The sequence below is a fragment of the Streptomyces phaeofaciens genome, assembly GCF_014648915.1.
Lineage (GTDB): Bacteria > Actinomycetota > Actinomycetes > Streptomycetales > Streptomycetaceae > Streptomyces > Streptomyces phaeofaciens.
Map to the genome: position 1 here is coordinate 1 of NZ_BMSA01000008.1, position 230,686 is coordinate 230,686.

Below are 230,686 nucleotides of genomic sequence, written 5' to 3' on the forward strand. Positions count from 1 at the left end.
GCACAGGACTCCGGCGAGGGCCGCTGGACGGTCGAGGCCGCCATCGACAACGCCGTTCCGCTGCCCGCCATCACCGCCTCCCTCTTCGCGCGGTTCACGTCCCGCCAGGACGACTCCCCGCAGATGAAGATGATCGCGGCCCTGCGCAACCAGTTCGGCGGCCACGCCGTCGAGTCCGCGAAGGAGTAGTCCGGCCGTGGGGGATCTTCTCCTGGTCCGCCACGGCGAGACGGAGTGGAGCGTGTCGGGACAGCACACCAGCTGGACCGACCTGCCCCTCACGGGGCACGGCGAGGAACAGGCCAAGTCCCTCGCCCCGCTCCTGTCCGGCCGGACCTTCTCGCTCGCCCTGACCAGCCCGCTGCACCGCGCCGTCCGCACGGCCGAACTCGCGGGCGTCGCCGGCGCCGTACCCGATACCGACCTGCACGAATGGGACTACGGCGGCTACGAGGGCGTCACCACCGTCGAGATACACCGCACCCGTCCCGCCTGGGACCTGTGGACCGACGGCGTGGCGCCCGGACCCTACGGTCATCCCGGTGAGTCGCCCGAGGAGATCGGGCGGCGCGCCGACCGGGTGCTCGCCCGGGTGGACGCGGCCCTCCCCGAGGGGGACGTGATCCTCGTCGCCCACGCCCATTTCCTGCGGGTGTTGACGGCCCGTCGGCTCGGACTCCCGCCCGCCGAGGGCCGGTTGTTCCAGCTGGCCACCGGCACGCTGAGCCGGCTGTCCACCGAGCACGACCGGCCCGTCGTCGCCGAGTGGAACGTACGCGCGTAGGGGGCGGTTGACACCGCTCGTGGGGCCCGCCAGAGTCGCGGCTGATGGAGATCAACGATCTGACACCGGCCGAACAGCGCGTCTGGCGGGCCTTTGCCACGGGCACGGAGGTCGACCTCCGCGGCGACGGTGAACAGTCGGTACGGGCCGCCGTGGTGCGGGCGCTGCTCCTCAACGGCCCCCGGGAGGCTGGGGAGATAGCCGCCGTCAAACTGCGCGGGGCCCGGATCACCGGCGAGCTGGACCTGCGGTACGCCACGGTCGACAGCGTCGTCCACCTCACCCACTGCCGGTTCGAGGAGCTGCCCGACCTCACCGGCGCCCATCTGCGCTACCTCAGCCTGCGCGACTCCGGGATGCCCGGTCTGTCGATGACCCGGACCCACATCGACGGCAGCCTGCGGCTCACCCGCTGCCGGTTCGACGGACCCGTGCGGCTCGACGGGTCGCAGATCAGCGGGGCGCTGTTCCTGGAGGGCGTGGAGATCACCGCGGAACCCGGGCCGCGCCCGGTGCTCCAGCTCAACCAGATCTCCGTCGACGACGACCTCTGCGCCCGCGGCCTGCGCGCCCGCGGCGCGATCCGGCTCGACGGTGCCACGATCGCCGGTTCGCTCGACCTGGAGGACGCCGACCTGGCCCACCCCGGCGGATTCGTGGTGGAGGCGGAGGCCGTCGAGATCGGCGCCAATCTGCTCGCCCGCCGGCTGCGCGCCGAGGGCCGCATCGATCTGCGCGGCGCCCGGATACCCGGCCGGGTGGATCTGCTGGACGCCCGGCTGTCCAACCCGGGCGGCACCGCGCTGCGGGCCAGCAGCTGTGTGATCGGCGAGTTCTGGCTGCGCAGGGGTCCCCGGGTCGAGGGGATGCTGAATCTGCGGCGGGCCGAGATCAACCAGCTGGACGTGGAGCCGGAGATGCTGCCCGCCCAGGTGCGGATGCTCGACCTCACCTACACCTTCCTCACCCCGCACGAGCCCCCCGAGCGCCGGCTGCCGATGCTGGAGCGCGACGGCGAGGGCTACGACCCGCACGCCTACGAACAGCTGACGGCCGCGTACCGGCGGATCGGCGACGACCAGGCCGCCCGGCTGGTCCAGCTCGCCAAGCAGCGCCGCCGCCGCTCCACGCTCCCCTGGTACGGGCAGGTGTGGGGGCATCTCCAGGACGCGGCCGTCGGCTACGGCTTCCGCCCGCTGCGCGCCGCCGGCTGGCTGCTGTCGCTGCTCGCCGTCGGCTCGCTCGTCTTCGCCGGGCACCATCCGCCGCCGCTCAAGGCGGCCGAGTCCCCCGAGTTCGATCCGGTCTTCTTCACGCTCGACCTGCTGCTGCCGGTGATCTCCTTCGGGCAGGAGAGCGCGTTCGCCCCGACCGGCGGCTACCGGACGCTGGCGTACGTCCTCGTCGTCACCGGCTGGATCCTGGCCACGACCGTCGTCGCGGGCGTGACCAGGACGGTCAGCCGGCAGTAGGTCAGCGCACGGCGTGCTGGGCCGCGAGGCGCACCGGCGCGTTGACGGCGCCGTAGCCCTGGTGGCCGGCGTCGCGCTGGACCAGTTCGAAGAAGACGCGGCCGACGGTGTGCGTGTAGCAGTGCCGGAAGGCGCCGTGCTCGTCCCGGTCGTAGAGGATGCCGAGCGCGCGGTAGGTCTCCAGCTCGCCGTCCTCGAACGGGAAGCGGGCCGCGAGGTCGTCGTAGTAGTTCGCGGGGATCGGCAGCAGCCGGCCGCCGGCCTCGGTGAAGCGGCGGGCCGCGGCGACCACGTCGTCGGTGGCCAGCGCGATGTGCCGGGCGTGGGCGGTGCCGTCGCCGGGGGCCGCGCCGACGGTGAGCGGGAGGCGGACACCGCCGTCGGCGTTGGTGACCGCCCGGCTGCGCAGCAGGCCGTAGGGGTCGGCGACGTCGACGCTCTCCCGCGCGGCCAGGCCGAGGACGGCCCGGTGGAAGAGGACGGCCTCGTCGAAGTGGTGCCAGGGCTGGGTGAGCGCCACATGGTCGACGCGCAGGTCCCGGGGGCCGGCGGCGGGGTGGGGCAGGTCCTCGAAGTCGGCGCGCCAGTCGGGGGTCGCGGGCCGGCCGGTCGCGCAGAGGAAGAGTTCCGTGCCGTCGGGGGCGGCGACCGCGTCGAGCGGGGCGTCCTCGGCGCCGCGGCGGCGGGGCAGCACGGGGGCGAGCAGGGCCTCGGCGCGGCGGGCGGCGGCGGCCGGGTCGGGCGACTCCAGGCCGATCGCGGCGAGGGTGGTGCCGTCGACGGAGGTCCGCCCGCCCGAGCGGTGCCGGGCGTCGGCCGGGGCGGCCGGGCCGGTGTTGACCAGGATCCGGGCGTCGCCCTGCTCCCACAGTTCGACGGGCTTGCCCCGGTGCCGGGCGGTCCGGGTGAAGCCCAGCCGGCCGAGGAGCGCGGTGACGGGTTCGGCGTCACGGGTGACCAGCTCGGTGAAGGCGATCCCGGTCGGCGCGAGGGGCGCGGGCAGGTCCGCGACGCCCACCTCCTCCTGGAGGACGAGCAGCGAGCGGCGGGCGTCGACGGCGGTCGGACCGGCCTCGGCCTGCCGGAAGACGTCGTTGAAGACCTCCAGGGAGAGGGGTCCCGCGTATCCGGTGCGCAGGACCCGCCGGACCAGACCGGCGACGTCGAAGCCGCCCTGCCCGGGGAAGCAGCGGTGGTGGCGGCTCCACTGGAGGACGTCCATGCCGAGCGGCGGGGCGTCGGCCAGCTGGAGGAAGAAGATCTTCTCGCCGGGGATGTCCTCGATGCCGTCGAGGTCCTCGGGGCCGGTGCTCCGGGACAGGATGTGGAAGCTGTCCAGGCAGGTGCCGAGCGCCGGGTGGCCGGCGCTCTCGACGATGCGCCAGGCGTGGTCGTACGTGCTGACGTGCCGTCCCCAGGCGAGCGCCTCGTAGGCGACGCGGACGCCGAAGTCCTGGGCCAGGTCGGCCAGGCGGCTCAGCTGCTCGGCGGCGAGCGCGTCGTCGGCCTCGGCGAGCGGGGAGACGCTGGAGCAGACCAGGACGGTGTCCGCGCCGAGCCGGTCCATCAGCGCGAACTTGTGCCGGGCGCGGCGCAGGTTGCGGGCGAACTGCTCCTCGGGCACCGCCTCGATGTCCCGCATCGGCTGGTAGAGGTCGACGGTGAGGCCGAGGTCGGCGCAGCGGGCCCGGATCTCCTCGGGGGCGAGGGGGCTGGCGAGCAGGTCGTTCTCGAAGATCTCGACGCCGTCGAACCCGGCGCGGGCGGCGGCGGTGAGCTTCTCGGTGAGGGATCCGCTCAGGGAGACGGTGGCGATGGACGTACGCATCGGGGGTACCTCTCTACTTCGGTGCGGGCACGGCCCCGGCCAGCTCGGCGAAGTGCGCGAGCATGGCGGCGCTGTCCGGTTCCCGGCCGGTGAACAGGCGGAACGCGTCCACGGCCTGGAAGACGGCCATGCCACCGCCGTCGAGCGTGGCGCAGCCCAGGGCGCGGGCGGTGCGCACCAGCTCGGTCTCCAGGGGCCGGTAGACGACCTCGGCGACCCAGAGTCCGGGGCGGAGCAGCTCGGCGGGGAAGGGCAGACCGGGGTGGGCGGCCATGCCGGTGGGGGTGGCGTGCACGACGCCGTCGGCGTGTCCGAGCAGCTCCGCCAGCCGGTCGGGGCCGGCGGCCGCGGCCCGGCCGTCGCCGAAGTGCCGGTTCAGGGAGGCGGCGAGGGCGGCCGCCCGTTCGGGCAGCGCGTCGACGACGGTGACCCGGCCGGCGCCGAGGGTGAGGGTGGCGTGCGCGACGGCCGCGCCCGCGCCGCCCGCGCCGAGCTGCACCACCCGTTCCAGCGGGGCGTCCGGCAGGCCGCGTGCGAAGGACGCGGCGAAGCCGGTGACGTCCGTGTTGTGGCCGACGGCGCGGCCGTCCTCCAGGACCACGGTGTTGACCGCGCCGAGCGCCTCGGCCTGGGGCGAGAGCCCGTCGAGATGCTCGATGACCAGCTGCTTGCAGGGGTGCGTGATGTTCAGCCCGTCGAAGCCGAGGTCGCGCGCGGCACGCACCAGGTCGCCGACCGCCTCGGGGCCGGTCCCGAGGACGTCGATGTCGATCAGCCGGTACAGGTAGCGCAGCCCCTGCCGGTCGGCCTCGCGCTCGTGCAGCGCCGGGCTGAGCGAGGGGCCGATGCCGGCACCGATCAGTCCGACGAGATACGAGTCCTTGGTCACGGCGGACCTCCTGAGCGCTGACTAATGTACGAACTAGTGAGTTAGTCATAACACTTCGCCGGGTGGCGGGGGAAGCCCTCTCACGGCACCGCCCGGGAGCGGGCTCCTAGAATCTCTGCACTGCACCCACGCCGCCCTAAGGAACACGATGACCAGCGTCGACGAACCGGCACGACCGAACGGGCGCACCCGTGACGCCGCCCGCACCCAGGCCGAGATCCTCGACGTGGCGACCGAGGAGTTCGCCCGGGCCGGCTACGCCGGGGCCCGGGTCGACGACATCGCCGCCCGCACCAGCACCACGAAGCGGATGATCTACTACTACTTCGGCGGCAAGGAGCAGCTGTTCACCGCCGTCCTGGAGCGGGCGTACGGCGTGATCCGCGAGGCCGAGCAGCGGCTGGACGTGGAGCACCTGGACCCGGTGGCGGCCATCCGGCGCCTCGCCGAGGTCACCTTCGACCACCATGAGCAGCACCCGGACTTCATCCGCCTGGTGAGCATCGAGAACATCCACGAGGCCGAGCACATCGCCGCCTCCGAGGAGCTCGGCAGGATCGGTTCGCCGGCGCTCGACGTCATCCGCCGCATCCTCGCCGCCGGGCGGGAGTCCGGCCTGTTCACGGCGGACGTGGACGCCGTCGACCTGCACGCGATGATCAGCTCGTTCTGCTTCTTCCGGGTGGCCAACCGGCACACCTTCGGCGCCCTGTTCGGCCGCGACCTGGTGGATCCGGCCCAGCGCGAGCACTACCGGACCATGCTCGGCGACATGGTGATCGCCTATCTGACGGCGGAGCGGACCGCGGGCTGAGGGCCGGGGGGCGGCACCTCTTGACACCCGGGAAACCTAGGCGCAACATCCCTTCCCACCGGGACTAACTATCCAGTGGGTTAATTAGCCGCGATCCGGCGCCTTGCTTCCCGCTCCCCTCCCCCCGCACCCCTCGCACCCTCGCACCCCTCGCACCCCTCCCTTCCTCCGCTCACTCCGCCCGCGTCGGAGTTCCCTCGAAGGAGCACGCCGTGTCCGTCCCCGCCGCACCTCCCGGCCAGCCGAAGAAAGCCGCCACCGCGGCGTGGATCGGCAGCGCTCTGGAGTACTACGACTTCTTCATCTACGGCAGCGCCGCCGCGCTGATCTTCCCGAAGGTCTTCTTCGACGAGTCGGACCCCGCCACCGCGACCCTGCTCTCGCTGGCCACCTTCGGTGTCGCCTACGCGGCCCGCCCCGTCGGCGCGCTCTTCCTCGGCCACTTCGGCGACCGGCTGGGCCGCAAGAAGATCATGGTCTTCACGCTGATCCTGATGGGCCTGTCGACCTTCCTCATCGGCTGTCTGCCCACCCGCGACCAGGTCGGCACCCTCGCCCCGGTCCTGCTGGTCGCCTGCCGGGTCCTCCAGGGCATCTCCGCGGCCGGCGAGCAGGCCAGCGCCAACTCCATGACGCTCGAACACGCGCCACCCCACCGGCGGGGCTTCTTCACCAGCTTCACCCTGAGCGGCACCCAGGGCGGGCAGCTCCTGGCCACCCTGGTCTTCCTCCCGGTCGCCGCGCTGCCCGAGGACCAGCTGCTGTCCTGGGGCTGGCGGGTGCCGTTCTGGATGAGCGTCGCGGTCGCCGTCGTCGGCTTCGTGATCCGCCGCAAGCTGGACGAGACCCCGGCGTTCGCCGCCCAGCAGGCCACCGGCGAGGTCGCCAAACTGCCGCTGGTCGTGCTGCTGCGCGAGCACTGGGCCGACGTCCTGCGGGTCGTCGGCGGCGCGCTGGTCGCCTCGGTCAGCACCATCTTCACGGTGTGGGCGCTGGCGTACGCGACCAGCGACGCGGTCGGCATGAGCCGTTCCTCGATGCTGTGGGTGGGCGCGCTGGCCAACCTGGTCGCGCTGGCCGCCATCCCGGCCTGGGCCACACTCTCCGACCGCATCGGCCGCCGTCCGGTGTTCCTGATCGGCGCGGCCGGCAGCGCGGTGCTGATGTTCCTGTACCTGTGGGCGATCTCCACGGGCTCCTACCCGCTGATCCTCGTCCTGGGCATCGTCACCTTCGGCGTGGTCTACAGCGCCGCGAACGGCGTGTGGCCCTCCTTCTACGGCGAGATGTTCACGACCCGCGTCCGGCTGTCCGGGATGGCGATCGGCACCCAGATCGGCTTCGCCGTGGCCGGTTTCGCGGTCACCTTCGCCGCCGAGATCGCCGGCCCGAACGGCGACGACTGGTCCTCGGTGGCACTGTTCACGGCGGCGCTGTGCGTCCCGCCGGTGATCGCCGCCCTGTCCGCCCGCGAGACCGCGAAGGTCCCGACCGAGCGGCTGGGCGAGCGGACCGCCCAGGACCCGTCCCCCCGCGAGACGGTCACCGCCTGATCCCGCCCCCCGGCCGGGTCACCGTCTGCCCCCCTTCCCCGGCCCGGGTCACCGCCCGCCCCCGTCCCCCGAAAGCCCGAGCCCCCGGACGCCTGCACGGCTCCGGGGGCTCGGGCGCGTCCGGGGGCGTCGTCACCCCGGCCTCGTCACCCTTCGTCGCCGCCCCGCGGAATCCCGTACGCCCGTTCCACCCGCAGTCGCAGGACCAGGCGGCGGTCGCGGACCATGGCGGCGCGGTAGTCCTCCCAGTCGGGGTGTTCGCCCTGGACGTCGCGGTAGAGGCGGACGAGTTCCTCGACGGTGGCGTCGTAGGGGTCCTCGGCGACCGGCGTGAGGTCGGCGGTGGCCTCGACGACCGTGTAGGCGCGGTGGCCGGGGGTGGTGACGTGGTACGACGCGCGTGGGTCGCGGCGCAGGTTACGGGTCTTGGCGCGGTCGTCCGTGACGGAGATCCGGATGACGCCCTCGTCCGGATAGTAGTGGTGGCTGACGTTCGACAGCTGGGGCCGGCCGTCGCGCTTGAGGGTGACCAGCACTCCGCCGCGGCCCTCGGAGAGCAGCGCGAGCAGTGCGTTGCGCGTCGTGTCCTGAGTCATATCCGCACAACCGGGAGCCGCCCTGCCCACATTCCCCGGACACGGAAGCAGGCACGGGAGCAGGCACGGGAGTGGACGCAGGAGTAGACGCTGTCTACCAACGACTGGTAGACAGTGTCTATGAGCGTTCCCGAGAAGCCCGACCCCGATCTGCGGACCCGGCTCGTCGACGTCGGCGTCGACCTGGTGGCCCTGGAGGGCGTCGGCGCACTGACGCTGCGGGAGATCGCCCGCAGGGCCGGCGTCTCGCACGGCGCCCCGCGCCGCCACTTCCCCACGCATCTGGAGCTGCTGTCGGCCATCGCCCGGCGCGGGTTCACCGAACTGGCCGTGCGGGTGACGACCACCCTCGGCGACGGCACCGCGAGCCCGCGCACCCAGCTCTCCGAACTGGGCCGCGCCTACCTGGAGTTCGCACTGGACAACCCCGGCATGTACGAACTGATGTTCCGTCATGACCTGCTGGAGAGCGGCCATCTGCGGCTGCGGGACACCAGCCTGCCGCTGTTCGGCGTCCTGGTGGACCTGGTCGGCCGCGTGCGCCCGGACGACCGCGCCGACAGCCGCGCCGTCGCGGCCGCGCTGTGGGCGAACCTGCACGGCATCGCCCAGCTGTGGGGCTGGGGCAGCCTCCAACTCGCCACGGGCACCGCCGACTTCACCCCCCTGCTGCGGACGGCCCTGGACGCGCACCTCGGACCGGAGGACGGCCGGTGAACCGTCCCCTGACGTTGGCGAGCAGTGTGGCGGGCGCCGTGATCGTCGCCCTGGACGGCACCGTTCTCACCGTCGCCCAGCCCACCCTGCGCCACGATCTGCACGCCTCGGTCGGACAGGTCCAGTGGACCACCACCGGCTATCTCGTCGCCGTGGCCGCCCTGCTGATCTTCGCGGGCCGGCTCGGCGATCGGCACGGCCACCACCGTCTGTTCGCCGTCGGCATGCTGGGCTTCGGAGCGGCGTCGGCGGGCATCGCGCTCGCGCAGGACGTGCGCTGGGTGATCGGACTGCGAGTGGTGCAGGGCGTGTTCGGGGCGCTGCTGCAACCGGCCACGCTCGGGATGCTGCGGGCCGCGTTCCCGCCGGAGGCGCTGCGCGGGCCGATCGCCGTGCGGACGGTGGCCATCGGGGTCGCGGCGGCCGCCGGTCCGGTGGTGGGCGGGGCGCTCGCCACGGAGTTCGGCTGGCGGTCGGTGTTCCTGCTCACCGTCGTCCCCACCCTGCTCTTCGGTCTGCTCGCCCTCACGGTCCGGGAGGACGCGCGACCGGCCGCCGACGGCCCGCTGGACGTACCCGGCGCCCTGCTGCTCGGGGCGGCCCTGGCCTGCCTGGTGCACACCCTCGTCACCCTCCCGTCCCTGACCTGGTCGGCGCCCGTGGCCCTGCTCGCCGGCGCGGCCTTCGTCCGGCACGAGCGCCGCGCCGCCACGCCGCTGCTCCCGGCGGACGTGGTCGGCTCCCCTGCCGTCGGCGCCGCCCTCGCGCTGCTCGTCACCGTGTCGGCCGCGCTCAACGGCGGGGTGTTCGCGTGCGTCTACGTCCTCCAGGACGGCCTCGGCCTGACCCCGCTGCACAGCGCGCTGCTCTCGCTGCCGCTGGCGGCCCTGCTGATCGCCGCCGCACCGGTGTCCGCCGTGCTGCTGCGCCGGTCCGGCGCCCGTGCCACGGTCGCGGGCGGGACGGCGGTGCTCGCCGCCGGCCTGCTCGTCCTGTCCCGCGCCCCGGGCCCGGCCGCCTACTGTGCCGGGTTCGCGCTGGTCGGCGCCGGGTTCGGCACCGTGATGGTCGCGGCCACCCATGTCGTCGTACGACAGGCCCCGGTGGCGTCGGCGGGGGTCGCGGGCGGGTTGCAGCAGACGGCGATGAACATCGGCCCGGTACTGGGCGTGGCCTCGGCGACGGTGCTCATGGACACCGGCGCGGCCCGCTCGCCGCTGGTGGTGCTGGCGGTCGCGGCGGTCGCGGTCCTGCCGATCTGCCGGGCCCTGCCGGGCCGTTCCCCCCGCGTCCCGGCCGGTCCCCCGACCGGACCCGCCGCTGGTGGAAGCGACACACCCCACATCGGTCACGGCCGCGAAACGGGTCCGTACGCCCGCTTCCTGGGCAACGATGGGCACTGAGGTCGTCCGCCGGCCGTGACCGGCCGGACCGTACCTCGCACGAGCGCACCGGAGGAGAACGATGGCACTGCTGCGGCAAGAGGTCGACCCGAGCGAGGTCGGGCTGGACGCGAAGGCGCTGGACCGACTCGACCAGCATGTCGCCCACTTCGTGGACGAGGGACGGCTGCCCGGGTTCCTCCTCGCCGTCTCCCGGGGCGGCCGGGTCGCGCACCTCACCACGCACGGCCGGCGGGACGTCGCCCGGAACCTCCCGGTCGAGGCGGACACCCTGTACCGGATCTACTCGATGACCAAGCCGGTCACCTCGGTCGCCGCCCTGATACTGATGGAGGAGGGCCGGCTGGGGCTCGACGACCCGGTCGCCGACCACCTCCCGGCCTTCGCCGACCGGCGGGTGTACACCGGTGGCTCCGGCGCCGGTACGACGACCCGCCCGGCCGAACGGCCCCTGCTGGTGCGCCATCTGATGACCCACACCGCGGGCCTGACCTTCGCCTTCTACCACTGTCACCCCGTCGACGCCCTCTACCGCGAGGCCGGACTGGAGTCGGCGGTGCTGCCCGGCTCGGACCTCGCCGAGACCGTCGACGCGTACGCGCGGCTGCCGCTCCAGTTCGAACCGGGTACGCAGTGGAACTACTCGGTGGCCACCAATGTGCTGGGCCGGATCATCGAGGTCGTCTCCGGACAGCCCCTCGACACGTTCGTCACCGAGCGGATCCTGCGCCCGCTGGGCATGCCGGACGCCGGCTTCCAGGTCAGCGGGGCCCAGGCCCCCCGGCTGGCCGAGCTGTACGGCGACGCCGAGGGCGGTGGCATCGAGCCGATCGCCGGGCTGCCGCTGACCGGCCGCCCCCGCTTCCTGTCGGGCAGCGGCGGCATGGTGGCGACCGCCTACGACATCCACCGCTTCAGCGAACTGCTGCGCCGCCGCGGCGAACTCGACGGCGTGCGCCTGCTCGCCCCCGAGACGGTCGACCTGATGACCCGCAACCAGCTGCCGGGCAACGCCGACCTGCGGGCCTTCGGCAGCCGCCCCGCCCACGACGAACCCGGCAACGACGGCGTCGGCTTCGGCCTGGGCGTCTCCGTCGTCATCGACCCGGAGCGCACCCAGGCCCCCTCCGGGCTGGGCACCTACGGCTGGAGCGGGGTCGCCACCACCACGTTCTGGATCGACCCGAGCCGTGATCTGAGCGTGCAGTTCCTGACCCAGCTGAGGCCGCGGAAGTCGCTGAAGCTCTACCCCGACCTCAAGCGGCTGGTCCACGAAGCGGTGACGGACTGACCGGTCAGCCGTCCTCGCGCAGAGTGAACGCCACTCCCTCCGCGGCGAGTTCGTCCAGCCATCGCGCGGAGCGTTCCGCGGTCTCCGCCGCCCGGTTCAGGCCCGGCGGCAGAGTGCCGTCCAGGATGTGCCGGACACCGAGCGCGAGGGTGCGCGACACGCACCGCGCCATCGCGCTCTCCTCCTCGTCGCCCACCAGGTCCAGGAGGAGGCTCCCGGACCACGCCGGGCCGCCGTGCGCCTCGACGTCCAGGGACACCGCGAGCACGACCCGGTCCCGGTCGGCGTCCGTGGTGGGGTAGGCGTCGGCCAGCTCCCGGGCCAGCGCCGCGATCCGGTCGTCGTCGCCCGCCGTCAGCTCCTCGAACACCGGAGCCCAGGCCCGCAGCCAGCCGTCGAGCCGGAGGGTGCCGCGTACGAAGGTCTCCGGCTTCCAGGCCGCGGGCAGCCCGTACTGCTCGATGAACGGCACACTGTCGCGGTTGGGGTAGACCTCGAAGGTCTCCCCGTCGACGAGGTGCCGGCGGGTGGCCTCCCAGGGCCGTCCGGCGACCGTCTCCACGCCGTCCTCGACGTACCGGGCGGGCGAGCGCAGGGCGTTCAGCACCCCGAGCGGCGCCCAGCTGAAGCGGTAGCGGAAGTCGTTGGGGACCGCGGGAACGCCCCCGCAGTACGAGGTGAGGCGGTACGAGGCCGGCGCGGCGGGGCCGATCGCCGCCCGGGCGCGGGCCACGAGGGCGTGCGCGAAGAGGTGGTCGATCCCGGGGTCGAGTCCGGCCTCGGTGAGGACGGTGATCCCGGCCCGCCGGGCCGCCGGCACCTGCTCCAGGACCGCGTCCGAGACATAGCTGGAACAGGCGAAGTGGGCCCGCCGGTCCACGCACGCGGCGAGCAGCGGGCCGTGCTCGGGCGCGGGCAGCATCGACACGACGACGTCCCCGGGCGCCAGTTCGGCCGTCAGCGCCCGAAGCGTGTACGCGCGTGGCTCGGCGCGCCCGGTCAGGCCCAGCGCGGTGAGGGCCCCGGCCGCCCGCTCGGCCGTGCGGTGCCACAGCCGTACCCGGCCGGCGCGCTCGCAGAGGGCGGCCAGGCCGCTGCCGGTGGAGAGTCCGGCGCCGACCCAGTGGACGGTGCCGCTCGCGGGAACGGGGTCAGACACGGCCGGACTCCTCCTCGTCGACGCCGAGTTCACGGCAGGCCAGCCGGAAGCGCTCCTGGCAGCGCCCCCACGGGGCGCCGGCGAAGTCCAGCAGCTGGGGCAGCAGGTCCCGCGAGAAGTCCGCGCTGGACTCGCGCGGCAGCAGGGACGGCAGGTTGTCGATGGCGATCAGGTCGAGCGGGGGCTCCTTGGCCAGCCGGCGCACCGGGTCCGTCCACTCGGTCGTCCGGTCGTACACCGGCAGCACGTTGAGGGGCGAGCCGACGTCGCAGGTGACGTCGGACAGGGTGCGCAGCCGGCGCGCCGGGTCGTCGAGGTCCTCCTCGCGGACGAACGGGGGCACCGGGGTGGTGGCGAGGACGCAGTTGACCAGCACGTCGTGGTCCAGCAGGGCCCTGCGGTCCAGGTCACGGGTCTCGGCGAGATCCCAGCAGGTCGGCTCGACGCCGGCCGTTTCGAGCGCGGCACGGGCGCCCCGGCCGCTGCGGCCCAGGGCGCCGACGACGAGGGCGGTGAACTCCTTCTCGCCGGGGGCCGGGCGCAGGACCGCCTCCAGCGCGTCCTTGTCCGTGGGGCGCAGCGGCGCGGTCAGCCGGTCCCGGTGCCGCAGCACCGCGAGGGCCGCGCCGAGGTAGCCCGCCCAGAAGCCGAAGGCGGCGAGGCGCCGGCCCCGGTCGTCGACGAGGTACTCCAGGTCGAGCAGGGCCCCTCCCCCGGCGGCGAAGCGGCGCAGCAGGTCCGCCGCGCCCGGCTGTCCCTTGTAGGCGTGCCCGAAGAAGATGTGGCGGTGCGTCAGCTCGCCCGGCTCGTCGGGGAGTTCCTTCAGGCCGAGGACCACGGTGTCGCGGGGCGCCGACTCCCAGGAGCCCGCGGGGACGATCCGGGCGCCCACGGCCTCGTACTCGGCGGCCGGGAAGATCCGCTGGGGGGACTCCTCGACCGTCAGCCGCACACCGCCGCGGACGAGGCGGCGGGCGTCGTCGGGGACGACCGGGGTGCGGCGTTCGGTGGAACGGACCTCGTGGCGCAGCCACAGATGCAGGTCGGTCATACGCGGTTTGCCTCCGGACGCGGGGCGTCGGCCGCGAACCGGCCGGCGCTCAGGGGGGTGACGTCCACGAAGGGTACGCGGCCGAGGTACAGGTCACGGACGACCTCGCCGACGGCGGGTCCCTGGAGGAAGCCGTGTCCGGAGAAGCCGGTCGCGTACAGGAAGCGGGAGACCGAAGTGGCCTCGCCGATCAGGGCGTTGTGGTCCGGGGTGACCTCGTACAGGCCCGCCCAGCCGCCCGTGCGGCGCAGGTCGAGCAGGGACGGGGCGCGCTCCTGCATGGCGGCGGCGAGGCGCGGGATCCAGCGGTCGTGGGTGTCGGTGGCGAAGCCCGGGCGCTCGTCGGGGTCGGACATGCCGACGAGGAGACCGGGGCCCTCGCCGTGGAAGTAGAGGGTGCTCGTGAAGTCGATGGTCATCGGCAGGTCCGGGGGGAGGCCGGGGACGGGTTCGGTGACCGCGATCTGCCGGCGCAGCGGCTGCACCGGCAGGTCCACCCCGGCCATGGCGCCGACGGCCCGGGACCAGGCGCCGGCCGCGCAGATCACCGTGTCGGTGGTGATGCGGCCCAGGGTGGTGGTCACCGCGGTGATGGTGTCGCCGCGCGTCTCGATGCCGGTGACGGCCGTGTGCCGCAGGATCCGGGCGCCGTGCCGGCGGGCGGCGGCCGCGTATCCGTGGACGACGGCCTCGGGGGTGCAGTGGCCGTCGTCGGGCGAGAACGCGGCGGCCAGCAGACCGTCGGTCCTGATCAGCGGGGAGAGCCTGCGGGCCTCGGTGGGGTCGATCATCCGGCTGGGCACGCCGAGCGCGTTCTGCAGCCGGACGCCCGCCTCGAAGGAGGCGACCTCCTGCGGCGTCGACAGGAGGAAGAGATAGCCGACGCGGCGCAGTCCGATGTCGGTCCCGATCTCCTGCCCGAACCGTGCGAACGCCTCCAGGCTGCGCGCCCCCAGCTGGATGTTCAGCTCGTCGGAGAACTGGGCGCGCACGCCGCCCGCGGCCTTCGAGGTCGACCCGGCGGCGAGTTCGTCCCGCTCCACCAGCAGGACGTCGGGGACGCCGGCGGCGGCCAGATGGCAGGCGATGCTCGTGCCCATCACTCCGCCGCCGATGACGACGACCGAGGCATGCGTGTTCACGCGGGCGGCTCCTTTCGGCGGCGGCCCCGGCCCGTGGACCGAGGCCGGGGCTGGCGTGTGCCGTGGCCGTCGTGATCCCTACCCGCCCGGGACCCGGATCCCCCCGAGCCGGGGACCCCCCTCCCGTCCGTCGCGGCGGCGGCCCGGAGCGCGCTCAGGACCAGTGCGCGACCGCGTCCAGGTGCGGCAGCCGGTGGTCCATGCGCTCCCGCTTGGTGCGCAGGTAGGTGATGTTGTTCTCGCAGGGCTCGATCAGCAGCGGCACCTCCTCGGCGACCTGGATGCCGTTGTCCACCAGTGCCTCGCGCTTGCGCGGGTTGTTCGACATCAGCCGGACCGAGCGCACACCCAGGTCGCGCAGGATGTCGGCGGCCACCTTGTAGTCGCGGGCGTCCACCGGGAAGCCCAGCGCGACGTTGGCCTCGACGGTGTCCAGGCCCTCGGCCTGGAGGGCCATCGCCCGCAGCTTGCCGAGCAGCCCGATGCCGCGCCCCTCGTGCCCGCGCAGATACACGACTATCCCGCTGCCCTCGGCGACGACGGCCCGCAGCGCGGACTCCAGCTGGTCGCCGCACTCGCAGTGCTGGGATCCGAAGGCGTCACCGGTGAGGCACTCGGAGTGCAGCCGGGTCAGGACGCCTTCGCTGCCGATCTCGCCGTAGACCAGGGCCACTTGTTCGTCACCGCGGTCGTGGTCGAGGAATCCCACCGCCTGGAATTTCCCGTAGACGGTGGGCAGTGGCGCATTCACGACGCGTTCCACGCCGGTGCGCTGCGGGGTCTTCGTGCCGAGTACGCCAATGTTCTCTGTCATGATCTGATTCCTATGCGGAGACGAAAGGCCTGGAAAAGATGAGCGGTTCGGAGATTCGGTCGGCGACGTACGGTCTGCTGCCGGCGGACACCACGCAGGACGTCCGGGAGCGCGGGGCCGGTGTCGCCACACAGGTGGCGGTCCTGCCCGTCGGAAGCTTCGAACAGCACGGCCCGTACCTGCCGTTGGCCACCGACACGCTGGTCGCCTGCGCCATCGCGCGGGAGATCGCCGCGGCATACCCGGTGCACCTCCTTCCGCCGGTGACCATCGCCTGCTCGCACGAGCACGCGGCCTGGCCGGGGACCGTCAGCATCTCCTCCGTGACCCTTCACGCGGTGGTACAGGACATCGCGGCGTCGCTGCGCCGCTCGGGCGTCGAGGCCCTGGTGCTGGTCAACGGACACGGCGGGAACTACGTCCTGGGCAACGCGGTCCAGGAGTCCTCCGCCCGCGGTGAACGGATGGCGCTCTTCCCGGCCCCGGAGGACTGGGAGGCGGCGTTGGAACGGTCCGGGGTGGAGACCTCGCTCCTGACCGACATGCACGCCGGGGAGATCGAGACCTCGATCCTGCTGCACGCCCATCCCGAACTCGTCCGGCCCGGTCATGAGTCCGCCGATTTCGTCGCGGACGACCGTCGCCATCTGCTCACACTGGGAATGTCCGCCTATACCGATTCGGGCGTCATCGGCCGTCCTTCCCTGGGGTCCGCGGAAAAGGGGAAGGAACTCCTGGCGAGCCTGGCGGATTCCTTCGGTACGTATTTCTCGTTGCTGACCTCGGACGCCGCGGCGGGTGCTTCCGACTCCGCGTAGGCGGCGGCGTCGGGGCCGGTCACGCCGGCCCCGGCCGCACCGGCGCGCAGGCCGGTGTACCAGCGGACGACCAGGACGACCGCGCCCGGCAGCGCCGCCACGAAGCTCAGCACGCCGTACACCACGGAGACCCCGAAGCCGGTGCCCGCGCCGAGCCCGGCGGCACCGAACGCCCAGGCGGTGACACCCTCCCGGGGGCCCCAGCCGCCGACGTTGAGCGGCAGGCCCATCGCGAGCAGGGCGAGGACCGCGATCGGCAGCAGGGCGAGCACGGAGGCGGTGGAGCCGGCGACCCGGGCGGCCACCACGAACATCCCGAGGTGTCCGGCCAGCACGACCAGGGACGACAGGGCGACACCCGGCCCGTTGCGGCGGGAGAGCAGCCCCTCGCGCGCCTCGGCGAGCAGCGCCCGCGTCCGGCCGCCCCCGGCGGGTGCCGAGGAGCGGTTCATCCGCAGGGCGAGGACGACGGCGAGCGCGCCCGCCCCGGCCAGCAGGACGAGCGGGGCGAGGTGCCGTACGTCGTCCATGACCGGGGACGGCAGCGTGAGCAGGACCGTCACTCCGGCGACGGCCAGCGCGAGCTGCCCCGCCGTGCGCTCCAGGACCACGGCCCGCACGCCGCGGCCCACGTCACCGGCGCTCTGGCCGTGCCGCACCGCGCGGTGCACATCGCCGAGGATGCCGCCGGGCAGGGCCGCGTTCAGGAACAGCGAGCGGTAGTAGTCGGCGACCGCGGCACCCAGCGGCAGCCGGATCCGCAGTCCGCGGGCGACGAGCGCCCAGCGCCAGGCGCTGAACACGGTGGTGACGACGCCGATCCCGAGCGCCACCAGCAGCGTCGGCGCGTCGATCCGGCGCAGTCCGTCCAGGAAGACGCCGGTGCCCATGCGCCACAGCAGGACGGCGAGGATGACCACCCCGGCGACGGTCCCGAAGTGGGTGCGCAGGGCGCGGGAGGCGAGCAGCCGGCGGAACGCGGACGGCTCGCGGTGCTCCTCGGTCACGATGACACCGATCCGGGCCGCGGACACGGCGGAACCGGTGCGGGGCACGGCGGGCGCGCGCGGCGGCCGCCGTACGGCCGGGGCCGTGTCGCCCCGGACCACCGGCGTGCCCGGCTCCACCCGGGCGCCCACCGTCTCCGCGCTCATCACGCGCCGCCCGTCGGCCGGGCCAGTGCCAGCAGGTCGCTGTGGTGGACGGTGACCCGCAGCTCGCCCGCGGCACAGGCCGCGAGCCGGGCCTGAAGGTACGTCTCGGCGCGTTCGGCCAGTTCGGGGCGCTGCTCCACGGCCGCGCCGACCCAGCCGCGCAGCCACTGGGCGGTCAGGCCGACGTTCTCCGGGCCGAGCCGCCAGGGGCTGGGATGCACCTTCACCGTGGCGCCGTGCGCGCCGAACGCCTCCACGGCCACACCCACCGCGTCCGGGCCGAGCATGCCGCCGCGCCGCTGGTGGTCGTTGAAGGCGGCGGTCAGCTCCTCGTCCAGCGGGTCCGGCGCGGCGAACTCGACGCGTCCGGCGACCGACAGCGTCAGCAGCGCCGGGCAGCCGGCGCCCGCGCAGGCCGCGGCGAGCGTCTCGATCTCCTCGCGGGTGAGGACGTCGAGCAGGGCCGAGGCGGTCACCAGCGAGGCGCCGACCAGGGCGTCCGGGGTGAGCCGGGCGACGTCGCCGCGCCGGGTCTCGACGGTGACCCGGCTGCCGTCGGCGGCCGCCCGCGGGGAGGCGACGGCCGCGAAGTGCAGCAGGTAGGGGTCGCGGTCGTGCAGGATCCAGTGCTGCGGGCCGTCCAGGCGCGGGGCGAGCCAGCGGCCCATCGAGCCGGTGCCGCAGCCCAGGTCGTGCACGGCCGCGCCGCCGCTGCGGCCGGGCAGGTTGGCCAGCCGGATGCGGAGCGGGTCCAGCAGGTCCAGGGAGCGGGCGGCCGCGTCGGCGGGTTCGCGCAGTTCGAGCCACTCGGGCGCGTAGCGGGGCTGCTCCTCGCCGCCGTTGTCGCGCAGCCGCACGGTGGGCCGCTCGCCCGGGCGGGCCACCGGACCGGCGCCGGCGATCACGCCGTCCGGGTCGTGCGGGCCGGGCTGGGCCGGGATGCCACCGATCTGCCGGGCCATGTCCGCGGGGGTCGCCGTGGTCTTCCTCATGCCGCCCTCCGGGGCTCGCTGGGGAGCCGGCCGAGGACACCGGCCAGGCTCTGGGCGGTCGACGCCCAGCCGTTCAGGGCCGCCCGGCGGCCGCGCGCGGCCGCCTTGAGCCGCCGTCGGACGTCCGGCTCGCCGAACCAGCCGCGCAGTTCGGCGGCGAGCGCGGCCGGGTCCTCCGGCGGGACCAGGATGCCCGGGACGCCGCCGTCGGGGGCGCGGCCGACGGCCTCGGGCAGCCCGCCGACGTCCGTCGCGAGGACCGGGATGCCCCGGGCGAGCGCCTCGGTGACGGCCATGCCGTACGTCTCGGCGTAGGAGGTGAGCACCATCAGGTCGGCGGCGTTGTAGCTGGCGTCCAGGGCGGCGCCGGACTTCGGGCCGGCCAGCTCCAGCCGGTCCTGGAGGCCGTATGTGCGGATGAGGCCGCGCAGGTGGGCCACGTACTCCGGGTCCTGGCCGAGGCCGCCCACGCAGACGCAGCTCCACGGCAGATCGGTCACCGTGGCCAGCGCCTCGATCAGCCGGTGCTGGCCCTTGCGCGGGGTCACGGCGGCCACGCACAGCAGCCGGGAGACACCGTCGGTGCCGGAGGCGAGCGGGGCGATGTCGGCGCCGGGGGCGGCGACGTGCACCTTCTCCGGGGCGAGTCCGTGGTGGGAGACGAGGCGGCGCACCGCCCACTCGCTGGTGGCGATCACGGCCGGGACCGCCCGCAGCACCTCGCGCTCCTTGGCGTCCAGCTCGGCCGCCAGGTCGCGGGCGAGGCCGGTCTCGTCGCCGAGCGGGAGGTGCACGAGGACGGCGAGCCGCAGCCGCTCCGCCTCGGGCACGATGATCTCCGGGACGCCGCAGGCGACGATCCCGTCCAGCAGGACCGCCGTGCCGTCGGGCAGTTCTCGCAGCGTGCGCGCGAGTTCCGCGCGGGCGTCGGCCTCGGGGCGGGGCCAGTCACCGGCCACCAGGTGCTTGTGGACCTGCCAGCCGAAGCCGGGCAGATCCAGGCAGAGCCGCCGGTCGTAGGCGTTGCCGCCGCTGGGGTTGGCATGGTCGTCGACGCCGCCGGGCATCACGAAGTGCACGGAACGCAGGGACATGGGGATGATGTCGCCCATCTTGGAAACGGCCGTCTGAGCGGGGACGTAGGCCAGCGGCGCCTTCTCCAGGGTCACGTCGGTCACAGCGCACGCTCGTAACTCGCCCAGGCGATGTGCGACTCGTGCAGGGTGACGGAGAGGGCGGAGATGCCCCGGGCGCCTTCACCGAGCGCGCCCTTGTCGATCCGCTCGGCGAGCCGGTCGGCGATGACCTTCGCCAGGAACTCGGTCGAGGTGTTGATCCCGGCGAATTCGGGCTCGTTGTCGAGGTTGCGGTAATTCAGCTCGCTCACGACGGCACCGAGCTCCTGGGTGGCCAGACCGATGTCGACGACGATGTTGTCGTCGTCCAGCTGCTCACGGCGGAACGTGGCGTCCACCAGGAACGTCGCTCCGTGCAGGCGCTGCGCGGGTCCGAAGACCTCACCGCGGAAGCTGTGGGCGATCATGATGTGATCGCGGACGGTGACACTGAACAACGGACGACCCTCCAGGTGCGGCACGTCTGGTCCTCCGGCACGGGACCGCCGGGGGGATGCCGTGTAGTACGGCTCTCCGCCGCCCCGTGTTCAGCCGGATCTCACTCTTTTCTCAGGTCAGGCGCTCGCGCTGTACCTGACACGGTGACACAGCGCGGGAATCTCGCCCGAGGCGAGCCTCGGCATCACCTCCGGCAGCTCCTCGAAGGCGCTTTCCCCGGTGACGAGGGCGTCGAGCGCCGGGTCGGCCAGCAGCTCCAGGGCCAGGGCAAGCCGGTCGGCGTAGGAGCGGTTCGCGCGGGCCGGGGAGACGGTGCCGACCTGGCTGCTGCGGATGACCAGCCGGCGGGAGTGGAAGGCCTCGCCGAGCGGCAGGCTCACCTGCCGGTCGCCGTACCAGCTCAGTTCGAGGACGGTGCCCTCGGCGGTCAGCAGTTCCAGGGAGCGGGTGAGGCCCTGTTCGGTCGCGCTGGCGTGGACGACGAGGTCGCAGTCGCCGAGCGCGTCCGCCGGGGAGGCGAAACCGACACCGAGTGCCTCGGCGACCTCGGCGCGCGCCGGATCGGCGTCCACCAACTGGACCCGTACGCCCGGGAAGCGGGCCAGCAGCGCGGCCACCGAGCAGCCGACCATGCCGCCGCCGACCACCGCGATCCGGTCGCCGACCAGCGGCCGCGCGTCCCAGAGCGCGTTGACGGCCGTCTCCACGGTCCCGGCGAGAACGGCCCGCGCGGCGGGCACCGAGTCCGGTACGGGGGTCACGGCGGTGGCGGGCACGACGTACCGCGTCTGGTGCGGGTACAGACAGAAGACCGTCCGTCCGACGAGGTCCGCGGGGCCCTCCTCCACCAGCCCGACGTTGAGGTAGCCGTACTTCACGGGCGCCGGGAAGTCGCCTTCCTGGAACGGCGCCCGCATCACCGCGTGCTGGTTCTCGGGCACCCCGCCGCGGAAGACGAGCGTCTCCGTGCCGCGGCTCACTCCGGAGTACAGCGAACGGACCACGACCTCGTCCTCGGCCGGGTCCGGCAGGACGACGTCCCGTACCTCGCCCCGCCCCGGCGAGCCGAGCCAGAACGCGCGTGCCGCACGCTTCATCGACATCCTCCTGAACGCTCCGCTGACGGTGCACGTACCGAGGTGTGCACAGGTCGCGCACAGTACGCGGCCTTGATCGACTCTGTCACCTGGCCGGAGGATGTGCGGTGGCCCTGAACAACACTTACGACGCAAGGCTGGTCCAGCAGGAGACCGCTGTGGGAGCGGGCGTACAGATCCTGGTGCTGGCCCTGCTCGGTTCGGCGATCGGCATGGGGCCGGCGGGCTGGGTCACCGGCCTCGTCTTCGCCGTCGCCCTGTGGGCGGTGCTCTCCCGGGCTCTGCACCGCTCGCAGTTGCGCTCCTTCGGCCCGGCCAACCGGGTCACGCTGGGCCGCGCCACCCTGGTCGGCGGGGTGACCGCACTGGTCGCCGACTCCTTCGAGAGCACACCGCCGGTGACGCTGCTGGTCGGCCTGACCGCCGTGGCCCTGTTGCTGGACGGCGTCGACGGCAAGGTCGCCCGGCGCACGGGCACGTCGACGGCGCTCGGCGCCCGCTTCGACATGGAGGTCGACGCGTTCCTGATCCTGGTGCTCAGCGTGTACGTCTCGATGGAACTGGGCCCGTGGGTCCTGCTGATCGGCGGTATGCGCTACGTCTTCGTCGCGGCGGCCAAGGTCGCCCCGTGGCTGAACAACCCGCTCCCGCCGAGCATGGCCCGCAAGACCGTCGCCGCACTCCAGGGCATCTGCCTGCTGGTGGCGGGCGCCGGCCTGCTGCCCTACGCGGGCAACTTCGCCGTCGCGCTGCTGGCCCTGGGCTCCCTGCTCTGGTCGTTCGGCCGTGACGTGCTGTGGCTGTGGCGGACCTCGCGGGTCACGGCGGCACTCCCGCAGGAGCGCGTGCTGGAACTCGTCTGACCCACGCCGCTTCACGGAAAGGGCCCGCACCGTCAACGGACGGTACGGGCCCTTCCGCGTGCGCCGCCACGACCGCGGCGACCGCGTCCGTACGACGGCGAAGGCGGCGGCCGCGAGGCCGAGGACGTCCGGTGACGAGGACGCCGGTGACGAGGCCGGCGATCCCGAGGCCGCGCGCGGTGGAGTCGCCGGAGTCGGCCGCGGCCTGTGCCGAGGTGGGGCGTGACGGCGTTCGCGCCGGTGAGCTTCAGGACGGGTGCCGGGTCCTCCGGCGGAGCAGGTCCGGAGCGTCCTGAGGGCCGGCCGGCGCCGCCGCTCCCCCGTCATGCCCGAGCCGGGTCCCGGGGCAGCAGGGCGATCGCGGCGGCCGGTACGGCGGCCAGCAGCAGCCAGGGCACGGGCGCGGGCAGGCCGGTGTCGAGGAGGGTGCCGGTGGCCGCGCTGCCGAGCAGGACGACAAGGCCGGAGACCGAGGACAGGGCGCCGGTGTAGAGGCCGAGCCGGCCGTCCGCGGCGAGGTCCGGCAGCCAGGCGCGGGCGGCGGGCGCGACGAGCATCTGGCCGAGGGTGAGCAGCACGACGAAGCCGGCCGCGGGGAGCAGCGCGGCCGTGCCGGTGCGGCCGGCGGGCAGGGCGGCGGCCACGACGGCGAATCCGGTGGCGATCAGCGCCAGTCCGGCCGCCATGGAACGGCGCAGGCTGAGACGCGCACCGACCTGCCCGGTGACGGGAAGCTGGGCGGTCACCACCAGCAGCGAGGACAGTGCGAACAGCCAGGCCAGCGGGGCCTGTGAGCCGGTGGCGCGCTCCACTTCGGCGGGCAGGGCGAGATAGAGCTGGTTGTAGGCGAGGAGATACGCGCCGTACGCGCAGCACAGGGCGAGGAAGCGGCGGTTGCGCAGCAGCGGGCCGAGGCCGCCGCGGACCCGGACCCGCTCGCGCCCGGGTATGCGCTGCGGAAGCAGCCGGGCGTGCCCGGCGAGGACCAGGACGAAGACCCCGGCTCCGGCCAGACAGACCGCCCGGAAGTCGGCCGACAGCAGCAGCGCGCCGAGCAGCGGTCCGACGAACGCCCCGGCCTGTCCGGCGACCGTGAACAGTGCCAGCACCCGGGTCCGCGACCCGTCGCCGGACTCCTCCCGTACGACGGCCTGACGGGCCACCTCGGACTCGACCGCGGGTGAGAACAGGGCGGCGGCGAAACCGATGAGCAGCACCGCGCCGATCACCGCCCAGGCCTGATCGGCGTACCCGAGCCAGCCGAATCCGGCGATGCGCAGCGCGCATCCGGCGAGGACGACGGGCCGGATGCCGTACCGGTCGGCCAGTGCCCCGCCGACCACGAACAGCCCCTGCTGGCTGAAGGTGCGCAGCCCCAGCACGAACCCCACGAGCCAGCCCGCCATGCCGATCGTGTCGCCCAGGTGCTCGGCGAGGAAGGGCAGCACGGCGAAGAAGCCGATGTTGAAGGCGAGTTGAGTGAGGATCAGCAGCCTTAGCAGCGGCGGGAGTCGGGACTCGGTGGCGCCGCGGGCGGTGAGCGTGGTCATCGGGCGCCCACCGGTGCCGCCTCCGGTGCGGCGGCCGGCCGCGGTGCCGGTCTGCGCCCGGGACGTCTCAGGCCGTCGGCCGCGGTGACCGCGAGGGCGCCGAGCAGGGCGAGGACGCCGGCGGGGGCGAGGACGGCCCAGGGGGCACGCTCGGCGTAGGGCTGGTTCTCGGCGAGCAGCAGGCCCCATTCGGGGGACGGCGGCCGGGCGCCCAGGCCGAGGAAGCCGAGGGAGGCGAGGGCCAGGGCGATGCCGGGCAGGCGGAGGAGGGCGTGGCGGGCGACGGGCGGCCCGACGGCGGGCAGCAGTTCGCTGGTCAGCAGGTACCAGGGGCCGGCGCCGAGCGCCCGGGTGGCGGTGAGGTGGACGGTGGCCCGCTCCTGCCGCAGCAGTGCCGAGGTGTGCGCGGCGAGCGGTGCCCAGGCGACGACGGACACGGCGAGGACGGGTGTGCCGGCCCCGCTGCCCCAGAGCGCGGCGACGAGGAGGGCGGCGAGGACGGGCGGTACCGCGTTGACGGTGTCGACGAGCGGCCCCGACAGCCGGGGCGCCAGCCCGAGCAGGACCCCGGCGGTGAGGGCGATCGCGGTGATGGCGAGGGCGAGGAGGAGGGTGTCGAGGGCGCCGTGGGCAACTCTCGCGAGCATGTCGCGGCCGAGCGCGTCCGTGCCGAACGGGTGGGCGGCCGACGGGCCCTTCAGCCGGGCCGCGGTGTCGAGGGCGAGCGGGTCCCGGGGCAGTCCGGCGGCGACGACGGCGAGCAGCAGGGCGCCGTGGACGAGCGGGAGGACCGTGCGGCCGCGCGGGGCCGGGCGGTGCAGGCTCGCCAGGGCGCCGTCGCGCAGGGCGGGCCCGATGAGGAGGCGGGCGGTGAGACGGGCGGCGCCGGTCGCGGCGGCGGCGAGCAGGACGAGGGCGAGGGTGCCGGCCTGGAGCACGGGCAGGTCCTGGGCGAGCGCGGCCTGGAGGGTGCCGCGGCCGAGGCCGGGGATGTCGAAGATCTGCTCCACGGCGACGGACCCGCCGGTCAGGCCGACGACGAACAGCCCGAGGTTGGGCAGGAGTCCGGGCACGCTGCGGCGCAGTGCCTGGCGGGCGATCGTCCGGCCGGGCAGCCCGCGCGCGGCGGCGGCCAGCGCCCAGGGTTCGGTGAAGGCGGCGGGCAGTTGGTCGTCGAGGAGCCGGCCGAGCACCGCGCCGGCGGGCAGGCCGAGGGCGAGCGCGGGCAGCACGGTCCACTGCGGCCCGTACCAGCCGAGGGCGGGCAGCCAGCCGAGCTGTACCCCGACGACGGTGGCGAGGACGGACGCGGTGAGGAACTCGGGCAGCGCGGCGAGCACGGCGGATCCGCTGCCGCCGGACGGCCGTCCGTCCAGACGCCGGTGCGCCCCGAGGTACAGGGTGCGGGCGCAGACGGCGACGGCCGTACCGAGGGCGACGACGAGGGCCACGGCCATCAGCAGCAAGGAGACGCCCATCGCCTGGAGCACGGCGGGCGTGACCTCGGCGCCGGAGATCCACGACCGGCCGGCGTCCCCGCGGGGCAGTCCGCCGAGCCACTGCCCGAGCAGGTGCAACGGGCCGTCGTCCAGGCCGAGTCCGTCCCGGACGGCGGCGAGCGCCTCGGGGGTGGGGTCGCGGTCGGCGGACCGCGCCTTGAGGACGGTCAGCGCCGGGTCGGTGTGCGAGAGCCAGGGCAGCAGCCCGATCCCGCAGACCAGCAGCGCGGCCAGTCCGGCGCGCCACAGCAGCGCGCCCGCCTTCCTGCCCATGGTCAGCGCCGGGTTCCGGTGCCGACGAGGGTGCGCTCGTACGGGTCGAGGAGCACTCCGCCGACCTTCGCGCCGACGCCGGTGACGACTCGCTGGTGGACCAGCGGGACGACGGCGTCGGTGCCGAGGATCACCGCTTCGGCGGCCAGGGCGGCTCGCCGGCGCTCGTCGGTGTCGGAGACCGCCTGTGCCTCGGCCACGGCCCGGTCGACGTCCTTGTCGCAGAGCAGGGCGAGGTTGTACCCGCCGTCGCAGGTGAAGTCGCTGCCCAGGAGCGAGACGGGGTCGCCGGTGTCGAGGAGGCTGTTGCGGGCGCCGACGAAGGCGTCGAACTTTCCGGCCAGCGCGTCGCTCTCCAGGCGCGCGTACTCGCGCACCTCCAGCTTCACGGTGAACCCGGCGTTCTCCAGCTGCTGCTTCAGCACCTGGGCGACCTCCGGGAGTTCGGGCCGGTTGTCGTAGGTGGCGAGGGTGATCGAGGCACCGTCGGGCCTGCCGGCCTTCGCCCGTCCGACGGGGGCCACCCGCTTGCTCCCGGCCCAGGTGACGGCGGGGCCGTAGATGCCGGCTCCGGCGTCGGCGTGGCCCTCGTAGACGCCCTCGGCGAGGGCGGAGGTGTCGATGGCGGCGCGGGCGGCGGCACGCAGGGACGCGTCCTCGAAGACACCCGACTTCGTGTTGAGGAGCAGGCTCGTGGTGCGGGTGGTGGCGGTCTCCCGGCGGGTGTCCGCGTCGAGGGTGGCTGCCTGGGCGACGGGGATCGCCTCGGCGAGGTCGACCTGGCCGGTGCGCAGGGCGTTGGCGCGGGCGGTGCCGTCGGCGATGAAGCGCGCGTCGATGCCGGCGGACCGGGCGAGGCCGCCCCAGTGGTCGTCGAAGCGGTCGAGGTCGGCGGAGGTGGTGCCGGTGACCTTGGTCAGTTCGAAGGGGCCGGTGGCGGTGCCGACCGGGTCGACGGCGTCCTTCTTCGCGTACGCCTTCGACGAGAGGATCGCCAGGCTCGGGCTGGACAGGCGCAGCGGCAGAACCGGGTCGGGTTCGGCGGTGGTGACCCGTACGCCCGAGCCGCCCTCCGCCTCGGCCGTCAGGGTGACGCCGGTGAGGGCGGCGGGGGCGGGTTCGGCCTCGGTGGCCCGGGTGAGGGCGGTGACGACGGCGGCCGGCGTGACGTCCGTGCCGTCCTGGAAGGCCGCCTCTCGCAGGGTGAACAGCCAGGTGCGGTCGTCCTCCCGCCGCCAGGACGCGGCGAGTGCGGGCGCGGCCGCGCCGTTGCCGTCGAGGGCCGTCAGCCCCTCGGTGACGCCGAGCCGACTGAGGATCGTGGCGTCGGCGCCGTACGGGGAGAGTCGCTCGGCGGGCGGGAAGGCGAGGGCGACCCGCAGTCGGGAGCCGGCCTTGCCGTCCGCGCGCTCACCGCTGTCGCCGCCGGAGGCGAAGCAGCCGGCGAGCAGCGGGGTGAGCAGGAGGGCGGCGAGAAGCCGTGGGCGGCGGGGAGTGCGCATGGGGGACCGGCCTAGGGAATGGGGGACGGAGTGGAGTCGGGGGTCGGGGAAGGAGAGGGGGTGACGGCGTGGAAGGGGATTGCGAAGTGGACGATGCCCTGGCCGCCGCCGGGGTCCGCGCGTTCGTCGTGCACGACCTCGCCGAGCGAGCGCCAGAGGCCCTCGGCTCCTTCCACGGCCGGGTCGGTGTGCAGGTAGACGGAGCGGTAGCCGCCGTCCGCCGCCGCGAACGCGAGCAGGTCGGCGACCATCCGGCGGGCCAGCCCGCGCCTGCGGTGCTCGGGCCGGACGTAGACCCGCCGCAGCTGGGCGCTCACCCCGGAGGGGAAACGCTCGGCGATCCGGCGGGGGTTGGGCGGGTGTGCGGGACCGCGGGAGTCCAGTGCGGCCGTGGCGACCACCTCACCGCGGGCCCCGTCGAGCGCGACCAGCAGCGTGTGCCGGACCGGCGTGAGGTAGGCGGCGGCCAAGTCGATGATGTCGCGGTGCCAGTGCGGCACGTACCCGGTACCGAAGTCGCGGTAGACGGTGTCGAGCATGACGGCGCGGGCGCCGTCGAGGTCCTCTGGCCCCGCGGACCTTACGCGATATTCATGCACTTGCACATCATATGCATTAACACTCAACCACTTGATCGTCGCCCGCCACCACCCCACCCCTTCACCCCCGTTCGACTTGACAGCGATCATGACCTCGCCCTAAACCTTGCCACATGACATTCATTTTCAACAAGGTCGGCTGCCAGGCCGCCCGCAGGGCGGGCCGATAGATGCGCATCGCGTTCGTCGGCAAGGGCGGCAGCGGCAAGACCACCCTGTCGGCGCTGTTCTGCCGCAGACTGACCGCCGACGGCGCTCCCGTGCTGGCCGTGGACGGCGACATCAACCAGCACCTGGCCGAGGCCCTCGACCCCGCCACCGGACCCTTCACCGCCCCGCCGCTCGCCGCGCACCTGGGCGAGATCAAGGATCTGCTGCGCGGCACCAACCCGCGGATCGCCTCCCGCGAGGCGATGACCAAGACCACCCCGCCGGGCCGGGGCTCACGCCTCCTGCGCCCGCTCGGCGACGACGAGCTGCACACCCGCCACGTCCAGCCGGTGGGCGGCGTACCGCTGATGGTCACCGGCGCGTTCGACGAGAGCGACCTGGGGGTGGCCTGCTACCACTCCAAGCTCGGCGCCGTCGAGCTCTACCTCGGACACCTGGTGGACGGCCCCGCCGAGTACGTCGTCGTCGACATGACCGCCGGCGCCGACGCCTTCGCCTCCGGGCTGTTCACCCGCTTCGACATGACGTTCCTGGTGGCCGAACCCACCCGCAAGGGCGTCTCCGTCTACCGCCAGTACCGCGACCACGCCCGCGAGTTCGGCATCCCGCTCGCCGTGGTCGGCAACAAGGTGACCGGCGAGGACGATCTGCTGTTCCTCAAGGAGGAGGTGGGCGACGACCTCCTCACCCATCTCGTCCACTCCCCCTGGGTCCGCTCGGCCGAACAGGGCCACCCCCAGGGCACGTTGGAAGCGGCCAACCACCATGCCCTCACCGTGCTGCGCGAGACCGTCGACGCCCGGGTCAGGGACTGGCCCGCACTGCACCGCCACGCCGTCGAGTTCCATCTCCGCAACGCCCGCGCCTGGGCGAACACGGCGACCGGCCAGGACCTGGCCACCCAGGTGGACCCGGACTTCGTACCGGGACCGGCGTCACTGACGTGATCTCACCTCCCCTTCCCTCTCCACAAGAACAGGACATCCATGTCTCTCGACGTCTCCCCGAAGCTCCTCGCCGAGGCCGAAACCGGTGACATCCGCGAGGCGGACTTCGTGGACACGGTCCGCACGTCCCTCCCGTACGCCTACGACCTGATCGAAACCCTCGCCACCCGACTGCACGCCGGAATCACCGAGTTCGCCGACAACCAGACGCCTCCGCCCTCCGAGCAGGAGCGCGGGCAGTTGCTGCGGGCGCTGGCGAGCGACGCCATCCGGGGCAGTCTGGAACGCCACTTCGGCATCGCCCTGGCCTTCCAGAACTGCCACCGGGTCGCCGCCTTCCGCCCGGCGTCACGGGACGGGGAGACCTACGCCCGCTTCACCTCGCTGCGGGCACAGGTGCTGAACCAGTCGGCGGAGCTGCGGGACTGCTGACAGCCTGTTCGGGCACCGCTCGGCAAGGAGCAGTCACCTGAGTGGCACTCAGCGCCTCCCACCGGGTGCCACGCAGGTGCGTGGAGTGAAGATCCACACCCCCTTGGTGTAAGTGGCTCCAAGGACACGCCCGCTTTCTCTCAGCCAGGGATGGCGGCTCTGCAACTCGGCGTAGTTGTCGTTGGTCACGACAAGAGCGTCCGATTCGTCCGCGATGGCCATTACCAAGGCGTCACCCTTGCCCTCCGTGCCTGCCGGAGGTTGGAGAATCTCTCCCTTGCTCAGCGCGGCGACCACCGCCGCCTTCTCCTCCTCGGCAACCTTGTGCCGGAAGGTCGCGTCCACGACCACGTGGATGTCCGCCCCCGGATACTTCTTGGCGAGCGCCGCGCGAGCCCCCTCGAGTTGGGCGAAGCTCGGCCGGTCGCCTTCCTCGTACACGCCGGGCCGGCTCGGTGAATGGCCGATCCAGGCGAGGTTCGAGCCGTCGACCACCAGGGTGTGAACATCACCGGCCGGCTCCGGGCCGCCGTCCCGGGAGCGCGCCGCTGCGGGACGCGTCCCCCTTTCACCGGCGTTGCCGGGCAGGAGCGGGGAAGAGGCGGGGTTCGCCGCCAGCAGGTCGTCGAGCTCCTTGCGCACTTCAGGAGTTGCCCCACCGGAGCCGAAGCTCTTCACCTCCTCGTCCACGACGACCTCGCCCGTGTGCTCCAGGGTGGCCTTCACATGCAGCAGACCGTCGGAGTCGTACGTGTACTCCAGGTCGAAGCGGGACTCCTCCCGTACCCGGGGTGTGGTGTAGTTCAGGGTCAACTCGGTGAGCTGGACATTGTCGGAGTCGGAGAGCTCCTTGTCGGGGTCTCCCTCCCAGATCTCCACCGTGAGCTTGCGCTCGTGGTCGCGCTTGGGCGTGTAGCTCTTGCGTTCGCTCCACGGCAGCGGCGAGTTCCGCGGGATGATCTCGCTGAACTTCCGGCGCCCTTCCGCCGTCTTGACGACGGTACCCAGCGCGTGGCTGTTGGCCACCTGGATGACGCCCGGCGTCTCCTTCGCCAGCACGGCGGCCGCGATGGAGGCGCCACGGGCCACAGCTGTCATCGGATCGCACAGCTGGGTCGGCACGGGCTCCATCTGCAAGGCCTCGGCGACCGCCGCCCGTACGCTCGGGATCTGGCTGGTACCACCGATCATCAGGACGTCGTCCACGTCGAGTGGCGCCATGTGGAGATCTCGCAGGCACTCCTCGACGGGCGCCAGGGCACGGTCGACGAGATCGGTGATCGCCTCCTCCAGTTCCGCCTGGAAGATCTCCACCTCCTTGTCGTCCGGCGTCCTGATCCGCACGGATGGCTGAGAGGACAGAAGGATCTTGCTCCGCTCGATGTCGAGCCGGAACTGACGCTCCTGGGCGGGAGCCCACTCCCGCCGTACCGGTGCCCGGTCCAGGACGAGCCTCCTCAGCCGGCGGTCGATCTCGAGCCCGCCGAGTTCCGTCACACCGCGCGAGGCGCGCTCCTCGAAGAAGCCGTCCTCGTAGTCGAGAACCGTGACATCGATGGTTCCGCCGCCCCAGTCGAACACCAGGATCTGCGCGTCCTCGCGCATATCATGCACGTACGAGATGGCTGCGGCGGTGGGTTCGTTGAGGAGCGCCTGCACGTCGATGCCGGCGAACCGGGCGGCCGCCCGTGTGCGGTAGCGGGCCGCGCCGGTGGCGTTCGCGGGCACGGTGATGACGGCCCGGTCGATCTCGGTGAGGTTGTGCCGCGCGCCGTCCCGCATGGCGGTGAACACGCCTGCGGCCACGGTCGTCGCGGCGAACCGCCGGCCCTGGATGTTCACGTACTCGTCGCTCTTGAGAAGCCGCTTGCATGCCTCGGCGGCCTCCTCCGACCGCAGCTTCGCCTCCCATCCGAAGAGAGGGCCGCTGCGCAGCGAGCTCATGCCGACGACCGACGGGAAGAGGAACTCGAAGCCGGGCCGGCGCCAGTCGGCGTCGAGGTGGTGGGCGTCGAGCGGCAGCACCTCGACATCGTCGCCCTGCCACTGCGCCACGACGGAGTTGGTGGTGCCGAAATCGATTCCGGTCGCCGTCACGGCTAGTCCTCCCTCGTGGCAGCGGTCGGCGACCCGTTCCCGGCATCGGGCTGCGCGCCTGGGCGGAACACGCGGCGCAACTGCCCCGACAGAATCAACTTCCCGGTCGCCTGGTCGACGTAGGCGGGCCGCACGACCTCGAATCCCTCGCCTTCGCCCTCCACGACGACGAAGTGCTCGCGTTCGTCGGGAGACTCGACGACTCGGACGCCGAGCCCTAGTAGCGCTTTGCGTACTGACACCTGCCACTTGAGTGTGCTCATCCGACTACCCGACCCTCGTGCCTCGAGGTCACACTCCACAAGCCGTGCCAAGTGTTCCTCTCGCGTTCGGAACGCTTCGAGTACGCCTTGCCTGAGGGCAGCCACGATTTCGCTCTGTTGGGGCCTGTCCTGCGCAGTAATGCCTTCGAGAAGACCCTGTGCAGCCGCCGTGAAGCGCTTCAGTAGGTCCGCAGGGTTGAGTAGTTCGTCCGGCCGGTAGGTGAGCAGTTCGGGATCGATCGACCTGCCCCTCTCACCCCGTTGGCGGCCCTTTTGCGAGTCGAACTGATTAATCCACTTCTTGGGCTTACTCACTGGTGATCCTGTGCTGGTGGTCGGGGCGCCGGGGCGCGTTGAGAATGGTCGGGAGGAGATCGGCCAAAGCGCGGCGCCGTACGGCGTCCACGTCGGCGGGGTTGCGGGGCACCGTGCGCCGCGGCAGTGGCTCGACCGGCGGCACGAGCGTGACGGGCGGGTCGTCGGGAAGGCGGAACACCTCGGCGTCCAGGGGCAGAACGAAGAGGTCCGACCAGTCCTCGTGCTGCTCGGCCTGGTGAATGCGGCGCATGGCACGGTTCAGTCGGGCGGCCTCCTCGCGGTCGTCCACGAACTCTCGGCGGAGATCGCGGTACCGCTGTTTCCAGACCGGTGACTGATGGGGCAGTCCGAGTTCGAGATACGGGTTGGACGGATGAGGCCGGTCGTTCCGTGCCCGCGTTCGGCGTCTCTCGAGCAGGTCTCGATTGTGCTCCGCCCGAGGGTGGTTCTCTTCGATGCGGTCGATGGCTACGAGCGCCCCGTCCAGGTTCTCGTCGAGGAGCGCCAGGTAGGCGGACATGTTCCAGGCCTCGGCGTTGTGCCGCGGCTCCCCCTGCTCGTGCTCCACGAGGAGCTCCACCTGCGCTCGCGCCCTCTTGAGATCGCTCGCGCAGAGGGAGTCGTAGGCATGCCGCAATGCCGCCAGCGCGTGGAAGGCGCTGCGCCGGGGGCTGACGGCGGCCTTCGGCTCCCACAGGACCGACATCAGCCGCCACAGCCCGCGATCGGCCAGGATGTTCTCCGGCCAGTTCCCGGTGAGTGCTCCGTCCCGGACGTGACGTAGTCTCAACACGAGGGAGCGGGGCAGGGCGTACTCCAGCCCTTTGACGGCGCTTGTGTCCCCTTCGGCGGCCCGCTGGAGCAGGTCGTAGAGGTCTTCTTCCGTGTCGTCTCCGTACTCGCCCTCGAGGTATGTCCTCTCCGCGTTCACGCTGTCGAGGTCTTCGCCGTCGAGGAAGCGCCGGCGCCGCAGGTACTCCTCCCACCCGATGGCCTCTGCCGTTGCCTGATCCACCTGCTCCGGGGCGAGCCGGGCCCGCAGATAGTCCTGATCACGTGCGTCGGACCGTACGTCCCAGGGTTCGTCCTCGCTCGTGATCACGCCCGCGTCGATGAGGTCGTCCACGACTCCGACCGGCGCCCAGGGCAGCAACTGGTCGCGCACGGCGGACGACAGCCGGGCGAGGGTGTCGTGGCGAAGGGCGTACTGCACGGCGAAGGCGCCCGACACATCCTCCGAGAGGGTGGGGCGGAGCTCCCGTGGCACCTCGGTCGGTTCGGGGTTCATGAGGTGTTCGAGCCGAATCTGGCCTTCCGGGGTCAGCCACGGCAGACCGGCCTCGTGGACGACCGTCATGGCGGTCACGACGTCATCGGGCTCGCGGTGTTCGAGCACGGCCCGTACCGCGGACGGCAACTGCGCGATCGGGTCACCACCAAGGCACTGGTCCAGCACCTGCCGCGCCCAGTCGGGCGCGGATCCGGCGAACCGGGCGTCCAGCAGGGCGGTCAGGAGCCGTTCCACGCTCCGCATCGCGTCGGCACCGAAGACGCCGGCCTTGCGCCATCTGCGCAACGCGAATCCGTCCGGGCCCGCCGCCTGCGGTTCATCGGCCTCCGGCCCCGGTCGGCGGGCCCGGCGCCGCTCGCGCCATGCCTCGACCATCTCCGCTCGGGACATGGATGCGTCCAGCCCGATGCCCGGACCGGGCCTTTCCTCATTCACCATGGGTGCTCATCTCACTCACCCGGACCCCGTTCCGCCGCACTCCGGCGCGTTGCCCGGTCCGTACCCGCCGCGTCGTGCCCGGTGTCAGAGCGAGCCGCCCTCGTCCGGGCTCTCGGGCAGGATGTGCGACGCGGCGGGCCCCGCCCACTGCGAGCCGTCCCGCCAGGCCAGTCCGACGCTGAACGCCCGGTCGGCGGCCTCTGCAGCCCAGGACTGCCCCGGCTGCTCGGGGAGTACGACCACCAGGTACTCGGCGGGCCCCTGGGGATGGAGGCAGGAAGCCTCCAGCAGGTGCAGGGCAGCCTCACGGATCCGCTCGTACTCCGGGGCGCCCTCGCCCAGCACGTCGAAGAGCGTGATGCCGTCGGGGCCGTGCGTCCAGGCGTCGACGTATGCGCTGTCGCCCACCTCGTCGAATCCGTCGTAGAGGTCGGCAAGCAGTCGGTGTCGCAGGCTTTCGTGGGCACGGTGCGAACGAGCCCTCCGCTCGCGTGCGGCGACCGTGCCGGCCAGGCCCGGTTCGCCCGTCGCAGCCGTGACGGCGCTCTTGGAATCGCCGTCATCACTGGTCGTCGGCATGTCGTCCCTTTCATGTGGGGGCTCACCTTCGCGTACCGGCTCGCCCTCAGGTTCGGGTTCGTCGGTCTGTGATGTGGTGAAGCCCCGGTAGATCTCGGTGCCGGGTCTGCGGACCGTCGTCAGCACCCGGCCGTCGGACCGCAGCCACCACTGGCCGTGCTCCCCCTCGACGACCAGGCGTTCCCCCACCCACTCGATGCGGCCCGTCACCAGGTCGGACTCGAGGTCCTCCCGCAGCCGCCGGACGAACTCCTGGTCGGGCAGCTGCGAGCACTGGGCGAGACGCTCGAACGTGACGCCGGCCCCCACGGTGACGTACAGGTCCGGGACGCTCAGTGCGCGCACCGCGGTGTTGTCGGCCAGGCCGGGACCGGCCTCGGGCTCCGGCGCGGTGAGTGCGGACCTCCGTGCGCCACGCGCTTGATGTCCGACCCGAGAGGGCACTCCCGCGGCTACCTGCGCGTAGCTGCGCTCGGGATGAGCCGTGAGGTACGCGGTCACAGCGCGTGCGTCGGCGTCCAGCACGAGGCGGTAGCCCTCCAGGTCCAGGAGCCACCCGCCGCCGGTGCGGAGGTGGCGGCCCTCGGACAGGAAGGGGGCCAGCATCGCGTGGAGTTCGACCGCGGCTTCACCGAGGTTGCCCCGATGCCGGACCACGAAGGCACCGCAGGCGGCCGACGTGATGCGGATGTCGGAAATGCGCTCGGGCGACAGTTCCAGCCGGGCCTCGGTCACCCCTTCCCTGGGGAATCCGAAGTAGCCGCTCCCGCCCAAGGAGGCGGGCTCCGCGGTGCGGAACCCGGCACAGCCCGGATTCCGGCACCAGCCGTCCGGCTGCCGTGTCTCGTTCCCGCACCGGGTCCCGTCCGCCCGATAGCGGGTGCACAGCCCGGATCCACCGTGTGGGCTCTTCCGCCGGCCCACTTGAGCCATGAACTGCCTGGGGGTGGGCACCGGGTTCCCCGGCCCGCCGATCCACCCAGGCAGCGGTTGCTGATGAACCACCGTCAGGGACTGGGTGCATCGGGTGAGCGCCACGTACAGGTAACGCGGTCCGGCCACGCCGTCCACGGCGATCGCGGCGGGTTCGACCACGACGACATGGTCGAATTCCAGGCCCTTGGCCTCCCCGGCGGTGAGCACCGACACGGATCCCGGATCGGGGACGGCTCCGGCCACGGCTTCCTTCCAACGCGCCGCCTGCGGGATGATCACTGCGGTCGTACGGCCGACCGCGGCGCCGTCCGGCCCCGAGGCGAGAGCGACGGCGTGCTCGGCGGCCCGCTGTGCCGGGTCGCCACCCTCAAGGACGACCACGGCAGTACCCGTCCGCCGCACGGAGTCGGGCAGGCCGACTCCGGGAGCGCAGTGTGTGCCGAGGGGCCGCACGTAGTCCATGACCTCACCGGGCACCCGGAAGCCGGTCAGCAGCTCGGCCACCCGCCAGCTGCCCCGGCCGGTGAGGGTCGTGCCGAGTTCCTCCCAGTCCTGATAGGAAAAGGGACCGGTCGCCTGGGCAAGGTCCCCCAGGATGGTCATGGAGCCGCTGGGGCAGCGGCGGGCGAGAGCCCTCGCCTGCATGGGCGTGAGGTCCTGTGCCTCGTCAACCACGACATGCCCGTAGGTCCGCTCGGGCCGCCCGGACAACAGGAACTCCAGCTCGTCCAGGCAGACCTTGTCGTCGAGACTCTCCTCGGCCCCGGACCGGGCAGGTGCGGTTCCCTCTCGATGAGCGACGAGGACCGTCTGCTCTTCTGGGCTGAGGACGCCGTCCGCCGCGGCGGCCAGCGCGCCGGCGCCGCCAAACAGACGACGCAGCACGTCGCGCGCCGACAGCTCGGGGGCGATGCGCCGCATCAGGCGCGTGACGGGACGCAGTTGACGGATGGCGGAGAAGTAGTCGCTGTCGGCGGGGCCCGGCAGCAGGCCCACGTACGTCTCGGTGAGGTGCTGTACGAGCTGTCGGACGCAGCCCTCCCGACGTACCTGGTAGGGACTGTCACCGGAGAGGGCGGCGGCCGCGATGTCGGCGAGTTCCGCGACGGGCACCTCGACTTCCCGACGCCGGAGCTCGAAGGTGAACACCGGCCCACCGACGAGGGCTTCGAGCCGCTCGGCCGTGACGGTGGTGAAGTTGTCGACGGCTCGTCGCAGGACACGGCTCATCCGCGCGTCGCCCTTGAGGACGGCGACGTGGTGGGGATCACGGCTGGCGGTGCCGTCCGACCACAACGCGGGCAGGTCGAGCATGGTCACGCCGTTGCTGCCCAGTTCCACGAGGGCACTCGCCGCGTACTCCAGGAAGTCGCGGCTGGGCCCGAGCACCAGGACGTCGTCGGCGGCCATGTGCCGGTTGTCCAGGAGCCAGCTCACCCGATGCAGACCCACGGCCGTCTTGCCGGTGCCGGGCCCGCCCTGGACGATCAGCACCCCGCCGGGCCGCTCGGTCACCAGCCGGAGCTGGTCACGCTGGATCGTCTCGACGATGTCGTGCATGGCACCGTCACGCCCACGGTCGAGCTCGTCGAGCAGCGGGTCGCTCCACTCGGGTTCGGTGGACGGACCCGGGACGTCTTCGGCCCGGGCGAACTCGTGGAGCGTGTCGGACTTGCTCAGGGTTTCGGACTCGTTCGAGCGATCGGGCTCTTGGACGCTGTGAGGCCGTTGTCCGCTCCCGCCGCCGACGCCACTGTCATTACCGTGCAGGTCGAAGTAACGTCTGACAACGCGCTCGTCGCAGACGATCTGGCGCAGCAGGCGCACTTCCCCCGGCTCCTGCTCACTGCTCAGTCGCCATGCGACCGCGGCCGGGGCGCTCCAGGAGACGACAGCAGGATTGCGTTCCGCGTCGAACACCGCGCGTCGGCCGATGTAGAACGTCTCGGTGCCGGCGCCTTCGTCCACGTCGGCCCTCATGAACACAAGGGAGTTCCTGCCGAGGTCGAGGCTCTTCAGCTCCCGCTGCCAGGCACGGTTGGCGTCGATGGCGTCCTTGCCGCTGGCGGAGGCCGCCATCTCCTTGAGCTCGGCGGCCTCGCGTCGGGTGTGTTCCAGACATCGGTAGGCATGGTCGACGGCTCGCTGTTCCATGGCAACAACATCCGCCCGACGTGCGCGCTTCGCCATGCTGTCCGTTCTGCCCTTCTCCTGCGGTTGTACTGCGCCGTTTCCGGAAAAGACCACGGGCGTCCGCGCATTCTTCGACTTCACGGACGCCCCTCTGGTTGCTGTGATGTTCGTCACTTCACGCAACGCGGAGAGTCAGCCGACCCTCTTCCACTCCTCGCACCGGTTGGTCTTGAAGTACTCCCCCTGGTTGAGCGTCACCCGCCCCGGCCCCTCCAGGTTGTTGTTGGCGATGATCGAGCCGAACTCACCGCTGGCGTCCTCGGCCCGCTCCCAGTAGCAGCCGAACTCGCCCTCGGCTCCGGCCGTCTTGTACGTCCCGGGCTTGACGTCCTCACCGACGAGGTACTCGCCCTCGCCCGAGAAGGTGGTCGCGGGGCCGGCCGGTTCGGCCTTCTTGGGCTTGGCGGTGACGGTTTCGGTGACCGTGGGGGCGGGGGCCGCCTCGCCCGGCGCCGTCGCGGTGACGGTCACCGTCGGCCGGGGGCCGGCCTTCGCGTCGGTGGTGTCGCCGGCCGCCTGCTCGCCGCCGCCGGAGCCGATCCCGACGCCGACGAACAGGGCGACGACCGCGGTGGCGCCGTACTTGATCCGCTGCTTGCGGCGGGACGTCGGCTTGCCAGGGGTGGGCGGAACCGGCGGCGTGGGGCCCCAGACGCCCTGGGGAACGGGACCGGGCTGCGTGGCGGGGTTCGGGGTGGTCATGGAGTGCTCCGTTTCTGTGTCGTCCGGCCGGCCGGTGGTCCGGGCGGCAGGTCGGCGAGTTGGTGTGGGTGGGTTCGTTCGTCGCCGGGGCTGCCCGCCTGAGCGGGCGCGCCTCTCGGTGCGCCGCCCGGGCGGCGCGGCAGCCGGCTCAGACCCTCAGGCCGCGGATCTTCCGTCCGGTCTCGGTGGCCGGGTAGAGGACGGCGTCGGCGACGCGGCCGCCGGAGTCCTTGACGCCGCCGCTGAAGTTGAGGCGGCCGGAGGTGCCGGCCTTGGCGGCGACACCGTCCCAGTAGGCCGCCTCGCGCTCCCAGCGGATGCCGTCGAGCAGGCGGTCCAGCTCGTCGGCGCCGATGCGGGAGGCGGCTTCGCTCCACGGCATGGCGTGGTGGGCGGCGATGCCCACGCCCGCGAGGACGGCGGGCGCCGTGAGGGCGCTGCGCGCGGCGAAGGCGGGGAACCGCTCGGAGATCAGCCGCGCCAGCAGCGGTACGACGACGGCCTCGGCCTCCGCGGCCGTCACCCCGGCGGGCAGCTCGTCCTCGTGCACCGGCTCGGCGGAGCGGGCGAGGCCCCTCCTGCCGTAGAGGGTGCTGACGACGAGGGCACGCAGCGCGGAGAGGGTGACCACTTCACGGTCGGCCGCCGACACCTGCCGCTTGCTGGAATTGACCAGCCGGCCGAACGGTACTCGCTGCCCGTCGAGGTCGACCTTCACCGAGTCGGCGACCAGGTGCGCGAGCCGGGTGCCGAAGTCCCGCTGGTCCATGGACATGGCCAGGTTCTTGGCGACGGTCACGCCCTGGACGTTGCGGTCGTAGAAGATCTGCCGTGCGTCCGCCGCCGTGATGTCGACGTACAGCTCGAAGGGGACGCGCACGCGGGAGAGCTCGGGGTACGTCAGGCCGTACCGCTCGGGGTCGTCGTACAGGTCGTGCCAGGCGGTGGTCTGGGTCTCGCCGTCGATGGCGACGACCATCGTGCCCGGCGCGACGGTGAGACTGCGCAGGCCGCTGCCCGGTACGAGTTCGTCGCTGATCGCGGCGAGCGGTCCGGCGTGCCAGAGGGTGATCGGCGGCGTGGACCAGGCGGCGCCCAGCTCGCCCTTGAGGCCGGCGGCGATGTATTCGGCGTACGGCCCGACGTTCCTGCCCTTCTGCGAGGACTTCAGAGTCCGCTGCACGGTCGCCCGCAGCTCGGCATGGCGGCGCACCAGCCCGGAGGCCGCCTTCAGTTTCCTCGGGTCCTCCTCGGCACGCGGCGACGGAACGAGCTGGACGAGCGTGGGCACGGACATCGTCCCCACGACGGCGTCGTCGCGGAACGGCATGACGGTGAGCTGGGTCCCCTCGATGACGCCGGTCGGCATGGTGAGGCGCACGGAAACTCCCCCCGGAGTGGTCTGGTCGGACTCGGCACGGTGCTCGCGGCGGTGTCGCCCGGCGCACCGGTGGATGTGCGCCGGAGCGGCGCGGCATGACGGCATGGCCCGGCGATCGGCCCGTCGGACGCCGCTTCCCAGCGGAAGCATTCACAGATAAGCACAGAGCTGAAAGCATCGTCAATCAGCCTTGCAGGCTTGACGAGTGCTGTAGGTTGTTGACGTCCGCTAGCGAGAGGCCCCGACCCGCCATGCCCCAGACATCCGCCCAGGTGACCGCCGCCGAGATCTCCCGCATCGCGGGGGTCACGCGGGCCACGGTCAGCAACTGGCGTCGCCGGCACGACGACTTCCCGGCGCCGTCCGGGGGCACGGACAGCAGCCCGCTGTACGACCTGGAGTCGGTACGCGCCTGGCTCGCCTCACGCGGCCACACCTCGGCGGCGAGCCCGTCGGAGGAACTGCGCACGACCCTGCGCCTGCATGGTCAGGGCGCCAGCGGCACATCGGACCTGCTGCTCCTCGTGCTGGCGGCGGCGGCCCTCCCACCGGAGGAGCTGACGGCGGCCACGGGGTTGCCGGACGCGGACCTCGTCGCCCGCGCGCAGCGCGAGGCGACCGCCGCTGCCGACACCGTGCCGGCCGCGGACGCGGTGCGTTTCGCGGCCGGTGACGCGGCGGTGCTGCGGGCGCTGTACACGTGTGTACGCGACGAGGGGGGCCAGGCCGCGCTGGGCGTGCTGGCGGAGCGGGAGCTGGAGGACAGTGCCGCGTCCGGCGCGTACACGACTCCCGCACCGCTCGCTGACCTGGTCGCCCGCCTCGTCCCCGGTTCCCCTGCCGGTGTCCTCGATCCGGCCTGTGGCAGCGGCACCCTCCTGGCGGCCGCCGCCCGCCGGGGAGCGCGCGAGCTGTACGGCCAGGACCTGCTTCCCGTGCAGGCCCGCCGCAGCGCGGTGAGCCTGATGCTGACGACTCCGGAGGCGACGGTCACCGTCCGCGCCGCCGACAGCCTCCGCGCGGACGCCTTCCCCGGTCTGCTCGTCGACGCTGTGCTGTGCAGCCCGCCGTTCGGCGTCCGCGACTGGGGCCACGACGAGCTCGTCTACGACCCCCGCTGGGCGTACGGCGTGCCTCCGCGCGCGGAGTCGGAGCTGGCGTGGGTGCAGCACGCGCTCGCCCACCTGACGCCCGGCGGTCATGCGGCGCTGCTCCTGCCGCCTGCCATGGCCGGCCGCGCGTCGGGCCGCCGCATCCGGGCGGAGCTGGTGCGCAGCGGTGCCCTGCGCGCGGTGATCGCCCTGCCGACCGGCGCGGCGGTCCCCCTCCACGTCGGCCTCCAGATCTGGGTGCTGCAACGGCCCGAGCCGGGCGGCCCGGAGCGCAAGTCGGTCCTGTTCGTGGACACGGCGGCGGAGGCGCAGGGGCCAGGGGGGCGCGAGGGTACGGCGGTGCCCGCACGCACGCGGGGCGGGAGCCGGTCCGCCACCCTGGACTGGGAGGGGATCACCGCGCGGGCCCTGGGTGCGTGGCGGGCGTTCACGGAGAGCCCGGACACGTTCGAGGGCGAGCCCGGTGTCGCACATGCGGCGGGTGTCGTGGACCTGCTGGACGACATGGTGGACCTGACCCCGGCACGGCTCGTACGGGCCTCACGGGCGGAGATCGACCCGGCGGAACTGTCCGCGGAGGTCGACGCCACCCGCCTGAACCTCGTCAGGGCCGCGAAGTCCCTCACGCGGACAGCCGGCCACGAGGCCTGGAGCGCCGCGGGTGCCTCGCCCCGCGAGTGGCGCACGGCGACGGCGTCCGACCTGATGCGCGGCGGGGCGCTCACCCTGCTGCGCCCCTTGCCGGAGACCGTGCGGACCCGCGCGCAGGTCGCGAGGGGCGAAACCGGCGAGGACGGGAAGCCCGAGACACGGCCGGTCCTCACCAACGGGGACATCGCGTCCGGGTCGGGCCCCACGGGAACCCCGGCGGGGCCGCACGACGACACCGCACCCGTGATCGCCGTCGGGGACGTCCTCGTGCGGGCGGTGGCGAGCGGCGACGGCCCCATGGCACGGGTGGCGGGCGAGGAGGACGCCGGGGCGCTGCTCGGCAACGTCCACCTCTTCCGGCCCGACCCGGCCCGCCTGGACCCGTGGTTCCTCGCAGGCTTCCTGGGCTCGGAGGAGAACATCGCGGGCGCGTCGACGGGCAGCACGGTTCTGACCGTCAGCCCGGGCCGGCTGCGCGTGCCCCTGCTGCCGCTGGAGGAACAGCGGCGGTACGGGGAGGCGTTCCGGCACGTGCACGACCTCCGGGCGGAGGCCCGGCGGGCGACACGGCTGGCGGAGGACACGGCACGGCTGCTGGCGGGAGGGCTGACCGGGGGGCAGTTGCTGCCGTCGCGGGAGGCGACCTCACGTCCGCCGAGCGGCCACCCATCCCGCTAAGCGGTGCATCGTCGCCAGGACCACTCTCACGCCCGCCACGCCCGGTCGGAACTCTTCACCAGTTCTCCACCCGGAGAGGTTGACATCTCCGTTCCGCAATCCCCGTCCCCGCCCACGAGTGCATCCACTACCGTGTCTCCAGGCGCGCATCGCGGCTGATCAGACGCCCGCCACGACCGAATTTCGAGGACACACGTGCAGATGACGCCCCTGAACCCCGAGGACCCGCCCTCACTGGGCGACTTCGAACTCCTCGGCCGGATCGGCCAGGGAGGCATGGGCCAGGTCTTCCTGGGAGAGTCGCCCGGCGGTGAACCCGCCGCGGTGAAGGTGATCAAGCCCTCGGTCGTGGACTTCGAGTCCCGCCAACGGTTCGCGCAGGAGATCGAGGTGCTCAAGACCATCTGGGGCCCGCGCATCGCGGCGTTCCTGGGAGCCGACGCGGAGGCGGATCAACCCTGGCTGGCCACCGAGTACGTGGACGGCCCGGACCTCGCCCGGCACGTCAAGACGCACGGACCGCTCCCGTCCGTCCTCACCGCCGCGCTCGGCGCGGTCCTCGCCGAGGCACTGTCGGCCGTGCACACGCAGGACCTGCTCCACCGCGACCTCAAGCCCGCCAACGTCCTGCTCGGGCCGAACGGCCCGAAGATCATCGACTTCGGCCTGGCCGCCTTCACCGAGTCGCACGTCTCCCTCACCGCTCCCCACCAGGTCGTCGGCACCCCGATCTGCATGGCTCCCGAGCAGGCCGCCGGTGTGAAGCCCCTGACGGCGGCCGTGGACGTATACGCGCTGGGCGCGCTGCTCCTTTTCGCCGCGACAGGTCACTACCCGCACGAGGCGGCGACCCCTTACATGGTGTTCCACCTCGTCACCGACCCCGGTACGGCCCCGGACCTGTCCGGTACACCCGGCGAACTGCTGCCGCTCCTGACCGGCATGCTCGCCCAGGACGCCGGGGACCGGCCTTCGCTGACCGATGTGGTGCAGCAGTGCCGCTCGGTGATCGAGGCCCAGGGCATGAAGATCGCCCAAGCGCGTCGCAGGCTCACCGCGCACACCGCTGGGCAACGTCACAAGACCGCGCCCGCCGCCGACGCCCCCACCCTCCCCCGGCCCGCACCCGCGAGCGACACGGACACCGCCCCGGCCGCCCAGGACGTACCGGCCCCGCCCGCTTCCCCTTCCCCGGCTCCCTCCCCCACCGTGGTCGAGACCGTCCCCGATCTCACCGACCCGCCGGTTCGGGACTCGCCCGACCCCACGCCTCCCACCGGGGAGGGTCCCTCCGGCGGCCCCCGCCGCGAGCGGCCGGCGCCGAACCGCCCGCCCACGGCGTCCGGGCGGCCCCGGCAAGGAACGCAGACGCCGCGGCACTCCCCGCAGGCCCGCAGGACCGCGGAACGCCTCCGAACCGCGTACGCGGCGAGCGCTCCCTTCTGAGACCCGCACCCGGCCTGCCGCACCGGGCCGCACGGCCACTCCCCCCGTCCGCGCGTCCCGCCGCTTCGACGGTGACGCCACCGGACGACCCGTGACAGAACACACCCACCCCACCGACACGACCGCCCAGGAGGCAACCGCGTGACCGCCGACTTGAGCATCGCTCCCGCGACGAGCGGCGAGGACGCCCAGTTCCCGCCGGGCGCCCAGATCCTCGTACGGGACGAGGTGTGGCTGGTCCGCAACGCGACGCGGACGGAGCACGACGGCGCACGGATCGAGGCCGTCGGCGCCTCGGACTTCGTGCGCGACCAGGAGGCGGTGTTCTTCACCGGGCTGGACCGGATCGAGCTGCTCGACCCGCGGCAGACCCGTCTGGTGCGCGACGACTCGCCGAACTTCCGCCGCTCGCGCCTGTTCCTGGAGGCGGTCCTGCGCAAGACCCCGCTGCCGCAGGCCGAGCGCGGCCTCGCGCTCGCGGATTCTTTCCTCCTGGACTCGCTCCCCTATCAACAGCGTCCCGCGCAGCTCGCTCTGTCGGGCCGCAACCTGCGCCCCCGCGTGCTCATCGCGGACGTCGTCGGTCTCGGCAAGACCCTGGAGATCGGCCTCACCCTCGCCGAGCTGATCCGCCGGGGCCGGGGCGAGCGCATCCTCGTCGTCACCCCGCAGCACGTCCTGGAGCAGTTCCAGCACGAGCTGTGGACACGGTTCGCGATCCCGCTGGTGCGTCTGGACTCGGTGGGCATCGAGCGGATCCAGCGGGAGATCCCCGCGGGCCGCAACCCCTTCACGTACTTCAAGCGGGTCATCGTCTCCATCGACACCCTGAAGAACACCGACCAGTACAAGCACCACCTGGAGCGGATCACCTGGGACGCGGTCGTCATCGACGAGTCGCACAACCTCATCAACAAGGGCTCCCTGCGCAACCAGCTGGCCCGCACGCTGGCCCCGCACACCGACGCCCTGCTGCTGGCCTCCGCGACCCCGCACAACGGCGACGCCCGCTCCTTCGCCGAGCTGATCTCCCTGCTCGACCCGGCCGCGATCCGCGATCCCGAGCACTACCGCGCCGAGGACATCAAGCACCTGTTCATCCGGCGCACCAAGGTCAGTCCCGAGGTGCGCGAGCAGATGAAGGGCCAGTGGGCGGACCGCGGCCCCTCCCGCTCGGTCCGGGTGACGGCCACGCCCGCCGAGGAGAAGGTCTTCGAGGAACTGGCCGCGGTCTGGCTGCCGTCCGACGGTTCGAAGTCGGTCAGTGACGTCCCCCTGTTCCCCTACACCCTGCTGAAGTCCTTCCTCTCCTCCCACACGGCGCTGAAGGCCACGGTCAGCACGCGCATCAAGACGCTGGAGAAGAAGGACGCCCCGGAGGCGACGGCCGCCGAGCGCGCGGCCCTGCACCGGCTGCTGGAGCTGGCGTCGGGCATGGAGGAGGAGGACTCGGGCAAGTTCGGGGCCCTGCTGGAGCAGTTGAGGGAGATCGGGGTCGGACCGAGGTCCGACAAGCGGGTCGTGGTCTTCTCCGAGCGGGTGCAGACCCTGGAGTGGCTGGCGCGGACCGTGCCGGGGGCCCTCGGCTTCAAGGGGAAGGCCGCCCAGGAGGCGGCCCGGGTCATGCACGGCGGTCTGTCGGACGAGCAGCAGATGCAGTGCGTGGAGGACTTCGGCCTCGCGGACACGCCCGTACGGATCCTGTTCACCGGCGACGTCGCCTCCGAGGGCGTCAACCTGCACCGCCAGTGCCACCAGCTCGTCCACTACGACGTGCCCTGGTCGCTCATCCGCATCGAGCAGCGCAACGGCCGTATCGACCGCTACGGGCAGCCGCACCAGCCGCAGTTCAAGGCGCTGATCCTCACCAGCTCCGTCGACGGCGCCAAGGACGACACGCTCGTCGCGGAGCGCCTGCTGGAGCGCGAGGCCCAGGCCCACCAGTCGCTGGGCACGGCGGAGGCGGTCTCCGGCCTCTACCGGGCCGAGGCCGAGGAGAAGTCCCTCATCCAGGACCTGCTGCGGGGCCGCACCGTGGACGAGTCCCTGGACGCCGACCGCACCTCCGACACCGACGACGGCGTGGACGACTTCCTCGCCGACTTCTTCGGCGCCGTGAACGACGAACCGGAGGAGGACGCGGCCACCACCGAAGCGGGCGGCGGCGACGGCAGCGGGGCAGTACCCCGGGCGCACGTGCCCCGGCTGTTCGCCTCCGCCCGCGAGTTCCTCGACGAGGCGCTGCGCGAGGTCTACCCGGACGCCCACGACCGGCTGGACCTGTCCACCGACCCGGAGACCGGCTTGCTCTCCTTCGTCCCGCCCTCCGACCTGGTACACCGCCTCAAGGCGCTGCCCCCGGACTACATCCGCGAGCAGGGCCTGCGCGACCGTCTGAAGGTCACCTTCAACCGGCGGCTCGCCGACCACAGCCTGACGCGCGCCCGCGCCTCGGCGACCTCCAGCTGGCCCGACATCTCCCTGCTGACCGACCTGCACCCGGTCATGGAGTGGCTCACCGACAAGGTCCTGGTCCGCCTGGACCGCCAGGAGGCCCCGGTGCTGACCGCCGACGTGCCGCAGCCCACGTACCTCGTCCAGGGCATCTACTCCAACGCGCTCGGCCGCCCGACCGTCGTCAAGTGGATGGCGGTCACCACCGACGGCGAGGTCGACGACGACATGGTGGCGGTGCTGCACCGCGCCCAGGTCGGCCCGACGATGGCGAACCCGGGCCTCGCCCACGACCCGGCCCGCCTCGCCGAGGCGATCCCCGGCGTCCTGGACACCGCGGAGGCGTTCCTGGAACGGCACCGCGCCGCGTGGAACGAACCGCTCAGGGCCCCCATCGAGGAGTACAAGACCCGCCTGGGCTCCTGGGAGCAGCCGACACTGACGGGCAGTGCCGCCGCGCCCACCGGCACCCGCGAACGCCTCGCCTCCCTCGCGGACTCCCTCCTCACCACCGGCCGCCCGATGCTGCGGGTCCTCGCCGTCCTGGCCCCCGCCACCGCCCACGCCGCCTGACCGACCCGCAGAGGTACACGAAGATGACGTACGACAGCCTGGTCAACCGCGGCGACTACTTCTCCGCGCACTACCTCGCCGAGATCCTCCCCAAGGACCTCAAGTCCGGCCTGCTCGCCGAATGGAAGCAGCGCGAGGAGGACGCCGCCGGCACCGAGCGGCCCGAGGGCGCCCTGCCCGTCACCCCGCGCGCGGGCCTGCGGGCGCTGCGCCGCCCCTACTTCGCGGCCCGCTCCTACTTCACGATGGACGAGGAGCGGGCGGCGACCGGCGACGACGCCGTGACGTACGACGCCCCCGAGTGGCGCGACCGCGTCCGCACGCTCAACACGGAGGTGCTGCACGCCCTCGGCTTCGACGCCAAGCCGGGCACGCTCACCGTCGTCCGCGCCGACCAGTCCCACGAGGTGACGGTCGCGCACGCGGAGAAGGACCTCGTCGCCCTGGACTGCGGCTGGTCCGCCGAACCCGACGACGCCCTGGACCCCGACGGCCCCGGACGCCTCCTGGACGAACTGCGCCTGGACGGCCAGCACACGATCACCACCGGCTCCAAGCTCGCCTCCTTCCTGTTCGCCTGCGAGGACGCCCCCCGCTACGTCCTGCTGCTGGTCGGCGGCGTCGTCGTGCTCGCCGACCGGGCCGCGTGGGGCGAGGGCCGCTACCTGGCGGTCTCGCTGGACGCGGCGCTGGAGCGCAACGACGTCAAGGCGGGCGGCGAACTCGACACGGCGGCCGCCCTGTTCGGCGCCGACTCGCTGCGCACCCCGGAGGAGGGAGGCGAGAACCCCCTCGCGTCCCTGCTCGACAAGTCGACCAAGCACGCGGTGGGCGTCTCCAGCGAACTCCGCGACGGTCTGCGGCTGAGCGTCGAACTGATCGCCAACGAGGTCCTGGACCGGCTGCGCGAGGCCGGCGTCCGCCCGGAGGAGGTCAAGGAACTCCCCGAGCTGGGCCGCCAGTTGACCCGCGAGTCGCTGCGCTACCTGTACCGCGTCCTGTTCCTGCTCTACGCGGAGGCCCGCCCCGAACTGGGCATCCTGCCCTCGGACTACCCCGAGTACCAGCTGGGCTACGGCCTCGGCCGCCTCGGCGAGCTGATCGCCGAGCGCGACCTCGTCGACGAGAAGTCCCGCAAGGGCTTCTACCTGTACGAGTCGCTGGACCTGCTCTTCCGCAAGGTCCAGGAGGGCCACCGCCCGCGCCGCACCCACGGCGTGGACGCGGAGTCCGCCGACGCCGTCACCGCGAAGACGTCGGAGGACATGGGCCTGCGCTTCGAGCCGCTGCACTCCAAGCTGTTCGAGCCGGAGGCGATCCGGCTGATCGGCCGCGACACCGTCCCGGACCCGCGCGTCGACACCGAGGCGGACGCCGGCGGCGAGGACGAGCCGGGCGGGGAGCGCTTCGTCGACACCCGCCTGCGCAACGAGGCGCTCTACCGGGTGCTGCGCCTGCTGATGCTGACCCGCGGCAAGCGGCGCGAGCGCGGCGGCTTCATCTCCTACGCCCAGCTCGGCATCAACCAGCTCGGCGCCGTGTACGAAGGCCTGATGTCCTACTCGGGCTTCGTCGCGGGCGAGGAGCTGTACGAGGTCGCGAAGAACGGCGACCCGAAGGACGGCTCCTGGCTGGTCCCGGCGACGAAGGCCGACGAGTACCCCGACGAGGTGTTCGTCCGCCAGAAGGACGAGGACACCGGCGTGGAGGAGCGCGTGCGGTACGCGCCGGGCGCGTTCGTGTACCGCCTGTCGGGCCGCGACCGCCAGACGTCGGCCTCGTACTACACGCCCGAGTCGCTGACCCGCGTGACGGTCCAACTGGCCCTGCAGCACCGCCTGGACCAGGACGACACGGTCACCGAGGCCCGCGAACTCCTCGACTGGAAGATCTGCGAGCCGGCGCTCGGCTCGGGCGCGTTCCTCAACGAGGCGATCAACCAGGTCGCGGCGGAGTACCTGCGGCGCCGCCAGGACGAGTTGGGCGTCGCCGTCGACACGGAGAAGTACGCGGTCGAACTCCAGAAGGCCAAGGCGTACATCGCCCTGCACAACTCCTACGGCGTCGACCTCAACAACACGGCCGTGGAGCTGGCGGAGGTCTCGCTGTGGCTGAACACCATGCACCCCGGCATGGAGGCCCCGTGGTTCGGCCTGCACCTGCGGCGGGGCAACTCGCTGATCGGTGGACGGCGGGAGGTGTACTCCGCCGAGCGCCTGAAGAAGGGCGGCTGGCTGGGCACGACGCCGGAACGCTTCCCGCTGTCGGAGGCCCTGGCGGGCGCCCCGCTGCCCGAGGGCGCCGTCCACCACTTCCTCCTCCCGGCGAAGGAGTGGGGCGCGGTCGCCGCCGAGAAGGAGGCCAAGGCGCTGGCCCCGGAGGAGGCGAAGGCGCTGGCCGCCTGGCGCAAGGCGATCACCAAGTCCCCCAGCCCCGCGCAGACCAAGCGGTTGCAGGGCCTGGCACGGCGGGCGGAGTACCTGTGGGGGCTGGTCGTCCGCCGGCTGGAGATCTCCGAACGGGAGATCTCACGGCGCATCGACGTCTGGGGCGCGGAGGACGGCTGGCTGCGCTCGCCCGAGGTCGCGGTCCCGAGGGAGAAGGTCAAGGCCGACCTGGAAGCGGTCGACACCCCGTACTGGCGCCTGAAGACGCTGATGGACGCGTGGTGCGCGCTGTGGTTCTGGCCCGTGCAGGAGGCTGCGCTGCTGGACGGCTCGCACGAGTCGTACGCACGGGCGGCGGAGGTCGCGTCGCAGTCGGCGGGGTGGACGGTGACGGCGGCGCCGGTCGCGATTCCGGCTCAGTCGGGTGCGGCTGCGCGGGAGACGTACGAGTCGGAGGACCTGTTCGGTGAGGTCCAGGTCGTCGAGGTCAAGGCGAAGGGCGCGCGGGGCGGCAGCCGCAAGGAGCAGATCCGGGGCGAGCGCCGCCCGGTCGTCGCGCTGGCCTCACTAGACGACTGGCTCGACTTCGCCGAGTCGCTGCTGGGCACGCAGGACGTGGCCGCGGACTCGCTGGTGGCCCAGTTCGAGACGCTGGACGCGCTGGAGCGGTACGAGGACGAGCTGCCCGAGTGGATGGGCATGGAGAGGTTCACGTCGCTGGAGTCGCGGTATCCGTGGGCGGGGGTCGCACGGGATGTGGCTGAGCGGCAGGGGTTCTTTCACTGGGAATTGGAGTTCGGGCAGGTCTTCGGTAGTCGGGGCGGGTTTGACTTGCAGGTGGGGAATCCGCCTTGGGTTCGGCCTGACTGGCAAGAGGACGCTGTCCTGGCGGAACTAGAGCCTTGGTTCAAACTCTCTAGCAAACCGAGCACGGAAGAGTGGAGGCTCCGAAAAGCGGAGACTCTAGAAAGTTACGGGCCCCGCTACTTCCTGGAAGAACTCTCCACGAATACTGGACTCGGTGAATCATTGACTTCACCGGTGTTCTATCCCCTAATTTCTGGGTCTCGACCAAACCTGTACCGCTCCTTCATGTGTCAGGTTTGGCACCATTCAAACCTTTTCGGATCATCCGGGATGATCCACCCTGACACCCACCTCGAGGGCTCCAAAGATGGGCGCCTCCGAGCAGAGGCATACCATCACCTAAGGCTGCATGCAACTTTTATCAACTCAGGGAACTGGGCCTTCGAGATCGGCCGAACCGTTCCCTTCGGATTGCACATCTATGGCTCACGGAATCCGAGCATTGACTTCCTCACCCTTAGCCAACTGCACTCCGCGTCAGTACTTCTCGAATCCCTGAAGCATGACGGCTCCGGGCCAATCCCCGCACAGAAGTCCGGAGGAACCTGGGACGTAAGGCCTCATAAGTCACGACTAATTCGAGTGACACCGAGGCTACTGATTCAATGGCAAACTCTTCTAGCAGGCGAGACATCACCGGTCGAGCAAACTCAACTGCTGCATTCAATTACTACACACGAACAGGAAGCTATCGTCGCACTGGCACGCGTCACGGATAGGTTGAGGGCCCACAAGCCCTTCATCAGCACCGGCTACAACGAAACAAACGCCAAACAGGATGGCATTATTCGGCACGAGGTGGGCGACAGAGAGAATTGGGATGAAGTAATCCTACAGGGCTCACACTTCTCAGCAGCCACTCCATTCGCCAAGCAACCAAATCTGCCCATGCGCAACGGGAAAGACTGGATCCAATGGGACCTGGCTAGCCTATCCGAAGATGAAATTCCGCGAAGCACCTACGCACGAGCTTGCGATCGCAACATTTTCGAGGCGGCACAAGACCGCTGGGATGACAGCCCAAGCACTAAGACTTATCGGCTAGCCTGGCGGCGAATGATCGACCCAAAGAATACAGAGCGGAGCCTTTTCGCGACACTAATTCCCCCCGGCCCACCCCATGTACACACAGTGAATTCCATGGCGTTCACGAACGATAAAGATACTGCCCTTAATGCAGGATTCTGGGCCTCTCTGCCGCTTGACTATCTCCTGCGCGTAACAGGACGTTCTGATCTTCAGCAAGGCGAGGCACTTAAAATGCCTGCCGCCACTTCGGGCCACCCTTTGACTCATCCTCTCCTTCTGCGCACCCTGCGCTTGAACGCGCTAACCAATGCCTACGCACCTCTATGGGAAGCTCTTTTCGATAAGACCTGGCCAGCCTATGAGGATTGGGCCAATCCAAACTGGCCTAAAATCAGCCCACTCGCCACACACCTGCGCCCTAATTGGATGCACGACACTCCGCTCCGCACTGAATACGCACGCCGAGCCGCCCTCGTGGAGATTGACGCCCTAGTGTCCGTCTGGCTTGGCATCACTGCGGGCCAGCTAGTCGCGATTTATAAGTCTCGCTATGCGGTTCTCTCTGATCGCGAATCGGCAATGTACTTTGATGCCGCCGGACGCAGGATCGCATCTGATCCCTACGCCTACGGTCACGGCCAAGGGAAAGACACGTACCTCGCCCTGCTCTCGCACCTGGAGACCCCAGAGATCACGCCACCCCCGGTCGGATACACCGCCCCCTTCTACAAGGCCGACCGTGAGGCCGAGATGCGGGCCGCACACGCGCACTTCCAGGATCGCCTAGACAAGGAGATCGCTGCTGGTCGCTGGGTTCCGCCCGGAAGTCGCGAGGCCTGATTTCCGCTCCTTACAGTGACGGTCGGCGCTTCCTTATGAGAAGCGCCGACCGTCGCGAGCCACTATGCAACTCCGCCCGCCCAGCCATCGGACCGACGGGCTCACGTTCACATCGCCCGGAGCAACGCCACCCACGCCACCGAGCCAACTTTCAGCACAGCCCCGCCGCCCTGCCCCACGCACTTCGAGTCACGCACATGCACGCCGACAGCCGTAAGGGCGACCTCAACGCACTCACCGCCCGACCCCGTGCTGTAACTGCTGGTGCGCCAGGGCAGATTGGTCTCACCGTGCGTCGCGTCTTCCGCGTTCATAGCTCTCCCAGCATCTTTTCGAGGAGCCCCAAGGACTCGCGTGGGGTCAGGGCCTGAGCACGCAGGATGCCGTACTGCTCCTCGTACTCGCGCACCGACCTCCGCTCGCTGAAGATTCGGCTGTCGTTGCGTGCCTCAACGTACGGGAGTGTGCTGTACATGAGGCGGCGGGCCGCCTCGCACCCCGTCCAGCGTCAGACTCGGCAGCAGCGATCCCGAAGTTCGGAGATGACGGCCTTCTCGCGCGCGTTGACGTCACCGTCCACAGTGGCCACCCGGTCGGCCACGTCGAGGATGTCGCTCAGATCCCCCTGCTCGGCGTCGATGCGCCGCCACACTTCGGCGGGGTCGATGTCGACAAGACGGGCGAGCTCGTCGTCGACCAGCTGATGCCGCTCCCGGACGATTCGCACCAAGTGCCGCATCAGCAGCGCCTCGTCGTCGGCTATCTTGGCGTTCGCCCTGATGACGAGCCACGCGACCCACAGCATCAACTGCGGGTGCTGACTCCGCTTGCTCAGATTCTCGGCGAGTTCGATCACCCGCGCCTCGTTCCGGAAGACGGCCTGCGCGTGCCGGCCCGCGAAGAGCGTGGTGTAGCGGTTCAGCAGGACGGCGAGGGGGACGCCGACCAGGGGAATACCGATCTTGATGACGTTGCGCTGCAGGAGGTGCTTCCCGACGACGGGGAGTGCCTTCCCGGCGGCGAGCGCCGAATTCGAGTAGAAGCGCTTGACCAACGGTCGCACCAGGGCCGGGACCGCCTTGACCACGGTCTTGTTGGCCGCTTCGCCGCTCTTGATCGTGAAGGCCACGCGGATCAGCTTCCACAGGTCCTCGGGGTCGTTCACGTCGAGCGGGACCCGGTAGAGCACGGAGATGTCGTAGGCCAGGCGAAGCTGGAGCTGGCTGATGAACGCGACGTCGACCATCATGGTCGCCACGGCCGCGGGGACGGTCGCGGGTGAGGCACCCCCGAGGCTTCCGATGGTGGCGGCGACGGTCGCCGTGTAGGCGCCGGCGGAGAGCCCTCCTTCGAGCGCGGCGTACCGGGCCGCCATCTTGATCCGCTGATCCACGATGGCATCCGCGGGCACGCCCTCGTACCGCTCCTGGAAGTACTGCCAGTCGACCTTCTCGGTGTACGTGTTCATGGCATGGGCGGCGAGCTTGGTGAACCAGTTGCCCGACTTGATGTCGTCAGCGCTCAGGCCCTTGATGAACTTCTTCAGCTCGGCCTGCTCTTGCTCTACGACCTTCCGGTCGGCTTCGTCGTCCCCATCGATGTCGGCAACGTCCGGCGGAGCTTGGGTCATGGCGAGTTCCCCCCAGGTGGTTCAGCGAGTAGCCGGATAGCGGGGTTCGGACAACCCCGCTCACGTCTCGACACGGTGACTCGGTGAGCAGCACATCGGCCGACGGATGTCACGTTGAGCTGCACCTTAGCGTGTCGTCATGGGGCTGATGCCGGTCTTCCGACCTTTGTCATCACCGCCTTCACGGCGGCGAACCGAGTCACACCTCAGGCGACTTCGAGTTGGTCCGACACCGCGAACGGCGACGCGTCGGCAGCCTTCACTGCCTCTTCGCCGCGAGCCCCTCGGCAACTCCCGTCTCCCACGGGGTTTCGAGCAATGGCACGGTGTTCCTGGAGCGGTGGTGAGCCGCGGGTGCGTGTGTGCAGGGGGCGCTGCACGCCGGGGGGAGGGCGCCGGTACGCGGTGCGGGGGAGACGGTGCCGGTTCGGGGGACGGATACGCTGCGTGTCTTTATGGTGGGCGGAGAGTGAAGGACGCCCGCCGTACAGCAGGCTTCTGTACCGGCGTTTCTGGGCGGGCGGGGCGAGGGGAGAAGGCACCGTTGACGGGGAACGGCGAGAGCGAGACGGGCATCATCCGGTGCTTCGGGCAGCAGGTGCGGCTGCTGCGGACGAGCCGGGGGCTGACGCGGGCGGAGTTGGGCGCGAAGCTTGGGTACAGCGAGGACATGGTCACCTCGGTGGAGCTGGGGCGGCGGATCCCGAAACCGGAGTTCATCGACCGGGCGGATGCTGTGCTGGAGGCCGGCGGTCTGCTGGCGGTGATGAAGGAGGAGGTGGGGCTGGCACGGTACCCGGCGTTTTTCCGGGACGCGGCGAAGCTGGAGGCGGAGGCGGTTGAGCTGCATGTTTATGCCAGCAAGGCTGTGCCTGGTCTGTTGCAGACGGAGGAGTACGCGAGGGCGGTCTGTGAGATGTGGCTGCCTCTGCTGGACCCTGAGACCGTCAACCAGCGTGTGGGATCCCGTCTCGCTCGCCAGGTGATCCTCGACCGCCAGCCGTCCCCCACGATCAGCTTCGTCATCGAGGAGCATGTGCTGCGTAGACCCCTGGGTGGGAGGGAGGTCATGCGAGGCCAGTTGGAGGAAGTGCTGCTTCGCGCGCAACAGAGGAACGTGGTTGTTCAGGTCATGCCGATCGGTTGCGTGGAACACGCGGCCCTGGACGGGCCGTTCACTCTCTACGAGACGCAGAAGGGCCAGCGGCTCGCGTACGAGCGTCACGCCTGGCGGCACGCCCGACCCGGCCGCCACGCTGGCCGCATGCACAGCCCTTCCCCCCAGCGGCACCGGGCACCCGCCCCCACGCCGCCCCCCGAGTTCGCCATGGCCTTCACCTCCACCCCGCGAGGCGCCCGCCTGGCCCGGCTGTTCGTCTCGCACTGCCTGGACTCCTGGGGGCACCCCTACGACGGCGGCGTCAACGAGACGCTGACCCTGATCACCGCCGAGCTGTGCGCCAACGCCGTACGGCACGGACGGGTGCCCGGCCGGGACTTCCACGTCCGGCTGGCCGCCGAGGCGGACGGCGGGCGGCTGCGCCTGGAGGTCTCCGACAGCCGCGCGGAACGCCCGCCCGCCGTCACCGCCCCCACGGCCCCCGACGCCGAGTCCGAGTCCGGCCGCGGCCTCCTCCTCGTCACCTCCCTGGCCGACGGCTGGGGCGTCACCGACCGCCGGCCCGGGACCGGCAAGACAGTGTGGGCGGTCGTCGACGTCGGTTGAGTCCGAGGAGGAGAGGAACCGGACGCACCGGGCACAGCCTCGCGCGCGCAGTTCGCCGAGCCCGTTCCGCGATCAGGGAGACGTCCCGGGAAGTCTTCCGTCACGCGGCGAGGCGCCGTCCCTCACCGCGTGGCCGGTGGAAGCCAGTCGGCGAAGATCTCCGGAAGGCGGTGCAGGTCCTGGGCCGTCACCGTGACGAGGCGCAGGCCGGCCAGGCGGGCCAGTTCGCGCTTGCGTGCGACCTTCGCCGCGTACGTCTGGCGTTCCATCAACCCCAGGGCCTCGACGAACGTGCCGTCGGCGAGGCGCCAGTCGGCGCGCAGCCCCGTCGTGTTGAGTTCCGGATGGCGCGGGTAGTGCGGCTCCGGTTCGTGCGCCACGCCCCAGTGGTGCAGGAAGTCGTCCACGTGCCGTTCGAAGAGTGAGCGGCACAGGTGGCCGTCCGTGGCCACGGTGACCGTGCCCATCGACGAGCGGACCCCGTCCTTGAGCAGGTCCGCGAGCTGGAGCCACTCCGTCCAGGTGCGGGCCGGGCGCGCCGGACGGGTGCTCAGCAGCGTGGAGCCGGGCCGGGGGACGAGGAAGCGGCAGAGCAGTGCCTCGTCCACGAGGGACGCGTCGGTGAACGGGACCGAGATCCGGTCCAGTTGGGCGAGGGACGGCGGTCCGGAGAACTCGATCGCGGCGAGCCTCCGGACGGCGTGCAGGATCGCCTCGGTCCACTCGCCGTCCGCGCCGTTGTCCCGCAGCACGCCGTTCTGCGCGAGTCCGCAGCAGCCGTGGCAGTAGTAGAGGCCCGGGCGGGCCGACTGGGCCGAGCGTCCGCACAGTCGGCACGGCCCCCGGTGTTCGAGATCGACGGGGGCGCCGAAGAGCGACTCCAGCGCACGCCGGTAGTAGGTGTTGTCGGCCGCGTCGTCGACGAGCGGGGGCAGGAAGTCGTCCGAAGGCGCCGGTTCCGCCGGCTTGGCGTTGAGCCATCGGCGGTGCCGCTCGGGAATCAGGCGCCGTACGGCCTCCGTCACCCGGCTGGATCTGCTGAAGGGGCTGACCTCCGACGCGGCGAACGTGGCCCGGAAGTTGTGCCTCTCCACGTCCTCGCGCGGTGCACCCCGGGTGACGAGCAGCGGGCTGACGCCGTGTCGGCGGAGCAGAACCGTCATCGGCTCGGTGAACGGACCGGCGTAGACGGTGAGGGTTCCCGAGTCCGGGTCGTACCAGCCGGCTTCGGGCAGCGCGGAGAGCGGCAGCCCGTCCTTGGACAGCCGGATCGACCAGATGCCGTTCCGGGCGACGACCGTGGCGTCGGGGAACTCGCCCAGGGTCTCCAGTCGCTCGGGCTCGTCCACGTCCACGCCGTGCGTACGCAGGGCCTCCAGCGCCTCGGCGCGGGTGCGTTCGTCGACGAGGGTGAGCGGGCCGTCCGGGTGGTGGTACCGGCCGACCTCCACCCCGGTCTCGTCGAGGACGAGGATCCTGGTGTGCTGGTAGACGGACCGGGTCGTGGCGCGCAGTCCCCGGAACCCGTGCGGCCTCTCCCGGAACTCGTCCCAGGCCCGCAGCAGGGGCAGGGCCTCGGCGTCCCGGCGCTGACGCGCCCGGTCCCGGTCGGTCTCCCGGCCCCATGTCCCGTCGGTGGCCCGGTGGTGCAGGCCCGTCCTCATCAGGATGACCAGCCGTTCCGAGAGCGCGCGGCGCAGCCCCTGCTCGACGACGGACGGGGGCGTGGAGGCCGTGCCCGAAGGCTGCTCGGTGGCTCCGGCGGCCTTCGTCCGTCGACGGTCCTCCAGGTAGTCGTCCACGAGCGTGCGGACTCTCTCCCGGGCGGGCAGGAGGACGCGCACGGACCCGATGCCGTAGCCGAACTCCTTCTGCTCCGCCCAGGAGAACGGCCGGTCGCGGTCGGGCTCCCACCCTTCGTCGACGTCCTGCCCGTCCTCCTCCTCGTAGAAGTAGCCGTCGTCCTCGAGTTCGTGGAGTTCGATCCAGCCGTGGCAGCCCACGGGCGTCCCGGTCTGCTCGGTGAGCCTGTGGATGCTCTCGCTCATAATGTGGAGACTGCTGCCGTACAGGTAGCCCATGTGCCGGTCGAGTACGGATCCGCCGTGGTGCGGCGGGGCGGCGACGGAGACGGCGCGGGAGTCGTAGTCGTTGTCCGGCCGCGGGACGAGGCCGACGCGTATGGGTATGACGATGTCGCACTTCGCCCGCGGCGGGGCCGGCACCACGCTGTCCTTCCGCAGATGGCGGAGGACGAAGGCGCGCAGGGCGGGTACCGAGTCGTCGAAGACCGCGAAGGCCGGGGTGAAATCCTGCGTCGGATCACCGGGAATCATGAGCATGCCCTCATCGGGCGCGTGCTGGATGGTCTCTCCACTCGACATGCGCAGATTATGCCAATGGCATATGCATGACTGTGAGGAAGGGGGTGCCAGTGGCCCACCGTCCTCGCCGCCGTGGGCGCGCCGCGCCTGGTCCCGGCACCCTGCGTCGCGCACGGCCCACCGAACCGATGACGCGCAGGAAGCCGCGAACCACGGGCGCGCTGTCGGTGATCCGTCCTAATCTGCTCACCGTGCCGGGTCGCCTCGTCCCGGACCGCGCCCTCGCCACCGTTCGTGCCGCGTCCGGACAGGGCGGAGAGCACGGAAGGGACGGAGAACGCAGCGGCGCGGGCAACGCGTTCGGCCCACTCCCCCGCACCTCGATCACCGACCCGATAGGTTTCGTCCCATGCCTGGCCGTCTCCTCGAACTGCACGTCGAGAACTTCCGCAGCCTGCGCGACGTGACCGTGCCGCTCGGTCCGCTCACCGTGTTAGTGGGCCCGAACGGGGCGGGCAAGTCCAACGTGCTGGAGGTGTTCGACTTACTCGCCGACATCATCCGCACCGACCTCCAGCCGGCGCTCGACACGCGCGGCGGGTTCGACGAGGTGGCCTTCTGGGGCGGGAACAAGCCGCCGACTTCCATGCGCATCCACCTCAAGGCGACCTGGACCACCAACTCCACCCTCAACGCACCGGACGAGTACGGCCTCACCATCCGACGGCGCTCCCTACCGGCGAACCGGGACGGCAAGCGGCTCACGTACGCCCTTTCCCGCGAGGAGAGTTTCGCGTTCAAACGCAGGCAGGGACGCGGCCGGCGCATCAAGATCACGGGTGAGGAGGCGCGCATCCTCGACGTGCGGGCGGGTGAGAGCAAAGACAGCGGCAGCTTCGGCATCCGCAGGCTGAGCAGCGGGCTGTCCACACTGCCCCGGCTCGGTCCCTCCGACGGCGGCGACGAGGTGACGCGAGTGGCCGACCGTCTGTCGTCGTTCCGGGTCTTCGACGTCGACGTGGCGGCGGCCCGGCAGCCGACCCGCCTGCGTGGAACGGACTTCGCGACCCTCTCGCCGCACGCCGAGAACCTGGCCGGATTCCTGATCCACCTCAGTGGGCGCGAGGAGACCTGGAACGACCTGGTCGCCGACGCCCGCACGGTCCTGCCGCACCTGGAGAACATCGAGTTCGAGGAGGTCGGCGGGTCGACCGACCAGCTGACCGTCGTACTGCGCGAGCGCGGTCTGCGCCGCCTGACCCCGCTCGCCTACGCCTCCTACGGAACGGTCCGCCTCCTGGGGCTGCTCGCCCTGCTGTACGACCCCAACCCACCGGCGTTCACCTGCATCGAGGAGATCGACCACGGGCTGCACCCACAGGCCCTGGAACTCGTCGTGCAGCGGCTGCGCGAGGCCGCCGAGCGGACCCAGTTCATCGTGGCCACGCACTCGCCCGCGCTCGTCAACCGGCTGCGCCCGGAGGAGTTCGTCGTGTGCGACCGCGACGAGGACGGGGCGTCGATCATCCCCGCCCTCACCGTCGACGAGGTGAAGGAGATCGTCGAGGAGTCCGGTGAACAGCCGCTCGGCGAGCTGTGGTTCTCCGGGGTGCTGGGCGGCGACCTCACCGGGGGCGAGCTGTGACCCCGAGGGGACGGCAGGGCGGCGGGCGGGCGTCCCGGGACCAGCAGGGCGTGATCGTGCTGGCCGGCGAGGACCAGAACGACTGCGAGATCATGGCCGCGCTAATACGCGCGCACCGGCCCGACCTGAGCGCTACGGCCAAACTGGTCCGCATCAACGACCCGGTGCGGCTGCGCAGGAAGTCCGGTGCGGACCTCGCCGCCGCGGTGAAGGCGCTGGCCGGCAAGGCGCGGGCCAAGGCGCGCCAGCAGCGCTCCGAGTTGCTCGGGTTCGTCGTCCACGAGGACCTGGACGGGTACGCCGACGCCCGGTACGACCGTATCCGCAAGACGCTGACCGACGAGTTCGCCCGCCAGTGCCAGGAGTTCCGGACGGCCCTCGCGCTCGCCGCCTGGGAGAGCGAGGGCTGGCTGCTGCTCTTCCCCGAAGCCTTCCCTCACGTCCGTCCGCGCTGGAAGGTCCCCGACCGGCTCCTCGACAAAGACACCGGCCGGGTCAAGGACGCCAAGGAGGAGCTCAAACGGGGGCTCGGTCTGCCGGTCTTCCGGGAGAGCGACGGCCCCGCGGTAGCCCGCGAGGCGCTGAAACACCAACTGATCCCCTCCCCGCGCGGCAGCAACCGCTCGTACGCGGACTTCGTCGGGGATCTCACGGACTGGACCTGACCGCCGGGCCACGCGTGCCGGAGGGCAGGGCACGGCCGGGCCTCGGCCGCCCAGGTGCGGCCGTATGCCGCGTTCACGCCTTTGACCCCTTTTGGCGAAGGTCTGAGATTCGACCAGGTGGGTACCGTTGTCCGAGGTGGGCGATATTTTTGACGCTGATCGTCACGACACCTTCGCCGACAGCCACGGCGCCGGGTGCCCGGCGGTTCCGGCAACCGTCCCGTCCGAAAGGTCCTCGTGAAGCCCACCCTGGCCGCCGCGCAGCTCCGCGGCAGTCTGACGCAGTACCTCACGACGACGTACGCGCTGGCCGACGAGGACACACGGCTCGCGCTGGAGCGGTTCCTCGGGGACCCGGAGACGGGCATCTTCCGGGGGCCCTACCTGCGGATCAGGACGCCGTTCCACCCCGCCGACGACGAGTGGCGGTCGGCGCTCGAGTGGCAACCCTCGTTCACGCCGTGGCGGCACCAGGCGAAGGCGTGGGAGCGGCTGAGCACGTACCGGGGGGCGGCCGAGCCCACGCTCGTGACGACCGGCACCGGGTCCGGCAAGACCGAGTCGTTCCTGATCCCCGTGCTCGACCACTGCCGACGGCAGAAGGCGCTGGGCAGGCGCGGGGTGAAGGCCGTGCTGCTGTACCCGATGAACGCGCTCGCCACCGACCAGGCCGGCCGTATCGGCGACTACCTGGCACAGCCGGAACTGGCCCAGGTGACGGCCGGTCTCTACATCGGGGACAAGCCGGACACGGACTTCCGGCGGGTGATGACCCGGCGCGAGGAGATGCGCCAGTCGCCGCCGGACGTGCTGATCACCAACTACAAGATGCTGGACCTGCTGCTGCAGCGAGCCGAGGACCGGCCGCTGTGGGAGGGGGCCGACCCGGCGTACGTGGTGCTGGACGAGTTCCACACCTACGACGGCGCGCAGGGCACCGACGTGGCGATGCTGCTGCGGCGGCTGGCTGCGGCCGTGGGCGCCTCGAAGCCGGAGCGGCCGCTCGGGTCGATCTGCCCGGTGGCGACCTCGGCGACCCTCGGCGAGGGCGGGGGCGACACCGGCGGCATCCTCACCGTCGCCGAGCAGGTGTTCGGTGTGCCGTTCGGTCCGGACGCGGTGATCGGTGAGGAGCGGCTGAGCGCCGACGACTTCGTCGGCGACATCGACTACGAGCTGCCCGAGCCTCCCAGCCCCAAGGAGGTCATCGATGTGTCGGGCGGACCGGGCGTCGAGTCCGATCCGAACCGCCTCGACCTGGACGGGCTCGCCGAGCGGCTGCTGGGGCGGCGTGGCCTGGACGCCTTCCAGATCGGGCGGCTGCTGAAGAAACACGACTTCACCCATGGTGTGCTTGCGCTGCTGAACGGCGAGCCGCTCGACGAGTGGGGGCTGCGGGACCGCATGGCCCGCTTCGGGTACGCGTGGGCGCGCACCGCGCGGGAGAACCCGCGGCTCGCGTTGGAGGCGCTGTCGCGGTTCGTGGCGCTGCTGTCGTCCGCGCGGGATCCGGGATCCGACGAGCGCCGGCCGCGTCCGCTGCTGCACATCGAGGCGCACCTGTGGGTCCGGCCGGTGGGGCGGGTGCTCGGCGGGGTGGGTGCCCGGCCGGAGTTCCGGTGGTACGAGGACGAGCGGACGGTCGCGCGGCGTTCCGCGCTCACCGCGGCGTCCGCGTCCGAGGACTCGTCCGACGGCGACGACTGGCCGACGGCGGACTCGCGGCGGCCGCAGGCGCTGCCGGGTTCGGACACCGTGCAGCGGCCTGCCCAGGCCCATCTGCCCGCGATCTACTGCCGGGTGTGCGGCCGTTCCGGCTGGGCGGCCCTGTCCCCGGAGGCCGATCCGCAGAAGCTCGAGACGAGCCCGCAGCGGATCTGGTCGGCGGCCGTCGGGCGGGACAAGCGGCGGCTGCGGTACTTCATCTCGGCGACGCCGGGCGAGGCGCGGGACGCCCTCGCGGCGCTCACCGGCGCCGCGCCGAAGCAGGCCGGCGGTGTCGACCCGCAGTCCGTGGTGGTGCTGGACGGGGCTCAGGGCACCTACCGTCTGCCGGTCGCCGAGCACGGGGAGGGACTGCAGGACGCGTGGTTCGCGCGGGTGATCCTGGACAAGAAGACCGCCGACCAGGCCGCCAAGGACGACACCTGCCCGGCGTGCGACACCGACAACGGCATCAGGTTCCTCGGCACCGCGCTCGCCGCGCTGGCCTCCGCCACGGTCACCCAGTTGTTCACCGGCGGCCAGGAGATCGCGCTGGCGCCGGAGGAGCGCAAGACGCTGCTGTTCAACGACTCCACGCAGGACGCGGCGCACCGCGCCGGATACGTCGCCAACGCCTCGTACAAGTTCTCGCTGCGCTCGCTGCTGGCGCACCAACTGGACGACGCCGGTACGCCGCTCCCGCTCAACGACCTCATCGGCGACGTCCTGGACTCCGTGGACGACCCGCAGACGCTGGCCGCGGTCGTCCCGCCGGACCTGCACGACGAACCGGGCGTGGACCGGCTCCTGTCGGGACGTGGCACCGGGGACGCGCGGACCTGGAAGCTCATCGGTGAGCGGCTCGCCTTCGCGACCGTCATGGAGTTCGGACTGCGGTCGCGGCTCGGGCGCACCCTGGAGCTGACCCGGACCACGGCCGCGGAGGTGGTGATCGCCGAACCGGACCGGATCGTCGGGCTCGCCCGCGACCTGCACCTCGCGCTGCCGGGGCAGCTGGGGCTGGACGGCGGCCTGCCCACGCCCGAGCGGTACCTGGCGTACGTGCGGGGGCTGCTGGAGCGGGTACGGCTGCGCGGCGGTGTGCGGCACCGGTGGCTGGACACCTGGATCAAGGAAGCAGGCGTCAACCAGTACCTCATCTCCGGGCAGCGGCCGGAGGGCATGCCGGCCTTCCCGGAGGGGTACGTGGCGCCGCCGAGGTTCCTGCTCGCCGGCCCCAAGGAGAAGACGAAGTTCGACACGATCGCCGGTCGCGGCAACTGGTACCAGGACTGGACGCGGCGCTGCCTCGGCCTGGACGCGGCGCAGGCGACCGAGTACCTGCGCAGGCTGCTGCCGGTCCTCGCGGACGAGGGCGTGCTGTCGGCGCGCACCGCCAAGGACCGCACGACCCGCGTCTACGGGCTGCAGCCTGGCCACATCCATGTACGGCTGCTGGCGGACGACCTGGTCAACAAGGCGTTCGTGTCCTGCGAGGAGTGCGGCTGGCAGCAGGTGGTGCCGCCCGAGCGGCGCACTCGCTGGTACGGGCACCCCTGCCCGCGCTGGCGCTGCACCGGTCTCCTCGCCCCACCCCAGTACGGCATGTCGTCGACCGGGGCGGGCAGCGGCGGCTTCGGCGGGAAGCTGGAGCGCGACTACCGGGCCGACTACTACCGCCGCCTGTACCTGACCGGTGGCACCTATCGGGTCGTCACGGCCGAGCACACCGGCATGCTGACCCGGCCCGAGCGGGAGCGCGTGGAACGGACGTTCCGGCAGGGCACCCACTACACCGACCCCAACGTGCTCTCCTGCACGCCCACCCTGGAACTGGGCATCGACATCGGCGACCTGTCGGCGGTGCTGCTCGGCTCGCTGCCGGGCGGCCCGGCGAACTACGTGCAGCGCGCCGGACGCGCCGGGCGCCGTACCGGCAACGCCCTGGTGGTCGCCTTCGGCGGGCGCCGGGCCCGTGACCGGTACTACCTGGACGACCCGACAGAGATGATCGCCGGTGACATCGTGCCGCCGGGCTGCTACCTGTCGGCCGTCGAGATCCTGCGCCGCCAGTACACGGCGCACCTGCTGGACCGGGCGGCGCGCGGCGAGCTGACCACGGCGGACGGCGAGCCGCTCATGCCGGTGCCGCGCCTGTCGTCGGCGCTGTTCGGCACGACCGGCTGGTGCCAGGACCTGTCGGAGGCGGCGCTCACCCACGGGGCGCGGCTGGTGGAGGAGTTCCTGGCGCTGTTCCCACAGGCGCCCGGCGGTCCGGACGACGACCGGGGAGTGTCCGCGCACGCGGCGGACGAACTGCGTGCCTACGCCACCGGCGGCATCGCGCGCGCATTGCAGGAGGCGGAGGAGGAGTGGACGGTGCGCCGCGAGGAGCTGCGCCGCCGCATCGCCGCCATCGACACCGCCATGGACGGGCTGCTCGCCGCGGACCGTGAGCAGGGCGCCGAGCGGCGCGAGCTGCTCGCGGAGCGGCGCGCCACGGGCGAGCTGTTGCGCGAGCTGAGCCAGACCAGCGCCCACGGCACCCTCGTCGAACTGGGTCTCTTGCCCAACTACAGCCTCACCGACACGACGACGTCGCTGGAGGCCACGCTCTACTGGAAGGAGGCCGCCGGGGACGACGAGGGCACGGAGGCCCCGGAGAGCGCCGACGAGCGCCGGGAGTGGGTGTACCGCAGCGAGATGCGCGACTACGAGCGCTCCCGCAAGCTGGCCCTGACCGAACTCGCGCCCGGCAACAGTTTCTACGTCAACGGCTACCGGCACGTCGTGCGCGCCCTCGACATCGGCAGCCCGGAGCGGCGCGCCTGGGCGGTGTGGCGCATGTGCCCGGCCTGCGGGTACGCGCGCACGCACGGTGATCCGAAGAACGACACCTCGCCGTGCCCTCGGTGCGGTTCCCGGGAGATCGCCGACGCGGGATGTGTGCACCACGTGCTGGAACCCCGGCGGGTGATGTCCCGGGACAAGCGGGACGACGCCCGGGTGCGGGACGACCGTGACGAGCGGGACCGGAGGCGGTACGCGGTCCTCACCACGGTCGACATCGACCCCGCGCATCTGACGGCCGGATCGTGGCGGCACGACACCGCGGTCTTCGGCGCCGACTTCACGCGCAAGGCCGTCGTCCGCACCCTGAACCTGGGGGTCGACCGGCAGGACGGCAGCAGCACGGTTCCGCTGGCCGGTGACGACGTGCGTCTGAACCCCTTCTACGTGTGCACGAGTTGTGGTGGGGCGACGGCCGACGGGCGACCGGTCGTCGACCAGTCGCAGCACGCACTCACCGCCTCACTCGCCCGCTCCACCCGTGCGAGTGCCCACCACCAGCTGTGGTGCCCGCGCCGACGGCTGCGCGGCAGCGGCGAGGAGCAGGGCGCCGGGACCGACGTACCGCTGCTGCTGGCGCACGAGCTGACCACGGAGGCCGTCCGCATCCTGCTACCGGCGTCCGTCGCCCGCGCCAAGGAGCGGCTCGCCTCATTCACCGCAGCGCTGTTCGCAGGCATAGCGGCCCGCTACGGCGGCGACCCCGACCACATCGACATCACCGCCGCGTCCATGCCGGACGGCGAGGACCGCGACTGGCCGCGCCGGTTCCTCGTGGTGTACGACCGGCTGCCAGGCGGCACCGGGTACCTGCACCGCCTGGCGACCTCCGACGGCTTCCGCGAGGTCCTGCTGAAGGCCCGTGAGGTGATCGAGGGCTGCGGCTGCCTGGAGAAGGGGCTCGACGGCTGTCACCGCTGCCTGCTGCGCCGCGTGCCGCCGGCCGACTACGACAAGGTCAGCCGCAACGAGGTCCGGCAGATGCTGGACGAACTGCTCGGTGCGGACGGCGAGCGCTGGCGCACCTCGCCCGTCGCCACCACCCAGCACATCCCCATGCACCGGCAGGCCGAGAGCGACCTCGAAGTCCTGTTCATCGACACGCTGCGGGAGTGGGCCGCACTCCCGGAGAGCCGGGCGAGCGGTGACGCCTACATAACGCCGGCCGGCACCCACGCGCTGGACCTGCGGCTGACCGCGGCCGACGGCACCACGCTGAGCTGGCGGGTGTCCCAGCAGCGCGTCCTCGACGGCACCCGCCCCGACGTCCTGTTCGAACGGGTCGACGCGCCCGGCCCGCGCGTGGCGCTCTACCTGGACGGCTACGAGTTCCACGCCGGCCGGTCGCACAACCGGGTCGGCGACGACGCCGACAAGCGCACACGGCTGCGCGCGGAAGGGCTCAGGGTCTTCCAGCTCGCCTATGGCGACGTGAAGGAGTGGCAGCGCCGTGTCCGGGACACCGGCTACGCGGGCGCCGGCCCGGCCGACCCGGTGTGGGAGCCGTACGGCGAGCAGGCCCGCGGCAAGGCCCGCGACTACTACGCCAAGGTGCGGGGCGGGCTGCCCGGTGAACTCGCTGAGACGGTGTGGGTCAACCCGGCCGTGCAGCTCGTGGAGTATCTGCGCCGACCGGACGCCGAGCGCTGGCAGTGGCGGGCGGAGGCGGCCCTGGCGGGCTTCATGGGCGACGGGGCGCGGCCCGTCGCGCTGCCACCGGACGTGCTCGGCGAGCAGATCACGGCGGCGCTGCACGGTGGAGCGCCCACGGGGCCACGCGGCCCGGTGCAGCTGTTCACGGTCACCGACCGCTCGGGACTGCCCCTGGTCCTCGCCGCGGACAGCCGGGTGAAACCTCCCGCGTGGACCGGTGTCTCCCTCCTCGACGACACACCGGGTGTGCATGCCCAGGAGGAGGCGCACAAGCGCCGCTGGCGGGCCTGGCTGTACTGGTCCAACCTGCTCCAGTTCCTGGACGGCGGCGGCGGTGACGCCGTCCAGCTCACGACCTCTCGCCTCGACGGGTTCCCTGTCGAGACCCTGGCGGTCACGGGCGGCAGCGGCGTCCTGGACAGTGTCCGCGCCACGCCCGCCGTTGTCGCGACTGCCGACGCCAGGCCCGTGCCGGCCGAGGCCGTCGCGTCCTCTCCGCAGGCTCCGGCTGCGGCGGAGACGCCTGCCGCGGGCGCCCGGGACGCGAAATGGGACCGGGTCGTCGAATACCTCGACCCGGACGAGCCCGGCCTGCTCGCACTCGCCGAGGCCCTCGCCGCCCGTGGTGTCCCCGTTCCCGAGGACGGCTACGAGCTCGACGAGCACGGCTGGCTGGCCGAGTTGGCCTGGCCCGCCGCACGCGTCGGTGTCGTCCTGGCCCCGCGCCCGCCGGAGGGCGAGGACGAGGATCCGGAAGCCGTCGACCGCGACGGTGCGTTCGCCGCGGCCGGATGGGAGGTGCGGCCCGCCGCCGACTGGACCGCCCACGACATCGCGGACCGCCTCGACAACGCACCACCGTCGGACGGCCGGGGACATCGTGACCCGCTTGGCGGCATCACCACAGAGAACGGGGAGAACGGACAACCGTGACCGGCAAGAACGTGACACTGCGCCTGCTCGACAAGGCGGACCGGGAGATCCTCAAGCTCCCCCGGCCGGTCAAGGGCGCGATCTACGACTTCCAGCACAAGTTCAAGACCAACCCCGACTCCGCGGGACTGCGTCTCAAGCAGTTGCAGGGCCACGACAAGCTGCACTCGGCACGCGTCAACGACGAGTACCGGGCGCTGCTGCTGCGCCTGGCCGACGACGACTGGCTGATCGTCTCGGTCAAGCACCGCAAGGACGTGTATGCCCATCTGGACCGACTCACGTACTCGGTCAACCGCATCACCGGCGGCATCGAGTACGTGGACCTGCAGGTCGTGCAGGAGGAGGTGCTCAGTCCCGCGGCCCCTCGGCCCGCCGAGCCCACCGGGCCTGTCGAGCCCGCCCGTCCCACCGAGCCGGCCGCTCCGCGGCCGCTGTTCGCTAAGTGGTCGGAAGAGCAGCTCACCGATCTGGGTGTGGCCCCTTCCCTCGTCCCGGTCGTCGCCGCGCTGACCACCGAGGACCAGCTCCTCGGCCTCGTCGAGTACGCGCCGCAGCTCACCGGCGAGGTGCTGCTGGCGCTGTACGACGGCAAGGAGTACGACGACGTCCTGGAGCAGGTCACCGCTCCCGTCGCGGCACCGGAACCCGTGGACCCCGAGGACTTCCGGGCCGCCGCCGAACGTCCCGCCACCATCGTCACCACGACCGACGACGCGCTGCGAGAGGCTCTGGAAGGCGAGGACTTCGGGCGCTGGAAGGTGTTCCTGCACCCCACGCAGGCCAAGCTCGTCTCACGGGACTACAGCGGTCCGGCCCGTGTGGGCGGCGGACCCGGCACCGGCAAGACGATCGTGGCGCTGCACCGGGTCAAGCACCTGGTCGAGCGGCTCCCGGCAGGCCGGAACAAACCGGTCCTGCTGACCACGTACAACAAGAACCTCGCGGCAGACCTGCGTTCACGGCTGCTCGCCTTGGGCGGCGAGGCGCTGCTGTCGCGGGTCGAGATCAGCCACGTCGACCAGCTCGCGCTGCGCACGGTCCGGGAGGCGGAGCCCGGCAACCGCAAGCGGATCGTCGACGAGGCGCAGGCGGTCCGCGAATGGCGCTCGCTCCTGGACGAGCTCGGCGAGGACGGCTGGGACGCGGAGTTCCTGCACGACGAATGGACCCAGGTGATCCTCGGTCAGGCCGTCACCTCCCGCACCGACTACTTCCGGGCGCGCCGCGCCGGACGCGGACGCACCGTCAGCCGGTCCGAGCGCGCCGAGATCTGGCAGCTCGCCGAACGGTTCGCCCAGCGCCTGGACCGGCTCGAGGTCCAGACCTGGGACCAGATCGCGGAGCGAGCGGCCCAACTGGAGACGGAACGCGCCCGGCGCATCCAGGCCATCGACCGGCAGCGCGAGGAGGCCGGCGGCCTCGACAACGTCCACGTGGCCGATGGTTCAGGCGGCTGGCTGCGCTACAGGTACCGGCACATCGTGGTGGACGAGGCCCAGGACCTGCGGCCCGCGCACTGGAAGATGCTGCGTTCCATGACCGCTGCGGACCGCAACGACCTCTTCCTGGTCGGTGACACCCACCAGCGCATCTACAAGAACCAGGTGACGCTCGGCAGCCTCGGCATCAACATCCGCGGCCGGTCCTCGAAGCTGTCGCTGAGCTACCGCACCACCCGGCAGATCCTGCGCTCCGCGCTGAACGTGCTCGGCGACGAGATGTACGACGACCTCGACGGCGGCGGCGAGACGCTGGCCGGGTACCGATCTGTACTCAGCGGCGCCGTACCCGACCTGCACGAATTGGGTGACTGGGCCGACGAGCGGGAAGCGATCGCAGCACTGATCGAATCCTGGGGCCAGGTGCCGCACGAGCAGATCGCCATCGCCGTCCCGACCAACGACATGGCGAGCGAAACCGCGTACACGCTGGCCCAGCACGGCATCCGGGCGCTTGAGATCGGCCCGGACGGGCCCCACGGCGACAGCGGCGTCCACATCGGCACGATGTTCCGGTTCAAGGGGCTCGAGTACCAGCGCATGATCATCGCCGGGGTGACCGACGGGCTGGTGCCACGCGCAAGCGTCCGGCAACGGCGTACCACCGATCCGGCGCGGTACCGGACGGAGATGCAGCGCGCCCGGTCCCTGCTCTTCGTGGCTGCCACGCGCGCCCGGGACAGCCTGGACGTCTTCTGGCACGGGGAGCCGAGCCCGTTCCTCCAAGAGCTGATCAGGGTGCGGCCGCCGGCCGCGGCATGACCGATCCCGGGGTCGTGCCGCAGTTCGCTTCGGCTAGCTCGGCACGACCGGTCCTTGGGGCACGATGAAAGGCCGCCGGGGATCCTCCGGCGGCATCCTGCGGGTCGCGAGCGCCGGATCGGGGGCCGGCAGGTACGGAGCCAGAGCCGCATAGACCTCTGTCGCGTCGTCAGGACGGTCCTCGGGACGCTTGGCAAGCAGTCCGTGCAGCAGGTCCTGGAGCGCGGCCGGGGCGTCGACACCGCAGTCGGCCAACCGGGGCGGGGCAGCGGTGAGGTGTTGAGTCACCAGCTCGGCGGGGCCCTCGCTCAAGAAGGGAGGCCGGCCGGTGAGCATGTGGTGCAGTAGACACCCCACCGCGTATAGGTCGCTGCGACCGTCCAAGGGTTTTTCGCCGGTCAAGAGCTCGGGTGAGGCGTAGGAGACGTTGCCGAGTGTTTCCCCTGTCATGGTGAGCCGCGGGTCGGCGTCCGAGAGGACCTTCACGAGGCCGAAATCGAGGATCTTCACCAGACCGCTGCCACGGACCATGACGTTCTGAGGCTTGAGGTCTCGGTGCACGAGGCCGACCGCATGCGCGGCGGACAGTCCCGAGCACAGTTGCGCGGCGGCGGCAACCGCGGCGGGCACGAGCAGGCGTCCGTCGTCCGCACCGTCGATGACGTTGTCGAGGGTCGTCCCGTCGACGAGCTGCATCACCAGACAGCAGACGTCCTCGGTGACGGCCGCGTCGTACACGGTGGTGATGTTGACGTGGTCCAGGCCAGCGGCGGCCTTGGCCTCCCTCTCGAAGCGCGCCAGGGCGGTGGGGCGCCAGTCCGGCAGGGCCAGAAGATCGGTGGCAACGGTCTTGACCGCGACAGGACGCTCCAGATACACGTCCGTCCCCTGCCAGACGTGCCCCATGGCACCCCTGCCCAGAATCCGGTCCAGCCGGTATCTGCCGCGCAGGACCTTGCCCGCAGCGAACTGTTCCACGTTCACTTCCTCCGATGAGCCCCAGCGGTGACGTCGGTGCACGAACCGCCCGGCCGGAGGCTCACCACCGGCAGCCCGTGCGGAAGAAGTCAACCAGGCTCACGTATGCCGAGGAGAAGCGAGGAACGCGGAAAGGCCGCGCTGGGTCCTACGAACGTGGCGCCAGGTGGCCCGTGCCGACGTGGCTCCCCCGATGCGCATCTCGCACTCGCCTCGTCCCAGGTGGAACGGATGGTGATGGCACGCGGGATGAGGGGTTGTTCTCATGCCCTGTGGGACTGCTGCGTCGGGTCCGCCGCGCCCAGGGGGCGGCCCAGGTCCTTGCGGCCGTAGCCTACGAGGGCAGCGCGGTGGATACGAGGTCAGCAGCAGATGCCGTCGAACGGCTCACCGCCACCGAGCAGGAGACCGCCCGCCTCGCCGCGATACACCAAGCCGAGTTCGACGCCATGGCGGAGCGACTCCTCGCCCTCCAGGCGGAACTATCCGACTACATAGACCGGTAGGCGAGGCGAGCCTCCGCATCCGCCGCGCCCAGCCCCGGGCGCTCGGGCCGGTCTCCGCCCTGCCCGCCGTCCCGGCTCCCCGCACGAGCCGTCCGTCCCGGACTCCGGCCGCGCCAAGGACAGCTGTGCGGCACCAGCGCTCACCCCTGGGGTCCACGCGAGCCTCCGCTTGATGCTGCCCCTCCTCTACTTCGGCTGGGTGGTCGTGATCGGGGCGAACGAACTGGGTTGCTGCGCCGATGGATCCCGCGCCGACGCACCGCCAGACCGATGCCCCGGGGCGTGTTCTTGTCCCTCGCCGCCGCGGGCATGGTCGCGGACGGGGCATCCGATGTCTTCGTCACCGGCTGTTTCAGCGCGGTCCTCACCGGAACCGGCCACCGCCTCAACCCACCGCAGGATGCACAGAACTAGGGCCCCGTCCCAACCACCTGACCCATCGCCGTCCCAAGTCCCAACAAAGGAGCCGTCGCATGACCGAGAACACGCCCGGCAGACGGCAGACGGACGCCTCGCCTCGGAGCCAGCCGCCCCAATACCAGCGCTCGTCGTCGGTACTGTCCAGCCTCCGAGCCGCCACCGACAACGTTGAACTCGCCTAGGGCACCTGGACAAGCCCTGCGTCGCCGGCTGGGGCTTTTCCGGATCAGGTGCGGAAGTGCGAGAGCCAGCCTATTGCTCGGGCACGGCCTCATCCTGGACGTGCTCCTGCCAGTCGCGTTCAGCCTGCTCGGCCTGGCGCGCGGAGTAGACCGCCCGGCGCTTGCAGCCATCACACAGGCGCGGGTGGCTGTCTCTGAGGGTGCCCCAGTCCGCAGGCTCGATGGCTCTCCACCGTTCGTTGGTGAACTTCGTGCTGCATCTGGCGCAAACGGGGCGCCGGGCCTCCTGCTCAGCATTCTGCTGCTGCGCAGTGCGGCGCAGCTGGTCTTCGTACTCCCGCTCACGGGCCTCCTGCTCGGTCCTTGCGTGGGCGTCGGACGCTTCGCGGCGGGGGTTGCCGATCGCTTCCGGGAGCGGCTGCATGTCGCCGCGGCCGAAGCGCCAGAATATGGCCCCGGTCGGGCCGTGCTCGCGCAGCATGTTCATGCCGGTGGCCACGATCGGGAGCTTCCCGTCGTATGTGTGGAAGGCTTCGTACGCCTTCCCCTCCCAGTGTCGCCGGGTCAGCTCAGCTAGCTGCGGGATGACGGTGTTCGGGTTACGGGGACCGAGGCGGTTGAAGACCAGCAGCAGTGGCGGATGCGGTAGGTCGCCGCGTCGGCCATCGGGCGCCCACCACCGGGTGCGCCACATCGGTCGCTCGGTGCCGTCGGTCTCCTTCACCATCCGCCGGCAGAACCGCACGTACTTGTCGATCTTCCCGGCGAGGTCCTGTGCGGACTCGTAGCAGTTGTCGATCTCCACAAACAGCAGCGGTACGCCGTCCTCGGGGGAAGCGAGCACGATGTCCGCCTGGGCGCCGCCCTTGCCCGGGTTGGTCCACGTCCCTGTTGCGGGCAGCGCCACCTCGGTCGCATACGACGCGAGGGTGCCCAGCCCGTCCGACGCAGCGACAGTCCGTTGCGCGGCCGCGACCGCTTCCGGCGGCTCACCATCAAGCAGGGCCAGGTCCGGCTTCGGACGCAGCAATGCAAAGACGGCGTCGTTGACCGCCATCGGGTGCGAAGCTCCGCTGCGGCCCGCGCCGCGGGCTGCGGAGCCCATCTCCCCCTCCGGGCGGTCCAGCTCCTGGGCAGCGATCTTCAGGCCCATGGGGGTGAGGTTGCGCAGAATCTCCCCGCCCCGGGTCCGGCCGCCATTTTCCACCAGGCCGTGCTTACGCAGATCGGCCAGCGCCCCCAGGTGCGAGGCGGTGCGGGCCGTCTTCCGCTCCGACGGCGTCTTCTTGTCGGTGTGCCGAAAGGTCAAGTGTGGTGCCGCGATCCGCTGGATCTGGTCGACAGTCGCGACCTTCAGCACGCCCAGCACGCGCAGCACATCGCCGCGATGGTTGTTCGACGACCCCGCCGGGTTCGTCTTCCGCTTCCCTGCCATCAGCCCCGCCCCTCCATCCGTCGCGACCGGCCACCGGCCGGGCGCCGGCTCCCGGCCGCCAAGGGCCCGCCCGGCCCCGAACCCGATGGTCTCCTCCACCACTGACATCCCACCCCCACCTATGTCCCTGGGGTTCGTCAGTGAGTGGAGGAGAGAAGAGGGTTGTGACAGCGTGCCGGGTTGCTGAATCTGCGGTGTGAACAGGGGGTTTTCTGTGTTGCTGGCTTCCGGGCACCGAAGTGGGTGCCCGAGTGGGGACCCAAGTGGCTTCGATGGGAGCGCACTTCGACTTGTCCAGTGTTGGTCGGTCTCATGTTGGGGCGGGCCCCAGTGTGCCCAGCTGATGGGCGGCAGGCCGTCATCGTCGTGTCTCCTTTCACCGGACTACCCCGGGCCGGAGCGGTGATCGAGGGAGCAGCGTGCACGGCACCCCTTGATCGCGGCTGACGGCGGCCGAGGGCGAGGGTGGGCAAGGAGAACTACGGGCGTGCGAGGCCAGGCGGTGTATCCGGTCAAGGTTCATGGTCGGTCCGACCACACCCCTGGTCCGCGTGGTCGGGGCTCTGCTGCTGGCCTGGGCCGTACGCACGACGCTGGTCAAGACGGCGCCGCACCGTACGGAGGGCGCAGAGGCCGGTGATGAGGGACGTGGACACGGGCGGTGGAGACCGGAAGGCATTGGCGGTGCTGGGCGCAGAACCAGGTGGCCACCACCCTGCAGATGCCTTCTGCTGGCGCCAGAGGTACGGACGAAGCCGACCCGGCAGCGCTGGTCAAGCTGCGCGCCGAGGGCCTGGTTGAGCAAATCACGCTGGCGCGAGCCAGCCGGATGCGGGTGCGGTTTCCCACCCAATAGAGGGGCCAGGCTGCCTGCGAGTAGCTGGAGTTGCGCGGTCGGTGGGCACTGAAGGAGGTGTCCAATCCGACCGCGGTGCTGCTGCGGGTCATGCACACGATGACGGTCATCGAGACCGCGCTCGCCTTCGTCCAGGAAGCGCGCCGACGCGGCGAATTGTGTCGGCCACTGGACTGGATCCCTGAGATCCATCACCCCTCGGGGCGGCGACGCCGTCATCTCCGAGGACCGTTTGCCTTACCGGCTCGGCCGCGATGGCGGCGACGGGACAATGCTGCGCGCGTTCATAGAGATTGATCGGACTACGATAAGCCTGGAGCGCCTGGCCGCAAAGATCACCGCTTATGCCCACCTCCACGCCTTCACGTTCCAGCCGGTCGGGCGGCGCCAGCTGGCCGACCGGGAGCCTCTGCGGGAGGAATGGCAGCGTCACTGCCCCCTCTTCCCGCGGGTCTTGTTCGTCCTGAACGGCACAGACTCGGCCTAAATCGAGAACCTCGTCCAAGCCTGCAGCCGCAACCAACTCGGCACTCGCTAACGCGCCTTCCGCGAGGTCCCCATCCTGGCCACGCCGCTGGCCGAACCTGCTCCGCGACGACCCTGGCGTGCCCATCTGGCGCCCATCCACTGCCCCGACCAAAACCGGAAAGCCTGCTGGATGCACCAGCCAGTTCACATGCGGCCCTGCGCAATGTCCCCGACCATGGACCCGACCACTGCAGGTCACAGCACTGCGCAGACCGACCCGGCCGGTTGCGCAGTCACCGGCTGAGCGTGGCTGACCGGACAAGCCACGCCCCTAAAAGCTCTGCGCAACAGTCGTGTGCAGCCGCCCCGGGGCCGACCGTAGACCCGTCCACAGCAGGTCGCAGCGTTTGCGCACACCATCCGGTCGCAAGGCGCAGCAAGCCGACCGCTGCGCACCGGCCGACGTCCACCAGACAGCCCCAGCTGCGCAGACCGCACACCACCCCTTGCAGCTGCGCACGCTGGGCACGCCTGTAGGTCGGCCTCGATCCGGCTAGCGTGCGAGTGCTGGCCTTCCCTGGGTGAGGAAGCTCGTCGAGACGCAATCGGGACGCGCGATCTGCGAACCCGCTCACTCATGTCGAGGCGGGTTGCCGTTCCACCCCGCGGTCAACCAGCTCCCGAAGCTTCTCCCGTGTCTCCGGGTCAGTCGAGTACACGATCGTGCCGACCATGCCTCGGGTCAGCAGCACCTTGTAGGTGTTGCGGATCAGGCGGTCCACGTGGGTGTCCGGGGTGGACTTCTTTAGTACCGGTCTTTGGAGGCGGTGCGGTTGGTGGTCCAGCGGTCGCCTCGCCAGAGCAGGTCGGGGCCGATGATGACACCGGACCAGTCGTACTCGAAGCCCTGGGCGGTGTACACGCAGCCGACCTGACCGAAGCCGGCCGGATCGGTGGCCCACAACGCGGCCGGGGGCGCGCCCGAGACTGAGCGGTCTCCGCGCAGGTTCCACGGGCGGGCCCAATCGCCGATGACGACGTCGGGCGGAAGGGGGTCGCCTGGCTTGGGTTCCGGGGACCAGCGCCAGCAGTAGCCAGCGGACATGCGGGCGCCGTAGCCCTGCGCACGGCGCGCCTCAAGGAACGCTTCCATCTCCTGTGGACTCTCGGCGACCAGCAACTGCATACGGTCGTCGGGAGCCCAGACCACCGGCCCGCCGGTTTCCAGACCGAGGAGGCGGACCACCCAACGCAGATAGGCGTCGCTGCCTCCACAGGGTCGTGTCCCTTGTCGTGGTGTAGCCGATCATCCGGCGGTCGTGTTGGTGGTGTTGGGCAGCGTGGGGGCGCTTTCGGGGCGCTCGGCGGGGTAGAGCTTGTCCATGCTGCCTTCGGGCAGGTAGCGGCGGGGGAAGGCGATCCATTCGTCGTGCAGTTCGAAGAGCACGGCGGTGACCAGCCGCAGGAGTGCGTCGTCGTTGGGGAAGACCTGGACGACGTCGGTGCGGCGCTTGACCTCGCGGTTGATCCGCTCCAGCGGGTTCGTGGACTGGATCTTCTTCCAATGTCGCTCGGGGAAGGCGGCGAAGGCGGTCAGGTCGTCCTTCGCCTCCAGCAGCATGTCTTTGACCTTGGGGAACTGTGTGCCGAGCATGTCGGCGACGGTGTCGAGCTGGGTGCGGACCGCATCCGCGGTGGGCTGGGCGAAGATCGTGCGGATCGTGGCGGCGGCCATCTCGGCCGCTTCCTTGTTGATCACGCTGAACACGTTGCGCAGGAAGTGAACCCTGCAGCGCTGGTAGGCGGCCCCGAGCATGACCTTGCGGATGGCCTTGACCAGCCCCAGGTGGTGGTCGCCGATGACGAGCCGGACCCCGGTCAGACCGCGTTCGCGCAGGTGACGCAGGAACTCGGTCCAGAACAACTCGGTCTCGCTGTCGCCGACCATCACGCCCAGCACCTCCCGGCCGCCGTCCTCGGTGATCCCGGTGGCGATCACCACGGCGCGGGACACGATCTGGTGCTCGACCCGCGCCTTGCAGTAGGTCGCGTCCAGATAGACGTACGGGAAGCGGACGTGGTCCAGGGGCCGGGCACGGAACGCGGTCAGCTGACCGTCCAGCTCCTGGCAGATCCGCGAAACCTCGCTCTTGGAGATCCCGGTGTCCGCGCCGAGGGCCTTGACCAGGTCGTCGACCGACCGCGTGGACACGCCGTGGACGTAGGCCTCCATGATGACCGCATACAGGGCCTGGTCGATGCGGCGGCGCCGCTCCAGCAGGGCGGGGAAGAAGCTCCCCGACCGCAGCTTGGGGATCGCGAGGTCCAGGTCGCCGGCCTGGGTGCTGAGCGTCTTGTCGCGGTGGCCGTTGCGAAGCGCGGTGCGTGTGTCGGTGTGCTCGTTCCACTCCGCGCCGATCCGGACCGTGGCCTCGGCCTCGATCAGCTCCTGGAGCATCCGCTCGGCCACATGGCGGACGAGTTCGAGCCCGTCCGCCGAACGTAGTGACTCAAGCAGCCGGAGTAAGTCATGCTGAGACAGGGCCATCCTGCACCTCCCGCGTTGAACTGCCCGTTCACAACGGAGAGTTGCACGATGGCCCACCTTGCGGGCAGGGAGCGAAAACCCATCGCCATACGCCCCCGGCGCACTCCCTCACCTTGATCGGCTACACCACATCAAGGGACGCCATCCTCCACAGCGGAACTGACTGTCCAGTGGGACGTCGCTTGTTGTCGGCTGCCGCCGCACGAGCCACACTCGGCGAACGGGGCTTCGGGATCAGCTCAGAGCCTTACCCACTTCGTAGATCGTCGGGGGCATAGCTGAGCAGGGCGTCGATCAGTTCTCCCAGTTCCCCGGGCGCCTTCACGGGCCGGCGCCGTCCGTTGGCCACCGCTTCTCTCGGCACCTTCACAGTCATGCCGAATTGGAGCGCCTTTCACACGATCACGAGGCGCGGCAGAGGTGATCAGTGCGGAAGGTAGTTCGCCCAGCCCTCCCGGCAACTACCACCCGCCAGCCAGCGTCGGACATCTGGATAGGGTCGCGGTACCCGAGCTGGAGAGGTAGCCGCATGGACCCCGAGATCGTGATCGCGCAGACGACCAGTGACGACGAGGAGCAGGCGAAGTCCCTCGCCAGAGGCGCTGTTGAGAGCAAGCTGGCGGCGGGCGTTCACATCGATGCGCCCATCACCGCCTTCTACTGGTGGCAGGGGAAGGTCGAAGCGGCTCAGGAGTGGCGGATCTCTTACATGACGTCGTCGGATCGCCTCCCCGCGCTGGAGGCATGGCTGCACGAGAGGCACCCGTACGACGTCCCCCAGTGGGTTACGCTGCCCGTGACCGGAGGCTCGGAGGCGTACCTGTCCTGGGTCGTCGACGAGACGCGCCCGCAGTAGGGGCTCCCATATCAGCGCCTCGCTCTCGCCGAGCCTGTGCGCTTGGACGCTTCACACCGTCGCGAACGTCAGCAGGTGACTGGCCAGGTCATGCTCAGCGTCGGGGAGCCCGGCAGCGATGGCCTGCGCTCGCTGGCGGCCCATGGTGTTGGGCTTCGACTTCGCCGCTGCTGCGAACTGGTGCGCGACGTAGGCCCCGCGGTCTACGTCGCCGCCGCGCAGAAGTGAGGACGCCAGGTCCCCCAGAACGACCACACCAGACTCGGGTAGTTCACCGCCGAGGCGCTCGACTGCGGAGTCGGCCGTGGCCGTCAGCTCCTGACGCTTGAGTTCGCCGTAGACCGAGAGGGATAAGGAGTCCATCCGGTACGGCGTCACGAAGCGGACCCACGCCTGCTCGCTCGTATGGTCGGCGAAGTCATAGGCGAACCTGGCCTGGTCCAGCGCGCGAAGGGCGGCAGCGTCATCGCCTGACTGAGCGGCCTCCTCCGCGTACCGGCCCAGGGCCCACGCTGCGGCGGTTGCATTGCCACGTCCGCGTACGTCCTGAGCTGCCTGCGAGAGCATCTCCAGCGCCTTCGCAGGGCTGGGGGCACCGTAGCTCGCGTAGCCCAGAGCCAGGGCGCGCAGAGGGGGGTGCCCAGCCTTCTTCGCGCACTCCGAGGTCACTCCGTAATAGGAGGTGGCCTTGTCGTGCTCGCCGAGGTCCCAGGCAACCCATCCGGCAAGAGCTGCGGTCTCTCCCGCCGCGATGGTCAGCGCTCGCTCGTGGGTTCCGGCGCGGGGAAGGGCTGCGGTGATCGCGTCCAAGTGTGCCTCGACCCGAGACTGCAGGCTGAGCGCGCTCTCGTTCAGCTCGTCCACGTACAACCCGGCCGCATGATCAATAAGCATCCCCGCTGACTCAGGGTCGATCTTGGAACCCTTGCTGAGTGCATAGGCCAACCGGCCCCACGGCTCGGCAGCCGCAGCCGCACCGATGACTGCGCCTCCCAGCAGCGTTCGGCGTTTCACGTCGTCCAGATCCTCCGCCTCGGCCTTGTTCTTCTCTCGCCGCCTGGCACGGGCGGCCTTCGCCTCGCGCAGCAGCGGCTCCAGCGGGACGCCGCAGGCCAAAGCGATGTTCCCCAGGGTGTGATCCGTCGGAACGTTGGCACCGTTCTCGTACCGATTGACCTCTCGGCGGGTCATCGTTGCCCGGCCGGAAGCGGCGTTGATCGCACCGGCCTGCTCGTCCTGCGTCCGATTCGCGTTACGCCGCAGGTGACGGAGCAGCTCGGCAAATGGATCCACTGCCATGAGTCTGACCCCTATCCGTGAGAGAAAGCCAATACTCCCCTCAACTCCCCCCTGTTTTCCCCCCTTGACAAAGATTTCCCCCTCCAGTTTCCCCTGTTCCGGATCGCGCAGCCACGGTGCGATGTGCGCATGACCACGCACCGGACAGCAACGCCACCCCGACCTGGGGGCGATGACGGTGGCGCCCACGTCGTCGGCGCCGCGACCGCTCGGTGTCCGCTGGCCTCTCACGTCTTCGAGATGGCCATGGAGCCGATGGATGTGCACGTAGCTCAAGCACGACGAACCACGGCCACCGTGCTGAAGCAGTGGTCGTTGCCGGACGCGCCGGCAGAGGACGCCCGACTCGTCGTCTCGGAGTTGGTGTCCAACGCGATCATCCACGGCTCCGGGGATGTCCGACTGCGACTGCGACACGACGACCACGAGCTTCAAATCCGAGTCACCGACGACAGCACCGCACCGGCCAGGCGACGACGTGCAAGTGCCGCTGGCCTCGGTGGTCGAGGGCTGCACCTCGTCGCCTGCCTGTCGCTTCGGTGGGGCGTTGCGGACGGCGGCCGAACTACGTACGCGGTCATCCCCACTCTTACGGAGGCACCCCCATGTTGCCGCATGACGCAGTCAAGCACGGACCCGACGTGTTGAGCCTCGTTGCCTTCGACCGGGGTCGTGAGAAGCACACGGGCGGTGGGTCGCCGATCGCTGGCAATGACCACCCGAGATGGCCCCGCACCCCTCTCCGGGTGAAGCGCCAGTCCCGAGCTGGCCAACTCCGAGGCTTCCGTGAGCACTTCTTCCGACAGGTCGTCGACACGCAGGACGATCAGCCGCTGCGCGTGCTGGCGTACAGCTTGGTACCGAGTCCGAGGGCCCGACCTGACGAGGACTGGGGGACGCTACAGGCTGAGGCCGACCAGCTCGGATACGCGATCGCCACTCGGCTCCACGATGTGGCCGTCCCGGTGACCACGACGTACTTCCCGGCATCCAGTGCGAGCCAGGGGTTCTACACGCCGCCTTGGGATCGACCTGGTTGGCGGGAAGCCGAGCGGCAGCTCCGAGAGGGTTTGGCCGACGGCGTGATCGTCCTCGACCGGCACAACATCAGCTCCGATGACGACGAATACCACGCCGTGATCAAACATCTGGGCGAGCACTGCCGGGCGTTTCTCCACCTCGTGATCTCCGAGGAGCCCGTCGCGCCGACTTGAAGGCGTCCGCTGCGCTGGATGGACAGGAAGGGCTGGGGCTGGCGGCAGATCAGCGCCCAGGTCCTCCTGATCGCCACCGTGAGCGTCGCGCTCGCCTTCACCTTCAAATACACCTGACCGAGGGCTGACCATGACTTTCGAGGGACACACCGATCGTGCGCCGCGCCTCCTGCCGCACCGCGAACAGGGCGAAGCGCTCCTCGCCATCCAGGAGGCCGCCCCGACGGCGCCCAGCAAAGAGGGCATCGACCTCTTCGCCGTGCCCGCCGGTGAGGTTCAGGGGCGTGGCTTCGACCTCTCGCGCTTTCACCGGCTCTCGCGCCTGCCGGCCGCGCCGAACGGATCGGTCTCGCCTTCGACTGACGGCCCGCCGGACGCGGCCTGACTTTCCTCAAGCGAGCACGACGGCGAGCACCGCTGCCCCGGATGCCGTCGCCGGTTGCCCTGCACCGCCCCATCCATCCGTGAGCAAAGGTCGCAGATGAACCGTCCCGTTCTCGCTCTGGCCACCACCATCGCCCTCGCGTCTGCGGTGCACATCGCCCAGCGGCACCTGCAGCACCGCCAGTCCCTGGAGCTGGCGGTGCACCAGGACCCCGGCCGCATGCTCGAAGTCGCGACCACTCACCCGGACTTGGATCCGATCTGGGTGCGCAGCCATCCCGATCATGTCAAGGGCGACGAATCGGGTCCGCTACTGATGTGCCAGTGGTGGCTTGAGTTCTGGCGTACCGGCCTCAACCTTGGCACGTTCACCCCCGCCGTGCTGCGGCAGAACGCGAAGAACTTCATGCAGGACCCGACGGCCCTCAAGGCGTGGGCGCTGTCCAGCCACGGGCGTGCTCTGCAGTCCCGGGGGCGGCGTGACGGCATGCACGTGGCGTTGCTCAACGCGGCGTTCGAGGAGGCCGGCGGTCCGGCCCAGTACCCCGAGTTGGAACTTGCGCCGGCCTCGGCCCTTTGAGGCGCGACGGCCACCCCTGACTAGAGGATGATCATGACCGTTCCCGCTCACGAATCGCCATCGGCTCCGGCCGCGCCGAACGACCACAGGTCGCGCGCTCTTCTCCTCGACCTCGATGGCGTCCTGCTCGACACGCGTCCGGTGATGCGGAAGGCGTGGCAGAGGGTGCAAGAGGCACATGGCGTCGCGCTCCCCTTCCGCGACTACGAGCGCCATCTGGGGCGCGAGTTCGGCGACATCATGCAGCGACTGGGCGTAACCGACACCGAAGCGGTCCGCCGGACGTACGAGGCGGAGTCCGTGGCCACCGCGCACCTCGCGCAGGAGTTCGCCGGCATCGTCGAGACGCTCCACGCCTTCGTGGCCGCCGACTGGCGGCTGGGCGTCGTGACGTCCAAGCACGTCGACCGGGCGGCCCCGCTCCTCGCGCGCCTCGGGTGTCCCTTCGCGACCATCCGCACGCCTGCGGGAGCGGGCCGGACGAAGCCGGCCCCGGATCCCCTCCTCCTAGCGCTGGTCGACCTGGAAGTCGACCCCGCCGCCGCCGTCTACGTGGGGGACATGGCGGTCGACCAGGAGTCGGCCGCACGCGCCGGCGTCGCCTATGTGCACGCTGGATGGGGCTACGGGCAGCCGACGGCTCCCGCCCCCGAGACGGCCGCTTCGCCCAAGGAACTGCTGAGCCTCCTCCTCCCCGCCAGGCAACTCGTCGAGGGGAGCACAGGGTGAGTCCCCGCACGACTGGCGGCCTCGGCCTGGTCCGCTCCTCCAACGCCGGGAAGCCGACGTGGACTCTCGTCGGAACCGGCACCCTGGCGCACGCGCGAACCGACCACGTCCACACCACGGACCTGGAAGCGACGACCGTCGACAAGCAGTTGCTGCGCTCCGGCGTCGAAGACGTCATGGCCGCCCTCGACCACTACAGCGCCACACTGGCCTCCACCCCGGGCGGAGCCGGCTGGCTCCACGTCCAGCACGTCCCCATGCGACGCTTCGTCGCCGAGATCGTGCGCAAGCTCCTGGCCCTGAACGCCTGGGCACCGTTCGCCTCGGCCCCAGGGCCCCTGACCCTGGCCCCGTACGAAGGACTCGTGGGACTGCGTTCGAGCAGCTCGCGTGAGTACCTGGCCTACACCGTGACGTGGTCCGGCGTCGCGTACGTGCTCGGTGCTGCGGCACCGCACAACCCGACCCGCTCCGCCCAGCTCCGCAACCGCTCCCGGACGAGTACGGCGAACACGGAGCCGAGTCCGCTCCCCTCGGATCTCGGACGGCAGGACGTTCTGGCGCTGTCGTGGACCTCCCGCCACGCTGCCACGCTGACCCCGGTTCTCGCCGAACTGGCGCGCGGCGGGCAGAGGAGTCTCCTGCTCGATCTCGCCGCTGATGCCGCCGAGCGGTGCAGCGCGGGATCGGTCACGGGTATCGAGCTGCGCTCGGCTCCGAGCGACCTCTTCACCCTCTCCGGCACCGCCGAGGGCCTCCACTGTCCCGACGACGAGCACGTCGTCCAGGTGGGAGGCCACGGTGTCCAACTTGCCCGGCTCATACGGCTCTTGTCCGTGCTCTTGGAGACCAGCGGGGGCTGCACCCAGCCATCGTGGCGGACGGTGGTACGGGCGGAGAGCTGGCTCGATGACATGCTGTCGACCACCCGGCCGCACACCGTCCTGCTGAGCAACGACACCAGCCCCCTGGGCGTGCTGGCCGCGCACGCCGCCGAGCAGCACGGGGCGAACTCGGTGCACGTCCAGCACGGGGCGTGGACGGAGGAATCGGTCGCCTGGCCGGCCCTGCACAGCCGCGACATCGTCGTCATGGGCGAGCGGGACCTAGCTCTGGGCCGAGCGTGGGCGCGCCACCCCGAGGCCGAGGTGCACGTCTTCGGGCAGCCCCGCTTCGACGTCCTCGCCGGCCTGGGCCGCCAGGCGCAGCGGCGGTACCTGGAGAAGCTGCTGGCTCCGGGTGGACGGCGCGCGCCCGCCCGGATCGCGGTGTGGGCCTGCCAGCCCTTCAACCCCGATCACCTCAAGTCCCACGCGGGCCTCCTCCTTGACGGGCTCGCCAAGGCGGACGGCGACTGGGGGCTCGTCATCGCTCCACATCCGGCGCAGGGAGCCGACGCCTTCACCGCTCTGGTGAAGCGGGACGGCGGGCCGCCTGTCGCGGTGGCCGATCCCCGGGTCGGGGCACGAGGCTGCCTCGCCGGCGCTGACGCCCTGGGGAGCGCGTACTCGACGTGCGGGATCGAAGCCGCGCTGCTCGGCATCCCGGTACTCGAAATCGGCCCGCCGGGCGAACGCACGCTGGGCCTGGCCAGTCACGGACTGGCGACCCGGTGCGAGGCCACCGGTGACGTCGCCGAAGCGCTCTCCGGCGTGCGCGCGGGCCGTGCGCCGATCCCGCGGGCGGCCCTGGACGAGGTCTGCCGGTGGCGCGGCGACAGCGCCGCTCGGATCGCCCGGCTCATCACCGACCGTGCCACCTCCGGCCCGAGGGCCGACGACTCCACCCACCACCACCCGGGCGCCGCTGCGTCGCCCCAGGACGAAGGAGCATCCGTCCGATGACACACCTCACGGCCGACAGCATCGCCGAGCTGTTCTCCGGCGCCGTCACGCTGGCCAAATCCGGCGAGAAGATCAGCCCCCGGGGCATGGCCACCCACGAAGTCCGCGACATGCACCTGCTGCTCACCCAGCCGCGTGCCCGCCTGCTTTACGCCCCGCCCGCCCGCATCGTGAATCCGGCCTTCGCCGTCGCCGAGACGGTCTGGCACCTGTCCGGATCCGACGCCCCGTGGATCTTCGACTACAACAACCGGCTGCGGCAGTTCGCCGACGACGGCGTCCTGCTGGGGGCGTACGGCCCCAGGATGCGGAACTGGGCTGGCAAGGTCGACCAACTGGCCCGCGTCGTGGAGATCCTCCAGGCCGACCCCGACTCCCGGCGAGCCCTGATCCAGCTCTACGACCCGGCCCAGGACGCCGCCGGGCACAAGGACGTGCCCTGCACCCTCGGGTTCCGGTTCCACCTGCGCGCCGGCCGCCTGCACATGGCGACCATGATGCGCGGCCAGGACGTATGGATCGGCATGCCGTACGACGTGTTCTTCTACACCGTGCTGCACGAGCTGGTCGCCGGATGGCTCGACGCGGAACTCGGCGAGTTCCACCTGCACATCGGCTCGCTGCACATCTACGACGAGCACATCGAGCAGGCCGACGCGCTGACCTCGCTCTCGGCGAGCGAGATCATGCCCGACCTGCGAACGCCCTGGACGGGTTTCTCCGGCCTGCTCGACCAGGTCGAGGCCCGCGACGTGACCGGCCATCCCGGCTGGGACGCGATGGCCGAGACGCTGCGCAGCTACCGGCTGTGGAAGGACGGCAAGCACGAGCAGGCCCAGCGGGCGGCCGACACGATCGACGGACCCCTCGGCCAGGCCCTCACCACCTGGTACGGAGAACTGGAGCGGCGCTCGGCCAAGCGCGCCGCGACGGCCGGGGCAAGGTGACCGCCGCCATGAAGCGCACCCCCTCCGTCGTCCTCGGCCTGTGCTCGTACACCCACGACTCCTCGGCCGCCCTTCTCGTGGACGGTGAACTCGTCGGCTTCGTCGAGGAGGAACGCCTCTCCGAGCAGAAGCACACCAAGCTCTACCCGGCCCGCGCCGTGGGATGGCTCCTCGACCAGGCCAAGCTGAGCGCCACCGACGTGGACGCCGTCGCCTACAACTTCCAGCCCGTCCGCTACCTCGCCGAGTCGCCCGCCGCCCTGCGCATGGCGCTCTCGCCGACGACGCGCGACCGGAGCCTGGCCCGCGCCCACGGGTTCGTCAAGGTCGCCCTGCGGACCCGGCGGCGGCTGCGCGTCCTCGGCAGCCAGTTCCCCTCGGCCCGCGTGACACCGGTCCTGCACCACCGCGCCCACCAGCTCACGGCCTTCGCCGCCTCCGGCTGGGAGGAAGCCGCCGTACTCGTGGTCGACAGCCTCGGCGAGCGGCAGACCACCACCATCGCCCACGGCCACGGCATTCAGCGCCCCCGCGTCCGGCCCCTGGAAGCGATCAACGACCCGGCGTCCCTCGGGTACGTGTACGGCGCCGTCACCGAGCACCTGGGCTGGCGGCGGGGCGACGAGGAGGGCACCGTCATGGCGCTGGCCGCCCTCGGTGACCCCGCCCGCTTCCGCCACCTGTTCACCACGGCCGTCCGCACGACGGCCACGGGCTTCCGCATCCACCCCGGCTACTTCCCGACGCGCACCCTCACGTCGGGATACCCGAGGACATCTAGGCGGTTCGCCGCCGAGACCTGCCCCGAGCGGCACCCGAGCGAACCGCTCACCGACGTCCACCGAGACCTGGCGGCTGCCCTCCAGGAGCGGACCGAGCAGGTGATGGTCCATCTCGCCCGCCGCGCCCGTGCGCTCACCGGCTCCCGGCGCCTGTGCGTGGGAGGCGGCGTCGCCACGAACTGCGTGAGCATCGGCAAGATCATCGAGGCCGGCATCTTCGACGAGGTGTTCGTCCCGCCGGCACCGGGTGACGCCGGAACCGCGATCGGGGCAGCCCTCGCCGTGCACGTCGACCGGTGCAGCCCTCGCCCGGTCGCCGGCATCGCCCGCAGCTGCTACCTCGGCCCCTCCTACGAGGACCAGCCCCTCGACCTGACCCCATGGCCCGGCCTCCACCAGAAGACCCTGGGCATCGAGACCGCCGAGTTCCTCGCCGACCAGCTCGCCCACGGCACGATCGCCGGACTCTTCCAGGGAGCCGTCGAAGCCGGGCCGCGTGCCCTGGGCAACCGCTCGATCCTCGCCTCCCCGCTGGAGCCCGGCGTCGTCGAGCGGCTCAACGCCACCGTGAAGTTCCGCGAACCGTTCCGGCCCTTCGCCCCCATGGTCCCGGCCGAGCGCGCCGCCGAGTTCTTCACCCTCGGCCAGCCTGCGCCCTACATGTCCATGGCCTCCGGGGTGACGGACACGACGCGCGAGCGCGTGCCGGCCATCGTGCACGCCAACGGCACCTCCCGCCTGCAGATCGTCACCCGGTCGCAGAACCCGTTCATGCACGCGGTGCTGACCGCCTTCGGCCGCCGGACCGGCGTACCCGTGCTGATCAACACCTCCCTCAACGTCAAGGGCAAGCCGATCTGCGGGACCCCCGAGATGGCCCTGGACTGCCTGGCCAACTCCGGACTCGACGCCCTGCTCCTCGAAGGGCGGTGGATCACCAAATGAAGATCGGATACAGCTTCTGGGGCTTCCTCGGCAACGGCGTCACCGACACCCCCGACGGAGGCCGCAGCCACCGCCGCCCCTTCATCGACGCCCTCCTTGCCCGCGGTCACGAGATCGTCTTCCTCCAGCCCGACCGCGACCGCCTCGAAGCCGGTGACGACCTCGGCGGCGCGTACACCTTCGACGACGGCCTGCCGGGCATCGACGCCCTGTTCCTGGAGTGGCGCTGGGCGATCCCCGGCCGCAACACCACCGTGTGCGGAAGCGAGGGGCACACCTGCGACCTCCACCGGCAGGCCCAGCTCATCAACCACTACACGGCCCGGTGCCAGACGCCCACCGTCATCTGGGACAAGGACCGCACCCTGCGCGCCGAGAGCGTGTGGCGCCGTACGGCCCACACCCGCGTCTGCGAGGCCGCACTCGCGCCGACCCCCGGCGCGCACTCGCTGCTCTTCCCCGTCGCCGAGGACCTCCTCGCCCAGGCCGATCCCCTCACCCTGGCGGCGCGGCCTCGGGATCTCGCGCTCGGCTACGTGGGCAACCAGTACGACCGCGACGAGCCCTTCGACCGCTTCTTCGCCCCGGCCGCCGCCCGTGTCGAGCACCTGGTCGCCGGGAAGTGGACGAAGACCGGCCGCTGGCCGCACGTCCGCTTCGCGGGCCGGATCCCGTTCGAGGCCGCTGCTGGCGTCTACGGCCGGTCCCTGGCCACGGTGCTCATGCTGCCCGAGCGGTACGCCGCCGTCGGGCAGATGACCCAGCGCATCTTCGAGGCCGTGCTCGCCGGCTGCCTGCCGCTGGCCCCGGCGGACATGCGCTTCGCCGACCGATTCGTCCCCAAGGAGCTGGTCGTGCGCTCCGGCAGCGACGTGCTCGAACGCCTCTCCCACTTGCGCGAGATCGCCGGCACCGAGCAGCACGCCGCCCTGATCGCCGCGTGTGTGGACCGCCTGCGCCTGTTCGGCCTGAGCAAGCAGGTCAACACCCTGGAGTCCGTCCTGCACGGCCTCCTCCAGGCCACCGCGACCGAGCGGGGAGCTGCCTGATGCAGACCGCTCGATCGACCACGGCGCGCGGATCCTCCGGGCGCGTCCCGGAGGACGGGTCCGCCGGACACCCGAACCTCTCTACGCTGGAGCACCATGAAGAAGGTCGCCATCGTCGGCTGCGGAGGCAGCGGCAAATCCCACGTGGCCCGCGAGCTGGGCACGATCCTCGACGCCCCGGTGACGCACCTGGACGCCGCGTTCTACGACGACGAGTGGAACGCGTTGCCCATGGACAAGTTCACCGACGTGCAGCGCGAGCTGGTCAGGCAGCCGCGGTGGGTGATCGACGGCAACTACAACTCGACGCTGCAGGTACGGCTCGAAGCCTGCGACACGGTGGTCCTGATGGACGTGTCGACTGTGGCGGCGCTGTACGGGATCTTCTCCCGGCAGATCCGGCACGGGGCCGGGCACAAGGGCAACGGGGTGCACAACCGCATCCACTGGGGCGTGATCAAGTACGTCGCCACGTACCGGCGCAAGATGCGGCCCCGCGTGATGGCGAAGATCGAGGAGTTCGGCTCCGGCGCCGATGTGGTGCTGCTGGCCAACCGGCGCCAGACGCGCCGCTGGCTGCGGAAGGTGGCCGCCGAGCAGTCCTGACCGGCCCGCGCCCCCGGTTGGGGGGTGCGGCATGAACGAGCCCAACCCGTTCCTGGACCCCGCCCGGCAGCCGGAGCTGTACGGACACGCCTCGCGGCTGGCCGGGCGCACCAGCGCCCTGATGCGCGCCAAGACCGCCGGACACCCGGTGCCCGAGACGATCGTCAGCCTGGTACAGACCCACCATGCCCGGCCCGAACGGCTCGGCGTGGTGCTCGACATCGGCTGCGGTCGCGGCACGAGCAGCCTCGTCATCGCCGGGCTGCTCCGGCCCCAGCGCGTCGTGGGCCTGGACGCCGCCCCCTCCCTGCTCGCCCAGGCCCGCGAGCGCGCCAAGGACCTGCCCGACAGCACGGTGGACTTCGTCGAAGGCGACTTCCACGACCTCCCCCTGCCCGACGGGTCGAGCGACATCGTCGTCGCGGCGTTCTGCCTCTACCACTCGCCGCAGCCCAAGGACGTCGCCGCGCAGATCGCCAGGGTCCTCGCCCCCGGGGGTCTGGCCGTGCTCGTCACCAAGGGCCTCGACAGCTACCGGGAGATGGACCAGCTGGTCGCCTCCGCCGGCCTCGATCCGCGTGCCGCCCAGCACGAGAGCCTCTACACCTCAGCCCACAGCGGCAACCTCGCCGACGTGGCCGCCTCCTCGCTCGACGTGATCGCCGTCCTGGACGAAGAACACGTCTTCACCTTCGACGGCCACGACCACACGGCGCAGTACCTGGCCACCAACCCCAAGTACAACCTGGCGCCCGGCCTGTACGGCAACCCCGGGGCCCTGGCGGCGACCCTGCACGAGTTCCTTCCCGACCAGCCGCTGACCACCCGGTCCCGGATCACCTTCGTCGTCGCCCAGCCGAAGGAAGGAGGAGAGCCGGCATGAGCCCCGCCCCGTTCACCAAGCACTACGCGGAACCGGAGCGCGCGGCGGGGGCGGTGCGCCACTACCGGTGGCTCACCGCGCACGCCAAGCCGCTGCGGCAGCCGGCCCTCCACACCGTCGGACCGCAGTCCCTGACGTTCGAACGGATCGAGGGCCGCCCCGTACGCCCCGAGGACCTCCCGCGCGTGGCGGAACTGCTCGGCCACGCCCACGGTGCCGCCTGGGCCAGCGACCTGCACTCCGCGTCGCTGGACACCCCGCACCACTTCCAGGACGGCACGCAGTTCGACGACTACCTCGGTCCCCGGAAGGTCGCCCTACGGCGACGCCACGAGCAGGGCTACCTGCCGAACAAGACGGCACTGCACGCGATGCTCGGCCTGCTGGAAGCGACCACCGAGGGACCCTGCGCCTTCTACAAGGACAGCAACCCGCGGAACTTCATCGTCACCAGCACGCAGGACATCGTCGCCGTCGACACCGACGACCTGTCCCTCGCCCCGATGGGCTACGACCTCGCCAAGCTCGTCGCGACGCTCCACCTGACCTACGGACCGCTCACGGGCCAAGCCGTCACCACCGCCTTGCTCGCCTACAACGCGGCAGCCCGACGCCACGACGCCCGGCTGGGCACGACGGACCGGGGCCAGCTCGACAGCTTCCTGAGCCTGCACGCCGTGCTCACCGCCCCGTACGTCGGCCGCAACGGCTACCACTACAGCCTGCCCCTCCGTTTCAGCCACCGAGGAGCCTCATGATTACCACCGAACTCGTCTTCGTCCGGCACGGCCAGGCCCAGTGCAACGCCGACGGCCTCGTCGGGGGCCCGCGCACCTGCACCGGCCTGACCAACCTCGGGTACGCCCAAGCCGAACAGGCCGCACGCCGCCTGGCCACCGAGCACCTGAAGAAGCCCTTCGACGTGATCTACACCGGCCCGCGGATCCGCCTCGTCCAGACCGGCGAGATCATCGCCCAGACGCTCCAGATCCCCGTGCACCACGACGACCGACTCGACGGCCCGGTCCACGGCGACGCCGACGGCCGGCCCTGGGACGCGGTGAAGACGGCCGCCGACGGCGGGCCGCACGCCCACCCCGACACACCCTGGGCCAACGGCTCCGACACCTGGAACGGGTTCCTGGCGCGCGCCAGCAGGAACCTGAGCCAGCTCATCAAGGAGAACCACGGCAAGCGCGTCGTCTTCGCCGCCCACGGGGAGACGGTGATCACCGCACACACCCTGCTGCTCGGCATCCCGATCGGCTCGCCCGCCGGATTCACCCACAACCACGCCTCCATCACCCGCTGGCAGCACCACCGCAACCGCCTGGGCCAGACCCGCTGGATGCTCGACCGGCACAACGACACCGAGCACCTCAGTCTCCTCACGCCGGAGCCGACCCCGTGATCGCGACCTCGGACGACCCCCGGATACAACTGGCGCACCACCTCCTCGGCGCAGTCGACATCGCAGCAGACCCCGCGCTCCCGCCCCGCGTCGTACGCCTGGTCGCCGGCGACGGGCGTCACTTCATCGCGAAACAACACGCGGAGCGAGACCGGTACGCCGGAGAACTCCACGCCTACGGGGCGTGGGTCACCCATCTGACCGGCCACGCGCCGGAGCTGGTCGGCCGGGACGACGCCACCCACACCCTGCTGCTCACCGCACTCGCAGGCGACCGCGCGGACACCGTCGCTCCGGGCTTACCCGAGGAGGAACTGGCCCACCACGAGGCCGGGCACGTGCTCGGCAAGCTGCACCGAGCCACCGCCATGCCGCAGGGTGGTGCCGTCGGCGCCGCACTCGCCCAGCGGTTCCAGCGGTGGATCGACCGGGCCGTCCACGCCGACCTGCTCGACGCGGCCGCGGAGAACCTTCTGAAGCACCACGCGGCGATCATGGGCACCAGCCACATGGACAGCGCGATCTGCCACCTCGACTACCAGCCGCGCAACTGGCTGCTCGGCGACACCTTCGGCATCTACGACTTCGAACACATGCGACGCGACGCCCGGGTCCGCGACTTCGCCCGGCTCGAATTCCGACGCTGGCAAGCCGCACCCCACCTCCGCACCGCCTTCTTCGACGGATACGGGCGCCCGCCGAACGACACCGAACGCCGCCTCCTGGAGTCCTTCGGCGCCATCGAGGCGGCCACAGCCCTGGTCAAGGGCCACCAAGAGCGCGACCTCGCCCTCAGCGCGCACGGCAGAACCGTCCTGTCCCGGCTCACCTGACCTACCCCTTCGACGACACCTCTCTGGAGATCCCCGTGCCACAGCACGAGCAGCCCCCGACCAACGCTGCCCCCCGACGGGCCCTGGTGACCGGCTCCGCCGGATTCATCGGCTCCCACCTCGCCCACGCCCTCGTCCAGGCCGGCACCACCGTGATCGGCGTGGACCGCCGAGACCCGTCCACCGACCCGACGGCCGCCGCCAACCTCGCCGCGCTGCGAGGACGCCCGGGATACCACCACATCACGGCCGACCTCCTCCACTGCGCCATCGACCCGCTCCTCATCGACGCCGACGCGGTCTTCCACCTCGCCGGCATCCCCGGTGTACGACCCTCCTGGGGACCGCAGTTCGGCGACTACCTCGCGTCCAACGTACTGGCCACCCACCGCGTCCTCGAAGCCTCCACCCGGATCGGCGTCCCCCGACTGGTCGTCGCCTCCTCCTCCAGCGTCTATGGCCCGACCGACGGCGACGCGAGCCTCGAGACCGACCGCCCCAACCCCGCCTCCCCGTACGCCGTGACCAAGCTGGCCGAGGAGCAGCTCTGCCTCGCCTACGCCGAGCGCCCCGTCGGCCCCAGCGTCGTCGCCCTGCGGTACTTCACCGTCTACGGCCCCCGGCAGCGCGCCGACATGTTCACCCACCGCGCCCTGTACGCCGCCCTGACCGGACAACCCCTGCGCCTGTACGGAGACGGCCACCAGCGCCGCGACTTCACCTACATCGACGACGTGGTCGCCGCCACGATCGCCGCCGCCGTCGTCCCGACCGCGCACGGCCCCATCAACGTCGGCGGCGGCTCGAACGCATCGCTGCTGGACGTGATCAACATCGCCAACAGCCTCACCGGCCGCGAGATCCAGCTCCACCAGGACCACGCGCGCAACGGGGACGTCCTCCTCACCCGTGCTGACCCCGGCCGCGCCGGAGAAGTCCTCGGCTGGCAGCCGCGCGTCGACCTCCACAGCGGACTGCGCGCCCACATGCAGGCCCTGGCCGCCCCGGTGCCGGACTACAGCCGGGCCGCGTAGCCCCATGCCTCGGAATCCGAGAGGAGTGCTCATGGAAACCCCCGAGCGAGCACGGCTGGACGCCTTCTTCCGGCAGATCACCGCGCAGTTCCCTGCCGGCGAGACGATCACAACGCTGGTCATCACGCACCTGCTCCCGGAACGACCCGCGTTCTTGCGCGCCATGACCGCGGTGTCCACGATCGGCGCCGTCCTCCCCAAGCCCCGGTCGATCCACCAGCCGACCCTCGACACCGTCCGCCGCACCCTGCCGGTCCACGACCTGACCCGGGAGCGTTTCACCGACGAGACCCAGGCCCTGCACTACCTGGAGGACACGGCCGGCGGCCAGGACGTCGTCCTGGCCGACATCGGCGGGTACTTCGCGGCCAGCCTCGACACCCTCGTGAACAAGTTCTCCGGCCGCATCCTCGGCGTCGTCGAAGACACCGAGAACGGACACCAGCGGTACGCGGCCCTCGGCTCCCTGCCGTGCCCGGTCGTGTCCGTGGCCCGCTCCCCGCTCAAGGACTGCGAGGACCACCTCGTCGGCCGGTCCATCGTGTTCTCCACCGACGCCCTCGTCCGCGCCCGCGGGGACATCCTCACGAGCCGCAGCGCCTGCGTCATCGGCTTCGGCAAGATCGGCCGCGCCATCGCCCAGACCCTGCGCGCCCAGGACCTGCGCGTCACCGTGTACGACCACGACGCGGTCAAGCGAATACAAGCGCACGCCCTCGGCTTCCGCACCAGCGCGTCCACCACCGAGGCCGTCCACGACGCGGAACTCGTCCTGTGCGCCACCGGCAATCTCGCCCTCCGGCACGAGGACTTCGCCGCCCTGCGCAACGGCGCGTACCTCGGATCGGCGACCTCCTCCGAGGACGAACTCGAACTCAGCAGCCTTGACGACCTCTACGAACGCCAGCCCGTCGGACCCCAGTTGACCCGATACGAGGTCACCGGCCACTACTTCTACGTTCTCGCTGACGGAGGTGCCGTCAACTTCGTGCACGGCGCTGCCGTCGGCCCCTACATCCACCTCGTCCAGGCCGAGATACTCGCCGCCACTGCTGCTCTCAGCCACGCGCGATTCCAATCGGGGCTGCACGAGATGCCGGCGGCCGACCGCGACGCCATCGCCAGAACCTGGCTCCGCCACTTCGAAAGGTGACTCCGATGCCTCCCTCCAACGACCACATCCGCGCCGTCACGGAGGCGTACCTCGCCCGCCACCCGGACGAACGCGACTCCCTGGCACTGCTGTTCGCCGCGCTCGCCGGCGCGGACACGCCCACCAGCCGCAAGACCTTCCCCGCCCACGTGACCTGCAGCGCCATCCTCATCAACGGTGAACGGCACGTACTGCACATCGCGCACAAGGCGTCCGGGAAACTGCTGGCGCCCGGCGGGCACAACGAACCGGCCGACCAGCACCTGCGCGACGCCGCCCTGCGCGAACTGCACGAGGAGGCCGGCATCCCGCCCAGCGCCGTCGTCCCCCTCGCCGGCCGCGAGGACATCCCCCTCGACATCGACGTGCACGCGATCGACGCGAACCCGTCGAAGAACGAGCCGGCCCACCACCACGTTGACTTCCGCTGGGCGTTCCACCTCGGTGCGGAACACGCGGTGACGCTTCAGGAGGAGGAGGTCGACGGCTACCAGTGGCGGCCGTTCGCGACCGCCGCCTCACCCAACGTCCGCGCCAAGCTCGCCCAGCTCACTTGAAGCCCCCACACTTACCCGTCCACCAGGAGGACGCCGTGGCCGCTACCACAGCCCAACCGACCGGCGTCGAACCGCGCCGGCACATCGCCGTCATACCCTGCCGCTGGGGTGCTTCGCGCTTCCCTGGCAAACCGCTGGCTCTCCTCGGCGACAAGCCGCTCCTCTGGCACGTCCACCAACGCTGCTTGGAGGCCAAGCGTCTCGACGGAGCCATCGTGGCGACGGACGACGAACGCATCGAGGCGGCGTGCAGCCAACTGGGCATTGACTGCATCCGTACCGGAGAGCACCTCACCGGCACCGACCGCGTCGCGGAGGTCGCCGAGCTCCTGCCGGCCGAGGCGTACATCAACGTCCAGGGCGACGAGCCGTTCATCTCGCCGACCGCCATCGACGACGTCTCCGAGGCCCTGGAGTACAAGCCACCAGGCACTCTCGCCGTGAACGCGTATGCTGAACTGCACGACCCGGGCGGCGTCCTCGACCACAACGTCGTCAAGGTCGTTGTCTCGGCCCGCAGCGAGGCCCTGATGTTCTCGCGCCAGCCCATTCCCTATCCCAAGGGTGACCGACCGAAGTACCTACGCCAACTGGGTCTGTACGGCTTCACCGGCCCAGCTCTCCAGCGCTTCCGACAACTTCAGCAGGGGCCCTTGGAACGCGCCGAGGGTGTGGAGATGCTCCGCTTCGTCGAGCACGGCCACGCCGTGCACATGGTTCCTGTCCTGGATGACGGTGTAGCGGTAGACACCTCGGAGGATCTTGCGCGAGCCGAGCGCCTCCTCAAGCAGCCCTTTCAACCTGGCCACCGATCGGGTGACGTGCCGTAGGGCGCCACAGGCCAGAGGCCTGAGCTGGGAGTGGGTTGTAGGTGACCCGGACGACCGTGAGTCACGGTCGTTGCTATAACAGTTCCTCCACCCTCGTTTGGTGAACTCTCCCAAGCCCTGACTGATCCGGCGGACACCTCTCGGTCCGCCGATGTGGCGAACCTGGGCGGACGGGTCAGCGCAGCCCCGCGAACCCCACAGCTGCCGCCGTGCCGCCCAGGACGCTGAAGGACCCGGTCAGACCACCACCGGCCTGGTTGATCAGGCGTCGCGCGGCCTTGGCGTCGAGCGAGACCGCGACGTACGCCTCGTGCGGAGCGGCGGCCGGGCCGGCGCTCTGGATCAGCTCGCTGTAGACCTGGCCAGCCACCGGGGCGTCGGGCTGGCCGTGTTCCTCCCAGTACCGGCGGAGAGCGTCGCCGGAGTCCGGCACGGTGCGCTCGATCACCTGGATCCGGGCGACCTGGCCGGTGCGGGCCGGTGCGGCGAGGGCACGGCCCCAGCCGCTGACGTTTGCGTTCTGGGTGCCAGGGTCGAGCAGCGCGTAGGCGCGCGAGGACACCTTGACGACGGCGGTCAGAGTGCCGGCGTGGAGGTCGTGGACCGCGCCGTACCGGCGGTCGGGTGCGGTGACCACGCGCAGGCTGGCGGCGGTTCCGGGCAGGTGGAGTCCTTCGCGGACCAGGCGGCGGGAGGGTCGGACGAGCCAGATCAACTGGCCCCGCATCCGGCGGAGCGCGTACCGGGTGACGATCGGCGCCCAGTCGGCAGGGCTCGGCCGCGGTAGCGGACGAAGACGAGCAGGGCGATGGCGGCCCACAGCGGGACGAGTTCGAGTGCGCCGACCACGCCACGGGCGAGGATCACGGCGAGCAGGAGCAGGCCGGTGAGGCTCACGACGATCAGCTGTTGGGCGGTGAGGCCGAGCAGGATGCCGCGCCTGCTGCGGTGCGGGAACTTCACGGTGGCCGTGGTGGCTTCGGCCTGGCGGTTGTCAGACATGGCGGTTCCAGACGGGGGAGCGGGCGGGACGAGGTGGAGGCGTGGCGCTCTTCTGGAGGTCATCGCAGGACTCCACCCGTATGGTCGGGGAAGGGGGCGGGCTGGAGGGAAGCAGCCCGCCCCCGGGTGGTGGTGGGTCAGGACCCGGACGGCGGCTGGTCGGGGTAGACCCAGTTCGTCGGAGTCGGGGAGCCGGTTGCCGACGGACCGGTGGAGGGCGGCGGCAATGCGGCGGGACCGCCGGGCGGAACGGCACCTACGCGGGTAAAGCTACCGCCCGGAATCGACGCGCCAGCGGGTTGAGGAGTGGAGGGAGCGCCCTCGGAGAGTGGTGTGCCGGGCACAGGAGTTGCTGATCTCCCAGGGCGTACTGGAGGGCCGTGCCGGATCAGGCACGTACGTCGCCGAGCCCCGCCAGCGCGTGCGGGTGGTCCGTTCCTCGGCACGCGAGCAGCCCAACGGGTCGCCCTTCTGCGCGGACATGAAGGCCGTCGGCAGGCAAGGGGATTGGGAGAGCCGGACCGACGCCAAGGTGCCAGCACCGGCCGAGATCGCGGCGCGGCTCGGGATCGCCGAAGGTGACCTGTGCGTCCGCACCGCGTATGAGTTCCTTGCCGACGGCAGGCCAGTGCAGCTCTCGACAAGCTGGGAGCCGTACGACCTCACGGCCGGCACTCTCGTCGTCCTCCCCGAGGGAGGGCCGCACGCCGGGGCGGGGGTCGTGAACCGCATGGCAACGATCGACATCACTGTCAGCCACGCCGTGGAGCAGCCGGAGCCGCAGCAGGCGACCGCCGAGGGAGCATCGCTACTCGGCGTCCAGAAGGCAGCGCTCGTCACGCACATCCGGCGGACGTACTACAGCGACGAGGGACGGCCCGTGGAGACGGCGGACATCGTGGCGTCCGCCGCTCACTGCGAGATCGTCTACGAGATCCCCATCAACCGTTAGCCGACGCACGCATGACGACAGCTGAACTGACGCCTACCTGTCAACCGCGCCCTCAACTCTCCGGATCCTCGACCAGGCCGGTGGCGAAGGGGAACGACTTCAGGAAGTCACGCCTCGCAAGGTCTCCCTCCGCTTCGGCCAAGTCCCCGAGTACCTGCAAGAGCCGCTCACGTTGGACGGAGGGCAGGCGCAGCAGCTCCCCGCCGACGCTCTCCATCATCTTCACCGCGGAATCGGGATCTACTTCCTCATCCCCGCAACTCTCCAGCCACCACACGACATCGACGAGCATGCCGGTCAGTGCCGGCACGAGCGGATCCCTGTCAGTCATGCGTGCAACGTAGCCGAGCCCTATGACAGCGCCCTGGGGATCAGTGGGTTCCTGACCGCCTGCTCCGCCAGGGTCCGCTGCATGACCAACGACGCCCCGGCCTGCCCGGATTGCGGCCAACTCATGAAGTCCGGTGGCTTCGTGCTCTGCGGTAGGGAGGACGACGGCCGACGCGCCTGCCGGTCGCTGTGGAAATGCGCCGGTCGCCATGTCTGGTGGCGCTGGGCAGACCGGCCGGAGGAGCCATTGGAGGCCTGCCGGGCGCCAGAGCTGTTCCGCTGACGTCCACTGCGCCGCGGGGCGGCGGCGAAACGCGTGTGACCCCTCGCCTGTCGCATGAGTGTCGAAGTCGCCGAACGCCCAAACTCATCGTCAGGAAACAACCAGGTCAGACCCGTTCATCCGATAGTCCACCCAAACGCCTACGCCGCCCCCGCCGCATCCAGGAGGCGCACCAGGTCCTTCCTTCCGTAGCCGAGAAGGGCCGCGCGGTGGGCGGCTGTCAGCACCAGGTGGGCGACGATCTGCGCCCCGTAGCCGTTCTTGTCGTCGTCCAGCCATTCGCCGGGGTCCTCGATGCCCATGCTGTTCATCACCAGGCCGTGCTCGCGACGGATCTCCGTGACGGTGTCGGACACGGCCTCCAGAAGGGTCCGCCCCGGGCGCTCGCACTTCAGGGCGAAGCCGCCCCAGTCGACCGGTTCGCAGCCGCTGGGCGGCCGGGTGCGCAACCCCTCGTACTGCTCGTGACCGAAGGTGCCGTCACCGAACTCGTCGTGCACCAGGGCGAAGCGGTGGAAACCTGGGGCCGGTGGGGGCGGTGGTGGGGTGTACTCCCAACCGGCGTCCTCATGCACCAGCCGCCGCACTTCCTCCTCGTCGGCCGAGGTGACGGTGAAACCCGTGTCCGTGTTGCATCCGGTGAGTGTGCCGTCGTCGTTGCGCTGGAACTTCAGGCTCATCTGGACCCCCGTGGTCATCGCCGGCGGGAAGCGCCGGAAGCCCCCCGTCACAAGAGCCAACGGCCCACGGCCCACCCGCGTGCCCGCCGACAGCATTGTCATCCGATCGTGTGAGCACGCCGCCCATCAGTGACAGTGCGATCGGGTTCGGGCGTGACCTGCACGCAACGGCACGTTTTCCTCATGGGTTTGTGCAACCTTTTGCACATCGGGAGAGTCCGCGTCTACGTGCACGCGGACGGCACGGACACCTCGACCTGCGCCTCCGCGTCCTCCTTCTTCCCGCCCCTGGCCGGGGCCACCGCCATCCCCACAAAGGAGCCGCCGCATGACCGAGAACACGCCCGACAGACCGAAGACGGAAGCCACGCCCCCGGCACCGGAGCAGCCCCCCGCCGCCGTCACCGCCCCCGCACCTGCCCCCGCGCCGCAAGCCGTCCATCCCGCCGCGCCCCAATCCGCGTACCCCGCCGCGCCCCCGCCGCCGTTCCCCGCGGCCGCCGTCCCGCAGCCCCGCTCCCGCAAGCGCGCCCTCATAGCCACCGGCGCGGTCCTGGCCCTCCTCGTCGGCGGAGGAGTCGCCTGGTGGGCCCTGGCCGGTGACGACGACGCGATGAGCCATGTCGAGGTGTCGGGCGGCAAGCTCACGGAGAGCGAGAACAGCCTGCTCGACGAGGACGAGGAGTGCGACGACACCGACGAGTTCAGCTACAACGACTGCGACGCCACCACCGCGTACGAGTTCGTCTACAAGATCACGAACAAGGGTGACGAGCCGGCCAACTACGCCGTGATCGTCAACGGGTTCGACGAGGACGGCGACTTCGTCGGCCAGGCCTACATCAGCGCGACCCATCTCCGCCCCGGCAAGACCGACGCCGACACCGGCGAGTTCGACGACTACGTGGAACTCGAGGGCGACCACACCCTGGCCGACATCGAGTCCGTGAAGGTCGCCCACGTCGAACGGGTCGGCCTGGCCAACTGACGGCTCAGAGCCCCAGGTAGTCCGGCAGACGAGGTTCGTCGACGGCTCCGGGGAGGTCGCACCAGGGGCGCAGTTCCTTGTACGCCTTGGCCTCGTCGTAGGTGAAGTCGGCGCCGTAGCCGCTGTACGACACGGCCAGGGCGACGCACGCGGCCTCGCTCTCGGTGTTCACCGTCCCCGGGTCCAGTTGCTCGGCGCCGTACACGGCGGCGTCCTGGCAGTTGGCGAGGGCACCGTGGTCGTCGGCCTGTTCGCCGGTCGAGGCCGCCTTGTCCAGCGCCACGACGGCGTCCGCGCAGTCACGCGGCATTCGCGTGGCCGCGAAGCCGATTCCGTCGATCAACTCGTCCACCGCCGCGTCGGCGGCCTTGTCGTGTGCTCCGTAGGTGTAGACGAGGTATTTGCTGTACGGCAGCCACCACACGCGGTGGCTGTTCTTGCGCGAGCCGTCGTAGTCGGGGAGGACATCGGTGGCGAAGGTCCAGCTCTTGGCCTTCCTGCCGCCGATGTCGGTCGGCGGGCGGTCCTTCACGGAGATCACGGACTCGTCCGTGGACGTGTAGCCGTCCTCGCTCTCGATCGACCACATGGCGCCGGAGTCCGTCTGGCCCTCGCGGATCTGATCGAGGGTCAGGGTAGGGGCGTACAGGACCCGTACGCCGGATTCCGGGTCGCCGGAGAGGGAGAAGTCTGCGCTCGTCGCGACGGCCGGTTCTTCGCCGGTGGTGTCCCAGACAGCCCCGGAGTCGGTGTCCGGGTCGCTCGCCCGCGCCTCCAGCCCCGAGTCGGCGGGGAGGGTGACCCGCAGGCCGCCGAACAGGGCCACCGGTTCCGGCGTCTCCTCCACGACGGCTTCCTCCGCGACCGGTGACGCGTCCACCGAAGGGGCGGCGGTGGACGGCTCCGGGGTCGCGGCCGGCTGCCGCGATCCGGCCGTGGTGGCGGAGGTGGGGCGGTCGGAAGCGCCCTCTTCCTTGTCACCGGCCGTCATACCGGCCGCGATGCCTCCGGCGGCGGCTCCCAGGACCGCGGCGGCGGCCAGCGCGTAGACGACGGCCCGGCGGCGCGGCCGCCGCCGCGCGGGCGAGGGGCCCGACGCCATGGGAGGTGCGGGGGCGGGTGGCACGGGGGGAGCCGGAGGAACGGGCGGAACGGGCGGAACGGGCACTTCGGTGTCCGCTGCCTCCGAAGCAGCGGGAACCGCGGCCTCCGTCCCGGACGCCTCCGTGGACTCCTCGTCCGATTCCTTGACCGCTTCCTCGACCGCCGGAAGGTCGGCGGGCAGGGGTACGGTCCACCGCGCGTCCTTCAGGGGCACGGCACTGTCGGCATCGGCGATATCGCCGTCGGCCCGCCCGGCCCCCCGCTCCACGAACCGCGTATAGGACACGGTCGGAAAGACCGCCGTCCCCGTCGGCCCGTACACCGCCGCGGTCCGCTCCGCGAGGTCCGCCGCGCTCGGGCGCCGCCCGGGCTCCTTGGCCAGGGCCTCGCGGACCAGGGGCACCAGGGCCTCGGGCAGTCCCGTGAGGGCGGGCTCGGCGCTGACGATGCGGTGGGTGATGCCCGTGGGGGCGCCGAACGGGTGTACCGCGGCGGCGGCGTAGGCGACCAGCAGACCCCAGGCGAAGATGTCCCCGGCCGGCAGGGTCGTGCCGTCGGTGAGCTGTTCCGGAGCCATCCAGCCCGGCGTGCCGGTCGTCACCGAGGTGGCGGTGATCGCGGTGGAGTCCAGGTGGTGGGCGATGCCGAAGTCGACGACGCGTGGGCCGTCGGCCGCGAGGAGCACGTTCGTGGGCTTCAGGTCGCGGTGGGCGACCCCCGCGTCGTGGATGCAGGCCAGGGCGTGGGCGACGGCCGCCGCGAAGGTGATCAGATTGTCCTGGCGCATGGCGCCGGTGTCGCGGACGTGCTGATGGAGGGTGTTGCCGTGGACGTAGGCGGTCGCCAGCCAGGGCAGCGGTGCGTCGGGGTCGGCGTCGACCAGCGGGACGAGGTAGGGGCCCGTGACCTTGCGGAGCGTCGTGGTCTCGCGGCGGAACCGGGCCCGGTGCGCGGGGTCGGCGGCGAAGTCCTGGTGCAGGACCTTCACGGCGAGGGGCGTTCCGGCGTCGGGGTCGGTCGCGTAGTAGACCGTGCCCATGCCGCCGGTGCCGAGGTGCCGGGTCGGCCGGTAGGGGCCGATGCGTGCGGGGAGGTTCACCGGCACCGTCCGCCTCCCGCCACGAGGGAGGGACCGGCGGAAGGCGGGGCGGAAGGCGCCCGCCCCCGAAGACCGCACCGATGAGTCATGTACCCCCCTGACGTCCCCCGCCCGTGGCCCCGATCGGGCCGACGCGGCGCAGCCGACATCAGGGAACTCGGGTATGCCCGGACGAAGCCCCCCTCATCGGCGCAGCCACTTTAATACCGGACTACTCGGGAAGGTGACGAAGGGCCCTCGGCCGCACGGGCCTCTTCGTCCTCACAGGCCCCGCGTCCGCGCAGGCCCCGCGTCCCCACGGCCCCCCGTCCGCACGGGCCCCCGTCCCCACGGCCCCCGCGCCCCGCGACCGATCACCCCTTCTGCTCCACCCGAACCCAGTCCACCTCCGCCCGCACTCCCCCGCCCGCGATCCGGTCCACGCTGGACTGGGGCAGGCCCCAGTAGGGGGTGGTGACCTGGTTCCAGCCGGCCGGGTAGGCGCCGCCCAGGGCGAGGTTCAGGATCACGTACTGCTGGTGGCCGAAGACCCACTGGCCCCGGGTGGACTCGAGCTTGTTCCTGGTCGTCTCCTGGACCAGGCGGTCGTCGACGTAGAAGCGCATGCCGGTCGGGGTCCACTCCACCGCGTAGGTGTGCCACTGGTCGGCGCGGCCGCCGTTCGGGTAGGTCTGGCGGGCGCCGATGTTGCCGTCGGCGGAGTAGCCGGGGCCGTGCAGGGCGGAGCTGGTCCAGTCGGCGTAGCCGATGTTCTCCATGATGTCGGTCTCGCCGGAGGCGGGCCAGGAGACGGTCGGGTCGTCGACGTTGCTGCCGAGCAGCCAGAACGCGGGCCAGAAGCCGTCGCCGACGGGCAGTTTCATGCGGGCGCTGACCCGGCCGTAGGTGAAGTCGAACTTCGTGTTGGTGTCGATGCGGCCGGAGGTGAAGTCGTACGTGCCGCCGCCGGCCTGGGTGCAGCCCTTGCAGTGCTTGGCCTCCAGCACGAGGTTGCCGTTCTCGGTGCGGATGTTCTGCGGGGAGTCGACGTAGGCCTGTGCCTCGCCGTTGACCGAGCCCATCTCCGAACCGGTGCGCACCACACGCCACTTGGAGCGGTCGAGGGAGGCGGCGGTGAAGTCGTCGAAGAACGTGGTCCGGTAGCTGCCGGGCTGTTCGCCGGGCAGGGCGGGGTAGGCGGCAAAGGCGCTGCCGCCGGTGCCCCAGACCTCGAACTCGTAGAGGGAGTAGCCGAACTGGGCCGTGGCGGGGGCCGGGTTGTAGAAGGAGCGGCGTTCCTTGCCGAGCATGCGGACGTAGCGGCCCGTGACCGGTTGCGGCAGCCGGACGCTGTCGTGCCGGCCGACCGCGTCGCCCGGCGACTTGATGTCGGCGCGGCGGGCGGCGACCTCGGCGGCGGACGGCTGGTACACCGTGCGCCAGGTGCGGTTGTCGTCGGAGACCTGGAGCTGGTAGTCGACGGCGTAGGCCGCCTCCCAGTAGAGGTCGACGGTGTCGATCGTGGAGGTGGCTCCGAGGTCGACGGCGATCCAGCGGTCCTTGTTCCAGTCGCTGGACCAGCGGGTGGCGTCGTCCTTGAGGTTGGCCGGGCGGCCGCCGTCGGTGACGTAGGCCGGCGAGTTGCCCGCGTGCTGGTAGTAGTCGGCGTAGGCCGGGTGGTTGAGGGCCAGGTTGGTGCGGGTGGTGGAGGCGGGGGCGGGTTCGCCGCCGTAGACCTTGACGTTCCACAGCGAGTAGCCCCAGGGTGTGCCGCGTTCCAGGCCGCGCAGGCGGATGTAGCGGCCCGTCACCTCCTGGGGGTGGGTGTGCGCGGTGACCGTGCCGCCGGTGCCGGCGGTCTCGGTGTAGAACGGCGTCCAGTCGGTGCCGTTCTTCGACGCCTCCAGGACGTAGCGCTTGCCGTAGGCGGCCTCCCAGTCCAGGACGACCCGGTCGACGCGGATCGTCGACCCGAGGTCGAGGCGGATCCAGGCGTCGTCGGCGAAGTTGCTCGCCCAGCGGGTGGCGCCGTCGCCGTCGAAGGCGAGGCCGGGTGCGGTGCCGGGGTTCTCGCTGCCGGAGGCGGTGACGCCCGCCGGGTTCGCGGCGTACGCGGCGGCGGCGCGGTCGGTGTCCCAGGCGGCCGCCGCGGCGGCCGTGGGCTCGGCGGCGGCGGAGAACGCCGTGGCACCGGCGAGCAGGGACAGGGTGGCGAGGGCGCTCACCAGGGTGCGGGTGGGCATGCGACGGGTGGGGTCGGGCATGCGGCTCTCCTTGATCGGAATCGACGTGGGGTCAGAGTTGGCGTGCACCTGACATTCAGAGGGGAGGATGGTGCCTCCGTGACCGGCGAGCTCCCGCACCCACCGGCCACGGAGGCCGTTCTTCAGGCGACCGCACGCGGCCGCGTCACCTCGAGGTGGTTCTGGTCGCCCGCACGGCCGCGTCACCTCGAGGTCGCTCCGGAGGGGCTCAGGCGGCCTTGCGCACGCCCTCCCGGTGCCTGCGGACGATGTCCGCGTAGTGGTGGCCGCTTCCCTTGATCGTCCGGGCCTGCGTCCGGTAGTCGACGTGGACGAGCCCGAACCGCTTGTCGTAGCCGTACGCCCACTCGAAGTTGTCCAGCAGCGACCAGGCGAAGTAGCCGGCCAGCGGCGCGCCCTTGCGGGCGGCGGAGGCGCACGCGGCGAGGTGGGCGGTCAGGTAGGCCTGACGCTCCGGGTCGTCGACCGTGCCGTCGGGGCCGACGGTGTCCGGGTAGGAGGAGCCGTTCTCGGTGACGTACAGCCGGCGGGCGCCGTACTCGTCCGTCAGACGGAGCAGCAGCGTCTCGATGCCGCTCGCGTCGACCTCCCAGTCCATGCCCGTGCGCGGGACGCCGGGCTTGCGCAGGGAGCGGGCGTACGGGGCGGGGCCCTCGGGGTCGTCGGTGACCGTGGCCGGGAAGTAGTAGTTCAGGCCCAGCCAGTCGAGGGGTGCGGCGATCGTCTCCAGGTCGCCGGGCTTCTCCGGGAGTTCGACGCCGTACACCTCCCGCATGTCGGCCGGGAAACCCCGGCCGTGGACCGGGTCGAGCCACCAGCGGTTGGTGTGGCCGTCCACCCGGCGGGCGGCGGCGAGGTCCTCGGGCCGGTCGCTCGCGGCGTGGACGGTGGAGAGGTTGTTGACGATGCCGATCTCGGCGCCCGGGGCCACCGCCCGGATCGCCTGGGCGGCCAGACCGTGGCCGAGCAGCAGGTGGTAGGAGGCGCGCACGGCGGCGGTCAGGTCCGTCAGCCCCGGGGCCATCTTCCCTTCCAGGTGGCCGATCCACGCCGAGCACAGGGGCTCGTTCAGGGTCGTCCAGTGCGCGACACGGTCGCCCAGCCGCTCCGCGACGACCGAGGCGTACGCGGCGAAGTGCTCGGCGGTCTCCCGTTCGGGCCAGCCGCCGCGGTCCTGGAGCACCTGCGGCAGGTCCCAGTGGTAGAGGGTGACGGAGGGGGTGATGCCCGCCTCCAGCAGGCCGTCGACCAGCTCGTCGTAGAAGGCGAGACCCTTGGGGTTCGGCGGGCCGTCGCCGCCGGGCATCACCCGCGGCCAGGCCACGGACAGGCGGTAGGCGTTGGTGCCGAGCCGCCGCATCAGGCCGATGTCCTCGCGCCAGCGGTGGTAGTGGTCGCAGGCGATGTCACCGTGGTCGTCGCCGTCGATCTTCCCGGGGGTGTGGGAGAAGGTGTCCCAGATCGAGGGGGAACGGCCGTCCTCCGCCACGGCACCTTCGATCTGGTAGGCCGAGGTGGCCGTGCCCCACAGGAAGTCGTGCGGGAGGGCGGCGAAGTCGATGGTCACAGAGGTCCTTTCGAGATCGGGCGATTCGGTCACTTCACCGCTCCCGCCGTCAGCCCGGCGACGAGATAGCGCTGGAGAAGCAGGAACCCGGCCACCACGGGCACGCTCACGACCAGCGAGGCGGCCATGATCTGGTTCCAGTAGACGTCGTTGAGGGTGGAGTAGCCCTGGAGTCCGACGGCGAGGGTGCGGGTCGTCTCGTTGGTCATGACGGAGGCGAACAGCACCTCGCCCCAGGCCGTCATGAAGGCGTAGACGGCGACGGCGACGATCCCGGGGATCGCGGCCGGCACCACGACCCGGAAGAGCGCGCCGAGCGGGCCGCAGCCGTCGACCAGCGCCGCCTCGTCCAGGTCGCGCGGCACCGAGTCGAAGTACCCGATCAGCATCCAGATGGAGAAGGGCAGGGAGAAGGTCAGATAGGTCAGGATCAGCCCGCCGCGCGAGCCGAACAGGGCGATCCCGGTGGCGTTGCCGATGTTGACGTAGAGGAGGAAGAGCGGGAGGAGGAAGAGGATGCCGGGGAACATCTGGGTGGACAGCACGGTGACCGTGAACACCCGCTTGCCCCGGAAGCTGTAGCGGCTGACGGCGTAGGCGCTGAAGACCGCGATCACCACCGAGCAGACCGTGGCCGCGCCCGCCACGATCAGCGAGTTCACGAAGTACCGGGCCAGCGGGACGGTCGACCAGATGTCGATGTACGGACGGATCGTCAGTTCGCTGGGCAGCCAGCGGAACTGGCCCGTGACGTCCGCGAGGGGCTTCAGCGAGCTGGAGACCATCACGTACACCGGCAGCAGGACGAAGCCGGTGAGCAGGGTGAGGAAGATCCACCGCGACCAGAGGAACGAACGCGGGGGTGCCATGGGCGAGTTGCGCGCGACGGGCGTCGTCGAGAGGTCAGGCATCGGCGGGCCTCCGTCCGCGCGAGGTGACCGCGAGGTACACCCCGGTCACCGCCAGCAGGAAGAGCAGCAGCAGGACGGACATCGCGGAGCCGGCGCCGAAGTTCCAGGTGACGAAGGACGCCTGGTAGATGTGGACCGAGATGAGGTCCGCCGCCTCCGGCGCGGCCCTGCCGAACAGGACGTACGGCGTGTTGAAGTCGTTGAACGTCCACAGGAACAGCACCAGCACCAGCACCTGGTTGACGGGGCTCAACGACGGCAGGGTGATGCGCCGGATCTGCTGCCATATCCCGGCGCCGTCCAGGGCCGCCGCCTCGTACAGCTCGCGGGGGATGTTCTGGAGGCCGGCCATCACGATCAGGAAGGCGAACGGCCAGCCCTTCCACACCGACACGGTGAGCAGGGCGTAGAAGCTGTTGTCGCCGATCAGCCAGAACGACGGCTTGTCGGTGAGGCCCAGCTGGTCGTGCAGGACGTGGTTCACCAGGCCGTTGTCGTGCTGGAACATGAAGACCCAGGTGATCACGGCCGCGTAGACCGGCAGCGCGTACGGGACCAGGAAGAGGGCCCGCAGCAGACCGCGGCCGCGGAAGGTGTCCTGCATGAAGATCGCGGCGGCGGTGCCGATCAGCCAGCACAGGGCGACCGAGAGCAGGGTGAAGGCGACCGTGACGAAGAACGAGTGCAGCAGGGCCTCGCCGACGGGGGCGTTGAAGTCCACCGACAGCGAGTAGTTGTCCAGCCCGGCCCAGGGGGCCGAGCCCCAGTCCCGGATGTAGAACTGGGTGAGCACCTTGAAGCTCATCACGATGCCGATCACCATCGGCACCAGATGGACGAGGAGTTCGAGGACCAGGGCGGGCAGGAGCAGCAGGTAGGGCAGTCCGATCCGCCGGATCCGGCCGGGGCGGCGGTTCGCAGGGGCGGCCTTGACCGGGCGGGTGCCCGGCCGGCCGCGTTCGATCGTGGTCGTCATCACGCCGCCGGCATCTGCTGCTGGGCCTTCTCGAGCCGGGCCTTGACCGACTCCGTGGTGACGGGCCGGCCGGCCGCCGCCTCGGCGAACAGCTCCTTGACGGCCGTACCGACGGCGGTCTCGAACTGGGACTCGTCGGCGACCTGGGGCAGCGCCGCGGCGCTCTTGGCGAGGGTGTCCTTCAGGACGACGGTGGCGGGGGTGTTGAACGCCGCGTCGGACTGGGCGGCGGCGACCGGCGGGATCGAGCTGTAGGCCGTGTTGAGGATCTTCTGCTCGGCGTCGCTGGTCATGAACTTCACGAACTTCGTGGCGCCGTCGACGTTGTCGGTGTTCTTGAAGACGGCCAGGTTGATGCCCGCGACCATGGAGTTGACCTGCTCACCGGCGCCGGGGGTGCCGGACTGCACGGGGACGGGCGCGATGCCGTAGGCGTCGTCGCTCATGCCCTGGGACTTCAGGTTCGCGGACGCCGACTGCCACAGCAGCATCGCCGTCTTGCCCTTGGCGAAGTCGCTGACGGACTGGTTCTGCGCGTACTCGGCGTTGCCGACCGGGATGGCCTTGTCCTTCGCCATCAGGTCGACGTACTGCTTGACCGCGGCGACCACGCCGTCGGAGGTGAAGTCGGGCTTGCCGTCCTTGGTGAAGAAGTCGGCGCCGTGCTGCTTGGCGAAGGTGAAGACGTGGTGGATGTTCTCCGAGAGGTTGGCGCCCTCGGCGCCGATGACCTGCTTGCCCTTCGCCTGGATCTTCTTGCCGTCCGCGACCAGCTCGGCCCAGGTGGCCGGCGGCTTCGCGATGCCGGCGTCCGCGAAGATCTCCTTGTTGTAGTAGAGCGCGTACGCCATCGAGTACAGCGGGACGGCGGCCGGGTCCTGGCCCTCGGCGCCGGTGGAGCCGAGCGCGGACTCCACGAAGCGGTCCCGGCCGCCGATCTTGGCGAAGTTCGCCTCGTTCCACGGCAGCAGCGCGCCGGTGGCCTGGAGCGAGGCGGACCAGGTGTTGCCGATGTTCAGCACGTCGGGGCCCTGGCCGGACGTGGTCGCCGTGAGGATCCGGTTGAGCAGGTCCGACCACGGGACGACCTCCAGCTTCACCTCGATCCCGGTCTCCTTCTCGAACTTGTCCAGCTCCGGCTGGAGCACCTTCTTGTCGATCTCGATGCTCGCGCCCTGGTTGGAGGCCCAGTACGTCAGCGTCTTCGGTGCGTCGTTGGAACCCTCGCCGTCGGTCGAGGATCCGCCTCCGCAGGCCGTCGCGGCCAGCGCGAGTGACATGACGACGGCGCCTGCGGCCGCGGCTCGGATGGTGCGCATGGGTCGACTCCCGGTTGTCATCAGGACTTAATTTAGGACGTGAGTTAAACCTCGGAACGCGGCCGCGTCAAGGGTTTCGACGCGGCTCACGCAAGTCGGTCGCCCCTCTTGACGCACACGTTCGGGTAGTTGAAGCATTCACCGGCGAGAGAGCGCTCCCAACCCCACGACCGTTCACTTCCTGAACCAGGAGAGCCGCCCATGCCCCGCACCCCGTCGTCCGGCACGCCCGCCGTGCGCCGCCGAACCGTCCTCGCCGCCGGCGCGGCCGCCCCGGCCCTCGCCGCGCTGCCCTCCGCGCCGGCCTCGGCCGCCCCGAAGGGCAAGGGCCCGCGCGCCCTGCCCGGCGGCGGCGACCTCGGCCCGAACGTCCTCCTCTTCGACCCGTCGACCCCGGACATCCAGGCACGGCTGGACGAGGTGTTCCGGCGCCAGGAGTCCGCCCAGTTCGGCACCGGCCGCTACGCGCTGCTGTTCAAACCCGGCACCTACCACGGCCTCAACGCCCAACTCGGCTTCTACACATCGATCATGGGCCTCGGCCTCTCCCCCGACGACACCACCATCAACGGCGACGTGACGGTCGACGCCGGCTGGTTCGGCGGCAACGCCACCCAGAACTTCTGGCGTTCGGCGGAGAACCTCGCGCTCGTTCCGGCAGGCGGCACGAACCGGTGGGCGGTCGCCCAGGCGGCCCCCTTCCGCCGGATGCACATCCGCGGCGGCCTCAACCTCGCCCCGTCCGGCTACGGTTGGGCCAGCGGCGGCTACATCGCCGACAGCCGTGTCGAGGGCGAGATCGGCCCGTACTCGCAGCAGCAGTGGTACACCCGGGACAGCGCGATCGGCGGCTGGGTCAACGGCGTGTGGAACATGGTGTTCTCGGGCGTCGAGGGCGCCCCGGCCCAGAGCTTCCCCAACCCGCCCTACACCACAATGGACACCACACCCGTCTCCCGCGAAAAGCCCTTCCTGTACGTCGACGGCGGTGGCGCGTTCCGGGTCTTCCTGCCCGCCAAGCGGACCGGCGCACGCGGGGTGAGCTGGGGCAACGGCACCCCGCGCGGCACCTCACTGCCCCTGACCCGGTTCTACGTCGCGAAGCCGGGGGTCAGCGCGGCCACCCTGAACCAGGCGCTCGCGCAGGGCCTGAACCTGCTGCTGACGCCGGGCATCTACCACCTCGACCGGCCGGTCCGGGTGACCCGCGCCGACACCGTCGTCCTGGGCCTCGGGTACGCCACCCTGATCCCGGACAACGGCGTCACCGCGCTGACCGTGGCGGACGTCGACGGGGTCCGGCTCGCCGGGTTCCTCGTGGACGCCGGCCCGGTCAACTCCGCGACCCTGCTGGAGATCGGGCCGCGCGGCGCCTCGCGCGACCACTCCGCCAACCCGACCACCGTGCAGGACGTGTTCGTCCGGATCGGCGGCGCGGGCCCCGGCAGGGCCACCACGAGCATGGTCGTCAACAACCGGCACACGATCGTCGACCACACCTGGGTCTGGCGCGCCGACCACGGCGAGGGCGTCGGCTGGGAGACCAACCGGGCCGACTACGGCGTCGTCGTCAACGGCCACGACGTCCTCGCCACCGGCCTGTTCGTGGAGCACTTCAACAAGTACGACGTGCAGTGGTTCGGACAGCGCGGCCGCACGATCTTCTTCCAGAACGAGAAGGCCTACGACGCCCCGAACCAGGCCGCGATCCAGAACGGCGCGCTCAAGGGCTACGCCGCCTACCGGGTCGGCGACGCCGTGACCAGCCACGAGGGCTGGGGCCTGGGCAGCTACTGCTACTACAACGTCGACCCGACGATCGTGCAGCACCACGGCTTCGCCGCCCCGAACAGGCCGGGCGTGAAGTTCCACGACCTGCTGGTGGTCTCCCTCGGCGGCAACGGCCAGTACGAGGCCGTCGTCAACGACACCGGCGCGCCGACGTCGGGCACGTCCACCGTGCCGTCGACGGTGGTGTCGTACCCCTGAGGGACGTGTCGCCCCGAGCGGCCGGTGCGGGCGGTATCCCCGAGCGGCGGGTGCGCCGGGTGCGGGCGGGAACATGGTCCCCGCCCGCACCCCGCCCGCACCTCACGCACCCCTCGTGGACCGCTACGTCGTCGCCGGCACCGCCGGCGCCGGGGCGTACCCCGTCGGCCGGGCCGTGAAGGTGCCACGGCCCTGCGTGCGGCTGCGCAGCCGGGTCGCGTAGCCGAACAGCTCGGCCAGCGGCACGGTGGCGGTGACCACCGCGGACCCGCCGCGCACGGCCGAGTCGGTGACCCGGCCGCGGCGGGCCGCGAGGTCGCCGAGGACGGAGCCCACGGCTTCCTCGGGCACGGTGACCGCGACCTCGACGACCGGCTCCAGCAGGACCATCGCACAGGCCCGCAGCGCCTCCCGGAGCCCGAACCGGCCCGCCGTGCGGAAGGCCGTCTCGGAGGAGTCCTTCACGTGGGTCGCCCCGTCCGTCAGGGTGACCCGCAGCCCGGTCACCGGGTGCCCGCCGAGGGGACCCTCGGCGAGCGCGTCCCGGCAGCCGGCCTCGACGGCACGGACGTACTCCTGCGGCACCCGCCCGCCGACGACGGCGGACCGGAACTCGAAGCCCTCCTCCAGCGCCTCCACATCGAGCACGACGTGCGCGAACTGCCCGGCCCCGCCGTCCTGTTTGACGTGCCGGAAGACCTGCCCGGTCACACCCCGGCCGACGGTCTCGCGGTAGGTCACCCGGGGGCGGCCCACGTTGACGTCCAGTCCGAGGGTGCGGCGGATCTTCTCCACCGCGACCTCCAGATGCAGTTCACCCATGCCCGACAGAAGGGTCTGACCGGTCTCGGGGTCGGTCCGTACGACCAGCGAGGGATCCTCCTCGGCCAGCCGGGCGAGCGCGGAGGCCAGCCGGTCGGTGTCGGTGCCGCGGCACGCCTCGACCGCCACGGAGACCACCGGGTCGGGGACACCGGGCGGTTCGAGGACGAGCGGGGCCTGCGGCGCGCACAGCGTCGAGCCCGCGCGGGCCGCCTTCAGCCCCACGACGGCCACGATGTCGCCGGCGACCGCCCGGTCCAGCTGGGCATGCCGGTCGGCCTGGACGCGCAGGATCCGGCCGATCCGCTCGGTGCGCCGCGATCCGGACTCCCACAGCGTGTCTCCCTTCTCGATCGTGCCCGAGTACACCCGCAGATACGTGAGACGTCCCGTCGCGGTGGCGCTCACCTTGAACGCCAGCGCCACCGACGGCGCCGCCGGATCCGCCGCCCGTTCCTGCTCCGCCCCCTCGTGGGTGCCGCGCACCGCGGGCACGTCCAGCGGGGACGGGAGATACGCCACGACGGCGTCGAGCAGCGGTTCGATGCCGCGGTTGCGGTACGCCGAGCCGCACAGCACGACCACACCGTCACCGGTGCGGGTCAGGTCGCGCAGGGCGGCCGCGAGGGTTTCGGCGGAGACGGTCTCCCGGTCGCAGAACTCCTCCAGCGCGGCCGGGTGACGCTCCGCGACGGCTTCCTCCAGCAGCCGGCGCCGGCGCAGCGCCTCCTCCCGCAGCTCCTGCGGCACAGCGCCCTCGACGAGGGTGTCGCTGTCTTCGCCCCAGGTCAGGGCGCGCATGTGCAGCAGGTCGACGACGCCGGTGAAGGCGTCCTCGGTGCCGATCGGCAGCTGGACGACCAGCGGGACCGGGTGGAGGCGGTCACGGATCGACGCCACGGCCGTGTCGAGGTCGGCGCCCGCCCGGTCGAGCTTGTTGACGAACGCGATCCTCGGCACGCCATGGCGGTCGGCCTGCCGCCACACGGACTCGCTCTGCGGCTCGACGCCCGCGACGGCGTCGAACACCGCCACCGCCCCGTCGAGCACGCGCAGCGCGCGCTCCACCTCGTCGGCGAAGTCGACGTGCCCCGGTGTGTCGATGAGGTTGACGCGGTGGCCGTCCCAGTCGCAGCTGACGGCCGCGGCGAAGATGGTGATGCCGCGGTCGCGTTCCTGCGGGTCGAAGTCGGTGATGGTGGTGCCGTCGTGGACCTCGCCGCGCTTGTGCGTGGTCCCGGTGGCGTACAGGATCCGCTCGGTGACGGTGGTCTTCCCGGCGTCGACGTGGGCGAGGATGCCCAGGTTGCGAACGGCGGTGAGGTGACGGTCGAGGTGGTTGCGCACGGCCCTTGGCCTTTCGGGTGCTGCGGTGGAACGGGCAGCGCGATTCGCCGGACGACTTCGGCGTGAGTGCGGGACGCGAAGGTGACTCGCCGTCGACTGCGCTGGGCAGGACGGCGGTTCGGTGCGCTCAGGCGGTCGTCAGCACTTCCGGTGCCGGCCGCGCAGCGGACACCGGACGGCCCGAGACACGAGGATCACCTCGTAGCGGGCACGGGGAGCGGCGGCAGCGGTGTGGTCACGCATGGCGGGCTCCCCTCGATCGTCGCGGTGTGGCACGGCCCCCTGTCGTGGGTGGCGCGTGATCTTCGGTGAGTGTAGAGGCGAACGGGGGCGCGCCGCACGGGATTTATCCGAACCGTGCGGCGCGCCGTCGGCACCCCGTGCTCAGGCGGGTGTGTCCCGCGGTGTGTAGAAGTGGCGCCGCACCTTGCGCAGCCACGCGTCGGCGGCCGTCTCGTCGGGCTGTTCGGGCAGCGCGCTGCGCGTCGTGCTGAACTTCTCCTCGAAGTCCCGCAGCAGCGGCAGCGCGTGCTCGGGGTCGGCGGCCGCCTGCTCGCCGAAGCGGTGGTAGCTCTCCGGGTCGTCGACGCGGATCGTGAGCGTGCCGGTGGCGTACAGCTCGTAGCCCTGGGTGCACAGCCGCTTGAGGTGGCGGGCGTGCTTGGCGGTCCGCTTGCGGCTGTCCTCGGAGATGCCGCCCTCGCCCTTGTTGCGCAGCTTGCGGAACTGCTGGGTGGCGTAGCCGAGATAGGCGTCGCGGACCCGGTGGGCGCTCGGCAGGGTGGCGCGGATCGCGATGAGTTCGTCGCCGAGCGCGGTACGGACCTCGTACAGCTCGTCGGGCAGCCAGACGAGTTCCGTCACCGTCGGGTTGCCGCCGAGGGCGAGTCGGCACCACTTCGCGGCCTCGTGCAGGGTGCGGTCGGGGGCCGTGGTGACGTGCGAGTCCTGAGGCCGGCGCAGACCGTGCAGCTCGTCCGTGGGCGTGGCGAACATGCCGAGCCGGTCCACGTCGGAGCCGGGGTGGGCGAGCCCGTAGGCGGTCGAGCCGACGATGCCGGACAGCAGGATGTTGGTGACGGTCACAGGTGCCCCCGTTGGTGGTGCCGTTCTCCCGGGACCGTCCTGACGCACGGGCGGGTTCCGGGACCGCCTCGCGCACGGGCGGGTTCCGGGTGGTGGTCTCCGTCCCCGCGTACGGGTGCCGGACCGTCATGATGCCCCGCATCCGGGCCTGGCCACCTCATCTTTTCCGGGGGCCGCGGGGTGGTGACGGGCCGGGTCGGCTCGTCCCGCACGGCTCGGTGTGCCGGTCGCCCGGGCGGGCCGGTGGGTCTCCGTCCTGTTCCGGCGCAGAGCGCCATGTGACATATTACTGACGTGACCAACGGACCCAGCGGTGACGTGGTGGTCGTCGGCGCCGGCATGGTGGGCGCCGCCTGTGCGCTGTACGCGGCCCGAGCCGGGCTCGACGTGATCCTGGTGGACCGGGGCCCGGTGGCCGGCGGCACGACCGGAGCCGGCGAGGGCAATCTCCTCGTCTCCGACAAGGAACCCGGACCCGAACTCCACCTGGCCCTCCTGTCCGCCCGGTTGTGGGGCGAGCTGGCCCAGGAGCTGGGCACGGCCGTCGAGTACGAGCCCAAGGGCGGGCTCGTGGTGGCCTCTACCCCCGACGGGCTCACCGCCCTGGCCCGCCTGGCCGCCGGACAGCGGGCGGCCGGAGTACGGACCGTCCCCGTCGACGCGAGCGAACTCCGCTCGCTGGAGCCCCACTTGGCCCCCGGCCTGGCGGGCGGAGTGCTGTATCCCCAGGACGCCCAGGTCATGCCCACCCTGGCCGCAGCCCACCTCGCCCGGGCCTCCGGCGCCCGGCTGGAGACCGGCCGGACGGTGACGCGGGTGCTGCGCGGCGCCGACGGCGCCGTGCGCGGGGTCCGTACCGACCGGGGCGACCTCCTCGCCCCCGCCGTGGTGAACGCGGCCGGAACCTGGGGCGGCGAGGTCGCCGCCCTCGCCGGGGTCCCCCTGCCCGTGCTCCCCCGGCGCGGATTCGTCCTGGTCACCGAGCCGCTGCCGCGCCGGGTACGGCACAAGGTGTACGCCGCCGACTACGTGGCCGACGTGGCCAGCGACTCGGCCGCCCTCCAGACCTCGCCGGTCGTCGAGGGCACCGCCGCCGGCCCGGTCCTGATCGGCGCGAGCCGCGAGCGGGTCGGCTTCGACCGCTCCTTCTCCCTGCCCGTCGTCCGCGCCCTCGCGGCCGGGGCGACCCGGCTGTTCCCCTTCCTGGACGACGTACGGGTGATGCGCACGTACCTCGGATTCCGCCCCTACCTGCCCGACCATCTGCCCGCCCTCGGACCCGATCCGCGCGTGCCGGGGCTGTTCCACGCGTGCGGGCACGAGGGCGCGGGCATCGGGCTCGCCACCGGCAGCGGGCAGCTGATCGCGCAGGCCCTGACCGGCGGGACGCCCGAGCTGGACCTCACCCCGTTCCGCCCCGACCGCTTCGCCGAGGAGGCCACCGCGTGAATCCGCTGGAACTGGTCCGGGCCCGCGCCGGAACCCCGTTCACCGTCCGGTTCGACGGCCGGGAGATCGAGGCGCTGCCCGGCCGGACGGTCGCCGCCGTGCTGTGGTCGGCGGGCGTCACCGCCTGGCGCACCACGCGGGACGGGGGACGGCCTCGCGGGGTCTTCTGCGGGATCGGGGTGTGCTTCGACTGCCTGGTGACCGTGGACGGCCGGCCCAACCAGCGGGCCTGCCTGGTCCCCGCGGAACCGGGCGCGGACATCCGGACGCAGGAGGGGACGGGCCACGATGAGTGAGCGCCGCCCGGTCCTCGCGGTGATCGGCGCCGGCCCGGCGGGGCTCGCGGCCACCCTGGCGGCGGCCGCGCGCGGGGTGCGGGTGACGCTGATCGACTCCGGCACACAGGCGGGCGGCCAGTTCTACCGGCAGCCCGCCCCCGGCCTCGGCGCCCGCCGCCCGCAGGCGCTCCACCACCAGTGGCGCACCTGGGAACGTCTGCGCACCGGCCTCGACACCCGTCTCGCCGACGGGCGCGTCACCCACCTGACAGACCATCATGTGTGTTGGGTGGAAAGGGATTCGTCCGTCGAGGGGGAGCCCGTCCGCGATGACCCCGCCGCCCCCGGCTTCACGGTCCACGCGCTCCTCGGCCCCGAGCAGCGCGAGTCCGTCGCGATCCGCGCCCACGGGGTGCTGCTGGCGACCGGCGCCTACGAGAAGGTGCTTCCCTTCCCCGGCTGGACCCTGCCGGGCGTGGTCACCGCGGGCGGCGCCCAGGCCCTGCTGAAGGGGGGACTCACCCTGCCCGGCCGTACGGCGGTCGTGGCCGGCACCGGCCCGCTGCTGCTGCCCGTCGCGACCGGCCTCGCCGCGGCGGGCGCCAGGGTCGTCGCCCTGGTCGAATCCGCCGGCCCCAGGGACTTCGTACGCCGGTCCCGCTCCCTCGCCGGAGCACCGGACAAGCTCGCCGAGGGGGCCGGGTACGCGGCTCGGCTCCTGCGCCATCGGGTCTCGGTGAAGGCCCGTCATACGGTGCTGGAGGCGCACGGCGTCGAACGGCTGGAGTCCGTGACCGTCGCCGCCCTCGGCCCCGACGGGCGTCCGCGACCCGGCACCGCGCTCCGCCTCCCCTGCGACACCCTGGCCGTGGGCCACGGTCTGCTGCCGCACACCGATCTCGCGGACGGGCTCGGCTGCCGTCTCGACGGACCGGCCGTGCGCGTGGACGACGAACAGCGCACCGACGTCCCCGGCGTATGGGCGGCGGGCGAGTCCACGGGCGTCGGCGGCGCGGCCCTGTCGCTGGCCGAGGGACACCTCGCGGGCCGGTCCGCGGCGGCCCGGCTGCACGGCACGGCCCCCGATCCGGCACGGCGGACCCGGGCCGCCCGGACCCGGACCCGGCTGCGCGCGTTCTCCGAGGGTCTCGCCGGCGCGTTCGCGCCCCCGGCGCACTGGGCGGAGCTGGTGACCGACGAGACGGTCGTGTGCCGCTGCGAGGAGGTCACCGCCGGTGCGGTCCGGGAGGCCGTCGGCTCGCTCGGCGCCGGCGATCTGCGCACGGTGAAGCTGCTGACCCGGGCCGGGATGGGCTGGTGCCAGGGCCGGATGTGCGAATCCGGTGTGGCGGGTGTCGCGGGCTGCGCGGCCACCCCGGCCCGCCGGCTGCCGGCCCGCCCGGTCCCGCTCGGCATGCTGGCCGCGCCCACCGACGATCCCCCGCCGGCCCGGTGACGGGTGACCGGTGACGGGTGCCGGGTCGCGACTCAGTGCCATGTCACATACCGATGCCGTCGCTCCCTGAAGGAATCCCCCGAAAGAGCCGAGCAGGCCGAACAAGCCGAAAGAGAGGCCCTCCCCCATGACCACACCCCGGACCCGCCCCTGGCACGGCGTCCTCGTCGCCACCGCCCTCCCGCTGGACGAGAACCTCGCCGTGGACTACGACCGGTACGCCGAACACTGCGCCTGGCTGGTGGCGAACGGCTGTGACGGCGTCGTACCGAACGGCTCCCTCGGCGAGTACCAGGTGCTCACACCCGAGGAGCGGGCCCGGGTGGTGGAGACCGCGGTGGCCGCGGTCGGCGGGGACCGGGTGATGCCCGGAGTCGCCGCCTACGGCTCGGCGGAGGCGCGGCGCTGGGCCGAGCAGGCGCGCGAGGCGGGCTGCGGGGCCGTCATGCTGCTGCCGCCCAACGCCTACCGCGCCGACGAACGCGCGGTGCTCGCCCACTACGCGGAGGTCGCCGAGGCGGGCCTGCCCGTCGTGGCGTACAACAACCCGATCGACACCAAGGTCGACCTCGTGCCCGAGTTGCTGGCCCGGTTGCACGGCGAGGGGCTCGTCCAGGGCGTCAAGGAGTTCTCCGGGGACGTCCGGCGCGCCTACCGGATCGCCGAACTCGCCCCGGAACTCGACCTGTTGATCGGCGCAGACGATGTGCTGCTCGAGCTGGCGGTGGCGGGCGCCAAGGGCTGGGTGGCCGGGTACCCGAACGCGCTGCCGAGGGCCTCGGTCGAGCTGTACCGTGCCGCCGTCGCCGGGGACCTCACCGCCGCGCTGCCGCTCTACCGCCAGTTGCACCCCCTGCTGCGCTGGGACTCGCGCGTCGAGTTCGTACAGGCGATCAAGCTGTCGATGGACCTCGTGGGCCGTCACGGCGGCCGGTGCCGGCCGCCCCGTCTCCCGCTGCCGCCCGAGCAGGAGGCCGCCGTCCGCGCGGCCACCGAGAAGGCCGTCGCGGCGGGACTCGCCTGACCCGGTCGCACCTCCTCCGTCCAGAAGGGGACTTCATGCGCAGCAAACTCGTCCTGCACGCCGTCGACTCGCACACCGAGGGCATGCCCACCCGGGTGATCACCGGCGGGATCGGCACGATCCCGGGCGCGACGATGAACGAGCGACGGCTGTACTTCCGTGAACACCGCGACGACATCAAGCAGTTGCTGATGAACGAGCCGCGCGGGCACTCCGCGATGAGCGGCGCGATCCTCCAGCCGCCGACCCGGCCGGACTGCGACTTCGGGGTCGTCTACATCGAGGTCTCCGGCTATCTGCCGATGTGCGGGCACGGCACCATCGGGGTGGCGACCGTGCTGGTGGAGACGGGCATGGTCGAGGTCGTGGAACCGGTCACCACCATCCGGCTGGACACCCCGGCCGGGCCGGTCGTCGCCGAGGTGGCCGTCGAGGACGGCGCCGCCCGGTCGGTGACCCTGCGCAACGTGCCGTCCTTCTCGGTGGCCCTGGACCGCGAGGCGACGCTGCCCGACGGCCGTACGGTGACGTACGACCTGGCGTTCGGCGGGAACTTCTACGCCATCGTGCCGCTGGAGGCGTTCGGGCTGCCCTTCGACCGCGCGCGCAAGGACGACATCCTGCGGGCCGGGCTGTCCCTGATGGAGGCGGTCAACTCCGAGGCGGAGCCGGTGCATCCGGAGGATCCGTCGATCCGCGGCTGCCACCACGTCTATCTGTCCGCGCCCGGCTCCACGGCCGCCCACTCCCGGCACGCGATGGCCATTCACCCCGGCTGGTTCGACCGCTCCCCCTGCGGGACGGGCACGAGCGCGCGCATGGCGCAGCTGCACGCGCGCGGTGAACTCCCGCTGCACACCGACTTCGTGAACGAGTCCTTCATCGGCACCCGGTTCACGGGCCGGCTGCTCGGCACCACGGAGGTCGCGGGGCGTGCGGCGGTGCTGCCCGGCATCACCGGCCGCGCCTGGATCACCGGCACCGCCCAGTACCTGCTGGACCCGACGGACCCGTTCCCCGCGGGGTTCGTGCTCTGACCCGCCCTCTCCACCGCGGTGGATACTGGTGGCACGTGACATAGCACGCGACACGGCACCGGGCATCGCATGCCGCACGCCCCTGCCCGCCTTCGAGGAGACCCGCCATGGCCGCCCCGCGCCCCAGCAGCCAGACACCCGCCGCGTCCGCGCCCGGACCGGACCTGCCGGTGCTGGGCGGCCGGCGCAGCAGCTACCGCGAGCGGGTCGCCGACGCGCTGCGGGCCGCGCTGATCGCGGGCGAACTGCGGCCCGGCGAGGTGTACTCGGCACCGACGCTGGCCGCCCGGTTCGGTGTCTCGGCGACCCCGGTGCGCGAGGCGATGCTGGACCTGGCGAAGGAGGGCCTGGTCGACGCGGTCCCCAACAAGGGCTTCCGGGTCACCGAGGTCTCCGACCGGCAGCTCGACGAGTACACCCACGTCCGCGCGCTCATCGAGATCCCCACGGTGGTGGCCCTGGCCACGACCGCCGACCCGGTGTCGCTGGAGGCGCTGCGCCCGGCCGCCCGGGAGATCGTGGCCGCCGCCGTGGCCGGTGACCTCATCGCGTACGTGGAGGCCGACACCCGCTTCCACCTGGGCCTGCTGGCCCTGGCCGGCAACTCCCATCTCGTCGAGGTGGTCCGCGGGCTGCGCGGCCGGGCCCGCCTCTACGGTCTCACCGCCCTGTCCGCGTCCGGCCGGCTGCTGGCCTCCGCCGAGGAGCACCTGGAACTCCTGGACGCCCTGCTGGCCCGCGACGGGCGGGCCGTGCACGAGATCATGACGCGCCATCTGGGGCATGTGCGCGGGCTGTGGGCCGCAGCCCGCGACTGAGCACCGGCCCGCCCCACCCGGCCGTCGGCCGCACCACCCCTGTGATCCTTGTCGCCGCCGGGTGAGGAGTGGGGCGTGTGCCGGATGGGCAGTCAACTGCCGGTCCGCGAAAGGGTGGTGTCTTTCCTGTGGGGGAAGCCGTGCGTGTGTGTCTGATCGGGGCAGGTCTGTCGGGACTTGCGGCGGCTCGTGCCCTGAAGTCCGAGGGGCTCGACTTCGTCTGCCTCGAACAGGCCTCCGACGTCGGCGGCCTCTGGCGCAGGCCCCAGGCCGGCGAGCGGGGCCCGGGTTACCTCTCACTCCACCTCAACACCAACAAGCAGCTCACCGGTTACGCCGACTACCCGATGCCGGCCTCCTACCCGGTCTATCCCCGGCACAGCGACTTCGCCGCGTATCTGCGTTCCTTCGCCGAGTGGGCCGGGGTCCTCGGACACATCGAGCTGGGGACGACCGTCGAGTCCGTACGGCAGGAAGCCGACGGCGGGTGGACGGTCGTGAGCCAGGACGCCCGGGGGGTGCGCGCCACCCGCGGCTTCACTCACGTGATCGTGGCCTCGGGGCACAACACCGAGCCGGTGCTGCCCGCCCCGGCGCCGGGCTCCGACACCTTCCAGGGAAGGATTCTGCACGCCCTGGACTACCGCGACGGCAGCGACTTCGCCGGCCGGAGGGTGGTCGTCGTGGGGCTGGGCGCCTCGGCGGTGGACATCGCCGCGGACCTCTCCCGGTACGCCGAGCAGACCGTGCTGTCCGTCCGCCGGGGCCTGCACATCCTGCCCAAGCAGCTCTTCGGCATGCCCCTGGACGACGTGGCCGAGGCGTCGTGGTGGACGGCCATGTCGCTGGACGAGCAGCGCCGGTTCATCGAACAGGCCCTGCTGGTCGCCCGGGGCAAGCTCGGGGACTACGGCCTGCCCGAGCCGGACCACCCGGTCTTCGCCTCGGCCGTGACCATCTCCGACGAGATCCTCAGCCGTATCCGCCACGGCGGGGTCACCCCCAGACCCGCGATCGAGCGTCTCGACGGTGAGCGGGTGGTGTTCACCGACGGCACGTCCGTGCGCGCCGACGCCGTCGTGTACTGCACCGGCTACCGCATGGCGTTCCCCTTCCTGCCCGACGGCTCCCCCTTCGGGCCGCAGGGCTCGGTCGAACTGTTCAAGCGGGTCGTCGCGCCGGACCGTCCCGGACTGCACTTCCTCGGGCTGGTCCGCCCGCACGGGTCCATCACCCGGCTGGTGGAGGCCCAGGCGCGCTGGGTGGCCCGGATCGTCTCGGGCCGGGCGGTCCTGCCCGAGCCGGAGGTCATGCGCAAGGAGATCAGCGCCTACCTGGGCGGTATCGCCGGCCAGTACGGGCAGGCGCAGAGCGCGTCGATCCAGGTGAACGTGGCACCGTACCTGGAGGAACTGCGCGCGGAGTGACGTCCGCCCGGGCGGCCGGGACGGATCGTGCGCGCGGGTCCTGGTGGGGTGGGAGGGGAGCGGTTCGACGACGTCGGCGTACGGCTCCCCTCGCTTTTCCGTGCCGCGAGCGGTGGGGCCAGGGCCTTACTTTCGGCCCCGGCAAGATCCGAAACAGAAGCCCTAGCGTCCGGCCGCGGCCCCGGCGGGGCGGGGTGCGACGGGCGGGCGGACCTGGTACGCCTCCGAGGAGATGTACGTCATGATCCGGGGCGGGCGGCCCTGCTGGTGGGCGAGGCCCAGGTAGGCGACGAGTCCCACGCCGTCCTCGGGCCGGCGCTCGGTGACGGCGGTCAGGGCCTGGTGCAGCGGGGCGGGGTCGATGGCGTACCGCTTGAGCAGGTCCGTGGCGCGGGCCAGGGCCTCGCCGTCGTGCGGGGCGTGGTCCCGCACCGGTACGTAGAGGGTGAAGCCGCTGGGCAGCCCCGACCCGGTCTTGGTGAAGGCATGACACGTCTGGAACGGTCGGCGGACGGGCCGCCGCCGCGGGCCGTCGTCGGCACCGGTGTCCGCTCCGGTGGCGAGCCGGAGGAACTCCTCGATCTCCGCCGGAGCGGGACCGCCGTCCATCCGGGACAGAGCGGCCACCTCCGCGGCCGGGAGGTCGTGGTGCGCGAGGTAGACCTTCGCCCGCGGCTCGTCCCAGTCACCGAGGTCGAGGGCGAAGAACAGCAGGCGGTCGCCGTCGGGCAGTGCCTTGAACGCCTGCCGGTGGCCGAGGCGTTTCAGTGCCTTGCGCACCGTCTTCGCGGCGTTCTTCACCCCGTTCGCCGCCGGGTTCAGATACGCCTTGACCCGCGGCACGGACCCGGGCCGCAGTTCCAGTGCGCACCACAGGGCCAGCGGGCCCTCGGGCGAGGGCGGAAGGAAGAGGTCCTCCAGTTCGTCGAGCCGGCCGGTGGAGATGCCCCAGCGGCCGGCCAGCTCGCGCAGGACCCGCAGCCCGGTACGCCCGTTCTCGGCGGGCCCGGTGTCACCGGCGCCCGGTTCCAGCAGCACCCGCAGGGTCGGTGCCGCGTCCGGTTCGAAGGAGAGCGAGAACTCCACCGGGGTGTGGTCGTCGGAGATGAAGCTGTCGCTGGGCGGCGGCAGATGCAGCGGCCGTTCGGCGACGGGGCCCAGCGCCTCGACGAGTGTGCGCGCGTAGACCTTGGAGTCGGCTCGGGCCAGCCCGGCGATCTCGCCGAGCCGCAGCAGCTGCCGGGCCGCGTGGCCGCCGAGCGTCTCCGTGCCGGGCTTCCGCCCGGCGTCGTAGCCGGAGGCCGTCACCGCCCCTCCCCCGGGGGGACGGGTCCGACATGAAGATACCCGCCTGGCGGGGCGGGTATCAGGGGGTGCACGACGGATGGGAGTGGTATGAAAACGGCGTCGATGACTATGTGGTCCACGACACCTCCTCTGATTCGTGAGCAACACGGAATGCCGCGTTCCTCACTACCCCCGAGGTTGAATCGTCATGCAATGGTGGAGAGTTGACGGGTGTTGTGTGAATCACCTCGTCAGCCAGTTGAGGAACTGGCTCCACACACCTCCGCGTTCGGTCCTGCCGCCCCGGGCGGTCCGGTCCTGCTGCGCCTGCGCCTCACTGGCCGCCGGGGCCTGCGCGGCGGGCCGGCGCACGGGCTGCACCGGGGTGAACTTGGCGGGCAGGACGGCCAGTCCGCGGTTGAACGGTCCGGGCCGCCAGGTCAGGCTCTCGGTCGGGACCGCGAGTTCGACGTCCGGAAGCTTGTTGAGGAGGTTCTCGATCGCCGTCACGGTGATCTGCCGGCCGGGCTCCTTCGACGGGCAGGCGTGCGGGCCCGCGCTCCACGACAGATGGGCGCGGTTGCTGCCCGCCTGGCGCGCCGCCGACAGGGCCGGGCCGGTGTTGGCCGCGGCGAAGCTGACCAGGACCAGGTCGCCGGCCTGGAGCTTCTGCCCGGCGAACTCCATGTCGGAGGCCGGGTAGTGGGCGGCGAGGTTCTGCATCGGCGGGTTCTCCCACAGCGTGTCGTCGATCGCCTCGTCGATCAGACCGCCCTGGTGGGCGTACGCGTCGTGGGTGAGCAGCCGGTGCAGGGTGTTGCCGATGAGGTTGCGCAGCGGTTCGTTGCCCGCCACCAGCAGCAGGGCGAGCTGGTGGAGCATCTCCTCGTCGGTCAGCTTGCTCGGGTGCTCCATCAGCCACGAGGTGACGTCGTCCGCGGGCTTGGCCCGCTTCAGCGCGATCAGCTCGCCGATGGCCCCGAAGAGCACCCCCATCGCCTTCTCGGCGTTGATCCCGTCGAACATGCCGGTGATACCGAAGACGATCCGGTCGCCGATGTCGGCGGGGCAGCCGAAGAGTTCGTTGAACACGAACAGCGGCACCTGCTTGGCGTAGTCGCCGAGCAGGTCGGCCGAGCCGCGCGAACCGAACTGGGATATGAGGAAGTTGGAGACCTGCTCGGTGCTCTGGCTCAGCCGGCGCGAGTCGACCCGGGCCATGCTGTCCGTGATCGCCTGACGCAGCCTCAGGTGCTCGGCGCCGTCGCTGAACATGGCGTTGGGCCGGTACGCGAGCACGGGCGCGATCGGGCTGTCCGGGGGTATCCGGCCCTCGTTGAGGTCCCGCCAGCGGCGCGCGTCCTTGCGGAACGAGCCGGAGTCCTGGAGGAGGTGGAGCGCGGTGGCGTAGTCGGTGACGAGCGTCGCCTCGACACCCGGCGCCAGCTCGACGGGTGCGGTGGGCCCGTAGTGCCGCAGGTAGGTGTAGTAGGCCTGCGGGTCGGCGGCGAACTCCGGTCCGTGCAGCGGCACTCTGCCGCCGGTGTTGTGTGCCGGGCACCCGGGAGGGGGCACGGGGGCGGTGGGTTGGGCGTCCATTTCTGCTCCTAGTGGGCACGGTCCTGCAAGTGACGGACGAGGGTGATCAGCGCTTCGGCCGACGACCTCTCGTCGCGTGCGTCGCAGGTGACGACGGGGGTGTCGTCGAGCAGGTCCAGTGCGTCGCGCAGGGCCATCTCGTCGCGCAGCGGCGAGCCGTCGAAGTGGTTGACGGCGATGGCGTAGTCGAGTCCGTACTGCTCGATCAGATCGATCACGGCGAAGGAGTCCGCGAGCCGCTCGGGGTCGACCAGCACCAGCGCGCCGAGCGCGCCGCGTGCCATGTCCTCCCACATCTGCACGAAGCGCTGCTGGCCCGGCGTTCCGAACAGGTACAGCACGACACGGTCGCTGATGGTCAGACGGCCGAAGTCCATGGCGACCGTGGTGGTGGTCTTGCCCTGGACCCCCTTGAGGTCGTCGATCGACTCGGCGGCCCGGGTCATCGTCTCCTCGGTGGTCAGCGGCTGGATCTCGGAGATCGCCCCGATGAACGTGGTCTTGCCCACCGCGAAGTGACCCACGACGAGGATCTTCACCGCTGTCTGCGTCGCGCCCTCCCGGACGTACGCGTGCTCATCCAAACTTGGCCCTGAGACCATTCAGCACCTCCTCCAGGATCTCCCTGTCGGCGAGCGAGGCCCGCTGGACGGGCGGGCGGGTGACGAGGTAGCCGCCCTCGGTGAGGGCGGCGAGGAGGATCTTGACCACACCCAGGGGCAGTTGGGTGTGCCCCGCGATCTCGGCGACCGAGAGATAGCCCGCCGAGCACAGGTCGAGCAGGCTCTGTTCCTCCGGGGACAGCCGGGTGGGCCGCTGCTGGTGGTCGGCGGTGGCCGTGACCAGCGTGATGAGGGAGAGCTGCTCCTCGTCGGGCAGTCCGCGTCCCTTGGTGATGACGTACGGACGCACTAACTCCGGTGTCTGGGCCTCCAGTTCGTCGAAGCCCGTCATGACCGGACGCCGAGGTTCTCGCGCGGCGGCGTCATCAGCGTCTTGCCGAGCTGGCCCACGAGCTGCTGCATACGGAAGGTGATGTCCTGCATGTCGATGTCCGGGGAGGCCGAGACGCCGAGGTAGGCGCCCTCGCCGGCGGAGATCAGGAAGACCCAGCCCCCGTCGAACTCGACCACCGTCTGCCGCCACCGCTGACTGGCGTCCTCGCAGAAGAAGGCCAGGGAGCGGCTGAGCGACTGCACGCCGCTCATCGCGGCGGCCACGCGGTCCGCGTCGTCCTTGTCGAAGTCCTGCGTCCGTGCCATCAGCAGGCCGTCGGCGGAGATCAGGACGGCGTGCAGAGCCCCGGGAATCTCCAGGGCGCTGTCAAGCATCCATGACAGATCGTCGTTCACGAGAACTCATGCCCTTCGCTGCTTGCACCACGGGTGCTGCTCGACTGTTCCGCGGGGTCCGTCTGCGTGGCCCGGCCCGACCGGGTACCGCGCTGGAAGGCGCCCATGATGGCCGCCGTCTCCGCGCCCGAGCGGGCGGGGCCGGAACCGCCTGACGCCGTGCCGGGCACGATGGCCATCGGCCGCTTGCGACGCCGCTTCGGCAGACCGTCGGAGGTGGTGGTCATGGGCACCGCGCCCTCGGGGCCACCGCGGCCCTGGGGTGCAGCGGCGGGGACGACCGGAGCCGGCTCCTTCTGCTCGGGAGCGTTCGTGAGCAGATCGTGCGGCAGGAGCAGGACGGCACGGACACCCCCGTACGGGGAGCTGGAGTCCACGGACACCTCGAAGCCGAAGCGCTCGCTGAGGACACCGATCACCGCGAAACCGAACTGCGGCGGGTTGCCGAGTGCGGAGACGCCGGAGACCCGCTCACTGGTGAGGAGCTTGTCGGCGCGGGCCCGCTCTTCGTCGTTCATACCGACACCCGCGTCGTCGACGACGATGCAGATTCCCTTGGGAACGGTACGAATATTGATCTCGACGACGGTGTCGGGGCTGGAATAGCTCGTGGCGTTGTCGAGCAGTTCCGCGAGGGCCAGTGCCACGGGTTCCACCGCACGGCTGGTGATACCGAAGTCCACCTGCGAGAGAATTTCCACCCGCCGGTAGTGACGGACCCTGCCCTGCGCGCTGCGCACCACGTCATAAATGGACGCGACATCGCGCTGACGTCCCAGCCAGCCGTCGCAGAGCACCGCGATGGACTGGGCTCGGCGACCGAACTGAGAGTTCGTGTGGTCGATCTCCAGAAGGTCCTGGAGGATCACCGACTCGCCATATTTTGTCTGCAGCCGGGAAACAATCAATTGCTGTTCCGCGGCAAGACCCTGAAGCGTCCGCATCGCGGACTTCAGGACCGTTTTCGTAGCCTCGTCGGCTCTTTCTTGAGCTGCCTCGACGGATTTCGCGTACCCGTTCTCGAGCTCGGTGTGACGAGCCCGGAGGTCGGCGAACTCCTGCCGTAAGGTCCGCGCCGCCCTGCGCTGGCGAACAATGAGGGCGACAGAGACAAGCACGGCGACGAGGAGAGCCCAGAGTACCGGGTTCTGTATGTAATCAGTCATAAGACTCTCTTCAGGCGACTGACGGCCAGTTGCTGAATTCCCGTCAATTGCGGGTGGACCGGCGGACCGCCCGCACCGGGGTTGCCGCCCGGACTGTCCCCGTAGTCGGAGATGTCGTCTTGCACCCATCCGCCCGCTCTACAAGCGAGCGTGATCGTATCACCACAAGAATGAGCTACATGCCGTCAACATGGGGACCCTGATGAACATTGACGGTCCGTCAGTCGTACTGGGGAGCAGCACCCCGACAACACCGCAGGGACAAGCGACACGACAACCGATAAACGGCCTTCCGGTACATTCGGGCGGCAACAGAGCAATTGATGCGTACCGGGAACGACAAAACCCGCATCCGGCGGCAGCCGAATACGGGCAATGTGGACTCACCGAGCGAAACCCGCTCGCAACGGAGAGTGAGAGTGTCCGAGGGGGGACTTGAACCCCCACGCCCGATAAAGGGCACTAGCACCTCAAGCTAGCGCGTCTGCCATTCCGCCACCCGGACAAGGTGTCTGTCGTGCGGGTTCCCCCGCGGCGACATGGACAACAATACCAAGGTTTCGGGGTGCGTTTCACCTGCGTATCCGCCTGCCGGGGCCCCGCCGACCGGCGGGAGGAGGGACCACCGTGGGTGACCGGGCGGTCACCGCACGATGGGTTCCGTCACCGGGCCGTGGTCAGGGCATCAGCTGGTACTCCGGGAAGTTCCCCGGCAGCCGCTCCCCCGCCGGTCCCCGGGTCACCGCGTGGACCAGCAGCTCGCCGCCGACGAACGCCCCCCGCCAGGACGCCCCGAATCCGCCGAACAGCTCGTCGCGGTCGCCGCGCGAGCGGGGCCGGCCGTGGCCGACCTTGAAGGCACGGATGTGCGGGGCCAGCCGGTCGTAGGTGGCCCGGTCGTCCGTGGAGAGGGTGGCGACCAGGGCGCCGTTGGAGGCGTTCATCGCCGCCAGCAGCTCCGCCTCCGTGTCGACCAGGACGATGGTGTCGACCGGGCCGAACGGCTCCGCGTGGTGCAGCGGCGAGGACGGCGGCGGATTGAGGAGGGTGACCGGCTGGACGTAGGCCGAGGTGTCCTGGCCGGGCAGGAAGCGGGCGTCGGCCAGGCTGCCGCGGTGCAGCGGAACCGCGCCGCGGTCGATGGCCTCGGCGACCTGGTCGTGCAGCTCCTTCGCCTTGGCCGCGTTGATCACCGGCCCGAAGTCCAGCCGCGGGTAGGGGTCCGCGCGCTGTTCGACGGCCAGCGGGTGGCCGACGGTCAGCGTGCGGACGGCCGGGAGGTAGGCCGCGAGGAACGCGTCGAACAGCTCGCGCTGGACGACGAAGCGCGGGTAGGCCGTACAGCGCTGCTTGCCGTAGTCGAAGAGCCCCGGGATCACCGCCGCCAGGGTGTCCCAGTCCGAGTAGTTCCAGATGCCCCAGGTGTTGAGCCCCTCCTGTTCGAGGACGTGCCGTTTGCCGAGGTCGGCGACGGCGGTGGCCACGGCGGCGCCGGTGTCGCGGCCGCCGACGAAGGAGACGCAGCCGATCTCGGGCGCCCGCACCAGCGCCTCCGACAGCTCACCGCCGCTGCCGCTGACGAGGGTGACCGGGACGCCCTCGCGGGCGGCGAGGGCGCAGGCCAGGGTCAGACAGGCGACCCCGCCGTCGGTGGGGGTCTTGGCGATCACCGCGTTGCCCGCCAGGGCCTGGACCAGCATCGCGTGCACCAGCACGCTCATCGGGTAGTTCCAGCTCGCGATGTTGGAGACCGGGCCGTCCAGCGGGGAGCGGCCGGCCGTCATCGCCTCGATGCCGTCGACGTACCAGCGCACCCCGTCGACCGCGCGGTCGACGTCCGCCTGCGCGAGGCGCCAGGGCTTGCCGATCTCCCAGACGAGCAGCAGGGCGAGGAGTTCGCGGTGTTCGGCGAGGGCGTCGAGGGTGGCGGCGACCCGGGCCCGGCGTTCGGCCTGCGGCACGTGCCGCCAGGCGCGGTGCTGGTCGAGGGAGGCGCGGACGGCCTGGTGCGCCGTCGCCCGGTCCAGGCGCGGCGGGCCCGCGACCGGACCGCCGTCGACCGGGCTGGCGGCGGGCAGCACGCGGCCGTCCGCCCGCCAGCCGGCGTTCCAGAGGTTGAGGACACGGTCGTCCCGGAAGGCCTCCGGGGCGACGGCGAGGCAGCGCCGCCACGCGTCGGCCCAGGAGGTGCCGGACTTGAGGGTGAGGGTGGTGGTCATGGGGATGCTCCGCTCTCGGTGCACGGTCGAGAGGAAAGGGGGAAAGGGGGAAAGGGGGAAAGGGAGGTCGGACCCCGCCTGCCGGTACAGGTCAGGCCTCTCCTTCCAGTACCGCGAGGGCGAGCCGCGCCGTCTCCGTGGGCGTACGGCCCACGCGGACCCCCACGGCCTCCAGCGCCTCCTTCTTCGCCCGCGCGGTTCCCGAGGAGCCGGAGACGATCGCGCCGGCGTGGCCCATCGTCTTGCCCTCGGGCGCGGTGAAGCCCGCGATGTAGCCGACGACGGGCTTGCTGACGTGGTCGCGGATGAAGGCGGCCGCGCGTTCCTCGGCGTCGCCGCCGATCTCGCCGATGAGGACGATCAGCTCGGTGTCGGGGTCGTCCTCGAAGGCGGCCAGGCAGTCGATGTGGCTGGTGCCGACGACCGGGTCGCCGCCGATGCCGACGCAGGTGGAGAACCCGATGTCGCGCAGCTCGTACATGAGTTGGTAGGTGAGCGTGCCGGACTTGGAGACCAGTCCGATCCGGCCCGGCTTGGTGATGTCGGCCGGGATGATGCCCGCGTTGGACTGCCCGGGGGTGATCAGGCCGGGGCAGTTCGGGCCGACGATCCGGGTGCCGCGTGCCTTCGCGTACGCCGTGAAGGAGACGGAGTCGTGGACGGGGACGCCCTCGGTGATGACCACGGCGAGGCCGATCCCGGCGTCGGCGGCCTCGGTCACCGCCGCCCTGACGAAGGCGGGCGGAACGAAGACGACGCTCACGTCGGCGCCGGTCGCCGCCATGCCCTCGGCGACGGATCCGAAGACGGGGACCGCACGGTCCCCGAAGTCGACGGTGCGTCCCGCCTTGCGGGGGTTCACGCCGCCGACGACGTCCGTACCGGCCGCGAGCATGCGCCGGGTGTGCTTCATGCCCTCGCCGCCGGTCATGCCCTGGACGAGGACCTTGCTCTCCTGGGTGAGGTAGATGGCCATGGTGTGCGGTCTCCTCAGGCTGAGGTGGCGAGGTGGGCGGCACGGCGGGCGGCGCCGTCCATGGTGGTGGCCTGCTCGACCAGCGGATGCCGCTGGGCGTCGAGGATCGCCCGCCCCTGGGCCGCGTTGTTGCCGTCGAGCCGGACGACGAGCGGTTTGGTCAGCCGTACGGTGTCCAGCGCCCGCACGATGCCCTCGGCGACCGCGTCGCAGGCGGTGATGCCGCCGAAGACGTTGACGAGGACCGACCGCACGGCCGGGTCGGACAGGATGACCGAGAGTCCGTCGGCCATGATCTGCGCGGACGCCCCGCCGCCGATGTCGAGGAAGTTGGCGGGCCGGGCACCGCAGCCGGCGACCACATCGAGGGTGGACATGACCAGTCCGGCGCCGTTGCCGATGATGCCGACCTCGCCGTCGAGCTTCACGTAGGTGAGGCCCTTGGCGGCGGCCGCGGCCTCCAGCGGGTCCGCGGGGCCGGCCGCGTCGGCGCCCCAACGGGCCTGCCGGAAGGAGGCGTTGTCGTCGAGGGTGACCTTGCCGTCGAGGGCGAGGATCCGGCCCTGCGCGGTGCGCACGAGCGGGTTCACCTCGACGAGCAGGGCGTCCTCGCGGACCAGTACCTGCCAGAGACGGACCAGGACGTCGACGGACTGCGCCGGCAGGCCCGCCGCCTCGGCGATCTCGGCCGCCTTCGACGGGGTGACGCCCTCGGCCGGGTCGACGGGGACACGGGCGACGGCGTCGGGCCGGGTGGCGGCGACCTCCTCGATGTCCATGCCGCCCTCGGCGGAGGCGATCGCGAGGAACCCGCCGCCGGCCCGGTCCAGTACATAGGAGACGTAGAACTCGCTCTCGATGTCGACGGGCTCGGCCAGCATCACCGTGCCGACCGTGTGCCCCTTGATGTCCATGCCGAGGATCTGGCGGGCCGTGATCTCTGCGGCGGCCGGGTCGGCGGCCACCTTGACACCGCCCGCCTTGCCGCGGCCACCGGTCTTGACCTGGGCCTTCACCACGACCCTGCCACCGAGCCGGCGGGCGATCCCGCGTGCTTCCTTCGCCGAGTCGGTGACCTCCGCCCTCGGCACCACGATGCCGTGTTCCTCGAACAGTTCCCTTGCCTGGTGTTCGTACAGGTCCATCTCGGCTCCCGTCTGTGAAGGCGCATCCGAAGTCCGTCGAGCCGATGCGCGGCCGGACTCCGATGACCGAAAGTGCCGCACGCCCCCTGGACACCACCCACCGGATGCGGGATAACAAGCTTCATACAGTATTCGTCGACTGTATGCAATGTACCGCGTGAGCCTTCCAACCCCCTACGAAGGGACGGGACTTCGCCATGCCCGACGACAGCCAGGACGTGATTTCCGGTGGTCATCTCGTTGCCAAGGCGCTGAAGGCCGAAGGGGTCGACCGCATCTACACCCTCTGCGGCGGCCACATCATCGACATCTACGACGGCTGCGTCGACGAGGGCATAGAAGTCGTCGACGTACGCCACGAGCAGGTGGCCGCCCACGCCGCCGACGGCTACGCCCGCGTCACCGGCAAGCCCGGCTGCGCGGTCGTCACGGCCGGTCCGGGCACCACCGACGCCGTCACCGGCGTCGCCAACGCCTTCCGCGCCGAGTCCCCCATGCTGCTGATCGGCGGCCAGGGGGCCCTCACCCAGCACAAGATGGGGTCCCTCCAGGACCTCCCGCACGTCGACATGATGACGCCGATCACCAAGTTCGCGGCGGCCGTGCCCGACACGGCACGCGCGGCGGACATGGTCTCCATGGCGTTCCGCGAGTGCTACCACGGCGCGCCCGGCCCCTCCTTCCTGGAGATCCCGCGCGATGTCCTGGACGCCAAGGTGCCCGTGGCGAAGGCACGTGTGCCGAAGCCCGGCGCCTACCGCGCCTCGACCCGCTCGGCCGGCGACCCCGAGGCGATCGAGAAACTCGCCGACCTGCTGGTGCACGCCGAGAAGCCCGCGATCCTGCTGGGCAGCCAGGTCTGGACGACCCGCGGCACCGAGTCCGCCGTCGAGCTGGTGCGCGCGCTGAACATCCCGGCGTACATGAACGGTGCCGGCCGCGGCACCCTCCCGCCCGGCGACCCGCACCACTTCCAGCTCTCCCGCCGCTACGCCTTCTCGAACGCCGACGTGATCGTGATCGTCGGCACGCCCTTCGACTTCCGGATGGGCTACGGCAAGCGGCTGTCGCCGGACGCGACCGTCGTACAGATCGACCTCGACTACCGCACGGTCGGCAAGAACCGCGACATCGACCTCGGCATCGTCGGCGACGCCGGCCTGGTGCTGAAGTCGGTGACCGAGGCGGCCTCCGGACGGATCGACGGCGGCGCGTCCCGACGCAAGGAGTGGCTGGACGAGCTGCGGGCGGCCGAACAGACCGCGATCGAGAAGCGGCTGCCGCAGCTGCGCTCGGACTCCTCCCCCATCCACCCCTACCGCCTGGTCAGCGAGATCAACGACTTCCTCACCGAGGACTCGATCTACATCGGCGACGGCGGCGACATCGTCACCTTCTCCGGACAGGTCGTGCAGCCCAAGTCGCCGGGCCACTGGATGGACCCGGGCCCGCTGGGCACCCTCGGCGTCGGCGTCCCCTTCGTGCTCGCGGCCAAGCAGGCACGGCCCGACAAGGAGGTCGTCGCCCTCTTCGGCGACGGCGCGTTCTCCCTCACCGGCTGGGACTTCGAGACGCTCGTGCGCTACGACCTCCCGTTCGTCGGCATCGTCGGCAACAACTCCTCCATGAACCAGATCCGTTACGGCCAGGCCGCCAAGTACGGGCTGGAGCGCGAGCGGGTCGGCAACACCCTCGGTGACGTCCACTACGACAAGTTCGCCCAGATGCTGGGCGGTCACGGCGAGGAGGTCCGCGACCCCGCCGACATCGGCCCCGCCCTGCGGCGTGCCCGGGAGTCCGGGAAGCCCTCGCTGATCAACGTCTGGGTGGACCCGGACGCGTACGCCCCCGGAACCATGAACCAGACGATGTACAAGTGAGGTGAACGCCCATGACCGCCAGGGCACTCGAAGGCATTCGTGTCCTCGACATGACCCACGTCCAGTCCGGGCCCTCAGCGACCCAGCTGCTCGCCTGGCTCGGCGCGGACGTCGTCAAACTGGAGGCGCCCTCCGGTGACATCACGCGCGCTCAGCTGCGCGACCTCCCGGACGTCGACTCCCTCTACTTCACGATGCTCAACTGCAACAAGCGCAGCATCACCCTCAACACCAAGACCGAACGCGGCAAGGAGATCCTCACCGAACTGATCCGGCGCTCCGACGTCATGGTCGAGAACTTCGGTCCGGGCGCGGTCGACCGCATGGGGTTCACCTGGGACCGTATCCAGGAGATCAATCCGCGGATCGTCTACGCCTCCATCAAGGGGTTCGGGGACGGCCCGTACACCAACTTCAAGGCGTACGAGGTCGTCGCTCAGGCCATGGGCGGGTCGATGTCGACCACGGGCTTCGAGGACGGACCGCCGCTGGCGACGGGGGCCCAGATCGGTGACTCGGGGACGGGTGTGCACGCCGTGGCGGGGATTCTCGCGGCGCTGTACCAGCGCGAGAACACCGGGCGCGGGCAGCGGGTCAATGTGGCCATGCAGCACGCCGTGCTCAACCTGTGCCGGGTGAAGCTGAGGGACCAGCAGCGCCTGGCCCACGGACCGCTCCCCGAATATCCCAACGACGACTTCGGCGACGAGGTTCCCCGTTCCGGGAACGCGTCCGGCGGCGGCCAGCCCGGCTGGGCGGTCAAGTGCGCGCCGGGCGGCCCGAACGACTATGTGTACGTGATCGTGCAGCCCGTCGGCTGGCGGCCGCTCAGCGAGCTGATCGGCCGGCCCGAGCTGGCCGACGACCCCGAGTGGGCGACCCCCCGGGCCCGGCTGCCCAAGCTGAACAAGATGTTCCAGCTGATCGAGGAGTGGTCCTCGACGCTGCCCAAGTGGGAGGTGCTGGAGCGGCTCAACGCCCACAACATCCCGTGCGGGCCGATCCTGTCCACCAAGGAGATCGTCGAGGACGAGTCGCTGGCCGCCAACGAGATGGTGGTCCGCGTCCCGCACCCGCGGCGCGGCGAGTTCGTGACCGTCGGCAGCCCGCTGAAGCTCTCCGACTCCCCCGTCGAGGTGACCACGTCACCGCTGCTCGGCGAGCACAACGAGGAGATCTACGTGGGTGAACTGGGCCTCGGCGACGAGGAACTGCGCCTGCTCAAGTCGAACGGGGTGATCTGACGTGATGGCCGAGGACCGGATCCTGCGGGTGCGGGCGCTGCTCGACGGGGTGCGGGCCCAGGGACGCACCGCGCTCACCGCGCCCGAGGGCAAGGTGATCGCCGACGCGTACGGGATCGCCGTACCGGGTGAGGAGCTGGCGGTCGACGTCGAGGAGGCCGTGGCGTACGCGGCGCGGTTCGGCGGGCCGGTGGTGATGAAGATCGTCTCGCCGGACATCCTGCACAAGACCGACGCCGGTGGGGTGGTCGTGGGCGTCGAGGGCGCGGCCGACGTACGGGCCGCGTTCCACCGGATCGTGCAGAACGCGCGCGCCTACGACGCCGGGGCGCGGATCGCGGGCGTGCAGATCCAGGAGCTGCTGCCGAAGGGGCAGGAGGTCATCGTCGGGGCGGTCACCGATCCGACGTTCGGGAAGGTGGTGGCGTTCGGGCTCGGCGGGGTGCTCGTCGAGGTGCTCAAGGACGTCACCTTCCGGCTGGCGCCGGTGGACGCCGACGAGGCGCTGTCCATGCTCGACTCGATCCGCTCCGCGGAGATCCTGCGCGGGGTGCGGGGACAGGCCGGGGTGGACCGGTGGGCGGTGGCCGAGCAGATCCGCCGGGTGTCCCAACTGGTCGCGGACTTCCCGGAGATCGCCGAGGTGGACCTCAACCCGGTGATCGCGACGCCCGAAGGCGCGGTGGCCGCCGACATCCGGGTGATCCTCGCCGAGTCGCAGCCCCCGCCGCGTCGCACCTACACCCGCGACGAGATCCTCACCTCGATGCGCAGGCTGATGCAGCCCGCGTCGGTCGCCGTGATCGGTGCCTCCAACGAGCCGGGCAAGATCGGCAATTCGGTGATGCGCAACCTGATCGACGGCGGTTTCGCCGGCGACATCCATCCGGTGAACACCCGGGCCGATGACATCCAGGGCCGCAAGGCGTACAAGAGTGTCACCGACGTTCCCGGTGAGGTGGATGTGGCGGTCTTCGCGATCCCCGCCAAGTTCGTGGCCTCGGCCCTGGAGGAGGTGGGACGCAAGGGGATCCCCAACGCCGTACTCATCCCCTCCGGTTTCGCGGAGACCGGGGAGCACGAGCTCCAGGCGGAGATCGTGGCCGTCGCCGAGCGGTACGGGACCCGGCTCCTCGGCCCCAACATCTACGGCTACTACTCGACCTGGCAGGACCTGTGCGCCACGTTCTGCACGCCGTACGACGTCAAGGGCGGGGTGGCGCTGACCTCGCAGTCGGGCGGCATCGGGATGGCCATCCTGGGTTTCGCGCGGACCACGAAGACGGGCGTTTCGGCGATCGTCGGGCTCGGCAACAAGTCGGACCTGGACGAGGACGACCTGCTGACCTGGTTCGGCGAGGACCCGCACACCCAGTGCATCGCGATGCACCTGGAGGACCTCAAGGACGGGCGCGCGTTCGTGGCCGCCGCGCGGGAGACCGTCCCCAAGAAGCCGGTGGTGGTCCTCAAGGCGGGGCGTACGGCGGCGGGCGCGAAGGCCGCCGGCTCGCACACCGGGGCGCTCGCGGGCGACGACGCGGTGTACGACGACATCCTGCGCCAGGCGGGCGTCATCCGGGCGCCCGGGCTGAACGACATGCTGGAGTACGCGCGCGCGTTGCCGGTGCTGCCCGCCCCGAAGGGCGACAACGTCGTGATCATCACCGGCGCGGGCGGCAGCGGGGTGCTGCTGTCCGACGCGGTGACCGACAACGGCCTGACGCTGATGGAGATCCCGCCGGACCTGGACACGGCGTTCCGGGAGTTCATCCCGCCCTTCGGGGCCGCGGGCAACCCGGTCGACATCACCGGGGGCGAGCCGCCGTCGACGTACGAGGCGACGATCCGGCTGGGTCTGGAGGATCCGCGGATCCACGCGCTCGTCCTCGGCTACTGGCACACCATCGTCACTCCCCCGATGGTGTTCGCGGAGCTGACCGCGCGGGTGGTGGCCGAGTTCCGGGAGCGCGGCATCGAGAAGCCGGTGGTGGCGTCGCTCGCCGGGGACGTGGAGGTCGAGGAGGCCTGCCAGTACCTGTACGAGCGGGGGGTCGTGGCGTACCCGTACACGACCGAGCGGCCGGTGGCCGTGCTCGGCGCCAAGTACCGGTGGGCGCGGGCGGCGGGGATCCTGCCGCGGGCGGCCGGACCGTTGGGGGGCGGTTCATGACCTAGCGCGAGGGGGCCGGCCGACGGGTGCGCGTCGGCCGGCCCCGGGACCCGTGCGCGCACGAAAGGCATTGGACAGGGGGCGCTGGCCAGAACTTTCGACGCAAGGGGTGCTACACAGACATGACAACCACCGACTTCTCGACGTCCCTCCCCTACCGGGAGGTGACGGACCGCAACGGCCGCGTGTACCGGATCGGCGAGACCGACCGGGACATCATGGGGCGGCCACGCTGGACCATGGTGCTCTTCCCGTGGATGGGCATGCTGGGCATCAGTTCCTCGGAGTACGCGTTCACCTCGGCCGAGGACACGCTGCACGAGGCCCATCTGTGGAACAGCGGGCACATCTTCTGGCTGATGGGCGTCTGGGTGTTCTTCCAGGCGGCCGTCGCCTTCCCCGCCGGACAGCTGCGCGAGAGCGGCCGGCTCCCCGCGCGGTACGCGATGATGCTGGGTGCCGTGGGCACGGTCTGCGGCTACGTCTCGCTGGCGTTCGCGCCGCATGTGATCGTCGCCTACATCGGCTTCGGCATGTTCAGCGGCATCGGCGCCGGTCTCGTCTACGCGACCTGCGTGAACATGGTCGGCAAGTGGTACCCGGAGCGCAAGGGCGGCAAGACCGGCCTGGTCAACGGCGGTTTCGCCTATGGCTCGGTGCCCTTCGTGTTCCTCTTCACCTCGTACATGGACCTGAGCAACTACCAGAGCGTCCTGGTGATGGTGGGCCTCATCTGCTGCTCGGTCGTCGCGGTCGCCGGCTGGTTCTTCAAGGACCCGCCGAAGAACTGGTGGCCCGCGCACGTCGACCCGCTGCGGATGACCGACGACCCGAAGATCCGCCGGGCGCTGGAGAAGAACCCGCCGGCGGCGAAGCAGTACACCCCGAGGGAGGCCGCCCGTACGCCCGTGCTGTGGATGATGTGGTTCTGTCTGCTGTGCACGGCCGGCATCAACATCTTCGGCATCGCCTTCCAGGTGCCGTTCGGCAAGGACATGGGCTTCGCGGGCGGGATCGTGGCAACGGCGATGTCCCTGAAGGCGATCGTCAACGGCACCGGGCGCGGGGTGATCGGCTGGATCTCCGACCGCTACGGCCGCCGCAACACGCTGATCATCGTCTGTATCGTGCTCGGCACCGCCCAGTTCGGCGTGCTGGTCTCGGGCCAGATGGGCAGCATGCCGTTCTTCCTGTTCTGCTCCATGGTCTCGGGCTTCGGCGGCGGCGCGATCTTCCCGCTGTTCGCCGCGATGACCGCGGACTACTTCGGCGAGAACAACAACGCCTCCAACTACGGCATGGTCTACAGCTCGAAGCTGATCTCGGGCCTGGTGGGCTCCGGGATGGGCGCGGTGGTGGTGAACGCGTGGGACTACGAGGGCGCGTTCGTCATCGCGGGCTCGATCGGGCTGGCCTCCGCCGTCCTGGCGCTGTTCCTCAAGGCCCCGGACCGGCCGAAGCCCCGGAGTGTCGTGCCCAACCCACAACCGCTCGGTGAGGAGACGGCGTGACCTGACGGCGGGCGGCGCGCCGCCGCGGCGGCCCGGCCACGAGACGAGCGCTCCACCGGGCGCCCGGCCTCGCCCGGCGACCGGCCGAGCCCGCACGCGCGTGTGGAGGCCCTCCCCCGTGGAACGCCGGGGAGGGCCCCCACGCGCGCGTAGGGCTCGTGGGGGCCGTCCCGGCGGTCTCTCGGAGTCTCAGTCCTTCGCCCGCGCGTGGTACGACCGCCGGGTGTGTTCCGTGTGCTCGCGCATGAGGTGGGTCGCGCGCTGTTCGTCGTGGTCGGCGATCGCCGTGATGAGGTCGCGGTGTTCGATCCAGGACTGGTGGCCGCGCTGGCGGGCTATCGGCGTGTAGTACCAGCGGACCCGGCGGTCGACCTGGGCCGCGAGTTCGGCGAGGACGGCGTTGCCGGCCAGTTCCATGATCTTGGCGTGGAAGTGGGCGTTGAGGGCCACGGCCGTGTCGACGTCGTCGCTCTCGACCGCCCGCATGCCCTGGGCCAGGATCTCCTCCAGGGCGGCGATGCCGGCCTCGTCCGTGTGCGCGGCGGCGAGCCGGGCGGCCTCGGCCTCCAACAGCGTACGGACGGTGAGGAGTTGGTCGGCCTCCTCCTCCGTCGGCTCGTGCACGAACGCGCCCTGGGCGGGCCTGAGGTCCACCCAGCCCTCGGTGTTGAGCCGCTGGAGCGCCTCCCGCACCGGCTGCCGCGAGACGCCCAGATGCCCGGCCAGCTCGCTCTCCACGAGGTGCTGGCCGGGCTGGAGGGCCCGGGTGGTGATGAGTTCGAGCAGTGCCTCGTAGACACGGTCGCGCAGTGGTCCGGGCCGTTCGAGCTTGGGCACCGCACCCTGCGGCAGTCCTGTCGACAACATCGGTCGGTCCCTCCTGGGCAGCACCGGGCAACCGCAGCCGGAAAGCCACGTGTTCGGCCGTACGCGGTGCGCGTCGGTGACGACGCACCGCCTCCAGCCGAGTATCGATTGTCTTTCGTCTACAGTCTACGGCGCACAGATGCCAGACGGGGTCGCAGTCGGCTCCGTCACACCGGCCCGCGCCCCGGTGGCCGCCCCCCGGGCGGCCTCGCCCGCTCAGGGGCAGCGCACGACCTGCCCGGCGTACGACAGGTTGCCGCCGAAGCCGAAGAGGAGCACCGGGTCGCCGGTGGAGACGACTCCCTGCTCGACGAGCTTGGAGAAGGCCAGCGGGATGCTGGCGGCGGAGGTGTTGCCCGACTCCGTGACGTCCCGGGCGACCACCGCGTTGACGGCACCGATCTTCTCCGCGAGGGGCTCGATGATCCGCAGGTTCGCCTGGTGCAGAACGACGGCCGCGAGGTCCGCCGGGACGAGGCCCGCCCGCTCGCAGGCCTGGCGGGCGAGCGGGGGCAGCTTCGTGGTGGCCCAGCGGTAGACGCTCTGCCCCTCCTGCGCGAACCGCGCCGGCTGCCCCTCGATGCGCACGGCGTTCCCCATCTCGGGCACCGATCCCCACAGCACGGGCGAGATCCCGGGCTCGGCGCCGTCCGGACAGGCCTCGACGACGGCCGCCCCGGCCCCGTCGCCCACGAGCACACAGGTCGTGCGGTCGGTCCAGTCCGCCACCTCGGACATCTTGTCCGCGCCGATGACCAGCGCCCGGGTCGCGGCGCCCGCCCGCACGGTGTGGTCGGCGGTGGCCAGCGCGTGGGTGAACCCGGCGCACACGACGTTGACGTCCATCGCGGCGGGGCTGGGGACGCCGAGGCGGGCGGCGACCCGGGCGGCCATGTTGGGCGAGCGGTCGACCGCCGTGGAGGTGGCGACCAGCACCAGGTCGATGTCCCCGGGCGTGAGGCCGGCCGCGGCGAGCGCCTTGGCGGCGGCGTGCGCGGCCAGCTCGTCCACGGGCTCGTCGGGTCCGGCGATGTGGCGGGTCCGGATGCCCACCCGGCTCCTGATCCACTCGTCACTGGTGTCGACCATGCCCGCCAGGTCCTCGTTGGTGAGCACCCTGGCGGGCTGGTAGTGGCCGACGGCGGCGATGCGCGAGCCGTTCATGGGGGGTCCCCCTCGTTGCCGTGGGTTGCGGGATCCACCAGTCTGATCAGTGACTCACGGGTACGAGGACAGGTGTTGCGACAGGAAACGGGCGCCGAGGTTGTCGGCTTCCCTCTATCCCTCGGACGCCCGGACACTTCCCGAACACCAGCCCACGAGCGGCGCGGACGAGGACGGCACGAACCGTCTCGGCCGGCTACCCGGTGAACAGCTTCGTGGCCTTCTGCACGAGCTCGTACAGCCCGTACGCCAGCGGCACGCCCACCCACAGCCAGGCGAACGCGATCAGCGGCCGCCGGTCAGGCGGACTCGGGCTGCTGTCGGGCTGCGACATCGGCGGTCTCCTTCGGGGCGGGGACATGGTGGCGGGCGTCGACGGGGCGGACCAGTTCGTTGGCGACGAAGCCGACGGCGAGCAGTCCGATCATGATGAGCAGGGAGAGGGAGTAGAGGTCCGCGCCGTGTTTCCCGGCCTCCTCCTGCCGGTCGGCGATCCAGTTGACGATCAGCGGGCCGAGCACTCCGGCCGTCGACCAGGCGGTGAGCAGCCGCCCGTGGATCGCGCCGACCTGGTAGGTCCCGAACAGGTCCTTCAGATAGGCGGGGATCGTGGCGAAGCCGCCGCCGTAGAAGGAGAGGATCACCAGGGCGCAGAGGATGAACAGCGGCTTGGAGGAGTCGCCGAGCAGGGCGATCAGCCCGTACATCACCGCGCCCACGCCGAGGTAGACCCGGTAGATGTTCTTGCGGCCGATCAGGTCGGAGGTGGAGGACCAGCCGATGCGCCCGGCCATGTTGGCCGCCGAGAGCAGGGCGACGAAGCCCGCGGAGGCCGTCAGGGAGACCGGGGTGGAGGTGTCGGCGAAGAAGTCCGTGATCATCGGGGCGGCCTTCTCCAGGATGCCGATGCCGGCGGTCACGTTCATGCAGAGGACCACCCACAGGCACCAGAACTGCGGGGTGCGCACCGCGGAGGCGGCCGAGACCTGTACGCCGGTCGTGGCGGCCGGGCCGGTCTCGGGAGTGCCGTCGGCCGCCCCGGCCGGGCGCGGAACCCGCACCAGCAGCACGCCGAGCGTCATGAAGACCGCGTACGACAGGCCGTGGACGAGGAAGGCGAGCGCGATGCCGGAGTGGTCGGCGCCGAAGGACTCCAGCATCTGCGCCGACCAGGGCGAGGCGATGAGCGCGCCGCCGCCGAAGCCCATGATCGCGATGCCGGTGGCCATGCCGGGCCGGTCGGGGAACCACTTGATCAGTGTGGAGACGGGGGATATGTAGCCGATGCCGAGGCCGATGCCGCCCACGAAGCCGTAGCCGAGGACGATCAGCCAGTACTGCTCGCTGGCGGCGCCGAGCGCGGAGATCAGGAAGCCGGAGGAGAAGCAGACCAGGGCGACGGTCATCGCCCAGCGCGGCCCGTTGCGCTCGACGAGCGTGCCGCCGAAGGCGGCGGACAGCCCGAGCATGACGATGGCGAGCTGGAAGGGCAGCGCGCTCTGGGTGCCGCTGAGGCCGAGCGAGGACTCCAGCGGGGGCTTGAAGACGGACCAGGCGTAGGCCTGGCCGATGGAGAGGTGGACCGAGAGGGCGGCCGGGGGGACGAGCCAGCGGCTCCAGCCGGCCGGTGCGACAGGGGGACTCATGAGTCCCGCACGGTAGGAAGGATCACCGGTGTTGAGAAGGCGGTGCGTCGACCGTATGCGGTGAGCGGTATGCAGGCTGCGCCGAACGGTCGGACCGGCCGGTTTCCCGCCCCCGCCGCCGGCCGTGTGAGGCGGCGCTGCGCGAACCCTTGCCGCCCTCACGGCCATACTGTAGACAATATTCAGTCGACAGAGTTCGACAGTGCGCCATCTCCGCGGTATCCCTCGACCGAACGGAGCTCCCTCGCCATGAAAGTCGCAGTTCTCGGCGCCGGTGCGATCGGCGCCTACGTCGGCGCGGCGCTCCACCGCGCCGGCGCCGATGTGCATCTCGTCGCCCGTGGACCGCATCTCGCGGCCATGAGGCGGGACGGGGTGCGGGTGCGCAGTCCGCGCGGTGACTTCACCGCCCGCGCCCACGCCACCGACGACCCGGCCGAGATCGGCCCGGTCGACTTCGTCTTCCTCGGCCTGAAGGCCCACTCGTACGCGGCGTGCGGGCCGCTGATCGAGCCTCTGCTGCACGACACCACCGCGGTGATCGCCGCCCAGAACGGCATCCCCTGGTGGTACTTCCACCGGCACGGCGGCCCCCACGACGGCCACCGCGTGGAGAGCGTGGACCCCGGCGGCGCGGTCAGCGCGGTGCTGGCGCCCGAACGGGCCGTCGGCTGCGTCGTCTACGCCGCCACCGAACTCGAAGCCCCGGGTGTCGTACGGCACCTGGAAGGCACCCGGTTCTCGATCGGCGAGCCCGACCGCGGCGTCTCGGCGCGGTGCACGCGCTTCGGCGAGGCCATGAAGGCGGGCGGGCTCAAATGCCCGGTGGAGCCGGACCTGCGCAACGACATCTGGCTCAAGCTGCTGGGCAACATCTCCTTCAACCCGATCAGCGCCCTGTCCCGGGCCACCATGCGGCAGATGTGCCTGCACGGCGGCACCCGGCAGGTCATCGAGACGATGATGCGCGAGACGCTCTCGGTCGCCGAGGCCCTCGGCTGCGAGGTGGGCGTCTCCATCGAACGCCGGCTCGCGGGCGCGGAGAAGGTCGGCGACCACCGCACCTCCACGCTCCAGGACCTGGAGCGCGGCAAGCCGCTCGAACTCGACGTACTCCTCGCGGCGGTCGTCGAGCTGGCGGGGATCACCGGCGTCCAGGTGCCCACCCTGCGCACCGTGCACGCCATCTCGGACCTGCTCGCGCTGAGGAGCGCCGCATGACCGCCGACGAACGCCGCATGACCGCTCAGGAGCGCCGCATGACCGCTGGAGAGCTCGCATGAGGAAACGCGACCGGACCCCGAAGACCTACGCCCGGCTCACCCGACCGCTCGTCAGGGACTCCCGCGACGAACCCTTCCGCGAGGCGAGCTGGGAGGAGGCCCTGGAACGGACCGTGCGGGGCCTCGCCCGCAACCGCGGCGCGTTCGGCATGTTCTCCTGCGCCCGCGCGACCAACGAGATGAACTACGTGGCGCAGAAGTTCGCCCGCGTCGTCATGGGCACCAACAACGTCGACTCCTGCAACCGCACCTGTCACGCGCCGAGCGTGGCGGGCCTGTCGGCCGCCTTCGGCTCCGGCGGCGGGACGTCGTCGTACGAGGAGATCGAGCACACCGACGTCATCGTGATGTGGGGCTCCAACGCCCGCTTCGCGCACCCGATCTTCTTCCAGCACGCGCTGAAGGGGATCCGGAACGGCGCCCGGATGTACGCGGTCGACCCGCGCCGCACGTCCACCGCCGAGTGGGCGGAGAGCTGGCTCGGTCTCAACGTCGGCACGGACATCCCGATGGCGCACGCGATCGGCCGCGAGATCATCCACGCGGGCCTGGCCAACGAGGCGTTCGTCGAGCGGGCCACCTCCGGGTTCGAGGAGTACCGGGCGCTCGTCGAGCCCTGGACGCTCTCGCTCGCGGAGAAGGTGACGGGGGTGCCGGCCGCCGCCATCAGGGAGCTGGCCCACGCCTACGCCCGCGCCGAGCGCGCCCAGTTGTGCTGGACGCTCGGCATCACCGAGCACCACAACGGCACCGACAACGTGCGCGCGCTGATCAACCTGTCCCTGCTCACCGGCCATGTCGGCCGGTACGCCTCCGGGTTGCAGCCGCTGCGCGGGCAGAACAACGTGCAGGGCGGCGGCGACATGGGCGCGATCCCCAACCGCCTGCCCGGCTTCCAGGACATCCTCGACCCCGAGTCGCGGCTCAAGTTCGAGTCGGCGTGGGACACCGTCATCCAGCCGCACTACGGGCTGAACCTGACGGAGATGTTCGAGGCGATGGAGGAGGGCACGCTGAAGGCCGTCTACTGCATCGGGGAGAACCCGGCGCAGTCGGAGGCCGACAGCGAGCAGGCCGTACGGCGGATGCGGCAGCTGGACTTCCTCGTCGTGCAGGACATCTTCCTCACCAGGACGGCCGAGCTGGCGGACGTGGTGCTGCCCGCCACCGCCGGCTGGGCGGAGACGGACGGCACCACCACCAACAGCGAGCGGCGGGTCCAGCGCGTGCGCCGGGCGGTCACCCCGCCGGGCGAGTCCCGCGAGGACGTCGACATCATCTGCGACCTGGCGGGCCGCCTCGGCCACGACTGGAAGTACGCCGACGCCGAGGCCGTCTGGAACGAGCTGCGCTCGGTCTCCCCGGACCACTACGGGATGACGTACGAGCGCCTGGCGGAGCACCAGGGCATCCAGTGGCCGTGTCCGAGCACCGAGGAACTGGAACCCACCTATCTGCACGGCCGGTTGTGGGAGACGGATCCCCGGCGGCGGGGCAGGCGGGCGCCGTTCGGGATCGTCCAGCACGATCCGCCGGTCGATCTGACCGACGAGCGGTACCCGATCCGGCTCACCACCGGACGGCGGCTCGACTCCTACAACACCGGGGTGCAGAGCGGGAGTTTCGCCTCCCCGCTGCGCCGCGGCGAGTTCGTCGAGCTGTGCCCGGAGGACGCCGAGCGCTACGGGGTCGTGGTCGGCGAGGAGGTACGGGTCAGCTCGCGGCGCGGGGCGGTCGTGGCCCCGGTCTGGATCGACACCGCGCTGCGCCCCGGGCTCGCCTTCATGACCATGCACTTTCCCGACGAGGTCGACACCAACCAGCTGACGATCGAGGCCAACTGCCCGATCGCGGGGACGGCGGAGTTCAAGGCCTCGGCGATCCGGATCGAGAAGCTCCCGGTAGTGACCTACGTGAGGTGACGCACAGTGGACCTGCGCTTCGGTGACAGCAAACCGACGGATGACGAACGGGCGGCCGTGGACGCCCTGCTGGGCCCGCCCGAGTCCTCCTGGGAGGGCGCGGACCGCTCCGACGCCGACCTGAGGTGGGCCCGTGGCGGGCGCGCCGCCCGGGACCGCCGCGACCTGCTGCTGCCGGGGCTGCACGCGATCAACGACCGGGTGGGCTGGATCAGCGAAGGCGCGCTCGACTATCTGTGCCGGCGGCTGACCGTGCCGCCGGCGGAGGCCTACGGCGTCGCCACCTTCTACGCGATGTTCTCCGTACGGCCGCGCCCGGCGACCGTCCTCCAGGTGTGCACGGACCTGGCCTGCTCCGCGGCCGGGGCGGACGGACTGTGTGCCGCTGCCGGGTCCCGGCTGGGCCCCGGCAGCGGGGTGACGGTCGAACGCAGCCCCTGCCTGGGCCTGTGCGAACGCGCCCCGGCCGCGCTCGCGGTCAGGGCCGGGGACCCGGTGCGGACGGCGGTCGCGGCTCCGGCGACGGCCGAGTCCGCCGTCCTCGCCGCGAGCGCGCCGGACTCGGCGCCCGAGGAGCCGCCGGTGGCGCGGGCGGTGCCCCAGGCGGGGCAGGAGGGCCTCGTCCTCCTGAAGCGGGTGGGGGTGGTCGATCCGTCGTCGCTCGACGACTACCGGGCGCAGGGCGGCTACACCGCCCTGCGCCGGGCCTTCGCGCTCGGCCCGGCCGGGGTGATCCGCGAGGTCACCGACTCCGGGCTGGTCGGCCGGGGCGGCGCCGCCTTCCCCACCGGCCGCAAATGGCAGGCCACGGCCGCCCAGCCGGACCACCCCCACTACCTGGTGTGCAACGCGGACGAATCGGAGCCGGGCACCTTCAAGGACCGGGTGCTCATGGAGGGCGACCCGTACGCGCTGGTGGAGGCGATGACGATCGCGGCGTACGCGACCGGCGCGCACCGGGGCTACCTCTACCTGCGCGGCGAGTACCCCCGGGCGCTGCGCCGGATGCGGCACGCGGTCGAGCAGGCGCGGGCCCGCGGGCTGCTCGGCGACGACGTCCTCGGCCAGGGGTACGCGTTCGACATCGAGATCCGGCGGGGTGCGGGCGCCTACATCTGCGGCGAGGAGACCGCCCTGTTCAACTCCATCGAGGGCTACCGGGGCGAGCCCCGCTCGAAGCCGCCGTTCCCGGTGGAGAAGGGTCTGTTCGGCAGGCCGACGGTCGAGAACAACGTGGAGACCCTGGTCAACGTCCTGCCGATCCTGACCATGGGCGCGCCGGCGTACGCGGCGATCGGCACGGAGAGGTCCACGGGCCCGAAGCTGTTCTGTGTCTCGGGGAGCGTGGCGCGCCCCGGCATCTACGAGCTGCCGTTCGGCGCGACGCTGGGCGAACTGCTGGAGCTGGCCGGGGTGCGCCCGGGGCTGCGGGCGGTGCTGCTCGGCGGGGCGGCCGGCGGTTTCGTACGGCCCGACGAGCGGGATCTGCCGCTCACCTTCGAGGGCACCCGGGAGGCGGGCACCACCCTCGGCTCGGGCGTCGTCATGGCCTTCGACGACACGGTCCCGCTGCCCCGGCTGCTGCTGCGGATCGCCGAGTTCTTCCGCGACGAGTCCTGCGGGCAGTGCGTGCCCTGCCGGGTCGGGACCGTGCGGCAGGAGGAGGCTCTGCACCGGATCGCGGACCGCACGGGTGCGGCCGCCGCCGACGACATCGCGCTGCTCAGGGAGGTCGGCCGCGCGATGCGGGACGCCTCGATCTGCGGTCTGGGGCAGACCGCGTGGAACGCCGTGGAATCCGCCATCGACCGTCTGGGGGCGTACGAATGACCGTGACACCGCTGGGGATCCCGCGCCGGCTGCTGGAGTTCACCATCGACGGCGAGGAGGCCCGGGTCCCGGAGGGCTCGACGATCCTGGACGCCTGCCGGGCGGCGGGGAAGGACATCCCGACGCTCTGCGAGGGCGACACCCTGCGGCCCAAGAACGCCTGCCGGGTGTGCGTGGTCGAGGTGGAGGGCGCGCGCACCCTGGTGCCCGCCTGCTCCCGCAGGGCCGAGCCGGGCATGGTGGTACGCACGGACACCGAGCGCGCCCGGCACAGCCGCAAGATCGTCCTGGAGCTGCTCGCCTCCTCGGTCGACCTGTCCACGACACCTTTGGTCGCGGAATGGCTCAAGGAGTACGAGGCGAAGCCGGACCGTTTCGGCCCGGACGCGGCCCGGCTGAACGAGGAACCGAAGATCGACAACGACCTCTACGTCCGCGACTACGACAAGTGCATCCTCTGCTACAAGTGCGTCGACGCCTGCGGTGACCAGTGGCAGAACTCCTTCGCGATCTCCGTGACCGGCCGCGGTTTCGACGCCAGGATCGCCGTGGAGCACGACGCGCCGCTCACCGACTCGGCGTGCGTGTACTGCGGGAACTGCATCGAGGTGTGCCCGACGGGGGCGCTGTCGTTCAAGTCGGAGTTCGACCGGCGTGAGGCCGGAAACTGGGACGAAACCTCGCAGACCCGGACGACCACGGTGTGCGCGTACTGCGGAGTGGGCTGCAACCTGACCCTGCACGTGCAGGACAATGAGATCGTGAAGGTCACCTCTCCGCACGACAACCCGGTGACCCACGGCAACCTCTGCATCAAGGGCCGCTTCGGCTACCAGCACGTACAGAACCGGGGCTGATCACATGGGACGTGTCACCGAACGACGCAAGGTGCTCCGCATCCGCGACGGGGTGGTCTCCACCCGGCCGGACACCCTGGTCGCGGAGGAGCCAATGGAGATCCGGCTCAACGGCAAGCCACTCGCCATCACCATGCGCACGCCCGGTGACGACTTCGCGCTGGCCGCGGGCTTCCTGGTCAGCGAGGGCGTCCTCGCCGAGCGGAGCGACCTCCAGAACATCGTCTACTGCGCGGGCGCCATGACGGACGGCTCCAACACCTACAACGTGGTGGACGTACGGACCGCCCCCGGTGTCACGATCCCCGACATCACCCTCGAACGGAACGTCTACACGACCTCCTCCTGCGGCCTGTGCGGCAAGGCGAGCCTGGACGCGGTCCGCACCACGGCCCGCTGGCCGATCTCCGACACTCCCCCGGTCCGTGTCTCGCCCGAGCTGCTCGCGAGCCTCCCCGACCGGCTGCGCGCGGCCCAGCGGGTGTTCGACCGGACCGGGGGCCTGCACGCGGCGGCCCTGTTCACCGAGGAGGGCGAGCTGCTGGACGTCCGCGAGGACGTGGGCCGGCACAACGCGGTCGACAAGCTGGTCGGCCGGGCCCTGCAGAACGGGGACCTGCCGCTGTCCCGGGTGATCCTGCTGGTCTCGGGCCGGGCCTCCTTCGAGCTGGCGCAGAAGGCCGTGATGGCGGGCATCCCGCTGCTCGCGGCGGTCTCGGCGCCCTCCTCACTGGCGGTGGACCTGGCCGCCGAGACGGGGCTGACACTGGTGGGCTTCCTGCGGGGCGGTTCCATGAACGTGTACGCGGGGGAGGACCGCATCGCCCTGCGGACCGCGGCCGCCCGCGGGTGACCCGGTCCCCCCGCGACACGGCGGCGGGGTCCCGGCCGGCGGGGAGCGCCCCCTGCGCCGCGGGGCCCCGCCTCAGCCCTGGAGGGCGTCCCTAGACGAGCCGCAGCCGCGCCGCCGGTACGACGGTCCCCAGCCGCGGGAAGTCGAGCCGCACCGACGCCTCGTGCTCGGCCTCGGTGAACGCGGTCATCGCGTCCTCCACGAAGACGAGGTCGTAGCCGAGGTCACCGGCCGCGCGAGCGGTGGACTCCACGCCGAGGTTGGTGGCGATCCCGCCGAACACCAGGGCGGTGACGCCGTGTTCACGCAGCCGGGCGTCCAGACCGGTGCCCTGGAACGCGCCGATCGTCCGCTTGACGATCTCCACGTCGCCGTCCCTGAGCAGCCCCGCGACCAGTCCGCTGCCCGGCGGCTGCTCGGCGATCCCGGGGCGTTCGACGCGGACCAGGACGACGAGAGCGCCGGCCGCACGGAAGATGGCCGCCAACTCCTCGGAGACGGACAGCACTTCGGTGCCCTTGTGGGGTGCCAGGGGCAGCGCGACGATCCGGTCCATCAGGTCGACGAGGACGAGGGCGGTGCGCGCGGGGTCGAGAGCGAGGGGTGCGGTCATGACGGAACGTTATCCGCCCTCGGCGTTCCGTACCGGAAATCCGGATCAACATGCCCGGGAACGGTTCGCGTCCGGCGCCCGACAGCGGGGCGGGTCAGGCCGCCGCGGCCGGCGCCCGCTCGGTGACGGACTCGTGGGGCGGGTCCAGCGGATCACGGGCCCGCCGCTTGGCGATGACCGCGCACACCATGAGCTGCATCTGGTGGAAGAGCATCAGTGGCAGCACGGCGAGGGAGGCGTGCGCACCGAACAGGACGCTCGCCATGGGCAGTCCGGCGGCCAGGGACTTCTTGGAGCCCGCGAACTGGATCGCGATCCGGTCCTCCCGGCCGAACCGCAGCGCCCTGCCGCCGTACCAGGTCAGGGCGAGCATCACGGCGAGCAGGACGGCCTCGACGGCCAGGAGTCCGCCGAGCCGGACCGGGCTCACCTGATGCCAGATGCCCTGGACCATGCCCTCGCTGAACGCGGTGTAGACGACGAGGAGGATCGAGCCGCGGTCGACGAGCCCGAGCGCCTTCTTGTGCCGGGCGACGAAACCCCCGATCCAGCGCCGCGCCACCTGGCCCGCCACGAACGGCACCAGCAGCTGGAGGACGATCTCCACCACGGAGTCGGCGGAGAACCCGGCGCCGCCGCTGCCCAGCAGCGCGGCCGCCAGCAGCGGGGTGGCGACGATCCCGACCAGTGAGGAGAAGGAGCCCGCGCAGATCGCGGCGGGCACGTTGCCGCGGGCCATCGAGGTGAACGCGATCGACGACTGGACGGTCGAGGGGACCAGGGTGAGGAAGAGCAGCCCCTGGTAGAGCGGCTGGGTGAGGAACACGGGGACCAGTCCCCGGGCGGCCAGGCCCAGCAGCGGGAAGACCACGAAGGTGCAGCCCAGGACCGTGACGTGGAGCCGCCAGTGCCGCAGCCCGTCCAGCGCCTCCCGGGTGGAGAGCCGGGCGCCGTACAGGAAGAAGAGGAAGGCGATGGCGGCCGTGGAGGCGCCGGAGGCCACCTCGGCGCCGGTGCCGCGGGCCGGGAACAGCGCCGCGAGCCCGACCGTCCCGAGCAACAGCAGGATGTAGGGGTCGACCGGCATCCAACTCGGCCATGTCAGGCGTTTCACGGTGCTCCACGTGCGGTTGCGAAGGTGTGCGGCGGGGCCGGAGGGCCCCTCTCCATCGTCCTCCTCGGCCCCGTGATCGGGAATCCGGCATACCGTTCTGACTGTCATCACGAATCGCGATGACCGGGGTACGGTGGCCGGCATGTACGAGCCCTCCCATCTGCGGACCTTCCTCGCGGTGGCCCAGACGCTGAGCTTCACCCAGGCCGCGCGGCGGCTCGGGCTGCGCCAGTCCACCGTCAGCCAGCACGTACGGCGGCTGGAGGACGCCACCGGACGGACCCTGTTCAGCCGGGACACGCACTCGGTGGAACTGACCGAGGACGGCGAGGCGATGCTCGGTTTCGCCCGCCGGATCCTGGAGGTGCACGAGCAGGCGACGGCGTTCTTCACCGGCACCCGGCTGCGCGGCCGGCTGCGCTTCGGCGCGTCCGAGGACTTCGTGCTCACCCGGCTGCCGGAGATCCTGGAGGGCTTCCGGTACGACCATCCCGAGGTCGACCTGGAGCTGACGGTGGAGCTGTCCGGGACCCTGCACGAGCAGCTGGCCGCCGGGAAACTGGACCTGGTGCTGGCCAAGCGCCGCCCCGAGGACCCGCGCGGCGAGCTGGTGTGGCACGACGAGCTGGTGTGGATCGGCGCGGAACGGCTGCGCCTGGACCCCGAGCGTCCGGTCCCGCTCATCGTCTTCCCGCCGCCCGGCATCACCCGCGCGCTGGCTCTGGAGGCGCTGGAGCGGCAGGGGCGGGCCTGGCGGATCGTGTGCACCAGCGGCAGCCTCAACGGGCTGATCGCGGCGGCCCGCGCCGGGCTGGGCGTGATGGCCCACTCCCGGGGTTTCGTCCCGCCGGGCCTGGTCCGGGTACCGGAGCGGGCGGGACTGCCGGAGCTGGGCCAGGTGGACTTCGTCCTGGTGCACGGCCGCCGGCAGGCCGCCGCCCAGGGCGCGGCGGACGCGCTGGCCGCGGCGATCCTGGCGGGCGGCGACCGCCTGCACCGCCGCGGACCGGCCGGTGCGCGGGGCACGGACCGGTAGCCGGCGGGAGCACGCGGCACGAACCGGTAGCCGGCCGGAGCACGGGGCGCGGACCGCGAGCGTGCCGGTGCGCCCGATCGGGCGCCGCCGGTGCCTCCGGGGAGGCGGGCGGGCCGTAAGCGGGTCGGGCAGATTCGGTGGAGATTACGGCACCGAAACTTACTCATCCGTCAGCTTCTTGTCCGACCCTTCCCCATGTGGCCCCATTTTCCGGCACTGACCAGCGCGAACGAGAGCAGCGCTCGCCTTCCGACCCCCTCCCGCCCCGCCCGAGGGTGGGGTAGCTTTCACGGCGCTGTGCGGCTATGAGAGGCGGGGTGCGGGTTTGCGCGAGTTCAGCAACCCTCCGTTGGCGTTGGCACCGCCGGTCGGCGGTCTGGCCGATGTCGTCTTCCGCCGCGCCCAGGAGGACCCGCACCACGTGGCGCTCGGCCGCAAGGACGACCGCGGCGAGTGGCGGGACGTGACCTCGGCCGAGTTCCGCGACGAGGTCCTGGCCCTCGCCAAGGGTCTGCTCGCCCAGGGCGTCCGCTTCGGCGACCGGGTCGCCCTCATGTCCCGCACCCGCTACGAGTGGACCCTCTTCGACTTCGCGCTGTGGACGATCGGCGCCCAGGTGGTGCCGGTCTACCCGACCTCCTCGGCCGAGCAGTGCTTCTGGATGCTCTACGACGCCGAGTGCACCGCCGCGATCGTGGAGCACGAGGACCACGCGATGACGATCGCCACCGTCATCGACCGCCTCCCCCGGCTGAGCCGGCTGTGGCAGCTGGACTCCGGCTGTGTGCAGGAGCTGTACGACGCCGGCGCGTCCATCGAGGACGAGGTGGTGCACCGGCACCGGGAGGCCGTGACCCCCGACTCGGTCGCCACGATCATCTACACCTCGGGCACGACGGGCCGCCCCAAGGGATGTGTGATCTCGCACGGCAACTTCATGTTCGAGGCGGACACCGTCATCGAACGCTGGGAGCCGGTGTTCCACTCCAGGAAGGGCGACGAGGCGGCGACCCTGCTGTTCCTGCCGCTCGCACATGTCTTCGGGCGGATGGTGCAGATCGCCGCGGTCCGCGGCGGGGTCCGCTTCGGCCATCAGCCCCAGCTGCACGCGGCCGCCCTGCTGCCCGACCTGGCCGCGTTCCGGCCCACGTTCTTCCTGGCCGTGCCGTACATCTTCGAGAAGGTGTTCAACGCGGCCCGCCGCAAGGCGGAGCGGGAGGGCAGGTCGGGGCCCTTCGAGAAGGCGGTGGAGGTGGCCGTGGCCTACGCGGACGCCGTGGAGGCGAAGGCCTGGGGCATCGGGCCCGGCCCGTCGGCGGGGCTGCGGATGCAGCACCAGTTCTTCGACAAGGTCGTGTACTCCAAGGTGCGCGCGGCGATGGGCGGCCGGGTCCGGCACGCCATGTCGGGCGGCTCGGCGATGGACCGCCGGCTGGGCCTGTTCTTCGCCGGCGCGGGCGTGCAGATCTACGAGGGCTACGGCCTGACCGAGTCGACGGCGGCCGCGACCGCCAACCCGCCCGGCCGCACCCGCTACGGCACCGTCGGACAGCCCGTCCCGGGCCTGACCGTGCACATCGCGGACGACGGCGAGATCTGGCTGCGCGGCGACAACGTCTTCCAGGGCTATCTGAACAACCCCAAGGCCACCGACGAGACCCTGCACGACGGCTGGCTGGCCACCGGCGACCTGGGCACCCTGGACGAGGACGGCTACCTCACCATCACCGGCCGCAAGAAGGAGATCCTCGTCACCTCCGGCGGCAAGAGCGTCTCGCCGGGGCTGCTGGAGGAACGGGTCCGGGACCATCCGCTGGTCAACCAGTGCATCCTGGTCGGCAACGACCGGCCGTTCGTCGCCGCCCTGGTCACCCTCGACCCGGAGGCCGTGGAGCACTGGCTCCAGATGCGCGGCAAACCGCAGCTGCCCCCGGCCGAGCTGGTGCGGGACGCGGACCTGGAGGCGGAGGTGCGCCGGGCCGTCGTCGCCGCGAACACGCTGGTCTCCCAGGCCGAGTCCATCCGCACCTTCCGTATCCTCGCGCAGCCCTTCACCGAGGAGCACGGCCTGCTCACCCCGTCGCTGAAGCTCAAGCGCAAGGCCATCGAGAACGCCTACGCGGACGAAGTGGACGCCTTGTACCGCACGTGAGGCCTTGGGGTGCGAATTCCGGCGTCAGGAATGCATCACGGCGTGTGATCGTTGACGATAGGCGTACCACTCTGACGGACAACCGAAGGATCAAGAGCTCGTGAGCAGCAAGGTCCCCCCGATCATCCTCAACAACGGCGTCGAGATGCCCCAGCTGGGCTTCGGTGTCTGGCAGGTGCCGGACGACGAGGCGGAGCGGGCGGTGTCCACCGCGCTGGAGGCCGGGTACCGCAGCATCGACACAGCGGCGATCTACGGCAACGAGGAGGGCACCGGCAAGGCCGTCAACGGCTCCGGCCTGCCCCGCCAGGACATCTTCGTCACCACCAAGCTCTGGAACAGCGACCAGGGATACGACGCCACCCTCCGCGCGTTCGACACCTCCCTGCAGAAGCTGGGCCTGGACTACATCGACCTGTACCTGATCCACTGGCCGGTCCCGGCCCGCGAGACGTACGTGGACACGTACAAGGCGTTCGAGAAGCTGTACTCCGACGGCCGGGTCAGGGCCATCGGCGTCTCCAACTTCCTCCCCGGCCACATCGAGCGGCTGATCGAGGAGACCTCGGTCGTCCCCGCCGTCAACCAGATCGAGCTGCACCCCCACCTCCAGCAGCACGCCTCGCGCGAGCTGCACGCGGAGCAGGGCATCGCCACCGAGGCCTGGTCCCCGCTCGGCCAGGGCAAGGGCCTCCTGGAGGTCCCGGCGATCGTGGCCATCGCCCAGAAGCACCACCGCACCCCGGCCCAGGTCGTACTGCGCTGGCACCTCCAGCTCGGCAACGTGGTGATCCCGAAGTCCGTGACGCCGTCGCGGATCAAGGAGAACATCGACGTCTTCGACTTCAGCCTGGACACCGAGGACCTGGCCGCGATCAGCGCCCTCAACGAGGACCGCCGGATCGGCCCGGACCCGGCCGCCTTCGACATCGGCTGACCCGCACGGGCAGCAGGAAGGGGGCGTGACCGACGGTCACGCCCCCTTCTTCCGTACGGTCAGTTGGGCTGCCCCACGGGCCGTACGACGACCGTGTTGATGTCGACGCCCTCCGGCTGGCCGATCGCCCAGACGACCGAGTCGGCGATCTGGTCGGCGGTCAGCAGACGGCCGGGCGGCAGGCTGCCGTAGCTGTCCCAGAACGGGGTCTCCACCCGGCCGGGCGCGATCAGGGTCACCCCGACACCCCATTCGGTGACCTGGCGGCGGGTGTTCTCCGCGAGCCCGGTCACGGCCCACTTGGTGGCGCCGTAGATGTTGCCGGGCGTGGGCACGAACCCCGCGACACTGCCGACGAGCACGATCCGGCCCCGCGTCTCCTTGAGCGCGTCGATGGACGCCCGGACGAGAAGCGCGGGACCGAGGACGTTGGTCAGCACCATGTCGGTCCAGCCGGCCGGGTCGCCCTCCGCGACGGAGTCGTGGGTGGCGGTGCCGGCGTTGGCGACCACGGTGTCGATCCGGCCGAACTCCTTCAGCGTGACCTCCACGGCCCGCCGCACGTCGTCGTACTCGGCCGTACTGCCGGCCAGCGTCAACAGGCCCTCCGGGTCGCCGAGCCCGGCGGCGAAGGCGCGCAGCCGCTCCTCCCCCCGGCCCGTGACGGTGACCCGGTACCCGTCGGCCAGCAGCCGGCGCGCGACGGCGGCGCCGATGCCGCTGCCGCCGCCGGTGATCAGTGCGACCGGAGAGCTGCTCATGATGTACCCCCATGGTGTTGCGTGGACGGCGGCAGTCCATCAGTTGGAGCGCTCTCGAAGTCAAGTCCCCCTGAACTAGACGGACTTCACCGCCGTGTGGACGGTCTGGGCGGTCAGGACGAAGAGGTCCGCCCTGCGGTGCACGCCCGCCGGGTCGGCGGGGTCGAGCAGCCGGTCCAGGGTGGCCCGGTCCTCGGGGTCCATGACGTCGCCGAAGCCGTCCCGCAGCCGGGCCAGGGAATCGGCGACATAGGCGCGGGCCCGGTCGGAGGCGGGGGCGGGCAGGTCGAGGAGGAAGCTGCGGGTGCGGGCGTGCTTCAGACCGGCGGCGGCGAGCAGCGCCGGCCAGTCCTCGACCTCGTCGACGGAGCCCGGCAGGTCGGCCCGCATCCGTGCGAACCACTCGGCCTCCAGCGCGTCCAGCCGGGCCTCGAGGCCGGGGCGGCCGATCCCGAGGTCGCGCGGCAGGAACCGGGACGGCAGGCCGCCCTCCATGATCGCCAGTGTGCCGCTGGGGGCGAGCCGCTCCGCGAAGGCGGCGAGGGCCGCGCGCTGGTCGCCCAGGTGGTGCAGGCTGCGTCCGGCCCACAGCAGGTCGGCCGGGTAGTCCGAGTCGGCGAGCACGCCGGGCAGCTCACCGGCGAGGGTGCCGAAGCGGTCGGTGTAGCCGAGCCGGGCGGCCCGCTCTCCGGCCCGCTCCAGCAGCGGCTCGGAGAAGTCGACGGCCAGCACCCGGGCGCCGGGGAACGTCTCGGCGAACAGACAGGAGACGACACCGGGCCCGCTGCCCGCGTCGACGATCAGTCCCGGCTCGGTGACCTCCTTGGCGAGCCAGGCCAGGGCCCGCTCGTAGAGGGGGGTGAACAGTTCGGCCTGGGCTTCGAGGTGCGGGGCCATCTCGGCCCAGTCGACGTCGGTGTGATGACCGTGCCCGGAGCCATGACCTGCGCCATGTCCGTGGCCGTGACCGTGACCGGAGCCTTGTCCGTGGCCGGGCCCGTGGCCGGGGGCGTCGTCGGGTGCGTGCGGGTGCGGGTCGTGCGCCATGGGGCTCAGCCTCTCGCTCGGTGTGCCGCCAGCGTGCGCCGACGCACCGCCCGAAGGCCACTGCTGTTGCCGAGACGGCAAAAATCTCCCCCTTCGGCAGCAAAAACAGGCGAGAGGCGCGGGGACCGCCGGGGCCCGGCCCGGGAGGACCGGGCCCCGACGGCACCACCCGCTACGGCAGCGGCGGGTAGGCGTTCTGCATCAGCTGCTGGAACTGCGCCGAGAACCAGTGCCCGGACAGCGGGGCATTGGCCAGGGCACCCGACAGGTTGTTGCCGTTGCGCGGGTTGCCCGTGTAGGTCGGGTCGCACATCCGGTCGAAGCCCTTGCCCTCGTCGTTGGCGATGGCGGTGCTGGACCCGTCCGACTCACCCGGCGGCTTCATCCACACGTACGCGTCGATCCCGGTGGCCGGGGCGGCCTGCGGGCGCTCGCCGAGGCCGGCTCCGGACTGGTTGCACCAGTTGCCGATGTGGATCCGGCGGTCGTAGCGGCCGCCGTCGACATAGGTGTCGACGCTGGTCGTGGCACCCGGCGCGGTCGGCCGGGCGGTGCCGCCCCAGCCGTTGCGGGAGGTGTCGATCAGCATGCCGATGGTCGACCGGAAGCCCGCCGTGACCAGCTGGCTGCGGAAGGCCTGGGCGTACGACAGCTCGTCGACGTAGCGGTTCCAGTCCACCCACTTCGACTCACGGACCGACTTGCCGGCCACCGAGTCGTTGATGGTGAAGTTGTTCTCCTTCAGGGCGCTGTAGTTCGCCGTGTTGGTGATGAAGCCGTGCACGTCGTCGACGGTCGCGCCCTCGGCGGTGGCGGCCTGGTAGAAGAGCTGGGCGGAGGGGGCGAAGTTGTCGTCCCAGCCGAGCCAGCCGTGGTGACCGGCGTCGATGTAGTTGTAGACGTTGGGGATCGCGCCGAGCTTGTCCAGCGCGTAGCCGACGCCCTTCACGTAGTTGCCGTTGGCCTTCATCGTGTCGCAGGCCGCGGTGGCGGTGGGCCGGCTGCCCGTGTTGGTGACCAGGTTGGGCAGCGAGTCGATCTCGATCGTGGTGACGATCCGCAGCCCGGCGTACTTGCTGTCGGCGAGGATCGCCGCGATCGGGTCGATGAACTGCGTCTTGTACTTGTCGATCTCCGTCGGGCCGAGCTCGCCGTTGGAGGCGAGGGCCGCGCAGTCGCGTCCGGGCAGGTCGTAGACGACCAGCTGGACCACTTCCTCGCCGCTGCCCTTCTGGGCGAGGGCGGCGTCGAGGTGGTCGCGCAGGCCCATGCCGCTGCCCACGCCCTCGATCGCGGCGATGCGGTCCAGCCAGACACCGGTGGGCTGGCCGGAGATCCGGCTGCCGCCCGGTTCGGCGGCGGCCTTCGCGGACCACTCGGGGTTCACGTAGACCTTGGCGCCGGAGTACGGGTTGTCGACCTTGGTGGAGGGGGTGCCCGGGTCGGTAGGGCCGGGGTCGGTGGGTCCGCCGGTGCCGCTGTCGACGTTGCAGGTGACGCCGTCGAGGGTGAAGGTCGTCGGGAGCGCGTTCGTGCCGCTGTAGGAGGCCTGGAACCCGAAGCTGACCGAAGCGCCGGTCGCCAGCGTCCCGTTGTAGGTCTCGTTGTTGGCGGTGACGGCCGTGCCGGACTGGCTGATCTTCGCGTTCCAGCCGTTGGTGACCTTCTGGTTTCCGGCGTACGCCCACTTCACCGACCAGCTCGTCTTCGCGGCCGAGTTGTTGGTCACGGTGACGTTGGCGGTGAAGCCGGTGCTCCACTGGTTCTGCACCTGGTAGTCGACGGTGCACGGGATGGCGGCGATGCCCGGATCGCCGGGGACCACCGCCAGCGCGGTCCCGGAGGCGCCGGCGACCAGCGCCAGCGCGGCGAGTATCGCTGTTCTGCTACGGCTCATGAGTGCGGGTTTCCTTGTCCGTCGCGGGTGTTGTCCGTCCGGTCGTGCGGTGGCGCCTATCCGTCGAGGGCGCGCAGATGGTCGCGCAGCCCGATGCCGAACGCGGTGGGTGTGCCGTCGTAGCCGGAGATCAGGGCCGGACCCGAGGAGCAGTTCCAGGTGTTCCAGGTCCAGCCCAGGTACGACAGTTCGCGGTCGTCGAACCAGCGCATGACCTGGTCGACGAACCCGTGCGCGCAGGTGTTCTCCCCGATCTCCCCCGCCACGAGCGGCACCTGGGCGGCGACCGGGGCGAGTGTGGAGTTCCAGCAGCTCTCGTTCGCGCAGGAGTTGAAGTTGTAGACGTGCCAGGCGGCGGCGAGCCGGCCGGCCGGGTCGGTGGGCCGGTGGGTGAGCCACTGGGTCAGGTCGTTGGAGTACGCGAGTCCGCCGGCCAGGATCACGTTCCGCGCGCCGGTGGCCCGGACGGCGTCGACGAGATCCTGCATCCCGGCGACCTCGTACCCGATGCCGGGGCAGGTGCCGCCGTCCCGCCAGCACTGCCACGCCTGGGCGGTCGTGGCGGTGGCGCGGTCCGGGTAGGGCTCGTTGAACAGGTCGAACACTACGGCCGGGTCGTCCTTGAAGGTGCCGGCCACCGAGCTCCAGAACGCCGGCGTGTACTGCATGTCCGGCATCGGCTTCTGGCAGCTGGCGTGCACGTCCGAGCAGCCGGCCGAGTTACCGGTGTACTGGCCCCAGGTCCAGTGCAGTTCGACGACCGGGGTCATGCCGTGCGCCTCGACGCGGGCGACCAGTTCCTTGACGGCGTCGACGTAGTGGGTGCCGGCGTACTCGGGCTTGATGTTCGACAGGCCCAGCCAGCACTCCTCGTTGAGCGGGATGCGCACGGTGTTGGCGTTCCAGTCGGCGATCGCCGCGATGGCCGCGTCGTCGACGGGTCCGTCCCAGATGCCGTACCCCTGGACGCACATGAACTCGCCGCCGGAGCGGTTCACGCCGAGCAGACGGCGGGTGCGTCCGTCGGCGTCCACGAGCCGGTTGCCCGAGACGCCCAGCGCGGGCGGCTCGTCACCGCCGCCCGGCGGGTCGGTGGTGGGTGGTGCGGTCGGGGTGGGCGTGGGGGTGGGCTGCGTGTCGACGTTGCAGGTCGTGCCGTTGAGCCGGAAGGCCGTCGGGGCGGTGTTCGCGCCCGACGCCGAGGCGATGAAGCCCGCGGCGACGCTCGCGCCGGTGCCGAGGGAGCCGTTCCAGCTCTCGTTCGACGCGGTGACGGTGGTACCGGACTGGGACCACTTGGCGCTCCAGCCCTGGGTGACCTTCTGGCCGTCTCCGAAGTCGAAGGCGAGGCTCCAGCCGCTCACGGGGGCCGCGTTGTTGGTGATCGTCACGGCAGCCTGGAAGCCGTTGTCCCACCGGCCGGTGACGGTGTAGTCCACCGTGCAGGCGGGCGTGGCTCCGTGCGCCGTCATGACCGGCAGGGTCGCGCCCGTCCCGAGGGCGACCAGACCGGCCACGGCTAAAAGTACTGAACGAGGGGGGTGTCGCATGAGCGACTCCTTGCAGCTCAGCGCGTCGTGACGGACGCGTCGACTGATGGAACCGCTCCCACTGGTGTCTCGAAGCTAGCGCCAAGTGCTGGCAAAGAACAGGGGAGTTGCTGACTTTCCCTCAACAACGCACGTCGAATCTTTTCGACTCTTCAAGCACCTTGACCGCCTTCACCCCCGTCTCCACTATGGGAGCGCTCCCACTGGTTCAAGGCTTGTTGCTCCTCCCCCACTCCCCGAGCCGCAAGGAGGAACCAGCACCATGGATCCCGCACGCAGACGCCGCGGGGCGCGGCGCCTGTGGACCGCCGCCGTGGCGGCCCTCGCGCTCCCCCTCGCCATGCTGAGCACGACCTCGACGCCCGCCCGGGCGGCGGCGCTCCAGTGCAGCGTCGACTACAGGACCAACGACTGGGGTTCCGGCTTCACCGCGGACCTGACGCTCACCAACCGCGGTACGGACCCGATCAGCGGCTGGACGCTGACGTACGCCTACGCGGGCAACCAGAAGCTGACCAACGGCTGGAACGGGACCTGGTCGCAGTCCGGTCAGCAGATCACGGTGAACAACGCCACCTACAACGGGACGATCGCCGTCGGCGCCGCGGTGAGCACGGGCGCGCAGTTCACCTACAGCGGCACCAACGCCGCCCCCGCCGGCTTCGCGATCAACGGCACCACCTGCGTCGGCGCCCACCAGCCGCCGGTGACCGTGCTGACCAGCCCGGCCGCGGGCGCCGTCTACACCCAGGGTGACGCGGTGCCGCTCGCGGCGACCGCGGCGGCCGCCGACAACGCGACCATCTCCAAGATCGAGTTCTACGACGACACGACCCTGCTGGGCACGGACACGAGCGCGCCGTACTCGCTGTCGGCCACCGGCCTGGCCGTGGGCAGCCACTCCCTGGTCGCCAAGGCGTACGACAGCCTGGGCGCGTCGGCGTCGTCGACCCCGGTCGGCATCACGGTCGCCTCGGGACCGGCCGTGGTCGCCTCCACGAACCAGCTGGCCGTGCAGCAGGGCAGGACGGGCACCTACACGCTGAAGCTGTCGACCCAGCCGTCGGCGAACGTGACCGTCACCACCGCCCGCACCGCCGGCAACACGGGCCTGACGGTGACGGGCGGGGCGAGCCTCACCTTCACACCGTCCAACTGGAGCACCGCCCAGAACGTGACCCTCACGGCCAACGCCACCGGCACCGGCGCCGCGACCTTCGAGTCGACGGCCACCGGACACGCGAAGGCCTCGGTCACCGCCACCGAGATCGCGGGCGCCAAGGCGTACGACGCCCGGTTCCTCGACCTCTACGGCAAGATCACCAACCCGGCGAACGGCTACTTCTCCCCCGAGGGCATCCCGTACCACTCGGTCGAGACGCTGATCGTCGAGGCCCCCGACCAGGGGCACGAGACCACCTCCGAGGCCTACAGCTACCTGCTCTGGCTACAGGCGATGTACGGCAAGATCACCGGCGACTGGACCAAGTTCAACGGCGCCTGGGACATCATGGAGAAGTACATGATCCCCACCCACGCCGACCAGCCGACCAACTCGTTCTACAACGCCTCCAAGCCGGCGACGTACGCGCCCGAGCTGGACACTCCGAACGAGTACCCGGCGAAGCTGGACACCGGTGTGTCCGTGGGATCCGATCCCCTCGCCGGTGAACTGAAGACCGCGTACGGCACGGACGACGTCTACGGCATGCACTGGCTCCAGGACGTGGACAACGTCTACGGCTACGGCAACTCCCCCGGCAAGTGCGAGGCCGGCCCGACCGACACCGGCCCGTCGTACATCAACACCTTCCAGCGCGGCGCGCAGGAGTCGGTGTGGGAGACGGTGCCGCAGCCGACCTGCGACGCCTTCAAGTACGGCGGCACGAACGGGTATCTGGACCTGTTCACCGGAGACGCGTCCTACGCCAAGCAGTGGAAGTTCACCAACGCCCCCGACGCCGACGCACGGGCCGTGCAGGCCGCGTACTGGGCGGACATCTGGGCCGAGGCGCAGGGCAAGGGCGGTGACGTCTCCGCGACCGTCGGCAAGGCCGCGAAGATGGGCGACTACCTGCGCTACGCGATGTACGACAAGTACTTCAAGAAGATCGGCAACTGCGTCGGACCGACCGCCTGCCCGGCCGGCACCGGCAAGGACGCCTCGCACTACCTGCTGTCCTGGTACTACGCCTGGGGCGGCGCCACGGACACCAGCGCCGGCTGGGCCTGGCGGATCGGATCGAGTCACACCCACGGCGGCTACCAGAACCCCCTGGCCGCCTACGCGCTCAGCAGCTACGCCGACCTGAAGCCCAAGTCGGCGACCGGACAGGCGGACTGGGCGAAATCGCTGACCCGGCAGCTGGAGTTCTACCGCTGGCTCCAGTCGAACGAGGGCGCCATCGCGGGCGGGGCGACGAACAGCTGGGCGGGCCGCTACGCGACTCCCCCGAGCGGCACGTCGACCTTCTACGGCATGTACTACGACCAGCAGCCCGTCTACCACGACCCGCCGTCCAACCAGTGGTTCGGCTTCCAGGCGTGGTCGATGGAGCGGGTCGCCGAGTACTACCAGCAGACGGGGAACGCGAGCGCCAAGGCGGTCCTCGACAAGTGGGTCGACTGGGCGCTGTCCAAGACCACCGTCAACCCGGACGGCACCTTCCTGATCCCCTCCACGCTCCAGTGGTCGGGCCGGCCCGACACCTGGAACGCGTCGAGTCCCGGCGCCAACACGGGACTTCATGTCACCGTCGCCGACTACACCAACGACGTCGGAGTGGCCGCCGCGTACGCCAAGACCCTGACGTACTACGCCGCCAAGTCCGGTGACACGGAGGCGAAGACGACGGCGAAGGCGCTCCTGGACGGCATGTGGACCCACAACCAGGACGCCCTGGGCATCGCGGTCCCGGAGACCCGCGCCGACTACAACCGGTTCGACGACGGCGTGTACGTCCCGAGCACCTTCAGCGGCACCATGCCGAACGGCGACCGGATCAACAGCTCCTCGACCTTCGCCTCGCTGCGGTCCTTCTACGAGGACGACCCGGCCTGGTCGAAGATCGAGAGCTATCTCGCGGGCGGCGCCGCGCCCGTGTTCACGTACCACCGGTTCTGGGCCCAGGCGGACATCGCCCTGGCCATGGGCTCGTACGCGGAGCTGCTCGAGTAGTCCCCGCTGGGCCCGTCGGCCGGGCCTGGCTCCGCGTACCGCGCCGGGCGGCCCCTTCCCGCATGGGGGGCCGCCCGGTCGTCGCACGTCTCGCACATTCCCCCCGCACACATGGCTTCGCGAGGAAGGACCCCCACCGTGCGAAGAACCCGCATCCTCACGGCCGTACTGGCGCTCGCCGCCGGCCTGGTCGCGGGCAGCCCGCCCGCGCTGGCCGCGGACGGCAGCCCACGGACGACGCTCGCCGCCGAGTCGTACGCCTGGAAGAACGCCCGGATCGACGGCGGCGGATTCGTGCCCGGCATCGTCTTCAACCGCAAGGAGAAGAACCTCGCGTACGCGCGCACCGACATCGGCGGCGCGTACCGCTGGCAGGAGGCGAGCAAGACCTGGACGCCGCTGCTGGACTCGGTCGGCTGGGCGGACTGGGGCCACACGGGCGTGGTGAGCCTGGCCTCCGACGCCGTCGACCCGAACAAGGTGTACGCGGCGGTCGGCACGTACACCAACAGCTGGGACCCCGGGAACGGGGCCGTCCTCAGGTCCGGCGACCGGGGCGCGAGCTGGCAGAAGACGGACCTGCCCTTCAAGCTGGGCGGCAACATGCCCGGCCGGGGCATGGGCGAGCGGCTCGCGGTCGACCCGAACAGGAACAGCGTGCTGTATCTGGGCGCGCCCAGCGGCAAGGGCCTGTGGCGTTCGACGGACTCGGGCGTGACCTGGTCGCAGGTGACGAACTTCCCGAACGTCGGCAACTACGCCCAGGATCCCAGTGACACCAGCGGGTACGCGTCCGACAACCAGGGCATCGTCTGGGTCACCTTCGACGAGTCGACCGGGACCTCCGGCACGGCGACGAAGACGGTCTACGTCGGGGTCACGGACAAGGACAACGCGGTGTACCGCTCGACGGACGCGGGCGCGACCTGGTCGCGGCTGGCCGGGCAGCCCACCGGATACCTGGCGCACAAGGGCGTCCTGGACGCGGTCAACGGCTACCTGTACCTCGCGTACAGCGACAAGGGCGGTCCCTACGACGGCGGAAAGGGCCGGCTGCTGCGCTACGCGACGGCGACCGGGACCTGGACGGACATCAGCCCGGTGGCGGAGGCCGACACCTACTACGGCTTCGGCGGGCTGACGGTCGACCGGCAGAAGCCCGGCACCGTCATGGCCACCGCCTACAGCTCCTGGTGGCCGGACACCCAGATCTTCCGCTCCACGGACAGCGGCGGCACCTGGACCAAGGCGTGGGACTACACCTCGTACCCCAACCGTGCGAACCGGTACACGATGGACGTCTCCTCGTCGCCCTGGCTGACCTGGGGCGCGAACCCGTCACCGCCCGAGCAGACCCCCAAACTCGGCTGGATGACCGAGGCGTTGGAGATCGACCCGTTCGACTCCGGCCGGATGATGTACGGAACGGGTGCCACGGTCTACGGCACCGAGAACCTCGGCAACTGGGACAGCGGCGGCCAGTTCACCATCAAGCCGATGGTGCAGGGGCTGGAGGAGACCGCGGTCAACGACCTCGCCTCCCCGCCGACCGGGGCGCCGCTGCTGAGCGCGCTCGGTGACATCGGCGGCTTCCGTCACACGGACCTCACCAAGGTGCCGTCGATGATGTTCACCTCGCCGAACTTCACGACGACCACGAGCCTGGACTACGCCGAGACCAACCCGAACACGGTGGTCCGGGTGGGCAATCTGGACTCGGGCCCGCATGTGGCGTTCTCGACGGACAACGGGGCCAACTGGTTCGCGGGCACCGACCCTTCGGGGGTGAGCGGGGGCGGGACGGTCGCCGCGGCCGCGGACGGCAGCCGGTTCGTGTGGAGCCCGGCGGGCACCGGCGTGCAGTACACGACCGGCTTCGGCTCCTCCTGGTCGGCCTCCAGCGGCATCCCGGCCGGGGCGACCGTCGAGTCGGACCGCGTCGACCCGAAGACCTTCTACGGCTTCAAGTCCGGTAAGTTCTACGTCAGTTCGGACGGCGGCGCGACCTTCACGGCCTCCGCGGCGAGCGGTCTGCCCAGCGGTGACAGCGTGCGCTTCAAGGCGCTGCCCGGCACCAAGGGCGACCTGTGGCTGGCGGGCGGGGCGAGCGACGGGGCGTACGGGCTGTGGCACTCCACGGACTCCGGCGCGACCTTCACCAGACTGTCGACGGTCGAGCAGGCCGACAGCATCGGCTTCGGGAAGGCGGCGACGGGCGCCTCCTACCAGACGCTCTACACCAGCGCGAAGATCGCCGGGGTGCGCGGCATCTTCCGCTCGACCGACAAGGGCGTGACCTGGACCCGGATCAACGACGACGCCCACCAGTGGGGCTGGACGGGCGCGGCCGTCACGGGTGACCCGAGGGTCTACGGGCGCGTGTACGTGTCGACGAACGGCCGGGGCGTGATCTACGGCGACACCTCCGACACCAGCGGCGGCGGCACCGACCCCACGGACCCGACCGACCCGACGGACCCCACGCCGACGGGCGCCTGCGCGGTGACGACACCATCACCAACCAGTGGTCGGGCGGCTTCCAGGCGGACGTGAAGCTCGCCAACACGGGCACGAGCGCCTGGTCCGGCTGGAGTCTCGGCTGGTCCTTCGCGGGCGGCCAGACCGTCTCCCAGCTGTGGAACGCCGACTACACCCAGTCGGGCGCGGCGGTGACGGCGAAGAACGTCGGCTGGAACGGCAACGTGGCGGCCGGGTCGTCCGTGAGCTTCGGGTTCACGGGCAACTGGTCGGGATCGAACGCGAAACCGACCGCGTTCAAGCTGGGTGATCAGAGCTGCACGGTCGTCTGATCACCCAGGACGGCTGAGTACGCCTACTCATGAGGAGGTGCTCCCCTGTCGCGCAGGCTGGTCGCACACACCACCGAGAGGGAGTCACCCGTGCGTACGACCAGCCGCCCCCGCCTGCTGCCGCTCCTCGCCCTGGCCGGCCTGACCACCGCCCTGCTGACCGGCTGCTCCCTCGAGCAGGACGCCGTCTGCGCCGGCGGCCAGTACCCGGTGCTGGCCGTGAACGACGCCGGATCCGACTGCGTCGACGACGGCGCGGAGCCGGCGCCGGGCTGGGCCCGCTATCCGCGGGGCAAGGTCCCCGAGCACGTCGACGACAAGTGGTACGAGTACTGGCGGACCCGGACCCTCGACGAGAACGGCCGGATCGTCGCGGCGCCGGAGGTGTGAGCGGGCCGGACCTGGACCTGTGGATCCTTCGAGCTCAAACGAGCGGCGGGAGCTGAGCGGCCGGCGGCGGAGTACGGTGTCGGTACCGAGTGCACCTCGCACGCCGCCATCCATTTCGGCGTCGCCCTCGGGGAACGGCAAGGCCGGAGCACATCGCGTCCGGTCGGAAATGAGCCGCCCCACATGAGTCTGATGAGCCTCGGAGTGCTCGCCTCCTCCCGTAAGGAGAACGAGTTCCGACTACCGCTGCACCCCAGCCACTTCGACCGGATCGCCCCGGACATACGCGAGAGGATCTTCCTCGAACAGGGCTACGGTCGACGGTTCGGTGTCGCCGACGACGCGCTGCGACCACTCGTGGCCGGCCTGCGCTCCCGCGAGCGACTCCTCGCCGAGTGCGACGTCGTGCTGCTGCCCAAACCGATGCACGACGACATCGCCGCGCTGCACGAGGGCCAGGTGCTGTGGGGATGGCCGCACTGCGTGCAGGACGAGAAGATGACCCAGATCGGCATCGACCGACGACTGACCCTGATCGCCTGGGAAGCCATGAACCACTGGACCTCCGCGGGAGCCTTCAGCGTCCATGTCTTCCACAAGAACAACGAGCTCGCCGGCTACTGCTCGGTGCTGCACGCCCTGCAGCTCGGCGGGCTGACCGGTAGCTACGGGCGCCGCCTGCGGGCGGTGGTCATCAGCTTCGGCGCCACGGCGCGCGGAGCGGTCACGGGCCTGGGCGCGATGGGGGTCACCGACGTCACCGTGCTCACCCAACGCGCCGCGGCAGCGGTGGCGTCACCGATGCCCTCGGTCGTGATGGGCCACTTCGAGGAGCAGGAGGACGATCCGTCGCGCCTGCGGGCGGTCACCGCGGCCGGTTCCGAGCCACTGGCGGAGTACCTGGCCGGGTTCGACATCATCGTCAACTGCGTCCTGCAGGACACCGACGCGCCACTCATGTTCGTCACCGACGAGGAACTCGCCCTCTTCCGGCCGGGAACCTTCTTCATCGACGTCGCCTGCGACGAGGGCATGGGCTTCGCATGGGCCCACCCCACCACCTTCGGCGAGCCCATGCCCTCGGTGGGGCCGGGCTGCCACTACTACGCGGTGGATCACAGCCCGTCCCACCTGTGGAACTCCGCCACCTGGGAGATCAGCGAGGCGCTCCTTCCCTACCTGCGCAAGGTCATGAACGGCCCCGCGACATGGGACACCGACGTCACGATCGGAAAGGCCATCGAGATCCGCGACGGCGTCGTCCTGAACCCGAAGATCCTCTCCTTCCAGCGCAGGTCGGCCGCCTACCCCCACGCTGCCGAAGTCCCGGCGACGCCGCTGAGCTCGGAGGTCTAGTAACGGGTACGCAGCCCGCTGTACACGGCGGACATGGCGTAGGCGTTGCAGCCGGCGAGTGAGCCGATGTCGACGATGTCGGCGACCTGGCGCGGAGCCTCGGCTGCGGGCCTCCTGCGCGCGGGCAGCCGCATGGCCTCCCGTGGGGAGCCGGGAGGCGCGGCGGGCCTGCCTCCGAGCGGCAGACGGCAAGGGCCCAAGGGGATCACCCAGGGGGTGGAGCGGATCCCGTGCGCCAACGATGCACCACAATCGGCCACAGGGATAGATCACGGCCGGAACTGATCGTTGTCGGTGCCACCAGCGGTGATGCCCCCACGATCACCAGGCTTGAGCACTACGGCCTCACCTGGACCGGCCCCGTCAGCACCCCGCGCGCCTCCGCCGCCGGTTTCGACCGGGCCGGCGCCGAGCACCGCATCACAGACCTCGAAGGCATGGATCTCCCCGGATCCTCCCCAGCGGCCTCCTGATGCCGTCGCGGCCCGCCTCTCCGTGTGACGGACAGGCAGGCCGCGATCAGTTCAAAACCCAAACGTTCGAGCAGGTCAGAGCCTCACGGCGTGTAGACCGCCGGCCGCGGGGCCGTCGCCATGCCGTTGCCGAGGAAGTAGCTCGGGTGGGGCGGCTGGTTGTAGGCGGTGTTCTGCCAGGCCAGGCCGGTGCGGTACATCGTGTCGTGGAGCAGGGTGGTGATCCTGGTCGTCGTCTCGTACGGCGTCGAGTAGATCCGCAGCGCCGTGTTGTCGCTGGTCGGCCAGACGACCTCCTCGCGCCAGTCGCCGAGGATGTCGCCGGACAGGGACGGGGTCGCCTTGGTGCTGTTGTTGGAGTGGACGCCCGAGCCGGTCAGCAGGCGGGTGTCGGAGGATGTGCCGTACTTGTCGATGTGGGTGCCGTCCAGGAGTTCACGGACGGTGTCGCCGTCCCACCAGGACAGGAAGTTGACGGAGGACGGCTCCCGGCCCTTGGTGGCGCCGGCCTCGTCGCGGACGGAGGTGTCCGAGGCGGACCAGACCTCGGCGCCGTCGTTGCCGGCCCAGATGTCACCGGCGACGCCGCGGCCGTTGTCGCAGCAGGAGGCCAGGGACCAGTCGACGGTGCCGTCGGCCGGGTCGATGTACAGCTCGGCGGGCTGACTCGACGACTCCGAGACCTTGAAGTACTCCAGGCCGGCGTGCGAGGGGTCCAGGTCGCCGAGGTGCTGGGCGTCGCCGTGGCCGGTCTTCGTCGTCCACAGGCCGCTGCCGTTGTCGTCGACCGCCATCGCGCCGTAGACGATCTCGTCCTTGCCGTCTCCGTCGACGTCCCCGACGGAGAGGCTGTGCGAGCCCTGGCCGTCGTAGCCCTTGCCGCTGTTGGTGGAGGAGTTGGTGTCGAAGGTCCAGCGGCGGGTGAAGGCGCCGCCGCGCCAGTCCCAGGCCGCGACGACGGTCCGCGTGTAGTAGCCGCGGGCCATGATCAGCGAGGGGCGGGCGCCGTCCAGGTAGGCCGTGCCCGCGAGGAAGCGGTCGACACGGTTGCCGTAGGAGTCGCCCCAGGAGGAGACCGTGCCGCGGGCCGGGACGTAGTCGACGCTCTGCATCGCCTTGCCGGTCTGGCCGTTGAACATGGTGAGGTACTCCGGGCCGGACAGGACGTAGCCGCTGGAGTTCCGGTAGTCGGCGGAGGAGCTGCCGATGACCGTGCCGGTGCCGTCGACCGTGCCGTCGGCGGTCTTCACGGCGATCTCGGCCTTGCCGTCGCCGTCGTAGTCGTACACCTGGAACTGGGTGTAGTGCGCGCCGGAGCGGATGTTGCGGCCCAGGTCGACGCGCCACAGGCGGGTGCCGTCGAGCTTGACGCCGTCGAGGATCGTGTTGCCGGTGTAGCCGGACTGGGAGTTGTCCTTGGCGTTGGTCGGCTGCCACTTCAGGACGATGTCCAGGGCGCCGTCGCCGTCGAGGTCCCCGACGGAGGCGTCGTTGGCCTCGTAGGTGTAGGCGACGCCGTCCGGGGTGGTGCCGCCGGTCGGCGGGGTGATCGGAACGTCTTTGTAGCCGGTGCGGAACTGGACCGCGTGCACGGAGTCGGCCTGCTCCACGCCGTTCACGATCGCGCGGACGGTGTAGTCGGCCTGGGCCGGGGCGCCGGAGTGGAAGTAGTTCGTGGAGCCGGTGACCGGGGTCGCGTTGACCTTGGTACCGGCCCGGTAGACGTTGAACGAGACGCTGTCGGGGTCGGTGCCGAGCCAGCGCCAGCTGACCAGGTTGCCGCTGTCGGTGTGGACGCTGACCACGCCCCGGTCGAGGGTCTCGACCTGACGGGCGGTGGCCGCCTCGGCTCTGCCGGAGCCGAGTGCGGTGAGCCCGGCGGCGACGAGGGCCGTGGCCGCCGTCGCCGCCGAGAGGAGGGCTCGGCGGCGGTGCGGGTGGGGGTGCGCGTGCGGATGCGGGTGCTGCACGGGACGAACCTCCAGAGAGGACGGACGGGTTCCGCCCTCTCAGTCGCCACCGGCTTCGGCCACGTTGCCGTATCTTTCGGCCAACTCGGCGACGGTGCGGGCGATGCGCCGGCGCAGCTCGGCGGGTTCCAGGACCTCGACGCCCGTGCCGAGCCGCAGGAACTCGCCGTGGGCCTGCTCCACGGACTCGATGGGGACGGTGGCCCGCACCCAGCCGTCCGGGCCGGCGGGCTCCTCGGCCGTCACCGGCCGTCCGAGCGTCACGCCCGGCGCCAGCCGCACCACGGCCCGCGTCGTGTGCAGCCGCTGGTGGAAGTCGCGCTGGTGGGCGGTCCAGTAGGCGGCCAGGTCGAAGCCGTCCGGGCGGGTGAACCCCTCTTCGAGGGCGTCGAGTTCGAGGATCTGGTCGACGCGGAAGGTGCGCGGGCCGGGGCCGGCGACGACGTACCAGCGGCCCGCCTTGAGGACCAGGCCGTACGGTTCCAGTCGGCGGCGCACATCGGTGGGCTCGCGCCAGCGGCGGTAGATGACGTCCAGGACTCGGTTGTTCCACACGGCGTCCGCGACCGCCGGCAGATGCGGCACCTCGTCGGCGCCCGCGTACCAGCCCGGCGCGTCGAGATGGAAGCGGCCGCTGATCCGGTCGGCGTGCTCGCGCAGCGGTTCCGGCAGCGCGGCCCGCAGCTTCAGCCGGGCGGCGGCCAGCACCGGGCCGAGGCCGAGGTCGGCGGCGGGGCCGGGCGCCCCGGCGAGAAAGAGGACCTCCGCCTCGGCCGCGGTGAGGCCGGTGAGGCGGGTGCGGTAGCCGTCCAGGAGCCGGTAGCCGCCCGCGTGCCCGGCGTCGCCGTACAGCGGGACGCCCGCGGCGGCCAGCGCCTCGACGTCCCGGTAGACCGTACGCACGGACACCTCCAGCTCCTCGGCGAGCTGGGCGGCGGTCATCCGGCCCCGGGTCTGGAGCAGGAGGAGGATCGATACGAGTCGGCCGGACTTCATCCCTGCAGAATCCCAGACTTCACTGCCAGAAGGTGTCAGTGAAGGCGTCTTAGCGTCCCGCCATGAGCTTCGCCGAGAAACTGCTGACCGTACCGCCGCCCATCGAGGTCGCCGGCCGGCACATCAAGCGCTACCACGTCACCGCCGACCCGGCGGGCATCGCGCCCGAGGTGGAACGGGCGGCGTACGCGATCCTGCCCGAGCTGCTGCCGGAACCGGACGGCACCCCGCCGGCCACGTTCGTCGTGCTGCACCGGGGCGGGGACACCGGCGCCTACCTCAACGCGTACAGCTGGGTGTGGGACAACGTGCTGCACTTCCGGGGCGCGGCGGCCGGCCAGCCGGTGCTGGGCTGCCCCGACGTCGACCCCACCCACTTCGTCCGGCACGACCTGCCGTGGATCGGCTGCGTCTGGGAACTGCCGCCCGTCCTGCACGAACGCGACGCCTGGGTCCGGCACCTGCTGGCCCCCGCCGCACCCGACCTCCAGGCCTACGTGGCCGACACCCTGCCCGACGGAACCACGGGAGACCGCGCATGAGCAGCCCGCACGACTTCGACTTCCTGCACGGCGACGTCTGGCACATCGCCAACCGCCGCCGCACCGACTTCCTCGACCCCGACGGCACGTGGGAGGCGTTTCCCGCCACGGCCCGCTGCCTGCCGCTGTTCGACGGGGCCGCGAACCTCGACGAGATCGACATGCCGCACCTGGGCGCCAAGGGGCTGACGCTGCGGCTGTTCGACCCGGCCCTGCGCACCTGGTCGCTGCACTGGTCCTCCAGCACCACGGGAACGCTGTTCCCGCCGGTGGTCGGCCGCTTCGAGGACGGCCACGGTACCTTCCACGGCGAGGACACGCACGACGGCAAGGACGTGCGGGTGCGTTTCGTGTGGTCCGGGATCTCCCCCGCCGCCGCTCACTGGGAGCAGGCGTTCTCGGTGGACGGCGGACAGACCTGGGTGACCAACTGGACCATGGCGCTCAGCCGTCCGGCTTCCGGAACGCGCACAGGGTGAACTCCGGTTCCGGGCGCGGGCGTTCCTGGTCGGGGAGGGCCGCGAGGCGGGCGGCGAAGCCGTCGGCGAGGGGGTGGCCCGGCGGGAGGGTGACGAACCAGCCCCGGCGCAGGTCGGCGATCGCGCGGCGCGGGCTGCGGCCCTGGCCCCGCCCGGGGAAGCGGGCCTGCCCGGCCGGGAGCAGCCCGCAGCCGGCGGCGTACGCCCCGACCAGGGCGGCCGCGTCGGACGCGGCCCGGCGGGGGCGGGAGGACAGGACGACATCGATGTCGCTGCCCACGTTGTGCGAGGCGCCCTTGTCGACGGTGGTGACGTACACCCCGCCGGGCCGCAGCACCCGGGCGCACTCGGCGACGATCCGCCGTACGTCGTCGGCGTCCTCGACGAGATGCAGCAGCCAGACACTGGTCACGGCGTCGAACTCCCCCTCGGCGAAGGGCAGTCGACGGCAGTCGGCGCGCACGATGGTGCCGGGCAGCCGGTCGGCGGCGTGCCGGGCCATCACCGGGGACAGGTCCACGCCGGTCACCCGCAGACCGGCCCGGCCGGCCGCGAGCCGCCGGGTGACGATGCCCGTGCCGCAGGCGACGTCCAGCAGCCGGTCCGCGCCGGGCGGCAGCAGGCCGAGGACGGCCTCCGCGGCGGCGGCCGCCCGGGGCTCGCCGCCGCGCATGGCGTCGTAGCGTTCGGCTTCCTCGTCGTAGTCCAGCACACGCTCCCCCGTCCCCTCGCCACCGACCCGTGGGTCAGTGCGCTCCGTGCGCCGGCGCCACGTCCTCCACCCGGCGCGCGAGCCCGAAGTCGAGCTCGGTGACCGCGCCGCCCACGCTGTGGGTGTTCACCGTGAGCGCGACGGTGTGGTACCCGAGGGTGATGTCGGAGTGGTGGTCCAGCTCCTCCTGGATCCCCGCGACATGGACGACCAGGGCGGCCGCGGCGAAGTGGGAGGGCAGCCGGTAGGAGCGGGCGAGCCGGTCGCCGTCCAGGGACCAGCCCGGCAGCTCGGCCAGCCGGTCCTCGATCTCCTTCTGCGACAGCGCTTGCACAGCCATGGCCTGGCTCCCTTCGTGGGTGTCGCGTACCTGTCCAGCGTGCCACAGGTGGGCGACGACGGCCCTGGTCAGCTCACCCGCGGCCGCCCGGAGCCCGGGGCATGCGAAAGCCCGTTCGGCTACGGTCGTACGCATGGCCTCTGTCGCGACCGGTACGCACGCCCCCTTCGCCGCCCCCGCCGGCCCGGGTGTCGGCCCGCTGCTGCGGGCCTGGCGGGAGCGGCGGCGGATCAGCCAGCTGGAGCTGGCCCTGCGCGCGGGCTCCTCCGCCCGGCACATCAGCTTCGTGGAGACGGGCCGCTCCCGGCCCAGCGAGGAGATGGTGCTGCGCCTGGCCGAGCAGCTCGAGGTGCCCGTCCGGGAGCGCAACGCGCTGCTCCTGGCGGCGGGGTACGCCCCGCACTACCCGGAGACCCCGCTGGACGACCCGGCCCTCGCCGCACTGCGCTCCGGCGTGGAGCGGCTGATCCAGGGCTACGAGCCGTACCCGGCGCTGGTGGTGGACGCGACGTACGACGTGGTCGCGGCGAACCGGGGGATCCTGATGCTGCTGGACGGTGTCCCCGCGGCGTTGCTGGAGCCGCCGCTGAACGCGATGCGGCTGACCCTGCACCCGCAGGGGCTGGCACCGCGCATCCTCAACCTCCGTGAGTGGCGCGGGCATCTGCTGCACCAGATGGAGCGGCAGATCGCCCTGCACCGCTCGGCACCGCTGCGCCGGCTGTACGAGGAGGTCGCCGCGTACCCGGTGCACCGGGAGGCGGAGGGCGAACCGGCCGAGCCCGTACCGCACTTCGCGCTGCCGCTGCGGATCGAGCACGGGGGGCGGACCCTGTCGTTCGTCTCGTCGATCTCCACGTTCAACACCCCGATGGACGTGACGGTCGCCGAGCTGGCCATCGAGACGTTCCTCCCGGCCGACCCGGCGACGGTCAAGTACCTGCATTCGATGACGGATTGAGTGTCCGTCAGGGGCGCTCGGAGCGCCCGTGAGGACACGCGACGGCAAAAAGATCAGGTTCCGGTCCGGAGTGCGCCGGCCCGGAACCCGATGCGTCCACGATCCCTCCGCCGGGCGCCCCCGTCGATTACCTGCGACGTCATGCCCGTGGCCCCGGCCGGGCCCCCGTAAACGGCGGAACACTCCGCTCCGCACGTGGTGAGGACCTCATTCCGTCTCGGTGAGGCGGCGGCCGGAACATGACACACTGGCCCGCGTGCTTCGACACGTAGGGGAGACGTGGCGTGAGTGAGCGACGGCCCGCACCCACGGTGGGCCAGGTGGTACTCGGCAGACGGCTCCAGGAGCTGCGCGAGGCGGCCGGACTGGGCCGCGAGGAGGCGGCCCGCGCCCTGCGGGTGGCCCCCGCGACGGTCCGGCGCATGGAGACGGCCGAGGTCTCGCTGAAGATCCCGTACGTACAGGTGCTGCTGGAGGCGTACGGCGTGCCGGCGGGCGAGGCGGCGGCCTTCGTGACGCTCGCCGAGGACGCCAACCGGCCGGGCTGGTGGCAGCGCTTCCACGACGTGCTGCCCGAGTGGTTCAGCCTCTACGTGAGCCTGGAGGGCGCGGCCCGGCTGATCCGCTCGTACGAACCGCACTTCGTGCCGGGCCTGTTGCAGACGGAGGACTACGCGCGGGCCGTGCTGGAGGCCGGGACCGTCGGCCGGACCACCCCGGAGGCGATCGAGCGGCACGTGTCGCTGCGCATGGCCCGGCAACGGCTGCTGGACGGCCCCGACCCGCCCCATCTGTGGGCGGTGATGGACGAGACCGTGCTGCGCCGCCCGGCCAGCCTGGAGCCCGGGGTGATGGCCGCGCAGCTCGACCGGATGCTGGAGCTGGCCGAGCGGGACCGCGTCACCCTCCAGGTCGCCCGGTTCGCCGACGGCCCGCACCCGGGGACGTCCGCGCCCTTCTCGCTGTTCCGGTTCGCCGAGCCCGAGCTGCCCGACATGGTCGTCACCGAGTACCTGACCGGCGCCCTGTACCTCGACTCGCGCAAGGAGGTCTCCGCGCACCTGGAGGTCCTCGACCACATGACGACACACGCCGCGTCCGCCCAGCACACCCGGGAGATCCTGCGGGACGTCCGCGAGAGCCTCTGAGCGGCGCCGCCCGTACGCCCCGCCCCGCCCCACGCACCGCAGCCCGCCCGTACGCCCCGTCCCGTCCCGAGCCCGAGGAGAAGACCCCGCATGACCGAGTCCGCAGCTCCCCGCATCGACACCAGCCGACCGCACCCGGCCCGCGTCTACGACTGGTGGCTGGGCGGCAAGGACAACTATCCGGTGGACGAGGAACTGGCCCGGAAGATCCTCGCCGTCGACGGCACCGTCCTGCGCGGCGCGCGGGCCAACCGCCGCTTCATGATCCGGGCCGTACGGGCCGCCGCCGAGTCCGGGATACGCCAGTTCCTGGACATCGGCACGGGCATCCCCACCGAGCCCAACCTGCACCAGGTCGCGCAGGGCGTGGCGGCACGGGCGAGGGTCGTGTACGCGGACAACGACCCGATCGTGCTGCGGCACGCGGAGGCCCTGCTGCACGGCTCGCCCGAGGGGTCCACGGAGTACGTGCACGCCGACGTCCGCGACCTCGACGTCCTGCTCGGGCGGGCGGCCGACTCCCTCGACCTCGCCCAGCCGGTCGCGCTGTCCCTGGTGGCGCTGACGCACTACCTGGACGACACCGCGTACGAGCTGGTCAGGGAGTACGTGTCGAGGCTCGCCCCCGGCAGCTGGCTGATCCTCTCCCAGGTGACCCCGGACCTCAGCCCCGAGGCGATCGAGAAGGCGGCGAACGCCTTCCGGCACAGCGGCACCCCCTTCCACCCGCGGTCCCTCCCCGAGTTCGCCCGCTTCTTCGACGGCCTGGAGCTGCTCGGCCCGGGCCTGATCCCGGTGTCCGGCTGGCGGCCGGACCCCGAGGACGTGGCGATCCAGGCCGAGGGCATCGTCCCGGTGTACGCGGGAGTCGCCCGCAAGCCCTGAGCCCGGCCCCCGGGGGCGCTCCGTCCCGTGACGCCCTCGCCCCGAAGAAAGTCGGGGCCGCGCACGGGCGGCGTCCGGGAGCGCTCCTCCCGCCGGCCCCTCCGGTAGCATCGGCGGCGCCGAAGGATCGACACGTCCGGACGAGCGCCGCGGGGGCAGGCAGGCATGGTCAGGCGGTACGTGGTCGCACCGCACGGAGGCCGGGGCACCTACGGCGACATCGGCTCCGCCCTGCGCTCCGCCGCGCGCGACCGGGCGGCCCGGATCGAGATCAGGCCCGGCCGCTACGAGGAGACGCTCGCCGTCCACGGCACGGTCGAGCTGGTCGCGCTCGGCGAGCCGGGCTCCGTGGTGGTGAGCCCCGCGCAGGGCAGCGCGCTGACCGCCTCCGGGGCGGTGTCCGTACGGGGCCTGGTGCTGGTGGGCCGGGGCGCCGACGCGGTCGACTGCCGGGCCGGCGCCCTCACCCTCGACGGGGTGGAGGTCCACGCCCACGGCGGGGTCTGTGTGCACGCCCGGCGCGGCACCTCGGTGACGCTGACGAACGGTCAGTTCCGCTACGGCCGGGTCCTGTTCGCCGGGGCGACCGGCGTCGTCGAGCGGTGCCGGTTCGTGGACGCCGCCGACAACGCCCTCGCGGTGATCGAGGGCGCCCGGGTCACGGTGCGCGACAGCCGGATCGAGGGCAGCCGGATCCACGGGCTGCGGGTCAGCGACGCGTCGGCCACCGTCACCGGATGCGAGTTCACCCGGATCGAGAAGGCGGCCCTCGCCGCGGACACCCGCGCCGAACTCGTCGTCGCGCACTGCACGATCACCGCCGTCCACGCCGACGCGCTCTACTTCCTCGAACAGTCCCGGGGCCTGGTGCACGACACGCGGGTCACCGACGCGGAGAACGGGATCTCGGTGGAGAGCGGCGCCGACCCGGTGGTGCGGCGCTGCGTGTTCACCGGCTGCCGCGACACCGGCATCAACGTGCAGCCCGCGGGCCGGGGCACGTTCGAGGAGTGCGAGGTCGTCGACGCGGGCGGGGTCTCGGTCTTCTCGACCGGGGGCGCCACGCCGCGGATCGACGGCTGCCGCATCTCGGGCGGCAATGTGGGCGTGGCCGTCATGGACAAGGGCCGGGGCGACTTCGCGCGGATCGACATCGAGCGTCTGACGAGCGTCGCCCTGCGGGTGCGGGACGGGTCCCGGGCCGTGTTCGCGGGGGTGGACGTCCGGCGGTGCGCGGCCGGGCTGGAGGTGCTCGGCGACCCCTCGACGACGGTCGAGCTGACGGACGCGCGATTCGGTGACTGCTCCATGGCCGCGGTGGCCGCCGGCGGCCGGTCCCGGATCGCACTCCGGGACGTCCTCGTCCGGGGCGCGCTGCTGGGCTTCGGCTCCGTCGAGGAGGCCCAGCTGCGCCTGCGCGACTGCGCGGCCGCCGGGGTACGGGTGGGTGCCCTCGCGAGCGGCACCTCGACGTTCGAGGCGCGCGGTCTCGCCGTCACCGACGCGGACGGCGTCGGTCTGCTCGGCCGGGACTCCGCCTTCCTCGACGTGGCCGCGAGCCGGTTCGCCGACTGCGCGGTGGGGATCGCCGCCCAGGGGGAGAGCCGCGGCCGCGTCGCGGACTGCTCCGTGACGGGGACCGGGAACCAGGCCGCGCAGCGCAACGGCCTGATCGAACTGGTGTCGCTCGACACCTCCCTGCCCGTCGTCGAGAGCGCCCCCGAGACGGCCGCTCCCCCGCCCGCGACCGTCGTCAACAACTACTACGGCCCCGTGATCAACGACGCCGTCACCAACTGCCAGTTCTTCTGGAACAACACCCGGGTCATCCAGCGGACCGACCGGAACGGAGCGGACACATGAGCGAGCCGCAGCAGGTGAACAACTACGACGGTCCGGTCTTCCACGGACCCGCCTCGGGCAACGTGTTCGCCTGGAACAACGACAACGTCACCCTGAACCAGCAGAACAACACCTCCGTCGCCCCCGGCTTCGAGGCCCTGGCCCAGCTGGTGACCGACCTGCGCCGGCGGCTGCCCGACGCCGGCCTCGCCGACGCGGACCGGGAGGACGCCGACGCGGCGGCCCAGGAGGTGCTCGCGGAGATCACCGGCCCCGACGCCCCCGAGCCGGGCCGGCTGCGCCGCGCCCTGAACGGCCTCAAGGGAGCCCTCGCCCCGGTCGCGACGGGCGCCGCGGCCGGTGCGACGGTGGGCGCCCAGGAGTGGGCGCAGGAGGCGATCCGGGGTCTCACGGGCCTGCTCTGAGCCGCCGGGACGGCCGGCAGGGCCCTCAGGTGCCCTGCCGGCCGTCCCGTTCGTCGTCCACGATCTCCGCGTCGACGACCTGGTCCTCGTCCTCGGCCGCCCGGTGGTCCTCGGGGGTCCCGGCGTCCTGCGGGGGCCGGGGGCCGGCGTCCTGCGGGGCCTGGGCGTACATCGCCTGGCCCATGCGCTGACTGACCGCGGCGAGCTTCTCGACGCCCGCCTGCAGGGTGGTGGTGTCGGCCTCGCGCTCCAGCAGGTCCTTGAGCTCGTCGGCCGCGGCGCTCACCTCCGCCCGGGTCTCGGCCGGCACCCGCTCCTCGTTCTCCCGGACGAACTTCTCTGTCTGGTAGACGAGTTGCTCGGCCTGGTTGCGGGTCTCGGCGGTCTCCCGGCGGGCGCGGTCCTCCTCGGCGTACTGCTCCGCCTCGCGCATCATGCGGTCGATGTCGTTCTTGGGCAGCGCCGAGCCGCCGGTCACGGTCATCTTCTGCTCGCGGCCGGTCGCCAGGTCCTTCGCGGAGACGTGCATGATCCCGTCGGCGTCGATGTCGAAGGCGACCTCGATCTGCGGCACCCCGCGCGGGGCCGGCGGCAGTCCGGTGAGGTCGAAGACACCGAGCTTCTTGTTGTACGCGGCGATCTCGCGTTCGCCCTGGTAGACCTGGATACCGACGGAGGGCTGGTTGTCGGCGGCCGTGGTGAAGATCTCCGAACGCCGGGTGGGGATCGTGGTGTTGCGTTCGATCAGCTTCGTCATGATGCCGCCCTTGGTCTCGATGCCGAGGGACAGCGGGGTCACGTCCAGGAGCAGGACGTCCTTCACGTCACCGCGGATGACGCCGGCCTGGAGGGCGGCTCCGACGGCCACCACCTCGTCGGGGTTGACGCCCTTGTGCGGGTCCTTGCCGGTCAGCTCCCGCACCAGGTCGGTGACGGCGGGCATCCGGGTGGAGCCGCCGACCAGGATGACGTGGTCGATCGCGGACAGCTTCACGTTCGCGTCCTTGACCGCCTGGTGGAAGGGGGTACGGCAGCGGTCGAGCAGGTCGGCGGTGAGTTCCTGGAACTGGGCGCGCGTGAGCCTCTCCTCCAGGTGGAGCGGACCCTGGGCGGTGGCGGTGACATAGGGGAGGTTGACGGCCGTCTCGGAGGACGAGGACAGTTCGATCTTCGCCTTCTCGGCGGCCTCGCGCAGCCGTTGCACGGCCATCTTGTCGTTGCCCAGGTCGATGCCCTGCTGTCCCTTGAACTTCCGCACGAGGTGCTCGACGACCCGCTGGTCCCAGTCGTCGCCGCCGAGGTGGGTGTCGCCGTTGGTGGCCTTGACCTCGATGACGCCGTCGCCGATCTCCAGGAGGGAGACGTCGAAGGTGCCGCCGCCGAGGTCGAAGACGAGGACGGTCTGCTCCTCGCCGCGGTCGAGGCCGTAGGCGAGGGCCGCGGCGGTGGGCTCGTTGACGATGCGCAGCACCTTCAGTCCGGCGATCTCCCCGGCCTCCTTGGTGGCCTGGCGCTGGGAGTCGTCGAAGTAGGCGGGCACGGTGATCACCGCGTCGGTGACGTCCTCGCCGAGATAGGCCTCGGCGTCCCGCTTCAGCTTCTGGAGCACCCGCGCGGACAGCTCCTGGGCCCGGTAGCGGGTGCCGTCCACGGACCCCTGGTCGGGGAACCGCCAGGCCGTGTTCCCCATGTGCCGTTTGACCGAGCGGGCCGTACGGTCGACGTTGGTCACGGCCTGCCGTTTGGCGACCTCGCCGACGAGCACCTCTCCGTTCTTGGCGAAGGCCACCACCGACGGGGTGGTCCTGGCGCCCTCCGCGTTGGCGACGACGGCGGGTTCGCCGCCCTCCAGGACGGCGACCACCGAGTTCGTGGTCCCGAGATCGATCCCGACCGGACGTCCCATCGCTGTCCCCTTCTGCCAGGAGGCCCTCCGCCGGGCCTTGCGCCGGGGAGCCCCGCCCGGCGGCCGTCCGCCCGGGAGGCTTCCGCGCCGCCGGAGTTCCAGGACAGAACGTGAGCGGTCGGCTGTCAATGGGACAGATGTCCCGCCGGGAGCGTGCGGCGCGGTTCCCCGCGCAGTTCCACGGCCCGCCGGGGCCGGTCGGTGACCAGGACGTCCACGCGGGTGTCGGCGAGGAAGGTCCGCAGGCCGGCGTCGTCGTTGACCGTCCAGACCATGGTGAACAGCCCGTGCCGGGCGGCCCGCCGCAGCACGGTGGCGCGGGCGAGGAGCCGGTGCGCGGCCACCCCGTGCGCCCCGCAGGCGCGCAGCCGGCGCAGCGGGAACAGTTCGCTCGCCCGGGTCGCGGCCAGCCGGGCCGCGTGGACCTCCCGGCGGTCGCGGCCCAGGGAGAGCACGGTGCGGACGCCGGGGAAGGCCCGGGTGATCGCGGCGACGGACCGGTCCTCCAGGCTGGTGGCGACGAAGCCGTCCCGGCCGAGCAGGGCGATCGCGCGGTCCATCAGCCGGTGCTCGTAGCCGGTCTCCTTCAGGTCCAGGTGACCCACGAGCTTCCCGGCGACCAGCGCCATCACGTCCTCGACGACCGGGACGGCGTGTCCGGCGCGCAGGCACAGCTCGGCGTGGGTGATGCGGTGCAGGGGCGGTCCGGCGGGGCCGCCGGCGCGGGCGTCGTGGTGGACGACGAGGACGCCGTCGGCGGTGCGCCGGACGTCGAACTCGACGTACTCGGCGCCACAGGCGAGCGCGTCCTCGTACGCCGCCCAGGTCGCGGCGCCGAAGTGTTCGGTGCCTCCGCGGTGGGCGGAGACGGCGGGGCGGGGTGGCACGTCATCGGCTCCCGGGCACGGGGCGGGGCGCACCGGGACCGCCGGAACGCCCCGCCCGGGTGGGCGGGGCGTCCGGCGGACCGGTGGGGCGGGTCAGGCGAGCTTGGCCGACAGGGTGATCGTCGTGCCGGTGAGGGCCTGGCTGACCGGGCAGTTCTTCTTGGCGTCCTCGGCGGCGGCGACGAACGCGTCGTCGTCCAGGCCGGGGACCGTGCCCTCCACGGTGAGGTGGATGCCGGTGATGCCCGTACCCGGCTGGAAGGTCACATCGGCGGAGGTGACGAGCTTGGTGGGCGGCGTGCCCGCGCCGGCCAGGCCGTGCGAGAGGGCCATGGAGAAGCAGCTGGAGTGGGCGGCGGCGATCAGCTCCTCGGGGCTGGTCTTGCCGTTCGCCGCCTCGGCGCGCGACGGCCACGACACCGGCTGCTGACCGATGCCGGAGGAGTCGAAGGTGACGACTCCGTTGCCCTCGAGCAGGTTGCCTTCCCAGACGGTGTGTGCGGAGCGCGTGGTGGCCACGGTTGTTCCTTTCGCGTGGGTTTCCCGTCGGACGGGTTTCCGTGGGTCCCATCCGATCACACTCTCGCTCACCGCACGCGGAACACCGGCCCCCGGGCCGTGAACGGCAGCCGGGCGCCCTGCGGGACCAGGTAGGCGTGTTCGCGCCGGATCCGCAGGACGTCGCACCAGCCGTCGGTGATGACCAGGACGGGTGCGCCGGGCGGGAAGTCGTCGGCGCGGTGGAGCAGGTCGATGCCGGGCTGCAAGGCCGTGCCGCCGCGGCCGTGCACCCGGACCCGGCCCGCGATCTCGGCGACGGGCAGATAGCCGGCGTCGTGCGGTGCGGCGTCGCAGAAGACGACGCGGGCGGCGGGTACGTCGCGGGCCGCGGCGTAGGAGGCGATGGCGCCGAGGGCCTTGCCGAGGAGGGTGCGGTCCATGGATCCGGAGGTGTCCAGGACGACTCCGAACGTGCAGCGGGGCACCTCCTCGGGCGGGAACCAGCGGCCGGCGCGCGGGATGTCGGGGGTGGAGGCCTGGCGGCGGGCGGGCCGGGCGTAGGACCGGACCGGCTGCGGCCGGGGGACGAACTCGTCGAACCAGCGGGCCAGCCGGGCGTCCCAGGGCAGCGGCGGATGGCTGAGGGCGCGGATCTCCTCCACCAGCCCGCCGGGCAGGTATCCGCGTTCCTGCCGCTCGTGCAGGTCGAAGCCGCGGGCCAGGCCGCGGCGGTACAGGCCGTCGAGGTCGACGTGGTCGCGGGGCGGGCCCAGCGGGGTGCCGAGGATGTCGCCGGCGCCCCGGCCGCGCAGGGTGGCGAGGCGGCGCATCCGGCGCAGGTCGCCGGCGATGCGGTCGTAGACCTCCTCGGCGGACAGGCCGGCCAGCTCCGGGTCGTGCAGCAGCCCGTCGGGCATGGTGCCGACCCGCATCTCGCGCAGCCAGCCGTTGATCACGTAGTCGCAGGCGACGTTGAAGAGGTAGGGGTCGCGGGCGCCGCAGCGGTCACCGTGGCGCAGGGCGGCGTGCAGCATCTCGTGGGCGAGGACGAACCGCCACTCCTCTTCGTCGAGGTGGTACAGCGGGTTGACGTAGATCTCGCCGGCCTCGGCGTTGACGGCGGCGATCCGGATGCCGTGGGCGCGGGCGAGTTCGGCGTCGGCGACGAGCCGGATGCCGGCCGCGATGCCGCCGAGCAGCGGGTAGGAGGAGATGAACCAGCTCAGCGCCTGTTCCCAGGGGCGCCTGGGTTCGAGTTCGTCGTGGAGGGAGGCGCGGCGGCCGCCCGCCATGTCCATCGCGGCGGACACGGTCCGGGTCAGGGCGGTGGCGAACTCCAGCTGCCGGTCGGGGGGCTGCCCGCCTCGGCGGGTGTCCCAGGGCACCAGCAGCTGGTCGGGTTCCGGTCCGGCGGTGCCGCAGCGCTGGTTTGCGGCCGGGAGGCCGCTGCGGCGCCAGCGGGCGGCGAGCCGTTCCTCGTCGCCGTCGGGGTAGGTGAGCGGGTGGTGGTCGGGGGCCGTACCCACCGGGAGCGTCAGCAGGAACCGGTTCACGACGGTGCAGCGGGCCGCGAGGTCGTACCGGTCGGGCTGGACGCGGCGGCCGCCGGCGGCCGGGAGGTGGCCGAATCCGAGGTGGAGGGCGGCGTGGGCGAGCGACCAGGCCCACACGGCGGGGTCGGCGACCCGGGCCGGGTGGACGTGCAGGGTGCCGTCGGAGTCGACGCGCAGGAGTCCGTCGCGGGGTGCGAGCACGCAGTCCTCGCCCCGGCAGATACCGAAGGTGACGGCCCTGAGCGCGGAGTTGCCGCGCATCAGCGTCAGGCCCTGGTCGAACGCCTCTTTCGCGAGGTCCCGCTTCTTCTTCGCGCGGTCGGCCCCGCTCACCGCCGCGCCTCCACCAGCCGGGGCATGTCCCGGGCCGCCTCCACCAGGAACCAGGCGGGCAGCACGGGGTTGCCGTCGGCGTCGGAGGCGATGACGGTCTGGGCGACCTCGACGGAGATCTCGGCGAGCTGCACGAGCAGCGACTTGGCGCGGTACGCGGTCTGCCGGCCGTTCGCCGACATGTGTTCCCTGGTGGCGGGGAGTTCCTTGACGAGCCGGCCGCGGAACGAGTCGGCGAGGTAGTAGAGCAGGTCGCGGTCCTCGACGCGGTGCGGCCAGGAGGCTTCGCCCTTGAGGACGGCGTCGATGCCGTACCGGCTGCGGACGATCTTGACGTAGCCGCAGAAGGCGGTGGCGTGCGTGGGCGTCAGCGTGCCGTGGGCGAGGACCCTCAGGGTGTCCTCGTCGAGGCCTTCGCCGAAGGAGTACAGGGCGTCGGAGAGCATGTGCCAGGAGCGGGGCGTCGAGAACGGCTCCTCGGTCTTCGGCGGCTTGGACCACAGGTGGTCGGGGCGGTCGGTGAGATGGTCGAGGATCCACGGGTGGATGCCGTGGCCCGCCGCCCAGGCCAGCCAGTCCCTCGGGGAGGCTTCCAGATGGATGTGGGCGAGGCGGTTGACCAGCGCGGAGGCGATCGGCCGGGCGAGCGCGTTGTCGGTGGCCCGGTTGCCGGCGCCGATCACGATCGAGCCCGCGGGCAGCTGGTAGCTGCCGATCCGGCGGTCCAGGATCAGCGAGTAGAACGCCTTCTGCACGTCCGGGGTGGCCGCGTTCAGCTCGTCCAGGAACAGACAGTACGGCTCGTCGCGGGCGATGGCCTCCGGCGGGCAGAACACCGACCGGCCGTCGCGGATCTGCGGGACGCCGATCAGGTCCTCCGGTGCCAGCTGGGTACCGAGCAGGCTCACACACTCCAGGCCCAGCGACTCGGCGAACTCCCTGACCAGCGAGGACTTTCCGATGCCGGGTGCGCCCCAGAGGAACACCGGGCGCACGGGGGCGAGGCCGAGGAGGAGTTCGGGGACGCGGGCGGGGGTGACCGTGACGGCTGCCTGCAAGGCAGGGGCTCCTTGGGGCTTTCGGGGAGAACGACACCGTCAGTGTGTGGGTACGGTCCCGTGGCCGCAGCCTATTTTCAGGCGGCCCGCTCCTCCGGCGCGGTCTCCAGCGGCACCTGGGGCCCGTCGGACTCGCGCAGCCAGCGGCGCAGCACCTGGTGGACGTGTTCGGCGCCGGCCAGCGCCTCGCCGTCCGCGACGGGCACGGACAGGGCGAGCGGGGACAGCAGGAACGGCCGGGACTGGGCGCCGCCGAGGCCGCCGTGGGAGCCGATCTGCTCCTCGAAGGCGAGGACCTCGCCGTCCGCCGGGTCGTGGAAGGAGTTGACCATGATGTCGGCGGTGTGCGGGAAGCCGTGGGTGCGGCGTACGGCGTCGGCGGCGCCGGGCCCGAAGGCGGCCAGCGGGCCGGGCTCGTCGTCGAGCCGGTCCAGCGGGATCGCCGCGCCGCCCGCGCCGAGCACGAGCCCGCCGTGCTCCTCGCTGCGGACCAGCAGGAAGCCGATGCCCGGGTGGTTGGCGAGGGTGGGCAGCAGGGCGGGGTGGCGGGCGTCGATCTCCTCCTTGCTCATCCGGTGCGGCACGTCCGGGAAGGAGATCAGGCCGAGGTTGCCGGAGGCCAGCACGATCGGCTCGGAGCGCCGGCGGGACGGCCGGTGGCGTTCGCCGCCCTCCTCGACGGGCCGGCGCAGCGCGGCGCGTACGGCGGCGCGGGCCTCGGCGCCGCTGTGGGTCCTCTCGGCCTGGCGCGGCACGGGCAGTCCGCAGCCGGCCCGGACCAGGTCGCCGAGGGTGAGTCCGTAGCGGGCGTGGAAGGTCTCGCCGGGGCTCTGCCCGTGGTCGGACAGGACGACGATCCGGTACGGGCGCGGGGCGTGCTCGGCGACCTTCTCGATCAGGGCGAGCGCCCGGTCGAGGCGGCCGAGGACCTGTTCGGTGTCCCGGCCGAGCGGTCCGGAGTGGTGCGCCACCTCGTCGTAGGCGACCAGGTCGGCGTAGACGGCGCTGCGGCCGGCGAGCAGGTCGCCGGTCACGGCCGCGACGACGACGTCCCGTTCGACAACGGTGGCGAAGGCGCGCACCAGCGGGTAGAGACCGCCGCGTTTCACGCGCGGGCGCTCCTTGCGCAGCCGGGCGCGGGTGGACTGGACGATCTCGCGGGCCACCTCGGCGCCGAACGACAGGACGGTGCGCACGGCGTTGGCGGGGTCGGAGAAGTAGGCGAAGTAGCCGGCGCGGGAGCGGGTCTCGCGGCTGCGCCGCCGGGTGGCGATGGACAGGACGAGGGCCTGTTCGTCGGCGCCGCCGCTGAAGAGGTTGCCGCGGCTGGCGCCGTCGACGGTCAGCAGCCCACCGTCACCGGTGCGCACGACGGCGCGGCGCTGGAGTTCGACGGCGCTGGTGGGGCGGTTGCAGACCATGACCTCCCCGGTGTCCTTCTCGTACCAGCGGAAGGCGGGGACGTCGTGGTTGCTGCCGTGCAGGATGCCGAGCTGGCTGGCGCCGGTCTGGCTGGACCAGTCGGTGCGCCAGGGGGTGAGCCGGTGGGTGGGGCGCCCGCCGGGCCCCTCCCCCAGCCACTTGGCGACCGTCGGCATCAGCTCCTTGCGCACGGCCGCGGCCAGCACGTCGTGGCCGACGCCGTCGAGCTGGAGGAGGACGGTGCCGGGGGCGGACGGGCAGGGCGGTCCGCCGCGGCGCCGGCGGTCGGCGAGGCGGTACAGCCGGCGGCGGTAGGCGTCGTCGTCGCGCACGGCCAGGGCGGCGCCGGTCGCGGAGGCCACCGCCGACATCACGGCGGCGACGATGACGGCGGTCTCGGGCGCGGCCTCGGTCTGCCCGGACGGGGTCAGCCGCAGGGCGATCAGCAGCAGGGAGCCGTTGAGGAAGAACACCAGCAGGCCCAGGACGAACGCCGGCACGAGCAGCAGCAGCCGGACCAGCAGCGGCCAGACAAGGGCCGACAGAAGTCCGAAGACACCGGCGCCGACGGCCGCGGTGACGGCGATGGTGGTGGCGCTGTCGCCGTCGGCGGACTGGAGGCGGAAGTCCGGCAGGATCCCCGCGAGCACCAGCATCGTCAGGGTGGAGACGGCCCACACCGTGAGACTCCGCCCGACCTGGCTGACGGCCCGCCGCCACCGCACCCCACGCACGCCCCGTCCACCTCACGTTCCGGCCCCATGCCCGCGGGGGCCGTCCCCCACCCTGTCACACGGCGCCGACGGCCACCCTCGGTCAGCGGCCGTCGTACCCGGCGGTCGGCATCGACAGGCGCCGGTGCACCCGGGCCTTCATCTGCGCGTCGTAGGCGGGTTCGGCGTAGCCGACGGTCTCCACGCGCACCCCGCGCCGGGAGCACTCCTCGGTGAACTCCTCGACGTCCGACAGGGCGCTCTCCAGGACGCGGCGGCTGGGCGCGACGAACAGGTCGACGCCGGGGCGGACGCCGTCCCACAGCACGCAGTGGTCGGCGCGCAGCCCGCGCACCAGCAGCTCCCGGCTGACCACGTAGCCCCGCTGGGCCGCCCAGCGGGCGCACATGGCGTGCTGGCTGCGGGAGTCCACCAGGAAGGGATCGGCGTCCAGTTCCTCGAGCGGCGTCAGACTCGCGATCGCCGTGACCCGCACCGGTCCCATGGCGTCCCCCCTCACCTCCGGGTTTCGCCGCCGACCCTACTCCTGCCCGTAGGCTTCGGGGGAGTCGCGCGAAGGAGGCAAAGAGGTGCCGGTGGAGATCACCTGGTGGGGCCACGCGACCTGCACGGTCGAGGATTCGAACGTGCGCGTGCTGACCGACCCTCTGTTCGCCCGCCGCCTCGCCCACCTGCGCCGCCGCCGGGGTGCGCCGCCCCCGCCGGAGGCCTGGCGCGCGGACGTGGCGCTCGTCTCCCATCTGCACGCCGACCATCTCCATATGCCCTCGCTGGCGCGCCTTGCGCCGGGCACGCGCCTGCTGGTGCCCCGGGGTGCCTCGCGCGCCGTCCCGGCGCTGCGCCGGCTGCGCCATCTGCGGGTCGACGAGATGGCGCCCGGTGATGTGGTCACCGTCGACGGCCTGCGGATACGGGCCGTGCCCGCGCGTCACGACGGGCGGCGGCTGCCGTTCGGCCCGCACCGCACCCCGGCGCTCGGGTACGTCGTGGAGGGCGAGGCACGGACGTACTTCGCCGGGGACACCGGCCTGTTCGAGGACATGGCCCGCAGGGTCGGGCCGGTCGAGGTGGCGCTGCTGCCGGTGGGCGGCTGGGGGCCGTATCTCGGCGAGGGGCACCTGGACGCGGGGCGGGCGGCGGAGGCGCTGGCCCGGCTGGCGCCGCGCTGCGCGGTCCCGGTGCACTACGGCACGTACTGGCCGATCGGGATGGACGCCGTGCGCCCCCATGAGTTCCATGCGCCGGGCGATGAGTTCGTGCGCCTCGCGGCGGAGCGTGCGCCCCGGGTGGCGGTGCACCGGCTCGGGCACGGGGAGAGCGTGCGCCTGGAGGTCGCGCGGTGAGATGGTGGCTCGCCGCGGCCGCGACGACCGTGCCGACGCAGTCCACGCAGCAGGCGCTCGGCTATCCCTCGCTGTTCCTGCTGGTGCTGATCGGGGCGCTGGTGCCGGTGGTGCCGACGGGGGCGCTGGTGAGTTCGGCGGCGGTGGTGGCGTTCCATCAGGCGGCGCCGTTCTCGATGGCGATGGTGTTCCTGACGGCGTCCCTCGCCGCGTTCTGCGGGGACGCGGCCCTGTACTGGCTGGGGCGGCGGGGCATGCGTTCCCGCAACGGCTCGCGCTGGCTGGAGGCCATACGGTCGCGGGCCCCGGAGGAGCGGCTGGCCCAGGCGCAGGAGAAGCTCGCCGACCACGGTACGACGGTGCTGGTGCTGTCCCGGCTGGTGCCCGCGGGCCGGATCCCGGTGATGCTGGCCTGTCTGCTCGCCGACTGGCCGCTGCGCCGCTTCGTACGCGGCAATCTGCCGGCCTGTCTGGCCTGGGCACTGGCCTACGCGCTGATCGGCATCCTCGGCGGCTCGCTGTTCCCCGAGCCGTGGCAGGGCGTCGTCGCCGCGGTCGCGCTCACCGTGCTGATCAGCGCGGCCCCGAGCCTCTGGCGCAGGCTGCGGGGGACCCGCGCCGCCTAGGGCGAGGGCATCCTGCGGACGGCTCCCGCGGCGACGAGTACGGCGGCCGTCTCCGGATGGGGGCCGCGGTCGGCCCACTCCAGGGGTGTCCAGCCCGTGCCGTGGTCCTCGGGCAGGTTCGGGTCGGCGCCGCCGGCCAGCAGAACGCGCACCGTCCCGGTGTACCCCCAGCAGGCGGCTCCGCACAGCGGCGTGCCCTCCGAGCCGCGCCCGCTCTCGGTGTTCGGGCGGGCCCCGGCCGCCAGGAGCAGCCGGGCGATCTCGGCGTCCCCCTGCACGGAGGCCTGGTAGAGCGGGGTGGTGCCGTCGCCGTCCGCGTGGTCCGGGTCGGCCCCGGCCCGCAGCAGCGCCCGCACCCGGGGAGCGTCGCCCAGCAGGGCCGCCGTGACGAGGTGCCGGGCGGCCTTCTTGCGCTTGCGCCGGTTCATGAGCGGTGATCATCCACGTACCGGGCCGTCCGGGCAACGGGATTGTCCGAGCACCTGTGAACCCCCCACCGGAAGGTCCCACAGGTCCGCGCGGTCCCGCCCGGCCCGTGCCCAGGCCGCCCGCACCCGCAGCAGGGGTTCGAGGACGGGCTCGGCGGAGAGCACGAACGCGCCCCAGTGCATCGGGGCCATCCGGCGCGCCCCCAGATCGACGGCGGCCCGGACCGCCTCCTCCGGGTCGCAGTGGACGTCGCTGAGCCACCAGCGGGGGTCGTAGGCGCCGATGGGCAGCAGGGCGAGATCGATGCCGGGGTGGCGCAGGCCGATGCGCGAGAACCAGTGCCCGTACCCGGTGTCGCCGGCGAAGTACACGCGCCGCCCGTCCGGGGCGGTGAGCACCCAGCCGCCCCACAGGGAGCGGCAGGTGTCGGTGAGGGTCCGCTTGGACCAGTGGTGGGCGGGGACGAAGTCGAAGCGCACGCCGGACAGTTCGGACGCCTCCCACCAGTCCAGCTCGGTGACACGGGTGAACCGGCGGCGGTGGAACCAGCGTCCGAGCCCGGCCGGCACGAACACCGGTGTGTCGCGCGGGAGCCGGCGCACCGTCGGCGCGTCCAGGTGGTCGTAGTGGTTGTGGCTGATGACGACCGCGTCGATCGGCGGCAGCTCCTCCCAGGGGATGCCGACGGGGGTGATACGGGCCGGGGTGCCGAGGATGCGGCGGGACCAGACCGGGTCGGTGAGGACGGTCAGGCCGCCGACGCGCAGCACCCAACTGGCGTGCCCGGCCCAGGAGACGGCGACGGCAGCGGCGTCCACGCGGGGCAGCGGGGCGGGCGCGAAGGGCAGCCGGGGGATGTCGGCGAGGCCGTCCCTGCCCGGGCGTACGGAGCCCTCACGGGCGAAGCGGGCGAGGGCCTTCAGGCCGGGCAGCGGGGCGGTCAGCCGGTCGTGGAACGTCCGCGGCCACACCCGCCGTTCGCCCGGCGGGCGGGGTTCGGCGAGCGGGGGGAACGGCGGCGCGAGGGGGGACGGGGCGGCCGCGGCACCGGTGTCCGGGAGGTTCACCGTGTCGGTCGTGGCCGACTCGGACGGCTGCGTCATCGAGGGGGCTCCCCTCGCCGGGCATCGTCACGCAGATCGTCGAAAACCGCTCTCAGATGCGTCAACGCGCCGCGCACATGCGGCAGTTCCAGCGGGTCGGGGGAGGTCAGGCATTCCGTGCGGCGCGCGTCCGTGTCGCCGAGCAGCGGGCCGGTGGACAGGCGCACGCGCAGCGCCGCGAGATCGTCCCCGAAGCGGTGGCCGCCCGGCGCCGGCACCCCGAGCCGGGCGGAGAGGAAGTCCTCGAGATCCTGTGCGTCCCCGATGCCGCGCGGCTCCAGCGCGTCGCGCAGGGGCTCGAGATCGACGTACAGATGCCGTCCCGCGCGCGGCGGCCGGGCGAGGGCGCCCGCGGCGACCACGGCCGTGTGCACCTCCCGCGCCACGCGCGTGTGCAGGGCCACGGCGGCGGCGACCCGCCGGGCGACCGGCGCGGGCTCGGTCAGGGCGTACGCGGCGGCCGCGGCGACCGGGGCGGCCACGCGCGCGTCGAGGGCGGTCAGGACGTCGAGGACGCGCGCGTGCAGATCGTCCCCGGCGTCCGAGGCGGGGAAGCGGGCGACGGCGGCCGGCCAGCCGGCGGGCAGCAGGGCACCGGCCAGGTCGGTGACGACGGTGACCCGCTCGGGCAGCATCTCGGCGGGGCTCACCAGCACGGTGTCGCGCGGGGCGTGCACGGTGTCGCGCCAGGTCTCGTCGCTGACCAGGTGCAGCCCCTCCCCCGCCGCGGCCTCCACGGCCTCGTGCAGCACCTCCGGCGGCGCCACGGTGGCGGTGGGGTCGTCGGCGACGGACAGCACCAGCAGCCGGGGGTCGCCGCCCTCGGCCCGCACCCGGCGCACGGTCTCCAGCAGGGCGTACGGGTCGGGGACACCACCGCACTCGGCAGGCGTCGGCACATGGAACAGCGGCCGGCCCAGCAGCCGCGCGTACGGCCCCCACCAGGCCGCGCACGGCCGGGGCACCAGGACGTCGCCGCCGAGCGCGGCGGTCAGCGCGAGCAGCAGCGCGGGCGCGCCGGGACCGGCGACGGTCCTGGCGGGGCCGGCGGGCGTGCCGCGCCGATCCCAGTAGCCGCCGGCGGCCGCCAGCAGGGCGGGGCCGCCGCCGACGGGCTCGCCGTCGGCGCGGTCGGCGGCCGCGGCGAGGACGGCGGCGAGTTCGGGCAGCACGGGCAGTCCGTCCGAGGGGAGCGAAGGGCCGTAGCGGACCGGTCCGTGGCTTTCCGGTTCCGTGCGCCGCATGGGGTCCTCCGCGCAGTCCGTCGCTGGTGCCCTGTACCGTCCCCGGCCGCCGGGCGGGGCGGGCCGGGTGGTTCGTACCGTCTCGTACGGGGCGGGGTGGGCGCCGGGCCGTGCGGACGCCGTGAGTCCCCGCCCCCTGGCCGCCCGCCCGCGCCGCGCCGGTCGCAGCCCGGTCCGGGGCGGCTCGTGCGCGCGGTCAGGCGTCCCGCGCGGAGCCTCGGCGCCACAGCCGGTGCACGGCCGCGCCCAGCGCGCCGGCGATCAGCACACCGCCGGCGGCCAGGGCCGGCACGGAGTCGCGGAAGGCGCCGCCGGTACCGGCCCGGACGCCGTGCTCGACGGTGGCGGGGGGACAGGTGGCGGGGTGGGACGCGGTGCCGCCGTGGGGCTGCGCGGAGCGGGCGCAGGGACGCGGCGCCGGGGCGGGTGTCGAGCAGCTGCCGGGGTGGGCGCAGGGGGAGCCCGGATCGCAGGACGAGCCGGTGTCGCCGTACGCCGGTGTGCACGGCTGGGCGGTGCCGCCGCCGGGGCGGGTCATGTCGAAGGTGGCGCTCCAGGGGCTGCCCTGTCCGCCGGGCGGGGCCGGGCAGGAGCCGTCGACGGTCCAGGCGGTGTCCGGGCCGACCCCCTCGTCCGCGTCCTGGCCCGCGGCGGCGCTGCTGCGGGCGGTGCCGCTGTAGGCGGGCCCGGACACCGCGTCGTCGCCGCCGGGGACCCGGGTGAGCCGGACGGTGCCGTCCTCGAAGCCCAGGGAGGAGGCGTCGATGGTCTCGGGGGCGGTGCCGCCGAGCGGGTCGCAGGCCACGGAGACGGTGACGCTGCCGCCCGGGTCGACGCTGCCCGGGCTGACCTCCGCCGCCGGGTCCGCGGACGCGACCGGGCCGGCGGCGGCCAGCAGGGCACCGGCCAGGGCGACGACGGACAGGAAAGAGGCGGTGCGGCGCATGGGGCGGCTCCTTCGGCCGGCGGCTGCGGGGCGGGACCTCGTACCGGCCCCGCGACCATCACAGCCCGCCCACGCCCACACCGCGCGCGGCCGGACCCCATTGGCGGGACAGGGACGCCCATGCGGGTGACGGCGCTGCGCGGGCAACCCCGAGCCGACAGCCGAGGAAGGCAACCCGAGCCGACAGCCGGATCAGGCCGCCGGAGCAGGCAGCCGAAATGGCCGCCCCCGCGTCGGCGGCCGGCGGTCAGGGGCCGGCGGTCAGGGGCCGCCCGTCGTCTCCCGGCCCCACTTGCCGACCGGGGCCTCGGCCGTGCCCGCGCGTCCGGCGGGGGCCCGCCGGGCACCGTCGGGCCCGGCGGCGCGTTCCCGGGCTCCCTCGCGGGTGCGGCCCGGAGCCACGAAGCGGCGCGGGTTGCGGCGCAGGTACTCGCCCTCGAGCCGGGCCATACGGTCGTTGTGGGCGCGCAGGGCGTCGTTCGAGCCGTACAGCAGGGCGTCGTGGCGCGTGCGGTGGATGTTCTCCAGCTCTTTCATCAGCTGCTGGTCGTCCAGCCGGTCCGGGTCGACTCCGGTCATGGTGGTGCCCCGTCCGTCGTTCCGACTTCTGCCTCCACTGTACGAACATTCGGGCTTTCGGGCCCTCCGTGCGCCGGCAGAATCCCCGGGGGCCGGGTGCCCTACCGGGCGCGCTCCACCCGGCGCTCGTCCCACACCGGCTCCGGGGTCTCCCGGACCCGGCCGTCGCTGCCGAAGACCAGGTAGCGGTCGAAGGAGCGGGCGAACCAGCGGTCGTGGGTGACGGCGAGGACCGTGCCGTCGAAGGCCTCCAGGCCCTCCTGGAGCGCCTCGGCGGATTCCAGGTCGAGGTTGTCGGTGGGCTCGTCGAGCAGCAGCGCGGTGACGCCCTGTAGTTCCAGGAGGAGGATCTGGAAGCGGGCCTGCTGGCCCCCGGAGAGCCGGTCGAAGGTCTGCTCGGCCTGCTGGGTCAGCTCGTAGCGGCGCAGCCGGGACATGGCCGCGCCCCGGTCCTGGGAGTGCTCCTGCCACAGGATGTCGAGAAGGGGGCGGCCCTGGAGTTCGGGGTGGGCGTGGGTCTGGGCGAAGTGGCCGGGGACGACCCGCGCGCCGAGCTTCCACGCGCCCGTGTGCGTCACGTTCTCGCCGGCCAGCAGCCGCAAGAAGTGCGACTTGCCGGAGCCGTTGGAGCCGAGGACCGCGACCCGCTCGCCGTAGAAGACCTCCAGGTCGAAGGGCTTCATCAGGCCGGTCAGTTCGAGGTCCTTGCAGGTGATGGCCCGTACGCCGGTGCGGCCGCCCTTGAGGCGCATGGTGATGTCCTGCTCGCGCGGCGGCTCCGGCGGCGGGCCCGCCTCCTCGAACTTGCGCAGCCGGGTCTGGGCGGCCTGGTAGCGGGAGCTCAGCTCGTGGCTGATGGAGGCGGCCTGGCGGAGGTTCAGGACCAGCTTCTTCAGCTGGGCGTGCTTCTCGTCCCAGCGGCGGCGCAACTCCTCGAAACGGGCGAAGCGTTCGCGGCGGGCGTCGTGGTAGGTGGCGAAGCCTCCGCCGTGCACCCAGGCGTCGGCGCCGGTGGGCGAGGGCTCCACGGAGACGATCTTCTCGGCGGCGCGGGAGAGGAGTTCGCGGTCGTGGGAGACGAAGAGGACCGTCTTGCGGGTCTCCTTCAGCCGCTCCTCCAGCCAGCGCTTGCCGGGGACGTCGAGGTAGTTGTCGGGCTCGTCGAGCAGCAGCACCTCGTCGGTGCCGCGCAGCAGCGCCTCCAGCACGAGCCGCTTCTGCTCACCGCCGGAGAGCGTGCGCACGAGCCGGAACTGCGCCTTGTCGTACGGCATCCCGAGCGCGGCCGTGGTGCACATGTCCCACAGCGTCTCGGCCTCGTAGCCGCGTGCCTCGGCCCAGTCGGAGAGCGCCTGCGCGTACTGGATCTGCGCGGCCTCGTCGTCGACGGTCATGATGGCGTGCTCGGCCTTGTCGACGGCCTTCGCGACCGTCTGGAGCCGGGACGAGGACACCGACACGAGCAGGTCGCGCACGGTCGTCTCGTCCCGTACGGAGCCCACGAACTGGCGCATCACGCCGAGGCCGCCGCCGACGGTGACGGTGCCGCCGTGCGGCTTCAGCTCGCCGGAGATCAGCCGCAGCAGGGTGGTCTTGCCGGCGCCGTTGGGGCCGACCAGGGCCACCACGGCGCCTTCGCCCACCCGGAAGGACACGTCGCCGAGCAACGCCCTCCCGTCGGGGAGGTAGTACTCGAGGTGCGCGGCTTCCAGATGTCCCATGAGGAGGCATTCTGCGGTCCGCCCACGCCAACCGGCAAACCGTTTGGCGGCCGGGACCAGGGATCATGCGGTCCGAGCCCGGTCAGCCGCGCGCCTGAAGCTCCTCGCCCGCCGGGCCGCCCTCCCCTTCCGGGGTCACCGTGGCGCCCGCCCAGACCAGGGCCTTCCAGCCGTCCGCCGGGGAGCCCTCCAGGATCACCGTGCCGGTGTTGGCGAGACGGTGGCCGGCGGCGAAGGGCACGTCGACGTTGTCGGCGCGGGCGGCGGCCCAGGTGCGGATCGCGGCACCGTGGCTGACCAGGACGACCGTCCCCGCGCCGCTCGCCGCGGCCTCGGCGACCACGGCGTCGTACCGCGCCAGGAACTCCGCGCCGCTCTCGCCGCCGGGCATGCGCAGCTCCACGTCGCCGGCGGCCCAGGCGAACGCCGTACGCATGTAGCGCTCGCCGGGCGCGGAGCCGCCGGGCGCCATCTCCAGGTCGCCCGCGGCGATCTCCCGGATGCCGTCGCGGACGCGTACGTCGAGACCGCGGGCGGCGGCCAGCGGCGCGGCGGTGAGCTGGGTGCGCACGAGGGTGGAGGCGTACAGCGCCTCGACGTCCTCGTCGGCGAGGGCCCCCGGCAGGGCGGCCGCCTGCCGTTCGCCCAGCTCGGTCAGGCCGGGCCCGGGGACCGCGGTGTCCAGCAGATAGTCCACGTTCGAGGGGGTCTGGCCATGGCGGACGAGCACCAGTCGCATGCGGGGATCCTCCGGAGTCGGACACCGCCCCCACCCCGGAAACGGCCACCTCAGCGTACCCGCGGGGGCCTGCGCCCCAACACCCCGGTCTGTCCATATGGTGAAACAAATGATCTCAGTATGCGGCCATGAGCGTACGGTGACGGGTATCGCCCGGGACTCCCCGGAGCCCGGGGCCGGTACGCCGAGAAGGGGTAGAGCCATGCCGAAAGCGCAGGAGACCGCCGTCTACACGCACGGACACCACGAGTCGGTCCTGCGGTCGCACACCTGGCGCACCGCCGCCAACTCCGCGGCCTATCTGCTCGACTCGCTGAAGCCGCACATGCGGATCCTGGACATCGGCTGCGGCCCGGGCACCATCACCGCCGACCTGGCGGCCCTGGTCCCCGACGGACACGTCACCGGCGTCGACCACGCGCCGGACATCCTGGACCGGGCCCGCGACACCGCCGCCGCCCGCGGTCTGTCCAACATCGACTTCGCGGTCGCCGACGTCCACGCCCTGGACTACGCGGACGACACGTTCTGCGTGGTCCACGCCCACCAGGTGCTCCAGCACGTGGGCGATCCCGTGCAGGCGCTGCGCGAGATGCGGCGGGTGACGAAGCCGGGCGGGTACGTGGCCGTCCGCGACTCGGACTACGCGGCGATGACCTGGTATCCCGCGTCCCGGGGGATGGACGACTGGCTGGACCTGTACCACCGGGTGGCCCGGGCCAACGGCGGCGAGCCGGACGCGGGGCGCCGGCTGAAGTCCTGGGCGCTGGAGGCCGGGTTCACCGACATCACGGCGACCTCCGGCACCTGGACCTTCAGCACCGCCGAGGAGCGGGCGTGGTGGAGCGGACTGTGGGCCGACCGCACCGTGGCCTCCTCGTACGCGGAGCGCGCCACGCAGGGGGGTCACGCCACCGCGGAACAGCTGCGGGCGGTGTCCCGGGCCTGGCGGGAGTGGGGCGAGCGGGAGGACGGCTGGTTCAGCGTCCTGCACGGGGAGATCCTGTGCCGGAAGGACGCCTGAGCCGCGGACGGTTCGCGGACGAGCCGTGAATGACGGGCGAATGATTTCCGCGATCCGGGAAACCCGCATCGCAGGAGGTCGAAAACTATGGTTCCCATTCTGCTGGTACTTCTTCTGGTGCTGATTCTCTTCGGTGCGGGGTTCGCGCTGAAGGCACTCTGGTGGATCGCCATCGCCGTTCTCGTCGTCTGGCTGCTCGGATTCCTGTTCCGTGGGGCGAGCGCGAGCGGGGGCAGGGGCCGCTGGTACAGGTGGTGACACCGGCGAGATGACTCGTTTCCGAACGGCCCGGGGGCCGCAATTGCGGCCCCCGGGCCGTTCCGTCATGCATTCACGTCGTCGTCCAGGAAGGCGTCCACGAAGGAATAGGCCGCCCACGGCCCGGCGAGTTCGACGCGCACACCCGGAACGTCGCCTTTCACCCGCTCCATGATTTCCACGAATTCCTCGGATTCCGCACGGGGCACCAGATAGGCGGCGTCCAGCACGGCCTGCGGGGCGTTCCGCGGGGCGGTGATCCGCGCCGGGCGCAGCCGGACGACATCGGCGTGCGCGGCGAAGGTCTCGTGCAGCCGGTCGATGAACTCCCGGGTCTCCACCGTCCCGGCGCCGGTGTCGTCGTACACCCGCACACCCCACTCGACCCGTCCCTGCAACCGGTCCAGGGTGCGCCGGAAGTCCTCCTCGCGCTCCTCCATCATCACCCGCACCCCGCTGTCGTCGCGGAACACGGTGGCGGGGCGAAGCGGCAGCGGGGTGGTGACGGCGGTGAGCGCGTCGACCACCTGCTGGTGGGCGCGGGCGGTCCCGGTGAGCCAGTCGTGGTCCGCGAGGTGGTCGCGGAGCGGCTCCTCGGCGAAATCGCGCTCCGGCACATGGCTGACGACGGCGATCAGGCCGTGGTGGGTGAGCAGCCGCGGCGGATCGCCCCCGACGCCGGTGAGATCCGCCTGGAGAGGCGCGCCGAGCGGATGGCAGACGGCGTAGACGTACCGCAGTCCTGTCATGACGACTCCTCCCGAACGTTCCGCCGGGCCTCCCGCGCCGCACGGCCCTCACGGACCCCGCGGCACCGGCCGACCCTGTGCGGTCGATACCCCTCTCCGTTCCCTCACGGACCCCTTCGTCCGTATTTGCCTGCACTCGTTCGTACCCGTGATCGCGTGTCCGTACGCGTCCGTACTCGTGGGTGCCCGTCGACGCTCGGCGGCGTCGGCCGGCATGCGCCCTCATCGTCCTCTCGGCCGCCGCCGCGCGCGAGCGCGGCGGCGGATTCACGGCACGACCGCGTGCTCCACCAGCAGCCGGGCCGACACGGCGATCGCGTCGGCGTCGATACCGGCGGCGTGCAGCTGCTCCCGCGGGGACGCCGAGCCCGGCATCGTCCGGACGGCCAGCCGCACCAGGCGGGGCACGGGCCGCCCGTCGGTGAAGGCGTCGAGGACGGCGTCCCCGAGGCCGCCCTCCTCGTGGTGGTCCTCCACGGTCAGCAGACAGCCGGTCTCCTCGGCGGCCCGCCGCAGCACGGCCCGGTCGACGGGCTTGACCGAGTACAGGTCGACGACCCGCACCGCGATGCCCTCGCCGGCGAGCGCGTCGGCGGCCCGCAGCGCCTCGTGCACGGTGACCCCGGCCGCCACGACGGTCACCCGGTCCCGGCCGGAGGAACGCAGCACCTTGCTGCCGCCGACCGGGAACTCCTCGTCGGGCCCGTAGAGCACCGGTCCGGCGCCGCGCGAGGTGCGTAGATAGCGGATGCCGTCGAGGCCGGCCATGGCGGTGACGAGGCGGGCGGTCTGGTGGGCGTCGCACGGGTACAGCACGGTCGAGCCGTGCACGGCGCGGAACATCGCGAGATCCTCAAGACCCATCTGCGACGGCCCGTCCTGCCCGATGGCCACTCCGGCGTGCGAGCCGACCAGGTTGATCCCGGCCCCGCCGACCGACGCCATCCGCACGAAGTCGTGGGCCCGGGTCAGGAAGGCCGCGAACGTGGAGGCGTACGGCACCCAGCCGCGCGTCGCCATCCCGACCGCGGCGGCGACGAGCTGCTGCTCGGCGATGTAGCACTCGAAGAAACGTTCCGGGTGGGCCTTGGCGAAGTACTCGGCGCGGGTGGAGTCGCTCACCTCGCCGTCGAGGGCGACGACGTCCTCGCGGACGGTGCCGAGGGCGGCGAGGGCCTTCCCGTAGGCGTCACGGGTGGCCACCTCCTCGCCCTCCTCCCAGCGGGGCAGGTCGAGCCGGCCGGTGGGGACGGAGTGCAGCAGGCGGGCGTCGGCCGGTTCGTGCACCCGCACGCGCAGGCCGCGGATCCCGCCGAGTTCCGCGATCGCCGCCTCCGCGTCGGGCAGCGGCTTGCCGTGCAGGCCCTCGCGGTCCTGGACGGAGGCGACGCCCTTGCCCTTGATGGTGCGCGCGAGGATCGCGGTGGGCTGCCCCCGGGTGGAGAGCGCCTCGGCGCAGGCGCGGTCGACGGCGTCCACGTCGTGCCCGTCGACGCGCACGGTGTGCCAGTCGAAGGCCTGGAAGCGGCGGGCGTAGGCGTCGAGGTCGTGGCCGTGCCGGGTGGGGCCGCGCTGGCCGAGCCGGTTGACGTCGACGATCGCGACGAGGTTGTCCAGGTGCTCGTGCCCGGCGTGCTCGGCGGCCTCCCACACGGAGCCCTCCGCCAGCTCGCTGTCCCCGCACAGCACCCACACCCGGGCGGCGGAGCGGTCCAGCCGCAGCGCGGCAAGGGCGATGCCGACGCCCACGGGCAGGCCCTGGCCGAGCGACCCGGTGGCCGTCTCGACCCACGGCAGCCGACGCGGGGTCGGGTGCCCTTCGAGCCGGCTGCCGAGCGTGCGGAAGGTGAGCAGTTCGTCGTCGCCGATCGCGCCGGCCGCCTTGTAGGCGGCGTAGAGCAGGGGCGAGGCGTGGCCCTTGGACAGGACGAGGCGGTCGTTGCCCGGGTGGGCGGGGCGGTCGAAGTCGTAGCGGAGGTGGTGCGCCAGCAGGACCGCCATCAGGTCCGCGGCCGACATCGAGGACGTCGGGTGCCCGGATCCCGCGGCGGCGGCGGCGCGCACGCTGTCCACCCGCAGCTGCTGTCCGAGGTCGGTGAGTTCGGCGGTGTCCATCGGCTACCGCGCTCCTTCCGAAGGGGTGTCCGGATGCCGGCGGGGGCTCATCCGCGGTGGTGCGGGTGCTCGGGGTCGAGGTCGTCGAGGCGGGGCGCCCGGCCGGGCTCCGGCACCCGGGCGCCGGGCGCGGTGGGCGGCATCGGCGGGTACACGATGCCCAGGCCGCCGGGCGGCCCCGCGGGCGGCGTGCCGCCGACGACCCGGCCCGGCGGGGCGGGCAGCTCCGGCCCGTCGGCCGGTGCGTCCGCGTGCCGGGTCCGGGACGGCGCGTGGGGCCGGGTGGGGCCGCGCAGCGCGTACGCCACGACGCCGAGGACCACCGCGGCGATCAGTGCGGCGATCAGCCCGGCGGCCGAGCCGGGCAGGCCGGCGTGCTCCAGGTGCTGGGTACCTTCCATGGCGCGTCGGGTACCCGCCGGCCCGGGAGGCTAACTCGGCGGCGGCTCCCGCCGGACCTGGGCCCGGCGAAATTCCGCGTGCGCGGCAGCCGCGCCGACGTAGGGTCGACGGTCCGACGAGTCGAGTGGCACGAGGAGTGATCGTGAGCGAGCAGCACACCTACCGGGTGATCGTCCGGGGCACCTGGGACGGGCTCACCGAGGAGGGCCGTGCCCGGCTGCTCACCGAGGCCGCCGACCACGGTCTGACCAGCATGCGGTTCACCGAGGAGGGCACGCTGACGTACGAGCCGTCGCCGCTGAAGCACTTCTCGATGCGCTATGTGGTGGTGTCGGACGCGGCGGACGGCGAGGAGATGGCGGGCGCGCTCGCCGAGGACCGGGCGGAGACGGCCCTGCGGGAGCTGGGCCACGGTTTCACCGGGCTGCGCTCGACCGTCACCGACCTCGACACGATGAAGGTCAACCGGAAGCCCGCGTCTCGGCGGTGATCGCCCACCGTTCGTGGTCCCGCCACTCCCCGTCGATGTAGATCATCTTCGGGGAGAAGCCCTCCCGCCGGAAGCCGCAGGAGCGGGCGAGGGCGAGGGAGGCGGTGTTCCCGGGCTGCGCGTTGATCTCCAGCCGGTGCAGCCGCATCGGCCCGAACGCGTACCCGACGACGAGTCCGAGCGCCTCGCGCATCAGCCCGCGCCCCGCCGCGTGCGCGAAGGCGCCGTAGCCGAGGGCGCCGCAGAGGAACCCGCCGTGGACGATGTTGTTGATGTTGACGAACCCCGCGAGGGCCCCGGCCCCCTTCCCGTCGCCCTCCCCCGGGTCCTTCTCGCACACCAGGAACCCGGCCTTCGTCGGATCCTCGATCAGCCGGCCCGCGTACGCGGTGTACGCCTCGGGGGTGGCCGGCGGGAACAGCCAGGGGCGGTGCAGGTCCTCGCTCTCGCGGACCCGGGCGGTGAACTCCGCCCCGTCCGCGTACGTGTAGTGGCGTATCCCCACACGGGGTCCTTCGGCGAGGTAGCGCGATGCGGTGTGCGGCATCCGGTCACCCTACGGCGGCGAACCGGCTGGGACCGGTGCTAGCGGCGGCGCCTCATGAAGTACGCCCCGCACAGGGCGCCGACGAGCGCCGTGGCGAGGAGGGCCGCCCAGAGCGGCATGGTCACCTCGGGGATCAGCAGCCTGATCTCGGTGTCGTCGGTGTTCTGGAAGATGAAGATCAGGGTGAGGACGGCGAGCACCAGCACGGTGACCCGCGCGGGCGTCACCTCCATACGTCTGCCGCCGTGCTTCCCGCTGCGCTCGGTCGTCTTCGAGGTCTTCGGGCTCATACCCCCAGGGTGAGCCCGCCGCGGCCCTCACGCACGGTGAGAACCGTCCCGGGGGGGTGACCCGTCAGCGCAGGGCGGGCTCGTCGAGCGTGAGCGTCCCCGCGTCCGCGTCCAGGACGGCGCCGACGCCGAGGGGTACGGTCACGGCCCCCTCGCAGTGCCCGAACCCCAGCTCCTCGACGACCGGGACTCCCAGCCCGCCGAGCCGGTCGGCGAGCACCGGCCGCAGCTCCTCGTAGCTCCCGCACCGGTCCCAGGAGCCGAGCCCGATGCCGGTCACGCCGTCCAGCCAGCCGGTGCGCAGCAGCTGTGTCAGGGCCCGGTCGACGGCGTACGGCGGCTCCGCCACGTCCTCGAGCAGGAGCAGCCCGCCGCGCGCCCCGGCCCGGGTGTGCGGGGTGCCGTATCCGGTGGCGAGCAGCGCCAGGCAGCCGCCCAGGGTGACGCCCCGGGCGCGGCCGGGCGCGAGGGCGGTGCCGGAGGAGGTGAGGGTGCGGACGGTCTCCGGGGCGAAGAGGGTGGCCCTGAGGTGGTCCTGGGTCCGGGTGTTCTTGATGAAGTCGGCGCCGCTGGCCACGGGGCCGTAGAGGGTGACCAGGCCGAGACGGACGGCGAACGCCTCGTGCAGTGCAGTGCTGTCGCTGAAGCCGACGAACACCTTCGGTCCGGCCGCCCGCATCGCGTCCCAGTCGAGCAGGTCGACGACGCGCTGGGCGCCGTAGCCGCCGCGGGCGCAGAGCACCGCGTCGACGGACGGGTCGCACCAGGCCCGCTGGAGGTCGGCGGCGCGGTCGGCGTCCGTGCCCGCCAGGTAGCCGAGTCCCGGGTCGCGGTCGAGGACATGGGGCGCGGCGACCGGGTCGAGGTCCCAGCCGCGCAGCAGGTCGAGGCCCGCCTGGAGCCGTTCCTCCACAATGGGTCCGCTGGGCGCGACGACGGCGACGCGGGCACCGGGGGCGAGCCTGGACGGACGCACGAGATCCTTCACTGCACCAGCTCCAATACGGGGACGCCGGGCGGACGCAACCCGAACACCTGAGCGTACAGGGACAGTTCGGCCTCCAGTGCCCGCACCATCGTCGCCGCCCGCCGGAATCCGTGCCCCTCCCCCTCGAAGGTGAGGTGGGCGTGCGGCACCCGCCGTCCCGCCAGCCGGGCGAGGAACCGCTCGGCCTGCGCGGGCGGGCAGATCACGTCGTCCAGGCCCTGGAGCAGCAGGAACGGCACGGTGATCCGGTCGGCGTGGGCCACCGGTGAGCGCTCGGCGTAGCGGGCGGGCACCTCGGCGAGCGGTCCGACGAGGCCGTCGAGGTAGCGGGACTCCAGATCGTGGGTCCCGCCGGTCGCCCAGGCCTCCAGGTCGAGGACGGGGTAGCTGATGGTGCCGCAGGCGTACACGTCCGTGCCGGTCAGGGACACGGCGGCGGTCCAGCCGCCCGCGCTGCCGCCCCGGATCGCCAGCCGGCGGCGGTCGGCTGTGCCCTCGTCGGCGAGCGCCAGCGCGACGGCCGCGCAGTCCTCGACGTCGACCACACCCCACTGTTCGCGCAGCCGCTCCCGGTACTCCCGCCCGTATCCGGTCGAGCCGCCGTAGTCGACCTCGGCGACGCCGATGCCCCGGGAGGTGAAGTAGGCGATCTCCAGGTCCAGCACGAGGGGCGCCCGGTCGGTGGGCCCGCCGTGCGCGTGGACGATGTACGGCGGCAGTTCGTTGCCGGGGGCGACGCAGCCCGGGTTGTGCGGCGGGTAGACGTGGGCGTGGATCTCGCGGCCCTCGGGACCGGTGAAGGTACGGATCTGCGGTTCCGGGTAGTACGCCGGGTCCACCGCGTCGTCGTGCGCGGCCCCGATCACGCGGGCCCGGCCGGTGCGCGCGTCCAGTTCCACGACCTCGTACGCGCTGCGCGGGGAGGCCGCCACGGCGACGACCCGGTCGCCGCGCACGGCGAGCGTGGCGGTGAACTCCGTCCACGGGCCGGCCGCGTCGACCAGTTCGCCGCTCTCCGGGTCGAGGATGCCGAGCGCGGTGGCTCCCCGGCCGTGGACGGCGGCGACCAGGCCGTCGTCCAGCGGCGCGAACCACTGGTGCCCGAGTTTCCACAGCGCCCCGCCGAACTCCTCCTCGCGCGGGCACACCGGTTCGTGGTCGCGGTACAGGTTCCACCAGCCGCCGCGGTCGCTCGCGTACAGCAGAGAGCCGTCCGCCGCCCAGTCGGCCTGCGCGACGGACTCCCGCTCCCCGCCGGCCACCACGTGCGGACCGCTCAGTCGCCCGTCGGGTGTGACCTCGGCGACGACCACCTCCGTCGCGTCCCACGGCATCGCCGGATGGTCCCAGGCCAGCCAGACGGCCCGGCGGCCGTCCGGCGAGAGCCGGGGCCCGGTGACGAACCGCCGCCGGTCGTCGGTGAGTTCGCGCACGGCCCCGCGGTCCCCGGCCGCCGATCCGTCCAGCGGTACGGCGGCCAGGACCCGGCGCACGTCGGTGGGCGCCTCGCCGGTGAACTCCTCCAGCACGCACCACACTTCGCCCCGCTCCAAAAGCACCTGCGGCTCCGCCCAGCGCAGTCCCGCGCCCACAAGCGAGACGGGGGTGAGCGGGCGCGGTTCGCTCCCGGGCTCGTGGGCGTACAGCCGCTGGTCGGCGAAGTTCACGAACACCACCAGGGGGCCGCCCTCGCGTACGGCTCCCGCCCAGGGCCGGCCGCCGTACTCGACGACCCGGCTGCGGACGTTCCAGGGGGCGGGCAGGACGGACTCCTCGGTGCCGTCCACGTGCCGGCGCACCAGGGTGCGCCGGCCGCCCTCGGCGGGGCGGGGCGCGGTCCACCAGACCTCTTCGCCGACGAAACCGACGTACTCGGGCCGCCCGTCGTGCGCGGCGGCGAGTCGCGCGTCGATGGGTGAGGGCCAGGAACCGTACGGCAGGATGTGCACGTTCTCCCCCGCTCGCCTAGGCCGTGCGCAGGAAACGGTCGAGGACGCGGACACCGAACCGGAGCGCCTCCACGGGGACGCGTTCGTCGACGCCGTGGAACATCGCCTGGTGGTCGAAGCCCACGGGCAGCCGCAGCGGCGCGAAGCCGTAGCCGGTGATCCCGAGCCGGGAGAACTGCTTGGCGTCCGTGCCGCCGGACATGCAGTACGGCACGACGTGCCCCTCGGGCGCGAACTCCTCGACGGCGGCGCGCATCCGGGCGTAGAGGGGGGTGTCCAGCGGCGCCTGGAGGGCGACTTCGCGGTGCTCGAACTCCCAGTCGACGTCGGGGCCGGTGAGGTGGTCGAGGGTCGCGGTGAACTCGTCCTCGCCGCCCGGGAGATACCGCCCGTCGACGTACGCGACGGCCTCCCCCGGAATCACGTTGATCTTGTAACCGGCGTTCAGCATGGTCGGGTTGGCGCTGTTGCGGACGGTCGCCTCGACGAGGGAGGCGGCCGGGCCGAGCTTCTTCAGCAGGCCGTCGACGTCGTCGAGGTCGGGCTCGATGCCGTACAGCGCGGCGAGTTCGGTGAGCGCGGCGCGCACGGTCGGGGTGAGCCGCGGCGGCCACTCGTGCGTACCGATCCGGGTGACGGCGGCGGCCAGCCGGGTCACCGCGTTGTCCCGGTTGACCTTGGAGCCGTGCCCGGCGCGGCCGCGCGCGGTGAGCTTCAGCCAGCCGGTGCCGCGCTCCCCCGCCGCGATCGGGTAGATCTCGTGCCCGGCACCGTCGTGGAAGGTGAACGCCCCGGACTCGCCGATGGCCTGCGTGCAGCCCTCGAAGAGCCCGGCGTGCCGGTCGGCGAGGAAGCCGGAGCCGTCCTCGGCGCTGGCCTCCTCGTCGGCGGTGAAGGCCAGCACGAGGTCGCGGCGGGGCCGGACGCCCTGGCGGGCCCAGGCCCGCACGACCGCCAGGATCATCGCGTCCATGTTCTTCATGTCGACCGCGCCGCGCCCCCACACGACGTCGTCGCGCACCTCCCCGGAGAAGGGGTGCACGCTCCAGTCGGCGGCCTCGGCGGGGACGACGTCCAGGTGGCCGTGGACGAGCAGCGCGTCGGCGGACGGGTCGGTGCCCTCGATCCGGGCGACGACGTTGGTGCGCCCCGGGGTGCGTTCGAGGAGCGTCGGTTCCACCCCCGCGCCTGCGAGCAGCGCGGCCGTGTACTCGGCGGCGGGCCGCTCGCGGCAGTCGCCGCCGCCCCGGTTGGTGGTGTCGATCCGGATGAGGTCGGAGGTGAACCGGACGACCTCGTCCCTCGCCTGTGCGTCAGCCATGGTGCTCCTCAGCCATACTGCTCCTCGATCGCCGCGGAGGCGATCGTGGTCACCGCCTTGAAGGTACGGATGCCCTCGTACATCGTGCCGCTGGTGTAGGCGATCCGGCGTTCGCCGGCCCGGTTCACGCCCGGGACGACGGTGACGGCCCGCGCGAGGTGTTCGGCGTCGAACTCCACCTCGACGGTGAACGGCCCGCCGCGTACCGCCTCGCGGCGGACCGCCAGCGCGGCGGCCTCCTTCGCGGCGGCCCGGATGTCGGCGGCGGTGCGGGCCGGCGTCCGGCACACGGCCGCGTATCGCGAGACATGGTCCTTGACGGCGACCTTCAGCGCGCCGGGCGCGTAGCCGAGGGCGTCCTCGCAGGCCACGTCGTCGCCGGTGACGAGGACGACCGGGACGCCGTACTCGGCGACGACATGGGCGTTGAGCAGGCCCTCGCTGGCCCGTACGCCGTTCAGCCAGACGCCGGTGACGGAGTTGGCGAGGTAGGTGTGGGCGAGGACGCCCTCCATGCCTGCGCCGGCGTGGTAGCCGACGAAGGCGACGCCGTCGACGTCGCCGTGCTGCACGCCTTCCACCATGGAGAGGTCCTTGTGCTTGCCGGTGAGCATCTGCGCCCGCTCGTCGAGCCGTTCGAGGAGCAGGTTGCGCATGGTCCAGTGGGCCTCGTTGATCAGCACCTCGTCGGCGCCGCCGTCGAGGAAGCCGAGGACGGCCGCGTCGACGTCCGAGGTGAACATCGCCCGGCAGCGCTCCCACTGCGGCGTCCCGGGCAGCACGTCGGCGGGCCAGGTGACACCGGTGGCGCCCTCCATGTCGGCGCTGATGAGGATCTTCATGCCCGGGCTCCGTCCCGATCCGGTCCAGGGGATCCCTGAGCTTAGCGGGCGGTGCCCGGATTGCCCGGGGTGCGACTCCGCTCGTAGGTGAGCTGTTTGACCTGACGGAGGGTCAGTACGGTCTCGGCCGCCCGTACGCCGTCGAGCGCGCCGACGCGCTCGCTGAGGTAGACGTACAGGTCGGCGGGTCCGGCGTGCAGGGTGGCGGCGACGAGGTTGGCCGTACCGGTGGTCGCGGCGGCGAACCGGACCTCCGGGTGGGCGGCCAGGGCGCGGCCGGCGGCGGCGAGGGCGGCGGGCTCCACGGTGAGCCAGTGCATCGCCTCGACCTCCTGGCCGAGGGGTTCGGTGTCGTGCTGGACGTCGAAGTAGAGCACGCCGGTCGTCCGCAGGCGTTCCAGGCGCCGGGTGACGACCGACTCCGTCAGGCCGGTGGCGTGCTGGAGTTCGGTGAGCGTGGCCCGCCCGTCCTCGCGGAGCAGGCCGAGCAGCCGCTCGTCGTCCTCGTCGACCCGCACCGGACCGGCGGCGGGCGGGGCCGGCGGCGGGCACAGGGCGGCCGTCTGGTCCGGGGTGAGCGCGTTGATCTTCGTGAGCCAGCCGAGGGATCCGCCGTAGAAGTGGTGGAGCAGGCAGTGGGCGGTGACGGAGGTGATCCGCGGGGTGCGCCGGAGCCGGCCGAGGAGCAGGTCGTCGCGTTCCTGGCGGCTGCGGGGGCGCATCGCGCACATCACCTCGGTGCCGCCGGAGACCAGCCCGACGTAGAGGGTGTCGGGGCGGGCGGCGAGGGCGGCCGCGAGCCGGTCGGCGACGTCCGGGGTGCAGCCCAGCCGGACGATCCAGCTGCTGCGGCCGAGCCGGCTGTCGTCGGTCATGCCGAGGACGCGCAGCCCCGCCGTGGTGCGCAGCCGGCGAAAGCGCCGGGCCACGGTCTGGTCGGAGACCCCCAGCACCTGCGCGATCCGGCTGAACGGCGCGCGTCCGTCGAGCTGGAGCGCCTGGAGCAGCCGCAGGTCGAGGGCGTCGAGGGGGCGTGGGTTCACCGGGTCGTGTCTCCTGCGCGGGATGCGGGTGTGCGTGGGGACACGGTGTCATCCCCGGCCGGCGCGGCGTACCACCGCGAGCGCGGAATACCCCCCGGGGTATCTCTGTTACGGTGGACGACAGATACCCCCGGGGGTAATTTCTCAGCGAGGGAGAGTGCCGTGTTCTTTGCCGACGTCGTGGAGACCGAGGGGCTGGGCAACCGCAGCCATCTGGCGGGCGGCGCCCGGGCCGCGGTGGCCGTGGACCCGCCGCGCGACATCGACCGGGTGATCGCCGCCGCGGCCCGGCGCGGGGTACGGATCGTCGCCGTCGCCGAGACCCATGTGCACAACGACTACGTGAGCGGCGGACTGGAGCTGGCCCGGCTGACCGGGGCCCGCTATCTGGTGCCGGCCGGGGCCGAGGTGGCGTACGCGCGCGTGCCGGTCGCCGACGGGGACGTGGAGCCGGTCGACGAGGACCTGGTGCTGCGGGCGGTGGCCACACCGGGGCACACCCCGCACCACACCGCGTACGTGCTGGAGGAGTCCGGCCGGCCGGTGGCCGCCTTCACCGGGGGCTCGCTGCTGATCGGCGGCGTGGGCCGCCCCGACCTCGTCGAGCCCCGGCTGACCGAGCGTCTCGCCCGTGCCCAGCACGCCTCCGCGCACCGGCTCGCGGCCGGCCTGGACGACGAGGTCGCCGTCCTTCCCACCCATGGCTTCGGCAGCTTCTGCTCCTCCACGCGGGCCGGCGGCGCGCACAGCACGATCGGCGCCGAGAAGGCGGCCAACCCGGCGCTCACGCAGGACGTGGACACCTTCGTGAAGGAGCTGCTGGCCGGGCTGGAGGACGTCCCCGCGTACTACGCGCACATGGGCCCGGCCAACGCCGGCGGCCCCGCCCCGCTCGACCTGACCCCGCCCCGGCGCGCCGACGCGGCCGAGATCGCCCGGCGGCTGGCGGCCGGCGAGTGGGTGGTGGACCTGCGCAGCCGGACGGCGTTCGCCGACGGGCACGTGGCCGGTTCGCTCAACTTCGAGGTCGACGGGCAGCTCGCCACCTACCTGGCCTGGCTGATCCCGTGGGGCAAGCCGGTGACGCTGCTCGCCGCGCACGCCGAGGACGTCGCCCGCGCCCAGCGCGAACTGGCCCGGGTCGGCATCGACCGCCCGGCCGCCGCGGCCGTCGGCGGGCCCGCCGACTGGCTCGCCGACGGGGCACGGCCGGTGTCCTTCCCCCGGTCCACGTTCGCCGGTCTGGCCGCCGCCCGCGCGCGCCGCGAGGACGTGACCGTGCTCGACGTCCGGCGGGACGGCGAGCGGGCGGACGGCTGGATCGAGGGCAGCACCCACATCCCGGTCCACCAGCTCCACCGGCGGCTGGCCGAGGTGCCGCCGGGCACGGTCTGGGTGCACTGCGCGGGCGGGCTGCGCGCGGCCGTGGCCGCGTCCCTCCTCGACGCCGCCGGCAGGCGGGTGGTGGCCGTCGACGACGGCTACCCCGCGGCGGCCGAGGCCGGCCTCCCCCTCGTCGCCCCCGCCTCCCGGGGTTGACCGCCTCCGCCTCCGGACGACGAGACCGACGAGACCGACGACAAGCACCGCGAAACACCGAGGAATGCCTACGATGCCGAACTCCCGCATCACCCCCGCCCTGGCCCACCGGCTCCTGCGGGACGGTACGGCCGTCCTGCTGGACGTCCGTGAGCCGGACGAGTTCCGGGCCGGTCACGCGCCCGGCGCCGTGCAGGTCGCGCCGGCCGCGCTCGCCGACGGCACCGCGGACCTCCCCACAGGCCGGGACCTCGTCCCTGTCTGCCGCTCCGGCAACCGTTCGCGGCGGGCCGCCGCCCTGCTCGCCGAGCGGGGCGTGGCCTCGGTCGACGTGGTGGGCGGCATGCGCGACTGGGCGGCCCTGGGATTGCCCGTCCGGACGGGCAGCGGCGCCGCCGGGACCGTCATATGAGCGCGCTGGTCCTGGCGCTGCTCGCCGGCGGCCTGGTCGGGCTGGCCCTGGGCGCGCTGGGGGCGGGCGGCAGCATCCTGACCGTGCCGGCCCTGGTCGGTCTGCTCGGTTTCGCCCCGGCGGCGGCCACCACCGGCGCGCTGGTGATCGTGATCGTCACCTCGGTCACCGCCTTGGTCGCCCACGCCCGGGCGGGCGCGGTGCGCCGGCGGGCCGGCCTGCTCTTCGCGGCGGCCGGGGTGATCCCGGCCGCCGTGGCCGGCGCCCTGTCCGCCCGGATCCCGGAGACCGTGCTGACGCTGATGTTCGCGGCGCTGGCCGCCCTGGCCGCCGTCCGTATGCTGCGCCGCCGCACCCCGCGCCCGGGCGGCCGGGTTTCGGGGGTCCGGGCCCTGGGCGCCGGCGCCGGGCTGGGCGCGGTGACCGGGTTCCTCGGCGTGGGCGGCGGCTTCCTCGCCGTACCGGCGCTGGTGGCGGTGCTGGCCGTGCCGATGGACGCGGCGGTGGGCACGAGCCTGCTGGTGATCGTCGCCAACGCGCTGGTGGCCCTGGGCGCCCGGGCGTACACGGCGGTGGAGCTGGACTGGGCGCTGATCCTGCCGTTCCTGGCGACCGCCGTGCTGGGGGCGTGGGACGGCAGACGGCTGGCGGCGAAGGTGTCCGCCGGGACCCTTCAGCGCGTCTTCGGCGCGGTGCTGCTTGCGGTCGCGGCGGGCATGGGACTCGCGGCCCTGCGGTGACCGGCCCTCCCCCGACCGGGCGCACGGTGACCGGCGACCGGGCGCGCTATGACCGGCCGTTCCGTGACCGGCCGTGCGGGCCGGGGACGGCCCGGGCGCCCCGGGAGCGAGGCGCGGGCCGGCGGCCGGTCAGGCCAGCGACAGGAAGAGCTTCTCCAGCCGGGCCCGCATCTGCGCGGAGTCACGGATCTCCGGGTCCTCGCTGGTCATGCACTGCTCCAGCCCGGTCGCGATGATCGCGAAACCGGCCCGGTCCAGGGCCCGGGAGACCGCCGCGAGCTGGGTGACCACGTCCTCGCAGTCCCGGCCCTCCTCGATCATCCGGATCACTCCCGCGAGCTGCCCCTGGGCCCGCCGCAGCCGGTTGAGCGCCGACTTCAGCTCCTCGGCCGACATGTCGAGTTGCACGATTCCTCCTCCTATACCCCCATGGGTATCCTACCCGTGGGGCAACACCCCACCGAAAGGTTCTGTTCCGTGACCCGTCCCCCGGCCGCCCCGGCCCGCATCACCCCCGCCGAGGCGAGCGCCCGGTTCACCGAGTTCACCGTCGTCGACGTCCGCACCCCCGGCGAATTCGCCGGCGGCCGGCTGCCCGGCGCCCACAACGTCCCGCTGGACCGGCTCACCGCGGCCGTACCCGCCCTGACGGCGGCCGCCGCACGCGGGCCGCTGCTGATCGTATGCGCCTCCGGGGCCCGCTCCGCCCAGGGCTGCGAGCGGCTCGCGGCGCTGGGCGTCGAGGCGGCGACCCTGGAGGGCGGCACCAGCGGCTGGGCGTCGGCCGGCCACCCCGTGGAACGCCCGGCCGGGTCGCGGTCCCGCTGGCCGATGGACCGTCAGGTCCGCCTGGTCGCGGGCTCCCTGGTCCTCACCGGCTTCGCCGCGGGGCTGGCCCGGCGGCCCGCCCACTGGCTGTCCGGGATGATCGGCGCGGGCCTGGTCTTCTCCGGCGTGACCAACACCTGCGGGATGGCCGCGCTGCTCGCCAGGCTGCCGTACAACCGGCCCCCGGAGGACGCCCGTTCCTTCGAGGACACGCTGGCCAGGCTGACCGCGGCCTGACCCCCGCCACGCTTCTCCCGGTCCCCGTGAGCGTGTTCTGATCTCCGTGCGCGCACCCGCGCCGCAGCGACGAACGGGGACCGGTCATGATCACGCACTTCCTGCCGCCGGAACGATTCGAGGCGGAGCGGCCGCGTCTGCGGGCGGTCGCCTACCGCATGCTCGGCTCGTCGGCCGAGGCCGAGGACGCGGTGCAGGAGACCTGGCTGCGGGCGGCCAAGGCCGACCTCGGCGAGGTGGAGAACCTCGGCGGCTGGCTGACCACGGTCCTGGGCCGGGTGTGCCTGAACATGCTCCGCGCCCGCCGGACACGGCCCGAGGTGCCCCTCGACGCACAGGCCGACGAGCCTTCCCTGGCGGGCGCGGACCCCGAGGAGGAGGCGCTGCTGGCCGACTCGGTCGGGGTGGCCCTGCTGGTCGTCCTGGACACCCTCGCCCCGGCCGAGCGGCTGGCGTTCGTGCTGCACGACCTGTTCGCCGTGCCGTTCGACGACATCGCCCCGCTGATCGACCGGACACCGACGGCGACCCGGCAGCTGGCCAGCCGGGCCCGCCGACGTGTGCGGGGCGGCGGACCGGCCCCCGAGTCCCCGGCGGCGATCGCGGACCGGGCGAGGCAGCGGGCGGCGGTCGGCGCGTTCCTGGCGGCCACCCGCGGCGGCGACTTCGAGGCCCTGCTGGCCCTGCTGCACCCGGACGTCGTGCTCACCGCCGACCGGTTCGTGGTGCCGACGCCCCGGCCCGTCACGGTCGCCGGGGCCCGGCCCGTCGCCGAGGGGGCGATGGCGGCGACCGGCCGCGCCCTGTTCACCGGTCTCGCCCTGCTCGACGGCCGGGTCGGCCTGGCGATGGCGCCGCACGGCCGGCTGCGGCTGGTGCTGCTCTTCACGGTCACGGAGGACGGCATCACCGCGATCGACGTGGTGGCGGACCGGGAGCGGCTGGCGGCCACGGAGGTGGCGGTGCCGGACGGACCGACGGCGGGCGGATGACCGCGGGGCGGGCGGGGACACGGCGGGCGGCCGTGACCGCGTGACCGAGGGGCGGCCGGGATCCCCGGCCGCCCCTCGTGCCCGTCGGCGGGAGGCGGGCGCCCGCCCCGCGTCAGAACGCCAGCACCAGCGAGGCCACCGCCGGTGCCGCGTAGACGAGCGGGAACGCCACGTGCGAGAACCAGCGGGCCCGCAGCACGGTGACCACGGCCCCGAGGAAGTAGAGCACCAGCCCGGCAGCGGCCACCACCCCGATCACGGGCACGGCCAGTCCGGCGAGCAGACCGGCCGCCCCGGCGGCCTTGGCCGCGCCGAGCCACGGCCACCAGGCGCGCGGCACTCCGTAGTCGGCCAGCGGCTTCACGGTCCACTCGGCCCCGAAGAAGACCGAGGCGGCCGAGAAGCCCGCCAGGACGGCTCCGAGGACGGTGACGACGACGTAGGCGGTGGACATGGCAGCAGCTCCTCAGCGGGGTTCGGCGACTTCCTTCACCCCCCTGACACGCGGCGCCCCGCACATGTGACAGACGACGGAGCCGACTTCGCTGTGATCGCCGTCACTCGGAACGGCCCACCACGAACCACTTCGACGGCAGCTCGATGCGGGTGCCGTCGGAGGTGAACTCGGTGGTGACGAGCGGCATTTCGCCGGAGGCCAGGACGGTGAGACCGGCCGCGGCCAGATGGACGGGCATCGCGTCGTCGGCGACCTCGCCGGGGGCGATGCCGTGCCGGAAGATCGGCGCGAGCTTCGGCGGCGGTCCGTCGGGGCTCTGGGCGAGACCGCCGAGGACGGGGCCCGCGGCCTCGGCCGGTTCGACCAGGAACGCCCGGCCGCGCTCCCCCACCAGCGCGGCGATCCCGTCCACCAGGGGCTGCCGGTCGGCGGACTCGCACTGGTGCAGGACGCCCCTCATGTAGACGTTGGCGTCGCCGAGTTCGGCGTGCAGCGTCTCGGCGGCGCCCTTCTCGACGGCGTCCAGCAGCCGGTACGCCGCCTGCCCGGCGGGGTCGGCGCGCCGGGCGTGGTCGAGGGCGGCGGCGGACAGGTCGGCGCCGACGACATGCCGGAAACGGTCGGCGAGGAACCGTGTCTGGGTCCCGTTGCCGCAGCCGAGGTCCACCATCGGCAGTCCCGAGTCCAGGAGCCGGGGTTCGAAGAGGGCGAGGTGGCGGGCCGCGGTCACCTTCGGGTCCGCGTCCCAGAACACCGCGCCCGGTTCCTCGGAGGCCTCGCGCCAGAAGCCCTCCCAGGCCTCCCGGTACCGCATGGTCACGCTCATGCACAACTCCCCAGGGTGCGACGCCGATCCGCCGTGAGTGACGGGCGAGTACGGTCTATCGCTCCCGGGGTTCCGCTACAAGCAGGATGCGCGGTTCCTTCACTCCTCGTTCGACAAGCGTGCGCCGTGGTGCGCCCGCGGGGTCGCGGGCGGCAGGTGGAAGGGGTCAGCGCCTGGGCAGGGTCAGTTCGAACCACACCGACTTGCCCGCGCCGGTACGGCTGGTCCCCCATTCCCGGGCCAGTGTGCTCACCACCCGCAGCCCTCGCCCGGCCTCGTCACCGGGTCCGGCACTGAGCAGGGTCGGCAACTCGTGATCGTCGTCGTCCACCTCGCACAGCAGCGTCTCACCGCGCACCAGCCGCAGGGCGACGGGCCGCCGGTGGGAGTGCCGTACGGCGTTCGTGACCAGCTCGCCGACCATCAGCTCGGCGGTGTACGCCAGTTTCGCCAGCCCCCAGTCGTGGAGCTGCTCCCGGACCGCGGCGCGGGCCCGGGACACCTCCGCCGGGTCGAGCGGGAAGCGCCATTCGGCGACGTCGTCGGGGGCGATGCCGTTGAGCCGGGCCATCAGCAGGGCCACGTCGTCCTTGCGGCCGCCGCGCGTGTTGAGGGCGCGGATGATGGTGTCGCAGGCGGCGTCCATGGAGGCGGCCGGGTGGGCGGCGGACTCGCAGAGGGTCGCGAGGCCCACGCCGATGTCCTCGCCGCGCACCTCCACCAGCCCGTCGGTGCACATCACCAGCCGGTCGCCGGGCTCCACCCGCACCCGGACCGACTCGAAGGGCACCCCGCCGACGCCGATCGGGGCGCCGGTGGGCAGCTGGAGCAGTTCGCTGCGGCCGTCCACGGCCCGGACCAGCACCGGCGGGATGTGGCCGGCGTTGGCGAGGTGGAGTTCACTCTCGATCGGGTCGTAGACGGCGTACAGGCAGGTGGCGAGGTAGGTGTCGCCGAGCCGCTGCGCCAGGTCGTCGAGGTTGCGCAGGAGTTGGGCGGGCGGCAGGTCCAGGGCGGCCATGGTCTGCACGGCCGTGCGCAACTGGCCCATCATCGCGGCCGAGTGCAGGCCGTGTCCCATGACGTCGCCGACGACGAGGGCGGTCCGGGCGCCGGGGAGTTTCACGGAGTCGAACCAGTCGCCGCCGACCCGCCCCAGCAACGTGCCCGGCAGGTAGCGGGTGGCGATGTCGCAGCCCGCCATGCGCGGCGGGATGTGCGGCAGCATGCTGTCCTGGAGGGTCTCGGCGACGCTCTCCTGGTAGGTGTACATGCGCGCGTTGTCGAGCACGAGGCCCGCGCGGGCGGCGAGTTCGGCACCGGTGACCCGGTCCATGTCGTTGAACTCGGCGCGCTCCGGGTGGCGCAGCAGGATCATGAAGCCGAGGACGACGTTCCGGGCCTTCAGCGGGACGACGAGCATGGAGCGGCCGGTGATCAGGGGCCGGATGTCGCGCTTGTCGAACTGCGAGGCGATGGCGTGGCCCAGCTGCTCGCTGATCCGCGGCACGAGCACGGGCTCGCCGGTGGTCATGCACTGGAAGAACGGGGTGTGCGCCGGGAAGGGCATCGCCTCGCCGACCGGTACGACGTCGTCCCAGCGGCCGGGTTCGTCGGTGTGTTCGAGGGCCACCCGGTGCCACATGGTCCGGGTGTCCGGCACCCCGTCGGGAAAACCCTCGCCGGCGACGACCTGCTCGCGCAGGTAGGTGCCGGCGACGTCGGTGAAGCGGGGGACGACGGCTCTGCTGACCTCGACGATGGTGTGGGAGAGGTCGAGGGAGGTGCCGATCTTCCCGCTGACCTCGTTGAGGAACTCCAGCCGCTCGCGGACGGCCGTGTATTCGAGGTCCTCGGCCTCCTCGGCGACGTCGCGCGGCAGGGGCCGGCCCTCGGCGACGGCGCGGGCGGCCCGCGCACGGCGGGCTCTGCGTTCCACGCGCCGGGCGACACCCCAGTCGGGGGTCACCGGCACCCGTTCGTTCTTGCTGAACTCCAGTACCGGATAGCCGAGTTCGAGGATCTGCGCGACGATGCGGACGCCCTCACCGACGCTCATGCTGGGCAGGATCTCGGGGAGCCGGCGGGCCAGTTCCTCGGCGCCGGGGAAGTCGGTGTGCAGGGCGAAGCCGGGCGCGAGGCGCTCGAAGGCGGCTCTGTCCGCGCCGTCGGTGCCGTCACCGCTGTCACCGCTGTCATGGGGCTGCGTCCGGTGCAGTCCGGCCGCGTCGGCGGCGAGCACCAGGAGGCGCTCCCGGCCGGGGCCGACCAGGGGGTACGCCCACCACAGCACGTCGACGCGGTCGCTCCCCGGGCCTTCGGCCGGGGCCACCCCCGTCCCGCTTCGCTCGGGCACGGTCAGCCGGGCCCGTCCGGCGGCCGGGTAGCTGAGTCCGCGGTCGAGGGAGGACTCCAGACCGGGCCCCAGTCCGTCGTAGGCTCCGTACTCGCCGTACGGCGGGTCGTCCTCGGGCTCGGGCAGGGCGCCGGAGACGGGCAGCAGGTCGACGGCGACCTGGCCTATCGCCTCGTCCTTGGGGACACCGAAGAGCCGGCGTGCGCCGGTGCTCCAGTGGGAGACGAGGCCCTCGCGGTCGACCACGACGACGGCCAGCGGGACGCGGCCGGCGTCCACGGCGTCGTCCGCCGTGCCACCACCCGCTCCGCGGCGGGGAGATGCGTCCCTCTCGGTGCCACGGTCCATGGCCCAGGCCCTCTCTCCCCAGAGCTACGCAAGATCTGTCCCGCAGCCCCCACCGTACGGCGGGCACCCGCCGCGATGTGCGGCAATTCTGGAATTGGTTTCACCGGGGCGCGCCGGGGTACGCCGCCCCTCCTGCGGCTGACGGAGAGTCAGTCCTCGTGGCCGAGTTGCAGGTCGCGCTCGGTGCGGCCGCCCCCGGCGACCTGGAGGACGGTGGCGACCGGCGGATAGCCGGCGGCGATGACGGTGTACTCGCCGGAGGACAGGTCGACGAAACGGAAGGTGCCGTCGGGGCCCGTGGTGAGCGTGTCGACGACGTTGCCCGCCGCGTCGAGGAGGGTCACGCGCGCGTCCTCCACCGGCCGTCCTCCACCGGCCCGGACGGTGCCGCGCAGCACGGCGCCGCCCGCCAGCTCGACGTCCTGCCGGGTCTCCCGGGCGGCCTGGACGGTGACCGGCAGCGCCGCCGGGCGGTAGGCGGGCGCGCTGCCGGCGAGGGTGTACTCGCCGGCCACCAGGTCGGTGATGACGTAGCCGCCCTCGCGTCCGCTGCGGGTGGCGGCGACGACCTCGCCGCGCACGTTGGTGAGGGTGACGACGGCGTCGCGCACCGGGGTGCCGTCGGCGGTGACGACGGTTCCGGCGAGGCGTCCGGCGCCGCCGAGGACGACGTCCAGCTCGACGGGCCGCTCGCCGACGGTGACGGCGACGGCCTGCGGCTGATGGCCGCCGGCGGCGGCGATCAGGACGTACGCCCCGAGGCCCGGCGTGGACAGCGCGTACCGTCCGTCCTCGCCGCTGGCGCCGCGCCCGACCTGCTGCCCGGCGACGTCGATGAGCGTGAGCGCGGCGTGCGGCACGACGGTTCCGTCCGAGTGCTGCACCGTGCCGCAGACGGGGACACCGGCGGTGTAGGGCGAGCGCGGCGACAGGGGCGTGTCCGCGCCCTGGAGGTGGGAGCGGGCCTGCGGGACGGGGGCGGGCCCGGGCCCGGGTTCCGTTGCGGCGGTGGGGTGGGACACCAGCGGTTTCTCCTTGAGGAAGCAGGCGACGAGCAGGCCGACCACCAGCACCGGCACGAGAAGGAGGAAGATCCTCGGCATGGCGTCGGCGTAGGCGCCGACGTAGGCGTCGCGCAGGGCCGGGGGCAGGGCGTGGACGAGCTGCGGGGTGAGGGACTCGGGGTCGGGCAGGCCGGCGGGCGTGCGGGCGGGCAGCCGGTCGTGCAGGGCGTCGGTGAGGCGGCCGGCGAAGAGGGTGCCGAAGACGGCGGCGCCGACGCTGCCGCCGATCTGCCGGAAGTAGGTGTGGGCGCTGGTGGCGGTGCCGAGGTCGGCGGGGCGCACGGAGTTCTGCACGGCGAGGACGAGGACGGGCATCGCGAGGCCGATGCCGGCGCCGAGGACGGCCATCCAGAGGCTGTAGTGGAGCCGGGGCGTGCCGGCGTCCAGGCGGGACAGCAGCCACATGCCGAGCGCGGAGAGCGCGCCGCCGAGCACCGGGTAGATCCGGTAGCGGCCGGTGTGGCTGACGAGTTGCCCGGAGACGACGGAGGCGCCGACGATCCCGCCCATCATGGGCAGCATCAGCAGCCCGGACTCGGTGGCGGAGGCGCCGTCGACCATCTGGAGGAAGGTGGGCAGGTAGACGGCCGCGCCGAACAGCGCCACGCCGGTCACCAGGCCCACGAGTGCGGTGACGTTGAAGACGGGGTCCCTGAACAGCCGTAGCGGGATGAGGGGTTCGGCGGCGCGGCGCTCAGCGAGGACGAAGAGCAGGCCGGCGACGGCCGCCCCGGCGCCGAGGCCGAGGACGACGCGCGAGTCCCAGGCGTACTCGGTGCCGCCCCAACTGGTCAGCAGGACGAGGCAGGTGGAGGCGGCGGCCAGCAGCAGGGCGCCGAGGACGTCGAACCGGGGCTTCACGGCCGGTGCGGGAAGGTCGAGGACGAGGGCCACGACGGCCAGGGTGATCAGGCCGAAGGGGACGTTGACGTAGAAGCACCAGCGCCAGGAGAGGTGGTCGGTGAAGTAGCCGCCGAGCAGGGGTCCGGCGACCGAGGCGAGGCCGAAGGCGGCGCCGATGAGCCCCATGAACCGGCCGCGCCGCCGGGGCGGCACGATGTCGGCGATGATCGCCTGGACGCCGATCATGAGGCCGCCCGCCCCGATGCCCTGGACCGCGCGGAAGGCGATCAGCTGGTCCATGGTCCGCGCCCGCCCGGCGAGGGCGGAGCCGATGACGAAGACGACGATGGCGAACTGGAAGACGCCCTTGCGGCCGAGGAGGTCGCCGAGTTTGCCGTAGACGGGCAGTCCGACGGTGGCGGTGAGCAGGTAGGCGGTGACCGCCCAGGACATCCGATCCAGGCCTTGCAGTTCGCCGACGATCTTCGGCAGCGCGGTGGCGACGATCATCTGCTCCAGCGCCGCGAGGAGCAGCGCGAGCATCAGGGCGAAGAAGACCAGCCGTACGCGGCGGGGGCTCGGCGCGGGCGTCGTGGCGGCCGGTGCCGGGGGCCGCGGGCCCTGTGGACGCGCCGCCGTGACCGGCTCGCCCTGCACCAGAGTGGTCCCGCCCATGTGCCGCTCCCCTCGTCGCACCTGCCCCACAATTCCCGCGTAAAGCGACAACTACGAGCAAGCGCGACGAGTTACGGCGCCATCCCGGTCACAAGGGAGAACCACTCGAACCGGTGAAGAAGCTCAACCGGTCTCAACACCCGGCGGTCCGCCGGATGTTGGGCCGGGCGCCGGCACCGGGGTGCGGCAAGTACCCCTACTTCTCGACCTCGGTGGCGAGGTTGGCGAGGATCGCGTCGTAGATGCGGCCGAGGCCCTTGGGCGCGAAGGTCCGCTCGAAGAAGCCGCCGATGCCGCCGGCGCCGGTCCAGGTGGTGGTGATCACGACACGGGAGCTGCCCTCGCCGGCCGGGGTGACGCGCCAGACGGTGACCATCGAGGAGTTGCGGTCCTTCTCGACCAGCTCGCCGTCGGTCGGCTCGGTGACCTCCAGGAGGCAGTCGCGGACGCGCTTGCTGGTGGCCTGGAGCTTCCAGTGGACGAGGGTGCCCTCGCCGTCGCCGCCCTCGCGCACCTCGTACTCGCTGAACTGTTCGGGCAGCAGCTTCGCGCGGGTGCCGCTGTAGTCGGCGAGCGTGTCGAACACCTTGTCCGGGTCCGCCGCGACGACGCGCTCGGTGGTGGCCTCGACCTGCGCCATGGGGTTCCTCCAGGTCCGTGTTGCTCAGTGTTCTTCGGGTTCGGGGCAAGCCAACCACCCCGGTCCCCGGCCGCCCAAATCGGGGCCCGAAAGCGGTCGCCGGGCGATCGAAAAGGGCCTTCGCAAGGTCCTCGCGCCGCCTTCGCACGATCATGGGAACACATGTTCTATTGTGGGGCGCAGTGCTACCGAGGAGGCGTCATGCGCTGGGAGAACCTCACCGTGGAACCCCGCCACGACCGGGCGGCCGACGCCGCGCTGTTCGGCGCGGACGCGGTCACGACCAGGACGTTCGACACGCCCGAGTTCGCCGGCATCACGTTCCACGAGATCCGGGCCCGCTCGGTCCTCAACCGGGTGCCGGGCGCCTCCCGGATGCCGTTCGAGTGGACGGTGAACCCCTACCGGGGCTGCACACACGCGTGCGTGTACTGCTTCGCCCGCAGGACGCACAGCTATCTCGACCTGGACACCGGGATCGACTTCGACACCCAGATCGTCGTCAAGGTGAACGCGCCGGAGGTGCTGCGCCGCCAGCTGGCCTCGCCCCGCTGGCACGGCGAACACGTGGCGATGGGCACGAACGTCGACTGCTACCAGCGCGCGGAGGGCCGCTACCGGCTGATGCCGGGCATCCTGGCCGCGCTGCGCGACCACGCGAACCCGTTCTCGATCCTGACGAAGGGCACCCTGATCCTGCGCGACCTCGACCTGCTGAAGCAGGCCGCCGAGGTGACCGACATCGGCGTCTCCGTCTCGGTCGGCTTCACCGACACCGCCCTGTGGCGCACGGTGGAGCCGGGCACACCGGCACCGGAGCGGCGTCTGGACGTCGTACGGGTCCTCACCGCGCACGGCATCGGCGTCGGCGTGCTGATGGCGCCGGTGATCCCCTTCCTCTCCGACGAGCCGGCCCAACTCCGCGCCACCGTGCAGGCCGTCGCGGCCGCCGGGGCCACCTCCGTGACCCCCCTGGCGCTGCATCTGCGGCCCGGGGCCCGCGAGTGGTTCATGGCCTGGCTCGGGCGGCACCACCCGCACCTGGTGCGCCGCTACGAGCGGCTGTACGCGGACGGCTCCTACGCGCCGAAGTGGTACCAGCGCCGGATCACCCGTCAGGTCCACGAGCTGGCCGAGGAGTACGGGATCGGCCCCGCGCGCACGGGGATGCCCCGCCGGATCCGGCCGCCGGAGCAGGAGGAGGAGCCCGCCGCGCCCGGGCCCACCCAACTCACGCTGATCTGAGCGCGTTCGAGCGCATCCGCCGCCCCAATCGGGTCAACTATCGACAGATCGTGTTCTTTCGGACGATCTTTCCGGGACGATGCCGCGAGGGCCGTGATCCACGCGGTCCGGCCACCTCCGTCCTGGGAGGACTCCATGAACCATCGCGCAGCCGTGCTGTGCGCCGCCGTCGTCGTGGCAGCGGCCTGCGCCGCCGGGCCCGCCGGCGCGAGCCCGTCACCCGCCGCGCGGGCCGCCCCGGCGGCCGAGCCGGCCTGGAAGGCGTGCGCCACCGCCGACCGGCCGACGCTCCAGTGCGCGTCCCTGAAGGTGCCGCTGGACCACGCGGACCCCGGCGGCGAGCAGATCACGCTGGCGCTGTCCCGGGTCCCGCACACCGCGAAGACCTCTCAGGGGCCCCTGCTGGTCAACCCCGGCGGCCCCGGCGGCAGAGGGCTCTCGCTCGCCGGATTCGTCGCGTCGGCGCTGCCCGAGGCGGTCGCGTCCCAGTACGACATCATCGGCTTCGACCCACGCGGAGTGGGTGCCAGCACGCCCGCGCTGGACTGCCGACCGGGCCACTTCGCGACCGTACGCCCGGACTCCGTACCGAGCGACGAGGAGATCGAGCAGGCCAATCTCGCCCGCGCCCGCTCCTTCGCCGAGGCCTGCGCCGAGAAGCACGCGCGCGTGCTGCCGTACATCGACACGACGAGCACCGTGCGCGACATGGACGCGATCCGCGCGGCGCTCGGCGCGCCGAAGATCAGCTACTTCGGCTACTCGTACGGCACCTACCTCGGCGCGGTCTACGCGAAGCTCTACCCGGAGCGGGTACGGCGGATGGTCCTCGACTCGATCGTCGACCCCACGGGTGTCTGGTACGAGGACAACCTGACGCAGGACCTCGCCTTCGACGAGCGCCACCGGGCCCTGATGGCGTGGATCGCGAAGAACGACAAGGCGTACGGGCTCGGCACGGACCCGGCGCGGATCGAGGCCCGCTGGTACGAGATGCGGGCGGCGCTGGCGAAGGAGCCCGCCGACGGCCGGGTGGGCGCCTCGGAGCTGGAGGACACCTTCCTGCCGGGCGGCTACTACAACGGCTACTGGCCCTACCTCGCCGAGGCGTTCGCCGCCTGGGCGAAGAGCGGGGAGACCGCCCCGCTGGTCAAGGCCTACGAGAACTTCGGCGCCGTGGACGCCTCGGGGGACAACGGCTACAGCGTCTACACGTCGGTGCAGTGCCGTGACGCCCAGTGGCCGCGCGACTGGGACGAGTGGCGTACCGACAACTGGTCGGCCTACGCGAAGGCGCCGTTCATGACCTGGAACAACGCCTGGTACAACGCGCCGTGCGCGTTCTGGCCGACGGAGCGGCTGGGCCCGGTGGACATCACCAACGGCGAGCTGCCGCCGGTGCTGCTGTTCCAGGCGACGAACGACGCGGCCACCCCGTACGAGGGCGGCGCCGTCGTGCACTCGCTGCTGCGCGACTCCAGCCTCGTGGTGGAGCGGGGCGGCGGGAACCACGGCATCACGCTCAGCGGGAACTCCTGCCTGGACACCTATCTGGCGGAGTACCTCGGCGACGGCACGGTGCCGCGCGGCACCGGCTCGGTCGACGCGGAGTGCGCGGCGCTGCCCGACCCGAAGCCGCTGGACGCGAAGGTCGGGTCGCGCACGGCCCACGGCACGACCCTCCACGGGATGCTGGGCTTCCGCGGCTGAGCGGTGGCCGCCGGCCGGTGTCCGGCCGGTGATCGCCGGGTGGTCGCCGACCCGTCGGGGGCGTTGTCGGACCCGTGGTCCACCATGGACGCATGAGCGAGCCGACCAGGATTCCCGCCCCCGACGGAGTCGCCGCCGCGGCCCAGTACGCGCATGTGGTGACCGGCACGGGCCGTTTCGTGGCCGTCTCCGGCCAACTGCCCCTCGACGAGCACGGCGCGCCGGTGGGCGTGGGCGACCCGGAGGCACAGGCCCACCGCGTCTTCGAGAACCTGCGGCGGTGCCTGGCCGCCGCCGGAGCCTCCTTCGACGACGTCGTCAAACTCACCTACTTCGTCACGGACATGGCCCACATGCCGGCCATCCGCACCGCCCGTGCCGCCCACATACCCGACGACCGCCTCCCGGCCGCCTCGGCCGTCCAGGTCGCCGCGCTGGTCCGCCCCGAGTTCCTGATGGAGATCGAGGCGTTCGCGGTGGTGGGCGAGTGACCGAAGCGGACGGGCCCGTCTCCCCCCTCGTCGTACGGGACATGACGCTCGCCGACTGCGACCGCGTCGCCGAGATCCGGATCCGCGGCTGGCAGCGCGCCTACCGGGGCCTGATGCCGCAGCCGTACCTCGACGCGCTGAGTGTCGCCGAGGACGCCGAGCGCCGCCGCGCCCTCTTCGGACGGGCCGACGGCGGTGTGGTGAACCTGGTCGCCGTGGGGGCACCTCGCGGGCCCTCGAGGCACCGGGGGAACGCCGGCGCGGTGATCGGCTGGGCGGCGCTCGGACCGTACCGGGACGGCGAGATCCGCACCGGGGACGCCGAGTTGTACGCGATCTACGTGGACGCCGGGCATCTCGGCACCGGCGTGGGGCGCGCCCTCCTCCAGGAGTCGGTACGGCTGGCCGGCGCCCGGGGGCAGTCCCGTCTGTACCTGTGGGTGCTGAAGGAGAACGCGCCGGCCCGCCGGTTCTACGAGCGCGCAGGGTTCCGGGCGGACGGTGCCGAAGAACCCTTCGAGGTGGACGGCGCCGTGGTGCCCGAGGTGCGGTACGTGCGCCGCCTCACCGGCTGAGGGTTCAGCGCTGCGCCGGGATCCGGGCCAGCGCGTGCACGGCGGCCTCGGCGAGGACCGGGTGGGCCAGCGCCTCGTTCAGCACGGGCCGGGCCCGGTGGTCGCCGAGCGCGCCCAGCCCTTCGACGCAGGCGAGGGCCACCCGCCGGTAGGGGTCGTGCGGCCGCAGTCGCCGCCGCAGGGCCGTGATCAGCGCGGGCACCGACTCCGGCGCGCGCAGTTCCACCAGGAGCCGTACGGGATGCAGGGCGTAGGCCGCGCGCAGTTCGTTGGTGGCCAGGGCGGCGGCCGCGCGGGCGGTGCGGGGGTCGCCGAGGCGGGCCAGGGCGTAGGCGGCCGAGACGCAGCGCGGCGGGTCACGGTGGTTGAGCAGCAGGACGAGGGCCTCGAAGGCGCGCCGGTCGCCGGCGAGTCCCAGCCGGAACGCGGCGACCTCCCGGGCCCACAGCGGCTGTCCCGGTTCGACGAGCACGCCCGCCAGTTCGTCGTGGCCGGCGGGGCCCGCCAGCCGCTCGTACGCCGCCGTGCCGCCCGACTCCCGCCGTAAGCGCTCCGTGAGCGCTCGTACCTCTTCGTCCATGGGTCGAGCGTAGGGGGCGCGGCCCGCGGTGCGGGCCAGGTCACAGAACCGGGGACTGGCGCGCTCGTTACCGGCCGGTTAAGCTCATACGAGCGAGTTACCCACTCGCTCCACCTCCTCGCGGCGGCCTGGTGACGCAGCCACCGTGATGGGGAACCCCCCAGCCCTTTGAGGCAGTGGGGGAAGTCGGTTCGGTGCCTCGTGTACCGCAGTACGACCCGGCCACGGGACAGGGCCGGTCGGATCTCCCCGTTCGTCCTCCGGGCGTGTGCGCGCCCGCGGCGACCGGTACCGGGCGTGTGCGCTCGCAGCCCGGCAACACCCGCACTCCTTTTCGCACCCCGGTGCGCCATGACCCGCGAGGGCTCAGCCGGCGCACCCGGGCGCGTTTCCCAGTCGTCACCTCTCTTCTGGAGTCCCGCGATGGCCACTCCCCTGTCCGACACCTCTCTGTCCCCGCTCCGGACGATCGCCGTCGTCGGCCTCGGCACGATGGGCACCGGCATCGCCGAGGTCCTCGCCAAGGCCGGCCGTACGGTCGTCGGCATCGACATCAGCGAGTCCCAGGCCGCGCGCTTTGTCGCCGCCCTGGAGGCGTCCACCGCCCGCGCCGTGGAGCGCGGCCGGCTCACCGAGCAGGAGCGCGCCGAGGCCCTGGCCCGTGTGCGCACCTCCACCGACCTGCGCTCGGCGGCCGACGCCGACCTCGTGATCGAGGTGACGCCGGAGTCGTACGAGATCAAGCAGCAGGTCTTCCGCGAGCTCGACGCGATCGTGCGCCCCGAGGCCGTCCTCGCGACCGGCACCAACGCCCTGTCCGTGACCCGGCTGGCTGCCGAGTCGGCCCGCCCGGAGCGCGTGCTGGGCCTGCACTTCTTCAACCCGGCGCCGGCCATGAAGCTGGTCGAGGTCGTCTCCTCGGTGCTGACCGCGCCCACCGCCGTCGGCGCCGTCACCGACCTCGCCCTGGATCTCGGCAAGGAGCCGGTCGCGGTCGGCGACCGCCCCGGGTTCGTCGCCGACGGCCTGCTGTTCGGCTACCTCAACCAGGCCGCCGCCATGTACGAGGCGCGGTACGCCTCCCGCGAGGACATCGACGCCGCGATGCGGCTGGGCTGCGGCCTGCCGATGGGCCCGCTGGCGCTCCTCGACCTGATCGGCGTCGACACGGCCCGTACCGTCCTGGACGCCATGTACGCCGAGTCCCACGACCGGCTGCACGCCCCCGCCCCGATCCTCAAGCAGCTCAGCGAGGCGGGCCTGACCGGCCGCAAGGCGGGCCGCGGCTTCTACACCTACGAGGCGCCGGGCAGCTCGACGGTCGTCCCGGACGCCGCCACCCCCCGCTCCGGCGAGTCCGGCACCCCGGGCCGCACGGTGCGCAGTGTCGGGGTCGCGGGTTCCGGCACCATGGCCTCCGGTATCGCCGAGGTCTTCGCCAAGGCGGGCTACGACGTCGTCCTGGCCGCCCGCAGCGAGGAGAAGGCGCAGACGGCGAAGGCCCGGATCGGCAAGTCGCTGGCCCGCTCCGTCGACAAGGGCCGGCTCACCGCGGAGGCGGCCGCCGAGACCCTGGGCCGGATCACCCCCGCCGGGTCCTACGAGTCCTTCGCCGACGTCGACCTGGCCGTGGAGGCGGTCGCCGAGGACCTGGAGGTCAAGCAGCAGCTGTTCGCGACGCTGGACAAGGTCTGCAAGGCGGGTGCCGTCCTGGCGACCACCACCTCGTCGCTGCCGGTCGTCGCCTGCGCCCGGGCCACCTCGCGTCCGCAGGACGTGATCGGCATGCACTTCTTCAACCCGGCGCCCGCGATGAAGCTGGTCGAGGTCGTCCGCACGGTGCTGACCGCCGACGACGTCCACGCGACGGTGCACGAGGTGTGCGGCCGGATCCGCAAGCACGCCGTCGACTGCGGGGACCGGGCCGGGTTCATCGTGAACGCGCTGCTCTTCCCGTACCTGAACAACGCGATCAAGATGGTGCAGGAGCACTACGCGACGCTCGACGACATCGACGCCGCGATGAAGCTGGGCGGCGGCTACCCGATGGGCCCCTTCGAGCTGCTCGACGTCGTCGGACTCGACGTCTCGCTGGCGATCGAGAAGGTCCTGCACCGCGAGTTCCGTGACCCGGGACTGGCGCCGGCCCCGCTGCTGGAGCACCTGGTGGCCGCGGGCTGCCTCGGCCGCAAGACCGGCCGTGGCTTCCGCGAATATGCCCGCCGCTGACAGCGTCGGCGACTGGTCCACAGACGACCGGGAGTGGGGCGGACTGTTCGGCCCCACCGGCGGCCCCCCGCCCGTCGAGGGCGGGGGAAACCCCGGACATGCGCACCGAGCTGCGCACATGCAGTACGTTCGGGTCATGCCCCAGCCCGCCAGGTCCTCACGTACACCAGCCACGCCCGACGCGCCGGAGAGTGCCGCGGGCAGCCGCGCGGCCGCCCAACGGCTCAAGATGCGCCGAGAACTGGCGGCCGCGGCCATGGAGCTGTTCGCCACCAAGGGGTACGAGGCGACCACCGTCGACGAGATCGCCGCTCAGGCCGGGGTCGCCCGGCGCACCTTCTTCCGCCACTTCCGCTCCAAGGAAGAGGCGATCTTCCCCGACCACGACGACACCCTGATCCGCGCCGAGGCGGTGCTGAACGCGGCGCCCGCGCACGAGCACCCGCTCGACACCGTGTGCCGCGGGATCAAGGAAGTCATGAAGATGTACGCGGCCCGGCCGGAGATCTCGGTCGCCCGCTACAAGCTGACGCGCGAGGTGCCCACCCTGCGTGAGGCGGAGATCGCGTCGGTGGCCCGCTACGAGCGGCTCTTCACCCGTTATCTGCTCGGCCACTTCGACGAGCACGCGCACGACGACGACGCCAACGACGACCCGCTGCTGGCCGAGGTCGCCGCCTCCGCGGTGGTCACCGCCCACAACCATGTGCTGCGACGCTGGCTCAGGGCCGGCGGGCAGGGCGAGGTGGAGGCACAGCTCGACCACGCCTTCGCGATCGTGCGCCGCACCTTCGGCACGGGCATCGGGGCCGGGCGCAGCGGCGCCGCCGCCTCCGCCAGGCCGGCGCCCGCCGCGGTCTCCGCCCAGGGCGAGGTCCTGGTGACGGTGGCGCGCACCGACGCCCCGCTCGACGAGGTCATGCGGACCATCGAGCAGGCGCTCAAGGAGCGCTGAACCCGCCCGCCACGCTGTGATGACGGCCACCCCACGGGGTGGCCGTTTTGGCATGTCAGGGCACCTTTTCGCGCGGATTTCAGGACCCGTTCGATCGATCATCGCTCATTTGTTACGTAAAGATTTCACCTGAGCCCAAGTCATGGCACTCAGTGCCTTGCCACCTGACACGCGGTGTCATACGTTGAAGGTGTCCGGGCGGCCGGCGTGCAGAGACCTTTCGTACGTCGGCTGTCCCCGCAAGCCCCACGGCATGCGCGCCCGGACGCCTGCGTCACAGGCACCCTCCCGCGCCACAAAGCGCTGCCGAAGCACCACCGCCGAACCGACGGCACCTTCCGAAATCCCTCAGCAGCACCGCCGCAACCCTCAGCGCCCCGCCCTCAGGGCGCTCACCGCCGGAGGCAACACCGTGACCACTCAGGCCATTCTGGACGCGATCCAGTCGCCGGACTCGACGCCGGCCGACTTCGCCGCCCTGCAGCTCCCCGAGTCGTACCGCGCGATCACCGTGCACAAGGACGAGACGGAGATGTTCGCCGGTCTCGAGACCCGCGACAAGGACCCCCGCAAGTCGATCCACCTCGACGACGTCGCCCTGCCCGAGCTGGGCCCGGGCGAGGCCCTGGTGGCCGTCATGGCCTCCTCGGTGAACTACAACTCGGTGTGGACGTCGATCTTCGAGCCGGTGTCGACCTTCAACTTCCTGGAGCGCTACGGGCGGCTCAGCGAGCTCAGCAAGCGCCACGACCTGCCGTACCACATCATCGGTTCGGACCTCGCGGGCGTCGTCCTGCGCACCGGCCCGGGAGTCAACTCCTGGAAGCCCGGCGACGAGGTCGTCGCGCACTGTCTGTCCGTCGAGCTGGAGTCCTCCGACGGGCACAACGACACGATGCTCGACCCCGAGCAGCGCATCTGGGGCTTCGAGACCAACTTCGGCGGCCTCGCCGAGATCGCGCTCGTCAAGTCCAACCAGCTGATGCCCAAGCCGGGCCACCTGAGCTGGGAGGAGGCCGCCGCCCCCGGCCTGGTCAACTCCACCGCCTACCGGCAGCTGGTCTCCCGCAACGGCGCCGGCATGAAGCAGGGCGACAACGTCCTGATCTGGGGCGCGAGCGGCGGGCTCGGCTCGTACGCCACCCAGTTCGCCCTCGCCGGCGGCGCCAACCCCATCTGTGTCGTCTCCTCGCCGCAGAAGGCGGACATCTGCCGCTCGATGGGCGCCGAGGCGATCATCGACCGCAACGCCGAGGGCTACAGGTTCTGGAAGGACGAGAGCACCCAGGACCCGAAGGAGTGGAAGCGCTTCGGCAAGCGCATCCGCGAGTTCACCGGCGGCGAGGACATCGACATCGTCTTCGAGCACCCGGGCCGCGAGACCTTCGGTGCGAGCGTCTACGTCACCCGCAAGGGCGGCACCATCACCACCTGCGCCTCGACCTCGGGCTACATGCACGAGTACGACAACCGCTACCTGTGGATGTCCCTGAAGCGGATCATCGGCTCGCACTTCGCCAACTACCGCGAGGCCTGGGAGGCCAACCGGCTCGTCGCGAAGGGCAAGATCCACCCCACCCTGTCGAAGGTCTACTCCCTGGAGGAGACCGGCCAGGCGGCCTACGACGTGCACCGCAACCTCCACCAGGGGAAGGTCGGCGTCCTGTGCCTGGCCCCCGAGGAGGGCCTGGGTGTGCGCGACGAGGAGATGCGCGCCCGGCACATCGACGCCATCAACCGCTTCCGCAACATCTGAGACACCCGAGGTCATAGATGACTGAGCGTCAGAAGGACCGGCCGTGGCTCATGCGCACGTACGCCGGTCACTCCACGGCCGAGGCGTCCAACGAGCTGTACCGGCGCAACCTCGCCAAGGGCCAGACCGGTCTGTCGGTCGCGTTCGACCTGCCGACCCAGACCGGCTACGACTCCGACCACATCCTCGCCCGCGGCGAGGTCGGCCGGGTCGGCGTGCCGGTGGCCCATCTTGGTGACATGCGCCGCCTTTTCCAGGACATCCCCCTGGAGCAGATGAACACCTCGATGACGATCAACGCCACCGCCATGTGGCTGCTGGCGCTCTACCAGGTCGTCGCGGAGGAGCAGGGTGCGGACATCACCCGGCTCCAGGGCACGACCCAGAACGACATCGTCAAGGAGTACCTGTCCCGGGGCACGCACGTGTTCCCGCCGGGGCCGTCGCTCCGCCTGACGACGGACATGATCGCGTACACGGTGTCCCACCTGCCCAAGTGGAACCCGATCAACATCTGCAGCTACCACCTCCAGGAGGCGGGAGCCACCCCGGTCCAGGAGATCGCGTACGCGATGTCCACCGCCATCGCCGTCCTCGACGCCGTCCGGGACTCCGGGCAGGTGCCGGCCGAGAAGTTCGGTGACGTCGTCGCCCGGATCTCCTTCTTCGTGAACGCGGGCGTCCGCTTCATCGAGGAGATGTGCAAGATGCGCGCCTTCGGCCGCATCTGGGACAAGGTCACCCACGAGCGGTACGGCATCGAGGACACCAAGCAGCGGCGCTTCCGCTACGGCGTCCAGGTGAACTCCCTCGGCCTGACCGAGGCACAGCCGGAGAACAACGTCCAGCGGATCGTGCTCGAGATGCTGGCCGTGACCCTCTCCAAGGACGCACGCGCGCGTGCCGTCCAGCTGCCGGCCTGGAACGAGGCCCTCGGCCTGCCCCGGCCGTGGGACCAGCAGTGGTCCCTGCGCATCCAGCAGGTCCTCGCCCACGAGAGCGACCTGCTGGAGTACGAGGACATCTTCGCGGGCTCGCACGTGATCGAGGCGAAGGTCGAGAAGCTGGTCGAGGAGTCCCTCGCGGAGATCGACCGGATCCAGGAGATGGGCGGCGCGATGGCCGCCGTCGAGTCCGGCTACCTCAAGTCCCAGCTGGTCTCCTCGCACGCCGAGCGCCGCGCCCGGATCGAGTCCGGGCAGGAGAAGATCATCGGCGTCAACATCTTCGAGACGACCGAGCCCAACCCGCTGACCGCGGATCTCGACACCGCGATCCAGACGGTCGACCCGGCCGTCGAGGCCCGGGTCGTCTCCTCGCTCCAGCACTGGCGCGACACCCGCTACCAGCCGCCGTTCAACCACCCGCGGCCCTGCAAGGCGCTGGAGCGGCTGAAGGAGGCCGCGAAGGGCACCGGCAACCTCATGGAGGCCACCCTGGAGTGCGCCCGCGCCGGCGTCACGACCGGCGAGTGGGCCGGGGCGCTGCGCGAGGTGTTCGGCGAGTTCCGGGCCCCGACCGGGGTCTCCTCGGCACCGGTGGCGGTGCCGGCGGAGGAGGGCTCGGCCATGGCCGACGTCCGCCGCAAGGTCGATCTCACCGCGAAGGAGCTGGGCTCCGGCAAGCTGCGATTCCTCGTGGGCAAGCCGGGCCTGGACGGGCACTCCAACGGCGCCGAGCAGATCGCCGTGCGGGCCCGTGACGCCGGGTTCGAGGTGGTCTACCAGGGCATCCGGCTCACGCCGGAGCAGATCGTGGACGCCGCCCTCGCCGAGGACGTGCACGCGGTGGGCCTGTCGATCCTCTCCGGCTCGCACGCCCAGCTGGTGCCCGACGTCCTGGACCGGCTCCGTGTGGCCGGTGCCACAGATATACCGGTGATCGCCGGTGGCATCATCCCGAATGGTGATGCCGAGCAGCTCAGGGCAGCCGGAGTGGCCGCGGTCTTCACCCCGAAGGACTTCGACATCACCGGGATCATCGGCTCCATCGTCGACGAGATCCGGAAAGCGAACAAGCTCGACCCCCTGGAGGTCCCCGCATGAGTGTCAACCGTCTGCGTCCCCGCCGCTCGTGTCTCGCGGTCCCGGGAAGCAACCCCCGCTTCCTGGAGAAGGCGCAGGGCCTCCCGGCGGACCAGGTCTTCCTCGACCTCGAGGACGCGTGCGCGCCGCTCGCCAAGCCCGAGGCGCGGCACACCATCGTCAAATTCCTCAACGAGGGCGACTGGACCGGCAAGACCAGGGTCGTGCGGGTCAACGACTGGACGACCGAGTGGACCTACCGTGACGTCGTCACGGTCGTCGAGGGCGCCGGCCAGAACCTCGACTGCATCATGCTGCCGAAGGTGCAGACGGCCCAGCAGGTCGTCGCCCTCGACCTCCTGCTGACGCAGATCGAGAAGACGATGGGCTTCGAGGTCGGCAAGATCGGCATCGAGGCGCAGATCGAGAACGCCCAGGGCCTCAACAACGTCAACGAGATCGCCACCGCCTCCCAGCGCGTGGAGACGATCATCTTCGGCCCGGCCGACTTCATGGCGTCGATCAACATGAAGTCCCTCGTCGTGGGCGAGCAGCCGCCCGGCTACCCGGCGGACGCCTACCACTACATCCTGATGAAGATCCTGATGGCGGCCCGCGCCAACAACCTCCAGGCGATCGACGGCCCCTACCTCCAGATCCGCAACATCGACGGCTACAAGGCGGTCGCCCAGCGCGCCGCGGCCCTCGGCTTCGACGGCAAGTGGGTACTGCACCCGGGCCAGGTCGAGGCGTCCAACGAGATCTTCTCGCCGTCGCAGGAGGACTACGACCACGCCGAGCTGATCCTGGACGCGTACGACTACTACACGTCCGAGGCGGGCGGCAAGAAGGGCTCCGCGATGCTCGGCGACGAGATGATCGACGAGGCCAGCCGCAAGATGGCCCTGGTCATCTCCGGCAAGGGCCGCGCCGCCGGCATGCAGCGCACCAGCAAGTTCGAGATCCCGGAGGCGTAGGGCCATGCAGTTCGGACGCACCTACGAGGAGTTCGAGGTCGGCGCGGTCTACAAGCACTGGCCCGGCAAGACGGTCACCGAGTACGACGACCACCTGTTCTGTCTCCTCACCATGAACCACCACCCCCTCCACATGGACACCAACTATGCGGAGAAGACGACGGACTTCGGCAAGAACGTCGTCGTCGGGAACTACATCTACTCCCTGCTGCTCGGCATGTCCGTGCCGGACGTCTCCGGCAAGGCGATCGCCAACCTGGAGATCGAGTCGTTGAGGCACGTGGCGCCGACCTTCCACGGCGACACGATCTACGGCCAGACGACCGTGCTC

At 71.9% G+C, this 230,686-nt stretch carries 188 protein-coding genes, 1 tRNA gene and 5 pseudogenes (1 of these 194 cut by a window edge); 96 read left to right on the forward strand and 98 right to left on the reverse strand.

Translation table 11 applies throughout. The features are described 5' to 3' along the window. From IE275_RS15670 to IE275_RS15680, 3 genes and pseudogenes are all read left to right on the forward strand, one after another. A pseudogene (locus tag IE275_RS15670) lies at positions 1-189 on the forward strand (6-phosphogluconate dehydrogenase); the annotation flags it as partial. A gap of 7 nt (positions 190-196) precedes the next feature. Further along, the gene (locus IE275_RS15675) at positions 197-784 is read left to right on the forward strand and encodes a histidine phosphatase family protein (RefSeq protein WP_189711897.1); all 588 of its coding nucleotides are present in this window, start codon (positions 197-199) and stop codon (positions 782-784) included. 44 nt (positions 785-828) lie between these two features. Further along, the gene (locus tag IE275_RS15680; RefSeq protein WP_189711898.1) at positions 829-2,256 is read left to right on the forward strand and encodes a membrane-associated oxidoreductase; all 1,428 of its coding nucleotides are present in this window, start codon (positions 829-831) and stop codon (positions 2,254-2,256) included. A 1-nt stretch (position 2,257) separates the two neighbouring features. Here the strand turns inward: IE275_RS15680 and IE275_RS15685 are convergent, their stop codons facing one another. Beyond that, the gene (locus IE275_RS15685; protein WP_189711899.1) at positions 2,258-4,084 is read right to left on the reverse strand and encodes a bifunctional sugar phosphate isomerase/epimerase/4-hydroxyphenylpyruvate dioxygenase family protein; all 1,827 of its coding nucleotides are present in this window, start codon (positions 4,082-4,084) and stop codon (positions 2,258-2,260) included. Between the two features lie 13 nt (positions 4,085-4,097). Then, the gene (locus tag IE275_RS15690) at positions 4,098-4,973 is read right to left on the reverse strand and encodes a shikimate dehydrogenase (protein ID WP_189711900.1); all 876 of its coding nucleotides are present in this window, start codon (positions 4,971-4,973) and stop codon (positions 4,098-4,100) included. A gap of 148 nt (positions 4,974-5,121) precedes the next feature. Between IE275_RS15690 and IE275_RS15695 the strand changes: the two genes are divergently transcribed. Next, positions 5,122-5,787 carry a TetR/AcrR family transcriptional regulator gene (locus tag IE275_RS15695; RefSeq protein ID WP_189711901.1) on the forward strand — a complete coding sequence of 222 codons (666 nt, stop codon included), beginning with the start codon at positions 5,122-5,124 and terminating at the stop codon, positions 5,785-5,787. A gap of 212 nt (positions 5,788-5,999) precedes the next feature. Continuing rightward, entirely contained in the window at positions 6,000-7,340 is a 1,341-nt protein-coding gene (locus IE275_RS15700; RefSeq protein WP_189711902.1) for an MFS transporter, read from the forward strand. A gap of 146 nt (positions 7,341-7,486) precedes the next feature. Here IE275_RS15700 and IE275_RS15705 read toward each other — a convergent pair whose 3' ends face one another. Continuing rightward, positions 7,487-7,936 carry a TIGR03618 family F420-dependent PPOX class oxidoreductase gene (locus IE275_RS15705; protein WP_189711903.1) on the reverse strand — a complete coding sequence of 150 codons (450 nt, stop codon included), beginning with the start codon at positions 7,934-7,936 and terminating at the stop codon, positions 7,487-7,489. Positions 7,937-8,056: 120 nt separating this feature from the next. Here IE275_RS15705 and IE275_RS15710 point away from each other — a divergent pair, with 120 nt between their 5' ends. From IE275_RS15710 to IE275_RS15720, 3 genes are all read left to right on the forward strand, one after another. Continuing rightward, positions 8,057-8,653 carry a TetR/AcrR family transcriptional regulator gene (locus IE275_RS15710; protein ID WP_189711904.1) on the forward strand — a complete coding sequence of 199 codons (597 nt, stop codon included), beginning with the start codon at positions 8,057-8,059 and terminating at the stop codon, positions 8,651-8,653. Then, positions 8,650-10,056, forward strand: a complete 1,407-nt coding sequence (locus IE275_RS15715) for an MFS transporter (protein ID WP_189711905.1) — start codon at positions 8,650-8,652, stop codon at positions 10,054-10,056. The genes IE275_RS15710 and IE275_RS15715 overlap by 4 nt, the downstream gene beginning before the upstream one ends. A 61-nt stretch (positions 10,057-10,117) precedes the next feature. Further along, entirely contained in the window at positions 10,118-11,347 is a 1,230-nt protein-coding gene (locus IE275_RS15720; RefSeq protein ID WP_189711906.1) for a serine hydrolase domain-containing protein, read from the forward strand. Between the two features lie 4 nt (positions 11,348-11,351). Here the strand turns inward: IE275_RS15720 and IE275_RS15725 are convergent, their stop codons facing one another. The 4 genes from IE275_RS15725 to ribA all read right to left on the reverse strand — a co-directional run bounded on the left by IE275_RS15725 (position 11,352) and on the right by ribA (position 15,513). Continuing rightward, on the reverse strand, positions 11,352-12,506 hold the full coding sequence (locus tag IE275_RS15725; protein ID WP_189711907.1) for a saccharopine dehydrogenase family protein: 1,155 nt from the start codon (positions 12,504-12,506) through the stop codon (positions 11,352-11,354). After that, complete coding sequence (locus IE275_RS15730; RefSeq protein ID WP_189711908.1) at positions 12,499-13,557, reverse strand: saccharopine dehydrogenase; 1,059 nt, start codon at positions 13,555-13,557, stop codon at positions 12,499-12,501. The genes IE275_RS15725 and IE275_RS15730 overlap by 8 nt, the downstream gene beginning before the upstream one ends. Beyond that, positions 13,554-14,699: an NAD(P)/FAD-dependent oxidoreductase gene (locus IE275_RS15735; protein WP_189711909.1), complete on the reverse strand. Its 1,146-nt coding sequence runs from the start codon at positions 14,697-14,699 to the stop codon at positions 13,554-13,556. Before IE275_RS15735 ends, IE275_RS15730 begins: the two co-directional genes overlap by 4 nt. A gap of 154 nt (positions 14,700-14,853) precedes the next feature. Next, positions 14,854-15,513, reverse strand: coding sequence for a GTP cyclohydrolase II (gene ribA, locus IE275_RS15740; RefSeq protein ID WP_189711910.1), 660 nt, complete (start codon positions 15,511-15,513; stop codon positions 14,854-14,856). A gap of 38 nt (positions 15,514-15,551) precedes the next feature. On the opposite strand from ribA, the pseudogene IE275_RS15745 reads away from it, so the two are divergent. Beyond that, positions 15,552-16,211 (forward strand): annotated as a pseudogene (locus IE275_RS15745) (creatininase family protein); the annotation flags it as partial. Here IE275_RS15745 and IE275_RS45935 read toward each other — a convergent pair. From IE275_RS45935 to IE275_RS15765, 5 genes are all read right to left on the reverse strand, one after another. Continuing rightward, positions 16,184-17,485: a lysylphosphatidylglycerol synthase transmembrane domain-containing protein gene (locus IE275_RS45935; protein WP_229870256.1), complete on the reverse strand. Its 1,302-nt coding sequence runs from the start codon at positions 17,483-17,485 to the stop codon at positions 16,184-16,186. The pseudogene IE275_RS15745 and the gene IE275_RS45935 sit on opposite strands and share 28 nt — an antisense overlap. Further along, positions 17,485-18,477 carry a hypothetical protein gene (locus IE275_RS15750; RefSeq protein ID WP_189711912.1) on the reverse strand — a complete coding sequence of 331 codons (993 nt, stop codon included), beginning with the start codon at positions 18,475-18,477 and terminating at the stop codon, positions 17,485-17,487. Before IE275_RS15750 ends, IE275_RS45935 begins: the two co-directional genes overlap by 1 nt. Continuing rightward, the gene (locus IE275_RS15755) at positions 18,474-19,655 is read right to left on the reverse strand and encodes a glycosyltransferase family 4 protein (RefSeq protein ID WP_189711913.1); all 1,182 of its coding nucleotides are present in this window, start codon (positions 19,653-19,655) and stop codon (positions 18,474-18,476) included. Before IE275_RS15755 ends, IE275_RS15750 begins: the two co-directional genes overlap by 4 nt. Continuing rightward, positions 19,652-20,050 carry a 6-pyruvoyl trahydropterin synthase family protein gene (locus tag IE275_RS15760; protein ID WP_189711914.1) on the reverse strand — a complete coding sequence of 133 codons (399 nt, stop codon included), beginning with the start codon at positions 20,048-20,050 and terminating at the stop codon, positions 19,652-19,654. The genes IE275_RS15755 and IE275_RS15760 overlap by 4 nt, the downstream gene beginning before the upstream one ends. Before the next feature lie 117 nt (positions 20,051-20,167). Then, positions 20,168-21,148: a zinc-dependent alcohol dehydrogenase gene (locus IE275_RS15765; protein ID WP_189711915.1), complete on the reverse strand. Its 981-nt coding sequence runs from the start codon at positions 21,146-21,148 to the stop codon at positions 20,168-20,170. A gap of 107 nt (positions 21,149-21,255) precedes the next feature. Here IE275_RS15765 and IE275_RS15770 point away from each other — a divergent pair, with 107 nt between their 5' ends. Continuing rightward, entirely contained in the window at positions 21,256-22,011 is a 756-nt protein-coding gene (locus tag IE275_RS15770; RefSeq protein ID WP_189711916.1) for a CDP-alcohol phosphatidyltransferase family protein, read from the forward strand. 323 nt (positions 22,012-22,334) lie between these two features. Here IE275_RS15770 and IE275_RS15775 read toward each other — a convergent pair whose 3' ends face one another. The 4 genes from IE275_RS15775 to IE275_RS15790 are packed head-to-tail and all read right to left on the reverse strand — an operon-like array spanning position 22,335 to position 27,434. Then, on the reverse strand, positions 22,335-23,561 hold the full coding sequence (locus IE275_RS15775; RefSeq protein WP_189711917.1) for an MDR family MFS transporter: 1,227 nt from the start codon (positions 23,559-23,561) through the stop codon (positions 22,335-22,337). Beyond that, the gene (locus IE275_RS15780; protein WP_189711918.1) at positions 23,558-25,333 is read right to left on the reverse strand and encodes an ABC transporter permease subunit; all 1,776 of its coding nucleotides are present in this window, start codon (positions 25,331-25,333) and stop codon (positions 23,558-23,560) included. Before IE275_RS15780 ends, IE275_RS15775 begins: the two co-directional genes overlap by 4 nt. A gap of 2 nt (positions 25,334-25,335) precedes the next feature. Next, entirely contained in the window at positions 25,336-26,835 is a 1,500-nt protein-coding gene (locus IE275_RS15785; protein WP_189711919.1) for an ABC transporter substrate-binding protein, read from the reverse strand. Between the two features lie 11 nt (positions 26,836-26,846). Continuing rightward, complete coding sequence (locus IE275_RS15790; RefSeq protein WP_189711920.1) at positions 26,847-27,434, reverse strand: GNAT family N-acetyltransferase; 588 nt, start codon at positions 27,432-27,434, stop codon at positions 26,847-26,849. A 170-nt stretch (positions 27,435-27,604) separates the two neighbouring features. Here IE275_RS15790 and IE275_RS15795 point away from each other — a divergent pair, with 170 nt between their 5' ends. Both IE275_RS15795 and IE275_RS15800 read left to right on the forward strand, forming a co-directional pair. After that, positions 27,605-28,552, forward strand: coding sequence for an ATP-binding protein (locus IE275_RS15795; RefSeq protein WP_189711921.1), 948 nt, complete (start codon positions 27,605-27,607; stop codon positions 28,550-28,552). Positions 28,553-28,591: 39 nt separating this feature from the next. Then, entirely contained in the window at positions 28,592-28,984 is a 393-nt protein-coding gene (locus IE275_RS15800) for an SCO5389 family protein (RefSeq protein WP_189711922.1), read from the forward strand. Positions 28,985-29,032: 48 nt separating this feature from the next. Here IE275_RS15800 and IE275_RS15805 read toward each other — a convergent pair whose 3' ends face one another. The 6 genes from IE275_RS15805 to IE275_RS15830 all read right to left on the reverse strand — a co-directional run bounded on the left by IE275_RS15805 (position 29,033) and on the right by IE275_RS15830 (position 39,182). Continuing rightward, positions 29,033-31,081 carry an Hsp70 family protein gene (locus IE275_RS15805; protein ID WP_189711923.1) on the reverse strand — a complete coding sequence of 683 codons (2,049 nt, stop codon included), beginning with the start codon at positions 31,079-31,081 and terminating at the stop codon, positions 29,033-29,035. A gap of 2 nt (positions 31,082-31,083) precedes the next feature. Then, on the reverse strand, positions 31,084-31,659 hold the full coding sequence (locus IE275_RS15810) for a hypothetical protein (protein WP_189711924.1): 576 nt from the start codon (positions 31,657-31,659) through the stop codon (positions 31,084-31,086). Continuing rightward, positions 31,652-33,343: a hypothetical protein gene (locus tag IE275_RS15815; protein ID WP_189711925.1), complete on the reverse strand. Its 1,692-nt coding sequence runs from the start codon at positions 33,341-33,343 to the stop codon at positions 31,652-31,654. Before IE275_RS15815 ends, IE275_RS15810 begins: the two co-directional genes overlap by 8 nt. 132 nt (positions 33,344-33,475) lie before the next feature. After that, complete coding sequence (locus IE275_RS46810; protein ID WP_189711926.1) at positions 33,476-37,060, reverse strand: HelD family protein; 3,585 nt, start codon at positions 37,058-37,060, stop codon at positions 33,476-33,478. Between the two features lie 171 nt (positions 37,061-37,231). Then, positions 37,232-37,801, reverse strand: a complete 570-nt coding sequence (locus IE275_RS15825; RefSeq protein ID WP_229870257.1) for an Rv1352/Rv1906c domain-containing protein — start codon at positions 37,799-37,801, stop codon at positions 37,232-37,234. 148 nt (positions 37,802-37,949) lie between these two features. Further along, positions 37,950-39,182, reverse strand: coding sequence for a ParB N-terminal domain-containing protein (locus IE275_RS15830; protein WP_189711927.1), 1,233 nt, complete (start codon positions 39,180-39,182; stop codon positions 37,950-37,952). Between the two features lie 251 nt (positions 39,183-39,433). Between IE275_RS15830 and IE275_RS15835 the strand changes: the two genes are divergently transcribed. The 4 genes from IE275_RS15835 to IE275_RS15850 all read left to right on the forward strand — a co-directional run bounded on the left by IE275_RS15835 (position 39,434) and on the right by IE275_RS15850 (position 51,219). Beyond that, positions 39,434-41,623 (forward strand): N-6 DNA methylase, encoded by a 2,190-nt coding sequence (locus IE275_RS15835; protein ID WP_189711928.1) that lies wholly within the window; start codon positions 39,434-39,436, stop codon positions 41,621-41,623. Positions 41,624-41,824: 201 nt separating this feature from the next. Next, entirely contained in the window at positions 41,825-43,069 is a 1,245-nt protein-coding gene (locus tag IE275_RS15840; protein ID WP_229870258.1) for a serine/threonine-protein kinase, read from the forward strand. A gap of 141 nt (positions 43,070-43,210) precedes the next feature. Next, the gene (locus tag IE275_RS15845) at positions 43,211-46,096 is read left to right on the forward strand and encodes a DEAD/DEAH box helicase (protein WP_189711930.1); all 2,886 of its coding nucleotides are present in this window, start codon (positions 43,211-43,213) and stop codon (positions 46,094-46,096) included. 23 nt (positions 46,097-46,119) lie between these two features. Continuing rightward, complete coding sequence (locus IE275_RS15850) at positions 46,120-51,219, forward strand: class I SAM-dependent DNA methyltransferase (protein ID WP_189711931.1); 5,100 nt, start codon at positions 46,120-46,122, stop codon at positions 51,217-51,219. Positions 51,220-51,326: 107 nt separating this feature from the next. Here the strand turns inward: IE275_RS15850 and IE275_RS15855 are convergent, their stop codons facing one another. The 3 genes from IE275_RS15855 to IE275_RS15860 are packed head-to-tail and all read right to left on the reverse strand — an operon-like array spanning position 51,327 to position 52,849. Further along, on the reverse strand, positions 51,327-51,533 hold the full coding sequence (locus tag IE275_RS15855) for a DUF397 domain-containing protein (RefSeq protein WP_189711932.1): 207 nt from the start codon (positions 51,531-51,533) through the stop codon (positions 51,327-51,329). Then, positions 51,530-51,694, reverse strand: a complete 165-nt coding sequence (locus tag IE275_RS45945) for a Scr1 family TA system antitoxin-like transcriptional regulator (RefSeq protein ID WP_373299233.1) — start codon at positions 51,692-51,694, stop codon at positions 51,530-51,532. The genes IE275_RS15855 and IE275_RS45945 overlap by 4 nt, the downstream gene beginning before the upstream one ends. 33 nt (positions 51,695-51,727) lie before the next feature. Next, entirely contained in the window at positions 51,728-52,849 is a 1,122-nt protein-coding gene (locus IE275_RS15860; protein WP_189711933.1) for a hypothetical protein, read from the reverse strand. Between the two features lie 544 nt (positions 52,850-53,393). Between IE275_RS15860 and IE275_RS47075 the strand changes: the two genes are divergently transcribed. Further along, positions 53,394-54,575, forward strand: coding sequence for a Scr1 family TA system antitoxin-like transcriptional regulator (locus IE275_RS47075; RefSeq protein WP_308435657.1), 1,182 nt, complete (start codon positions 53,394-53,396; stop codon positions 54,573-54,575). A gap of 122 nt (positions 54,576-54,697) precedes the next feature. Here IE275_RS47075 and IE275_RS15870 read toward each other — a convergent pair whose 3' ends face one another. Continuing rightward, positions 54,698-56,959 (reverse strand): hypothetical protein, encoded by a 2,262-nt coding sequence (locus IE275_RS15870; protein WP_189711935.1) that lies wholly within the window; start codon positions 56,957-56,959, stop codon positions 54,698-54,700. Between the two features lie 349 nt (positions 56,960-57,308). Between IE275_RS15870 and IE275_RS15875 the strand changes: the two genes are divergently transcribed. The 4 genes from IE275_RS15875 (at position 57,309) to IE275_RS15890 (ending at position 68,613) form a co-directional block, all read left to right on the forward strand. Further along, positions 57,309-58,544 carry an AAA family ATPase gene (locus IE275_RS15875; protein ID WP_189711936.1) on the forward strand — a complete coding sequence of 412 codons (1,236 nt, stop codon included), beginning with the start codon at positions 57,309-57,311 and terminating at the stop codon, positions 58,542-58,544. After that, positions 58,541-59,209 carry a hypothetical protein gene (locus IE275_RS15880; protein ID WP_229870259.1) on the forward strand — a complete coding sequence of 223 codons (669 nt, stop codon included), beginning with the start codon at positions 58,541-58,543 and terminating at the stop codon, positions 59,207-59,209. The genes IE275_RS15875 and IE275_RS15880 overlap by 4 nt, the downstream gene beginning before the upstream one ends. A 237-nt stretch (positions 59,210-59,446) precedes the next feature. Continuing rightward, positions 59,447-66,349, forward strand: coding sequence for a DEAD/DEAH box helicase (locus IE275_RS15885; RefSeq protein ID WP_189711937.1), 6,903 nt, complete (start codon positions 59,447-59,449; stop codon positions 66,347-66,349). Further along, a complete protein-coding gene (locus IE275_RS15890; protein WP_189711938.1) occupies positions 66,346-68,613 on the forward strand; it encodes a UvrD-helicase domain-containing protein in 2,268 nt (755 codons plus the stop codon). The genes IE275_RS15885 and IE275_RS15890 overlap by 4 nt, the downstream gene beginning before the upstream one ends. Before the next feature lie 33 nt (positions 68,614-68,646). Here IE275_RS15890 and IE275_RS15895 read toward each other — a convergent pair whose 3' ends face one another. Next, positions 68,647-69,597, reverse strand: a complete 951-nt coding sequence (locus IE275_RS15895; protein ID WP_229870260.1) for a serine/threonine-protein kinase — start codon at positions 69,595-69,597, stop codon at positions 68,647-68,649. Between the two features lie 266 nt (positions 69,598-69,863). On the opposite strand from IE275_RS15895, the gene IE275_RS15900 reads away from it, so the two are divergent. Continuing rightward, positions 69,864-70,097 carry a hypothetical protein gene (locus IE275_RS15900; protein WP_189711939.1) on the forward strand — a complete coding sequence of 78 codons (234 nt, stop codon included), beginning with the start codon at positions 69,864-69,866 and terminating at the stop codon, positions 70,095-70,097. A 473-nt stretch (positions 70,098-70,570) separates the two neighbouring features. Then, positions 70,571-70,699, forward strand: a complete 129-nt coding sequence (locus IE275_RS46815; RefSeq protein WP_268255267.1) for a hypothetical protein — start codon at positions 70,571-70,573, stop codon at positions 70,697-70,699. Between the two features lie 70 nt (positions 70,700-70,769). Here IE275_RS46815 and IE275_RS15905 read toward each other — a convergent pair whose 3' ends face one another. Continuing rightward, positions 70,770-72,134 (reverse strand): replication-relaxation family protein, encoded by a 1,365-nt coding sequence (locus tag IE275_RS15905; RefSeq protein WP_189711940.1) that lies wholly within the window; start codon positions 72,132-72,134, stop codon positions 70,770-70,772. A gap of 703 nt (positions 72,135-72,837) precedes the next feature. On the opposite strand from IE275_RS15905, the gene IE275_RS15910 reads away from it, so the two are divergent. Next, positions 72,838-72,990, forward strand: a complete 153-nt coding sequence (locus IE275_RS15910) for a hypothetical protein (protein ID WP_189711941.1) — start codon at positions 72,838-72,840, stop codon at positions 72,988-72,990. Positions 72,991-74,093: 1,103 nt separating this feature from the next. On the opposite strand, the pseudogene IE275_RS15915 reads toward IE275_RS15910, so the two are convergent. Together IE275_RS15915 and IE275_RS15920 are read right to left on the reverse strand one after the other, a co-directional pair. Next, positions 74,094-74,734 (reverse strand): annotated as a pseudogene (locus tag IE275_RS15915) (DNA/RNA helicase domain-containing protein); the annotation flags it as partial. A 30-nt stretch (positions 74,735-74,764) separates the two neighbouring features. Then, the gene (locus tag IE275_RS15920) at positions 74,765-76,006 is read right to left on the reverse strand and encodes an IS256 family transposase (protein ID WP_189711942.1); all 1,242 of its coding nucleotides are present in this window, start codon (positions 76,004-76,006) and stop codon (positions 74,765-74,767) included. 529 nt (positions 76,007-76,535) lie between these two features. Here IE275_RS15920 and cutA point away from each other — a divergent pair. Further along, entirely contained in the window at positions 76,536-76,862 is a 327-nt protein-coding gene (cutA, locus tag IE275_RS15925) for a divalent-cation tolerance protein CutA (protein WP_189711943.1), read from the forward strand. A gap of 51 nt (positions 76,863-76,913) precedes the next feature. Here the strand turns inward: cutA and IE275_RS15930 are convergent, their stop codons facing one another. Continuing rightward, the gene (locus IE275_RS15930; protein WP_189711944.1) at positions 76,914-78,161 is read right to left on the reverse strand and encodes a helix-turn-helix domain-containing protein; all 1,248 of its coding nucleotides are present in this window, start codon (positions 78,159-78,161) and stop codon (positions 76,914-76,916) included. A 255-nt stretch (positions 78,162-78,416) separates the two neighbouring features. Between IE275_RS15930 and IE275_RS15935 the strand changes: the two genes are divergently transcribed. The 18 genes from IE275_RS15935 (at position 78,417) to IE275_RS16020 (ending at position 93,942) form a co-directional block, all read left to right on the forward strand. Next, complete coding sequence (locus tag IE275_RS15935; protein ID WP_229870280.1) at positions 78,417-78,809, forward strand: ATP-binding protein; 393 nt, start codon at positions 78,417-78,419, stop codon at positions 78,807-78,809. Beyond that, positions 78,767-79,375, forward strand: a complete 609-nt coding sequence (locus tag IE275_RS15940) for a hypothetical protein (RefSeq protein ID WP_189711946.1) — start codon at positions 78,767-78,769, stop codon at positions 79,373-79,375. Before IE275_RS15935 ends, IE275_RS15940 begins: the two co-directional genes overlap by 43 nt. A 130-nt stretch (positions 79,376-79,505) precedes the next feature. Next, complete coding sequence (locus IE275_RS15945; RefSeq protein ID WP_189711947.1) at positions 79,506-79,760, forward strand: hypothetical protein; 255 nt, start codon at positions 79,506-79,508, stop codon at positions 79,758-79,760. Between the two features lie 96 nt (positions 79,761-79,856). After that, positions 79,857-80,339: a DUF6082 family protein gene (locus tag IE275_RS15950; protein WP_189711948.1), complete on the forward strand. Its 483-nt coding sequence runs from the start codon at positions 79,857-79,859 to the stop codon at positions 80,337-80,339. 33 nt (positions 80,340-80,372) lie between these two features. Beyond that, the gene (locus IE275_RS15955) at positions 80,373-81,068 is read left to right on the forward strand and encodes an HAD family hydrolase (RefSeq protein WP_229870261.1); all 696 of its coding nucleotides are present in this window, start codon (positions 80,373-80,375) and stop codon (positions 81,066-81,068) included. Further along, positions 81,065-82,912 (forward strand): CDP-glycerol glycerophosphotransferase family protein, encoded by a 1,848-nt coding sequence (locus IE275_RS15960; protein ID WP_189711950.1) that lies wholly within the window; start codon positions 81,065-81,067, stop codon positions 82,910-82,912. Before IE275_RS15955 ends, IE275_RS15960 begins: the two co-directional genes overlap by 4 nt. Beyond that, positions 82,909-83,859, forward strand: coding sequence for a thymidylate synthase (locus IE275_RS15965; protein ID WP_189711951.1), 951 nt, complete (start codon positions 82,909-82,911; stop codon positions 83,857-83,859). Before IE275_RS15960 ends, IE275_RS15965 begins: the two co-directional genes overlap by 4 nt. An 8-nt stretch (positions 83,860-83,867) precedes the next feature. Further along, positions 83,868-85,586, forward strand: a complete 1,719-nt coding sequence (locus tag IE275_RS15970; RefSeq protein WP_189711952.1) for a carbamoyltransferase family protein — start codon at positions 83,868-83,870, stop codon at positions 85,584-85,586. Then, the gene (locus IE275_RS15975; RefSeq protein ID WP_189711953.1) at positions 85,583-86,635 is read left to right on the forward strand and encodes a glycosyltransferase family protein; all 1,053 of its coding nucleotides are present in this window, start codon (positions 85,583-85,585) and stop codon (positions 86,633-86,635) included. Before IE275_RS15970 ends, IE275_RS15975 begins: the two co-directional genes overlap by 4 nt. 96 nt (positions 86,636-86,731) lie before the next feature. Then, positions 86,732-87,241, forward strand: a complete 510-nt coding sequence (locus IE275_RS15980; protein WP_189711954.1) for a P-loop NTPase family protein — start codon at positions 86,732-86,734, stop codon at positions 87,239-87,241. 31 nt (positions 87,242-87,272) lie between these two features. Then, a complete protein-coding gene (locus IE275_RS15985; RefSeq protein WP_189711955.1) occupies positions 87,273-88,124 on the forward strand; it encodes a class I SAM-dependent methyltransferase in 852 nt (283 codons plus the stop codon). Next, a complete protein-coding gene (locus IE275_RS15990; protein WP_189711956.1) occupies positions 88,121-88,882 on the forward strand; it encodes a phosphotransferase in 762 nt (253 codons plus the stop codon). The genes IE275_RS15985 and IE275_RS15990 overlap by 4 nt, the downstream gene beginning before the upstream one ends. Next, complete coding sequence (locus IE275_RS15995; RefSeq protein ID WP_189711957.1) at positions 88,879-89,535, forward strand: histidine phosphatase family protein; 657 nt, start codon at positions 88,879-88,881, stop codon at positions 89,533-89,535. Before IE275_RS15990 ends, IE275_RS15995 begins: the two co-directional genes overlap by 4 nt. Beyond that, positions 89,532-90,368, forward strand: a complete 837-nt coding sequence (locus IE275_RS16000) for an aminoglycoside phosphotransferase/kinase family protein (protein ID WP_189711958.1) — start codon at positions 89,532-89,534, stop codon at positions 90,366-90,368. The genes IE275_RS15995 and IE275_RS16000 overlap by 4 nt, the downstream gene beginning before the upstream one ends. A 35-nt stretch (positions 90,369-90,403) precedes the next feature. Then, a complete protein-coding gene (locus IE275_RS16005; RefSeq protein ID WP_229870262.1) occupies positions 90,404-91,402 on the forward strand; it encodes an NAD-dependent epimerase/dehydratase family protein in 999 nt (332 codons plus the stop codon). A gap of 31 nt (positions 91,403-91,433) precedes the next feature. Beyond that, entirely contained in the window at positions 91,434-92,555 is a 1,122-nt protein-coding gene (locus tag IE275_RS16010) for an adenosylhomocysteinase (protein ID WP_189711959.1), read from the forward strand. Positions 92,556-92,560: 5 nt separating this feature from the next. Continuing rightward, positions 92,561-93,112 (forward strand): NUDIX hydrolase, encoded by a 552-nt coding sequence (locus IE275_RS16015; RefSeq protein WP_189711960.1) that lies wholly within the window; start codon positions 92,561-92,563, stop codon positions 93,110-93,112. 35 nt (positions 93,113-93,147) lie between these two features. Next, positions 93,148-93,942: a 3-deoxy-manno-octulosonate cytidylyltransferase gene (locus tag IE275_RS16020; RefSeq protein WP_189711961.1), complete on the forward strand. Its 795-nt coding sequence runs from the start codon at positions 93,148-93,150 to the stop codon at positions 93,940-93,942. Between the two features lie 217 nt (positions 93,943-94,159). Here IE275_RS16020 and IE275_RS16025 read toward each other — a convergent pair. Then, a pseudogene (locus IE275_RS16025) lies at positions 94,160-94,944 on the reverse strand (SCO6880 family protein); the annotation flags it as partial. Between the two features lie 328 nt (positions 94,945-95,272). On the opposite strand from IE275_RS16025, the gene IE275_RS16030 reads away from it, so the two are divergent. After that, on the forward strand, positions 95,273-95,896 hold the full coding sequence (locus tag IE275_RS16030) for a GntR family transcriptional regulator (RefSeq protein WP_189711962.1): 624 nt from the start codon (positions 95,273-95,275) through the stop codon (positions 95,894-95,896). A gap of 52 nt (positions 95,897-95,948) precedes the next feature. On the opposite strand, the gene IE275_RS16035 is transcribed toward IE275_RS16030, so the two are convergent. Together IE275_RS16035 and IE275_RS16040 are read right to left on the reverse strand one after the other, a co-directional pair. After that, a complete protein-coding gene (locus tag IE275_RS16035; RefSeq protein ID WP_189711963.1) occupies positions 95,949-96,227 on the reverse strand; it encodes a hypothetical protein in 279 nt (92 codons plus the stop codon). A gap of 422 nt (positions 96,228-96,649) precedes the next feature. Next, positions 96,650-97,189, reverse strand: a complete 540-nt coding sequence (locus IE275_RS16040) for a hypothetical protein (RefSeq protein ID WP_189711964.1) — start codon at positions 97,187-97,189, stop codon at positions 96,650-96,652. Positions 97,190-97,517: 328 nt separating this feature from the next. Here IE275_RS16040 and IE275_RS16045 point away from each other — a divergent pair, with 328 nt between their 5' ends. Beyond that, complete coding sequence (locus IE275_RS16045; protein ID WP_189711965.1) at positions 97,518-98,177, forward strand: hypothetical protein; 660 nt, start codon at positions 97,518-97,520, stop codon at positions 98,175-98,177. 4 nt (positions 98,178-98,181) lie between these two features. Here the strand turns inward: IE275_RS16045 and IE275_RS16050 are convergent, their stop codons facing one another. From IE275_RS16050 to IE275_RS16075, 6 genes are all read right to left on the reverse strand, one after another. Next, on the reverse strand, positions 98,182-100,386 hold the full coding sequence (locus tag IE275_RS16050; protein ID WP_189711966.1) for a serine/threonine-protein kinase: 2,205 nt from the start codon (positions 100,384-100,386) through the stop codon (positions 98,182-98,184). 347 nt (positions 100,387-100,733) lie between these two features. After that, entirely contained in the window at positions 100,734-102,602 is a 1,869-nt protein-coding gene (locus tag IE275_RS16055; RefSeq protein ID WP_189712108.1) for a discoidin domain-containing protein, read from the reverse strand. A 229-nt stretch (positions 102,603-102,831) separates the two neighbouring features. Beyond that, positions 102,832-104,223, reverse strand: a complete 1,392-nt coding sequence (locus tag IE275_RS16060) for a GH1 family beta-glucosidase (protein WP_189711967.1) — start codon at positions 104,221-104,223, stop codon at positions 102,832-102,834. Then, the gene (locus IE275_RS16065; protein ID WP_189712109.1) at positions 104,220-105,059 is read right to left on the reverse strand and encodes a carbohydrate ABC transporter permease; all 840 of its coding nucleotides are present in this window, start codon (positions 105,057-105,059) and stop codon (positions 104,220-104,222) included. The genes IE275_RS16060 and IE275_RS16065 overlap by 4 nt, the downstream gene beginning before the upstream one ends. Positions 105,060-105,093: 34 nt before the next feature. Next, positions 105,094-106,077, reverse strand: a complete 984-nt coding sequence (locus tag IE275_RS16070; protein WP_189711968.1) for a carbohydrate ABC transporter permease — start codon at positions 106,075-106,077, stop codon at positions 105,094-105,096. After that, positions 106,077-107,396, reverse strand: a complete 1,320-nt coding sequence (locus IE275_RS16075; RefSeq protein ID WP_189711969.1) for an ABC transporter substrate-binding protein — start codon at positions 107,394-107,396, stop codon at positions 106,077-106,079. The genes IE275_RS16070 and IE275_RS16075 overlap by 1 nt, the downstream gene beginning before the upstream one ends. Positions 107,397-107,597: 201 nt before the next feature. On the opposite strand from IE275_RS16075, the gene IE275_RS16080 reads away from it, so the two are divergent. Beyond that, positions 107,598-109,385 (forward strand): pectate lyase-like domain-containing protein, encoded by a 1,788-nt coding sequence (locus tag IE275_RS16080; RefSeq protein WP_189711970.1) that lies wholly within the window; start codon positions 107,598-107,600, stop codon positions 109,383-109,385. 123 nt (positions 109,386-109,508) lie between these two features. Here the strand turns inward: IE275_RS16080 and fusA are convergent, their stop codons facing one another. Next, positions 109,509-111,554, reverse strand: a complete 2,046-nt coding sequence (fusA, locus tag IE275_RS16085; protein WP_189711971.1) for an elongation factor G — start codon at positions 111,552-111,554, stop codon at positions 109,509-109,511. Positions 111,555-111,938: 384 nt separating this feature from the next. Then, positions 111,939-112,640 (reverse strand): nucleotidyltransferase domain-containing protein, encoded by a 702-nt coding sequence (locus tag IE275_RS16090; protein WP_189711972.1) that lies wholly within the window; start codon positions 112,638-112,640, stop codon positions 111,939-111,941. 294 nt (positions 112,641-112,934) lie between these two features. Here IE275_RS16090 and IE275_RS16095 point away from each other — a divergent pair, with 294 nt between their 5' ends. The 7 genes from IE275_RS16095 to IE275_RS16125 all read left to right on the forward strand — a co-directional run bounded on the left by IE275_RS16095 (position 112,935) and on the right by IE275_RS16125 (position 120,129). Continuing rightward, positions 112,935-114,089, forward strand: coding sequence for an NAD(P)/FAD-dependent oxidoreductase (locus IE275_RS16095; RefSeq protein WP_189711973.1), 1,155 nt, complete (start codon positions 112,935-112,937; stop codon positions 114,087-114,089). After that, complete coding sequence (locus IE275_RS16100; protein ID WP_189711974.1) at positions 114,086-114,385, forward strand: (2Fe-2S)-binding protein; 300 nt, start codon at positions 114,086-114,088, stop codon at positions 114,383-114,385. The genes IE275_RS16095 and IE275_RS16100 overlap by 4 nt, the downstream gene beginning before the upstream one ends. Continuing rightward, a complete protein-coding gene (locus IE275_RS16105; protein WP_189711975.1) occupies positions 114,378-115,823 on the forward strand; it encodes an NAD(P)/FAD-dependent oxidoreductase in 1,446 nt (481 codons plus the stop codon). Before IE275_RS16100 ends, IE275_RS16105 begins: the two co-directional genes overlap by 8 nt. 127 nt (positions 115,824-115,950) lie before the next feature. Continuing rightward, positions 115,951-116,847 (forward strand): dihydrodipicolinate synthase family protein, encoded by an 897-nt coding sequence (locus IE275_RS16110; protein WP_189711976.1) that lies wholly within the window; start codon positions 115,951-115,953, stop codon positions 116,845-116,847. A gap of 35 nt (positions 116,848-116,882) precedes the next feature. After that, positions 116,883-117,884 carry a proline racemase family protein gene (locus tag IE275_RS16115; RefSeq protein ID WP_189711977.1) on the forward strand — a complete coding sequence of 334 codons (1,002 nt, stop codon included), beginning with the start codon at positions 116,883-116,885 and terminating at the stop codon, positions 117,882-117,884. A gap of 107 nt (positions 117,885-117,991) precedes the next feature. After that, positions 117,992-118,702, forward strand: coding sequence for a GntR family transcriptional regulator (locus tag IE275_RS16120; RefSeq protein WP_189711978.1), 711 nt, complete (start codon positions 117,992-117,994; stop codon positions 118,700-118,702). Positions 118,703-118,842: 140 nt separating this feature from the next. Continuing rightward, positions 118,843-120,129: a flavin-containing monooxygenase gene (locus IE275_RS16125; protein WP_189711979.1), complete on the forward strand. Its 1,287-nt coding sequence runs from the start codon at positions 118,843-118,845 to the stop codon at positions 120,127-120,129. Between the two features lie 162 nt (positions 120,130-120,291). Here the strand turns inward: IE275_RS16125 and IE275_RS16130 are convergent, their stop codons facing one another. The 10 genes from IE275_RS16130 to sucC form a co-directional block, all read right to left on the reverse strand. Then, entirely contained in the window at positions 120,292-121,437 is a 1,146-nt protein-coding gene (locus tag IE275_RS16130; protein WP_189711980.1) for a tryptophan dimethylallyltransferase family protein, read from the reverse strand. Positions 121,438-121,659: 222 nt separating this feature from the next. After that, the gene (locus tag IE275_RS16135) at positions 121,660-123,015 is read right to left on the reverse strand and encodes a cytochrome P450 (protein WP_189711981.1); all 1,356 of its coding nucleotides are present in this window, start codon (positions 123,013-123,015) and stop codon (positions 121,660-121,662) included. An 8-nt stretch (positions 123,016-123,023) separates the two neighbouring features. Then, positions 123,024-123,617 (reverse strand): GTP-binding protein, encoded by a 594-nt coding sequence (locus IE275_RS16140; RefSeq protein ID WP_189711982.1) that lies wholly within the window; start codon positions 123,615-123,617, stop codon positions 123,024-123,026. Beyond that, positions 123,592-123,969, reverse strand: a complete 378-nt coding sequence (locus IE275_RS16145; RefSeq protein WP_189711983.1) for a DUF742 domain-containing protein — start codon at positions 123,967-123,969, stop codon at positions 123,592-123,594. The genes IE275_RS16140 and IE275_RS16145 overlap by 26 nt, the downstream gene beginning before the upstream one ends. Continuing rightward, positions 123,966-124,367: a roadblock/LC7 domain-containing protein gene (locus IE275_RS16150; RefSeq protein ID WP_189711984.1), complete on the reverse strand. Its 402-nt coding sequence runs from the start codon at positions 124,365-124,367 to the stop codon at positions 123,966-123,968. Before IE275_RS16150 ends, IE275_RS16145 begins: the two co-directional genes overlap by 4 nt. Next, complete coding sequence (locus IE275_RS16155) at positions 124,364-125,533, reverse strand: ATP-binding protein (protein ID WP_189711985.1); 1,170 nt, start codon at positions 125,531-125,533, stop codon at positions 124,364-124,366. Before IE275_RS16155 ends, IE275_RS16150 begins: the two co-directional genes overlap by 4 nt. Positions 125,534-125,953: 420 nt before the next feature. Continuing rightward, a tRNA-Leu gene (locus IE275_RS16160) sits at positions 125,954-126,038 on the reverse strand. A gap of 172 nt (positions 126,039-126,210) precedes the next feature. Beyond that, complete coding sequence (locus IE275_RS16165) at positions 126,211-127,752, reverse strand: aldehyde dehydrogenase family protein (protein ID WP_189711986.1); 1,542 nt, start codon at positions 127,750-127,752, stop codon at positions 126,211-126,213. A gap of 91 nt (positions 127,753-127,843) precedes the next feature. Then, complete coding sequence (gene sucD, locus IE275_RS16170; RefSeq protein ID WP_189711987.1) at positions 127,844-128,728, reverse strand: succinate--CoA ligase subunit alpha; 885 nt, start codon at positions 128,726-128,728, stop codon at positions 127,844-127,846. 14 nt (positions 128,729-128,742) lie between these two features. Next, positions 128,743-129,873 (reverse strand): ADP-forming succinate--CoA ligase subunit beta, encoded by a 1,131-nt coding sequence (sucC, locus tag IE275_RS16175; protein ID WP_189711988.1) that lies wholly within the window; start codon positions 129,871-129,873, stop codon positions 128,743-128,745. Positions 129,874-130,070: 197 nt separating this feature from the next. Here sucC and IE275_RS16180 point away from each other — a divergent pair, with 197 nt between their 5' ends. The 4 genes from IE275_RS16180 (at position 130,071) to IE275_RS16195 (ending at position 136,678) form a co-directional block, all read left to right on the forward strand. Then, positions 130,071-131,753, forward strand: a complete 1,683-nt coding sequence (locus tag IE275_RS16180) for a thiamine pyrophosphate-binding protein (RefSeq protein ID WP_189711989.1) — start codon at positions 130,071-130,073, stop codon at positions 131,751-131,753. 11 nt (positions 131,754-131,764) lie between these two features. Continuing rightward, positions 131,765-132,997: a formyl-CoA transferase gene (frc, locus tag IE275_RS16185; protein WP_189711990.1), complete on the forward strand. Its 1,233-nt coding sequence runs from the start codon at positions 131,765-131,767 to the stop codon at positions 132,995-132,997. Between the two features lie 4 nt (positions 132,998-133,001). Next, positions 133,002-135,167: an acetate--CoA ligase family protein gene (locus IE275_RS16190; protein ID WP_189712110.1), complete on the forward strand. Its 2,166-nt coding sequence runs from the start codon at positions 133,002-133,004 to the stop codon at positions 135,165-135,167. Positions 135,168-135,289: 122 nt separating this feature from the next. Next, positions 135,290-136,678 (forward strand): OFA family MFS transporter, encoded by a 1,389-nt coding sequence (locus IE275_RS16195; RefSeq protein ID WP_189711991.1) that lies wholly within the window; start codon positions 135,290-135,292, stop codon positions 136,676-136,678. Positions 136,679-136,867: 189 nt separating this feature from the next. Here IE275_RS16195 and IE275_RS16200 read toward each other — a convergent pair whose 3' ends face one another. From IE275_RS16200 to IE275_RS16215, 4 genes are all read right to left on the reverse strand, one after another. Further along, a complete protein-coding gene (locus IE275_RS16200) occupies positions 136,868-137,545 on the reverse strand; it encodes a GntR family transcriptional regulator (RefSeq protein WP_189711992.1) in 678 nt (225 codons plus the stop codon). A 216-nt stretch (positions 137,546-137,761) separates the two neighbouring features. Continuing rightward, the gene (locus tag IE275_RS16205; protein WP_189711993.1) at positions 137,762-138,709 is read right to left on the reverse strand and encodes a beta-ketoacyl-ACP synthase III; all 948 of its coding nucleotides are present in this window, start codon (positions 138,707-138,709) and stop codon (positions 137,762-137,764) included. Positions 138,710-138,905: 196 nt separating this feature from the next. After that, complete coding sequence (locus IE275_RS16210) at positions 138,906-139,043, reverse strand: MFS transporter small subunit (RefSeq protein ID WP_189711994.1); 138 nt, start codon at positions 139,041-139,043, stop codon at positions 138,906-138,908. Next, positions 139,009-140,355, reverse strand: coding sequence for an OFA family MFS transporter (locus IE275_RS16215; RefSeq protein ID WP_189711995.1), 1,347 nt, complete (start codon positions 140,353-140,355; stop codon positions 139,009-139,011). Before IE275_RS16215 ends, IE275_RS16210 begins: the two co-directional genes overlap by 35 nt. Before the next feature lie 249 nt (positions 140,356-140,604). Here IE275_RS16215 and IE275_RS16220 point away from each other — a divergent pair, with 249 nt between their 5' ends. The 5 genes from IE275_RS16220 to fdhD are packed head-to-tail and all read left to right on the forward strand — an operon-like array spanning position 140,605 to position 147,100. Continuing rightward, positions 140,605-141,576, forward strand: a complete 972-nt coding sequence (locus tag IE275_RS16220) for a 2-dehydropantoate 2-reductase (protein WP_189711996.1) — start codon at positions 140,605-140,607, stop codon at positions 141,574-141,576. Between the two features lie 58 nt (positions 141,577-141,634). Further along, positions 141,635-143,560 carry a molybdopterin oxidoreductase family protein gene (locus IE275_RS16225; protein WP_189711997.1) on the forward strand — a complete coding sequence of 642 codons (1,926 nt, stop codon included), beginning with the start codon at positions 141,635-141,637 and terminating at the stop codon, positions 143,558-143,560. A gap of 6 nt (positions 143,561-143,566) precedes the next feature. Next, positions 143,567-145,390, forward strand: coding sequence for an NAD(P)H-dependent oxidoreductase subunit E (locus IE275_RS16230; protein ID WP_189711998.1), 1,824 nt, complete (start codon positions 143,567-143,569; stop codon positions 145,388-145,390). Continuing rightward, complete coding sequence (locus IE275_RS16235; RefSeq protein ID WP_189711999.1) at positions 145,387-146,247, forward strand: 2Fe-2S iron-sulfur cluster-binding protein; 861 nt, start codon at positions 145,387-145,389, stop codon at positions 146,245-146,247. Before IE275_RS16230 ends, IE275_RS16235 begins: the two co-directional genes overlap by 4 nt. 4 nt (positions 146,248-146,251) lie before the next feature. Beyond that, complete coding sequence (gene fdhD, locus IE275_RS16240; protein WP_189712000.1) at positions 146,252-147,100, forward strand: formate dehydrogenase accessory sulfurtransferase FdhD; 849 nt, start codon at positions 146,252-146,254, stop codon at positions 147,098-147,100. Between the two features lie 91 nt (positions 147,101-147,191). Here fdhD and IE275_RS16245 read toward each other — a convergent pair whose 3' ends face one another. Continuing rightward, entirely contained in the window at positions 147,192-147,713 is a 522-nt protein-coding gene (locus IE275_RS16245) for an isochorismatase family protein (RefSeq protein WP_189712001.1), read from the reverse strand. 94 nt (positions 147,714-147,807) lie between these two features. Beyond that, positions 147,808-148,800: a bile acid:sodium symporter family protein gene (locus IE275_RS16250; RefSeq protein WP_189712111.1), complete on the reverse strand. Its 993-nt coding sequence runs from the start codon at positions 148,798-148,800 to the stop codon at positions 147,808-147,810. A gap of 169 nt (positions 148,801-148,969) precedes the next feature. Here IE275_RS16250 and IE275_RS16255 point away from each other — a divergent pair, with 169 nt between their 5' ends. From IE275_RS16255 to IE275_RS16265, 3 genes are all read left to right on the forward strand, one after another. Then, positions 148,970-149,863, forward strand: a complete 894-nt coding sequence (locus IE275_RS16255) for a LysR substrate-binding domain-containing protein (protein ID WP_189712002.1) — start codon at positions 148,970-148,972, stop codon at positions 149,861-149,863. A gap of 325 nt (positions 149,864-150,188) precedes the next feature. Then, positions 150,189-152,015, forward strand: a complete 1,827-nt coding sequence (locus IE275_RS16260; RefSeq protein ID WP_189712003.1) for an AMP-dependent synthetase/ligase — start codon at positions 150,189-150,191, stop codon at positions 152,013-152,015. 100 nt (positions 152,016-152,115) lie between these two features. Next, on the forward strand, positions 152,116-152,952 hold the full coding sequence (locus IE275_RS16265) for an aldo/keto reductase (protein ID WP_189712004.1): 837 nt from the start codon (positions 152,116-152,118) through the stop codon (positions 152,950-152,952). A 59-nt stretch (positions 152,953-153,011) separates the two neighbouring features. Here IE275_RS16265 and IE275_RS16270 read toward each other — a convergent pair whose 3' ends face one another. From IE275_RS16270 to IE275_RS16285, 4 genes are all read right to left on the reverse strand, one after another. Then, positions 153,012-153,713, reverse strand: a complete 702-nt coding sequence (locus tag IE275_RS16270) for an SDR family oxidoreductase (protein ID WP_189712005.1) — start codon at positions 153,711-153,713, stop codon at positions 153,012-153,014. Positions 153,714-153,788: 75 nt separating this feature from the next. After that, entirely contained in the window at positions 153,789-154,760 is a 972-nt protein-coding gene (locus tag IE275_RS16275; RefSeq protein WP_189712006.1) for a class I SAM-dependent methyltransferase, read from the reverse strand. A gap of 172 nt (positions 154,761-154,932) precedes the next feature. Further along, positions 154,933-156,657 (reverse strand): glycoside hydrolase family 6 protein, encoded by a 1,725-nt coding sequence (locus tag IE275_RS16280; RefSeq protein WP_189712007.1) that lies wholly within the window; start codon positions 156,655-156,657, stop codon positions 154,933-154,935. Positions 156,658-156,713: 56 nt separating this feature from the next. Then, positions 156,714-158,207: a cellulase family glycosylhydrolase gene (locus tag IE275_RS16285; protein ID WP_189712008.1), complete on the reverse strand. Its 1,494-nt coding sequence runs from the start codon at positions 158,205-158,207 to the stop codon at positions 156,714-156,716. Positions 158,208-158,469: 262 nt separating this feature from the next. On the opposite strand from IE275_RS16285, the gene IE275_RS16290 reads away from it, so the two are divergent. From IE275_RS16290 to IE275_RS16305, 4 genes and pseudogenes are all read left to right on the forward strand, one after another. Further along, on the forward strand, positions 158,470-161,385 hold the full coding sequence (locus IE275_RS16290; RefSeq protein ID WP_189712009.1) for a glycoside hydrolase family 48 protein: 2,916 nt from the start codon (positions 158,470-158,472) through the stop codon (positions 161,383-161,385). Positions 161,386-161,523: 138 nt separating this feature from the next. Continuing rightward, a pseudogene (locus tag IE275_RS16295) lies at positions 161,524-164,195 on the forward strand (cellulose binding domain-containing protein). Between the two features lie 90 nt (positions 164,196-164,285). Beyond that, positions 164,286-164,585 carry an SCO0607 family lipoprotein gene (locus IE275_RS16300; RefSeq protein WP_189712010.1) on the forward strand — a complete coding sequence of 100 codons (300 nt, stop codon included), beginning with the start codon at positions 164,286-164,288 and terminating at the stop codon, positions 164,583-164,585. A 183-nt stretch (positions 164,586-164,768) separates the two neighbouring features. Further along, entirely contained in the window at positions 164,769-165,941 is a 1,173-nt protein-coding gene (locus IE275_RS16305) for a N(5)-(carboxyethyl)ornithine synthase (RefSeq protein ID WP_189712011.1), read from the forward strand. On the opposite strand, the gene IE275_RS16310 is transcribed toward IE275_RS16305, so the two are convergent. From IE275_RS16310 to IE275_RS16320, 3 genes are all read right to left on the reverse strand, one after another. Then, positions 165,938-166,075 carry a hypothetical protein gene (locus IE275_RS16310; RefSeq protein ID WP_189712012.1) on the reverse strand — a complete coding sequence of 46 codons (138 nt, stop codon included), beginning with the start codon at positions 166,073-166,075 and terminating at the stop codon, positions 165,938-165,940. The genes IE275_RS16305 and IE275_RS16310 overlap by 4 nt on opposite strands. Before the next feature lie 422 nt (positions 166,076-166,497). After that, positions 166,498-168,384, reverse strand: a complete 1,887-nt coding sequence (locus tag IE275_RS16315; protein WP_189712013.1) for a rhamnogalacturonan lyase — start codon at positions 168,382-168,384, stop codon at positions 166,498-166,500. 39 nt (positions 168,385-168,423) lie between these two features. Beyond that, positions 168,424-169,380, reverse strand: coding sequence for a helix-turn-helix transcriptional regulator (locus tag IE275_RS16320; protein ID WP_189712014.1), 957 nt, complete (start codon positions 169,378-169,380; stop codon positions 168,424-168,426). Between the two features lie 62 nt (positions 169,381-169,442). Between IE275_RS16320 and IE275_RS16325 the strand changes: the two genes are divergently transcribed. Continuing rightward, positions 169,443-169,922: a hypothetical protein gene (locus IE275_RS16325; protein ID WP_189712015.1), complete on the forward strand. Its 480-nt coding sequence runs from the start codon at positions 169,443-169,445 to the stop codon at positions 169,920-169,922. After that, positions 169,919-170,401 carry a hypothetical protein gene (locus tag IE275_RS16330; protein WP_189712016.1) on the forward strand — a complete coding sequence of 161 codons (483 nt, stop codon included), beginning with the start codon at positions 169,919-169,921 and terminating at the stop codon, positions 170,399-170,401. Before IE275_RS16325 ends, IE275_RS16330 begins: the two co-directional genes overlap by 4 nt. On the opposite strand, the gene IE275_RS16335 is transcribed toward IE275_RS16330, so the two are convergent. Both IE275_RS16335 and IE275_RS16340 read right to left on the reverse strand, forming a co-directional pair. Then, a complete protein-coding gene (locus IE275_RS16335) occupies positions 170,367-171,113 on the reverse strand; it encodes a class I SAM-dependent methyltransferase (RefSeq protein WP_189712017.1) in 747 nt (248 codons plus the stop codon). The two genes, IE275_RS16330 and IE275_RS16335, sit on opposite strands and share 35 nt — an antisense overlap. Positions 171,114-171,147: 34 nt before the next feature. After that, positions 171,148-171,453 (reverse strand): 4a-hydroxytetrahydrobiopterin dehydratase, encoded by a 306-nt coding sequence (locus IE275_RS16340; RefSeq protein WP_189712018.1) that lies wholly within the window; start codon positions 171,451-171,453, stop codon positions 171,148-171,150. 133 nt (positions 171,454-171,586) lie between these two features. Here IE275_RS16340 and IE275_RS16345 point away from each other — a divergent pair, with 133 nt between their 5' ends. From IE275_RS16345 to IE275_RS16365, 5 genes are all read left to right on the forward strand, one after another. Beyond that, complete coding sequence (locus tag IE275_RS16345; protein ID WP_189712019.1) at positions 171,587-172,414, forward strand: helix-turn-helix domain-containing protein; 828 nt, start codon at positions 171,587-171,589, stop codon at positions 172,412-172,414. A gap of 284 nt (positions 172,415-172,698) precedes the next feature. Continuing rightward, a complete protein-coding gene (locus IE275_RS16350) occupies positions 172,699-173,562 on the forward strand; it encodes a Sco1979 family transcriptional regulator (RefSeq protein ID WP_189712020.1) in 864 nt (287 codons plus the stop codon). A 90-nt stretch (positions 173,563-173,652) separates the two neighbouring features. Further along, on the forward strand, positions 173,653-174,447 hold the full coding sequence (locus tag IE275_RS16355; protein ID WP_189712021.1) for an SAM-dependent methyltransferase: 795 nt from the start codon (positions 173,653-173,655) through the stop codon (positions 174,445-174,447). A gap of 180 nt (positions 174,448-174,627) precedes the next feature. Then, the gene (locus tag IE275_RS16360; RefSeq protein WP_229870264.1) at positions 174,628-176,310 is read left to right on the forward strand and encodes a right-handed parallel beta-helix repeat-containing protein; all 1,683 of its coding nucleotides are present in this window, start codon (positions 174,628-174,630) and stop codon (positions 176,308-176,310) included. Continuing rightward, entirely contained in the window at positions 176,307-176,714 is a 408-nt protein-coding gene (locus tag IE275_RS16365; protein ID WP_189712023.1) for a hypothetical protein, read from the forward strand. The genes IE275_RS16360 and IE275_RS16365 overlap by 4 nt, the downstream gene beginning before the upstream one ends. 25 nt (positions 176,715-176,739) lie before the next feature. Here IE275_RS16365 and dnaK read toward each other — a convergent pair whose 3' ends face one another. The 7 genes from dnaK to IE275_RS16400 all read right to left on the reverse strand — a co-directional run bounded on the left by dnaK (position 176,740) and on the right by IE275_RS16400 (position 185,592). After that, entirely contained in the window at positions 176,740-178,620 is a 1,881-nt protein-coding gene (gene dnaK, locus IE275_RS16370) for a molecular chaperone DnaK (RefSeq protein ID WP_189712024.1), read from the reverse strand. 125 nt (positions 178,621-178,745) lie between these two features. Next, the gene (locus IE275_RS16375; RefSeq protein ID WP_189712025.1) at positions 178,746-179,507 is read right to left on the reverse strand and encodes a glycerophosphodiester phosphodiesterase family protein; all 762 of its coding nucleotides are present in this window, start codon (positions 179,505-179,507) and stop codon (positions 178,746-178,748) included. Positions 179,508-179,600: 93 nt separating this feature from the next. Continuing rightward, entirely contained in the window at positions 179,601-180,026 is a 426-nt protein-coding gene (locus tag IE275_RS16380; RefSeq protein WP_189712026.1) for an OsmC family protein, read from the reverse strand. Between the two features lie 68 nt (positions 180,027-180,094). Continuing rightward, positions 180,095-181,894 (reverse strand): vWA domain-containing protein, encoded by a 1,800-nt coding sequence (locus tag IE275_RS16385; RefSeq protein ID WP_229870265.1) that lies wholly within the window; start codon positions 181,892-181,894, stop codon positions 180,095-180,097. After that, positions 181,891-182,952 (reverse strand): ATP-binding protein, encoded by a 1,062-nt coding sequence (locus IE275_RS16390; protein WP_189712027.1) that lies wholly within the window; start codon positions 182,950-182,952, stop codon positions 181,891-181,893. Before IE275_RS16390 ends, IE275_RS16385 begins: the two co-directional genes overlap by 4 nt. Positions 182,953-183,029: 77 nt before the next feature. Next, positions 183,030-185,054: a phage holin family protein gene (locus IE275_RS16395; RefSeq protein ID WP_373299236.1), complete on the reverse strand. Its 2,025-nt coding sequence runs from the start codon at positions 185,052-185,054 to the stop codon at positions 183,030-183,032. Positions 185,055-185,190: 136 nt separating this feature from the next. Next, positions 185,191-185,592, reverse strand: coding sequence for a hypothetical protein (locus IE275_RS16400; protein WP_189712029.1), 402 nt, complete (start codon positions 185,590-185,592; stop codon positions 185,191-185,193). Between the two features lie 85 nt (positions 185,593-185,677). Between IE275_RS16400 and IE275_RS16405 the strand changes: the two genes are divergently transcribed. Both IE275_RS16405 and IE275_RS16410 read left to right on the forward strand, forming a co-directional pair. Then, a complete protein-coding gene (locus tag IE275_RS16405; RefSeq protein ID WP_189712030.1) occupies positions 185,678-186,451 on the forward strand; it encodes an MBL fold metallo-hydrolase in 774 nt (257 codons plus the stop codon). Further along, positions 186,448-187,077 carry a DedA family protein gene (locus IE275_RS16410; RefSeq protein ID WP_189712031.1) on the forward strand — a complete coding sequence of 210 codons (630 nt, stop codon included), beginning with the start codon at positions 186,448-186,450 and terminating at the stop codon, positions 187,075-187,077. The genes IE275_RS16405 and IE275_RS16410 overlap by 4 nt, the downstream gene beginning before the upstream one ends. On the opposite strand, the gene IE275_RS16415 is transcribed toward IE275_RS16410, so the two are convergent. The 7 genes from IE275_RS16415 to IE275_RS16445 form a co-directional block, all read right to left on the reverse strand. Continuing rightward, complete coding sequence (locus IE275_RS16415) at positions 187,074-187,505, reverse strand: ankyrin repeat domain-containing protein (protein WP_189712032.1); 432 nt, start codon at positions 187,503-187,505, stop codon at positions 187,074-187,076. The genes IE275_RS16410 and IE275_RS16415 overlap by 4 nt on opposite strands. Before the next feature lie 9 nt (positions 187,506-187,514). Continuing rightward, positions 187,515-188,609, reverse strand: a complete 1,095-nt coding sequence (locus IE275_RS16420) for an MBL fold metallo-hydrolase (RefSeq protein ID WP_189712033.1) — start codon at positions 188,607-188,609, stop codon at positions 187,515-187,517. Continuing rightward, positions 188,606-189,853 (reverse strand): aminotransferase class I/II-fold pyridoxal phosphate-dependent enzyme, encoded by a 1,248-nt coding sequence (locus IE275_RS16425; protein ID WP_189712034.1) that lies wholly within the window; start codon positions 189,851-189,853, stop codon positions 188,606-188,608. The genes IE275_RS16420 and IE275_RS16425 overlap by 4 nt, the downstream gene beginning before the upstream one ends. A 196-nt stretch (positions 189,854-190,049) precedes the next feature. After that, on the reverse strand, positions 190,050-190,799 hold the full coding sequence (locus tag IE275_RS16430; protein ID WP_189712035.1) for a hypothetical protein: 750 nt from the start codon (positions 190,797-190,799) through the stop codon (positions 190,050-190,052). Positions 190,800-191,060: 261 nt separating this feature from the next. Continuing rightward, complete coding sequence (locus IE275_RS16435) at positions 191,061-191,378, reverse strand: DUF6158 family protein (RefSeq protein ID WP_373299235.1); 318 nt, start codon at positions 191,376-191,378, stop codon at positions 191,061-191,063. A 101-nt stretch (positions 191,379-191,479) separates the two neighbouring features. Beyond that, positions 191,480-193,099 carry an ATP-binding cassette domain-containing protein gene (locus IE275_RS16440; RefSeq protein ID WP_189712036.1) on the reverse strand — a complete coding sequence of 540 codons (1,620 nt, stop codon included), beginning with the start codon at positions 193,097-193,099 and terminating at the stop codon, positions 191,480-191,482. 82 nt (positions 193,100-193,181) lie between these two features. Continuing rightward, complete coding sequence (locus IE275_RS16445) at positions 193,182-193,838, reverse strand: histidine phosphatase family protein (RefSeq protein ID WP_189712037.1); 657 nt, start codon at positions 193,836-193,838, stop codon at positions 193,182-193,184. A gap of 202 nt (positions 193,839-194,040) precedes the next feature. Here IE275_RS16445 and IE275_RS16450 point away from each other — a divergent pair, with 202 nt between their 5' ends. Further along, positions 194,041-194,862, forward strand: coding sequence for a class I SAM-dependent methyltransferase (locus tag IE275_RS16450; protein WP_189712038.1), 822 nt, complete (start codon positions 194,041-194,043; stop codon positions 194,860-194,862). A gap of 87 nt (positions 194,863-194,949) precedes the next feature. Further along, positions 194,950-195,120 (forward strand): hydrophobic protein, encoded by a 171-nt coding sequence (locus tag IE275_RS16455; RefSeq protein WP_189712039.1) that lies wholly within the window; start codon positions 194,950-194,952, stop codon positions 195,118-195,120. A gap of 65 nt (positions 195,121-195,185) precedes the next feature. On the opposite strand, the gene IE275_RS16460 is transcribed toward IE275_RS16455, so the two are convergent. From IE275_RS16460 to IE275_RS16470, 3 genes are all read right to left on the reverse strand, one after another. After that, positions 195,186-195,869, reverse strand: coding sequence for a GvpL/GvpF family gas vesicle protein (locus tag IE275_RS16460; protein ID WP_189712040.1), 684 nt, complete (start codon positions 195,867-195,869; stop codon positions 195,186-195,188). A 267-nt stretch (positions 195,870-196,136) separates the two neighbouring features. Next, a complete protein-coding gene (locus IE275_RS16465; protein ID WP_189712041.1) occupies positions 196,137-197,984 on the reverse strand; it encodes a transketolase in 1,848 nt (615 codons plus the stop codon). A gap of 47 nt (positions 197,985-198,031) precedes the next feature. Then, positions 198,032-198,385 carry a hypothetical protein gene (locus tag IE275_RS16470; protein ID WP_189712042.1) on the reverse strand — a complete coding sequence of 118 codons (354 nt, stop codon included), beginning with the start codon at positions 198,383-198,385 and terminating at the stop codon, positions 198,032-198,034. 143 nt (positions 198,386-198,528) lie between these two features. On the opposite strand from IE275_RS16470, the gene IE275_RS16475 reads away from it, so the two are divergent. Continuing rightward, positions 198,529-198,876 (forward strand): DUF6204 family protein, encoded by a 348-nt coding sequence (locus IE275_RS16475; RefSeq protein WP_189712043.1) that lies wholly within the window; start codon positions 198,529-198,531, stop codon positions 198,874-198,876. Here IE275_RS16475 and IE275_RS16480 read toward each other — a convergent pair. The 7 genes from IE275_RS16480 to IE275_RS16510 form a co-directional block, all read right to left on the reverse strand. Beyond that, positions 198,848-199,423, reverse strand: a complete 576-nt coding sequence (locus IE275_RS16480) for a GNAT family N-acetyltransferase (RefSeq protein WP_189712044.1) — start codon at positions 199,421-199,423, stop codon at positions 198,848-198,850. The two genes, IE275_RS16475 and IE275_RS16480, sit on opposite strands and share 29 nt — an antisense overlap. A 38-nt stretch (positions 199,424-199,461) precedes the next feature. Next, positions 199,462-199,713: a LapA family protein gene (locus tag IE275_RS16485; protein ID WP_189712045.1), complete on the reverse strand. Its 252-nt coding sequence runs from the start codon at positions 199,711-199,713 to the stop codon at positions 199,462-199,464. A 64-nt stretch (positions 199,714-199,777) separates the two neighbouring features. Beyond that, positions 199,778-200,701, reverse strand: coding sequence for a S66 peptidase family protein (locus tag IE275_RS16490; RefSeq protein WP_189712046.1), 924 nt, complete (start codon positions 200,699-200,701; stop codon positions 199,778-199,780). Next, positions 200,698-202,650, reverse strand: coding sequence for a prolyl oligopeptidase family serine peptidase (locus IE275_RS16495; protein ID WP_189712047.1), 1,953 nt, complete (start codon positions 202,648-202,650; stop codon positions 200,698-200,700). Before IE275_RS16495 ends, IE275_RS16490 begins: the two co-directional genes overlap by 4 nt. Before the next feature lie 16 nt (positions 202,651-202,666). Next, positions 202,667-203,971, reverse strand: a complete 1,305-nt coding sequence (locus tag IE275_RS16500) for a M20/M25/M40 family metallo-hydrolase (RefSeq protein ID WP_189712048.1) — start codon at positions 203,969-203,971, stop codon at positions 202,667-202,669. 8 nt (positions 203,972-203,979) lie between these two features. Next, positions 203,980-204,813, reverse strand: a complete 834-nt coding sequence (locus IE275_RS16505) for a M55 family metallopeptidase (RefSeq protein ID WP_189712049.1) — start codon at positions 204,811-204,813, stop codon at positions 203,980-203,982. A 41-nt stretch (positions 204,814-204,854) separates the two neighbouring features. Further along, positions 204,855-205,856, reverse strand: coding sequence for an Lrp/AsnC family transcriptional regulator (locus IE275_RS16510; RefSeq protein WP_189712050.1), 1,002 nt, complete (start codon positions 205,854-205,856; stop codon positions 204,855-204,857). Between the two features lie 162 nt (positions 205,857-206,018). Between IE275_RS16510 and IE275_RS16515 the strand changes: the two genes are divergently transcribed. The 3 genes from IE275_RS16515 to IE275_RS16525 all read left to right on the forward strand — a co-directional run bounded on the left by IE275_RS16515 (position 206,019) and on the right by IE275_RS16525 (position 208,547). After that, positions 206,019-207,395: an MBL fold metallo-hydrolase gene (locus IE275_RS16515; protein ID WP_189712051.1), complete on the forward strand. Its 1,377-nt coding sequence runs from the start codon at positions 206,019-206,021 to the stop codon at positions 207,393-207,395. A gap of 73 nt (positions 207,396-207,468) precedes the next feature. Then, positions 207,469-207,807 (forward strand): rhodanese-like domain-containing protein, encoded by a 339-nt coding sequence (locus IE275_RS16520; protein WP_229870266.1) that lies wholly within the window; start codon positions 207,469-207,471, stop codon positions 207,805-207,807. Beyond that, a complete protein-coding gene (locus tag IE275_RS16525) occupies positions 207,804-208,547 on the forward strand; it encodes a sulfite exporter TauE/SafE family protein (protein WP_189712053.1) in 744 nt (247 codons plus the stop codon). The genes IE275_RS16520 and IE275_RS16525 overlap by 4 nt, the downstream gene beginning before the upstream one ends. 129 nt (positions 208,548-208,676) lie before the next feature. On the opposite strand, the gene IE275_RS16530 is transcribed toward IE275_RS16525, so the two are convergent. Further along, positions 208,677-208,955 (reverse strand): metal-sensitive transcriptional regulator, encoded by a 279-nt coding sequence (locus IE275_RS16530; protein ID WP_189712054.1) that lies wholly within the window; start codon positions 208,953-208,955, stop codon positions 208,677-208,679. A 69-nt stretch (positions 208,956-209,024) separates the two neighbouring features. Here IE275_RS16530 and IE275_RS16535 point away from each other — a divergent pair, with 69 nt between their 5' ends. Continuing rightward, positions 209,025-209,612, forward strand: a complete 588-nt coding sequence (locus IE275_RS16535) for a rhodanese-like domain-containing protein (RefSeq protein ID WP_229870267.1) — start codon at positions 209,025-209,027, stop codon at positions 209,610-209,612. Between the two features lie 86 nt (positions 209,613-209,698). Beyond that, entirely contained in the window at positions 209,699-210,604 is a 906-nt protein-coding gene (locus IE275_RS16540; protein WP_189712056.1) for a sigma-70 family RNA polymerase sigma factor, read from the forward strand. A gap of 112 nt (positions 210,605-210,716) precedes the next feature. Here the strand turns inward: IE275_RS16540 and IE275_RS16545 are convergent, their stop codons facing one another. From IE275_RS16545 to IE275_RS16565, 5 genes are all read right to left on the reverse strand, one after another. Next, entirely contained in the window at positions 210,717-211,058 is a 342-nt protein-coding gene (locus IE275_RS16545) for a DoxX family protein (protein ID WP_189712057.1), read from the reverse strand. Between the two features lie 103 nt (positions 211,059-211,161). Next, a complete protein-coding gene (locus IE275_RS16550; RefSeq protein ID WP_189712058.1) occupies positions 211,162-211,887 on the reverse strand; it encodes a class I SAM-dependent methyltransferase in 726 nt (241 codons plus the stop codon). Positions 211,888-212,053: 166 nt separating this feature from the next. Further along, positions 212,054-214,591, reverse strand: coding sequence for a SpoIIE family protein phosphatase (locus IE275_RS16555; protein WP_189712059.1), 2,538 nt, complete (start codon positions 214,589-214,591; stop codon positions 212,054-212,056). Between the two features lie 149 nt (positions 214,592-214,740). After that, entirely contained in the window at positions 214,741-217,173 is a 2,433-nt protein-coding gene (locus IE275_RS16560) for an MFS transporter (RefSeq protein WP_189712060.1), read from the reverse strand. Positions 217,174-217,369: 196 nt separating this feature from the next. Then, positions 217,370-217,813 carry an SRPBCC family protein gene (locus IE275_RS16565; protein ID WP_189712061.1) on the reverse strand — a complete coding sequence of 148 codons (444 nt, stop codon included), beginning with the start codon at positions 217,811-217,813 and terminating at the stop codon, positions 217,370-217,372. Between the two features lie 201 nt (positions 217,814-218,014). On the opposite strand from IE275_RS16565, the gene IE275_RS16570 reads away from it, so the two are divergent. The 4 genes from IE275_RS16570 to IE275_RS16585 all read left to right on the forward strand — a co-directional run bounded on the left by IE275_RS16570 (position 218,015) and on the right by IE275_RS16585 (position 221,834). Beyond that, complete coding sequence (locus tag IE275_RS16570; protein ID WP_189712062.1) at positions 218,015-219,058, forward strand: Rv2578c family radical SAM protein; 1,044 nt, start codon at positions 218,015-218,017, stop codon at positions 219,056-219,058. A 135-nt stretch (positions 219,059-219,193) separates the two neighbouring features. Next, the gene (locus tag IE275_RS16575; RefSeq protein ID WP_189712063.1) at positions 219,194-220,768 is read left to right on the forward strand and encodes an alpha/beta hydrolase; all 1,575 of its coding nucleotides are present in this window, start codon (positions 219,194-219,196) and stop codon (positions 220,766-220,768) included. 92 nt (positions 220,769-220,860) lie between these two features. Beyond that, a complete protein-coding gene (locus IE275_RS16580; RefSeq protein WP_189712064.1) occupies positions 220,861-221,259 on the forward strand; it encodes a RidA family protein in 399 nt (132 codons plus the stop codon). Positions 221,260-221,300: 41 nt separating this feature from the next. Next, on the forward strand, positions 221,301-221,834 hold the full coding sequence (locus tag IE275_RS16585) for a GNAT family N-acetyltransferase (RefSeq protein WP_189712113.1): 534 nt from the start codon (positions 221,301-221,303) through the stop codon (positions 221,832-221,834). A 4-nt stretch (positions 221,835-221,838) separates the two neighbouring features. Here the strand turns inward: IE275_RS16585 and IE275_RS16590 are convergent, their stop codons facing one another. Further along, on the reverse strand, positions 221,839-222,414 hold the full coding sequence (locus IE275_RS16590) for an adenylosuccinate lyase (RefSeq protein WP_189712065.1): 576 nt from the start codon (positions 222,412-222,414) through the stop codon (positions 221,839-221,841). Between the two features lie 423 nt (positions 222,415-222,837). On the opposite strand from IE275_RS16590, the gene IE275_RS16595 reads away from it, so the two are divergent. The 6 genes from IE275_RS16595 to IE275_RS16620 all read left to right on the forward strand — a co-directional run. Continuing rightward, a complete protein-coding gene (locus IE275_RS16595) occupies positions 222,838-224,643 on the forward strand; it encodes a 3-hydroxyacyl-CoA dehydrogenase family protein (RefSeq protein WP_189712066.1) in 1,806 nt (601 codons plus the stop codon). Between the two features lie 136 nt (positions 224,644-224,779). Then, positions 224,780-225,598 (forward strand): TetR family transcriptional regulator, encoded by an 819-nt coding sequence (locus IE275_RS16600; protein ID WP_189712067.1) that lies wholly within the window; start codon positions 224,780-224,782, stop codon positions 225,596-225,598. 412 nt (positions 225,599-226,010) lie between these two features. Then, a complete protein-coding gene (gene ccrA / locus IE275_RS16605; RefSeq protein ID WP_189712068.1) occupies positions 226,011-227,354 on the forward strand; it encodes a crotonyl-CoA carboxylase/reductase in 1,344 nt (447 codons plus the stop codon). A 17-nt stretch (positions 227,355-227,371) separates the two neighbouring features. Beyond that, positions 227,372-229,399, forward strand: a complete 2,028-nt coding sequence (locus IE275_RS16610; protein WP_189712069.1) for an ethylmalonyl-CoA mutase — start codon at positions 227,372-227,374, stop codon at positions 229,397-229,399. After that, positions 229,396-230,355 carry an HpcH/HpaI aldolase/citrate lyase family protein gene (locus tag IE275_RS16615; protein WP_189712070.1) on the forward strand — a complete coding sequence of 320 codons (960 nt, stop codon included), beginning with the start codon at positions 229,396-229,398 and terminating at the stop codon, positions 230,353-230,355. Before IE275_RS16610 ends, IE275_RS16615 begins: the two co-directional genes overlap by 4 nt. A gap of 4 nt (positions 230,356-230,359) precedes the next feature. Then, positions 230,360-230,686, forward strand: the 5' portion of a protein-coding gene (locus IE275_RS16620) for a MaoC family dehydratase (protein ID WP_189712071.1). The gene runs 186 nt beyond the window's last position; only the first 327 of its 513 coding nucleotides appear in the window; the start codon lies at positions 230,360-230,362; the stop codon falls past the right edge of the window.

Coding starts and splice junctions, on each gene's coding strand:
- IE275_RS15680 (WP_189711898.1), top strand. CDS start 829: ATGGAGATCAACGATCTGACACCGGCCGAACAGCGCGTCTGGCGGGCC.
- IE275_RS15685 (WP_189711899.1), bottom strand. CDS start 4,084: ATGCGTACGTCCATCGCCACCGTCTCCCTGAGCGGATCCCTCACCGAG.
- IE275_RS15695 (WP_189711901.1), top strand. CDS start 5,122: ATGACCAGCGTCGACGAACCGGCACGACCGAACGGGCGCACCCGTGAC.
- IE275_RS15705 (WP_189711903.1), bottom strand. CDS start 7,936: ATGACTCAGGACACGACGCGCAACGCACTGCTCGCGCTGCTCTCCGAG.
- IE275_RS15710 (WP_189711904.1), top strand. CDS start 8,057: ATGAGCGTTCCCGAGAAGCCCGACCCCGATCTGCGGACCCGGCTCGTC.
- IE275_RS15720 (WP_189711906.1), top strand. CDS start 10,118: ATGGCACTGCTGCGGCAAGAGGTCGACCCGAGCGAGGTCGGGCTGGAC.
- IE275_RS15730 (WP_189711908.1), bottom strand. CDS start 13,557: ATGACCGACCTGCATCTGTGGCTGCGCCACGAGGTCCGTTCCACCGAA.
- ribA (WP_189711910.1), bottom strand. CDS start 15,513: ATGACAGAGAACATTGGCGTACTCGGCACGAAGACCCCGCAGCGCACC.
- IE275_RS45935 (WP_229870256.1), bottom strand. CDS start 17,485: ATGAGCGCGGAGACGGTGGGCGCCCGGGTGGAGCCGGGCACGCCGGTG.
- IE275_RS15750 (WP_189711912.1), bottom strand. CDS start 18,477: ATGAGGAAGACCACGGCGACCCCCGCGGACATGGCCCGGCAGATCGGT.
- IE275_RS15765 (WP_189711915.1), bottom strand. CDS start 21,148: ATGAAGCGTGCGGCACGCGCGTTCTGGCTCGGCTCGCCGGGGCGGGGC.
- IE275_RS15775 (WP_189711917.1), bottom strand. CDS start 23,561: ATGACCACGCTCACCGCCCGCGGCGCCACCGAGTCCCGACTCCCGCCG.
- IE275_RS15780 (WP_189711918.1), bottom strand. CDS start 25,333: ATGGGCAGGAAGGCGGGCGCGCTGCTGTGGCGCGCCGGACTGGCCGCG.
- IE275_RS15785 (WP_189711919.1), bottom strand. CDS start 26,835: ATGCGCACTCCCCGCCGCCCACGGCTTCTCGCCGCCCTCCTGCTCACC.
- IE275_RS15795 (WP_189711921.1), top strand. CDS start 27,605: ATGCGCATCGCGTTCGTCGGCAAGGGCGGCAGCGGCAAGACCACCCTG.
- IE275_RS15800 (WP_189711922.1), top strand. CDS start 28,592: ATGTCTCTCGACGTCTCCCCGAAGCTCCTCGCCGAGGCCGAAACCGGT.
- IE275_RS15815 (WP_189711925.1), bottom strand. CDS start 33,343: ATGTCCCGAGCGGAGATGGTCGAGGCATGGCGCGAGCGGCGCCGGGCC.
- IE275_RS46810 (WP_189711926.1), bottom strand. CDS start 37,060: ATGGAACAGCGAGCCGTCGACCATGCCTACCGATGTCTGGAACACACC.
- IE275_RS15825 (WP_229870257.1), bottom strand. CDS start 37,801: ATGACCACCCCGAACCCCGCCACGCAGCCCGGTCCCGTTCCCCAGGGC.
- IE275_RS15835 (WP_189711928.1), top strand. CDS start 39,434: ATGCCCCAGACATCCGCCCAGGTGACCGCCGCCGAGATCTCCCGCATC.
- IE275_RS15840 (WP_229870258.1), top strand. CDS start 41,825: ATGACGCCCCTGAACCCCGAGGACCCGCCCTCACTGGGCGACTTCGAA.
- IE275_RS15850 (WP_189711931.1), top strand. CDS start 46,120: ATGACGTACGACAGCCTGGTCAACCGCGGCGACTACTTCTCCGCGCAC.
- IE275_RS15855 (WP_189711932.1), bottom strand. CDS start 51,533: ATGAACGCGGAAGACGCGACGCACGGTGAGACCAATCTGCCCTGGCGC.
- IE275_RS45945 (WP_373299233.1), bottom strand. CDS start 51,694: ATGTACAGCACACTCCCGTACGTTGAGGCACGCAACGACAGCCGAATC.
- IE275_RS15860 (WP_189711933.1), bottom strand. CDS start 52,849: ATGACCCAAGCTCCGCCGGACGTTGCCGACATCGATGGGGACGACGAA.
- IE275_RS15870 (WP_189711935.1), bottom strand. CDS start 56,959: ATGTCGAGTGGAGAGACCATCCAGCACGCGCCCGATGAGGGCATGCTC.
- IE275_RS15875 (WP_189711936.1), top strand. CDS start 57,309: ATGCCTGGCCGTCTCCTCGAACTGCACGTCGAGAACTTCCGCAGCCTG.
- IE275_RS46815 (WP_268255267.1), top strand. CDS start 70,571: ATGACCGAGAACACGCCCGGCAGACGGCAGACGGACGCCTCGCCTCGG.
- IE275_RS15905 (WP_189711940.1), bottom strand. CDS start 72,134: ATGGCAGGGAAGCGGAAGACGAACCCGGCGGGGTCGTCGAACAACCAT.
- IE275_RS15920 (WP_189711942.1), bottom strand. CDS start 76,006: ATGGCCCTGTCTCAGCATGACTTACTCCGGCTGCTTGAGTCACTACGT.
- cutA (WP_189711943.1), top strand. CDS start 76,536: ATGGACCCCGAGATCGTGATCGCGCAGACGACCAGTGACGACGAGGAG.
- IE275_RS15930 (WP_189711944.1), bottom strand. CDS start 78,161: ATGGCAGTGGATCCATTTGCCGAGCTGCTCCGTCACCTGCGGCGTAAC.
- IE275_RS15935 (WP_229870280.1), top strand. CDS start 78,417: ATGGATGTGCACGTAGCTCAAGCACGACGAACCACGGCCACCGTGCTG.
- IE275_RS15940 (WP_189711946.1), top strand. CDS start 78,767: ATGTTGCCGCATGACGCAGTCAAGCACGGACCCGACGTGTTGAGCCTC.
- IE275_RS15945 (WP_189711947.1), top strand. CDS start 79,506: ATGACTTTCGAGGGACACACCGATCGTGCGCCGCGCCTCCTGCCGCAC.
- IE275_RS15950 (WP_189711948.1), top strand. CDS start 79,857: ATGAACCGTCCCGTTCTCGCTCTGGCCACCACCATCGCCCTCGCGTCT.
- IE275_RS15955 (WP_229870261.1), top strand. CDS start 80,373: ATGACCGTTCCCGCTCACGAATCGCCATCGGCTCCGGCCGCGCCGAAC.
- IE275_RS15965 (WP_189711951.1), top strand. CDS start 82,909: ATGACACACCTCACGGCCGACAGCATCGCCGAGCTGTTCTCCGGCGCC.
- IE275_RS15970 (WP_189711952.1), top strand. CDS start 83,868: ATGAAGCGCACCCCCTCCGTCGTCCTCGGCCTGTGCTCGTACACCCAC.
- IE275_RS15975 (WP_189711953.1), top strand. CDS start 85,583: ATGAAGATCGGATACAGCTTCTGGGGCTTCCTCGGCAACGGCGTCACC.
- IE275_RS15980 (WP_189711954.1), top strand. CDS start 86,732: ATGAAGAAGGTCGCCATCGTCGGCTGCGGAGGCAGCGGCAAATCCCAC.
- IE275_RS15985 (WP_189711955.1), top strand. CDS start 87,273: ATGAACGAGCCCAACCCGTTCCTGGACCCCGCCCGGCAGCCGGAGCTG.
- IE275_RS15990 (WP_189711956.1), top strand. CDS start 88,121: ATGAGCCCCGCCCCGTTCACCAAGCACTACGCGGAACCGGAGCGCGCG.
- IE275_RS15995 (WP_189711957.1), top strand. CDS start 88,879: ATGATTACCACCGAACTCGTCTTCGTCCGGCACGGCCAGGCCCAGTGC.
- IE275_RS16010 (WP_189711959.1), top strand. CDS start 91,434: ATGGAAACCCCCGAGCGAGCACGGCTGGACGCCTTCTTCCGGCAGATC.
- IE275_RS16015 (WP_189711960.1), top strand. CDS start 92,561: ATGCCTCCCTCCAACGACCACATCCGCGCCGTCACGGAGGCGTACCTC.
- IE275_RS16035 (WP_189711963.1), bottom strand. CDS start 96,227: ATGACTGACAGGGATCCGCTCGTGCCGGCACTGACCGGCATGCTCGTC.
- IE275_RS16040 (WP_189711964.1), bottom strand. CDS start 97,189: ATGAGCCTGAAGTTCCAGCGCAACGACGACGGCACACTCACCGGATGC.
- IE275_RS16045 (WP_189711965.1), top strand. CDS start 97,518: ATGACCGAGAACACGCCCGACAGACCGAAGACGGAAGCCACGCCCCCG.
- IE275_RS16055 (WP_189712108.1), bottom strand. CDS start 102,602: ATGCCCACCCGCACCCTGGTGAGCGCCCTCGCCACCCTGTCCCTGCTC.
- IE275_RS16065 (WP_189712109.1), bottom strand. CDS start 105,059: ATGGCACCCCCGCGTTCGTTCCTCTGGTCGCGGTGGATCTTCCTCACC.
- IE275_RS16070 (WP_189711968.1), bottom strand. CDS start 106,077: ATGACGACCACGATCGAACGCGGCCGGCCGGGCACCCGCCCGGTCAAG.
- IE275_RS16075 (WP_189711969.1), bottom strand. CDS start 107,396: ATGCGCACCATCCGAGCCGCGGCCGCAGGCGCCGTCGTCATGTCACTC.
- IE275_RS16080 (WP_189711970.1), top strand. CDS start 107,598: ATGCCCCGCACCCCGTCGTCCGGCACGCCCGCCGTGCGCCGCCGAACC.
- IE275_RS16105 (WP_189711975.1), top strand. CDS start 114,378: ATGAGTGAGCGCCGCCCGGTCCTCGCGGTGATCGGCGCCGGCCCGGCG.
- IE275_RS16110 (WP_189711976.1), top strand. CDS start 115,951: ATGACCACACCCCGGACCCGCCCCTGGCACGGCGTCCTCGTCGCCACC.
- IE275_RS16115 (WP_189711977.1), top strand. CDS start 116,883: ATGCGCAGCAAACTCGTCCTGCACGCCGTCGACTCGCACACCGAGGGC.
- IE275_RS16120 (WP_189711978.1), top strand. CDS start 117,992: ATGGCCGCCCCGCGCCCCAGCAGCCAGACACCCGCCGCGTCCGCGCCC.
- IE275_RS16135 (WP_189711981.1), bottom strand. CDS start 123,015: ATGGACGCCCAACCCACCGCCCCCGTGCCCCCTCCCGGGTGCCCGGCA.
- IE275_RS16140 (WP_189711982.1), bottom strand. CDS start 123,617: ATGGTCTCAGGGCCAAGTTTGGATGAGCACGCGTACGTCCGGGAGGGC.
- IE275_RS16145 (WP_189711983.1), bottom strand. CDS start 123,969: ATGACGGGCTTCGACGAACTGGAGGCCCAGACACCGGAGTTAGTGCGT.
- IE275_RS16155 (WP_189711985.1), bottom strand. CDS start 125,533: ATGACTGATTACATACAGAACCCGGTACTCTGGGCTCTCCTCGTCGCC.
- IE275_RS16165 (WP_189711986.1), bottom strand. CDS start 127,752: ATGACCACCACCCTCACCCTCAAGTCCGGCACCTCCTGGGCCGACGCG.
- sucD (WP_189711987.1), bottom strand. CDS start 128,728: ATGGCCATCTACCTCACCCAGGAGAGCAAGGTCCTCGTCCAGGGCATG.
- sucC (WP_189711988.1), bottom strand. CDS start 129,873: ATGGACCTGTACGAACACCAGGCAAGGGAACTGTTCGAGGAACACGGC.
- IE275_RS16180 (WP_189711989.1), top strand. CDS start 130,071: ATGCCCGACGACAGCCAGGACGTGATTTCCGGTGGTCATCTCGTTGCC.
- frc (WP_189711990.1), top strand. CDS start 131,765: ATGACCGCCAGGGCACTCGAAGGCATTCGTGTCCTCGACATGACCCAC.
- IE275_RS16190 (WP_189712110.1), top strand. CDS start 133,002: ATGGCCGAGGACCGGATCCTGCGGGTGCGGGCGCTGCTCGACGGGGTG.
- IE275_RS16195 (WP_189711991.1), top strand. CDS start 135,290: ATGACAACCACCGACTTCTCGACGTCCCTCCCCTACCGGGAGGTGACG.
- IE275_RS16200 (WP_189711992.1), bottom strand. CDS start 137,545: ATGTTGTCGACAGGACTGCCGCAGGGTGCGGTGCCCAAGCTCGAACGG.
- IE275_RS16205 (WP_189711993.1), bottom strand. CDS start 138,709: ATGAACGGCTCGCGCATCGCCGCCGTCGGCCACTACCAGCCCGCCAGG.
- IE275_RS16210 (WP_189711994.1), bottom strand. CDS start 139,043: ATGTCGCAGCCCGACAGCAGCCCGAGTCCGCCTGACCGGCGGCCGCTG.
- IE275_RS16215 (WP_189711995.1), bottom strand. CDS start 140,355: ATGAGTCCCCCTGTCGCACCGGCCGGCTGGAGCCGCTGGCTCGTCCCC.
- IE275_RS16220 (WP_189711996.1), top strand. CDS start 140,605: ATGAAAGTCGCAGTTCTCGGCGCCGGTGCGATCGGCGCCTACGTCGGC.
- IE275_RS16225 (WP_189711997.1), top strand. CDS start 141,635: ATGAGGAAACGCGACCGGACCCCGAAGACCTACGCCCGGCTCACCCGA.
- IE275_RS16235 (WP_189711999.1), top strand. CDS start 145,387: ATGACCGTGACACCGCTGGGGATCCCGCGCCGGCTGCTGGAGTTCACC.
- fdhD (WP_189712000.1), top strand. CDS start 146,252: ATGGGACGTGTCACCGAACGACGCAAGGTGCTCCGCATCCGCGACGGG.
- IE275_RS16245 (WP_189712001.1), bottom strand. CDS start 147,713: ATGACCGCACCCCTCGCTCTCGACCCCGCGCGCACCGCCCTCGTCCTC.
- IE275_RS16250 (WP_189712111.1), bottom strand. CDS start 148,800: ATGCCGGTCGACCCCTACATCCTGCTGTTGCTCGGGACGGTCGGGCTC.
- IE275_RS16255 (WP_189712002.1), top strand. CDS start 148,970: ATGTACGAGCCCTCCCATCTGCGGACCTTCCTCGCGGTGGCCCAGACG.
- IE275_RS16270 (WP_189712005.1), bottom strand. CDS start 153,713: ATGAGCAGCTCTCCGGTCGCACTGATCACCGGCGGCGGCAGCGGCATC.
- IE275_RS16275 (WP_189712006.1), bottom strand. CDS start 154,760: ATGGCGCACGACCCGCACCCGCACGCACCCGACGACGCCCCCGGCCAC.
- IE275_RS16280 (WP_189712007.1), bottom strand. CDS start 156,657: ATGAGCCGTAGCAGAACAGCGATACTCGCCGCGCTGGCGCTGGTCGCC.
- IE275_RS16285 (WP_189712008.1), bottom strand. CDS start 158,207: ATGCGACACCCCCCTCGTTCAGTACTTTTAGCCGTGGCCGGTCTGGTC.
- IE275_RS16290 (WP_189712009.1), top strand. CDS start 158,470: ATGGATCCCGCACGCAGACGCCGCGGGGCGCGGCGCCTGTGGACCGCC.
- IE275_RS16305 (WP_189712011.1), top strand. CDS start 164,769: ATGAGTCTGATGAGCCTCGGAGTGCTCGCCTCCTCCCGTAAGGAGAAC.
- IE275_RS16310 (WP_189712012.1), bottom strand. CDS start 166,075: ATGCGGCTGCCCGCGCGCAGGAGGCCCGCAGCCGAGGCTCCGCGCCAG.
- IE275_RS16320 (WP_189712014.1), bottom strand. CDS start 169,380: ATGAAGTCCGGCCGACTCGTATCGATCCTCCTCCTGCTCCAGACCCGG.
- IE275_RS16325 (WP_189712015.1), top strand. CDS start 169,443: ATGAGCTTCGCCGAGAAACTGCTGACCGTACCGCCGCCCATCGAGGTC.
- IE275_RS16330 (WP_189712016.1), top strand. CDS start 169,919: ATGAGCAGCCCGCACGACTTCGACTTCCTGCACGGCGACGTCTGGCAC.
- IE275_RS16340 (WP_189712018.1), bottom strand. CDS start 171,453: ATGGCTGTGCAAGCGCTGTCGCAGAAGGAGATCGAGGACCGGCTGGCC.
- IE275_RS16345 (WP_189712019.1), top strand. CDS start 171,587: ATGGCCTCTGTCGCGACCGGTACGCACGCCCCCTTCGCCGCCCCCGCC.
- IE275_RS16355 (WP_189712021.1), top strand. CDS start 173,653: ATGACCGAGTCCGCAGCTCCCCGCATCGACACCAGCCGACCGCACCCG.
- IE275_RS16365 (WP_189712023.1), top strand. CDS start 176,307: ATGAGCGAGCCGCAGCAGGTGAACAACTACGACGGTCCGGTCTTCCAC.
- dnaK (WP_189712024.1), bottom strand. CDS start 178,620: ATGGGACGTCCGGTCGGGATCGATCTCGGGACCACGAACTCGGTGGTC.
- IE275_RS16400 (WP_189712029.1), bottom strand. CDS start 185,592: ATGGGACCGGTGCGGGTCACGGCGATCGCGAGTCTGACGCCGCTCGAG.
- IE275_RS16415 (WP_189712032.1), bottom strand. CDS start 187,505: ATGAACCGGCGCAAGCGCAAGAAGGCCGCCCGGCACCTCGTCACGGCG.
- IE275_RS16420 (WP_189712033.1), bottom strand. CDS start 188,609: ATGACGCAGCCGTCCGAGTCGGCCACGACCGACACGGTGAACCTCCCG.
- IE275_RS16425 (WP_189712034.1), bottom strand. CDS start 189,853: ATGCGGCGCACGGAACCGGAAAGCCACGGACCGGTCCGCTACGGCCCT.
- IE275_RS16430 (WP_189712035.1), bottom strand. CDS start 190,799: ATGCGCCGCACCGCCTCTTTCCTGTCCGTCGTCGCCCTGGCCGGTGCC.
- IE275_RS16435 (WP_373299235.1), bottom strand. CDS start 191,378: ATGACCGGAGTCGACCCGGACCGGCTGGACGACCAGCAGCTGATGAAA.
- IE275_RS16440 (WP_189712036.1), bottom strand. CDS start 193,099: ATGGGACATCTGGAAGCCGCGCACCTCGAGTACTACCTCCCCGACGGG.
- IE275_RS16445 (WP_189712037.1), bottom strand. CDS start 193,838: ATGCGACTGGTGCTCGTCCGCCATGGCCAGACCCCCTCGAACGTGGAC.
- IE275_RS16450 (WP_189712038.1), top strand. CDS start 194,041: ATGCCGAAAGCGCAGGAGACCGCCGTCTACACGCACGGACACCACGAG.
- IE275_RS16455 (WP_189712039.1), top strand. CDS start 194,950: ATGGTTCCCATTCTGCTGGTACTTCTTCTGGTGCTGATTCTCTTCGGT.
- IE275_RS16460 (WP_189712040.1), bottom strand. CDS start 195,869: ATGACAGGACTGCGGTACGTCTACGCCGTCTGCCATCCGCTCGGCGCG.
- IE275_RS16465 (WP_189712041.1), bottom strand. CDS start 197,984: ATGGACACCGCCGAACTCACCGACCTCGGACAGCAGCTGCGGGTGGAC.
- IE275_RS16470 (WP_189712042.1), bottom strand. CDS start 198,385: ATGGAAGGTACCCAGCACCTGGAGCACGCCGGCCTGCCCGGCTCGGCC.
- IE275_RS16480 (WP_189712044.1), bottom strand. CDS start 199,423: ATGCCGCACACCGCATCGCGCTACCTCGCCGAAGGACCCCGTGTGGGG.
- IE275_RS16485 (WP_189712045.1), bottom strand. CDS start 199,713: ATGAGCCCGAAGACCTCGAAGACGACCGAGCGCAGCGGGAAGCACGGC.
- IE275_RS16500 (WP_189712048.1), bottom strand. CDS start 203,971: ATGGCTGACGCACAGGCGAGGGACGAGGTCGTCCGGTTCACCTCCGAC.
- IE275_RS16505 (WP_189712049.1), bottom strand. CDS start 204,813: ATGAAGATCCTCATCAGCGCCGACATGGAGGGCGCCACCGGTGTCACC.
- IE275_RS16520 (WP_229870266.1), top strand. CDS start 207,469: ATGCCGAACTCCCGCATCACCCCCGCCCTGGCCCACCGGCTCCTGCGG.
- IE275_RS16525 (WP_189712053.1), top strand. CDS start 207,804: ATGAGCGCGCTGGTCCTGGCGCTGCTCGCCGGCGGCCTGGTCGGGCTG.
- IE275_RS16540 (WP_189712056.1), top strand. CDS start 209,699: ATGATCACGCACTTCCTGCCGCCGGAACGATTCGAGGCGGAGCGGCCG.
- IE275_RS16545 (WP_189712057.1), bottom strand. CDS start 211,058: ATGTCCACCGCCTACGTCGTCGTCACCGTCCTCGGAGCCGTCCTGGCG.
- IE275_RS16550 (WP_189712058.1), bottom strand. CDS start 211,887: ATGAGCGTGACCATGCGGTACCGGGAGGCCTGGGAGGGCTTCTGGCGC.
- IE275_RS16555 (WP_189712059.1), bottom strand. CDS start 214,591: ATGGACCGTGGCACCGAGAGGGACGCATCTCCCCGCCGCGGAGCGGGT.
- IE275_RS16560 (WP_189712060.1), bottom strand. CDS start 217,173: ATGGGCGGGACCACTCTGGTGCAGGGCGAGCCGGTCACGGCGGCGCGT.
- IE275_RS16565 (WP_189712061.1), bottom strand. CDS start 217,813: ATGGCGCAGGTCGAGGCCACCACCGAGCGCGTCGTCGCGGCGGACCCG.
- IE275_RS16570 (WP_189712062.1), top strand. CDS start 218,015: ATGCGCTGGGAGAACCTCACCGTGGAACCCCGCCACGACCGGGCGGCC.
- IE275_RS16575 (WP_189712063.1), top strand. CDS start 219,194: ATGAACCATCGCGCAGCCGTGCTGTGCGCCGCCGTCGTCGTGGCAGCG.
- IE275_RS16580 (WP_189712064.1), top strand. CDS start 220,861: ATGAGCGAGCCGACCAGGATTCCCGCCCCCGACGGAGTCGCCGCCGCG.
- IE275_RS16585 (WP_189712113.1), top strand. CDS start 221,301: ATGACGCTCGCCGACTGCGACCGCGTCGCCGAGATCCGGATCCGCGGC.
- IE275_RS16590 (WP_189712065.1), bottom strand. CDS start 222,414: ATGGACGAAGAGGTACGAGCGCTCACGGAGCGCTTACGGCGGGAGTCG.
- IE275_RS16595 (WP_189712066.1), top strand. CDS start 222,838: ATGGCCACTCCCCTGTCCGACACCTCTCTGTCCCCGCTCCGGACGATC.
- IE275_RS16600 (WP_189712067.1), top strand. CDS start 224,780: ATGCCCCAGCCCGCCAGGTCCTCACGTACACCAGCCACGCCCGACGCG.
- IE275_RS16610 (WP_189712069.1), top strand. CDS start 227,372: ATGACTGAGCGTCAGAAGGACCGGCCGTGGCTCATGCGCACGTACGCC.
- IE275_RS16615 (WP_189712070.1), top strand. CDS start 229,396: ATGAGTGTCAACCGTCTGCGTCCCCGCCGCTCGTGTCTCGCGGTCCCG.